Origin of the sequence: Bosea vaviloviae, assembly GCF_001741865.1 — a bacterium.
Classification (GTDB): domain Bacteria; phylum Pseudomonadota; class Alphaproteobacteria; order Rhizobiales; family Beijerinckiaceae; genus Allobosea; species Allobosea vaviloviae.
In genome coordinates this window covers 617,217-845,855 of the sequence record NZ_CP017147.1, presented here as the reverse complement: position 1 = coordinate 845,855, position 228,639 = coordinate 617,217, and the positions used below count along the sequence as shown (strand labels likewise).

The 228,639-nt window shown below is 65.7% G+C and carries 207 protein-coding genes, 2 tRNA genes, 1 pseudogene and 1 riboswitch (2 of these 211 running past the window's edge); of the genes and pseudogenes, 142 read left to right on the top strand and 68 right to left on the bottom strand.

Translation table 11 applies throughout. The annotated features are described in order from the left end of the window. The 3 genes from BHK69_RS03970 to BHK69_RS31855 all read right to left on the bottom strand — a co-directional run. Positions 1-472, bottom strand: the start of a protein-coding gene (locus BHK69_RS03970) for a DUF1236 domain-containing protein (protein ID WP_148663314.1). It extends 1,055 nt beyond the left edge of the window; 472 of the gene's 1,527 nt are visible here — the first part of the coding sequence; the start codon lies at positions 470-472; the stop codon falls past the left edge of the window. A 121-nt stretch (positions 473-593) separates the two neighbouring features. Continuing rightward, positions 594-1,019, bottom strand: coding sequence for a DUF1236 domain-containing protein (locus BHK69_RS03965; RefSeq protein ID WP_069688972.1), 426 nt, complete (start codon positions 1,017-1,019; stop codon positions 594-596). A gap of 75 nt (positions 1,020-1,094) precedes the next feature. Continuing rightward, complete coding sequence (locus BHK69_RS31855) at positions 1,095-1,382, bottom strand: hypothetical protein (RefSeq protein ID WP_148663313.1); 288 nt, start codon at positions 1,380-1,382, stop codon at positions 1,095-1,097. A 133-nt stretch (positions 1,383-1,515) separates the two neighbouring features. Between BHK69_RS31855 and BHK69_RS03960 the strand changes: the two genes are divergently transcribed. Then, on the top strand, positions 1,516-3,849 hold the full coding sequence (locus BHK69_RS03960; protein WP_069688971.1) for a molybdopterin guanine dinucleotide-containing S/N-oxide reductase: 2,334 nt from the start codon (positions 1,516-1,518) through the stop codon (positions 3,847-3,849). A gap of 41 nt (positions 3,850-3,890) precedes the next feature. Here the strand turns inward: BHK69_RS03960 and BHK69_RS03955 are convergent, their stop codons facing one another. After that, positions 3,891-4,802 (bottom strand): DMT family transporter, encoded by a 912-nt coding sequence (locus BHK69_RS03955; protein ID WP_069688970.1) that lies wholly within the window; start codon positions 4,800-4,802, stop codon positions 3,891-3,893. 108 nt (positions 4,803-4,910) lie between these two features. On the opposite strand from BHK69_RS03955, the gene BHK69_RS03950 reads away from it, so the two are divergent. The 3 genes from BHK69_RS03950 (at position 4,911) to BHK69_RS03940 (ending at position 7,803) form a co-directional block, all read left to right on the top strand. After that, positions 4,911-5,777, top strand: coding sequence for a LysR family transcriptional regulator (locus tag BHK69_RS03950; RefSeq protein ID WP_069688969.1), 867 nt, complete (start codon positions 4,911-4,913; stop codon positions 5,775-5,777). 213 nt (positions 5,778-5,990) lie between these two features. After that, on the top strand, positions 5,991-7,034 hold the full coding sequence (gene obgE, locus BHK69_RS03945) for a GTPase ObgE (RefSeq protein WP_069688968.1): 1,044 nt from the start codon (positions 5,991-5,993) through the stop codon (positions 7,032-7,034). A gap of 181 nt (positions 7,035-7,215) precedes the next feature. Then, a complete protein-coding gene (locus BHK69_RS03940; RefSeq protein ID WP_069688967.1) occupies positions 7,216-7,803 on the top strand; it encodes an invasion associated locus B family protein in 588 nt (195 codons plus the stop codon). 202 nt (positions 7,804-8,005) lie between these two features. Here BHK69_RS03940 and BHK69_RS03935 read toward each other — a convergent pair whose 3' ends face one another. Then, positions 8,006-9,826, bottom strand: coding sequence for an ABC transporter ATP-binding protein (locus tag BHK69_RS03935; protein ID WP_083269109.1), 1,821 nt, complete (start codon positions 9,824-9,826; stop codon positions 8,006-8,008). A 150-nt stretch (positions 9,827-9,976) separates the two neighbouring features. On the opposite strand from BHK69_RS03935, the gene BHK69_RS03930 reads away from it, so the two are divergent. Both BHK69_RS03930 and BHK69_RS03925 read left to right on the top strand, forming a co-directional pair. Beyond that, on the top strand, positions 9,977-11,113 hold the full coding sequence (locus BHK69_RS03930) for a DSD1 family PLP-dependent enzyme (RefSeq protein ID WP_069688966.1): 1,137 nt from the start codon (positions 9,977-9,979) through the stop codon (positions 11,111-11,113). A 19-nt stretch (positions 11,114-11,132) separates the two neighbouring features. Then, positions 11,133-11,918: a hypothetical protein gene (locus tag BHK69_RS03925; RefSeq protein ID WP_069688965.1), complete on the top strand. Its 786-nt coding sequence runs from the start codon at positions 11,133-11,135 to the stop codon at positions 11,916-11,918. A 282-nt stretch (positions 11,919-12,200) separates the two neighbouring features. On the opposite strand, the gene BHK69_RS03920 is transcribed toward BHK69_RS03925, so the two are convergent. Beyond that, positions 12,201-13,091, bottom strand: a complete 891-nt coding sequence (locus tag BHK69_RS03920; RefSeq protein ID WP_069688964.1) for a substrate-binding domain-containing protein — start codon at positions 13,089-13,091, stop codon at positions 12,201-12,203. A gap of 159 nt (positions 13,092-13,250) precedes the next feature. Here BHK69_RS03920 and BHK69_RS03915 point away from each other — a divergent pair, with 159 nt between their 5' ends. The 9 genes from BHK69_RS03915 (at position 13,251) to BHK69_RS03875 (ending at position 20,561) form a co-directional block, all read left to right on the top strand. Further along, positions 13,251-13,952 carry an ABC transporter permease gene (locus BHK69_RS03915; protein WP_425285546.1) on the top strand — a complete coding sequence of 234 codons (702 nt, stop codon included), beginning with the start codon at positions 13,251-13,253 and terminating at the stop codon, positions 13,950-13,952. Between the two features lie 5 nt (positions 13,953-13,957). Then, positions 13,958-14,680: an ATP-binding cassette domain-containing protein gene (locus BHK69_RS03910; protein ID WP_069693356.1), complete on the top strand. Its 723-nt coding sequence runs from the start codon at positions 13,958-13,960 to the stop codon at positions 14,678-14,680. 69 nt (positions 14,681-14,749) lie between these two features. After that, positions 14,750-15,628 (top strand): ABC transporter substrate-binding protein, encoded by an 879-nt coding sequence (locus BHK69_RS03905; RefSeq protein WP_069688963.1) that lies wholly within the window; start codon positions 14,750-14,752, stop codon positions 15,626-15,628. A gap of 4 nt (positions 15,629-15,632) precedes the next feature. Continuing rightward, on the top strand, positions 15,633-16,442 hold the full coding sequence (locus BHK69_RS03900) for a molybdate ABC transporter substrate-binding protein (protein WP_069688962.1): 810 nt from the start codon (positions 15,633-15,635) through the stop codon (positions 16,440-16,442). A gap of 6 nt (positions 16,443-16,448) precedes the next feature. After that, positions 16,449-17,213 carry a molybdate ABC transporter substrate-binding protein gene (locus tag BHK69_RS03895; RefSeq protein WP_069688961.1) on the top strand — a complete coding sequence of 255 codons (765 nt, stop codon included), beginning with the start codon at positions 16,449-16,451 and terminating at the stop codon, positions 17,211-17,213. A gap of 15 nt (positions 17,214-17,228) precedes the next feature. After that, positions 17,229-17,708 carry a tRNA (N6-threonylcarbamoyladenosine(37)-N6)-methyltransferase TrmO gene (gene tsaA, locus BHK69_RS03890; protein ID WP_069688960.1) on the top strand — a complete coding sequence of 160 codons (480 nt, stop codon included), beginning with the start codon at positions 17,229-17,231 and terminating at the stop codon, positions 17,706-17,708. After that, entirely contained in the window at positions 17,695-18,744 is a 1,050-nt protein-coding gene (locus tag BHK69_RS03885; RefSeq protein ID WP_069688959.1) for an iron ABC transporter substrate-binding protein, read from the top strand. The genes tsaA and BHK69_RS03885 overlap by 14 nt, the downstream gene beginning before the upstream one ends. Before the next feature lie 24 nt (positions 18,745-18,768). Next, positions 18,769-19,797: a FecCD family ABC transporter permease gene (locus BHK69_RS03880; RefSeq protein ID WP_069688958.1), complete on the top strand. Its 1,029-nt coding sequence runs from the start codon at positions 18,769-18,771 to the stop codon at positions 19,795-19,797. Next, complete coding sequence (locus BHK69_RS03875) at positions 19,794-20,561, top strand: ABC transporter ATP-binding protein (RefSeq protein ID WP_069688957.1); 768 nt, start codon at positions 19,794-19,796, stop codon at positions 20,559-20,561. Before BHK69_RS03880 ends, BHK69_RS03875 begins: the two co-directional genes overlap by 4 nt. 55 nt (positions 20,562-20,616) lie before the next feature. Here the strand turns inward: BHK69_RS03875 and BHK69_RS03870 are convergent, their stop codons facing one another. The 3 genes from BHK69_RS03870 to BHK69_RS03860 form a co-directional block, all read right to left on the bottom strand. Continuing rightward, positions 20,617-21,690, bottom strand: coding sequence for a patatin-like phospholipase family protein (locus BHK69_RS03870; RefSeq protein WP_083269108.1), 1,074 nt, complete (start codon positions 21,688-21,690; stop codon positions 20,617-20,619). A 91-nt stretch (positions 21,691-21,781) separates the two neighbouring features. Beyond that, positions 21,782-22,528, bottom strand: a complete 747-nt coding sequence (locus BHK69_RS03865) for an acetoacetate decarboxylase (RefSeq protein ID WP_069688955.1) — start codon at positions 22,526-22,528, stop codon at positions 21,782-21,784. Between the two features lie 133 nt (positions 22,529-22,661). Continuing rightward, on the bottom strand, positions 22,662-23,444 hold the full coding sequence (locus BHK69_RS03860) for a 3-hydroxybutyrate dehydrogenase (protein ID WP_069688954.1): 783 nt from the start codon (positions 23,442-23,444) through the stop codon (positions 22,662-22,664). Between the two features lie 366 nt (positions 23,445-23,810). Here BHK69_RS03860 and BHK69_RS03855 point away from each other — a divergent pair, with 366 nt between their 5' ends. Beyond that, positions 23,811-24,977, top strand: coding sequence for a patatin-like phospholipase family protein (locus tag BHK69_RS03855; RefSeq protein WP_069688953.1), 1,167 nt, complete (start codon positions 23,811-23,813; stop codon positions 24,975-24,977). A 280-nt stretch (positions 24,978-25,257) separates the two neighbouring features. Here the strand turns inward: BHK69_RS03855 and BHK69_RS03850 are convergent, their stop codons facing one another. Both BHK69_RS03850 and BHK69_RS03845 read right to left on the bottom strand, forming a co-directional pair. Further along, positions 25,258-26,565 (bottom strand): MFS transporter, encoded by a 1,308-nt coding sequence (locus BHK69_RS03850; protein WP_069688952.1) that lies wholly within the window; start codon positions 26,563-26,565, stop codon positions 25,258-25,260. A gap of 180 nt (positions 26,566-26,745) precedes the next feature. After that, positions 26,746-27,231, bottom strand: a complete 486-nt coding sequence (locus tag BHK69_RS03845) for an Lrp/AsnC family transcriptional regulator (RefSeq protein WP_069688951.1) — start codon at positions 27,229-27,231, stop codon at positions 26,746-26,748. Between the two features lie 342 nt (positions 27,232-27,573). On the opposite strand from BHK69_RS03845, the gene BHK69_RS03840 reads away from it, so the two are divergent. Beyond that, on the top strand, positions 27,574-29,985 hold the full coding sequence (locus BHK69_RS03840; RefSeq protein WP_069688950.1) for a thiamine pyrophosphate-binding protein: 2,412 nt from the start codon (positions 27,574-27,576) through the stop codon (positions 29,983-29,985). Between the two features lie 109 nt (positions 29,986-30,094). On the opposite strand, the gene BHK69_RS03835 is transcribed toward BHK69_RS03840, so the two are convergent. The 3 genes from BHK69_RS03835 to BHK69_RS03825 form a co-directional block, all read right to left on the bottom strand. Continuing rightward, on the bottom strand, positions 30,095-30,400 hold the full coding sequence (locus tag BHK69_RS03835) for a hypothetical protein (protein WP_069688949.1): 306 nt from the start codon (positions 30,398-30,400) through the stop codon (positions 30,095-30,097). Between the two features lie 208 nt (positions 30,401-30,608). Next, positions 30,609-31,406, bottom strand: coding sequence for a hypothetical protein (locus tag BHK69_RS03830; RefSeq protein ID WP_069688948.1), 798 nt, complete (start codon positions 31,404-31,406; stop codon positions 30,609-30,611). A gap of 17 nt (positions 31,407-31,423) precedes the next feature. Beyond that, positions 31,424-32,599 (bottom strand): hypothetical protein, encoded by a 1,176-nt coding sequence (locus BHK69_RS03825; protein ID WP_069688947.1) that lies wholly within the window; start codon positions 32,597-32,599, stop codon positions 31,424-31,426. 448 nt (positions 32,600-33,047) lie between these two features. On the opposite strand from BHK69_RS03825, the gene BHK69_RS03820 reads away from it, so the two are divergent. Together BHK69_RS03820 and BHK69_RS03815 are read left to right on the top strand one after the other, a co-directional pair. Next, a complete protein-coding gene (locus BHK69_RS03820; RefSeq protein ID WP_069688946.1) occupies positions 33,048-34,082 on the top strand; it encodes an aspartate-semialdehyde dehydrogenase in 1,035 nt (344 codons plus the stop codon). 215 nt (positions 34,083-34,297) lie between these two features. Next, entirely contained in the window at positions 34,298-35,191 is an 894-nt protein-coding gene (locus BHK69_RS03815) for a DMT family transporter (RefSeq protein WP_148663636.1), read from the top strand. A 169-nt stretch (positions 35,192-35,360) separates the two neighbouring features. Here BHK69_RS03815 and BHK69_RS03810 read toward each other — a convergent pair whose 3' ends face one another. Together BHK69_RS03810 and BHK69_RS03805 are read right to left on the bottom strand one after the other, a co-directional pair. Further along, positions 35,361-36,242 (bottom strand): amidohydrolase family protein, encoded by an 882-nt coding sequence (locus tag BHK69_RS03810; RefSeq protein WP_083269107.1) that lies wholly within the window; start codon positions 36,240-36,242, stop codon positions 35,361-35,363. Beyond that, entirely contained in the window at positions 36,239-37,951 is a 1,713-nt protein-coding gene (locus BHK69_RS03805; RefSeq protein WP_069688944.1) for an IlvD/Edd family dehydratase, read from the bottom strand. The genes BHK69_RS03810 and BHK69_RS03805 overlap by 4 nt, the downstream gene beginning before the upstream one ends. A gap of 197 nt (positions 37,952-38,148) precedes the next feature. On the opposite strand from BHK69_RS03805, the gene BHK69_RS03800 reads away from it, so the two are divergent. The 6 genes from BHK69_RS03800 to BHK69_RS03775 are packed head-to-tail and all read left to right on the top strand — an operon-like array spanning position 38,149 to position 44,148. Next, entirely contained in the window at positions 38,149-39,429 is a 1,281-nt protein-coding gene (locus BHK69_RS03800; RefSeq protein WP_069688943.1) for an ABC transporter substrate-binding protein, read from the top strand. Positions 39,430-39,436: 7 nt separating this feature from the next. Then, on the top strand, positions 39,437-40,393 hold the full coding sequence (locus BHK69_RS03795; RefSeq protein ID WP_083269106.1) for a carbohydrate ABC transporter permease: 957 nt from the start codon (positions 39,437-39,439) through the stop codon (positions 40,391-40,393). Position 40,394: 1 nt separating this feature from the next. Beyond that, on the top strand, positions 40,395-41,255 hold the full coding sequence (locus tag BHK69_RS03790) for a carbohydrate ABC transporter permease (RefSeq protein WP_244548391.1): 861 nt from the start codon (positions 40,395-40,397) through the stop codon (positions 41,253-41,255). Between the two features lie 9 nt (positions 41,256-41,264). Continuing rightward, the gene (locus tag BHK69_RS03785; RefSeq protein ID WP_069688942.1) at positions 41,265-42,422 is read left to right on the top strand and encodes an ABC transporter ATP-binding protein; all 1,158 of its coding nucleotides are present in this window, start codon (positions 41,265-41,267) and stop codon (positions 42,420-42,422) included. Beyond that, positions 42,422-43,456 (top strand): Gfo/Idh/MocA family protein, encoded by a 1,035-nt coding sequence (locus BHK69_RS03780; RefSeq protein WP_069688941.1) that lies wholly within the window; start codon positions 42,422-42,424, stop codon positions 43,454-43,456. The genes BHK69_RS03785 and BHK69_RS03780 overlap by 1 nt, the downstream gene beginning before the upstream one ends. Further along, the gene (locus tag BHK69_RS03775) at positions 43,453-44,148 is read left to right on the top strand and encodes a GntR family transcriptional regulator (RefSeq protein ID WP_069688940.1); all 696 of its coding nucleotides are present in this window, start codon (positions 43,453-43,455) and stop codon (positions 44,146-44,148) included. Before BHK69_RS03780 ends, BHK69_RS03775 begins: the two co-directional genes overlap by 4 nt. Before the next feature lie 39 nt (positions 44,149-44,187). Here the strand turns inward: BHK69_RS03775 and BHK69_RS03770 are convergent, their stop codons facing one another. Continuing rightward, positions 44,188-45,474: an aminotransferase-like domain-containing protein gene (locus BHK69_RS03770; RefSeq protein ID WP_069688939.1), complete on the bottom strand. Its 1,287-nt coding sequence runs from the start codon at positions 45,472-45,474 to the stop codon at positions 44,188-44,190. A gap of 129 nt (positions 45,475-45,603) precedes the next feature. Between BHK69_RS03770 and BHK69_RS03765 the strand changes: the two genes are divergently transcribed. Continuing rightward, the gene (locus BHK69_RS03765; protein WP_069688938.1) at positions 45,604-46,089 is read left to right on the top strand and encodes an Lrp/AsnC family transcriptional regulator; all 486 of its coding nucleotides are present in this window, start codon (positions 45,604-45,606) and stop codon (positions 46,087-46,089) included. Between the two features lie 21 nt (positions 46,090-46,110). On the opposite strand, the gene arsH is transcribed toward BHK69_RS03765, so the two are convergent. The 4 genes from arsH to BHK69_RS03745 are packed head-to-tail and all read right to left on the bottom strand — an operon-like array spanning position 46,111 to position 48,702. Further along, entirely contained in the window at positions 46,111-46,860 is a 750-nt protein-coding gene (arsH, locus tag BHK69_RS03760; protein WP_069688937.1) for an arsenical resistance protein ArsH, read from the bottom strand. Further along, positions 46,857-47,930, bottom strand: a complete 1,074-nt coding sequence (gene arsB, locus BHK69_RS03755) for an ACR3 family arsenite efflux transporter (RefSeq protein ID WP_069688936.1) — start codon at positions 47,928-47,930, stop codon at positions 46,857-46,859. Before arsB ends, arsH begins: the two co-directional genes overlap by 4 nt. Continuing rightward, entirely contained in the window at positions 47,927-48,358 is a 432-nt protein-coding gene (gene arsC, locus BHK69_RS03750) for an arsenate reductase (glutaredoxin) (protein WP_069688935.1), read from the bottom strand. Before arsC ends, arsB begins: the two co-directional genes overlap by 4 nt. 11 nt (positions 48,359-48,369) lie before the next feature. After that, positions 48,370-48,702, bottom strand: coding sequence for an ArsR/SmtB family transcription factor (locus BHK69_RS03745; protein ID WP_069688934.1), 333 nt, complete (start codon positions 48,700-48,702; stop codon positions 48,370-48,372). A 149-nt stretch (positions 48,703-48,851) separates the two neighbouring features. On the opposite strand from BHK69_RS03745, the gene BHK69_RS03740 reads away from it, so the two are divergent. After that, complete coding sequence (locus BHK69_RS03740) at positions 48,852-49,301, top strand: YybH family protein (protein ID WP_069688933.1); 450 nt, start codon at positions 48,852-48,854, stop codon at positions 49,299-49,301. A gap of 165 nt (positions 49,302-49,466) precedes the next feature. Here the strand turns inward: BHK69_RS03740 and BHK69_RS03735 are convergent, their stop codons facing one another. Then, positions 49,467-50,420, bottom strand: a complete 954-nt coding sequence (locus BHK69_RS03735) for a phosphoribosylaminoimidazolesuccinocarboxamide synthase (protein ID WP_069688932.1) — start codon at positions 50,418-50,420, stop codon at positions 49,467-49,469. Between the two features lie 193 nt (positions 50,421-50,613). Next, on the bottom strand, positions 50,614-51,291 hold the full coding sequence (locus BHK69_RS03730; RefSeq protein ID WP_069688931.1) for a TetR/AcrR family transcriptional regulator: 678 nt from the start codon (positions 51,289-51,291) through the stop codon (positions 50,614-50,616). Between the two features lie 158 nt (positions 51,292-51,449). On the opposite strand from BHK69_RS03730, the gene BHK69_RS03725 reads away from it, so the two are divergent. The 6 genes from BHK69_RS03725 to BHK69_RS03700 all read left to right on the top strand — a co-directional run bounded on the left by BHK69_RS03725 (position 51,450) and on the right by BHK69_RS03700 (position 57,024). Further along, complete coding sequence (locus BHK69_RS03725) at positions 51,450-52,643, top strand: HlyD family secretion protein (RefSeq protein ID WP_244548390.1); 1,194 nt, start codon at positions 51,450-51,452, stop codon at positions 52,641-52,643. Between the two features lie 177 nt (positions 52,644-52,820). Then, entirely contained in the window at positions 52,821-54,410 is a 1,590-nt protein-coding gene (locus BHK69_RS03720) for a DHA2 family efflux MFS transporter permease subunit (protein WP_069688930.1), read from the top strand. A 360-nt stretch (positions 54,411-54,770) separates the two neighbouring features. After that, positions 54,771-55,262 carry an iron response transcriptional regulator IrrA gene (irrA, locus tag BHK69_RS03715; protein WP_069688929.1) on the top strand — a complete coding sequence of 164 codons (492 nt, stop codon included), beginning with the start codon at positions 54,771-54,773 and terminating at the stop codon, positions 55,260-55,262. Next, on the top strand, positions 55,259-55,546 hold the full coding sequence (locus tag BHK69_RS03710) for a (2Fe-2S)-binding protein (protein WP_069688928.1): 288 nt from the start codon (positions 55,259-55,261) through the stop codon (positions 55,544-55,546). The genes irrA and BHK69_RS03710 overlap by 4 nt, the downstream gene beginning before the upstream one ends. Before the next feature lie 106 nt (positions 55,547-55,652). After that, positions 55,653-56,138, top strand: coding sequence for a bacterioferritin (gene bfr, locus BHK69_RS03705; protein WP_069688927.1), 486 nt, complete (start codon positions 55,653-55,655; stop codon positions 56,136-56,138). A 328-nt stretch (positions 56,139-56,466) separates the two neighbouring features. Continuing rightward, entirely contained in the window at positions 56,467-57,024 is a 558-nt protein-coding gene (locus BHK69_RS03700) for an MOSC domain-containing protein (protein WP_244548389.1), read from the top strand. Between the two features lie 383 nt (positions 57,025-57,407). Here BHK69_RS03700 and BHK69_RS33380 read toward each other — a convergent pair whose 3' ends face one another. The 4 genes from BHK69_RS33380 to BHK69_RS03680 form a co-directional block, all read right to left on the bottom strand. After that, positions 57,408-58,088, bottom strand: a complete 681-nt coding sequence (locus tag BHK69_RS33380; RefSeq protein ID WP_069688926.1) for a cold-shock protein — start codon at positions 58,086-58,088, stop codon at positions 57,408-57,410. A 135-nt stretch (positions 58,089-58,223) separates the two neighbouring features. Next, positions 58,224-58,925 (bottom strand): carbonic anhydrase, encoded by a 702-nt coding sequence (locus tag BHK69_RS03690; protein ID WP_069688925.1) that lies wholly within the window; start codon positions 58,923-58,925, stop codon positions 58,224-58,226. A 70-nt stretch (positions 58,926-58,995) separates the two neighbouring features. After that, on the bottom strand, positions 58,996-59,310 hold the full coding sequence (locus tag BHK69_RS03685; RefSeq protein WP_069688924.1) for a DUF167 family protein: 315 nt from the start codon (positions 59,308-59,310) through the stop codon (positions 58,996-58,998). A gap of 12 nt (positions 59,311-59,322) precedes the next feature. Beyond that, positions 59,323-59,613 (bottom strand): YggT family protein, encoded by a 291-nt coding sequence (locus BHK69_RS03680; protein ID WP_069688923.1) that lies wholly within the window; start codon positions 59,611-59,613, stop codon positions 59,323-59,325. A 133-nt stretch (positions 59,614-59,746) separates the two neighbouring features. Between BHK69_RS03680 and BHK69_RS03675 the strand changes: the two genes are divergently transcribed. Both BHK69_RS03675 and BHK69_RS03670 read left to right on the top strand, forming a co-directional pair. After that, positions 59,747-59,822, top strand: a tRNA-Ala gene (locus tag BHK69_RS03675). A 399-nt stretch (positions 59,823-60,221) separates the two neighbouring features. Further along, complete coding sequence (locus BHK69_RS03670; RefSeq protein ID WP_069688922.1) at positions 60,222-60,671, top strand: Ros/MucR family transcriptional regulator; 450 nt, start codon at positions 60,222-60,224, stop codon at positions 60,669-60,671. A gap of 131 nt (positions 60,672-60,802) precedes the next feature. Here BHK69_RS03670 and BHK69_RS03665 read toward each other — a convergent pair whose 3' ends face one another. Further along, the gene (locus tag BHK69_RS03665; protein WP_069688921.1) at positions 60,803-61,399 is read right to left on the bottom strand and encodes a hypothetical protein; all 597 of its coding nucleotides are present in this window, start codon (positions 61,397-61,399) and stop codon (positions 60,803-60,805) included. 190 nt (positions 61,400-61,589) lie between these two features. Between BHK69_RS03665 and BHK69_RS03660 the strand changes: the two genes are divergently transcribed. From BHK69_RS03660 to BHK69_RS03585, 16 genes are all read left to right on the top strand, one after another. Then, positions 61,590-62,558: a LysR family transcriptional regulator gene (locus tag BHK69_RS03660; RefSeq protein WP_342029744.1), complete on the top strand. Its 969-nt coding sequence runs from the start codon at positions 61,590-61,592 to the stop codon at positions 62,556-62,558. Between the two features lie 231 nt (positions 62,559-62,789). After that, positions 62,790-63,287: an NAD(P)H-dependent oxidoreductase subunit E gene (locus BHK69_RS03655; RefSeq protein ID WP_069688920.1), complete on the top strand. Its 498-nt coding sequence runs from the start codon at positions 62,790-62,792 to the stop codon at positions 63,285-63,287. Continuing rightward, positions 63,284-64,867, top strand: coding sequence for a formate dehydrogenase beta subunit (locus tag BHK69_RS03650; RefSeq protein WP_069688919.1), 1,584 nt, complete (start codon positions 63,284-63,286; stop codon positions 64,865-64,867). The genes BHK69_RS03655 and BHK69_RS03650 overlap by 4 nt, the downstream gene beginning before the upstream one ends. Positions 64,868-64,877: 10 nt before the next feature. Further along, a complete protein-coding gene (gene fdhF, locus BHK69_RS03645) occupies positions 64,878-67,760 on the top strand; it encodes a formate dehydrogenase subunit alpha (RefSeq protein WP_069688918.1) in 2,883 nt (960 codons plus the stop codon). After that, entirely contained in the window at positions 67,747-68,589 is an 843-nt protein-coding gene (gene fdhD / locus BHK69_RS03640; RefSeq protein ID WP_069688917.1) for a formate dehydrogenase accessory sulfurtransferase FdhD, read from the top strand. Before fdhF ends, fdhD begins: the two co-directional genes overlap by 14 nt. Then, a complete protein-coding gene (locus BHK69_RS03635) occupies positions 68,586-68,855 on the top strand; it encodes a formate dehydrogenase subunit delta (protein WP_083269103.1) in 270 nt (89 codons plus the stop codon). Before fdhD ends, BHK69_RS03635 begins: the two co-directional genes overlap by 4 nt. A gap of 99 nt (positions 68,856-68,954) precedes the next feature. Further along, positions 68,955-70,613: an OFA family MFS transporter gene (locus BHK69_RS03630; RefSeq protein WP_069688916.1), complete on the top strand. Its 1,659-nt coding sequence runs from the start codon at positions 68,955-68,957 to the stop codon at positions 70,611-70,613. Between the two features lie 358 nt (positions 70,614-70,971). After that, a complete protein-coding gene (locus BHK69_RS03625; protein ID WP_069688915.1) occupies positions 70,972-72,201 on the top strand; it encodes a GTP-binding protein in 1,230 nt (409 codons plus the stop codon). Between the two features lie 55 nt (positions 72,202-72,256). Further along, on the top strand, positions 72,257-74,461 hold the full coding sequence (locus BHK69_RS03620) for a TonB-dependent receptor (protein WP_069688914.1): 2,205 nt from the start codon (positions 72,257-72,259) through the stop codon (positions 74,459-74,461). Between the two features lie 46 nt (positions 74,462-74,507). Further along, positions 74,508-74,704: riboswitch (cobalamin riboswitch) on the top strand. Positions 74,705-74,831: 127 nt separating this feature from the next. Next, positions 74,832-75,644, top strand: coding sequence for a class I SAM-dependent methyltransferase (locus BHK69_RS03615; protein WP_069688913.1), 813 nt, complete (start codon positions 74,832-74,834; stop codon positions 75,642-75,644). A 29-nt stretch (positions 75,645-75,673) separates the two neighbouring features. Next, positions 75,674-77,260 carry an ABC transporter substrate-binding protein gene (locus tag BHK69_RS03610; RefSeq protein ID WP_083269102.1) on the top strand — a complete coding sequence of 529 codons (1,587 nt, stop codon included), beginning with the start codon at positions 75,674-75,676 and terminating at the stop codon, positions 77,258-77,260. Then, positions 77,257-78,186: a DMT family transporter gene (locus BHK69_RS03605; RefSeq protein ID WP_069688912.1), complete on the top strand. Its 930-nt coding sequence runs from the start codon at positions 77,257-77,259 to the stop codon at positions 78,184-78,186. The genes BHK69_RS03610 and BHK69_RS03605 overlap by 4 nt, the downstream gene beginning before the upstream one ends. Beyond that, a complete protein-coding gene (locus BHK69_RS03600) occupies positions 78,183-79,136 on the top strand; it encodes an ABC transporter permease (protein WP_069688911.1) in 954 nt (317 codons plus the stop codon). The genes BHK69_RS03605 and BHK69_RS03600 overlap by 4 nt, the downstream gene beginning before the upstream one ends. Then, entirely contained in the window at positions 79,133-80,092 is a 960-nt protein-coding gene (locus BHK69_RS03595) for an ABC transporter permease (protein WP_083269101.1), read from the top strand. The genes BHK69_RS03600 and BHK69_RS03595 overlap by 4 nt, the downstream gene beginning before the upstream one ends. Continuing rightward, entirely contained in the window at positions 80,089-81,507 is a 1,419-nt protein-coding gene (locus BHK69_RS03590) for an ABC transporter ATP-binding protein (protein ID WP_069688910.1), read from the top strand. The genes BHK69_RS03595 and BHK69_RS03590 overlap by 4 nt, the downstream gene beginning before the upstream one ends. A 118-nt stretch (positions 81,508-81,625) precedes the next feature. Next, a complete protein-coding gene (locus tag BHK69_RS03585; protein ID WP_158516153.1) occupies positions 81,626-82,240 on the top strand; it encodes a GNAT family N-acetyltransferase in 615 nt (204 codons plus the stop codon). Between the two features lie 140 nt (positions 82,241-82,380). Here BHK69_RS03585 and BHK69_RS03580 read toward each other — a convergent pair whose 3' ends face one another. Continuing rightward, on the bottom strand, positions 82,381-83,094 hold the full coding sequence (locus BHK69_RS03580) for an AprI/Inh family metalloprotease inhibitor (RefSeq protein WP_244548388.1): 714 nt from the start codon (positions 83,092-83,094) through the stop codon (positions 82,381-82,383). Between the two features lie 169 nt (positions 83,095-83,263). On the opposite strand from BHK69_RS03580, the gene BHK69_RS03575 reads away from it, so the two are divergent. Then, complete coding sequence (locus BHK69_RS03575; RefSeq protein WP_069688909.1) at positions 83,264-83,653, top strand: RidA family protein; 390 nt, start codon at positions 83,264-83,266, stop codon at positions 83,651-83,653. Between the two features lie 389 nt (positions 83,654-84,042). Here BHK69_RS03575 and BHK69_RS03570 read toward each other — a convergent pair whose 3' ends face one another. Beyond that, the gene (locus BHK69_RS03570) at positions 84,043-85,239 is read right to left on the bottom strand and encodes an IS256 family transposase (protein WP_069688908.1); all 1,197 of its coding nucleotides are present in this window, start codon (positions 85,237-85,239) and stop codon (positions 84,043-84,045) included. Positions 85,240-85,717: 478 nt separating this feature from the next. Further along, on the bottom strand, positions 85,718-87,304 hold the full coding sequence (locus tag BHK69_RS03565) for an OpgD/OpgG family glucan biosynthesis protein (RefSeq protein ID WP_069688907.1): 1,587 nt from the start codon (positions 87,302-87,304) through the stop codon (positions 85,718-85,720). Positions 87,305-87,599: 295 nt separating this feature from the next. Here BHK69_RS03565 and BHK69_RS03560 point away from each other — a divergent pair, with 295 nt between their 5' ends. The 29 genes from BHK69_RS03560 to BHK69_RS03420 all read left to right on the top strand — a co-directional run bounded on the left by BHK69_RS03560 (position 87,600) and on the right by BHK69_RS03420 (position 121,729). Further along, positions 87,600-88,163 carry a glyoxalase superfamily protein gene (locus BHK69_RS03560; RefSeq protein WP_069688906.1) on the top strand — a complete coding sequence of 188 codons (564 nt, stop codon included), beginning with the start codon at positions 87,600-87,602 and terminating at the stop codon, positions 88,161-88,163. Between the two features lie 565 nt (positions 88,164-88,728). After that, positions 88,729-89,874, top strand: coding sequence for a type III PLP-dependent enzyme (locus tag BHK69_RS03555; RefSeq protein WP_069688905.1), 1,146 nt, complete (start codon positions 88,729-88,731; stop codon positions 89,872-89,874). 300 nt (positions 89,875-90,174) lie between these two features. After that, positions 90,175-90,741, top strand: a complete 567-nt coding sequence (locus BHK69_RS03550) for a GNAT family N-acetyltransferase (protein ID WP_069688904.1) — start codon at positions 90,175-90,177, stop codon at positions 90,739-90,741. 560 nt (positions 90,742-91,301) lie between these two features. Beyond that, the gene (locus tag BHK69_RS03545; protein WP_069688903.1) at positions 91,302-92,552 is read left to right on the top strand and encodes an ABC transporter substrate-binding protein; all 1,251 of its coding nucleotides are present in this window, start codon (positions 91,302-91,304) and stop codon (positions 92,550-92,552) included. 159 nt (positions 92,553-92,711) lie between these two features. Continuing rightward, positions 92,712-93,599: a helix-turn-helix transcriptional regulator gene (locus BHK69_RS03540; protein WP_069693344.1), complete on the top strand. Its 888-nt coding sequence runs from the start codon at positions 92,712-92,714 to the stop codon at positions 93,597-93,599. Further along, on the top strand, positions 93,592-94,602 hold the full coding sequence (locus BHK69_RS03535; RefSeq protein ID WP_069688902.1) for a branched-chain amino acid ABC transporter permease: 1,011 nt from the start codon (positions 93,592-93,594) through the stop codon (positions 94,600-94,602). The genes BHK69_RS03540 and BHK69_RS03535 overlap by 8 nt, the downstream gene beginning before the upstream one ends. Before the next feature lie 2 nt (positions 94,603-94,604). After that, the gene (locus tag BHK69_RS03530; RefSeq protein WP_069688901.1) at positions 94,605-95,690 is read left to right on the top strand and encodes a branched-chain amino acid ABC transporter permease; all 1,086 of its coding nucleotides are present in this window, start codon (positions 94,605-94,607) and stop codon (positions 95,688-95,690) included. Beyond that, complete coding sequence (locus BHK69_RS03525) at positions 95,687-96,475, top strand: ABC transporter ATP-binding protein (protein ID WP_069688900.1); 789 nt, start codon at positions 95,687-95,689, stop codon at positions 96,473-96,475. The genes BHK69_RS03530 and BHK69_RS03525 overlap by 4 nt, the downstream gene beginning before the upstream one ends. Next, positions 96,468-98,726: an ABC transporter permease gene (locus tag BHK69_RS03520; RefSeq protein ID WP_069688899.1), complete on the top strand. Its 2,259-nt coding sequence runs from the start codon at positions 96,468-96,470 to the stop codon at positions 98,724-98,726. The genes BHK69_RS03525 and BHK69_RS03520 overlap by 8 nt, the downstream gene beginning before the upstream one ends. Positions 98,727-98,767: 41 nt before the next feature. Next, on the top strand, positions 98,768-99,616 hold the full coding sequence (locus tag BHK69_RS03515; RefSeq protein ID WP_069693343.1) for a phosphoenolpyruvate hydrolase family protein: 849 nt from the start codon (positions 98,768-98,770) through the stop codon (positions 99,614-99,616). Positions 99,617-99,644: 28 nt separating this feature from the next. Continuing rightward, entirely contained in the window at positions 99,645-102,404 is a 2,760-nt protein-coding gene (locus tag BHK69_RS03510) for a flotillin family protein (protein ID WP_069688898.1), read from the top strand. Between the two features lie 10 nt (positions 102,405-102,414). Beyond that, a complete protein-coding gene (locus tag BHK69_RS03505; protein WP_069688897.1) occupies positions 102,415-102,852 on the top strand; it encodes an SRPBCC family protein in 438 nt (145 codons plus the stop codon). A 4-nt stretch (positions 102,853-102,856) separates the two neighbouring features. Then, positions 102,857-103,309 (top strand): SRPBCC family protein, encoded by a 453-nt coding sequence (locus BHK69_RS03500; protein ID WP_069688896.1) that lies wholly within the window; start codon positions 102,857-102,859, stop codon positions 103,307-103,309. Position 103,310: 1 nt separating this feature from the next. Next, positions 103,311-104,150 carry an FAD binding domain-containing protein gene (locus BHK69_RS03495; protein ID WP_069688895.1) on the top strand — a complete coding sequence of 280 codons (840 nt, stop codon included), beginning with the start codon at positions 103,311-103,313 and terminating at the stop codon, positions 104,148-104,150. 11 nt (positions 104,151-104,161) lie between these two features. Then, on the top strand, positions 104,162-104,644 hold the full coding sequence (locus tag BHK69_RS03490; protein WP_069688894.1) for a (2Fe-2S)-binding protein: 483 nt from the start codon (positions 104,162-104,164) through the stop codon (positions 104,642-104,644). Between the two features lie 11 nt (positions 104,645-104,655). Then, positions 104,656-106,407, top strand: coding sequence for a xanthine dehydrogenase family protein molybdopterin-binding subunit (locus BHK69_RS03485; RefSeq protein ID WP_069688893.1), 1,752 nt, complete (start codon positions 104,656-104,658; stop codon positions 106,405-106,407). Between the two features lies 1 nt (position 106,408). After that, a complete protein-coding gene (locus BHK69_RS03480) occupies positions 106,409-107,452 on the top strand; it encodes a xanthine dehydrogenase family protein molybdopterin-binding subunit (RefSeq protein ID WP_069688892.1) in 1,044 nt (347 codons plus the stop codon). 4 nt (positions 107,453-107,456) lie between these two features. Then, the gene (locus BHK69_RS03475) at positions 107,457-108,341 is read left to right on the top strand and encodes an AAA family ATPase (protein WP_069693342.1); all 885 of its coding nucleotides are present in this window, start codon (positions 107,457-107,459) and stop codon (positions 108,339-108,341) included. Beyond that, a complete protein-coding gene (locus tag BHK69_RS03470) occupies positions 108,338-109,450 on the top strand; it encodes a vWA domain-containing protein (protein WP_069688891.1) in 1,113 nt (370 codons plus the stop codon). Before BHK69_RS03475 ends, BHK69_RS03470 begins: the two co-directional genes overlap by 4 nt. Then, the gene (locus tag BHK69_RS03465; protein WP_069688890.1) at positions 109,447-110,331 is read left to right on the top strand and encodes an amidohydrolase family protein; all 885 of its coding nucleotides are present in this window, start codon (positions 109,447-109,449) and stop codon (positions 110,329-110,331) included. The genes BHK69_RS03470 and BHK69_RS03465 overlap by 4 nt, the downstream gene beginning before the upstream one ends. A gap of 12 nt (positions 110,332-110,343) precedes the next feature. Further along, complete coding sequence (locus BHK69_RS03460; protein WP_069688889.1) at positions 110,344-111,192, top strand: MBL fold metallo-hydrolase; 849 nt, start codon at positions 110,344-110,346, stop codon at positions 111,190-111,192. A gap of 13 nt (positions 111,193-111,205) precedes the next feature. Further along, positions 111,206-112,834, top strand: a complete 1,629-nt coding sequence (locus BHK69_RS03455) for an isochorismatase family protein (RefSeq protein WP_069688888.1) — start codon at positions 111,206-111,208, stop codon at positions 112,832-112,834. A gap of 169 nt (positions 112,835-113,003) precedes the next feature. Next, on the top strand, positions 113,004-113,912 hold the full coding sequence (locus BHK69_RS03450) for a carbohydrate ABC transporter permease (RefSeq protein ID WP_069688887.1): 909 nt from the start codon (positions 113,004-113,006) through the stop codon (positions 113,910-113,912). Then, complete coding sequence (locus tag BHK69_RS03445) at positions 113,909-114,742, top strand: carbohydrate ABC transporter permease (RefSeq protein ID WP_069688886.1); 834 nt, start codon at positions 113,909-113,911, stop codon at positions 114,740-114,742. The genes BHK69_RS03450 and BHK69_RS03445 overlap by 4 nt, the downstream gene beginning before the upstream one ends. 27 nt (positions 114,743-114,769) lie before the next feature. Then, positions 114,770-116,113 carry an ABC transporter substrate-binding protein gene (locus tag BHK69_RS03440; RefSeq protein ID WP_069688885.1) on the top strand — a complete coding sequence of 448 codons (1,344 nt, stop codon included), beginning with the start codon at positions 114,770-114,772 and terminating at the stop codon, positions 116,111-116,113. Between the two features lie 142 nt (positions 116,114-116,255). Further along, on the top strand, positions 116,256-117,083 hold the full coding sequence (locus BHK69_RS03435) for a phosphodiesterase (protein ID WP_069688884.1): 828 nt from the start codon (positions 116,256-116,258) through the stop codon (positions 117,081-117,083). 115 nt (positions 117,084-117,198) lie between these two features. Beyond that, the gene (locus tag BHK69_RS03430; protein WP_069688883.1) at positions 117,199-118,635 is read left to right on the top strand and encodes a homospermidine synthase; all 1,437 of its coding nucleotides are present in this window, start codon (positions 117,199-117,201) and stop codon (positions 118,633-118,635) included. An 89-nt stretch (positions 118,636-118,724) separates the two neighbouring features. Then, positions 118,725-119,852, top strand: coding sequence for a tetratricopeptide repeat protein (locus tag BHK69_RS03425; RefSeq protein ID WP_069688882.1), 1,128 nt, complete (start codon positions 118,725-118,727; stop codon positions 119,850-119,852). Next, positions 119,837-121,729 (top strand): tetratricopeptide repeat protein, encoded by a 1,893-nt coding sequence (locus BHK69_RS03420; RefSeq protein WP_083269096.1) that lies wholly within the window; start codon positions 119,837-119,839, stop codon positions 121,727-121,729. The genes BHK69_RS03425 and BHK69_RS03420 overlap by 16 nt, the downstream gene beginning before the upstream one ends. Positions 121,730-121,967: 238 nt before the next feature. Here BHK69_RS03420 and BHK69_RS03415 read toward each other — a convergent pair whose 3' ends face one another. The 5 genes from BHK69_RS03415 to BHK69_RS03395 form a co-directional block, all read right to left on the bottom strand. Further along, a complete protein-coding gene (locus BHK69_RS03415; protein ID WP_069688880.1) occupies positions 121,968-123,371 on the bottom strand; it encodes an MFS transporter in 1,404 nt (467 codons plus the stop codon). Beyond that, on the bottom strand, positions 123,368-124,039 hold the full coding sequence (locus tag BHK69_RS03410; RefSeq protein ID WP_069688879.1) for an LON peptidase substrate-binding domain-containing protein: 672 nt from the start codon (positions 124,037-124,039) through the stop codon (positions 123,368-123,370). The genes BHK69_RS03415 and BHK69_RS03410 overlap by 4 nt, the downstream gene beginning before the upstream one ends. A 56-nt stretch (positions 124,040-124,095) precedes the next feature. After that, the gene (gene trxA / locus BHK69_RS03405) at positions 124,096-124,995 is read right to left on the bottom strand and encodes a thioredoxin (RefSeq protein WP_069688878.1); all 900 of its coding nucleotides are present in this window, start codon (positions 124,993-124,995) and stop codon (positions 124,096-124,098) included. A 494-nt stretch (positions 124,996-125,489) separates the two neighbouring features. Then, positions 125,490-126,089, bottom strand: a complete 600-nt coding sequence (locus BHK69_RS03400) for a prolyl-tRNA synthetase associated domain-containing protein (protein WP_069688877.1) — start codon at positions 126,087-126,089, stop codon at positions 125,490-125,492. Beyond that, positions 126,089-126,787, bottom strand: a complete 699-nt coding sequence (locus BHK69_RS03395; RefSeq protein ID WP_158516152.1) for a DUF2459 domain-containing protein — start codon at positions 126,785-126,787, stop codon at positions 126,089-126,091. The genes BHK69_RS03400 and BHK69_RS03395 overlap by 1 nt, the downstream gene beginning before the upstream one ends. A gap of 200 nt (positions 126,788-126,987) precedes the next feature. On the opposite strand from BHK69_RS03395, the gene BHK69_RS03390 reads away from it, so the two are divergent. Continuing rightward, positions 126,988-127,062: transfer RNA gene (locus tag BHK69_RS03390), tRNA-Gly, on the top strand. 152 nt (positions 127,063-127,214) lie between these two features. Here the strand turns inward: BHK69_RS03390 and BHK69_RS03385 are convergent. After that, entirely contained in the window at positions 127,215-128,108 is an 894-nt protein-coding gene (locus BHK69_RS03385; protein WP_069693341.1) for an HNH endonuclease, read from the bottom strand. 293 nt (positions 128,109-128,401) lie between these two features. Between BHK69_RS03385 and BHK69_RS03380 the strand changes: the two genes are divergently transcribed. Genes BHK69_RS03380 through BHK69_RS03370 form a run of 3 tightly spaced genes read left to right on the top strand, consistent with a single transcriptional unit; the run spans position 128,402 to position 132,107 of the window. Next, positions 128,402-129,670 carry an ABC-three component system protein gene (locus BHK69_RS03380; RefSeq protein WP_069688875.1) on the top strand — a complete coding sequence of 423 codons (1,269 nt, stop codon included), beginning with the start codon at positions 128,402-128,404 and terminating at the stop codon, positions 129,668-129,670. Continuing rightward, the gene (locus tag BHK69_RS03375; protein ID WP_069688874.1) at positions 129,667-130,188 is read left to right on the top strand and encodes a three component ABC system middle component; all 522 of its coding nucleotides are present in this window, start codon (positions 129,667-129,669) and stop codon (positions 130,186-130,188) included. The genes BHK69_RS03380 and BHK69_RS03375 overlap by 4 nt, the downstream gene beginning before the upstream one ends. Continuing rightward, complete coding sequence (locus tag BHK69_RS03370) at positions 130,188-132,107, top strand: DUF3732 domain-containing protein (protein WP_069688873.1); 1,920 nt, start codon at positions 130,188-130,190, stop codon at positions 132,105-132,107. Before BHK69_RS03375 ends, BHK69_RS03370 begins: the two co-directional genes overlap by 1 nt. Before the next feature lie 553 nt (positions 132,108-132,660). On the opposite strand, the gene BHK69_RS03365 is transcribed toward BHK69_RS03370, so the two are convergent. Next, on the bottom strand, positions 132,661-133,659 hold the full coding sequence (locus tag BHK69_RS03365; protein WP_069688872.1) for a hypothetical protein: 999 nt from the start codon (positions 133,657-133,659) through the stop codon (positions 132,661-132,663). Positions 133,660-133,938: 279 nt separating this feature from the next. Between BHK69_RS03365 and BHK69_RS03360 the strand changes: the two genes are divergently transcribed. Together BHK69_RS03360 and BHK69_RS03355 are read left to right on the top strand one after the other, a co-directional pair. Then, on the top strand, positions 133,939-135,702 hold the full coding sequence (locus tag BHK69_RS03360; RefSeq protein ID WP_244548386.1) for an ATP-dependent nuclease: 1,764 nt from the start codon (positions 133,939-133,941) through the stop codon (positions 135,700-135,702). After that, positions 135,699-137,405: a UvrD-helicase domain-containing protein gene (locus tag BHK69_RS03355; protein ID WP_069688870.1), complete on the top strand. Its 1,707-nt coding sequence runs from the start codon at positions 135,699-135,701 to the stop codon at positions 137,403-137,405. Before BHK69_RS03360 ends, BHK69_RS03355 begins: the two co-directional genes overlap by 4 nt. Before the next feature lie 177 nt (positions 137,406-137,582). Here the strand turns inward: BHK69_RS03355 and BHK69_RS31260 are convergent, their stop codons facing one another. Both BHK69_RS31260 and BHK69_RS03345 read right to left on the bottom strand, forming a co-directional pair. Beyond that, positions 137,583-137,873 (bottom strand): SIS domain-containing protein, encoded by a 291-nt coding sequence (locus tag BHK69_RS31260; RefSeq protein WP_244548577.1) that lies wholly within the window; start codon positions 137,871-137,873, stop codon positions 137,583-137,585. 63 nt (positions 137,874-137,936) lie between these two features. Then, positions 137,937-138,374, bottom strand: coding sequence for a MarR family winged helix-turn-helix transcriptional regulator (locus BHK69_RS03345; protein WP_158516151.1), 438 nt, complete (start codon positions 138,372-138,374; stop codon positions 137,937-137,939). A 414-nt stretch (positions 138,375-138,788) separates the two neighbouring features. On the opposite strand from BHK69_RS03345, the gene maiA reads away from it, so the two are divergent. The 4 genes and pseudogenes from maiA (at position 138,789) to BHK69_RS03330 (ending at position 142,610) form a co-directional block, all read left to right on the top strand. Beyond that, positions 138,789-139,376 (top strand): maleylacetoacetate isomerase, encoded by a 588-nt coding sequence (maiA, locus tag BHK69_RS03340; protein ID WP_069688867.1) that lies wholly within the window; start codon positions 138,789-138,791, stop codon positions 139,374-139,376. A 100-nt stretch (positions 139,377-139,476) separates the two neighbouring features. Beyond that, on the top strand, positions 139,477-140,838 hold the full coding sequence (hmgA, locus tag BHK69_RS03335) for a homogentisate 1,2-dioxygenase (RefSeq protein ID WP_069688866.1): 1,362 nt from the start codon (positions 139,477-139,479) through the stop codon (positions 140,836-140,838). A 426-nt stretch (positions 140,839-141,264) separates the two neighbouring features. After that, positions 141,265-141,507: pseudogene (locus BHK69_RS33020) on the top strand (fumarylacetoacetate hydrolase family protein); the annotation flags it as partial. After that, positions 141,507-142,610, top strand: a complete 1,104-nt coding sequence (locus tag BHK69_RS03330; RefSeq protein ID WP_199579031.1) for a Bug family tripartite tricarboxylate transporter substrate binding protein — start codon at positions 141,507-141,509, stop codon at positions 142,608-142,610. The pseudogene BHK69_RS33020 and the gene BHK69_RS03330, both read left to right, overlap by 1 nt. A 198-nt stretch (positions 142,611-142,808) precedes the next feature. On the opposite strand, the gene BHK69_RS03325 is transcribed toward BHK69_RS03330, so the two are convergent. Beyond that, on the bottom strand, positions 142,809-143,681 hold the full coding sequence (locus BHK69_RS03325; RefSeq protein WP_069688865.1) for a MurR/RpiR family transcriptional regulator: 873 nt from the start codon (positions 143,679-143,681) through the stop codon (positions 142,809-142,811). 100 nt (positions 143,682-143,781) lie between these two features. Between BHK69_RS03325 and BHK69_RS03320 the strand changes: the two genes are divergently transcribed. From BHK69_RS03320 to BHK69_RS03290, 7 genes are all read left to right on the top strand, one after another. Next, the gene (locus BHK69_RS03320) at positions 143,782-145,407 is read left to right on the top strand and encodes an ABC transporter substrate-binding protein (protein ID WP_148663310.1); all 1,626 of its coding nucleotides are present in this window, start codon (positions 143,782-143,784) and stop codon (positions 145,405-145,407) included. 29 nt (positions 145,408-145,436) lie between these two features. Then, positions 145,437-146,414 (top strand): ABC transporter permease, encoded by a 978-nt coding sequence (locus BHK69_RS03315; RefSeq protein WP_069688864.1) that lies wholly within the window; start codon positions 145,437-145,439, stop codon positions 146,412-146,414. Next, positions 146,411-147,319 carry an ABC transporter permease gene (locus tag BHK69_RS03310; protein ID WP_069688863.1) on the top strand — a complete coding sequence of 303 codons (909 nt, stop codon included), beginning with the start codon at positions 146,411-146,413 and terminating at the stop codon, positions 147,317-147,319. Before BHK69_RS03315 ends, BHK69_RS03310 begins: the two co-directional genes overlap by 4 nt. 16 nt (positions 147,320-147,335) lie before the next feature. After that, positions 147,336-148,334: an ABC transporter ATP-binding protein gene (locus BHK69_RS03305; RefSeq protein ID WP_069688862.1), complete on the top strand. Its 999-nt coding sequence runs from the start codon at positions 147,336-147,338 to the stop codon at positions 148,332-148,334. Beyond that, positions 148,331-149,338, top strand: a complete 1,008-nt coding sequence (locus tag BHK69_RS03300; RefSeq protein ID WP_069688861.1) for an ABC transporter ATP-binding protein — start codon at positions 148,331-148,333, stop codon at positions 149,336-149,338. The genes BHK69_RS03305 and BHK69_RS03300 overlap by 4 nt, the downstream gene beginning before the upstream one ends. Further along, entirely contained in the window at positions 149,335-150,207 is an 873-nt protein-coding gene (locus BHK69_RS03295; protein WP_069688860.1) for an alpha/beta hydrolase family protein, read from the top strand. Before BHK69_RS03300 ends, BHK69_RS03295 begins: the two co-directional genes overlap by 4 nt. A gap of 73 nt (positions 150,208-150,280) precedes the next feature. Continuing rightward, positions 150,281-151,111 carry an amidohydrolase family protein gene (locus BHK69_RS03290; RefSeq protein ID WP_069693338.1) on the top strand — a complete coding sequence of 277 codons (831 nt, stop codon included), beginning with the start codon at positions 150,281-150,283 and terminating at the stop codon, positions 151,109-151,111. A gap of 132 nt (positions 151,112-151,243) precedes the next feature. On the opposite strand, the gene BHK69_RS03285 is transcribed toward BHK69_RS03290, so the two are convergent. Beyond that, a complete protein-coding gene (locus tag BHK69_RS03285; protein WP_069688859.1) occupies positions 151,244-152,080 on the bottom strand; it encodes a shikimate dehydrogenase in 837 nt (278 codons plus the stop codon). Between the two features lie 302 nt (positions 152,081-152,382). Here BHK69_RS03285 and BHK69_RS03280 point away from each other — a divergent pair, with 302 nt between their 5' ends. The 7 genes from BHK69_RS03280 to BHK69_RS03250 all read left to right on the top strand — a co-directional run bounded on the left by BHK69_RS03280 (position 152,383) and on the right by BHK69_RS03250 (position 160,568). Beyond that, positions 152,383-153,468, top strand: coding sequence for a LacI family DNA-binding transcriptional regulator (locus BHK69_RS03280; RefSeq protein ID WP_069688858.1), 1,086 nt, complete (start codon positions 152,383-152,385; stop codon positions 153,466-153,468). An 83-nt stretch (positions 153,469-153,551) separates the two neighbouring features. Further along, positions 153,552-154,427 carry a carbohydrate ABC transporter permease gene (locus BHK69_RS03275; RefSeq protein WP_069688857.1) on the top strand — a complete coding sequence of 292 codons (876 nt, stop codon included), beginning with the start codon at positions 153,552-153,554 and terminating at the stop codon, positions 154,425-154,427. Further along, positions 154,417-155,295 (top strand): carbohydrate ABC transporter permease, encoded by an 879-nt coding sequence (locus BHK69_RS03270; protein ID WP_083269090.1) that lies wholly within the window; start codon positions 154,417-154,419, stop codon positions 155,293-155,295. Before BHK69_RS03275 ends, BHK69_RS03270 begins: the two co-directional genes overlap by 11 nt. A 23-nt stretch (positions 155,296-155,318) precedes the next feature. Then, positions 155,319-156,614, top strand: coding sequence for an ABC transporter substrate-binding protein (locus BHK69_RS03265; RefSeq protein WP_069688856.1), 1,296 nt, complete (start codon positions 155,319-155,321; stop codon positions 156,612-156,614). A gap of 80 nt (positions 156,615-156,694) precedes the next feature. Continuing rightward, the gene (locus tag BHK69_RS03260; RefSeq protein WP_148663309.1) at positions 156,695-158,134 is read left to right on the top strand and encodes an FAD-dependent oxidoreductase; all 1,440 of its coding nucleotides are present in this window, start codon (positions 156,695-156,697) and stop codon (positions 158,132-158,134) included. 53 nt (positions 158,135-158,187) lie between these two features. After that, complete coding sequence (locus BHK69_RS03255) at positions 158,188-159,843, top strand: FGGY-family carbohydrate kinase (protein WP_069688855.1); 1,656 nt, start codon at positions 158,188-158,190, stop codon at positions 159,841-159,843. Then, the gene (locus tag BHK69_RS03250; RefSeq protein ID WP_069688854.1) at positions 159,840-160,568 is read left to right on the top strand and encodes an SDR family oxidoreductase; all 729 of its coding nucleotides are present in this window, start codon (positions 159,840-159,842) and stop codon (positions 160,566-160,568) included. Before BHK69_RS03255 ends, BHK69_RS03250 begins: the two co-directional genes overlap by 4 nt. 246 nt (positions 160,569-160,814) lie before the next feature. On the opposite strand, the gene BHK69_RS03245 is transcribed toward BHK69_RS03250, so the two are convergent. The 5 genes from BHK69_RS03245 to BHK69_RS31845 form a co-directional block, all read right to left on the bottom strand. Continuing rightward, positions 160,815-161,441 carry a response regulator transcription factor gene (locus tag BHK69_RS03245; RefSeq protein WP_069688853.1) on the bottom strand — a complete coding sequence of 209 codons (627 nt, stop codon included), beginning with the start codon at positions 161,439-161,441 and terminating at the stop codon, positions 160,815-160,817. 2 nt (positions 161,442-161,443) lie between these two features. Further along, on the bottom strand, positions 161,444-162,448 hold the full coding sequence (locus BHK69_RS03240; RefSeq protein WP_244548385.1) for a sensor histidine kinase: 1,005 nt from the start codon (positions 162,446-162,448) through the stop codon (positions 161,444-161,446). A 278-nt stretch (positions 162,449-162,726) separates the two neighbouring features. Beyond that, on the bottom strand, positions 162,727-164,058 hold the full coding sequence (locus BHK69_RS03235; RefSeq protein ID WP_069688851.1) for an ABC transporter ATP-binding protein: 1,332 nt from the start codon (positions 164,056-164,058) through the stop codon (positions 162,727-162,729). A gap of 24 nt (positions 164,059-164,082) precedes the next feature. Next, positions 164,083-165,843 (bottom strand): ABC transporter permease, encoded by a 1,761-nt coding sequence (locus BHK69_RS03230; RefSeq protein ID WP_069688850.1) that lies wholly within the window; start codon positions 165,841-165,843, stop codon positions 164,083-164,085. Positions 165,844-165,929: 86 nt separating this feature from the next. Continuing rightward, positions 165,930-166,172, bottom strand: a complete 243-nt coding sequence (locus BHK69_RS31845; RefSeq protein ID WP_148663308.1) for a hypothetical protein — start codon at positions 166,170-166,172, stop codon at positions 165,930-165,932. Between the two features lie 527 nt (positions 166,173-166,699). Here BHK69_RS31845 and BHK69_RS03225 point away from each other — a divergent pair. Together BHK69_RS03225 and BHK69_RS03220 are read left to right on the top strand one after the other, a co-directional pair. After that, positions 166,700-167,194, top strand: coding sequence for a L,D-transpeptidase (locus BHK69_RS03225; protein ID WP_069693335.1), 495 nt, complete (start codon positions 166,700-166,702; stop codon positions 167,192-167,194). A gap of 84 nt (positions 167,195-167,278) precedes the next feature. Further along, positions 167,279-168,382 (top strand): IS5 family transposase, encoded by a 1,104-nt coding sequence (locus BHK69_RS03220; protein ID WP_069693334.1) that lies wholly within the window; start codon positions 167,279-167,281, stop codon positions 168,380-168,382. A 218-nt stretch (positions 168,383-168,600) separates the two neighbouring features. Here the strand turns inward: BHK69_RS03220 and BHK69_RS03215 are convergent, their stop codons facing one another. The 7 genes from BHK69_RS03215 to BHK69_RS03190 form a co-directional block, all read right to left on the bottom strand. Beyond that, positions 168,601-169,104 (bottom strand): hypothetical protein, encoded by a 504-nt coding sequence (locus BHK69_RS03215; protein ID WP_083269089.1) that lies wholly within the window; start codon positions 169,102-169,104, stop codon positions 168,601-168,603. Between the two features lie 329 nt (positions 169,105-169,433). Next, the gene (locus BHK69_RS31840) at positions 169,434-169,559 is read right to left on the bottom strand and encodes an ABC transporter (RefSeq protein WP_148663307.1); all 126 of its coding nucleotides are present in this window, start codon (positions 169,557-169,559) and stop codon (positions 169,434-169,436) included. Positions 169,560-169,821: 262 nt separating this feature from the next. Beyond that, a complete protein-coding gene (locus BHK69_RS03210; RefSeq protein ID WP_069688849.1) occupies positions 169,822-170,406 on the bottom strand; it encodes a protein-S-isoprenylcysteine O-methyltransferase in 585 nt (194 codons plus the stop codon). Continuing rightward, positions 170,403-171,632, bottom strand: a complete 1,230-nt coding sequence (locus BHK69_RS03205; protein ID WP_069688848.1) for a hypothetical protein — start codon at positions 171,630-171,632, stop codon at positions 170,403-170,405. Before BHK69_RS03205 ends, BHK69_RS03210 begins: the two co-directional genes overlap by 4 nt. Before the next feature lie 314 nt (positions 171,633-171,946). Then, positions 171,947-172,702 carry an IclR family transcriptional regulator gene (locus BHK69_RS03200; protein ID WP_069688847.1) on the bottom strand — a complete coding sequence of 252 codons (756 nt, stop codon included), beginning with the start codon at positions 172,700-172,702 and terminating at the stop codon, positions 171,947-171,949. 563 nt (positions 172,703-173,265) lie between these two features. Further along, entirely contained in the window at positions 173,266-174,648 is a 1,383-nt protein-coding gene (locus BHK69_RS03195; RefSeq protein ID WP_069688846.1) for an aldehyde dehydrogenase family protein, read from the bottom strand. 14 nt (positions 174,649-174,662) lie between these two features. After that, positions 174,663-176,318 (bottom strand): acetolactate synthase large subunit, encoded by a 1,656-nt coding sequence (locus BHK69_RS03190; protein ID WP_069688845.1) that lies wholly within the window; start codon positions 176,316-176,318, stop codon positions 174,663-174,665. 256 nt (positions 176,319-176,574) lie between these two features. Here BHK69_RS03190 and zapE point away from each other — a divergent pair, with 256 nt between their 5' ends. From zapE to BHK69_RS03125, 13 genes are all read left to right on the top strand, one after another. After that, positions 176,575-177,753, top strand: a complete 1,179-nt coding sequence (gene zapE / locus BHK69_RS03185) for a cell division protein ZapE (protein WP_069688844.1) — start codon at positions 176,575-176,577, stop codon at positions 177,751-177,753. Positions 177,754-177,756: 3 nt separating this feature from the next. Next, entirely contained in the window at positions 177,757-178,248 is a 492-nt protein-coding gene (locus BHK69_RS03180) for a GNAT family N-acetyltransferase (RefSeq protein ID WP_244548384.1), read from the top strand. 6 nt (positions 178,249-178,254) lie between these two features. Further along, on the top strand, positions 178,255-178,854 hold the full coding sequence (locus BHK69_RS03175; protein WP_069688843.1) for a TetR/AcrR family transcriptional regulator: 600 nt from the start codon (positions 178,255-178,257) through the stop codon (positions 178,852-178,854). 262 nt (positions 178,855-179,116) lie between these two features. Next, positions 179,117-180,079, top strand: a complete 963-nt coding sequence (gene mdh / locus BHK69_RS03170; RefSeq protein ID WP_069688842.1) for a malate dehydrogenase — start codon at positions 179,117-179,119, stop codon at positions 180,077-180,079. A 91-nt stretch (positions 180,080-180,170) separates the two neighbouring features. Next, positions 180,171-181,367 (top strand): ADP-forming succinate--CoA ligase subunit beta, encoded by a 1,197-nt coding sequence (gene sucC, locus BHK69_RS03165; RefSeq protein ID WP_069688841.1) that lies wholly within the window; start codon positions 180,171-180,173, stop codon positions 181,365-181,367. A 9-nt stretch (positions 181,368-181,376) separates the two neighbouring features. Continuing rightward, positions 181,377-182,261 carry a succinate--CoA ligase subunit alpha gene (sucD, locus tag BHK69_RS03160; RefSeq protein ID WP_069688840.1) on the top strand — a complete coding sequence of 295 codons (885 nt, stop codon included), beginning with the start codon at positions 181,377-181,379 and terminating at the stop codon, positions 182,259-182,261. A 96-nt stretch (positions 182,262-182,357) separates the two neighbouring features. Further along, the gene (locus tag BHK69_RS03155) at positions 182,358-185,315 is read left to right on the top strand and encodes a 2-oxoglutarate dehydrogenase E1 component (protein ID WP_069688839.1); all 2,958 of its coding nucleotides are present in this window, start codon (positions 182,358-182,360) and stop codon (positions 185,313-185,315) included. A 54-nt stretch (positions 185,316-185,369) separates the two neighbouring features. Beyond that, a complete protein-coding gene (gene odhB, locus BHK69_RS03150) occupies positions 185,370-186,680 on the top strand; it encodes a 2-oxoglutarate dehydrogenase complex dihydrolipoyllysine-residue succinyltransferase (protein ID WP_069688838.1) in 1,311 nt (436 codons plus the stop codon). A gap of 12 nt (positions 186,681-186,692) precedes the next feature. Next, positions 186,693-187,076, top strand: coding sequence for an MAPEG family protein (locus BHK69_RS03145; RefSeq protein WP_069688837.1), 384 nt, complete (start codon positions 186,693-186,695; stop codon positions 187,074-187,076). A gap of 18 nt (positions 187,077-187,094) precedes the next feature. Then, positions 187,095-187,517, top strand: a complete 423-nt coding sequence (locus tag BHK69_RS03140; protein WP_069688836.1) for a VOC family protein — start codon at positions 187,095-187,097, stop codon at positions 187,515-187,517. A 26-nt stretch (positions 187,518-187,543) separates the two neighbouring features. Beyond that, positions 187,544-188,941: a dihydrolipoyl dehydrogenase gene (lpdA, locus tag BHK69_RS03135; RefSeq protein ID WP_069688835.1), complete on the top strand. Its 1,398-nt coding sequence runs from the start codon at positions 187,544-187,546 to the stop codon at positions 188,939-188,941. 48 nt (positions 188,942-188,989) lie between these two features. Further along, positions 188,990-189,286, top strand: coding sequence for a nucleotidyltransferase family protein (locus BHK69_RS03130; protein WP_069693331.1), 297 nt, complete (start codon positions 188,990-188,992; stop codon positions 189,284-189,286). Continuing rightward, positions 189,286-189,630: a HepT-like ribonuclease domain-containing protein gene (locus tag BHK69_RS03125; RefSeq protein WP_069688834.1), complete on the top strand. Its 345-nt coding sequence runs from the start codon at positions 189,286-189,288 to the stop codon at positions 189,628-189,630. Before BHK69_RS03130 ends, BHK69_RS03125 begins: the two co-directional genes overlap by 1 nt. A 3-nt stretch (positions 189,631-189,633) precedes the next feature. Here BHK69_RS03125 and folD read toward each other — a convergent pair whose 3' ends face one another. After that, positions 189,634-190,494, bottom strand: coding sequence for a bifunctional methylenetetrahydrofolate dehydrogenase/methenyltetrahydrofolate cyclohydrolase FolD (gene folD / locus BHK69_RS03120; protein WP_069688833.1), 861 nt, complete (start codon positions 190,492-190,494; stop codon positions 189,634-189,636). 159 nt (positions 190,495-190,653) lie between these two features. Between folD and BHK69_RS03115 the strand changes: the two genes are divergently transcribed. From BHK69_RS03115 to BHK69_RS03095, 5 genes are all read left to right on the top strand, one after another. Continuing rightward, positions 190,654-191,982, top strand: a complete 1,329-nt coding sequence (locus tag BHK69_RS03115) for a cytosine deaminase (RefSeq protein WP_069688832.1) — start codon at positions 190,654-190,656, stop codon at positions 191,980-191,982. Between the two features lie 136 nt (positions 191,983-192,118). Beyond that, the gene (locus BHK69_RS03110) at positions 192,119-193,543 is read left to right on the top strand and encodes an FAD-binding oxidoreductase (protein WP_069688831.1); all 1,425 of its coding nucleotides are present in this window, start codon (positions 192,119-192,121) and stop codon (positions 193,541-193,543) included. Between the two features lie 2 nt (positions 193,544-193,545). Then, the gene (locus tag BHK69_RS03105) at positions 193,546-194,127 is read left to right on the top strand and encodes an NAD(P)H-dependent oxidoreductase (protein ID WP_069688830.1); all 582 of its coding nucleotides are present in this window, start codon (positions 193,546-193,548) and stop codon (positions 194,125-194,127) included. 94 nt (positions 194,128-194,221) lie between these two features. After that, positions 194,222-194,704, top strand: coding sequence for a MarR family winged helix-turn-helix transcriptional regulator (locus BHK69_RS03100; protein WP_069688829.1), 483 nt, complete (start codon positions 194,222-194,224; stop codon positions 194,702-194,704). Positions 194,705-194,785: 81 nt separating this feature from the next. Beyond that, the gene (locus BHK69_RS03095) at positions 194,786-195,715 is read left to right on the top strand and encodes a DMT family transporter (RefSeq protein WP_069688828.1); all 930 of its coding nucleotides are present in this window, start codon (positions 194,786-194,788) and stop codon (positions 195,713-195,715) included. Positions 195,716-195,852: 137 nt separating this feature from the next. On the opposite strand, the gene BHK69_RS03090 is transcribed toward BHK69_RS03095, so the two are convergent. The 3 genes from BHK69_RS03090 to BHK69_RS03080 all read right to left on the bottom strand — a co-directional run bounded on the left by BHK69_RS03090 (position 195,853) and on the right by BHK69_RS03080 (position 199,716). After that, positions 195,853-197,838, bottom strand: coding sequence for a potassium transporter Kup (locus BHK69_RS03090; protein WP_083269088.1), 1,986 nt, complete (start codon positions 197,836-197,838; stop codon positions 195,853-195,855). A gap of 88 nt (positions 197,839-197,926) precedes the next feature. Beyond that, complete coding sequence (gene ispG / locus BHK69_RS03085) at positions 197,927-199,201, bottom strand: flavodoxin-dependent (E)-4-hydroxy-3-methylbut-2-enyl-diphosphate synthase (protein WP_069688827.1); 1,275 nt, start codon at positions 199,199-199,201, stop codon at positions 197,927-197,929. Continuing rightward, positions 199,198-199,716 (bottom strand): Fur family transcriptional regulator, encoded by a 519-nt coding sequence (locus tag BHK69_RS03080; protein ID WP_069693329.1) that lies wholly within the window; start codon positions 199,714-199,716, stop codon positions 199,198-199,200. Before BHK69_RS03080 ends, ispG begins: the two co-directional genes overlap by 4 nt. A 128-nt stretch (positions 199,717-199,844) precedes the next feature. Here BHK69_RS03080 and BHK69_RS03075 point away from each other — a divergent pair, with 128 nt between their 5' ends. The 8 genes from BHK69_RS03075 to BHK69_RS03040 all read left to right on the top strand — a co-directional run bounded on the left by BHK69_RS03075 (position 199,845) and on the right by BHK69_RS03040 (position 209,624). After that, positions 199,845-200,630, top strand: a complete 786-nt coding sequence (locus tag BHK69_RS03075) for a 3-hydroxybutyrate dehydrogenase (protein ID WP_069688826.1) — start codon at positions 199,845-199,847, stop codon at positions 200,628-200,630. Further along, positions 200,627-201,697, top strand: coding sequence for a patatin-like phospholipase family protein (locus BHK69_RS03070; RefSeq protein WP_069688825.1), 1,071 nt, complete (start codon positions 200,627-200,629; stop codon positions 201,695-201,697). The genes BHK69_RS03075 and BHK69_RS03070 overlap by 4 nt, the downstream gene beginning before the upstream one ends. A 181-nt stretch (positions 201,698-201,878) precedes the next feature. Next, positions 201,879-202,292: a DUF3830 family protein gene (locus BHK69_RS03065; RefSeq protein ID WP_069688824.1), complete on the top strand. Its 414-nt coding sequence runs from the start codon at positions 201,879-201,881 to the stop codon at positions 202,290-202,292. Between the two features lie 391 nt (positions 202,293-202,683). Continuing rightward, the gene (locus BHK69_RS03060) at positions 202,684-204,309 is read left to right on the top strand and encodes an amidohydrolase (RefSeq protein WP_069688823.1); all 1,626 of its coding nucleotides are present in this window, start codon (positions 202,684-202,686) and stop codon (positions 204,307-204,309) included. A 109-nt stretch (positions 204,310-204,418) separates the two neighbouring features. After that, positions 204,419-205,363: an ABC transporter permease gene (locus BHK69_RS03055; protein WP_069688822.1), complete on the top strand. Its 945-nt coding sequence runs from the start codon at positions 204,419-204,421 to the stop codon at positions 205,361-205,363. After that, positions 205,356-206,252, top strand: coding sequence for an ABC transporter permease (locus BHK69_RS03050; RefSeq protein WP_069688821.1), 897 nt, complete (start codon positions 205,356-205,358; stop codon positions 206,250-206,252). Before BHK69_RS03055 ends, BHK69_RS03050 begins: the two co-directional genes overlap by 8 nt. 202 nt (positions 206,253-206,454) lie before the next feature. Continuing rightward, positions 206,455-208,050, top strand: coding sequence for an ABC transporter substrate-binding protein (locus tag BHK69_RS03045; protein WP_199579029.1), 1,596 nt, complete (start codon positions 206,455-206,457; stop codon positions 208,048-208,050). 134 nt (positions 208,051-208,184) lie between these two features. Next, positions 208,185-209,624 carry an amidohydrolase family protein gene (locus BHK69_RS03040; protein ID WP_069688820.1) on the top strand — a complete coding sequence of 480 codons (1,440 nt, stop codon included), beginning with the start codon at positions 208,185-208,187 and terminating at the stop codon, positions 209,622-209,624. Between the two features lie 79 nt (positions 209,625-209,703). Here the strand turns inward: BHK69_RS03040 and ybaL are convergent, their stop codons facing one another. The 3 genes from ybaL to BHK69_RS31835 all read right to left on the bottom strand — a co-directional run bounded on the left by ybaL (position 209,704) and on the right by BHK69_RS31835 (position 212,381). Continuing rightward, on the bottom strand, positions 209,704-211,434 hold the full coding sequence (gene ybaL, locus BHK69_RS03035) for a YbaL family putative K(+) efflux transporter (protein WP_244548383.1): 1,731 nt from the start codon (positions 211,432-211,434) through the stop codon (positions 209,704-209,706). Between the two features lie 170 nt (positions 211,435-211,604). Next, positions 211,605-211,925: a polyhydroxyalkanoic acid system family protein gene (locus BHK69_RS03030; RefSeq protein ID WP_069688818.1), complete on the bottom strand. Its 321-nt coding sequence runs from the start codon at positions 211,923-211,925 to the stop codon at positions 211,605-211,607. A 243-nt stretch (positions 211,926-212,168) separates the two neighbouring features. Next, the gene (locus BHK69_RS31835; RefSeq protein ID WP_148663304.1) at positions 212,169-212,381 is read right to left on the bottom strand and encodes a hypothetical protein; all 213 of its coding nucleotides are present in this window, start codon (positions 212,379-212,381) and stop codon (positions 212,169-212,171) included. Between the two features lie 267 nt (positions 212,382-212,648). On the opposite strand from BHK69_RS31835, the gene BHK69_RS03025 reads away from it, so the two are divergent. After that, complete coding sequence (locus tag BHK69_RS03025; protein WP_069688817.1) at positions 212,649-213,260, top strand: hypothetical protein; 612 nt, start codon at positions 212,649-212,651, stop codon at positions 213,258-213,260. Between the two features lie 165 nt (positions 213,261-213,425). Here the strand turns inward: BHK69_RS03025 and BHK69_RS03020 are convergent, their stop codons facing one another. Then, on the bottom strand, positions 213,426-213,728 hold the full coding sequence (locus BHK69_RS03020) for a hypothetical protein (protein WP_069688816.1): 303 nt from the start codon (positions 213,726-213,728) through the stop codon (positions 213,426-213,428). A 139-nt stretch (positions 213,729-213,867) separates the two neighbouring features. Further along, positions 213,868-214,125, bottom strand: coding sequence for a hypothetical protein (locus BHK69_RS03015; protein WP_069688815.1), 258 nt, complete (start codon positions 214,123-214,125; stop codon positions 213,868-213,870). 374 nt (positions 214,126-214,499) lie between these two features. Here BHK69_RS03015 and BHK69_RS03010 point away from each other — a divergent pair, with 374 nt between their 5' ends. From BHK69_RS03010 to BHK69_RS02975, 8 genes are all read left to right on the top strand, one after another. Further along, a complete protein-coding gene (locus BHK69_RS03010; protein WP_069693327.1) occupies positions 214,500-215,483 on the top strand; it encodes an NAD-dependent epimerase/dehydratase family protein in 984 nt (327 codons plus the stop codon). Positions 215,484-215,513: 30 nt separating this feature from the next. Further along, complete coding sequence (locus BHK69_RS03005; RefSeq protein ID WP_069688814.1) at positions 215,514-216,275, top strand: SDR family oxidoreductase; 762 nt, start codon at positions 215,514-215,516, stop codon at positions 216,273-216,275. A gap of 36 nt (positions 216,276-216,311) precedes the next feature. Further along, a complete protein-coding gene (locus tag BHK69_RS03000; protein ID WP_069688813.1) occupies positions 216,312-217,718 on the top strand; it encodes an FAD-dependent oxidoreductase in 1,407 nt (468 codons plus the stop codon). A gap of 263 nt (positions 217,719-217,981) precedes the next feature. Then, the gene (locus BHK69_RS02995; protein WP_069693326.1) at positions 217,982-219,598 is read left to right on the top strand and encodes an ABC transporter substrate-binding protein; all 1,617 of its coding nucleotides are present in this window, start codon (positions 217,982-217,984) and stop codon (positions 219,596-219,598) included. A gap of 206 nt (positions 219,599-219,804) precedes the next feature. Beyond that, entirely contained in the window at positions 219,805-220,836 is a 1,032-nt protein-coding gene (locus BHK69_RS02990) for an ABC transporter permease (protein WP_069688812.1), read from the top strand. A gap of 280 nt (positions 220,837-221,116) precedes the next feature. Beyond that, positions 221,117-221,965, top strand: coding sequence for an ABC transporter permease (locus BHK69_RS02985; RefSeq protein WP_069688811.1), 849 nt, complete (start codon positions 221,117-221,119; stop codon positions 221,963-221,965). Positions 221,966-221,982: 17 nt separating this feature from the next. Next, positions 221,983-223,713, top strand: a complete 1,731-nt coding sequence (gene nikE, locus BHK69_RS02980) for a nickel ABC transporter ATP-binding protein NikE (RefSeq protein ID WP_069693325.1) — start codon at positions 221,983-221,985, stop codon at positions 223,711-223,713. Between the two features lie 184 nt (positions 223,714-223,897). Further along, on the top strand, positions 223,898-224,206 hold the full coding sequence (locus BHK69_RS02975) for a hypothetical protein (protein ID WP_069688810.1): 309 nt from the start codon (positions 223,898-223,900) through the stop codon (positions 224,204-224,206). A 50-nt stretch (positions 224,207-224,256) separates the two neighbouring features. Here the strand turns inward: BHK69_RS02975 and BHK69_RS02970 are convergent, their stop codons facing one another. The 5 genes in view from BHK69_RS02970 to BHK69_RS02950 are tightly spaced (at most 25 nt apart) and all read right to left on the bottom strand, a layout consistent with a single transcriptional unit that may run on beyond the window. Then, entirely contained in the window at positions 224,257-224,604 is a 348-nt protein-coding gene (locus BHK69_RS02970; RefSeq protein ID WP_069688809.1) for a RidA family protein, read from the bottom strand. A gap of 25 nt (positions 224,605-224,629) precedes the next feature. Continuing rightward, positions 224,630-225,763: an NAD(P)/FAD-dependent oxidoreductase gene (locus tag BHK69_RS02965; RefSeq protein ID WP_069688808.1), complete on the bottom strand. Its 1,134-nt coding sequence runs from the start codon at positions 225,761-225,763 to the stop codon at positions 224,630-224,632. Further along, a complete protein-coding gene (locus tag BHK69_RS02960; protein ID WP_069688807.1) occupies positions 225,760-227,217 on the bottom strand; it encodes an FAD-dependent oxidoreductase in 1,458 nt (485 codons plus the stop codon). The genes BHK69_RS02965 and BHK69_RS02960 overlap by 4 nt, the downstream gene beginning before the upstream one ends. Continuing rightward, positions 227,214-227,546, bottom strand: coding sequence for a (2Fe-2S)-binding protein (locus tag BHK69_RS02955; RefSeq protein ID WP_244548382.1), 333 nt, complete (start codon positions 227,544-227,546; stop codon positions 227,214-227,216). The genes BHK69_RS02960 and BHK69_RS02955 overlap by 4 nt, the downstream gene beginning before the upstream one ends. Before the next feature lie 4 nt (positions 227,547-227,550). Beyond that, on the bottom strand, positions 227,551-228,639 hold the 3' portion of the coding sequence (locus tag BHK69_RS02950; RefSeq protein ID WP_069688805.1) for an NAD(P)/FAD-dependent oxidoreductase. The gene runs 24 nt beyond the window's last position; 1,089 of the gene's 1,113 nt are visible here — the last part of the coding sequence; its start codon lies off the right edge, out of view; the stop codon is at positions 227,551-227,553.

The window sequence follows — 228,639 nt, the reverse complement described above, 5'->3', positions numbered from 1 at the left end:
CGGCGTTAGGCTCATTGTGCGGCCGCGGTGGCTGCGCCGTCTGCGGCGAGGTCGGACGTGTGCCCGGCCGCTGCTCATCCGGTGAGCGCCGCGCGCCGGGATCGTCCGGCCGCTCGCGCTGGGCCTGCTCGCGCTGGGGCCGCTCCACCGGCTGCAGCCCCTGCCGCTCGCCACGGGGATCCTGGCCTTGCACGCGCTGCTGTTGCTGTTGCATCGGCTCCCGCGAGCCCTCGCGCGCCCTGTCACCAGACGGGGCGCTCTGGGCCCCGCGCGGCTGCGCTCTCGGACCGTCCGACCTCGGCTCCTGCTCGCCCCGTTGCGGCGCGCCGGAGCGCCCCGGGCCGGCATCCGATGGGCCCCGTTCTACCCGGCTGCGCGGCATGTCGTCCGAGGGAACGACGACCGTCTGCGCCGTCGCCAGTCCCGATTGGGCGGCGAGCGCGAGTGCTGCAACTCCTATGAACCGTTTCATGGCTCTCTCCCGATTGACTGTGAATCGGCCAAGGCGACATCGCCCGGATAGACGTTCGGGGCGGATGGCCCTTGCCCGTATCAAAAGGGGGGCCTGTCGCTGCGACAGGCCCCCTGCCGGATCATTCGATGATCTGCACCACCCTGCGGGTTCTCGGCTCGACCAGAACGGTCCTGTCGTTCACGACCGTGTAGCGGTACTGGGTCTTGCCGTAGCGAGCCGGCACCTCGCGATAGGTCACGGTTTGCGGAAGCGTCGTGCCGACGGCGACCTCCCCGCGGTACCGCACCGACGGAACCCGCTGTTCGGTCACATAGGTCCGAAACTCGGTGCGCTGGTCTGCCGTGATACCGCCGGCAATGGCGCCGGCGGCCGCTCCCCCGACCGCGCCGGCAGCTGCGCCGACCGGTCCGCCGATGACGGCTCCGCCAACGGCACCGGCTGCGGCTCCGCCCGCCGCTCCGCCCGCGGATCCGGAATTCGATTGTGCGATGGCAACGGCCGGCATCACGGCCAGGCTCGCTACCAGAACAAGCTTCTTGATCATGGTTTATCTCCCTTCAGAGACATAACCCCCGTCGCCAGAACAACCCGCCAGCATCTTCGTTCCATGAACGTTTGTTCAGGGACTTCTCCGCGGCAGGAAAGCTTGACGCTCGTGCTGCGCAACGATGCCCGCATGGGTTGTCCGCTTGGTCAATTGCAATAAATACTTGATATCACCGCGCTTTTTGGCGCGAATCCGGCAGATCAAAGCTGGTAGGTTCATACAGGCCGAGCATCGGCTTTTGCGCTGTTCGGCGCGGCGGGCGCGAGACAGCGGCGTTGTAAAAACCGTCGCAAACCAAACTGAACAGCGCCGGTCCCGAGGCTCGCAGCCTGGTCCGGACAGCATGTTGAGCGACTGCATGAACTCGTCCCGCGCCCTCTAGTCGTGCGCCAGACCACCGCCGGACGCATTCCCCCCTTTCGCCACGGCTCTCGTTCTCCCAGCCAAGATGTCCTAGGCTTCCGCTTCCTGTCCGGCAGCTGGAAGCACTGAGATGACGACGTTGACCGCCCCGCTCTCCGAGGCTCCGCTGGATGAGGGCTTCCGGCCGCACACCTCGCATTGGGGCGTGTTCTCGGCGCGGATGAAGGATGGCGAGCTGGAAGTCAGGCCCCATGCCGGCGATCCCGATCCCAACGAGATCATCCAGAACTTTCCGGGAGCGCTGCGTCACCGCGCTCGCATCGCGCAGCCCATGGTGCGCCGGGGCTGGCTGGAGAACGGGCCGGGACCTGATGAGCGCCGCGGCCGCGACGAGTATCTGCCGATGTCGTGGAGCGCCGTGCTCGACAAGCTCGCGGGCGAACTCAGGCGGGTGCGCGACGATTTCGGCCCGGGCGCGATCTTCGGCGGGTCCTATGGCTGGTCCAGCGCCGGGCGCTTCCACCATGCGCAAAGCCAGGTCCATCGTTTCCTCAACACCTCGACCGGCGGCTATGTGAAGTCGGTCAACAGCTACTCCTCGGGCGCCTCCTCCGTCCTCGTGCCGCATATCATCGGCGACTACGAGGATCTGGTGAAGCGCAACGTCTCCTGGGAGCAGATCGCCGAGCACAGCGAGATCGTGCTCGCGTTTGGCGGCATGGCGCTGAAGAACAGCATGGTCACCGGCGGCGGCAGCAGCAAGCATGTCGAGCGCGGCGCGATGCAACGCGCCCATCAGCGCGGCTGCGACTTCGTGCTGGTCGGCCCCCTGCGCGGCGATCTGCCCGAGGAGGCCGGCGCCGAATGGCTCTCCAGCATCCCCGGCACCGATACGGCGCTGATGATGGCGCTGGTCCATAGCCTCGTCGTCGCGGGCCTGCACGATCGCGATTTCCTGGAACGCTATACCGTCGGCTGGCCGGTCTTCGAGCGCTATCTGCTGGGGGAGACCGACGGGCAGCCAAAGGATGCCGCCTGGGCCGCCGCCATCACCGGCGTGCCGGCGCAGGCGATCACGGCGCTGGCCAGGCGGCTGCACGGCAAGCGCGCGCTGATCGTCGTGGCGCATGCGCTGCAGCGGGCCGAGCATGGCGAGCAGCCGGTCTGGATGGGCATGGTGCTGGCGGCCGCGCTCGGCCAGATCGGCCTGCCGGGCGGCGGCTATGGCTATGCGCTGGGTGCGATCGGCTATTACGGCCGGCGCTACAACGCCGTGCCGATGCCGACGCTGCCGCAGGGGCGCAACGCCGTCACCGACTTCATTCCGGTGGCGCGCATCTCGGACATGCTGCTGAACCCCGGCACGAGCTACCGCTATAACGGCCAGACCCGGACCTATCCCGAGATCAAGCTGGTCTACTGGGCCGGCGGCAATCCGTTCCATCATCACCAGGACCTGAACCGGCTGAAGCAGGCTTTCGCCAGGCTCGACACGCTCGTCGTCCACGAGCTGGCCTGGACGGCGACGGCCCGTCACGCCGACATCGTCCTGCCCTGCACGATGACGCTGGAGCGCGAGGACATCGGCGGCAATGCCAACGACCCGCTGCTCGTGCCGATGCGGCCCGCGATCGCGCCTTATGGCGAGGCGCGCGACGACTACGCGATCTTCGCCGATCTCGCCGAACGGCTGGGCACGGCCCAGGCCTTCACCGAGGGCCGTACGGTCCGGCAATGGCTCGAGCATCTCTATGAGCCGACGCGGGCCGCACTGGCCGAGGCCGGCCTGCCGGCGCCGAGCTTTGCCGAGTTCCAGGCGAGCGAGGGCTACGACATGCCCCAGCAGGACGATGATGGCGGGCGCCTGCGGGCCTTTCGCACCGACCCGACCGCGCATCCGCTGCCGACGCCGAGCGGCAAGCTGGAGATCTTCTCGCAGAGGATCGCGAGCTTCGGCGAGGCGGACTGCCCTGGCCATCCGGCCTGGCTGGGGGCCACCAATGTGCCCGATGCGGCCTCGCCCTTCGTCCTCGTCGCCAATCAGCCGCGCACGCGGCTGCACAGCCAGTTCGACTTCGGCGGCCACAGCAGCGGGGCCAAGCATCGCGGCCGCGAGGTCGCGCGCATGCATCCCGAGGATGCTGAAGCGCGCGGCATCACGGAGGGCGACATCATCCGCATCTCGAACGAGCGCGGCGCCTGCCTGGCGGCGGTGAATGTCACTGACAGCATCCGCCAGGGCGTGGTCCAGCTGCCGACCGGCGCCTGGTACGATCCCGTCGATCCCGAGGAGGATAAGCCGCTCTGCGTCCACGGCAATCCCAACGTCCTGACCCGGGATGTCGGCACCTCGGCGCTGGCGCAGGGCTGCACGGGACAATTGACCACCGTCCAGGTCGAGCGCTTCGACGGCAACCTGCCGCCGATCCAGGCTTATGATCCGCCGGTTCGGCGGCCTTCGTGAGACGGGCCTCGTGAGCGGTTGATCGGCGCAGCTGGCGCGGCTCAGCCGCGCCGCACCAGCAGCACCGCCGCCAGAATCGCGACGCCGCCAAAGGCCTGCGCCGGCGAGGGCTGCTCGCCGAAGATCGCCCAGGCGGCGAGCACGCTGACCAGCGCCGGCCAGACCATGACGAGGGAGGCGGCGCTGGCGCCGTAGCTGCCGAGCGAGAGCGTGATCAGGCCCTGGCCGAGCGCATGCGAGACCAGGCCGAGCGCGATCACCGCGAGCCAGCCCTGCAGGCTTGCCGGGATGATGGTTTCGCCGAGCGCGAGCGCCGCCGCGAGGCAGAAGACGGCGCAGAGCGCGCTGGAGATCAAGCCGATCCGGCCGGCATCGGCCCGCTCGCGGGCGCGGCGCACGGCGAGGATGTAGGCGGCATAGGAGAAGGCTGCGCCGGTCGCCAGCATGTCGCCGAAGATCCCGCTGGGCGAGGCGGCAGCGGGGGCGCCGATGAATTTCGGCAGCACCAGCATCAGCGCGCCGCCAAGCGCGAGCGCCAGCGCGCCGAGGATGCGCTGCGTCGGCTTCTCCCCGAGCAGGAGCCAGCCGCCGAGCACGACCGCGACGGGCGAGAGATTGCCGAGCAGCGAGGCGTTGGCGATCGTGGTGTGGCCAAGCGCTGCGTTGTAGAGCACCACGTCGATCGCGAAGGTGAGACCGGCGATTGCAATCGGGATGAGCGCGCCGGGACGAACCGCGCCCGAGACCGCCTTGCGCTGCTCCAGCGCCGTCCAGAGCGCGAGCACGGGAAGTGCGAACAGCATGCGCCAGAAGCCGCCGGCGGCCGGGCCGACATCGGCCAGACGCATGAACACGCCGGAAAAGCCGATGCAGGTCGCGCCGGTGAGCAGTGCGACGAACATTGCCAGCGCTGGGGCGGCGGGGCGGGGCATGACGAGGGCCGGCGTGGACATCTGGCGACTTCCTGAGCAATCGCCCGCGATATAGTCAACTTCCATCAATCGGAAAAACGGATTATTCTGATTCAACCATTCCTAAAATCGATCGATGGAGTTTGCCTCATGACGGCGCATTTCGATCTCGCCGCGCTCGACATGCTGGTCGCGGTCGCCGAGACCGGCGGTTTCACCGCTGCAAGCGCCAGGCTCGGCCGCACGCAATCGGCGATCTCGGTGCGGATCCAGGATCTCGAGAGCCAGATCGGCCATCGCCTGCTCGAGCGCTCGCGCCGGGGCGTTACGCCGACCGATGCGGGCGAACGATTGATCGCGCATGCGCGCCGGCTTCTGGCGATCGAGCGCGAGGCGCTGGCCGATCTCGGCGGCGCGTCGGCCTCGGGGCGGCTGCGCATCGGCATTCCCGACGATTACATGGACGCCTATCTGCGCCCGCTGATCGCGCGGTTCGCGGCCGAGCACCCCAAGGTCGAGCTCGAATTGCGCTGCGATCTCTCGAAGCGGATCGAGCCGGCGCTGGCGGCCGGCGAATTCGACCTCGCCGTGGTGACGCAGGATCCCAACCGGCCGATCGGCGAGGTTTTGCGGCGCGAGGCGATGATCTGGGTCGCGGGGCGCGGCCATCGCCCGGAACTGCAGGAGGTGCTGCCGCTGGCGCTGTTCTCGGAGGGCTGCCGGGCGCGCCCGCGTATCCTCCAGGCACTGGGCGCGGCGGGCAAGGCGCACCGGCTGGTGTTCTCCTGCTCGCACACTTCGGGCATGCTTTCGGCCGTCGAGGCTGGGTTTTGCGTCACGGCCCTGACCGAGAGCGCGATTCCGCCGAGCCTGCGGCGCCTGGGCCCGGCAGACGACCTGCCTGCATTGTTCGATCTCTCGGTCGGCCTGATCATAGGGCCGCAGCCGGGGCTCGCGGCAAGGCGCTTTGCCGACGCGCTGCGCGACGAAATGGCCGCGCCGCGGCTGGCGGCGTAGGCGTGGCGGGATTGCCCCGCAGGGCGCATCAGCCTAAAGCCAAGGCCACACACGCTTTCCACCGTCATCCTGGGGCGTAGCGAAGCGAAGACCCGGGATCCATCATAGGGCTCCGGAGCTTTACGATGGATCCCTGATCTGCGCGGCTTCGCCGCTTGTCCAGGATGACGCGGCGCCTTTCTTTTCCCAGTTTGCAGAACGATTTCGAATCCCATGAAATTCCTCGACCAAGCAAAAATCTATGTGAAGGCGGGCGATGGCGGCGCGGGCTGCGTCTCCTTCCGGCGCGAAAAATTCATCGAGTTCGGCGGGCCCAATGGCGGCGATGGCGGGCGCGGCGGCGATGTCGTGATCGAATGCGTGCAAGGCCTCAACACGCTGATCGACTTCCGCTTCCAGCAGCACTTCAAGGCCAAGATCGGCGGGCACGGCATGGGCGCCGACCGGCATGGCGCCAATGGCGAAGTGAAGGTGCTGAAGGTGCCGCCGGGGACGCAGATCTTCGACGAGGACGGCGAGACGCTGATCGCCGACCTGACGCAGGCCGGGCAGCGCTTCGTCCTGTGCAAGGGCGGCAATGGCGGCTTCGGCAATGCCTATTTCAAGACGGCGACCAACCAGGCCCCGCGCCATGCCAATCCGGGCCTGATCGGCGAGGAGCGCTGGGTCTGGCTGCGGCTGAAGCTGATCGCCGATGCCGGGCTGATCGGCCTGCCGAACGCCGGCAAATCGACCTTCCTTGCCACGGTGACTGCGGCCAAGCCCAAGATCGCCGATTATCCCTTCACCACCCTGCATCCGGGCCTGGGCGTCGTGCGGGTCGATGCGCGGGAGATGGTGCTGGCCGATATTCCCGGCCTGATCGAGGGGGCGCATGAGGGCCATGGCCTGGGCGACCGCTTCCTCGGCCATGTCGAGCGTTGCCGCGTGTTGCTGCACCTTGTCGAGGGCACCAGCGAACACGCCGGCAAGGCCTACAAGACCGTGCGGCAGGAGCTCAGTCTCTATGGTGAAGGCCTGGACGAGAAGCCCGAGATCGTGGCGCTCTCCAAGGTCGATGCGCTCAGCCCCGAACTGCTCAAGGAGCAGGTGGCGCGGTTGAAGCGGGCCTGCAAGCGCATGCCGATCATCCTGTCCTCGGCCTCGGGCGAGGGCGTCGAGGCGGCGCTGCGGGCGCTGTTTGCGATCGTCGACGAGGCGCGCAAGGACGAGGCGCGCGAGAACGCTCCTGCCGAGGAGACCGGCTGGCGGCCGTAATGGCTCTCATCAAAGGGTAAGAGCAGGATTGACGCGAAAAACCGGTTCCCACTTTTTCGCATCCTGCTCTGGCCGGTGACAGAATTGCGAACCGCCGTTCCCAAGATGGCGGCGGCTCTTGCCTAAGGGCACGGCGTCGCGTCAATAGTGTTTCCAACGAAATCTCTGGAAACGCCGCGACATGAAGCACCTCACTTCCCCGACCGTGTTGCTGGCTCTGATCTGCGCCGGCTCGGCCTTCGCCCAGGCGCAACGCAGCCCGGCTGCAGCCCAAGGGCAACAGCGCCCGGCGGCAGCGGCTCCCGCCCCCGGCGGCGTTTCGCAGCCCGACAACACCACCGCGACCTATGGCGACTGGACGCATCGCTGCCAGCAGGGCGTCGGCACCCGCATCTGCGAGGTCGTGCAGACCTTGCAGGTCCAGGGGCAGCAGGGGCCGGTGGCGCTCGTCGCGGTCGGCCGGCCGGTCAAGACCGAGCCCTACAAGCTCGTCGTGCAGGTCGCGCCGAATGTGACGCTGGGTCCCAATGCCGGCGTACGCGTCGCGCTGGGCGAGAAGGACGAGGGCACCCTGGCGGCGTTCTCGCGCTGCATTCCGGGCGGCTGCTTCGCCGAGGTATCGATGAGCGAGGACCTGCTGAAGCGCTGGCGCGGCTATTCGGACGGCGGGCAACTGCGCTTCCAGGACGCGGCGAACCGGCCTGTGACGCTGCCCTTCTCCTTCCGCGGCTTCCAGGCGGCGGCCGAGGCGCTGGCAAGAGAGCCTTGAAGGGCGTCATTCTCGGGCTTGCCCCGAGAATCTCATGACCAGAGCGCTCCGATTTTCGAGATGGCCGGGTCAAGCCCGACCATGACGCGCTTCGGAGCCCGGCGCTGCGCGGAGTTTATCCTTGGGCCGATCGAAGATCGGACCGGAGGGCTTCGGCCAGGATGACGGCGCGGTTCAACGATAACCTGGCTTGTCGAGCGCCTCAGCTCTCGACGAATTGTAGCCGGTGCAGCCGGGCATAGCTGCCGTCGCGCGCCAGCAGGGCGTCGTGGCTGCCTGTCTCGACGATCTTGCCCTCGTCCAGCACGACGATGAGGTCAGCCTCGCGCACGGTCGAGAGGCGGTGGGCGATCACCAGCGTGGTGCGGTTCTGCATCAGGCGAGCCAGCGCCTGCTGGACGAGCCGCTCGGATTCGGTGTCGAGCGCGCTGGTCGCCTCGTCGAGCAGCAGGATCGGCGCGTCCTTCAGGATGGCGCGGGCGATGGCGATGCGCTGGCGCTCGCCACCCGAAAGCTTCGAGCCGCGCTCGCCGACCTGGCTGTCATAGCCCTCCGGCATCGCCATGATGAAGTCATGAGCGGCCGCGCCCTTAGCGGCGGCGACGACCTCGTCCTCAGTCGCGTCGGGCCGGCCGAAGCTGATATTGGCGCGCACCGTATCGTCGAACAGCACGACATCCTGGCTGACCACGCCGATCTGGCTGCGCAGGCTGGCGAGCGAGAGGTCGCGCAGATCCTGCCCATCGATCTCGACGCGGCCCTCGCTGGGGTCGTAGAGCCGCGGCACCAAAGCAAGCAAGGTCGATTTGCCGGAGCCGGAGCGGCCGACCAGCGCCGTCATCTTGCCGCCCTGGACGGTGAGATCGACGCCCTCCAGCGCGCGGGCATCGTCGCGATAGCGGAAACGCAGGCCCTTGAAGGCGATCTCGCCGACCCCGACCGCAAGCGGCCTGGCGTCGGGGCGCTGCGTGATCACCGGCTTTTCGTCGATCAGGGCGTAATAGCGCTTCAGCGAGGCGCCGGCCTCCTGGACGATGGCGTTGAGGTTGCCGAGCGAGCGCATCGGCTGCGCCGCCAGCAGCAGCGCCGAGACATAGCCGGTGAAATCGCCGACCGTCGAGCCGCCGGAGGTGATGCGCACGCCGATCGCGGCGAGCACGCCCGCGACCGCAATGCCGCCCGCGACCTCGAGCAGCGGATCGAGCCGGCCGCGCGCATTGGCCGACTTCATCTTGACGGCGCGGATCGATTCGAAGGCAGCCGCCGCGCGCGCCTTGAGATAGGGCTCGAGCGAATCGGTCTTGGCGGCGCGCGCACCCTGCAGGCTCTCGGTGACGAGGCTCGCCATCACGCCGGTCTGTTCCTGCTGCGACACCGCCATGCGGCGCAGCTTCTTGCCGATGCGGCCGATCGGCCGCGCCACGATCGGCGCGATCAGCAGCACGACCAAGGTCATCTGCCAGTCGATCCAGAGCAGGGCGCCGACGAGCGCGATCGCGGTCAGCACGTCGCGCACGGCGATGTTGACCAGCCGCGTCAGCGCCTCCTTGACGAAGGTGAAGTCGGTGGTGAAGCGCTGCGTGAGGGAGGCGGGGTTCTCTTTTTGCAGCTGGGCGAGGTCGGCGTCGATCAGATGCGCGTAGAGCTGCGTCTGCATGTCGGCCTCGATGCGGCTGACGACGCTGTTGGTCATCACGGTCTGCGTCAGCAGGGAGAAACCCTTGATCGCGGTGACGATGACGACGACGATCGCGACGGCGTTGACGACGCCGATCTCGATGTCGATCGATTTCGAGACGAGCCGCTCCATCCGGCGCACGAAGCCGGTTGCCTCGGCGCTGAGCGGGTCGGCGAAAGCGTCGAACGCCGCCTTGATCAGCAGTGGATAGAAGCTCGTCGTCGCGGCGATCACGACCACGAGGCCCATGATCATCGCCATTTGCGGCAGGTAGGTCTTGCCCTGCTCGCGCCAGACGCGAGCGAAAAGCGCGAAAGTGTCGTCGGTAACGCGGCCGATCTTCATGGCGCGGGGCCTACCATGGCGAATGGCGAGTGGCGAGTGGCGAATCCGCGAAGATTTCACTCGCCATTCGCCATTCGCCACTCGGGTCTTGCTCCAGACACGAAGCTGGCGTCCGATAGCCACAACCGATTCAGGAGATTGCGACAGCCCATGCCCTTGCATCCGCCGGCCCAAGCCGGCCAGAGATTCAGCGAGATCGACACGCCTGCCCTGGTGCTCGACCTCGATGCCTTCGAACGCAACCTCGTCGCCATGGCGGCCTATACGCAGGCCCATGGCATCCGCTTGAGGCCGCACGCCAAGACGCATAAGAGCCCCGAGATCGCCCTGCGCCAGATCGCCCATGGCGCCGTCGGGCAATGCTGCCAGAAGGTCTCGGAGGCCGAGATCCTGGTCGCGGGCGGCGTGCAGGACGTGCTGGTTTCCAACGAGGTCGCGGGTGCCGCCAAGCTCGACCGGCTGGCGCAGCTCGCCCGCAGCGCCAAGATCAGCCTCTGTGTCGACCATCTCGACGGCGTGCGCGAGGCGGCGGAAGCCGCCGCGCGCCATGATGTCGTGTTCGATGTCCTGGTCGAGATCGATGTCGGCGGGCGGCGTTGCGGCGTTGCGCCCGGCGAGGCGGCGGTCAGGATCGCCGAGGCGGTCTCGCGCAGCAATACTTTGCGCTTCGGCGGCCTGCAGGCCTATCACGGCACGGCCCAGCATATGCGCTCGATCGACGAGCGGCGCGAGGCGATCGAGCGCGCCGGCCTCTCGGCCCGCAACACGGTCGAACGCCTGGCCCAGGCCGGCCTGAGCTGCGGCGTCGTCAGCGGGGCCGGCACCGGCACCTATGAGATCGAGACCGCCTCGGGCATCTGGAACGAGATCCAGGCCGGCTCCTACATCTTCATGGACGCCGATTACGCCCGCAACCGGCAGGCGGACGGCACGCCGTTCCGCGCCTTCGAGCATGCGCTCTTCATCCTGACCGGGGTGATGAGCAAGCCGGTGCCCGACCGCGCCGTCGTCGATGCCGGGCACAAGGCGGCGGCGATCGATTCCGGCATGCCGATGCCGTTCCGGCGCGAGGGCGCCGTCTACACGAAACCCTCCGACGAGCATGGCGTGCTGACCGGCGACCCGATCGCGCTGCCGCATCGTGGCGAGCATGTCCTGCTCGTGCCGGGTCATTGCGACCCGACGGTGAACCTGCACGACTGGTATGTCTGCGTGCGCGGGATGCACGGGCCGGACGCCCATGTCGAGGCGCTCTGGCCGGTGGCGGCGCGCGGCGCGCTGACCTGAACCCATCGCGGAGCATGTGATGCTCGCCGAACTCGCGCTCAGGCTGATCACACCGGCCGGGCGGATGACGCGGCGGCTGGGGCTGGTGTCGGAGAGCACGGCGCTGTGGGCGCGCGGCTTTCGCCACCGCAAGGCCTGGGCCGCGCATCACGGGCGCTGCCGCGCCGTGGTGGCGGATGTGGTCGCGGCGCTGCCATCCCGGCGCTGCGTCGTCGTGCTCGGCTCGGGGCTGGTGCGGGATGTGCCGCTCGACCTGCTTTGCGAAGGCTTCCAGCGCGTGCTGCTGGTCGACGCCGTGCATCTGCCGTCGGTCAGGCTGCGCATGGCCTTTCGCCGCAAGGTCACGCTCCTGACGCGCGATCTCAGCGGTGTGATGGGCTGGCTCGCCGGGCAGAGCGAGGGACGGATCGACCCGCTCGCCGATCTGCTTGCGGATGTGGGCATCGATCTCGTGATCTCGGCCAATCTTCTCTCGCAGCTCGCCTGGCCGGTGGAGGACTGGCTGGAGGAGAATCCGGAGCGGACTGCCGCCTTTCCGGTCGATTTGCCGGCGCGCTGCATCGCCTGGCATCTCGACGATCTCGCGCGCTTTCAGGGGCGCGTCGTCCTGCTCAGCGATGTCGAGATGGTCGAGCGGGACAGGGCCGGGACGGTAATCGAGCGGCTCGATCTGATGCGCGGCGTCGCACTCCCCAAGCCGGATGAGAGCTGGGACTGGCCGGTCTCGCCATTCGGGGAGATCGGGCGCGACCGGGAGGCGGTGCACCGGGTCGGCGCCTGGCGGAATTTTGGTGGTCCTGCGTGAAAACGGGCCAGCTCCCTTCTCCCACCCATCTCGGGCTTGCCCAAGATGGGCAACCCAAAGTGTCAAAGTGGGCAACAGCCGACTTTGATGCGGGAGAAGGTGCCCCGGAGGGGCGGATGAGGGGGCGCCGTGCCTTTTCCGGTTGGCGTCGTGTTGCGCTGAGGCGGAAAGCTCACAGCGCCCCCTCATCCGTCTCGGCTTCGCCGATCCACCTTCCCCCGCGAGGGGGGAAGGGAAGTGGCGCATGCACCGAAAGTCCCGCTGGCTGCCGCACGCCCTTGCTCAGCGATTCAGCCTGACCTCGCCGCTCTGCGCCAGATCATAGCCGCCGAGTTCGCGCGCCCTTGCCGCCATGTCGGGCCTGCGCATCCAGGCGAGCAGGGTTTGCGTCGCCGGTTCGAAATAGGTCCGGCGGCGCATCACCAGATCGACATGCTCCCAGACCAGCGGCAGGAAATCGAGGCCGAAGGCGGCAGCGATGGCGCGCGAGGCGATGCCGCAATCGGCGCGGCCGGTGCGGATCGCCAGGGCCAGATCCTGGCCCGTGGCGCAGATGCCCTCGGCCATGACCATGCGGCCGTCAGTGATGCCGTCGCGCGCCATCAGGCTCGTCAGCAGCAATTGCGCGCCGGCGCCCTGCTGGCGACGGGCGAAGCGGGCACGCCTTTCGACAGCCGAGGCGATGCCGGCAAGGGCGAGCGGATTGCCGGGCGCCATCAGCAAGCCCTGCTCGCGCCGGGCGAAACCGATCACCACCGCGTCGAACAGGCCGGGCTCCGCCCGGATCGCGGCCGGGTTGGCCGCGTCATTATCGGGCGTCGCATGGAGATGGATCGCGGCGATGGCGACCTCGCCGCGCGTCAGCCGGTCGAGCCCGGCCTGCGAGCCTTCCGCCAACAGCGCCAGACCGCAGCCGGAATCACGCACGGCGACCTCTAGCAGCGAATCCTGGCTGCCGCCGATGATCGGCGGCGGGTTTGTGGGCTGCATGCCCTCGGGCCGCGCCAGCCCGGCCTCGAGCCAGCGGTCGAGCGCTGCACGCGGGAACAGCCATTTGCCGCTGACTTTGGTGCAGGGCACGGCACTATGCGCGACGAGCTCGTAGAGCTTGCGCTCCTTGAGCCGCAGATAGGCGGCGGCCTCCTCGGTGGTCAGATAAATCCGGTCCTGCATCTGGTTGCGCCAGGCTGTTCTTGTTCCAAGATTGGCAATTGGTCGCATTGAACTCTAGAAATCACAAGTGTCTGCAGGCTTTGGCTGTTCGCAGGCTTGAGCTTTCGGGCAGGTCTGGGCTTTCGGACAGGTCTGGCTTTCGGGGGAGCGCGACGGACGGTGGACTTCGCGGCGATCTTCAAGGCGGCCTTCGCGCTGGTGGTCGGGCTCGATCCCGGTTTCCTGGCGATTGTGGGCCTGTCGCTCAGGGTGACGCTGACCGCCGTGCTGATCGCGGGGCTGATCGGCCTGCCGCTCGGAGCGGCCCTGGCGCTGGCGCGCTTTCCCGGCCGCTCGGTCGTCATCGTCTGCCTCAACGCACTGATGGGCCTGCCGCCGGTCGTGGCCGGGCTTTTCGTCTTCCTGATGCTCTCGCGCTCGGGCCCGCTCGGCCCGCTCGGGCTGCTGTTCACGCCGACCGCGATGATCGCGGCGCAGGTGATCCTGGTCCTGCCGATCGTGATCGCGCTGACACGCCAGACGGTCGAGGATCTCTGGAGCGAGTATCGCGACCATCTGCGCTCGGTCGGGCTCGAGGGGATGCGCGCGATCCCGACCCTGCTCTTCGATGGGCGCTTTGCGTTGGCTACCGCGCTGCTCGCCGGCTTCGGCCGGGCGAGTGCCGAGGTCGGCGCGGTGCTGATCGTTGGCGGCAACATCGCCGGCTACACCCGCACCATGACGACGACGATCACGTTGGAGACCTCCAAGGGCGACTTAGCCCTGGCGCTCGGGCTCGGGCTCGTGCTGATCGCGCTGACGCTGGCGATCAACGCGGTCGCCTTCGGGGCGAGCCGCATCGGCGCCCGCTATGCCGGATGAACATGATGCGTGACGTGACCTCGATCCTGCCGCTCAGCCTCGAGACCGTCTCCTTCCTCGGGGAGGGGCGCAAATTGGTCGATGCAGTCAGCCTCGTCGTGCCTGCGGGCGGAGTCACCGTGCTGCTCGGGCCCAATGGCGCCGGCAAATCGCTGATGCTCAGGCTCTGCCACGGCCTGCTGACGCCGAGCGAGGGCCGCGTGCACTGGGCAGCCGGCGCGACCGGGCGCGCGAAACGCCACGCCATGGTGTTCCAGAAGCCGATCATGCTGCGCCGCTCGGTCGAGGCCAATATCGATCATGCGCTGGCGTCGGCGGGCGTCGCGCGCCTGGAGCGGCGCGAACGCGCCTGGGCCGCGCTGCAGCGCTTCGGCCTGCTCGAGCGCGCGACGCAGCCGGCGCGGCTGCTCTCGGGCGGCGAGCAGCAGCGCCTGGCCATCGCTCGCGCCTGGAGCTTGAGGCCCGAACTGCTCTTCCTGGACGAGCCTACCTCGCAGCTCGACCCTGCCGCGACGCGGCAGATCGAGGAGTTGCTGACCGGTCTCGTGGCGGAGGGCATCACGGTCTTGATGTCGACGCATGATCTCGGCCAGGCGAAGCGACTGGCCGATCGCGTGCTGTTCCTGCACCGGGGCCGGCTGATCGAGGATTCCCTCGCCGAGTACTTCTTCGTGGAGCCGCAGACGATCGCGGCCCGCGCTTTCCTCGCCGGGGATTTGATCTGGTGAGACGCTCGGAGAAACCGATTGCTCCCAAAACCAGAAACTCCAGGAGACGACCATGATGAGGAGACGACCATGATCAGGACCAGACGCCTCTTGCTCGCTGCCGGTTTCTCGGCCGCCTTTGCCGGCCTCGCGCTCGCCCAGACGACCACAGTCGCGCCGCCGGCGGCATCGGCCCCTGCAGCAGCGGGCGCGCGCTTCATCATCGTCTCCTCGACGACCTCGACGCAGGATTCCGGGTTGTTCGGGCATATCCTGCCCTTGTTCCAGGCCAGGACCGGCATTGAGGTGCGGGTGGTGTCGCAAGGCACCGGCCAGGCGCTGGACACCGGGCGGCGCGGCGATGCCGATGTCGTCTTCGTCCACGCCAAGGCGCAGGAGGAGAAGTTCCTGGCTGAGGGCTTCGCGCTCGAGCGCAAGCCGGTGATGTATAACGACTTCGTCCTGATCGGCCCCAAAAGCGACCCGGCCGGCGTCGCCGGCACGAAGGACATCGTCGCAGCGCTGAAGGCGATCCAGGAGAAAAGCGTGCCCTTCGTCTCGCGCGGCGACAAATCCGGCACCCACTCCGCCGAACTGGCGCTCTGGAAGGTCGCGGGCATCGATCTCGATCAGAAGAAGGGCTCCTGGTATCGCGACGTCGGTCAGGGCATGGGGGCTGCGCTCAACACGGCCGGCGGGATGGGCGCCTATGTGCTCGCGGATCGCGGCACCTGGATCTCGTTCAAGAACCGCGGCGATCTCACCATTGCGGTCGAGGGCGACCGGCGCCTGTTCAACCAATACGGCGTCATGGCGGTGAACCCGGCCAAGCACCCGCATGTGAAGGTCAATGACGGCCAGGCCTTCGTGAACTGGCTGATCAGCCCGGAAGGCCAGAAGGCGATCGCCGAGTACAAGATCGACGGGCAGCAATTATTCTTCCCGAATGCGACGCAGGCGGGCGCCTGAATCGATGCGGCGCCTGATCCTTGCCGCCGTGTTCGGGCTCTCCTGCTCCGTCGCGCAGGCCGAGCAACTCGTGCTGCTCCACGCTGCCGGCAGCCTGCGCAATGCGCTGACCGAGGTCGCCCAGGCTTTTGAGGCGACAGCCAAGCTGCCGGTCAAGACCCGCTTCGGACCCTCCGGCCTGTTGCGCGAAAACCTGTCCAAGGGCGAGGCGGCCGAGGTCTTCGCTTCCGCCAATATGAGCCACCCGCTCGCCCTGACTCAGGAGGGCAAGGCCGGGCCCGTCGTGCTCTTCGCCCGCAACGAGATCTGTGCCTTTGCCCGCGCCGGGCTGGAGGTGACGACGCAGACGCTGCTGGCGCGCATGCTCGACCCTGCGGTCAAGCTCGGCACCTCGACGCCGAAGGCCGATCCGTCCGGTGATTATGCCTGGCAGATCTTCGCCAAGGCCGAGGCGCTGCAGCCCGGCGCCAAGGCGGCCCTGGAGACCAAGGCGCTCCAGCTCGTCGGCGGCGCCAACAGCGCGCCGACCCCAGCCGACAGGAACGGCACGGGCCATTTGCTGGCGACGGGGGCGGCCGATCTCTTCCTGGGCTATTGCACCAATGCCTTGCCGATCGCGCGCGAACAGCCGGGCCAGCGCATGGTCAGGCTGCCGCCGGCGCTTGCCGTGGGCGCCGATTACGGGATGACCGTGATGACCGGCGCCTCGACCAATGCCTACCGGCTGGCGCTGTTCATCCTGTCGCCCGAGGGGCAGCGCATCCTTGCCAAGCACGGCTTCACCGCTCCGATCGCGCCGCACGAGGGGGGCTGACCGGCCATGGCTGCGGCCCTTCCGCCGATCCGGCTCCTGGCAGCGGGCAGCCTGCGCGCGGCGTTGGGCGAGGTCGCGGCGGCGTATGAAGCCAAGACCGGACAGGCGATCGAACTCGTCTGCGGCGCGTCGGGCCTGCTGAAGGAGCGGATCGCCCAGGGCGAGGCGGCCGATCTCTTCGCCTCGGCCGATCTCGGCAATCCCGAAGCTCTGGCGAAAGCGGGGCTGGCGGGGCCGGTCGTCTTGTTCGCGCGCAACGAGCTTTGCGCGTTCGCGCGGCCGGAGGTTCAGGTTTCTCCTGAGACTCTGCTTGAACGCATGCTCGATCCCGCGATCAAGCTCGGCACTTCGACACCGAAGGCCGATCCGTCCGGCGACTACGCCTTCCAGGTTTTTGCTCGGGCCGAGGTGCTGCAGGCCGGAGCGAAGGCGGCGCTGGAGGCCAAGGCGCTGCAACTGACCGGCGGGCCGGCGAGCCTCGCGGCGCCCTTCGGCGTCAATGTCTACGGTCACAAGCTCGCGACCGGCGCAGCCGATCTGTTCCTGGCCTATCGCACCAATACCGCGGCGATCGCGCGGGAACAGCCCGGCCTCCAGCCGGTGCGCTTGCCGGCCGCGTTGTCGGTGGGAGCCGATTACGGCCTGACCGTGATGGCCGAGGCCTCGCCAAATGCCGGGCGGCTCGCCATGTTCATCCTCTCGCGCGCCGGGCAGGAGATCCTGGCGAAGCATGGCTTCGCCGCGCCGACCCTGCCGCGCGACACGAACTGAACGGAGCAAGCGCGGATGGACTGGCAGGCGACGCGACCGGGCGAGACATCCGCGCCCCTGCCCGAGAGGCAGGATGCGCATTTTGTCTTCATCGGCCGGATCCGCACGCCTTTCGCGACGCGCGACCAATGTCCGCGCCAGGGCGACAGCGAGAACGGTCCGGAATGCCGCGTCGAGATCGACGCGCCCTGGCATGCGGCCTTGATGGGGATCGCAGCCTTCGCTTATCTCGACCTGCTCTACTGGATGCATGAGGCGCGGCGTGATCTCGTGACCCAGACGCCGCGCGGGGCCGAGCCACTCGGCACCTTCGCCCTGCGCTCGCCGGTGCGGCCCAATCCGATCGCGCTGTCGCGGGTGCGGCTGCTGCGCGTCGAGGAGGGCGCGTTGATCGTGCGCGGGCTCGACTGTCTCGACGGCACGCCCCTGCTCGATGTGAAGCCGAATCGCTGCGCCCAGTCGCCAGCGCAGGAGCACCGCCATGCCGCATCCTGACCGCCGCCTGGTTCTGGCCGGGCTTGCCACGCTCGCGGTTCCGCGTGGGGCCTGGGCGGCGACCATTCGCGATGGAGCCGGCCGCGACATCGCGGTACCGGCCAAGGTCGAGCGCGTCTTCCCCGCCGGGCCGCCGGCCGCGATCCAGCTCTACACGCTGGCGCCGGACCTGCTGCTGGGCTGGCCGCGCGCCAATGGGCCGGAGGAGTTGCCCTTCCTGCTGCCGAATATCGGCAACAAGCCGCAGATCGGCCGCATCACCGGGCGCGGCAACAGCGCCAATCTGGAGGCGGTGCTGACGCTGAAGCCCGACCTCATCGTCGATGCCGGCTCGACCGGGCGCAGCTATGTCGAACTCGCCGAGCGCGTGCAGAGCCAGACCGGCATTCCCTATGCGCTGCTCGACGGGCGCTTCGAGGCGATCCCTGCGAGCTATCGCATCCTCGGCCAGCTCACCGGGCGCGTGGAGCGGGCCGAGACGCTGGCGCGCTGGTGCGAGACCGCCATGACGGTGATCAAGGGCCGCATCGCGACGCTTCCCCCCGAACGGCGCCCCTCGGTCTATTACGCGCGCGGGCCGCGCGGGCTTGAGACCGGCCTGGGCGGTTCGATCAATGTGGAGACGCTGAGCTTTCTGGGCGCGCGCAATGTCGCGGCCGAGCAGCCGGGTAACGGCTTGGCGCAAGGTTCGGGCCTGGCGCAGGTCTCGCTCGAACAGGTCATGGCTTGGGATCCGGAGGTGATCGTCACCGTCGATACCGGCTTTGCCGTGAGCGTGCACACGGATCCGGGCTGGGCGAGCATCCGGGCGGTGAAGGCGGGGCGGGTGCATCTCTCGCCGAAATTGCCCTTCGGCTGGGTCGATTTCCCGCCCTCGGTCAACCGCATGGTCGGCCTGTGGTGGCTGGCGAAGCTGCTCTACCCGGCCCAGTTCCCCGAGAACATCCGCGCCATCGCGCGCGACTTCCACACGCTGTTCTATCAGGTCACGCCGAACGAGGCGCAACTCGACCTGATCCTGTCGGGACACAGGTGATGGGCGTGCTTCCTCGCCGACTGGATGGGCGCTGATCCCGTGCCGCCATCGTCCCTTCGCGGAAACGCCTTTGCGCTTGGCCTGCTCGGCGTCGCGGTGCTGCTCGCTTTCGGGCTCGGGCGCTTTCCCGTCGGGCCCGCCGATCTGGCGCGGCTTGTCTGGGCGGGGCTGATTGGTCAGCCCTCGGGCCTGTCGCCGCAGATCGAGGCCGTGATCTGGAATATTCGCGGGCCGCGCGTGGTCGCCGCCGTGCTTTGCGGAGCGGCGCTGGCGGTCGCGGGCACGGCCTTCCAGGGGCTGTTCCGCAACCCGCTGGTCTCGCCCGATATTCTGGGCGCGTCCTCGGGCGCGGCGCTGGGGGCGGTCGTCGGAATCTATTTCTCGCTCGGGCTGTTCGCGATCCAGCTCGCGGCCTTCATTGGCGGGCTGGTGGCGGTCGGCGCGGTCTATGCGATCGGCTCGACGATCCGGCGCGGCGATCCGGTGCTGGTTCTGGTGCTGACCGGGGTCGTCGTCGGCTCGCTCCTGGGGGCGGGCATCGGGCTGGTGAAATACTGGGCCGATCCTTACAACCAACTGCCCGCCATGACCTTCTGGCTGCTCGGCAGCCTCGCCGGCACGGCCAAGCCGGACCTCATCCCGCTGCTCGGCCCGGTGCTGCTGGGCACGGCCGTGCTCGTCGCCTTGCGCTGGCGGATGAATGTGATGTCGCTGCCGGAGGAGGAGGCGCGCGCGCTCGGGCTCAATACCGGCCCCTTGCGCATCGCGATCGTGGCGGCGGCGACGCTGGTGACGGCGGCGAGCGTGGCGGCAGCCGGCATCATCGGCTGGGTCGGACTCGTCGTGCCGCATCTGGCGCGCTTCCTGGTCGGCCCCGATTTCGGCAAGCTCCTGCCGACGGCGGCACTCCTCGGCGGCGGCTATCTCCTGATCATCGACACGTTGGCGCGCACCGCTGCCCCGGTCGAGACGCCGCTCGGCATCCTCACCGCCGTCATCGGCACGCCCTTCTTCATCTGGCTGCTGGCCTCGGCGCGCGGAGGCTGGTCGTGAGCCTGAGCGCGGCCGACCTCGCCTATGGCTATCGCGAGCGCCGGATCGGCCGCGATATCGGACTCGATCTGGAGGCCGGCGAGGTCCTGGCGCTGCTCGGCCCCAATGGCGGCGGCAAGACGACGCTGCTCAAGACCCTGCTCGGCCTGCTGCCACCGCAAGGCGGAACGCTGATGCTCGACGGCCTGCCGCTGGCTGCGCTTTCGGTCAACCAGCGGGCGCGGGCGCTGGGTTATGTGCCCCAGGCCCATGCCGGCACCTTCGCCTTCACGGTGTTTTCGGTGGTGCTGATGGGGCGCACCGCGCATGGCGGGGTGTTCGCCGCGCCGTCCGGACATGACCGCGAGGTCGCGCAGGCCATGCTGGAGCGGCTCGGCATCGCGAAGCTGGCGCAGCGCCCCTATACGCAGATCTCGGGCGGCGAACGCCAGCTCGTGCTGATCGCCCGCGCGCTGGCGCAGGAGCCGGCCTATGTCATCCTGGACGAGCCGACGGCGAGCCTCGATTTCGGCAATCAGGGCAAGGTGATGAGCCAGATCAGGCAGCTCGCGAGGGAGGGACTCGGCGTGCTCTTCACCACCCATGATCCCAACCAGGCGCTTGCCCATGCCGACCGGGTCATGCTGCTGCGCGAGGGGCAGGCGATCGCGACGGGCAAAGCCGCCGCGATGCTGACGCCGGAGCGGCTGGCAGAACTCTACGGCGTCGCGATCGAGACCGTGCGGGGCGCGGACGGGCGGGTCGCGTTCCTGCCGGGCGGGTGAAGGTTGCACGTCATTCTCGGGCTTGTCCCGAATCTCATGACCAGAGCACTCTGGTTTACGAGATCTGCGAGCCGAGCTCGCGCCCCTTGTCATACAGGCCCCGCATTTCGTCGGGATTGAAGACGAAGGGGTCGGCGGCTTCGGGGGTGCTGTCCGGCAGGGCGATCAGCCGGAAATGCGCGCCGGCCCGCAATGTCCTGGTTTCGGCTTCACGGACGGAGCTGTAGAGCAATTGGCGCAGGAGTTGCGACACGCCTCGGCGCGCCAGCGCCAGCGTCGTGCGCGCTTCGCTGTTGGAGGCGGCATCGCGGCTGACATGGCCGTTGGCGACGACCCAGACATTCGTCCGCACGGCCTTACGCGGGTCGAGCATGAAGGGCTCGAGCGGAACCGGCGCCTTGACGCCGCCATCGCCATGCAGCGAGCGCGTGCCGCGCTGCCGGTCGACCACGCGCACCGGTTCGACGAGGCCGGGAACGGCAGCGGAGGCGATCAGAACGTCGATATAGCTGTTCTTGCGGCCATCGCCCGAGGCCGCGATCGCGCCCATGTCCCAGAGCACCGATTTTCCCGCCGTCATATCGGTTGTCGCGACATAGAGCCTGCGGCCCTGCCTGTGGGCGGCGGCTACGGCGTCGAGCATCTCTTCGGTGACGAGTTCGGTCAGCAGCCGGTGCAGCGGTGCCGGATCATAATAGCCGCTGCCGACCAGCGTCTTCAGGCCGTTCGAACGAAACACGTCGCGCGTCCGCGTCGTGGTGTAGACGCGTTCCAGCAAACCATCCCAATCCGAACCGAGAAAGGCCGGCGTCGCCTGCAGCGCTCCTGTCGAGACGCCGGCGACGATGTCGAAGACCGGTCGCTTGGCGCTGGTCGACCAGGCGGTGAGGACGCCGGCTCCGAAAGCGCCATCCGCGCCGCCGCTGGTAAGGATGAGGATGTTCTGCTCGGCGGCCCTGATGCGGGGCCGCTCCTTGACGGCCGGAGCCATGGCCGAGGCATAGATTCCGGCAGCGACGGCGGGCTCGCTGGCATTCATGACGATGTCGCCATGCTTGCAGGCAGACAAGGCGGCAGCGAGCGCGAGCAGTTTCAGGCCCGAACACAAACCAGTCCCGGATATCATCATCCCCAGCCTCGCCCGTGTTTCCGACCGTGTCGGATGTCGCTCATGCCGGGGAATGCGGGCTTTGATGTGTCCGCCTCAACCCTTCATGTCGTCATGCCTTCATGTAGTCATGGATCTTCCGGCCGAAGGGCAAGGTGAGGTCGGCGATGAAGTGGTGCGCGCCGATCACCTTTCGCACCGGCAGGTCGGCGACCGGCGCGTTGACATGCGGGATCAGATGGAGACGGCCGGGGCCGATCCAGGAGCCCTTCACCGTGATGTCGGTGAGGTTCAGCGCCACGAGCTGGCAGATTTCGGGCTCGCCGTCGACGCCGGGGATGATCTTGAGGTTGACCTGCGTCTTGGTCAGCATCGCCGTGGTCCTGACGCCATTGCCGGCCAGGCTCTCATGCTTGTAGCCCATCGTGCCCATGGCGACCTGCTGGCCGGCATATTCGAGCGTGCCGGTGAGCGTGTCCTTGACCACCTCCAGCTTGGGATGGGCGTATTTCTTGGGAAAGCCCCAGATCTCGCGGCCGGCCGCGATCGGCGGTTCGTCGTCGAGATACATCTGCGAGACGAAGGAGACCTCCTCCTCGCCGAACTTGCAGGGAATGACGATGCCGCTCTCGGTGTAGCTGCCGAAACCGGAGGAATCGGGCATCTTGATCCATTCATAGCTGACGATCGGCGTCGCCAGCGGCATCAAGGGCTCGGGCAATTGATGGCGGATCGCCTCGGGGTCGGTCTCGTAGCTGATGACCATGTATTCGCGATCGACGAAGCGATAGGGCCCGGCCGGATAGCTCGGCCCGGCCAGGGGCATCGAGGGCAGATCGAGGATGTCCTTGCGATTCATGGCGCGTAGATCCCTTAGATCAGGTCGCATTCGGACGCTTCCGTCCGAATGCGAAAAACGTGATCGATTCCTAGAGTTGAGAGCATTGCTCACGCGAAAAACCGGTATCCGTTTTTTCGCGCAATGCTCTGGCCTATTCAGCGGTCCAGCCGCCATCGATCGGGAGGATGACGCCGGTGATCGATTTCGCGGCGTCCGAGGCGAGGAAGACGGCAAGCGCCGCAACCTCCTCGCTGGTGACGAATTGCTTGGTCGGCTGGGCGTGCAGCAGGACGTCGTTGATGACCTGCTCCTTGGTGAGACCGCGCGCCGCCATGGTCTCCGGTATCTGCTTCTCGACCAGCGGCGTCCAGACATAGCCCGGGCAGATCGCGTTCGCCGTGACGCCGAAGGTCGCGGCCTCGAGCGCGACCGTCTTGGTCAGGCCGGCGATGCCGTGCTTGGCGGCGACATAGGCTGATTTGAACGGCGAGGCGACGAGCGCATGGGCCGAGGCCGTGTTGATGATGCGGCCCCATTTGCGCGCCTTCATGCCCGGAAGCGCGGCGCGGATGGCGTGGAAGGCGGCCGAGAGGTTGATCGCGATGATCGCGTCCCATTTCTCGACGGGAAACTCCTCGATCGGCGAGACGAACTGGATACCGGCATTGTTGACCAGGATGTCGACCGAGCCGAATTCGCTTTCGGCATCAGTGATCATCGCGGCGATGGCGCCGCCATGAGCCATGTCGGCGGGGGAATAGCGCGCGGTGACGCCGAAATCGGCCTCGATGCCGGCGCGCTCTTTCTCGATGGCGTCTGGCGCGCCGAAACCGTTGATGACGATGTTGGCGCCCTCAGCCGCATAGGCGCGGGCGATGGCGAGGCCGATTCCGGAGGTCGAGCCGGTGACGACGGCGGTCTTGCCCTTCAGCATGCTGCTCTCCCTCCAAAGCCCGGACCGGTCTGCCGGCGCATGCTGCGCCGCAAAATCCGTGCCTGAGGCGTGACGGGGGAAGCTGACGCGGCGATGAAGCTTGCCTGACGGGACGATGACAGCGCCTTGCGGGATGCTGACAGCGTCTTGGCGTCATATCGCTGTCACTTGATATCGCTGTCTCCTAGAGCCGGATGATTTTAGATGGGCTCACGAAGTGATCCCATCTAAAATCTGAATCCGTCTCTCATCTAAAAGTTAGAGCAGGATCAATGCGAAAAACCGGTTCCCACTTCTTCGCATCCTGCTCTGGCGACATCGGCACTATCATTGTTGCAGTGCGATCAGCCTGAGGACATCCGCGCCATGAACGCTCCTCCCTCCGTCTCCCTCTCGGAAAGCCGCTATCTCGGCTGGCGGCCCGAGCGCTGCGACCGCATCGCGCTCGTGCTCCAGGGCGGCGGGGCGCTCGGCGCCTATCAGGCGGGAGTCTATCAGGCGCTGCACGAGGCCGATATCGAGCCGGACTGGGTCTCGGGCGTGTCGATCGGCGCGATCAATTCGGCCTTGATAGCCGGCAATCCCCGCGAGCGCCGGCTGGAGCGGCTCAGGGCCTTCTGGGACCGCATCACCGACCGCAAGGTCTGGTGGTTCACGCCCGAGGGCGACATCTACCGCCAGGCGCGCAACGCGACCTCGTCCTTCTTCACCACCATGCTGGGCCAGCCCGGCTTTTTCGAACCGCGCCGGACGAGCCCGCTCTTCGCGACCGCCAGCGCGAGCGACGCGACCAGCTATTACGACACCTCGCCTTTGCGCGAGACCCTGCTGGAGCTGGTCGACTTCGACCTGATCAACCGTAAGGCGGTCCGGTTCTCGGTCGGGGCAGTCAATGCGGCCTCGGGCAATTTCGTCTATTTCGACAACGCGCAGGAGACGATCGGGCCCGAGCATGTGATGGCGTCGGGCGCGCTGCCGCCGGCCTTCCCGACCGTGCAGATCGGCACCGAGCATTACTGGGATGGCGGCATCGTCTCCAACACGCCGCTGCAGCATCTGCTCGCCCAGGACGACACGCTGAACTCGCTGATCTTCCAGGTCGATCTGTTCTCGGCGCGCGGCGCACTGCCGCGCACGCTGCAGGACGTGATGGGCCGGCAGAAGGACATCACCTATTCCTCGCGCACGCGTCTGACGACGGACCTGTTCGCGCTGATCCAGAACTGGAAGAAGAAGACGCATCAGGCGCTTACGAAAGTGCCCGATGGCAGCCTGAGCGAGGAAGATCGCAAGCTGCGCGACGAGCTCGCATTGATGCCAGAGCACACCATCCTGCAAATGATCTACCAGCAGAAATCCTATGAGGGCCAAGCCAAGGATTACGAGTTCTCGCGCACCTCGATGCAGGAACACTGGAAGTCAGGCTATGAGGACACCAAGCAGACGCTGACCCGCAAGGACTGGCTGACGATCCCGCCCGACGGCGCCGGAATCGTGGCGCATGACGTGCACAGGGATTTCGAGCGGCGGTAAAGTCTGTCGTCCTGGCGCGGAAATACTGCGTCATCTCGGGCGAAGCGGAGACTTGAGTCGGGCTCTGAAGCGCGTCATGGTCGGGCTTGACCCGACCATCTCGGAAACCAGCCATCTGGTCATGAGATTCTCGGGTCAAGCCCGAGAATGACGCCCTACGATGGATCGCTGTGTGCCTTCACGGAGTTTATCCTTGGGCCGATCGAAGATCGGACCCGAGGGCTATGCCCAGGATGACGCTGTGGTTCCAAGCATAATGACGGGCGCTCGCGGACTACCCTCAGGCGAGCTCGCCAGCAACCGGCAGGCGGGCGCGCACCACGGCGCCGATCGCCGCCAGTGCGGCGGCGGTGAGCAATGCGCCGAGCGTCAGATACCAGCCGACGGCCGATAGCCCGTAATGGCTGGCGAGCCAGGTCGCGATGTAGGGCGCCAGCGACGCGCCGACGATGCCGCCGAGATTGAAGGTCAGCGAGGCGCCGGTATAGCGCACGGCGGTGGGGAAGAGCTCGGCCAGCGCGGTGCCGAGCGGGCCATAGGTGAAGCCCATCAAGCCGAAGCCGAGCACGAAGAACAGCGTGATCGCGGTGAGGTTGCCGGGAACGAACAGCGGCGTGAACAGGAAGCCGTAAGCCGCGATCGCCAGCGTTGTCCAGAACAGCACCCGGCGATTGCCGAAGCGGTCGGCGAGCAGGGCCGAGAGCGGGATCGCCAGCCCGAAGAAGACGACGCCGACCATCTGCACCGGCAGGAACTGCCCGCGCGCATAGCCCAGCGCCGTGGTGCCCCAGCTCAACGAGAACACCGTCATCAGGTAGAACAGCACGAAGGTCGCCAGCGCCGCGATGGTGCCGAGCAGGAGATGGGCCTTGTGCTGCGACACCACCGCAACGATCGGCATGCGGACGCGCTCATGCTTGTCGATCGCCTTCTGGAATTCGGGCGTCTCGGTCAGGCGCAGCCGGACATAGAGCCCGACGAAGACCAGGAGCGCGCTGGCGAGGAAAGGAATGCGCCAGCCGAAGGAATAGAACTGCGCATCGCTGAGCAGGTCGGTCAGCAAAAGGAAGCTGCCGGTGGCGCAGATGAAGCCGATCGGCGCGCCGAGCTGGGGGAACATGCCGTACCAGGCCTGCTTGCCGGGAGGCGCGTTCTCGGTGGCGAGCAGCACGGCTCCGCCCCATTCGCCGCCGAGGCCGAGGCCCTGGCCGAGACGGCACAGCGCCAGCAGCAGCGGAGCGAGGATGCCGACGCTGGCATAGGTCGGCAGCAAGCCGATCACGACCGTCGAGAGGCCCATCGTCATCAGCGCGGCGACGAGCGTGGCCTTGCGCCCGATCCTGTCGCCGAAATGCCCGAAGATCGCCGCGCCGATCGGCCGCGCGAAGAAGGCGATCGCGAAGGTCGCCAGCGATTGCAGCATCGCCGAGGTCGCGTCCCCGCCGGGGAAGAACAGTTTTGGAAACACCAGCACGGCAGCGGTGGCGTAGATATAGAAGTCGAAGAACTCGATCGTCGTGCCGATGAGGCTGGCGAAGAGAATGCGGGCCGGCGAATTGGCGGCGGGAGCGGCAACGGGGGACGACACAGGGGCTGCTTTCGATGATCGAGCTTGCGAAGCTGGCGGCCATAGCGGAAAGGCGATTCGCAATCAATGCGCCAGACGCATGTCTGTCGTCATATAATTGCGCCGATATGCCGTCTCTGCATCACTTCATTGCCGATGGCCGCTCTGTCGTCAGGCGTCCCTGCCTCGGGCGGCCCTGCCTCAGACGCCCTTGCCCAATTCCACCGGGACCGAGAAGGAACGCTTCACCTGTCCGAGCGCGAAGCTCGACTCGATCGAGGCGACATTGTCGAGCCGGGTCAGCTTGTCCTTGAGGAAGCGCTCATAGGCGGCAAGGTCGCTGACGATGATGCGCAGCAGGTAATCGCGCGGCCCGGTCATCAGATAGCAATCGGCGACCTCCGGCCAACGGGCGACGATGGCGGCGAAGCGGTCGAGCTCCTCCTCGCGCTGGCGCTCGAGCTTGATCGAGGCGAAGACCGAGACCGGCAGGCCGAGCTTGTCCTGGTCGACGACCGCGACATAGCCCTTGATCACGCCGGCCTCCTCCAGCAGCCGGACGCGGCGCGCGCAAGGGCTTGGCGAGAGCCCGACCTTGCCCGCGAGATCCTGAATGCTCATGCGCCCATCGGCCTGGAGAGCCTGGACGATGCGGCGGTCGATGTCGTCGAGTTTATGATCTGGCATGGTCTCTTGCTTTCAGGCCCAGGATTAGCGGAAACCACCAATTGGGGAAGTCGCGGCTCCTGTCTTTAGCTGCCAACGCTGCGGAAACCATGCATGATCGCAGTCCAGCTTTTTGTCACACGCGACACGTTCGATGAAGGGCGCGGGGAACCCTCTCCCGTAGGGAGAGGGCAGGGTGAGGGGTAGGCCGTTCGACCAGCGGCGCGAAACGTCGCCGCCGTCGGCGTTCAGGCTCGATGATTTCGGGCCTACACCTCACCCCTGCCCCTCTCCTTACAGGAGAGGGGTTCCCCGCGCTTTGATCCCGAAGGGTTGCGCCCTCCATCCTCGCGAGAGCCTGCTATGTCCGACCCCCGCCTGCCCAAAGATTCCCGGTTGCCGATCTTGGCTGAGCTGGAAAAGAAGATCCTCTGGCTCGCCTCCTGGACGATCCACAACGCCAACCATCTGCGCGCCAGCGAGGACGGCATGAAGGTCGGCGGGCATCAGGCCTCCTCGGCCTCGCTCTGCACGATCATGACGGCGCTCTACATGGCGGCGCTGAGGCCGCAGGACCGGGTCGCGGTGAAGCCGCATGCCTCGCCGATCTTCCACGCCATCAACTATCTGATGGGGCTGCAGACGCGCGAGAAGCTGGAGAATTTCCGCGGCTACAAGGGCGCGCAGAGCTATCCCTCGCGCACCAAGGACATCGACGACGTCGATTTCTCCACCGGTTCGGTTGGTCTTGGCGTCGCGCAGACGCTGTTTTCCTCGCTGGTGCAGGATTACGTCAAGGCGCATGGCTGGGGCGAGAAGCGCCAGGACGGCCGCATGGTCGCGCTGATCGGCGATGCCGAGCTCGACGAAGGCAACATCTTCGAGGCCCTGATGGAGGGCTGGAAGCACGGCCTGCGCAACACTTGGTGGGTGATCGACTATAACCGCCAGTCGCTCGACGCCGTCATCCGCGAAGGGCTCTATGACCGTTTCGAGCAGATGTTCAGGAATTTCGGCTGGGACGTCGTCACGCTGAAATACGGCTCGCTGCAGCAGGCGGCCTTCAAGGAGAAGGGCGGCGAGCGGCTGAAGGCCTGGATCGATTCCTGCCCGAACCAGCTTTATTCCGCCCTGACCTTCCAGGGCGGGGCGGCCTGGCGCAAGCGGCTGATGGACGATCTCGGCGATCAGGGGCCGGTCACCAAGCTGATCGAGAGCCGCTCGGACACTGAGCTATCCAGGCTGATGTGCAATCTCGGCGGCCATGACCTGCCCTCGATCCTCGAAGCCTTCGAGGCGATCGACCATGATCGGCCGGTCTGTTTCCTGGCCTATACCGTCAAAGGGTTCGGGCTGCCGCTCGCCGGGCACAAGGACAACCATGCCGGGCTGATGACCAAGGACCAGATGGAGGGCTTCAAGACCGCCAATACGGTCCGGCCCGGCCATGAATGGGATCTGTTCGAGGGGCTGAACCTGCCCGAGAACGAGATCCGCGCCTTCCTCGACACCGTGCCGTTCTTCGCCGAGGGCCGGCGCCGCAAGAGCGCGCCGAAATTGCCGGTGCCCGAGACGCTGGAGGCCGGCATCCAGCCGGTGATGTCGACCCAGATGGGCTTCGGCAAGATCCTGGACGATCTCGCCAAGCGCGGCGGGCCCTTGGCCGACCGCATCGTCACGACCGCGCCCGACGTCACCGTTTCGACCAATCTCGGGCCCTGGGTCAACCGGCGCGGCCTGTTCGCCAGGGCGGAGATGGCCGACACCTTCAAGGACGAGCGCATCCCCTCGATGCAGAAATGGGAGTTCTCGCCCAAGGGCCAGCATATCGAGCTCGGAATCGCCGAGATGAACCTGTTCATCAATCTCTCGGCGCTGGGCCTGTCGCATTCGATCTTCGGCGAGCGCCTGATCCCGATCGGCACGCTCTACGACCCGTTCATCTCGCGCGGCTTGGATGCGCTGAACTATGCCTGCTACCAGGATGCGCGCTTCATGGTGGTGGCGACGCCCTCGGGCGTCACGCTCGCGCCCGAGGGCGGCGCGCATCAGTCGATCGCCACGCCCCTGATCGGGATGAGCCAGGATGGGCTTTGCGCCTTCGAGCCGGCCTTCGTCGACGAGCTTTCGGTGATGATGCGCTGGTCCTTCGACTATCTGCAGAGGGATGGCGAGGGCGATCCCAATGAGCGGACCTGGCTGCGCGACGAGACCGGCGGCTCGGTCTATCTGAGGCTCTCGACGCTGCAGCTCGAGCAGCCCAAACGGGCGATGACGCCGGAGCTCGAGCACGCGATCATCGACGGCGCCTATTGGCTGCGCAAGCCCGGCCCTAACGCCTCGGTGGTGGTCGCCTATACCGGCGCTGTCGCGGCGGAGGCGATCGAGGCCGTCGGGCTGCTCGGTGAGGACCGGCGCGATGTCGGCCTGCTCGCAATCACCTCGGCCGACCGGCTCAATGCGGGCTGGCAGGCGGCCGAGCGGGCGCGCCAGCGCGGCAACCAGCAGGCGACGAGCCATATCGAGCGCCTGCTCGGGGAGCTGTCACGCGATTGCGGCATTGTCTCGGTGCTGGACGGGCATCCGGCGACGCTGGCCTGGCTCGGCAGCGTGCATGGCCACAAGCAGAAGGCGCTCGGCGTCGAGCATTTCGGCCAGACCGGCACGGTCGCCGACCTCTACCGCCATTTCGGCATCGACGCGAATGCGATCGTGCATGCCGCGCAGGCGGCGGCTCCGGGCCGGCCAGTGCGCTATCTGAAGGCGCTGCCGTAAGCATCGGACGTCATTCTCGGGCGGCGCAGAGCGCCGACCCGAGAATCTCATGACGACAAGTTGCTGGTTTACGAGATGGTCGGGTCAAGCCCGACCATGACGATCGCGCTCAGAAGCGCGGGGTCGAGAAGCTGTTGGCGAAGGGGTTGACGCCGGAGCCGATGCGGCTCGGCAATGTGCCCTCGCCGTAGAATTCGCCGGTGCTGGCATAGACCGGCGTGGCGGCGAAATGCTGGCTGGCGTAATTGTTCATCGAGCCGACCGGCACGACATTGCCGAGGTCGAAATAGCTGCGCTTCTGCACGGTGATGCGCAGCGGGCCGCGGCGATTCTGTGCCTCGGCGATGGTGGTCGCGACGGTCAGCGCCACGAGCGAAAGGCCGAAGCCGGCGGCGAAACGCTGGAAGGAACGCATGACGAAAGGTCTCCTGAGGCAACGGGCAGCGGGGCATCGGCGCACGATGCGGGATGACGCGACGATACACCTTCGTAGTTAACGGTTTTGTTCGCCTTCGCCAGAGGCAACGCACGCGAAAGTGAGATTTTGCGGCTCCAGCGATTTCAAGAGCCATTTTGGGAAACACAGCCCCCGTTCCGAGAGGCCGCACAATCGCCAGCGCTCGTCAGCGGACCCAGAGCTGGAAGCCATCGCCGCTGCTGCCGCTGCTCATGCCGACAACGCCGCCATTGCGGTCGCGGATGACCCGCCGTGTGCCCGGCTGGTAGAAGGTCGAGTTGGAACATTGCGGAGCGTTGCCCGCGCGTGCGGCGAGATAGGCGATCGCCGGCGATTTGGACTCGCCCTGCTGGATTTTGAGCCGGTCGATCATGCAGGCGAGGGGGCTGGCATCGGCACTTTGCATCCCAGCCGCGCAATAGAACCCGCCGAGCGCGAATTCCGAGGTCTCGAAGGCGTTGCGGAAGATGATGCAGGTCCGGATCCGGCCGTCACTCTCGCGATAGTAGATGTCGCGGCCGTTGAAGCGTCCAAAACGCGTGGTCAAGGTGTAGTGCGGGCCGGCGACGCGTGGGGAGAGGACGCGCAAGGGGGCGAACTGCCAGAATATCGGCGTCGTCAGCGTGAAGGGCACGGCGCTGTCGCTGCGCTCGGCCAGGATCATCGCCGCGAAAGGTTGGTCCGTTCCGGGGCCTCCGAACTGCCAGCCCTGTTCGCGCCCGCGGAAGGGATGCGTCGCGGTCACGGGCGTCGCCTTGGTCATGGCGAGCTGTTCCGGTGTCCAGGCGAAGGACGGCGTTGCATGGCTGATCGTCGGCACGAAGCTCGAGACCCACCAGATCACCAGAAGGACGACGAGAAAGACGCCGGCGCCCAGCGCCAGGAACAGGAAGCGCGCGGTTCCCATCGCGACCCGGCCGGTGGTGCCGAGGGCGGCGATGGCTTGTGAACGCGTGGAGGACATGGTCGTCAAACCCGCCGTCAGCGCTTCGAGGACGGTTTGCCCGGCTCGGCGGCTGCGCTCCGGGTGCGCAGCGCGGGAGCGGTCGCGTCGGCGTCGAGCCAGGAGGCTTTGCGGCCGGTGGCGGAGAGACGCGGCGGCGCGCAGGTCGGCTGGCGGGCGAGCTCGGTGCGTGAGAAGGCTGAGCGCAGGGCCTTGTCCTCGCCGGCGGCGAGCAGGTCGATCCGGTCGATCAGGCAGACCAATTGCTGGCGGTCGGCCGGGCGACCGGGCGCGCCGCACCACCAGCCGCTGAGGCCGAGCGGCAAGTCGCCGGCGCTTTTGCGGAACGCGATGCAGGGGCGGCTGGCATCGCCGTCGCTCAGCGTCGTATCGGCGGTCTCGACCGTGCCGAAGCGGGTCTCGATCGAAGTCGGAACGCCGCTGCGCTGGATCGACATGCCGCGCTCGGAGGCCTCGCGCACCAATGCGATGACGAAGGGCTGGGGCCGCGCCTCGTTGTTATGGGTGACCAGCAGGCGCAACCGCAGATGCGGCTTGTCGGCATCAAAAGCGCCGAAGCTCAGCGTGTCCTGGCGGCGGGCGCCGTCCTGACTGCGCATCGCCTCGTAGGTCGGCTGCTGACGGTCGAGTTCGGGCGATTCCAGGCCGAACGTCGCGATCGGCCGGGTGATCTTGAGCCAGTTGTCGCCAATGAGCGCCTGCTGACGCGGCTCCAGGAGTACGTCGCGGACCGGGCGGCTCTCGCTGGCGGCGGGAATCGTCAGGCTGGCGAGGCGCGGCTCGCTGTCGCCGGCAGCAGACAAGGCGGTGATGAGGCTCGCCGTCAGGCCGATGCCGGTCAGGGCGGCAAGCCCGCGCCAGACCAGTCCGCCGGTCAGCCCCAACCCGAGACTCAGACCCGAGCCGCGACGGCCGAAAGCGGCGAAGGCGCCGCGCAGCAGCATGGCGAAGCCGGTTTCGATCGCATCGGCGCAGCGGATCAGTGCGGTGACGCCGTCGAAGCGCGCAAGACCGACGCGCACAAGACCGACGCGCACAAGACCGAAGCGCGCAAGACTGAAGCGCGCAAGACGAGGCCTGCTGCGATCGACCGCGGCGGAGGCCGTCCGGCCGGCGGCCTTGGCAAGGGCTGCGACCGCGGGCCAATGCGAACGGACCGTGCCGAGCAGGATCGATGAGACATCACGCGACACGACCGGGACTCACCTTAATGGCCGCGTCGTGTGCGCGGCTCGTCTTCACCGGCGCGGAGACTGGCCGGGTGTGAGTCAGCGCCGGGTTACCGCCGACGGGCGATCCGGAAACAGCGTAAATCCAAGGTCAAGGAGCAGGGTTAACGGCGGGGGACGTTGACTTTTGGCTGCCTTGGGTGTTTTGACTTGCGGCAAGGCGCGCGGGGAAACTCGCCTTGCGCCGACGCGAAGCCTTCAGCCCTTCGGGATTGGCCCTGTGAACGTCCGTCAGACGACGAAACGCACGACCAAAACGACGACCGGTAAAACGGTTACGTCGCGCTGACCTTCGCCTCGATTCCGGGTTCTCTCCCCCCGGCGGGGATAATCGCCGAACCTGCTTCACATCATCGAGCGGGCCGGCATCCCGGGGGAGACCAAACCGGTTTCATCCAAAAGGATCATCACAATGAGCTTCAAGGTCGCGATTGTCGGCGCCACGGGTAATGTGGGCCATGAGATGCTCGATATCCTGGCCGAGCGCGCTTTCCCGGTCAGCGAGGTCGTAGCGCTCGCCTCTTCCCGGTCTATCGGCACCGAGGTCTCCTTCGGCGACAAGGTCCTGAAGGTGAAGGCGCTGGAGCATTACGACTTCTCCGACACCGATATCTGCCTGATGTCGGCCGGCGGCGAGGTCTCCAAGGAATGGTCGCCCAAGATCGGCGCGCAGGGCTGCGTCGTGATCGACAACTCCTCGGCCTGGCGCATGCATCCCGACGTGCCGCTGATCGTGCCGGAGGTGAACGCGGCTGCCGCCGCAGGCTTCACCAAGATGAACATCATCGCCAATCCGAACTGCTCGACCGCCCAGCTCGTCGTCGCCCTGAAGCCGCTGCACGACAAGTATGTGATCAAGCGCGTCGTCGTCTCGACCTATCAATCGGTCTCCGGCGCCGGCAAGGAGGCGATGGACGAGCTCTTCAACCAGACGCGCTCGATCTTCGCCGCCGGCGAGATGACCACGAAGAAGTTCCCCAAGCGTATCGCCTTCAACCTCATCCCGCAGATCGACGTCTTCATGGAGGACGGCTTCACCAAGGAAGAGTGGAAGATGATGGCGGAGACCAAGAAGATCCTCGATCCGAAGATCAAGCTGACCGCGACCTGCGTGCGCGTGCCGGTCTTCATCAGCCATTCCGAGAGCGTCAACATCGAGTGCGAGAAGCCGGTCACGGCCGATGAGGCGCGCGAGGTGCTGCGCACCGCTCCCGGCATCCTCGTCATCGATAAGCACGAGCCTGGGGGCTACATCACCCCGCATGAGGCGGCCGGAGAGGATGCGACCTATATCTCGCGCATCCGCGAGGACAACACGGTCGAGAACGGCCTCGCCTTCTGGTGCGTCTCAGACAATCTGCGCAAGGGCGCGGCGCTGAACGCAGTGCAGATCGCCGAGGTGCTGATCAACCGCAAGCTGATCCAGCCGCGCAAGCAGGCGGCGTGAAGCGAGGCGCAGTCATCGGCTGATCGAGGCGGGCCGAGAGCCCGCCTTTGTCTTGACGGGTCTGTTGCCCCCGATGCTCGGACGCGGCCATGCATGGTCGCCGTTCGATCTTTGCGCAACGCGAGGCCGATCAAATCGATTAGCGTCGCGTTTCAATCCCGCGCGTCGATGATTTGCCAAACGCTCCCCACCCAGAACCGACACCCTTGCCGCCTGTGACGGCAGCATTGCCGCCGCGTCGCGACAACGCCTTTCGCGGCATCGGGCTGATCCTGCTGTCGACCTTCTTCCTGACCGCGTCGGACGTAGTCTCGAAACTGCTCACCGCCACGGTGCCGCCGCTGCAGATCACCTGGCTGCGCTATGGCGTCTTCACCGTGATCATGCTCGCCATCGTGGCGCGCAGCGGCGGCCTGGAGCGGTTGCGGACGCGCAAGCCGATGCTGCAATTCCTGCGCGGCCTCGGAGTCACCGGCTCCTCGATCGTGTTCGTGATCGGGCTCAAATATCTGCCGATCGCCGACGCCACGGCGACGAGCTTCATCGCGCCCTTGTTCGTCACGGCCTTGTCGATCCCGATCCTGGGCGAAACCATCGGCTGGCGGCGCTGGACCGCGACGCTGGTCGGTCTGCTCGGCGTGCTGATCGTGGTGCGGCCGGGCGGGGCCGGCTTCCAGCTCGCCTCGCTGCTGCCGGTCGTCTCGGCCTCGACCTGGGCCTTCGCGCTGATCGTGACCCGCATGATGAGCCGGACCGAGAGCCCGCTGACGACCTTGGCCTATTCGGCGATGATCGGCTTTGCGATCGTCAGCGTGGTGATGCCCTTCGCCTGGCAGCCACTCACGGCGGAAATGCTCTGGCTCGGTGTCTTCGTCGGCACCACCTCGACGGTCGGCCACTGGCTGGTGGTGCAGGCTTTCCGCCATGCCGACGCTTCGCTGCTGGCGCCGTTCTCCTATATGCAATTGCTCTGGGCTGCGATCTTCGGCTTTTTCCTGTTTGCCGTTCTGCCCGACATCTGGACGCTGGTCGGCGCGGTGATCATCGCGGGGTCGGGCCTCTACACCGCGCATCGCGAGCGCATCAAGGCGCGGCTGCCGAGCGCCTGAGACAGGAGCGCGTCGGGCATCCTGCTCGCCCCGGGGCGCGCGTTTCCGCAGTGAGGCGCAGGTTAGGCGGATGCCGTACAGTCCTGTGATATGCAGGGCTGATGCCCTATCTCTTTGTTTTATCGCATTTTCTTCACGCGAACCGGTGTCCACTTCGCTCGAGAATGCTCTAGGCCCAGTAGAGCCTGTTGGGATTGTCGACGAACACGGCTTTGCGAATGCCAGGCGGAGCCTGCCAAAGCGGCGACGTGACCAGGAGGTCTCCATCATGCGGCATCCCGGACCACAATTCGGTATGCGGCCAGTCGGTTGCCCATAGCAGGCGATCGGGACGAGCGGATAAGAGTGTCTCGACGATCGGCACCATGTCGGCATAGGGCGCCCCGGTCCTGCTCATTCGGTACGGCGCCGACAGCTTGATCCAGAGCAGGCCGTCTTCCAGCAGATGCAAGAGTTGCCGGAATGCCGGCGATGCGACGCCGGCCTGCGGATCGGCGAAGCCGAGATGATCGATCACGATCGGCACCGGGGAGCCACGCACGAGGCCATCGAGATCGCACGACGTCGCCAATTCGATCTGGAGCTGGATATGCCAGCCCAGCCGTCCGATCCGCCGCCCGAGTGTTGCGATGTCGCTGAGGCTAAGGCCGCCGGGATTGCGGCGGTTGATGCGGATGCCACGCACGCCGAGCCGATGCATGGCCTTGAGTTCGCCATCGGGGATATCGGGCGGCACCACGACGACCCCGCGCAGTTGATCGGGAGCGATCGCCAGCGCGTCGAGCAGGGCGCGGTTGTCCATGCCATAGACGCTCGGCTGGACCAGCACGGCGCGCGCGATCCCCAACGCCGCCATCACAGCGCGGTAATCGTCGATCGTCAAGAGATGGGGTGTGTAGCTGCGCAGCGGCGCCAGCGGATAGCGGTCGCGGGGTCCGAAGACGTGCATGTGGCTGTCGCAGGTCCCGTCCGGCAGCCGCCAGGACGGCGCGGCGCCGGGCGGATGCGGTGGCAGGCATGGCGGCGCCTCGACGATGCCGTCGATGGTCACGGCGTCTCATCGGGCGGGCGGACCATGAAGTCGAAATCGCAGCCTTCATCGGCCTGCAGCACGGTTTGCTGGAACAGCCGCGCATAGCCGCGCTTGGGCATCGCCGGCGCAGGCGAGGTTTTCAGCAGGGATCTGCGGCGCTCGAATTCGCCATCGTCGATCAGCAGATCGATGCGGCGGCCGGCCAGGTCGAGACGGATCATGTCGCCGCTCGCAACCAGCGCAAGCGGCCCGCCGACGGCCGATTCCGGCGTGATATGCAGCACGATCGTACCGAAGGCCGTGCCGCTCATGCGCGCATCGGAAATCCGCACCATATCCTTGACGCCCTGGCGGCCGAGCTTCTTGGGGATCGGCAGATAGCCGGCCTCGGGCATGCCGGGCGCGCCCTTCGGGCCTGTATTGCGCAACACGAGGACGTCGTCCGCGCTGACGTCAAGCTCGGGATCGTCGATGCGGGCCGCCATGTCCTCGACCGAGTCGAACACCACCGCCCGGCCGGTATGCTGGAGCAGGCGCGCGGATGCCGCCGCCTGCTTGATGATCGCCCCGCCCGGGGCGAGATTGCCATAGAGCACCGCCATCGAGCCTTCCGGCTTGATCGGGGCCGAGCGCGGCCGGATCACGTCCTGACCCGGTACGTCCTCGGCCTTGGCGACGATATCGCGCAATGTCCCGCCCGCGACCGTGCCGGCATCGAGGTCGATCAATTCGCCGAGCTGCGCGAGCAGCTTGGGCACGCCGCCGGCATGGTGGAAATGCTCCATGTAGTGGGCGCCCGAGGGCTTGAGATCGACCAGGACCGGCACCGTGCGGCCGATCTCGTCGAGCATGTCGAGGTCGTAGCGATGCGGCGTGCGATTGGCGATCGCGGTCAGATGGATGATGCCGTTGGTCGAGCCGCCGATCGCCTGCATCACGACCGTCGCATTGCGGAAAGCGCGCGGCGTCAGCAATTCGCTGGGGCGCGGTCCGCCGTCGACCGCCATGCGGGCGGCCACCGCGCCGCTGGCTTCCGCCAGCCGGATGCGCTCGGCATGGGGCGCGGGAATCGTCGCGCTCATCGGCAATGACAGGCCCAGCGTCTCGGTGATGCAGGCCATGGTCGAAGCCGTGCCCATCACCATGCAGGTGCCGACGGAAGGCGCCAGACGGCTGTTCACGGTCTCGATCTCGGCCTCGTCGATCTCGCCGGCGCGATGCGCGCTCCACAAGCGCCGGCAGTCGGTGCAGGCGCCCAGCACCTCGCCCTTGTGGTGCCCGACCACCATCGGCCCGACCGGGACCACGACGGTGGGCAGGTCGACGCTCGCAGCCGCCATGATCTGCGCCGGCAATGTCTTGTCGCAGCCGCCGATCACGACGATCGCATCCATCGGCTGGGCGCGGATCATCTCCTCGGTGTCCATCGCCATCAGATTGCGCAGGAACATCGAGGTCGGATGGGCGAAGCTTTCATGGATCGAGATGGTCGGGAACACCATCGGCATCGCCCCTGACAGCATGACGCCGCGCTTCACGGCCTCGATCAGGGCCGGCGCGTTGCCATGGCAGGGGTTGTAGTCGCTGTAGGTGTTGGTGATGCCGACGATCGGACGATCCAGCGCATCGTCGGAATAGCCCATCGCCTTGATGAAGGCCTTGCGCAGGAACAGCGCAAACCCCTCGTCGCCATAGCTCGTCAGTCCCTTGCGCAGGCCTTTGGCCATCGTCGTTCCTCCCAGGGCCGAGACCGGCCAAGCCATGATGTAGCATCCGCATGCGGCGCTTTATTGTCAATAATGAAGCGGGCTTATCGCGGATATGGCGCGATTGAAGCGATATTTCCATATTATTATTGACAATCGAACTGCTCCGCGTAGCCTGCCCGCAAAATAAGAACGACCAACCTCGGAGGAGACGCATCATGGGACTTCGCGCTATCGGTCTGGCCGTCCTGACGGCCGCTTCTCTCAGCAGTGCGGGCTTCGCGCTCGCCCAGGAGAAGCAGATCACCATGTGGAGCAATTGGCCCGACGAGCCGGCCAAGAAGGACTGGGTCTCGGCCCGGGTGAAGGAGTTCGAAGCCAACAACAAGCAGTGCTCGGTGAAGCTGAGCTTCATCCCCAAGGCCGACATCTACACCCAGGCGAAATCGGCGGTGCGGACAGGGCAGGCGCCCGACATCTTCTATATGGAGCCGGACCAGCCGGAGTTCCTCGCCGGCGGCTTCCTGGAACCGCTCGATTCCTATGTCGACCTGGCGAATCTGGAAGATTGGGCCAAGCCCGCATGGAGCTCGAAGGGCAAGGTCTATGGCGTGCCGGTCGAGGCTTATACGGTGGAGCTCTATTACAACAAGGATCTGGTCAAGAAGGTCGGCGTGGATGTGCCCGCCTCCTTCCAGCTGACGCAGGCGCAGTTCCTCGACCTGGTGAAGAAGGGCGCGGCGGCCGGCATCACCCCGGTTTCGCAAGGCGTCGGCGACCGACCCTTCCCGGGCGGCCAGCTTCTGTTCGAGTCGCTGCTGCGCAAGCTCGGCTCCGATGATTACGCCAAGCTGCTCAATGGCGAGCTGTCGTTCAAGGATCCGCGCGTCGTCGAGGTGATGAACTGGGTCAAGCAACTGGTCGACGCCGGCGCCTATCCCAAGAGCTTCGCGACGCTGAAGCTCGGCGAGTCGCATTTCTACTTCTACAACACGCCGGGCGCGCTGACCTTCCCCGATCCGAGCTGGTTCACCGGGCGCGCTTTCGCAGAGCCCGAAAAAGGCGGCATGCCGGCGAATTTTCCGCTCGGCATCATGAAATTCCCCGCCATGGACAAGGGTGATTGTCCGCAATGCAAGACGCTGGCGATCGGCGGCAGCTTCGTGATGTTCTCCAAGAGCAAGAACAAGGATTGCGCCGGCGCCATGCTGAAATCCATGGCGACGCCTGAGAACGGCACCAAATGGATCGGCGAGGTCTCACTCCAGAGCGGGCTCAAATCCGATCAGGACAAGATCGTCAGCCCGCGCAAGGACTATTTCGCCGAGCTGAACGCACGCAACAAGGACGCGAAATACTTCTTCGGCACGCCGCTGCTCTACTATCGGGCCAAATGCGCCGACACCTATGTGCAGGTCATGAACAACGCCTTCCCGGCCGGTCTGTTGAGCGTTCAGGAGGCAGCCGAGAAGATGGACGGCGCCTGCCTGAAGAAGTGAGCCGATCATGCCGGAGGCGATGGCCTTGAACGTCAAGACGAGCGACCGGGAGGCTTCCACCTCCGCCCGGTCGCTCGCCGACCCCCGCCGCGCGAGCCGCGTCGTGCTTGCGATCTTTCTGGCGCCGGCGCTTCTGGTCTATTGCGGGCTGACCGCCTATCCGGCCTTTCGGACCATCTTCGACAGCTTCTTCACGATCGAAGGGGTGGAGGCGAGCTTCGTCGGCCTCGCCAATTATCGCGAGCTGGTCGCCGACGAGACGTTCTGGATCGCGGTGCGCAACACCCTGATCTGGTCCTTCGTCGCACCGGTGCTCGACGTCGCGACCGGCCTGCTGCTGGCGCTGGCGCTCTATGCCGGCGTGCCCTTCGCCCGCTTCCTGCGGGTTGCCTGGTTCACGCCGGTACTGCTCTCCTATGTCGTGGTCGCGATCCTGTGGATGTGGATCTTCAACTACGATTGGGGCGTGCTGAATGTGATGCTGCGCGCGGTCGGGCTCGACAGCCTCGCAGCGTCCTGGCTCGGCGATCCCAATCTGGCGCTGGCCTCGGTGATCGTCACCCATGCCTGGAAATGGGCCGGATTCAACATGGTGGTCTGCCTCGCCGCGATCCATTCGCTGCCGCGCGAGGTGCTGGAGGCGTCGGAACTCGACAATTGCGGCTGGGGCGAGAAGCTCCGCTACATCATCGTGCCGATGCTGCGGCCGACGCTGCTCTCGCTCTATATCCTCGCCTTCATCGGCAAGATGAAGATCTTCGACCTCGTCTGGATCATGACGCAGGGCGGGCCGCTCTGGGCGACCGAGACGGTCTCGACCTATGTCTACAAGCGCGCCTTCAACTGGAACACCTTCGACCTCGGCTACCCCTCCGCGATCGCGACGGTGTGGTTCCTGGTGGTGTGCGCCTCCGTCGTGATCCTCAACCGCCTTCTCGGCACAAAAGAGCGGCTGGAGTACTGAGATGGCCGTAGTCACTGATCAGGCCGCTCGCCACGCGGTCATGCCGCGCCTGTTCAGCCGGGGCGCGCTTGCCCTGGTGCTGGGCATCTACACGCTCTACACGCTCGGCCCCTTCCTGTGGCTGGCGACGATGTCGGTGCGCACCACCGCCGAGATCAGCGCCGACCATTATGCCTGGCCGCGGCCGTTTCATTGGGAGCAGTTCAGGAGCGCCTGGGTCGATTCCGATTTCGCGACCTATTTCTGGAACTCGACGCTGGTCGTGGTTGGCGCCGTCGCCATCGTCACGCTGATCGGGGCGGCCGCGGCGCATGCGCTGGCGCGCTACCGCTTCCGCGGCAACCGGCTGATCTATGGCATCCTGTTCTCGTCGATCATCTTCCCGCCGCAGATCACGCTGATCTCGCTCTACCAGATCCTGGTCGACTACAATCTCTACAACAGCCTGCTGGGCCTGAGCCTCGTCTATGTCTCCCTGCAATTGCCGCTGACGGTCTACCTGCTCGAGGGGTTCTTCGCCCGCATCCCGCAGGACCTGTTCGATGCCGCCAAGATGGACGGCTATGGCGACCTCGAGATCTTCTGGCGCATCGTCCTGCCGGTCGGCATGCCGGCGATCGCGACCACGCTGATCCTGAACTTCATCCAGCTCTGGAACGAGTTCCTGTTCGCGGTGGTGCTGATCACCGACCCCGAGAAGCGCACGCTGCCGATCGGCATCCGCGCCTTCATGGGCGATCATTTCCAGGACATCGGCATGATCGCGACCGGCGTGATGATCTCGGTCATCCCCGTCATCATCGCCTATGTCTTCTTCTCCGAGAAACTCATCCGCGGCATGACTGCCGGCGCGATCAAGTAGGAGGCCGTCATGGCCGTCGTCGGACTCGACAAGATCAGCAAGCGCTATGGCAGCAGCGGCCCGGTCGTGGTCGAGGACGTCGATCTCACCATCGGCGATGGCGAGTTCATGGTGCTGCTCGGCCCCTCGGGCTGCGGCAAATCGACGACGCTGCGGATGATCGCCGGCCTGGAGACGATCAGCAGCGGCACGCTCTCGATCAACGGACGGGCCGTCAACAATGTGCCGGCCAAGGACCGCGACATCGCGATGGTGTTCCAGTCCTATGCGCTCTACCCGCATATGAGCGTGGCGGAAAACCTCGCCTTCGGCCTGCGCCGACGCAAGATCGCCGAGACGGAAGTCGATCGGCGCGTCAATGAGGCCGCCGGCCTGCTGGGCCTGACGCCGCTGCTGGCGCGTCGCCCGAGCGCCCTGTCGGGCGGGCAGCGGCAGCGCGTCGCGCTGGGGCGGGCCATGGTGCGCGAGCCGCAGGTCTTCCTGTTCGACGAGCCGCTCTCGAACCTCGATGCGGCGCTGCGGGTCAACACGCGCAGCGAGATCATCAAGCAGCATCACCGGCTCGGCTCGACCATGATCTATGTCACGCATGATCAGGTCGAGGCGATGACCATGGGCACGCGCATCTGCGTGATGAATGCCGGCCGGGTGGCGCAGATCGGTGCGCCGCTGGAGGTCTACTGGCAGCCGGCCGACACCTTCGTGGCGCGCTTCCTCGGCTCGCCGCCGATGAACCTGCTGAAGGCCGCGATCTCGCTCGACGGCCTGCATGCGCGCAGCACCGCGGTCGAGGCGCCGTTGACGCGCTGGGCGGCTGCCACGCTTGCCGGCGTCGCCGGGCGCGACATGACCTTCGGCGTGCGCGCCGAGGATCTGCTGATCGATGCGGCCGCGTTGAACGGCCAACCCCATGGTACGATCAGGGGACGCACCATCGCCGTCGAGCCGCTCGGCGCCGAGACTCTGCTGCTGGTCGAGACGGAAGGCGGAGCCGAATGCATCGCGCGTCTGCCGCGCCATGTCGTGGCCGCGCCGGGCGAGCTCGTCGAACTCTTCTTCTCCACTGAGGCCGGCTATCTCTTCGACGGCGAAACCGGCCGGGCGGTTCCCGCTTTGGAGACCGCGCCTGCCGCGCAGAAAGCCGCCGCGCAGCGGAGACCGCATTGATGGCGCAGCCGCTTCGGATCGGCCTGATCGGCGCCGGCTGGGTCACGCTCTACCATTTGCGCGGCTGGCGGGCGCTTGCCGACGATGCCGTCGTCGTGGCGATCGCCGATCCCTCGCATGACGCGTGCGAGCGCCGCGCTGAAGAGTTCGGCATCGGCGCTCGTTACCGGAGCGCAAGCGAGATGTTGGCGGCGGGCGGTTTCGATGCCGTCGATATCGCCGCGCCACGCGCGGTTCATGCCGAGCTTGTTCGTTTGGCGGCCGATCACGGCTTGCCGATCCTGTGCCAGAAGCCGCTGGCTCCGACCCTGGGCGAGGCGCAGCGGCTGGTCGCGGACGTTTCCGGCCGGGTCCGATTGATGGTGCATGAGAACTGGCGCTTCCGCGCTTATTACCGTCAGGCGGCGCAGTGGCTCGCGCAGGGCCGGATCGGCGCGGTCAAGGCCGCCTCGCTGTCGCTGGTCACCTCCGGCACGGTGCCGAATGCGGAGGGGCGGCTGACCGCGTTGGAGCGACAGCCGATGCTACGCGGCGAGCAGCGGATGCTGGTGGCCGAGGTGCTGATCCACCATCTCGACACGCTGCGCATGCTGCTGGGACCGATGAGCGTGCGCGCGGCCGTGCTGAGCCGGACCTGTCCGGAGCTTGCCGGAGAGGACGGCGCGGTGGTGCATCTCGAAACGGCTGCCGGCGCCGGCGTTTCGGTGTTTGCGAGCTTCGCGGCGCATGGCGCCCAGCCCGAGCAGGTCGATCGCCTGACGATCCTCGGCGACCGCGGGGCGATCCGCCTCGACGGCGCGACACTGCGCCTGAGCGGGCGCGATGACGAGCAGGTCGAATTCGACCAGGCCGAGGTCTATCAGGGCGCTTATACCGCGACGCTCGCTCATTTCGCCCGCTGCCTGCGGGAGGGCGCAGCCTTCGAGAGCTCGCCTGAAGACAATCTCGAAACCTTGCGTCTCGTCGAGGACTGCTATCGGCTCTCTGGTTGGGAATCGGCAGGCGCAAGCAAGGCGGAAGGACAGGTTGCATGAGCGAAGCACCGGCATCAGCCTCGCGTGTCGAGGAGCAGGCGGAGATTCTCCGTCGGCTCGAGGAGGACATCATTTTCGGGCGTCTCGCGCCGGGCTCGCGGCTTGTCGAGGACAGCCTGATGGCTCGCTACGGCGCGACGCGACACTTCATCCGGCAGGCTCTGGTCCAGCTCGAACGCACCGGCGTGGTCCGTCGCGAGAAGAATATCGGCGCGACCGTCTCCTCCTATTCGGCCCAGGAGGTCCGGCAGATCTACGAGGTTCGCGAGATGCTGACCCGGCAGGCGGTGCTGATGATCGCGCTGCCTGCCCCAGCTGAACTGATCACGCGGCTGAAGGCGATCCAGGCCGACTATGCCCAGCATGCAGAGGCGGGCGATCTGCGCGGGATCCACGAGACCAATGACGCCTTCCACATCACCTTGTTTGGCGCCTGCGGCAATCCGTATCTGGTGCGCAGCCTGCAGGATTACATGGGCCTGACCCTGCCGATGCGGGCGAAGAACCTCGCCGATCGTGACGGCCTGCGGCTCTCATTGCGCCAGCATGACATCATGATCGAGCTGCTTCAGGGCACCGATTCCTGGGCGCTGGCCCAGATCAACATCGACCATATGCAATCCAGCAAGGCCGATTATCTCGCACGGACGGCCGCGATCGCGGGCCGGGCGCCGCTGGGGCTCGTCGGTTGAGCGCCGTGCAAGGCGTCATCAGTGCCGGAAAAGGTCGCCTCAGGCCTCGATGCGCTCATCACGCATCGAGGCTTCCGGCCCACCCCGGCGCTGAAGCTGGGCGCGTGACGAGACGTAAGTGGCGATGGCGCGCTCCAGGCGCCGCACGCCCTCGGTGATGACCTCCGGCGAACTCCGGGTGAAATTGACCCGCATCGCGAAGCGGTCCTGGCCGGTGAAATCGAAGACGCTGCTGGGCACGAAGGCGACCTTCTCCTCGACCGCGAAGCGGTAGAGCTCGTCAGTGTCGATCGCCTGGTTCCTCGCCCGCATCCAGACGAACATGCCGCCGACCGGCACCTCCCACTCGAACCATTCGCTCAGGCGCAAGGCCGCCTCATTGCACAGGGCGTCGCGCCGCTCCCGGTAAAGCGGAACGATCGCCTTGGCATGCTCGCTGTCGAAATCCTGTTCGAGCAGTTCGAGCGTGATCGCCTGGGTCAGCATGCTGCTGCTGAGATCGGTCGCCTGTTTCGCGAGCGTCAGCGCCTGGATCATGCCGTGCTCGGCGATGATCCAACCGACGCGCAGGCCCGGAACCAGGCTTTTGGAGACGGTGCCGAGATAGATCACCGGGCCGTCATAGGCGCCGGAATGCCGCGCGACATAATGGCCAAGGATGCTCCGGCCGGGCGGCCCGTCCAATTGGATCGTCCTGTAAGGATCGTCCTCGACGAGCCATGTGCCTGCGGCCAGCACCTTGTCGAGCAAGGCGGCGCGGCGCTCCTGCGAAACCAGCACCCCGGTCGGGTTGGAATAGTTCGGCACGGTATAGACGAATTTGGCCCGGGCGAGGGCATCGTCGAAGCCGGGTTCCTGCAGATCCCAGTCGAGCTTGCGGTAGAGCGGCGCGCGCGGGCGCCAGGCGTCGAGCGCGCCGAGATAGGTCGGCGATTGCGCGACGACGAAGTCGCCGGGGTCGAGCAGCACCTTGCCGATCAGGTCGAGCCCCTGCATCGAGCCGCTGGTCAGCAGCACGTTCTCAGGCGTGAAATGCCCGCCGGTCTCGGCCGAGATGCGCGCCGCGATCAGCCGGCGCAAGGCGGGAAAGCCCTCGATCGCACCATATTCCAGGACCGCCGGCCCGTGCCGTTCGAGCGCGCGCTGCGTCGCGGACTGGATCGCCGCGAGTGGATAGAGCTCCGCCGCTGGCAGGCCGCCGGCGAGGCTCACCACATCGGGGCGGCCGCCAAAGGCAAGAAATTGCTGGGAGATGTTGTTGCTCGTCTTGAGCCATTGCGCACAGCCCGGGCGCATCCCGGCCGCCGAGCCTTTCGAGATCGTCATGTCCTGTCCCTCCAGCTTGGCAGACAATAGCGGTCGCGATCGGAGAGAGTCCGTGCAATGTTTCGCGTAAGAGCTGGATGATGGAGCGTTAATCGCTCGTATTTTGGTATTTGGGAGCGAAAAAGCCTCATGGCCGAGTTGGATCAGATCGATCGCCGAATCCTGGCCGCGCTCCAGGCCAATGGGCGAATCTCGAATCTGGAGCTTGCCGAGCAGGTCGGCCTGTCGCCGACGCCGTGCAGCCGGCGCATCAAGCGGCTTGAGGAAACCGGCGTGATCGAGGGCTATGCGGCGCGGATCAGCCCGGCGGCGCTCGGCTTCGGCATTTGCGTGATGGTGAGCGTGCGCCTCGCCAAGCAAAGCCCGGATGCGGCGAGCCAGTTCCTGACCGCGATACAGGGACGGCCCGAGATCACCGAATGCCTGCTCGTGACCGGCAATGTCGATTATCTGCTGCGGGTCTGGGTCAAGGATATCGAGGCGCTCAGGAGTTTCATCACCGCCGCGCTGCAATCGATCCCCTGCGTCGCGGAAACCTCGACGATGGTTATTCTGGAAGCGACGACGTCGAACCGGCTTCTGTCGGTGCCCGGCAAGGCCAGGTCCAGGACATAGCCTCGCCCGCCATTGCCGACGTCACGGACTTGTCCGCCCTGCAATCGCCGAGAGGTCTGTCGTCGGATCGAGGGGCAGGCCAGCGGCCTTTCGCTCGGAGTAGCGGTCGATCAACTGGTCCGCATGCGGCCGCAGCAGCACCGTGAAGCGGACCAGTTCCTCCATCACGTCGACGATGCGGTCGTAATAGCTCGATGGCTTCATGCGTCCGGTCTCGTCGAATTCCTGGAAGGCTTTTGCGACGCTTGACTGGTTGGGGATCGTCACCATCCGTATCCAGCGACCGAGCAGGCGCAGCGTGTTGACGCTGTTGAAGGATTGCGAACCGGCCGAGACCTGCATGACCGCGAGCGTGCGCCCTTGCGTCGGCCGAATCCCGCCCATGTTCAGCGGCAGATGGTCGATCTGTGCCTTCATAACGCCGGTGATCTGGCCGTGTCGCTCGGGGCTGCACCAGACCTGACCCTCCGACCAGATCGCGTGTTCGCGCAGCTCATGGACGGCGGGATGATCGTCGCCCTTGTTCTGGTCGGGCAAGGGCAGGTCGGAGGGATCGAAGATACGCGTCTGCGCGCCGAAGAACTGGAGCAGCCGCGCAGCCTCCTCTACGCACAGCCGCGAATAGGAGCGTTCGCGCAACGAGCCATAGAGCAACAGGATGCGCGGCGTTGGGTCGTTTTGGCCCAATCCAAGCGCCGGCCGCTCCCGCGCATAGCGCCGCTCAAGCGCCGGAAGATGCGTCGGGTCGGACAGGGTGCGCAGGCGTTTCATGCCCGCGCGTTCGCCAGCTCCGCTCCGGAAAACCAGCGGCGGCCGAGCCAGAGCGCGACATGGACGAGCAGGACGAGGACCGGCACCTCGACCAGGGGGCCGATCACGGCAGCGAACGCAACCGGCGAGGCGAGGCCGAAGCTGGAGATCGCGACGGCGATCGCCAGCTCGAAATTATTGCCCGAGGCGGTGAAGGCGACGGCTGTGGTGCGGGGATAGTCGGCCTCGATCCATTTACCCATGGCGAAGCTGATCAGGAACTGCAGCACGAAATACAGCGCCAGCGGGATGGCGATCCGCACCGCGTCGAAAGGCAGGCGCACCAGATCGCTACCTTTAAGCCCGAACATCGCGACGATGGTGAAGAGCAGCGCGGCCAGCGTGACCGGCCCGATGCGCGGCAGGAAGGTGTCCTCGTACCATTCCTGGCCTCGGCGCGCGGTCAGGATGCGCCGCGTCAGATAACCGGCCAGGAAGGGGATGCCGAGATAGATCGCGACCGCTTGCGCGATCGTCCAGAAGCTTACCGCGACGACGCTGCCCTCCAGCCCGAACAGCGGCGGCAGAACGCTGAGGAAGAACCAGGCATAGACGCTGAAGAACAGGATCTGGAAGAGCGAGTTGAAGGCGACGAGGCCGGCGACATATTGGTTGTCGCCCTTGGCGAGCTGGTTCCAGACCAGCACCATGGCGATGCAGCGCGCGAGCCCGATCAGGATCAGCCCGGTCATGTAATGCGGCTGATCGCGCAGGAAGATCACCGCCAGCGCGAACATCAGCACGGGGCCGATCAGCCAGTTCTGGACCAGCGACAGCGCCAATACGCGCTTATCGGCGAAGACGGCCGGCAACTCCTCATAGCGGACGCGCGCCAGCGGCGGGTACATCATCAGGATCAGGCCGATCGCGATTGGGACGTTGGTCGTGCCGATCGAGAGGCTCTCGAGTGCGGCGGGCAGGCCGGTGAAGAGCGTGCCGAGGGCGATGCCGAGCGCCATCGCCGCAAAAATCCAGAGTGTGAGGTAGCGATCGAGGAAGGAGAGCCTTTCGGGCGCAGGCGCGGTTGTCATGCCGAAATCCTCGTTCCGGTCTCGTCGATGACGCGCTCGCCATCCTCCTTGGCGAAAGCGCCCTTCTGCGGCGCGGGCAGCAGGTCCAGCACGGCTTCCGAGGGTCGGCAAAGCCTGACGCCGAGGGTTGAGACGACCAGCGGCCGGTTGATCAGGATGGGATGCGCCATCATCGCGTCGATCAGCGCCTCGTCGGGCAAGGACATCTCGCCAAGGCCGAGCTCGGCATAGGGCGTGCCCTTCTCGCGCAGCAGGTCGCGGGGCGCCAGGCGCGCGCGAGCGATCAGCTGGACCAGCAACGCCCTTGCTGGGGGCGTCTTCAGATAGTCGACGACATGCGGCTCGATGCCGGCATTGCGGATCATCGCCAGCGTGTTGCGCGAGGTGCCGCAAGCCGGGTTGTGGTAGATGACGATGTCGGTGCTCATGCGGGTCCCACTCAGCAGCACGGGGTCAGTTCGGCGATCAACGGCGCGCAGAGCTCGGGCTTTCCGGCGCAGCAATCCTTGACGAGGAAGAGGGTCAGCGCGCGCAACCCGCCCAGATCGGCGCGGTAGACGATCGAGCGGCTGCGCCTTTCCGACCTGACGAGCCCTGCGCGCGACAGCACCGCCAGATGCGCCGACATGGTGTTCTGCGGCACCTCGAGAAGGCGGGCGATCTCGCCTGCGGCGAGGCCCGTGGGCTCATGGCGAACCAGCAGACGGAAGCTGTCGAGGCGGGTCGCCTGCGCCAATGCGCCGAGCGCGGTGATGGCTGTTTCCATTTCCATATATCCAGATTAATAGATATTTTTGATCATGCAAGGCCGCCATTCTCTGAACCACTGCTGTCTCGGGTTGCCGACGCGGGTTTGCGGCGGCGGCCCTTGCCTGACGCCCTACCGGTCATGCTAGCCTGACGGGCTTGCAGGAGGTCGGAATGGACAGCGCATCACAATCGGCGAAAGCAGCTTTCGAGGCTGCCCTCGGCGTGCTGAAAACGGCGCTCGCCCATGTCGCCAATGGCGATGTCGGGCCGATCAAGGCGTTCTATTCGCATCGCGACGATGCCACCAGCTTCTATGGCTGGGGCGGATATGAAAAGGGCTGGGACGAGGTCTCGCAGCGCTGGGACTGGGCGGCGGACCGCTTCAAGGGCGGCACGGTCAGCCACAGGAACATCACCACCGTGGTGGGGGCCGATCTCGCCTATACGACCGATATCGAGACCTTCAGCGTGACAATGTCGGGCATGGAGCAGCCGACGCAATGGTCGAACCGGGTCACCCATGTGTTCCGGTTCGAGGATGGCGGCTGGCGCCTGCTGCACCGGCACGCGAACCGGCTCGAGGATCAATACGAGCCGTCGAAGCGGTTGAGTGCGGGTTAGTAGCCCGAATCGTCATTGCGAGGAGCGTCAGCGACGAAGCAATCCAGGAAGGCTCGCTCTACGTCCCCTGGATTGCTTCGTTGCACTCGCAATGACGGTGTGGCTCCGCGCCAGGACACCATGCGGTAGCGGGCGGATTTCGGTGCCCGCCAAGCGCCCCGCCGGTCAGGTGAAATAGGGCGCAAGATTCGCCCGGATGCGGTCCAGGACCGTCGCGCCCGAGAGATCGGGCGCAAAGCTCTTGCCCGTGATCATCTCATAGGCCTGGATGTAGACGCGCGAGGTCTGTTCGACGAGTTCGGCGGGAATCGCCGGGATCGGGTCCCTATAGGGGTCGCAGCGCGCCGCGACCCAGGCGCGGACGAAGTCCTTGTCGAAGCTGACCGGTCGCGTTCCCTCAGCCAGGCTCTTCTCATAGCTCTCTGTGACCCAGTAGCGGCTGCTGTCGGGCGTGTGGATCTCGTCGGCGAGGATGATGGCGCCGGTCTTGTCGGTGCCGAATTCGTATTTTGTGTCGACGAGAATCAGGCCGCGTTCGGCGGCGCGGGCCTGGCCGCGCGCGAACAGCGCCAGCGCATAGCGCGAAACGGTATCCCACTGCTCCTGGCTCAACAGTCCCTGCGACAGGATCTCGGCGCCCGACAAGGGCTCGTCATGACCACCGTCGAAGGCTTTGCTGGTTGGAGTGATGATCGCTTCAGGCAGCTTTTCGTTGTCGCGCAGACCGTCGGGCAGGCGCATGCCGTACATCTCGCGCTCGCCGTTCCTGTACTTCGTCAGGATGGAGGTGCTGGTCGTGCCGGCGAGATAGCCGCGCACCACGATCTCAACCGGGAGGATGTCGAGCCTGGTGCCGATCACGACATTGGGGTCGGGATAGGCGAGCACATGGTTGGGGCAGATATCGGCGGTTTCCTCGAACCAGTAGCGCGCCGTCTGGGTCAGCACCTGCCCCTTGAAGGGGATGGCGGTCAGGATCAGGTCGAAGGCGCTCAGGCGGTCGGTCGCGATGATGATGCGGCGGCCATCGGGCAGATCGTAATTCTCGCGGACCTTGCCGTTGTAGCGGTTCGGCAGTTCCGGAATGAACGCATCTGACAGAACGCGGGAATCGCTCATCGGGGGTCTTTCGCTGGAATGCTTTGTCTCAATGCGTTTTCTTCACGCGAACCGGTGTCCACTTCGCTCGAAAACGCTCTCGGCTTGCAACCGCTTAAAATCGCGCGCGCGTGCGCGGTCAAGCGGGATCTGGCGGCGAGGTCTCGCGGCAAATCGGCTCAAGGACAATTGGAAGGATGAGGGCCGAGGGAGCTCAAGCCTTCGATTTTCCAGCGTCTCGCGCATAGCGGGCGAGGAACATCGTGACGGCCGAGGCAACGACGCGCTTGATCTCGGCCTCGGGGGCGGGGCTGCGCTTGGCGTTGAACAGGCGGGGGCGCACCAGCGTCGACTGGCAGAGATCGACGAACTGCACGGCTGCGAGCTCGGTGTCGTCGATGTCGAGCACGCCCTTTTCGACCTGGCGGGCAAGGTAACCCGCGAGGCATTGGGTGCCGTAGCCAGGGCCGCGCTCGTAGAACTCCTTGCCGAGATCGGGCATGCGCTCGGCGACGCCGAGCACGATGCGGTGGGCGCTGACGGCGAAATCGCTGACCAGCATGCGCGCCAGCCCCTCGCCGAAGCCCGCCAGCGCTTGGGCGAGATCGAGATCGCTGTTCAAGATCTCGTAAAGGCCGCGCTTCTGCGCCTCGCGCTCGCGCTCGATCAGCGCGACGAAGAGATGCTCCTTATCCTCGAAATAGACATAGAGCGTGCTCTTGGAGACATTCGCGGCGGCGGCGATGTCGCTCACGCTCGCCGCATCGAAGCCGCGTGCCGTGAAGACCTCATGCGCGCCATCGAGAATCTGGCGGCGCTTGTCGGGGTCTGCTCCCGCGATGCGCCGATTCCGCGATGTCGACTTAATGGCTCGCTCAAGTATTTCGCTCATACGATCCGCTTGGTGCTGCCGCCCGGCGACTCTCGGCCGCCCTCTGAAAAAAGAATCGAACCAGCCGGTTCGATTTCTCTTGATATGCGTCATCGATGGCGCTATTTCAACTGAAATCGAACCTATTGGTTCGAATTGATTATCGCCAGGATGTTTCCATGTCCGCCGAGACCATCACCGACCAGCGTCGCGACCGGCTCAAGCTGGTCGACCCCGCAATGGATACCACACAACCCGCCCATGCCCGCCAGCCCGGCGAGGCCGCGCCCCAGGACACGGCTGAGACGACCGTGGCGCCGAAGGCGAAGCGCGGCGGCGTGCGCCGCGCCGGCCTGATGCTGCTGGCGACGGCGGCTGTCGGCATAGGCGCCTGGTATGGCGTCGACTGGTGGAAGAATGGCCGCTTCGTCGTCTCGACCGACGACGCCTATGTCGGCGCCGAGATGGCGACGATCTCGGCCAAGCTCGCGGCCAATATCGCGACGGTCTCCGTGATGCAGAACCAGGAGGTCAAGGCCGGCCAACCATTGGTGGCGCTCGACGATGGCGACTGGCGCCTTGCGCTCGACAGCGCCAAGGCCAAGAGCGCGACCGCCACCGCGACGCTGCTGCGCATCGACAGCCAGATCGAAGCCGGCCGCGCCGCGCTGGTGCAGGCGCGGGCTCAGCAGACTTCAGCCGAGGCGGCCGTCACCCGCACCGCCGCCGATTTCGATCGTGCCAACAGCCTTGCCGCCAAATCCTACGGTTCGCAGGCCACGCTCGACGCCGCCAGGGCGGGGCGCGACCAGGCTGTCGCCTCTCTGGCGAGCGCCAAGGCCGGCGTCGTGCAGGCTGACGCCAATGTCGAGGTGCTGAAGGCGCAGAGGGTCGAGGCGGCTCGCCAGGCCGATGAACTCAAGGTGGCCGAGCAGAAGGCCGCGCGCGACCTCACCTTCACCAGGATCGCCGCGCCGATCGACGGTCTCATCGCCAACACCAATGTCCAGCTCGGCGATCTCGTCAGCGCCGGCAAGCGCCTGATGTCGATCGTCCCGCTCGACCAGGTCTATGTCGATGCGAATTTCAAGGAGACCCAGGTCGGCCCGCTGAAGATCGGCGACAAGGCCTCGATCACGGTCGATGCGCTGCCCGGCCAGGTCTTCGAGGGCAAGGTCAGCGGCATCGCCGGCGGCACGGGCTCGGTCTTCACGCTGCTGCCGCCCGACAATGCGACGGGCAACTTCACCAAGATCGTCCAGCGCGTGCCGGTGCGCATCGCGCTTGCGCCGGAATCGGCCGGCAAGCATGTGCTGCGCCCGGGCATGTCGGTCGTGGTGAGCATCGATCCGCGGCCTGCTTCGCAGCGCTGAGGCATCGGTTCGAGATAATCTCGAGCCCTCATCCTGAGGAGCCATTTCATGAGAAATGGTGTCTCGAGGGATGGTCCAGCGCCCCCTGGACCATCATTCGGGACGCGCCTTCGGCGCTCCTCAGGATGAGGGCTCGAGTTCCCAATACACGCCGAGTGAATTGAAAGGCGGGCCGCCATGGCCACCGCGACGCTGACCAGTCCAGCCGGCGCCCCTCCGAAAGAGGACGCCATCCCAAGGCGACGGATCTTCGCCTTCATCGCCATGGTCTTCGGCATGTTCATGGCGATCCTGGACATCCAGATCGTCTCGGCCTCGCTCGCCGAGATCCAGGCCGGCCTGTCCGCCTCCTCGGATGAGATCGCCTGGGTCCAGACCGCCTATCTGATCGCCGAAGTGATCATGATCCCGCTCTCGGGCTATCTCAGCCGGGCCTTCTCGACGCGGGTGTTCTTCTCGGTCGCGGCCGCCGGCTTCACCATATCCAGCGTGCTCTGCGCGATGTCGTCCTCGATCAACGAGATGATCCTGTGGCGCGCCGTCCAGGGCTTCATCGGCGGCGGCATGATCCCCGGCGTGTTCGCCGCAGCCTTCACCATCTTCCCGGCCTCGAAGCGGCCGATCGTCTCGCCGATCATCGGACTCGTGGCGACGCTGGCGCCGACCATTGGACCGACCGTCGGCGGCTATCTCAGCCATGCCTTCTCCTGGCACTGGCTCTTCCTGGTCAATGTCGTGCCGGGCATCTGCGTCTCGATCGCGGCCTGGACATTGATCGATTTCGACAAGCCGCAGGCCGGGCTGCTGAAGCGCTTCGACTGGCTCGGCCTGCTCGGCATGGCCTCCTTCCTCGGCAGCCTCGAATATGTGCTGGAGGAAGGCACGCGGCTCGACTGGTTCGAGAGCCATGAGATCGTGTTCTTCTCCTTTGTGATGGTGGCCGGCGCGATCCTGTTCTTCTGGCGGGCGCTGACGCGGGACGACCCGCTGGTCGACCTCTACGCCTTCACAAACCGCAACTTCGCCTTCGGCTCGCTGTTCTCCTTCTGCATGGGCATCGGCCTCTACGGGCTGACCTATCTCTACCCGGTCTATCTCGGGCGGATCCGCGGCTATGACGCGCTGATGATCGGCGAGACGATGTTCGTTACCGGCCTGTGCATGTTCCTGACCGCGCCGATCGCCGGGCGGCTCTCGACCAAGCTCGACCCGCGCGTGATGATGATGATCGGCTTCGGCGGTTTTGCGCTGGGAACCTATATCGCCTCCGCGATCACGGCGGATTGGGATTTCTACGAGCTGCTGGTCCCACAGATCCTGCGCGGCTGCTCGCTGATGCTGTGCATGGTGCCGATCAACAATCTCGCGCTCGGCACCTTGCCGCCGCATCAGCTCAAGAATGCGTCGGGCCTCTACAATCTGACTCGCAATCTCGGTGGCGCTGTCGGCCTGGCCCTGATCAACACGGTGCTGAACACGCGCACCGACCTGCACATCACGCGGCTGCATGAGATGGTCGCTGCAGGTCGCCAGATCGCCGAGGAGAACATCGCGGCGCTGACGCAGCGCTTTTCCGATTTCGGCGACGCCGCCCAGTCGATGGCATTGGCCCTGATCAACCAGCGCGCCCATAAGCAGGCGCTAATCATGGCCTTCGGCGACGTCTTCCTCGGGCTGACCCTGATCTTCGGCGCGCTCGTGCTGATGTCGCTGTTCATGAGCAAACCGCCCAAGGTCGCCCCGGCCGGTGGCGGCGGGGGGCATTGAGGGTGGCGTCGCGGTGATTTGCGGCGCATCCCCGTCATTGCGAGCACCCGGGTCTTGCCTCCGGCAAGCCTGGGTACAGACTCTGCGAAGCAATCCAGGAGGGCTCGTTCTGCGGCCCTCAGAGTCCCTAACAGCCTCTGGATTGCTTCGTCGCTACGCTCCTCGCAATGACGCAAGCTGAGACACGATGGCGTCATGTCGCACCTGCTCAGATTGACATTTCGCTGTCGCTCCGACAAATATAACAACAATATCAGTAGTTTAGATGTTTTCTAAACTGCGGAGCCGGTCAGCCGGCCTTGTTGGAAGGCGTTATCAATGAGTGTTTTGCCTGCGAAGGACCTGGGCCAGCCCCGCATTATGGCGGACCATATCCCGTGGCCGCAGAAAAGCCCGACCTCCTGCCCGATCAGCGCGGTGAAAGCGCGCTTGCGCACCGCAGGCCTGCGCCCGACGCGCCAGCGCATGGCCTTGGGTTGGCTGCTTTTCGCCAAGGGCGACCGGCATGTCAGCGCCGAGATGCTCTATGAGGAGGCGATCCGGGCTCGCGAGCCGCTCTCGCTTGCCACCGTCTACAACACGCTGCGCCAGTTCTCGGAAGCCGGGCTGCTGCGCCAGGTCTCGGTCTCGGGGCCGAAGACCTTCTTCGACACCAATGTCTCCGAGCACCACCATTTCTACAATGAGGACGACGAGACGGTCGTCGACATCCCGGGTTCGATGATCCAGGTCGCCGGCCTGCCGCAGGCGCCGGAAGGCATGGAGATCTCCTCGGTCGAGGTCATCGTGCGGCTGCGCCGCGCCGATGGCGAGGAGATCGAGACGCGCATGGCTGGGGGCCGCCACGCGTGATCGTCTGCTCCTGTAACGTTTTGTCGTGCCGGCAGATCAAGGGCACGATCGCTCCTGATGGCAGTGGCCCGGCGACGGCGAACCAGGCTTATGACTGCCTCGGCTGCAGCGCGAGCTGCGGTGGCTGCGCCCGGCAGGTCCGCGCGATCCTGGCCGAGGCGCGCGCCGCCTGCATGAGCCAGTGCGGCTCCTGCGCCAGCCGCGACATCGAATGCGCCGTGCATATCTCCGTCGGCCATATGATGGACGGGCTGGAGATCGCGAGCGACCGCGTCGCGGCCTGAATCGCCCCGCGCAGAAAAGCGCTTTCCCGGCGACTTACGGTCTTTCCTTCTGCAAAAGCCCCAGTTACATTAGTATCATTCTAATGTAACGCCGAGGAACTCCGCCATGAAGGGTGACAAGAAGGTCATCGAATATCTCAATAAGGGGCTTCGCTCGGAGCTCACCGCGATCAACCAGTATTGGCTGCATTACCGGATCCTCGATAACTGGGGTCTGAAGGAGATGGCCAAGACCTGGAAGAAGGAGTCGATCGAGGAGATGGTCCATGCCGACCGCTTCGTCGACCGCATCCTCTTCCTCGAAGGCTTCCCGAACATGCAGACGCTGGATGCGCTGCGCATCGGCGAGACCGTCCCCGAACTGATCGAATGCGATCTCAAGGCCGAGATCGAGGCGCGCGCGCTCTATCAGGAAGCGGCGAAATATTGCCGCGAGGTCGGCGACTACCCGTCGGAAGAATTGTTCAAGGCGCTGATGAAGGATGAGGAAGGCCATATCGACTTCTTGGAGACGCAGCTCGAACTGATCGCGCGCATCGGTCTCGAACTCTACACCCAGAAGCATGTCGGCGGGCTCGACGAAGGGCACTGAGCCTTCGTCCTTTCCAGCCTCTCGATCCCGCGCCGGATCCGCCATGCGGGTCCGGCGTTTTCGTGTCTGGAGCAGGGGTTCCTGCTCCGGCCTTCTTGGGAAGGGAGTGGGCCCAGGTCCTGGCTTTCAACATTCCCGCGTCGTCATTCCTGACAAGCCGCGTTGGTTGGAGAGGGGGGGCGAGGTCATGCTGATCCGGTGAGGCCTACCGTCAGCGCATCACGGCGCGCGACCGGTTGATCCTGACCAAATAACCGAGCGGCGGGCTCGCCAATGCCCGAGAGCCGTGGCAGAAGGCGGCCATCGCGGGGCGAGCGGAGATTGGGGCATGATGGCACAGGTCTTGGCGGCACAGGTCATCGCGGTCAGCGCGGCTTTGGGCCATGCCTTCAGTAAGCCGAACCTGGCTTCGATCCGTCTGCTCGCCGGCCTCGGCGTCGAAGGTGACGCCCATTGCGGCGAGACGGTGAAGCATCGCTCGCGCGTCGCGGTCGATCCGACGCAACCCAATCTGCGCCAGGTCCATCTGCTCCAGGCCGAACTGCTCGACGAATTGAACGCGACGGGTTTCGACGTCGCGCCCGGGCAGATGGGCGAGAACGTGCTGACGCGCGGGCTCGATTTGCTCGGCCTGCCGGTCGGGGCGCGATTGCAGCTGGGACCTGACGCGCTCGTCGAGATCACCGGTTTGCGCAATCCTTGCGCGCAGATCGAGGCGTTCCGGCCAAAGCTTCTCGCCGCCGTGCTCGGCCGCGACGAAAATGGCAAGCTCGTCCGCAAGGCCGGCATCATGGGGATCGTGCTGGCAGCCGGCGAGATCCGCCCCGGCGATTGCGTGGGCGTCACATTGCCGGCGCAGCCGCATCGGGCGCTGGAGCGGGTCTGAGCGCCGCCGCAACTCCTAGAGTATTTCCGCGTTTCTCCAAATCGCGGAAATGCTCTACCTCCTTGTTTTATCGCATTTTCTTCACGCGAACCGGTATCCACTTCGCTCGAAAATGCTCTAGGATCGCCAGACATGCTCTGAAACACGCCGTCATCCTGGGCGACCGCAGGTCGTCCCGGGATCCATCATAGGGCATGGACGGCGCCCTCCGATGGATCCCGGATCTGCGCGGCGGAGCCTGTCCTTGGGCCGGCCGAAGGCCGGACCCGAGGGCCGCTTGTCCAGGATGACGACGTGGTTCTGAACCAGATCAAGTCTGTGACCAAAAAAACGAAGCCCGCCGGCGTGACCCGGCGGGCTTGGATATCTATCGCGTCGTCGTCTCAGATGAAGCTGACATTGGCCGCTTCGGGGCCTTTCTTGCCGGCGCGGATCGAGAAGCGTACGCGCTGCCCGTCCATCGGCGGCTGCAGGCCACTGCGGCCGAGCGATGAGACGTGCAGGAACACGTCCGGCCCGCCCTTATCGGGGGCGATGAAGCCAAAGCCGCGATCGGAGTTGAAGAACTTCACGGCGCCGTCGAACGGGCCTTCCATCGGGCCGCTGTCGCGGCTGGCAAAGCCGCCGCGATCACCGCCGCGGTCGTTGTAGCCGCCGCCACCGCCATAGCCGCCACGATCGCCACCGCGATCATTGTAGCCACCGCCGCCATATCCACCGCCGCCGCCGAAATCGTCACGCGCCGGGCGCGGCGAGAAGGGACGGGGCGCGCGGTCGGAGCGGGGCGCTGCCGGCTGCGCGGTCGAGGCGTCGATCTCGTGAACGGCGACGACCTGCAGGCCGCGCCGGCCCTCGCCGAGATCGGCGATGATCGTCGCGCCGGGCTGAAGGTCCTGCTGGTCGAGCGGACCGAGGGCCGAAACATGCAGAAAAACGTCGCCGGAGCCGTCGGCCGGCGACGCGAAACCGAACCCCTTTTCAGGGTCGAACCATTTGACCTTGGCTTCGATATTCTCGTGGGTGACGAAAGGCTGGGCAGCGGGAGGCTTGCGACGATCGAACATGGAGCTTCAAGAATGCGGTGATCGGAAGGCCGTAATCTAGCGCAAGCCGATCCGGTCGTCATCGGGGGCACGAGAGGAAATTATCGCGCCCCAAGTTGCATCCTTCACCCGCACGAGGCTGCCCGCGCGAGGCTCTCAGCCCGGCTCGTCGCAGCGGATCATCTGCACCTTCTTCGGCATCTCGCCGACTGCCGGGACGAACTGCCCGGTTGCCGGATCGAGCAGCATCAGCACGCCGGTCGCCACCGCGAAATAGGCGCCGTGCAATTGCAGGCGGCCCTTGCCTTCCAGGATCTGCACGCAAGGGAAGGTGCGCAGATTGGCAAGCGATTGCTGGATCGAAGCGAGCGAGAGCCGCTCGACATAATCCTCGAAACTCTCATTGCGGCCGCGCCCGCCGGTGCGCTGCGCCGCGGGGCCGATCAGCGTGATCCATCTGCCGATGAAGTCGCCGGGCGAGAGCGGGCCTTGCGTATCGTCGGCGAAGGCGCGGATGCCGCCGCAGCGGCCATGGCCGAGCACGACGATATGCTCGACCCGCAGCGCCTGCACGGCATATTCGAGCGCAGCCGAGGTGCCGTGGAGCTGGTCGTCGGGTGAGAAGGGCGGCACCAGATTGGCGACGTTGCGGGCGACGAACATCTCGCCCGGTCGCGCGTCGAAGATGATCTCGGGCGAGACGCGCGAATCGCAGCAGCCGATCAGCATGATCTTCGGCGTCTGCCCGCTATCGGCAAGCTCCTCGTAGCGGCTCTTCTCGCGGTCGAAACGGTCGTCGAGGAAGGCGCGATAACCTTCGGTCAGGCGCTCGGGGAATAGGGGCGCTGGCTTGTCCATGCCCTTCTCGAACAGGATGCGAGGGCTTTCGTCAAGCGCATGTTGCGTCGCAGCGTTGGGCGAAAACCGGTCACCCGGCTGCGAGAAATGCCGCCAGCCGCGCCAGAAGCGTCGCCGAATCGCCCTCCAGCAGCACGGTTTTCGAGCGGGCCGAGGCGCCAGCGACCAGCGTCACCCGCGAGCGCGGCAGGCCCAGGAGCTTGGCCAGCAACGCGACCAGCGCCGCATTGGCCTCGCCATCGCTCGGCGAGGCGCGGACCCTGACCTTCAGGACCTCGCGCCCATCGGCCAGGGTTTCGACGCCGTCGAGCCCATCGCGCCCGCCACGCGGCGTCAGCCTGACGGAGAGGAGGAGGCCGTCCGGCGATTCGCGCCAGGCCGGCACGCGGTCCCCAGTCTAGAAGACGGCGGGGTAGATGTAGCGGACAATGATGCTCTGGATGAAGAAGATCAGCAGCAGGAGGATGATCGGCGAGATGTCGATGCCGCCGAGATTGGGCAGGCGTTCGCGGATCGGCCGCAGCGCCGGCTCGGTGATCTTGTAGAGTGAATCCCAGACCGTCGCGACGAACTGGTTGCGCGTGTTGACGACATTGAAGGCGATCAGCCAGCTCAGCACGGCCGATGCGATCAGGAGCCATGTGTAGATGTTCAAGGCGAGCATCACCACATCGAGAACGGCACGCATCGGCATTCCTCTTGAGAATCAGTGTTGACCGGCAGCGTGATGCTTCCGCCGACTCCGCGACGACGTCATGCGCGAAGTCGTGGTGCGGGTGATTGACATCCACGCGACGCACGGCCTAGAAGGCCAGCGCCTTGGGGCTGTAGCTCAGATGGGAGAGCGCTGCAATCGCACTGCAGAGGTCAGGGGTTCGATTCCCCTCAGCTCCACCAGGCTTTTCTCGTAGATCGTTGAAAGGCCTGGTGGATGTCCAGGCTGCGGGGCAGGCGGTAGGCTGCTGCTTGGGGCAGGCCGCCTCTTTGGGTAGGCCGCCTCTTTGGGTAGGCCGCCTCTTTGGGTAGGCCACCTCTTGGGCAAGCCCCTCGCCCAATGCTTTGGCTCAGCCCCGTTTCATTGTCGGCGCGCGCGAGTGGCGCTGTATTTCCTGATCGTTGATGGCGCCGCGGCGGGTAACGGCGTTCTGTGCTGGCAGGTTGCTCCCGCACTGGGCGATCTGCATTTGCGGCTAGAGTTTTCGGACAGCTAAAGATGCCGACTTCTCTATAAGGCCTTGCTTCTGCCTTGATGTAGAGCAATATTGTCACTTATTGTCTCAAGTCTAGGGTCGAAGAATGTCCGACGATAGCGAAGCGCTTATTGGCCTCTCAGCGATGGTTGTCGCGGCCTATGTCGCGCATAACAATGTTCCGCGCGCCGATCTGCCCGGCTTGATCGCCAGCACTCATGCCGCCCTGGCCGGTCTCGGCGAGGAGCCGGCTGCCGCTCCCGCAGGGCCGCTCGTGCCGGCCGTGCCGATCAAGAAGTCCGTGACGCCCGATGCCATCATCTGCCTGGAGGATGGCAAGGCGTTCAAGTCGATGAAGCGGCATCTCGGCGTCTCCTACGGCATGACGCCGGCTGAGTACCGCACGAAATGGGGCCTGCCGGCGGATTATCCGATGGTCGCGCCGAACTATGCCGAGGCGCGCTCCGCTCTGGCCAAGACGATGGGCCTCGGCCGCAAGGCCGCCGCCGCGCGTTCCACCCAGCCGGCCCGTCGCAGCAAGAAGGTCCCAGCCTGATCGGTTGCTTTCGCGGGAACCCGCGAAAGCCTGTTGTCGCATATGGACGCCGCGCTCTTCGCGCGGCGTTTCGTTTTGATGGGCGGACGTGCTCGGCGACTCTGCTGATTTGGCGGCTCTGCTGATACGCGTCACCGGTCAGGTGGAATGGCACCCTCGAAGCCGATCGTCATCACGGCCTTCATCTCGCCGGTGTTGTGCGGCCCGACAGGCTGGAGCCTGAGGTCGCGGAGCTTGAAGTACAGAAACCCGTTGATCTCTGACACGGTGACGATGCCGGCATTGTCCGCGCTGGCCCAGCCTCTGATCTTCTTGTCCGTCAGGTCGTCGAAGGTCACTTTGACCGCCTTCGCGGACGAGGCGACCTTGCTCCCGGCCTTGTAGTCGCCCACAGCCGGGCGTTCGATGCCAAAATCCATGGTCATGATCGTGAGCTTGCCGGCCTCGACGCCGACGAATGTCTGGCTGGTCGAGACGAAACTCGCCTTGTAGTCGTAGCGGGTCCTGGATGGATTGGCGATCTCGGCCACCACCCGGCCCGTGCCGAACCAACCATTTGGGCCGCTGTAAAGCTTGCTCTTGGGGTTCGTGTAGCGGTCGTCCGGCGCGGGAAGATTGTCGTTCCAGCTCTCGGTTGCCAGGTCTCGCTTGATTGTGGGGGCGGGCGTCTGGGCATGCGCGCTGGTGCAGCCGAGCGTCAGCAGGACGAGAAGGATCAATCGCTTCATCGGTGGGTCTCCACTGGATTGCCGTCCCGTCAGCCTATACCGAAAACCGCGATAGGATCGGGCTGCCGTCCAATCGCTGTCTGTGCGTTTCGGGAGGGCGAGCTTGCACGCCAGCGTGCGGGCACAGTAGCTCTTGATGCGTCAGAAGCTCTTGGTACGTCAGAAGCTCTTGGTACATCAGATCTTGGGCGTGCGCCTGTTTCCGCTCGCCGTGCCGCCAACCCATTCGGGCTCTTCCGCCGCCATGATCATCCGTCAGTTGATCTATCTCGATGCGCTGGCCCGCGAGAAGCATTTCCGCCGGGCGGCCGAGGCATGCCATGTCTCGCAGCCGACCTTGTCGGCAGCCATCGTCCAGCTCGAGGAGGAGCTCGGCGTGCTGATCGTCGAGCGCGGGCGGCGCTTCCAGGGGCTGACCAAGGAGGGCGAGGTCGTGCTCGCCCATGCAAGGCGCATCCTCGCCGAAGCCGACCTGATGAAGGAATCGATCGCGGAATTGAAGGAGGGTGTCAGCGGCCGCATCAGATTGGGCGCGATTCCGACCGCCCTGCCGATGATCGCCCATATCACCGCGCCGTTCTCCTCGCGCTATCCGGCGGTCTCCCTGACCGTGCTGTCGCTGACCTCGAACGAGATCCAGGATCGTATCGACAATTTCGAGCTCGATGTCGGCCTGACCTATCTCGACAATGAGCCGCTCGACCGGGTGATCTCGAAGCCGATCTACCAGGAATCCTATGTGCTGCTGACGCGCGAGGACGGCCCGCTCGGCGGCTATGAGACCATCTCCTGGGCGGAAGCGGGCGAGCTCAAACTCTGCCTGCTGACCTCCGACATGCAGAATCGGCGCATCATCGACGGCATCTTCCGCTCGGTCGGGCTTGCTCCGAGGGCGGCGATCGAGACCAATTCGATCTTCAATCTGTGCTCGCATGCCGGCATCCAGGGTGTCTCCAGCATCGTTTCGCTGCAGTTGCTGGAGTTCTTCGGCGTGCCCTTGGGCACCAAGGCCTTGCCGCTGGTCGAGCCTGAGGCGCAGCGCACGATCGGCCTGATCGTCGCCGATCGCCAGCCCTTCGCGCCGCTGGCCCGGAACCTCTTGATGATGTCGCGGCCGGTGCCCGAAGCGGCGCTGCCGCGGCGACCGATTGTGCGATAGTCGAGGCCTATCGTCCTCCGCCGGCGAAACGATGCTGCGCCGCAGAATGAGGTGATAAGCCAAGATTATCGCAAGCCGATTGAAAATTACGCCCGTCTCAAAGCGCTGACCGACGATTTATGATAGCCACAGACTATCATTCAGTTGGAACAAACGATTTGAAATCATTCCAGTATGGACCACCATTCATCAAAAGCGATCGTCGGGTGAACCGCGTCGGATGGAGGAATGATGGCCGGATACTCCGCCTGGGACCAGGATAGCGCGCGCTCGATCATTGCGGGCCTCGCGCATCTCGAAGGCGCGACGCTGCCGATCCTGCATGCGCTGCAGGACGAGTTCGGCCATGTCGATCCGCAGGCGGTGCCCTTGATCGCCGAGGCTCTGAACCTGTCGCGGGCCGAAATCCATGGCGCGATCTCATTCTATCACGATTTCCGGACCGCCCCGCCGCCGCGGCGCGTGATCAAGCTCTGCCGCGCCGAGGCCTGCCAGGCGCTGGGCTGCGAGGCACTGGTCGCGCATCTGGCGCATGATCACGGCATCGCGGTCGATGATCGTGAGACTGGAGCGGATGTCGCGGTCGAGACGGTCTATTGCCTCGGCAATTGCGCGCTGGGACCCGCCGCGCTGGTCGATGGCGAATTGATCGGGCGCGTCGATGCCGGCCGGCTCGCCGAGCTCTGCGGCTCCTTGGCGGGCGGTTCTCACGCCGGAGCCCGCGCATGAACCAGTCTCCTGTCAAAATCTTCGCTCCCATCAAGATCTTCGTGCCGATCGATGCCGCTGCGCTGTCGGTCGGGGCCGAGGGCGTCGCGCAGGCAATCCTTCGCGAGGCGCAGGCGCGTGGCGTCGCGATCGAGCTCGTCCGCAACGGCTCGCGCGGCATGCTCTGGCTGGAACCTTTGGTCGAGGTCGAGACCGCGGAGGGGCGTATCGCCTACGGCCCGGTGGCGGCGAGGGATGTCGCTGCTCTGTTCGAGGCGGGGTTCCAGTCCGGCGGCGCCCATGCGCTGCGATTGGGCGTCACCGAAGAGCTCGACTGGACGAAGCGCCAGCAGCGCCTGACTTTTGCGCGCATCGGCGTCACCGACCCGCTCTCGCTTGCGGATTATCGCGCCCATGGCGGCCTTGCCGGGCTGGAGACGGCGCTGACGCTGGCGTCGAGCGAGATCGTCGAGACGGTGAAGGCCTCCGGTTTGCGCGGGCGCGGCGGCGCGGGCTTCCCGACCGGCATCAAGTGGAAGACGGTGCACGACGCGCAAGCGGAGCAGAAATACATCGTCTGCAATGCCGATGAGGGCGACAGCGGCACCTTCGCCGACCGGATGCTGATGGAGGGCGACCCCTTCCTGCTGATCGAGGGCATGGCGATCGCTGCCGTCGCTGTCGGCGCGACCAAGGGCTTCATCTATCTGCGCTCGGAATATCCGCATGCGCATCGCACCCTGCAGCGCGCCATCCTGAAGGCGGAGAATGGCGGCATCCTGGGCGATAGCGTGCTGGGCTCGGGCCATGCCTTCCATCTGGAAGTGCGATTGGGAGCCGGCGCCTATATCTGCGGCGAGGAGACCTCGCTGCTCGAAAGCCTGGAGGGCAAGCGCGCGCTGGTGCGGGCCAAGCCGCCGCTGCCGGCCCTGCAAGGGCTCTTCGGCAAGCCGACGGTCGTCAATAATGTGCTCTCCTTCGCGGCCGTGCCCTGGATTCTCCAGCATGGCGCAAAGGCTTATGCCGATTACGGCATGGGCCGCTCGCGCGGTACCTTGCCGGTACAGCTCGGCGGCAATGTCAGACGCGGCGGTTTGATCGAACTCGCCTTCGGTATCTCGCTGCGCGAGATCATCGAGGATATGGGCGGCGGCACGCTGTCGGGCCGGCCGATCCGCGCCGTGCAGGTCGGCGGGCCGCTGGGCGCTTACCTCACGGCGGGTCAGCTCGACGTCGCCATGGATTACGAGGCGCTGGCGAGCATGAAAGCCATGCTCGGCCATGGCGGCATCGTCGTTTTCGACGATACGGTCGACATGGCCAGGCAAGCCCGCTTCGCCTTCGCATTCTGCGCCAAGGAATCCTGCGGCAAATGCACGCCCTGCCGCATCGGCGCGGTGCGCGGCGTCGAGGTGATGGACCGCATCATCGCCGGCACCGAGCGCCCGAAGAACATGGCGGTCCTGCGCGATCTCAACCGCTTGATGACCGACGCTTCGCTCTGCGCCATGGGCGGCTTGACCCCGATGCCGGTGATGAGCGCGCTGAACCATTTTTCCGAGGATTTCGACCGGCCGCTCCCTGCTTTGGCCGCCGAATGAGGAGCCTGTCATGAGCCTGATCAAGGAGATCGATTTCGGCACGCCGATCCGCGTTTCCGAAAAGCAGGTCACGCTGACGATCGACGGGCAGAGCGTCACGGTCCCGGCCGGCACCTCGGTGATGGCGGCTGCGATGAGCGCGGGAACCAAGATTCCGAAGCTCTGTGCCACCGACATGCTCGAGCCCTTCGGCTCGTGCCGGCTCTGCCTCGTCGAGATCGAGGGCCGGCGCGGCACGCCGTCCTCCTGCACCACGCCGGCGGAGGAGGGCATGGTCGTTCGCACGCAGACCGAACAGCTTTCGACGCTGCGCAAGGGCGTGATGGAGCTCTACATCTCCGACCACCCGCTCGACTGCCTGACCTGCTCGGCCAATGGCGATTGCGAATTGCAGGACATGGCGGGCGCAGTCGGCCTGCGCGAGGTGCGCTATGGCTATGAGGGCGAGAACCATGTCTTCGCCAGGACGGCGGATGGCCTCGCCAATGAGAACTGGTTGGCCAAGGACACCTCCAACCCCTATTTCACCTATGATCCGACGAAATGCATCGTCTGCAATCGCTGCGTGCGCGCCTGCGAGGAGGTGCAAGGCACCTTCGCATTGACGATCACGGGCCGCGGCTTCGATTCGCGCGTCGCTCCGGGTCCGACCGATTTCCTGGGTTCCGAATGCGTCTCCTGCGGCGCCTGCGTGCAAGCTTGCCCGACGGCGACGCTGATGGAGAACAGCGTCATCCAGATGGGCCAGCCCGAGCATTCCAAGGTCACGACCTGCGCCTATTGCGGCGTCGGCTGCTCGTTCAAGGCCGAGATGCAGGGCGACAAGGTCGCCCGCATGGTGCCCTACAAGGACGGCAAGGCCAATGAGGGCCATTCCTGCGTCAAGGGCCGCTTCGCCTGGGGCTATGCGACCCATAAGGACCGCATCACCAAGCCGATGATCCGGGAGAAGATCACCGACCCCTGGCGCGAGGTGTCGTGGCAGGAGGCGATCAATCATGCGGCCTCCGAGTTCAAGCGCATCCAGTCGCGCTATGGCCGGGAATCGCTCGGCGCCATCACCTCGTCGCGCTGCACCAATGAGGAGGTCTTCCTCGTCCAGAAGCTGGTGCGCGCCGGCTTCCGCAACAACAATGTCGATACCTGCGCCCGCGTCTGCCATTCGCCGACCGGCTACGGCCTGAAGACGACGCTGGGCACTTCGGCCGGCACGCAGGATTTCAAATCGGTCGCCAAGGCCGATGTCATCCTGGTGATCGGCGCCAACCCGACCGACGGCCATCCCGTCTTCGCCTCACGGATGAAGAAGCGCCTGCGCCAGGGCGCCAAGCTGATCGTCGCCGATCCGCGCCGGATCGACATGGTGAAGTCGCCCCATATCAAGGCGGAACACCATCTCCAGCTCCTGCCCGGCACCAATGTCGCGCTGATCAACGCGATCGCTCATGTCGTCGTCACCGAAGGGCTGGTCGCCGAGGATTATGTCCGCGAGCGCTGCGACCTGGCCGATTTCGAGATCTGGGCCCGCTTCATCGCGCGGGCGCATAATTCGCCCGAGGCGAGCGAGGAGTTCACCGGCGTGCCGGCGGCCGATGTCCGCGCCGCGGCGCGGCTCTACGCCACCGCCGGCAATGGCGCGATCTTCTATGGGCTTGGCGTCACCGAGCACAGCCAGGGCTCGACCATGGTGATGGGCATGGCCAATCTCGCCATGGCGACGGGCAATATCGGGCGCGACGGCGTCGGCATCAATCCGCTGCGCGGCCAGAACAATGTCCAGGGCGCCTGCGACATGGGCTCCTTTCCCCATGAGTTCACCGGCTACCGCCATGTCTCCGACGATGCGACGCGCCAGATCTTCGAGATGATGTGGGGCGTGCCGCTCGACGTGGAGCCGGGCCTGCGCATCCCCAACATGCTGGACGAGGCGGTCGGCGGCACCTTCAAGGCGCTCTATGTCCAGGGCGAGGACATCGCCCAGTCCGACCCCAATACGCAGCACGTCACCGCCGGCCTGTCTGCGATGGAATGTGTCGTGGTGCAGGATCTCTTTCTGAACGAGACGGCGAAATACGCCCATGTCTTCCTGCCGGGCTCCTCCTTCCTGGAGAAGGACGGCACCTTCACCAATGCAGAGCGCCGCATCAACCGCGTCCGGCAAGTGATGGCGCCGCTCTCGGGCAAGGCCGAATGGCAGGTCACGATCGATTTCGCCCGGGCGCTTGGCTACGAGATGGCCTATGCGCATCCCAGCGAGATCATGGACGAGATCGCGCGGCTGACGCCGAGCTTTGCCGGGGTGAGCTATGACAAGCTCGACAAGCTCGGCTCGGTGCAATGGCCCTGCAATGAGAAGGCCCCGACCGGCACGCCCCTGATGCATGTCGACCGCTTCGTGCGCGGCAAGGGCAAGTTCATGATCACCGAATTCGTGCCCACCGAGGAGCGCACCGGGGCGCGCTTCCCGCTGATCCTGACGACGGGGCGCATCCTCTCGCAATATAATGTCGGGGCGCAGACGCGGCGCACCGCCAACTCCGCCTGGCATGACGAGGACGTGCTGGAGATCCACCCCTTCGACGCGGAGAATCGCGGCATCAAATCAGGCGATCTCGTCGCACTCGCCAGCCGCTCGGGTGATATTTCCTTGCGCGCCGAGGTCTCGGAGCGGATGCAGCCCGGCGTGGTCTACACGACCTTCCACCATGCCGAGACCGGCGCCAATGTGATCACCACGGATTTCTCGGATTGGGCGACCAATTGCCCGGAATACAAGGTCACGGCGGTCGAGGTCAGGCGGACGAATTATTATTCGCAATGGCAGGAGCGCAACCGCGAGGAAGACATCTCGCTGCGCCAGATCGCGGGGCGCTTGCCCGATGCCGCGGAATAGCCCGCCCGCCCAGCCGCCGGCCTCCTGCGCCGTGCCGGCCGAGCCGGTCCGCTTCGATGGCGGCGGGGGCCTGGCAGTGAGCGCTGAGGTCGCCGTCGAGGCGCCGGTCAGCATCGTCTATGGCAACCTGCCCTATGCGGTGATGATGGCGACGCCGTCGGATCTCGAGGATTTCGTCGCAGGCTTCAGCCTGACCGAGGGCATCGTCACCGGCATCGACGAGATCAGGGGCATCACGATCCAGCCGCAGCCGGACGGCATCCTCGTCACCGTCGATCTCGCGCCCGGCCGTTTCCGCGAGCATCTGGCGCGGCGGCGCAATCTCTCGGGCCGGACCTCATGCGGGCTCTGCGGCGTCGAGACGCTCGCCGAACTGCCGATGGCGCGGGCGGGAGCGCGGGAGGGGAAACCGATCGCGCGGAGCACCATCCATGCGGCGCTGGCGAGCCTGGAGCGTCACCAGCCCTTGAACCGGCTCACCCATGCCGTCCATGCCGCCGTCTGGTGCGACGCTTCAGGCGTGATTCTGGCGGCGCGCGAGGATGTCGGCCGGCATAACGCGCTCGACAAATTGATCGGCGCGCGCCTGCGCGCCGGCCATGAGGCCAGCAGTGGTTTCGTGCTCGTCACCAGCCGCGCCTCCTTCGAAATGGTCGAGAAGGCGGCGATCTTCGGGGCCGGCACGCTGGTCTCGATCTCGGCCCCGACCTCGCTCGCGATCGAGCGGGCGAAGCGGCTCGGCTTGAATCTCGTCTGCGTTGCCCGTGACGATGGCTGCATCGTCTTCGCTGGGGCGCTGGCACCGGAACTGGAGACGCAGGCACGATGAGCGAAGCTGCGTCGTCGACGGAGGCGCGGGACGCCCACAAGGCCGAGCAGTGCGAGAAGCTCGCGCGCATGGCCGGGCAGATCGCCGATTTCTTCAAATCCTATCCCGACGCGCAGGCGGTGCCCGCCATCGCCGACCACATCAACCAGTTCTGGAGCCGGCGCATGCGCGAGGATTTCCTCGCCGCGTTCACCAGCGATTCCCAGGAACTCCAACCCCTTGTGCGGCGCGCCTTGGCGCTGATCAGGCCGGCGCGGGGCGGATAGCGGAGCAGAGCGCGCCCGAAAAAGGCGTGCACAAGGCGATTTCAACGAGCCGGGAGCAACCCGGCCCGATTAGAGAATCTTGGGGAAAAGGGAATTGACATGAGCATCGCACAGGATATCGGGCAGGTCGCGCCTGCCGCGGGTCTGCTGGACCGGGAGAGGATCATCGCGAAGGCCGGCTTCAACCGTTGGCTGGTGCCGCCGGCGGCGCTTTGCATCCATCTTTGCATCGGCATGGCCTATGGCTTCAGCGTGTTTTGGCTGCCGCTCAGCCAGGCCATCGGCGTCACCAAGCCGGTCACTTGTGCGGCCGATGTCGGGCTGATCGGCTCGCTCTTCACCACGGCCTGCGACTGGAAGGTCGCCGATCTTGGCTGGATGTATACGCTGTTCTTCGTGCTGCTCGGCTCATCGGCCGCGATCTGGGGCGGTTGGCTCGAACGCTCGGGTCCGCGCAAGGCCGCCTTCGTCTCGGCGCTGTGCTGGTGCGGCGGCCTCCTGATCTCGGCGCTCGGCGTCTACACCCACCAGCTCTGGCTGATGTGGCTGGGTTCGGGGGTCATCGGCGGCATCGGGCTGGGCCTGGGCTATATCTCGCCGGTCTCGACCCTGGTGAAATGGTTCCCCGACCGGCGCGGCATGGCGACCGGCATGGCGATCATGGGCTTCGGCGGCGGCGCGATGATCGGCTCGCCCTTGGCCGACATCCTGATGAACGCTTTCAAGACCCCGACCTCGGTCGGCGTCTGGCAGACCTTCGTGGTGATGGCGGCGATCTATTTCGTCTTCATGATGGCTGGCGCCTTCGGCTACCGCATCCCGCCCTCAGGCTGGCGCCCGGACGGCTGGACCCCGCCAGCGACCCAGAACGCGATGATCACCTCGGGCCATGTCCATCTCAAGGACGCGCATAAGACGCCGCAGTTCTGGCTGATCTGGGCCGTGCTCTGCCTCAATGTCTCGGCCGGCATCGGCGTGCTCGGCATGGCCTCACCGATGCTGCAGGAGATCTTCGCCGGCTCGCTGATCGGCAAGCCCGAGATCGGGTTTGCGGCGCTCGATGCCGAGCAGAAGAAGCAGATCGCCACGATCGCTGCGGCCTTCGTCGGCCTGCTCTCGCTGTTCAACATCGCCGGGCGTTTCTTCTGGGCCTCGCTCTCGGACAAGCTCGGCCGCAAGTTGACCTATGCGACCTTCTTCGGCCTGGGCATCGTGCTTTACGGGCTCTCGCCCTGGGCCGCCCATGCCGGGTCGCTGGCGCTGTTCGTCGCCTTCTTCTGCATCATCCTGTCGATGTATGGCGGGGGCTTTGCCACTGTGCCGGCCTATCTCGCCGACATGTTCGGCACCCAGTTCGTCGGCGCGATCCATGGCCGGCTGCTGACGGCGTGGTCGACGGCGGGCATCATCGGGCCGGTCGTGGTCAACTATATCCGCGAGGCGCAGATCAATGCCGGCGTGCCGCGCGCTCAGGTCTATGACCGGACGATGTATATCCTCGCCGGCATGCTGGTGGCGGGTTTCATCGCCAATCTGCTGGTCCGGCCCGTGGTGCAGAAATGGTTCATGAGGGATGCGGAAGTCGCGGCCCTCCAGGCCAGGACCGCCAGCGTCGCGGCGAGCGGCCCGCATGGCTCCTTCGGCATCGGCAAGGGTGGCTTCGACGGCACGGCGCTGCTCGCCTGGGCCGTGGTCGGCATTCCGCTGGCCTGGGGCGTCTGGATCACCCTGTCCAAATCGCTGGCGCTGTTCCGCTAGAGCATGCGCCGATCAGGTTACGATGCAACCTGATCGGATTCGGCTCTAGCTAGAGCGTTTTCCCTATGGCTCGAATCGTCATTGCGAGGAGCGATAGCGACGAAGCAATCCAGAAGGTCTCGCTCGACGGCCCCTGGATTGCTTCGCTGCGCTCGCAATGACGAGTCAAGGCGAAGCCCAAATATTGATCCGGATCTAAGGTGCCCCATCCGCTGACGATACCGAGGCCCGCATCATCCGATGCGGGCCTTTTTCTTGGGCGCTTTCCCGGCTGCCTGGGCGGAGCCGTGATTCGCGGGTTGACAGGAGAGTAATGTTATAATGTAACAGAACTCTTCTGCAGCCACCCGGGCCCATCATGCTTCCAGCCTCGCTCCTGACCGACCGCCGCCTGCCGGTGACCGTGCTCTCCGGCTTCCTCGGGGCCGGCAAGACCAGCTTGCTCAACCACATCCTCAACAATCGCGAGGGCAAGCGCGTCGCGGTCATCGTCAACGACATGAGCGAGGTCAATATCGACGCCGATCTCGTGCGCGAGGGCGGGGCGGACCTGTCCAAGACCGACGAAAAACTGGTCGAGATGAGCAATGGCTGCATCTGCTGCACCTTGCGCGACGATCTCCTGAGCGAGGTGCGCCGGCTCGCGGTCGAGAACCGCTTCGACTACCTGCTGATCGAAGGCACTGGCATCGCCGAGCCGTTGCCGATCGCCGCGACCTTCTCCTTCCGCGACGAGGAGGACCGCTCGCTCGACGATGTCGCGCGGCTCGACACGATGGTGACTGTGGTCGACGCCATCAACCTGCTTGCCGATTACGACAGCCGCGATTTCCTCGGCGATCGCGGCGAGACCGCCGGCGAGGGCGATGCGCGCACGCTGGTCGATCTCCTGGTCGAGCAGATCGAGTTCGCCGATGTCGTGGTGATCAACAAGGCCGGCGAGGTCTCGGCCGGGGAGCGCGACAAGGTGCGCCGCGTCGTGCGCGGGCTCAATGCCGATGCCCGGATCGTCGAAGCTGATTTCGGCCGGGTGGCGCTCGACCAGGTCCTGAACACGCGGCTGTTCAACGAGGAGAAGGCGGAAACGCATCCGCTCTGGCACAAGGAGCTGTTCGGCTTCCGCGACCATGTACCGGAGACCGAGGAATACGGCATCCGCTCCTTCGTCTACCGGGCGCGGCGGCCGTTCCATCCGCGCCAGCTGCACGCGCTGATGAATAATCGCTTTCCCGGGGTGATCCGCGCCAAGGGGCATTTCTGGCTGGCGACGCGGCCGCATTGGGTCGGCGAATACTCGCTCGCCGGGCGGATCACGCGGACCGAGGGGCTGGGCAGCTGGTGGGCGGCGGTGCCGAAGGAGCTCTGGCCGCGTTCGGAGGAGTTTGCCTCGCTGATGCGCCGCCACTGGTCGCAGATCTGGGGCGACCGCCGGCAGGAGCTGGTCTTCATCGGCGGGCCGGAGATGGACGAGGCCGTGATCCGCGCCGCGCTCGACGCCTGCCTGACCGGAAGCTCCACGACAGGCCTCTCGAAAGCCCTGCTCGCGCTCGAAGACCCGTTCCCCGCCTGGGACCGGCAGGCGGCCTGAGCTTTCTCTCGCCGCTCACGAGCGGTCGCATAGCCCTTTCGCATCGGATCTTGTCATGACCATCGACCTTGCAGTGGCGCGGCGCGCCGGCATCCTCAGTGCCGGCGTCGCGCTTGGCGCCATCATTGCGGCCGGCGCATTGGCGCAAACCGCCATCGAACTGCCCGAGATCACCGTGACGGCGCCAAGCCCGATCCAATCGCGCAGCCTGCCCGATGCTGCGGCTGCGCCAAGCGGCGACGCGGTAGCGGTCAACCGCAGCTTCTCCTCGGTCACCTTCCTGACCGCCGGCGAACTCCTGCGCAATGGCGGCAGCACGCTCGGCGACCAGCTCGCCAATCAGCCGGGCATCACCAATTCCGGCTTCGCGCCGGGCGCGGCCGACCGCCCGATCATTCGCGGCCTCGATAATTTCCGCGTCCGCATCCAGGAAAACGGCATCGGCTCGCAGGACGTCTCCGATCTCGGCGAGGATCACGGCGTGCCGATCGATCCGCTGGCGGCGCAGCGCGTCGAGGTCATTCGCGGGCCGGGCACGCTGCGCTATGGCTCGCAGGCGATCGGCGGCGTCGTCAGCGTCGACAACAACCGCATCCCGTCATTCCTGATCGCGCCGGGCTTCCATGCCGAGACGCGCTCCTCGGTGTCATCGGTCGATCGCGGTATCGAGAATTCGGCGCTGATCGATGCGCGCTCGGGCCAGTTCGTCGTCCATGGCGACATCTATCATCGCAATGCCGAGGATTATCACATCCCCGGCGGCACCCAGTTCAACAGCTATGTTCGCTCCGACGGCCAGGCGATCGGCGGTTCCTATTTCCTGCCCGATAATCGCGGCTTCATCGGCGTCTCGCTGTCGCATTTCACCAGCCTCTACGGCATCCCCGGCGCCGATGCGCGGGCGACGCGCACCCGCATCGACCTCGAACAGACCAAGCTCGCGAGCAAGGGCGAGTTCCAGATCGATGGCGGCTTCATCGACACCTTGCGCTTCTGGGTCGGCGGTTCCGTCTACAGGCATCAGGAGCAGGGGCTGAACGATGGCGGCGGTTTCGAGACTGCTGCCGTGTTCAAGAATCGCGAGATCGAGGGGCGCGTCGAGGCGCAGCTCAAGCCGCTCGAAACCGGCATCGGCGGGCTGACCTCGGCCTTCGGCCTGCAACTCGGCCGCCAGGAGATCGGCACCTCCGGAGAAGCCGGCGAGCTGTTGCCGCCGGCCGACACCAACAGTGCCGGCTTCTACAATTTCAACGAATTGCAGCTCAGGCCCGGCACCAAGCTGCAGGCCGCCGGCCGCATCGACTATGTCGACGTCAAGGGCACCGCGACGAACTTTCCGGCCGGTTATCTGCCCGGTTTCACGAGCGCTGGGGGCGTCGACCCCGAGACCGGCGCGGCGACGCAAATTGCGACGCCCGACGAGCTGAGCTCGGCCGCCAAGCGCCGCCGCTTCATGCCGATGAGTGCGAGCCTCGGCCTGTTGCAGGATCTGCCCTTCGGCATCACCAGCAGCCTGACCGGCTCCTATACCGAGCGCGCGCCCAAGGCGTCCGAACTGTTCTCGCGCGGCGCGCATGATGCGCCCGGTACCTTCGAGATTGGCGATCCCAATCTGAAGAAGGAGACCGCCAAGACGGTCGAGCTGGGCCTGCGCCGCACAGCAGGTCCCTGGCGCTTCGACGCCTCGCTCTATGCGACGCGCTATGAGGGCTTCATCTATCGTCGGGTCACCGGCGTGCGCTGCGACGATGATTTCGCCAGCTGCGGCACAGGCAACGAATTGACCCAGGTGGTCTACACCCAGCGCAACGCCACCTTCCTCGGCGGCGAATTCAAGACGCAATACGACCTCTTCGAGATCGGTCCCAACGTCTTCGGGGTCGAGGGGCAATACGACATCGTCCGGGCGAAGTTCTCCGGCGACGAGAATGTGCCGCGCATCCCGCCTCAACGCCTCGGCGGCGGATTGTTCTGGCGCGGTGGCGATGCCTGGTTCGCCAAGGTCAATTTGATCCACGCCTTCTCGCAGAAGCGGATCGCGCCCGAGGAGACGCCGACCAGCGGCTACAACCTGCTCAACGCCGAGCTCAGCTACAAGGTCAAGCTCAAGGACGGGCCGCTCGGGCCGATCGAGCTCACTGCGGGCGTCAACGGCACCAATCTGCTCAACGAGACGATCCGCAACGCGGTGTCCTTTCGCAAGGATGATGTCGTGGCGCCAGGGCGCGGCGTGCGCGCCTTCCTGAGCGCGAAGTTCTGAAGGGATGGCGACCGGTCGATCGCGCCTTGTGCGGCGCAGGGCGGTGTGCTTCCTTGGCGAAGTCGGTTCTCGAAAGAGATCAAAAGGGAATCCGGTGGGCGCGCGCAGGCGCGCGATTCCGGAGCTGCCCCCGCAACTGTCAGCGGCGAGCGACGTTCGATCATGCCACTGGGCTTGCCCCGGGAAGGCCGAACGAAGCTTGGACCCGCGAGCCAGGAGACCTGCCGACGTCGTGAAGCCATGCAACCGGGCGGGGTGCCCCGGAAGGAGCTCTGATGACGGTCGCTCACTTGCGCGCTCTGGTCGCGCAACCGGGTTCGAACGGCGCCGAAGCACCGGCCGCGTCCCATCCATGGGAAGCCGGTGACGGATGTCGAATGCTGCCCCCCTAGATGCCGAGGCGGTCGTCTCCAGAGGAGCGAATTTCGGCCTGAAGGACGAAATCCGGGCCTATTGGTCAAAACGCGCCGAGACCTTCGATCTCTCCTATGGCCACAGGATCCGCTCCGATGCCGAGCTGGAGGCCTGGGCGCGATTAATCGCGAGCCATGTCGCGGTCGCAATCGGGGCCAGGGCGCTGGAGCTTGCTTCAGGCACTGGCGAGATCACGCGTGTGCTGCTTTCGCTCGGCTGCAGCGTCGATGCGATCGATCTCTGCGAGCCGATGATCGCCCGGGCGCAGGCGAAGCATGCGAATGCGGCCGTTCGCTTCCACCTCGGCGATGCCGAAAACACGATGATGGCGGACGAGGCCTATGACCTCGTCATCTGCCGGCATCTGGTCTGGACGCTGATCGATCCTGCCCGCGCCTTGGCCGACTGGTTGCGCGTGCTCAAGCCCGGTGGGACGCTCGTCGTCATCGATGGCGACTGGGTCACGCTTTCGCGCAGATCCGTGCTGCTGAAGCGGTTCTCGGGATTGATCGACAGGCTTACCGGGGTCGCCTCGACCTGGGATCAGGCGACGCATCAACGCATCCTGAACGGTGTGCATTTCCGCGACGGCCTGCGCGCGCCGGCGCTCGAGGCGATGTTGCGCGAGGTGGGCTTCGAGGCCCCGCGCATCGGGCCGCTCAGCGGCATCGCGCGCCGGCAATTCGCGACGGCCTCCTGGAGCGAGCGGCTGCGCCTGCTCGCGGCCCAGGGCCAGTCCTTCATCCTGTCCGCCTGCAAGCCAGGCTGAGCTTTTTCACCGTATTGGAGATTGCCCTGATGAATTTGCCGACGATATCGCGCCGCGCCCTGGTCGGATTGGCCCTGGCCCTGCCCGCTATGACCGCGCCGGCCATGATCGCGCCAGCCATGATCGCGCCAGCCATGGCCCAACAGGGCGAACCTGTCCTGCGCGTCGTCGCGCCCTGGGAGTACGCCTCGAACGACCCGGCCGATATCGGCTATATCCTGACCCGCCTCGGGGTCGCGGAGACGCTGGTGCAGGTCGAGCCGGAGGGCCAGCTCGTCGGCGGTATCGCCGAAAGCTGGTCGGTTTCCGAGGACAAGCTGAGCTGGCGCTTCAAGCTGCGCGCGGGGCTGAGCTTTCATGACGGCAACCCGGTGACGGCGCAGGCCGTGGCCGCCAGCCTGAAGCAGTCCTTCATCGGCGAGAGCCTTTCGGCCGTGCCGCTCGACAGCGTGTCGCTCGATGGCGCCGACGTGGTGATCCGCACCAGGACGCCCTTCAGCGTGCTGCCGGCTTTCCTGTGCGATTACGCGTCGATCGTGCTCGCGCCCTCCGCTTACGGCACCGATGGCAAGGTCATCAAGATCGTCGCGACCGGCCCCTACAAGCTCGCATCGATCGACGGCAAGACCTGGATCGACAACAAGACGACGCTGGAGCTCGACCGTTTCGAAGGCTATGCGCGGACCAGGCCCGCCATCGCCAGGCTGCGCTACACGGCGGTGGTCAATGGCGACACCCGCGCCAATATCGCGATCGCGGGGGACGCCGACCTCGTCTATACGCTCAGCCCCACCGCGACGCCGCGGATCAATGCCGCCGGCCAGATGAAGGTGGAGAGCCTGACGATTCCGCGGGTCCGCGCGCTGTTCTTCGACAGCGGATTGCCGCAATTCTCCGATCTTCGCGTCCGCCGCGCCATCGCCATGGCCGTCGACCGCGACGGCATCGCCAAGGCGATCCTGCGCCATCCGGGTTCGAGCGCCTCGCAGCTGCTGCCGCCGATCATGACGGGGTGGCATCGCCAGGGTCTGCCCGCCATCGCCCATGATCCCGCGGCGGCGCGCAAGCTGCTCGACGACGCCGGCTGGATCGCGGCAGGCGACGGCATCCGCGTCAAGGATGGTGTCCGGCTTGCGGCCAAGCTCCTGACGCTGGTCAATCGACCGGAGCTGCCGGTCATGGCTTCAGCCATTCAGGCACAATTGCGTGGGATCGGCATGGAGGTCGCCATCGAGGTCGGTCCCGGCAACAGCGTTCCCGCCGCGATCAAGGACGGGACCATGCAGTTCACGCTGGTCTCGCGCACCTATGTCAATGTGCCGGAGCCGATCGCGACGATCATCCCCGACTTCACGCGCGAGCGCTCGGTCTGGGGGACGGCGCGCTGGGATGGCCGGGATCGGGTCAAGGCCCTGACGGACGCCTATCTCGCGAGCTTCGACGACGCCCGCAAGGACGAGCTGCGGGGGCAGATCATCGCCCTGCTGCACGACCAGATGCCCGTCGTCCCGGTCTCCTGGACCGAACACAGCGTCGCGGTTTCCGGGCGGATCAAGAACGTCGCGATCGACCCCTATGAGATGCGCTATCTGGTCGAACGGATGGCCTGGAAATGAGCATGGCCTCCGGCATCGGCCTCAGATTGGCGGCAACAGTATTGTTCTCGCTGATGATGCTCTGCGTCAGGCTGGCCTCCATCGAGGCGCCGGTCGGCCAGGTCGTGTTCTATCGCAGCTTCGTCGCGTTGCTGCCGATCATGCTCTACCTGGCCTGGCGCGGTGCGTTGCCATCGGGCTTGAAGACGAAACGGCCCTTCGGCCATCTCAAGCGCAGCCTGCTCGGCTGTGTCGCGATGGTACTGTCCTTCATCTCGCTCGCGCATCTGCCATTGGCGAACGCCACAGCGCTCGGCTTCCTCGCCCCGCTGCTGGTGCTGCCGCTGGCCGTGCTCGTGCTCGGCGAGCGGCCGGGCTGGCTTGTGGGCGCTGCCGCCCTGCTCGGCTTCGCCGGCGTCGGATTGATGCTGGCGCCGGCCTTCCAGGGGCCGGCGCTGGATCGCGGCACGCTGATCGGTATCGGCGCCGGCCTGGGCATGGCGCTGACCACGGCGGCGTCCAAGGTGCAGGTCAAGACGCTGACCGAGACGGAGCCGGCGGGTACGATCGCCTTCTATTTCGCGCTGGTCTGCGCGCTTGCCGGGCTCGCGAGCCTGCCCTTCGGCTGGGTCGATGCGCGTGGCCTGGGCCTGCTCGCGCTCATCGGGTCGGGCGTTTTCGGCGGCCTGGCGCATATCGCCATGACGGAGGCGGTGGCGCGCGCGCCGGTCTCGGTGCTCGCGCCGTTCGAATACACGGCGATGCTGTGGGCATTGCTCTTCGATCTCGCGATCTTTTCGGTGACGCCCCAGCCGCTCGGCCTCTTCGGCGCCGCCATGATCGTGGCCGCGGCGGTGGTCGTCGCCTTCGCCGACAAGATCGCGCTGCGCTTTTCGCAGTGCGCCAAGGGCTCCTCCGAGAGCCCGGCCGCGAAGGCGCTGTCATGAGGCCGGCGCTGACGCTGCTCGGGACGCGCGCCACGCAGGCCGCGCTGACGGCCTGGCTGCTGGCGACGCTGTGCTTTGCCTTCATCCATGCCTTGCCCGGCGACATGGCGCTTCGCGTTGCCGCGGCCCGTGTCGGCGACGAGCGGGTGACGATCGAGACGACCGAACGCATCCGCCGCGAGGAAGGGCTCGACCGGCCATTGGCCGTGCAATACGCCGCCTGGCTCGGCCGCGTCGCGACCGGCGATCTCGGCCAGTCGCTGGTTTCGCGCCAGCCGGTGCGGCAGGAGATCGCCTATCACGGTCGTTTCACGCTCGGCCTGGGCGCGCTCGGCTGGCTGGTCTCCTATCTCATCGCCCTGCCGCTCGGCATCGCCTGCGGTTTTGCGCCGGGCGGATGGCTCGACCGCGTGACGACGGGCATCGCCGTGGCGCTTGCCTCGCTGCCGAGCTTCCTCGTCGGCATCGGCCTGATCTCGATCTTCGCGCTCAGCCTGCGCTGGCTGCCGCCGGCGGGCTACCGGACGGGCGCGCATATGGTCCTGCCGGCCTTGACGCTGGCGCTGGGCCTGGCGGCCTTCTCGGTCAGGATCATCCGCAATGCGGTGGTCGAAGTGCGCGGCGCCTTCTACATGACCTTCGCGCGGATCAGGGGGCGCTCGGCCGCATCGGCCTTCCGCCATCACGGCGTGCGCAATGCGGCGATCCCGGTCGCGACCTTTGCGGCCCTGCAATTCGCCTACATGGTCGATGGCTTCGTCGTGGTCGAGATGCTGTTCAACTATCCCGGCTTGGGCGAGTTGCTGGTCAAGGCGCTGCTCGCCCGCGACGTGCCGGTGGTGATGGGCGCGGGGCTGGTGATCGGGCTGGTCTATGCGGGCGTCAACCTGCTGGCCGATCTCGCCTGCCTCGCGCTGGATCCGCGCCAGGCCGCGAGGGCCGCGGCATGAGCAGCCAGGCGCTTTCCGAACTCACCAAGCCTCATTCCGAGGAGCCGCACAGCTCCGTCTCGCAGGATGATCCCGAGCGCGCTGGCGCATCCCTGGAGACGCATTCGTTCCGAACGCTCGCCAGGATGAGGGCTGAGAGGGGAGATGGGTTGAAGGCCGGTCTCGCTTTCCCGCTTGTCCTGCTGGCTGTCGTGGCTGGGCTGGCTATGTTTGGACCATTGCTGTCGCCGCATGATCCCACAGTGCAGGATCTGCTGCATGCGCTCGAAGGGCCCAGCCTCGCGCATCCGCTTGGCACAGACCATGTCGGGCGCGACGTGTTCGCCCGCCTGGCGCATGGGGCGGGCCGCTCGCTGGGGATCGCGCTCGCCTGCGTCAGCGCTGCCACGGGGGTCGGCCTCGGGCTTGGCCTGATCGCCGCCTATGCTGGGCGCTGGAGCGACATGGCGATCATGCGCCTCGCCGATCTGATGCTGGCTTTTCCCGGCATCCTGCTGGCGCTGCTGATCTCCGGCTTTCTCGGCGGCGGCGTGCTGCCGATGCTGATCGGCATCAAATTGACGCTGTGGCCACAATTCGCCCGGATGGCGCGCGCCATCGCGCAAAGCGAGCTCAAGGAGCCCCATGTCGAGGCGGCGCGATTGGCGGGCTTTCCGGCTCGTACTCTGCTGATCCGCCACGTTCTGCCCGCAGTGCTGCGCCAGACCACGACGCTGGCGACGCTGGGGCTGGGGGCCGCAATCATGTCGATCTCGGCGCTCGGTTTCCTGGGGCTGGGCCTGCAACCGCCGACGCCGGAATGGGGCGCGATGATCAGCGAACTCCTGCCTTACATCTCCGAGGCGCCGGTGCAGATGGCGGCGCCTTGCCTGGCGATCTTCATCTCCGTGCTCGGCGCGACCCTGCTTGGGCAGGCTTTGTCGGAGCCCGATTCCGGCAAGGAGATCGAACGATGAGCCCGCCCGCCCTCGTCATCCGCGGTCTCGCCATTCGCGACGGCCATGGCGCGACGGTGGTTGCCGAGGTCGATCTCGAGGTCGAGGCCGGTGGGACGCTGGTCCTGATCGGCGAGACCGGCAGCGGCAAGAGCCTGATCGCGCAGGCGGTGATGGGCCTCTTGCCGCAAGGCTTCACGGCGAGCGGGACGATCGCGATCAACGGCCATGCGGCGGTCGATGCCGGGCAAGCCGGGCTCCTGCGGCTGTTCTGGTCGCGCGAGACCATGCTGCTGCCGCAGGAGCCACGCGCGGCGCTCGATCCGACGATGCGCATTGGCCGTCAGCTCTTCGAGAGGACGGGGCGGGGCGATGCGGTGGCGGCGCTGCAGGCCGTCGGGCTCGCGCCCGCGGTTGCGCAGGCCTATCCCCTGATGCTGTCGGGCGGCATGGCGCAGCGCGTGCTCGTCGCTTCCGTGCTGGTCGGGCACGCGCCGCTGCTGATCGCCGATGAGCCGACCAAGGGGCTCGATCCCGAAAGGCTCGACCAGACGCGCGACCTGCTGCTGTCGCTTGAGCAGGCCGGGCGCGCGCTCCTGGTGATCACGCATGACATCGGGCTGGCGCGCGCGCTCGGCGGACGGCTTGCGGTGCTGCGCGAGGGCCGTATCGTCGAGCAGGGCGAGAGCGAGGCCATCTTCGCAGCGCCGCGCCAACCCTATACCCGCGCCTGGATCGAGGCCGATCCCTCGCGCTGGCGGCCGAGCCTGCGCTGCTGCGCGGTCGATGCTCCGGTGCTTGCCGGCCATGGCCTGCGCTTCGGCTTCCGCGGCCGGCCGGCGCTGTTCGACGGGCTCGACATCCATGTCCCGCGTGGTGGCGTGCTCGCCCTCACCGGTCCCAGCGGCTGCGGCAAGACCACGCTCGGCAATATCCTGCTCGGGCTGCAGGCGCCCGATGCCGGCCAGGTGAGCTGGGCCGGCGCCGACCCCTATCGCGATCGTGCGGCACTGAAGCGCCTGCGTCGCCGCTACCAGAAGCTGCATCAGGATCCCGCCAGCGTCTTCCTGCCCGGCCGCAGCATCGGCCTGCAGCTTGCCGACCTCGCGGAGGTCGCGCCCGAGCTTGATCTCGCCCGTGATCTGCCGCCCTTGCTCGAGCGGCTGCGGCTTGATCCGCGATTGCTGCGGCGCCGGCCAGGAGACGTCTCGGGCGGGGAGGCGCAAAGGCTGGCGCTGGCGCGCATCCTGCTGATGAAGCCGGCGCTGATCGTGGCCGACGAGCCAACCTCGCGGCTCGATCCGCTGGTCCAGCGCGAGACGATCGCGCTGCTACGGGAGCTCGTTGCGGGCGAGGGGGTCGGACTCGTGCTGATCGGGCATGACCGGGCCCTGCTGGCGGCGACGGCCGACGACGTGATCACGATCGGGCGGTGAAATTCCGCAGTGCACCCCTTGTATTGTGCGTTGCAACATACGATCTGATGTCCGAGTTAGGGAAGACACGCCTCCTGGTCGGTAGCGCAGCGATTTCGCGCTGTTACAGGAGATGACATTGGCAAGTTCCAAACAAGCCGGCGCTGTGACCGGCCATGGTGAAATCCGCCGGCTCTGGCCCACGGAACGCGACCTCTTCACCGCCCATCTGCTCCGGCTCGACGCGGTGACGCGGCGCGAGCGTTTCGGCACGGCCGTGAACGATGATTTCCTCGTCAACTATGCCGCCACGACCTTCGGCGTCGGCGGGCTCGTCTATGCTTATGTCGAAGAGGGCGAGGTTCGCGGCGCGGCTGAATTGCGCGGGCTGGATGACATCGCCACCCAGACCGGCGAGGCTGCCTTCAGCGTCGAGAAGGCCTGGCGCCGGCGCGGGCTCGGCGAGCAATTGTTCAGCCGCCTGATCACGGCCGGGCGCAATCGCGGCATCCGCACGCTCTACATGACCTGCCTGCCGGAGAATGCGGCGATGCGCCGTCTCGCGCGCAAGTTCGAGGCCGATCTCGTCGGCGGCTACAACGATGTCGAGGGCTCGATCGCGACCGGAGCGCCGACGCCCTTCACCATCCTCGACGAGGCCTTCGACAACGCCAAGGGCTTTGCCACGCTGGCGCTGTCGCTGCAGCGCAAATTCTGGCGGCCGGCGTTTTTCGGGCGCTCCTCGCGCGCCTGACCGGCTCGCGCCGCCAGAGCATTTCCCTATCGTCATTGCGAGCGCAGCGAAGCAATCCAGGGGCCGCCGAGCGAGACCTTCTGGATTGCTTCGCTGCGCTCGCAATGACGGCTAGGGCGAAGCCCGAATATCGATCAGACCTAGCGGTTGAGCGAGAGCGCGGCGCCCGATTTCGTCACGGCGCCGTTCATCGCGCCGCCATCGCTGGCGCGCAGGCGCGCAACCACCGAGCCGCCCTGCTGATAGAGATAGACCTCGCCGTCGCGATAGTCCCAGGCGGTGACCTTCTGCAGGTCGCGATTGGCGCAGCCGGCTGCGTTGGCGCGGTAGAGGTCGAGCGCGGGCGCGCTCGAGAGCTGGACCTTGCAGGAGCCGCCGGTGGCTTCGCGCGCCGTCCAGTTGCCGACGACGCCATCGCGCGACGAAACCGCGCCGCGCGCCGGGCCGGCGCCACCGCCCAGGGTGGCGACCTGGCCACCGCCGCCACGCAAGGTCGGCACCTCGCCGGGCTGGGCGGATGGCGGCGCGGCCGTGACTGGCGCGCCGGCATTGGGATTGTAGTAGGGGTCCTGCGGCGGCGGCAAGGCGCCGCCGGGCGAGGCCGGCGCGGAGGCTGTCGGATAGCCGCCCGGCGGGGGCAGCGGCTCCGAGGTCACGGGCCCCGAGCTGATCGGCGGCGCCGATTGCAGCGGCGGCGGATCGTAGGTCGGCATGCCTGATCGGCCAGGTCCGTCCAAGCTGAAACGCTGCGAGCCCGCACAAGCGGTCAAGGCGAGCAGGGGCACGAGGCCGGCGGCCTTGAGGAACATGGCCGCGCCTGCGCTGCGAGGCCTGCCTGCGGTCTTGGTCGTCATGCGGCGTTCCATCCGATCATCATTCTGCACGTCTTGTCTCCGATCATGGCCACGCCGGCTGAACATGGCATGAGCAGGAGATTGTCGCGCGCCTTTTACAGCATCAGACCGAATATCGTATTCGGTCTGATGCTGTAAAACTCTCGCCGCCTGCCTGGAGACCTTTGCCATGAAGCCGCTTGCGCCGTCCACGATCGCCAAACCCTTCGCCCGCTACAGCCATGGCGTCGAAGTGCCGGCCGGCCAGCGGCTCGTCTTCTGCTCGGGCCAGCTCGGCATCGCCCCGGACGGGACGGTTCCAGACGATGTCCGCGCCCAGGCCGATCTCTGCTTTTCCAATATCGCGGCAATCCTTGGCGAGGCCGGCATGACGCTGGCCGATATCGTCCGCATCAACGCTTATGTCACCGACCGCGCCCATATGAAGGGCTATATGGAAGCCCGCGACGCTCATGTCGGTTCGCCGCCGCCGGCCTCGACGCTGATGATCGTCTCGGGCTTCACGTTGCCGGCGTTCAAGGTCGAGATCGAGGTCGTCGCAGCAGCTTCGGACGGCTGAGAGCGGCAGCGCGAAATCCCCGCTTCGCGTTTCCGCTGCGGTTGGCGAGGGGCTGGCGGAGCGCCGCGAGGCGCGTTGGTATAAATCCGCATCCATTGAGCCAGGATGCGGTGCGGAGGAATTGAGTCACCCTCCGTGCGTCTCGTGGCGCTCCGCCTCCAGCGATTTCAGTCTCCGGGCCGCGCTTCTTCAGCTCTCCGGTTCCAGTCCCGCTTGCCTCGATGCCAGTTCGGCTGATCGCTTTGCCGCGTCTCAGCTCACGAAATCTGTCCCGTCTAACCTCCCAGCGAGTTCCTCGCGCAGGGGCCGTAGTATCCCGAAGGCGGTGCCCCGAGGCCTCCCGGGTTGTGTGCGTCAAGTTCTGCAAAATGGGTTGGCTGTGACGGCGGTCATGCGGCTTGTCTGAGGGCGGTTTTCTTGTGCTCTCTGAGGTCGTCCATGTTGAGGTATCGGTTTGCCTCCATCCAGTTTTCGTGGGTTTCGACGGCGAGCGCGCGCACGAGGCGCAGGCAGCTTTCTGTGTTGGGGAAGATGCGCACGACATAGGTCCTTCGGCGGATTTCCTCGTTGAGGCGTTCGAGCATGTTGGTGCTCTTGAGGTGCTTGTGGTGCTGCCTCGGCAGCCTGAAGAAGGTCAGGGTCTGCTCGATGGCATCCTCGGCCCAGCCGGTCAGGCGCGGATAGCGCGACGACCATTTGGCCAGCCATGCGGCGAGATCGGCCTTGGCCTCGGCGAGATCGCGGCGATCATAGATCCAGCGCAGCTCCTGGAGGCAGTCGTCGGCGTGCTTGCGCGGCAGATGGTCAAGCGCATTGCGCAGGAAGTGGACATAGCAGCGCTGCCAGGCCGCCTCGGGCAGGACCTCGCCGATCGCCTTGACCAGGCCGGGGTGATCATCGGAGACGACGAACTCGACGCCCTTGAGGCCGCGCGCCTTGAGGCCGACGAGGAAGTCGCGCCAAGCTGAACGGCTCTCGCGGTTGGCCATCTCGACGGCGAGGATCTGGCGCCGCCCGTCCCAGTCGATGCCGACCGCAATCAGCACGGCCTGGCTCATGACGACGCCGGCCTCGCGCACCTTCTCGTAGCGTGCGTCGAGGATCAGATAGGGGAAGGGTTCGGCCAGCAGGCGCTCGGCAAAGGCCTTCAGGCTCTCGTCGAGGCGTTTGTTGATCGCGCTGATCGCCGAGGCCGAGAAGGCGTGGCCGCACAGCTCCTCGGTGATCGCCTTGACCTTCCGCGTCGAGACGCCCTGCACATACATCTCCGCCAAGGTCGCCACCAAGGCCCGCTCCGAGCGCTGGTAGCGCTCGAACAGCTCGGTCGAGAAACGCCCGTCCCGATCCTGCGGCACACGCAGCTCGAGCTTGCCGACACGTGTCACCAGCGTGCGGCCATAGGAGCCCGAACGATAGCCGAGGCGGCCCTCGCTACGCTCGCCCTTCGCCGCTCCCACGGCCTCGGTCATCTCTGATTCAAGAACCTCCTGCAGCACGGCTCTGACGACATCGCGCAAACCATCAGGGTGCTGCGAGAAAAGCTCTTTCACGGCGGCAATCGCGGGCTTAGCCTCGCTTCTGGTCATGGTGGGGCTCCGGCTGGAGTGAGGTGACGTCGAACATCACCAACCTGCCATGGCCAACCTCAGATTTTGCAGAACTCCCTGCACACTACCGCCTCCCGGGAGGGGGGCGTGCCGCCCCCTTCCCGCAGGCGCCGCCCCCATCCCCGCCAACGGCATACCTCGCGATGGCTGCCCCTCGGGGACGAGGTGCGAGCATCATACGCCCGCCCGAGAGACCGGGGATAAGTTTTCGTGGGAACCGCGACGGAGAACCCTTCTCCCGGATGGGAGAAGGGCAGGGATGAGGGTGTGCCGTTGATTATTGAGGTGCGACTTCGCCGCAGCGCCGGTTTCATCCCGACAGCACAGGGAGGAAGCGGAACCGCTTGCGCAGGCTGGTTATCTGGCCTGCCCTCATCCCTGCCCTTCTCCCACACGGGAGAAGGGTTCCCCGCGCTCTTCCGCTTCCCTTCTTGTTCCGACCATGACGTTCCCTTGCTCAGCTTTCCGCCCGCCAGGGATAGCTCCAGGTCTCCGTCAGGGTCTTCTCGCCGCTCTTCAGGAAGGCGCGCATCTCCGCGACCTGGCCGGGCTCGACGACGATGTCGATGAAGGCGCGGAAGCCTTGCGTCTTGGGGTTGGGCACGATGAAGGCACGGTCGATGCGGCCATAGGCGATCGAGGGCACGATCTCGACCTTGTCGGGCTGGCGCAGATGGTATTCGAGGTCACCACCGGCGAAATCGACGATGAAGCGGCGGGCGCCCTCGGTGACCGGTTCGCCAGAGCCGAGCGCCTTGGGCTTGGCCTGATAGGTGTTGATGATGCGCCCGCCGGGATGCAGATCGGCTGAATCGAGCATCGCGGTCAGCTTGTAGCCGAAGGAGAATTCGCGGCCGGGTTCGAGCGGCGCCTTCGGAGCCCAGAGCGCGACGACATTGTCGTTGGTCTCGTCGGTCGTCGGCAGTTCGACCAGTTCGACGACGCCCTCGCCCCAATCGCCCAGCGGCTCGATCCAGTAGGACGGTCGCAATTCGTAGCTCAGGTCGAGATCCTGATAGTGCTCGAAGGCGCGGTCGCGCTGCATCAGGCCGAAGCCGCGCACATTGCGCTCGACGAAGGAGGAGACCGCCTGCTGGCGCGGGTTGCGCAGCGGGCGCCAGATCCATTCGCCGGTGCCGGAATGGATCATCAGCCCGTCGGAATCATGCAGCTCGGTGCGGAAATCGTCATGGAAGCGGCGGTCGTTCTCGCCAGTGAAGAACATCGAGGTCAAAGGCGCGAGGCCGAGCTTTTCGATGGGCTTGCGCGGGAACAGGGTGACGGCGATGTCGACCACGCTGTCGACGTCGGGGTAGATGTGGAAGCGATAGGCGCCGGTGACGGAGGCGGAATCGAGCAGGGCGTAGACCGTGACGCGGTCGGCATTGGCGGCGGGCGCCTCGACCCAGAACTCCCGGAACATCGGGAACTCCTCGCCGCCGGGCACGCCCGCGCCGATGGTCAGTCCGCGCGCGGAGAGGCCATAGCGCTGCTCGCGGCCAAGGACGCGGAAATAGCTCGCGCCGATGAAGGAGATCAATTCGTCCAGCACGCGCGGATCGTTCAGCGGGTAGTGCAGCCGGAAGCCGGCGAAGCCGAGATTGACCGGCAGCGGCTTCTCGAACTTGACCTTGCCGTAGTCGAACAGGCTGGCGGAGTAGGGCACCGGCGTCGGCACGCCGTCGCGCACCACATTGACCACCACCGGCCGAGTGAACAGGAAACCGGGGTGGAACATCTGCATCCGAAACGGCGAGCCGTTCTGCGCCAGCAGTGCCCGGTCGGGCCGGAAGCGGATATCGCGCCACGAATCGAAGTCGAGCCTCGAGAGCGGCTCCGGCAGCGTCGGGCCGGGTTCATAGGGAACGCCGGAGATCTCGCGGGCACGGCGCACCACCTCATCGAAGCCGAAGCGCGGCTGCGGCGGCGCAGGCGCCGGCTGCTGCGGCTCGGGCTGCTGCGCCAGCAAGGCGGAAGGCGCCGCTGAGAGGCTCAAAAGGGCGGCGAGGCCTGCCAGGATCTGGCGGCGGTCGGTCTGGATCATGTTAGGCGGAAACCCTATCGCGATTGCCTGTGAAGGCGTGTCGAGACAGTGACTTAGGCGATGAATTGGGGCCGGTCTAGGGCATAGGCGCGGCAGCTTGCGGCGCCGCGCGCCGTTGACAATCTCGCAGGCGGATTTCTACTCTTTCGTCCTGGCCGGATGCAGCCAGCCGCTCGCGCCCGCAAGGGTATGGTGAATGCATCCAGATCCCGTTCCTGATCCCGCTCGATCCGGTGGACGTCATCAGCAAGGCGAGCCCTGATCGCTGCGTCCGCCGACGAGAAGGATCACTAGGATGCGCAGCTTTCGCGATGCGAAGCTTATGGCCAAGTCTCTTCGCGAGACCCTGGCCGCTCGACAAATCCCGCTTTCCCACTCCGAGACGCTCGAGATCGTCGCCCGCCAGTTCGGCTATGACGACTGGAACGTGCTCGCCGCCAAGATAGGCGAAGCTGGTGTAGTGCCGGCTGGCGAGGGCGCCGCTGCCGACGGCGTCAGCCTGCAGATGGGCATTCCGATCCTGCGGATCTTCGATATCGAGAAGGCCAGGGAGTTCTATCTAGGCTTCCTCGGCTTCAGCCTGGATTGGGACCATCGCTATGGCGAGAATTTCCCGATCTACATGCAGCTCTCGCGCTCCGGTCTGAAGCTGCATCTCTCCGAGCATCACGGCGATGCCAGCCCGGGCTCGACCGTGTTCGTCTGGATGCAGGGCGTCGATGCTTATCGCGCCGAGCTGATCGGCAAGGGCTACGCCTATTCCAAGCCCGGAATCCAGGAGGAGGGGCCGGGCGGGCGCATGCTCGAAGTGCCGGACCCGTTCGGAAACCGCATCCGCTTTTGCGAGAAGCGGGCCTGAGTTCTTCGCGGGAAAGACGAACGCGGCCTGCTGACCGCGTTCGTCAAAAATCCGAGGCGCAAAAATCCGAGGCGAGGGTCAAAAAAAACTTGTAGTCGCGGTCCGCAATCCGTATATCGCGTTCACCCAATTCGCACGTGCCTGTGGCCGCGTGTCAGTCGGTGGGCATCCGGACAAGAGGCCGGACAGCCGCCAGGTGTTGGAGACGGATGGAGGGGGATGGATATCCCCTCAAATCACGCTCCCGGTTCCTCCCAAGGGAACTGTCACCGAACAGCGACTGGCAGCCGGAGGCGAAACCGGCGAACCCCGAATCTCCACGGGGGACGCAGCTTAAAGCAACGACGGAACGGGCTTTTTTTGGTCTCGCTGGTCCTCCAAAGACCAGCACCGAAGAGGCTTGTCCTTCATTGCCGGGCGTGCGGGGTCTCCCCAAGCGACGGTTATCAGAGTCCGGACTTAGTTGTTCGGCTGTTCTCGGCGTCTCCATCGCGCCTTGAATCGCTGACGGCTTAGCCGGCTTCACGTCGCATCGGCGCCGCTTGCGCCGGAGGAGTAGCGTCTCATGACCGAGCGCATCCGTGAATTCCTTCGCACCCGCCGTGAGGATGGGCCCTGCGTCGTCATCGACCTCGATGTCGTGCGCGAGAACTATCATGCCTTCTCGCGGGCTCTCCCCGACACGCGCGTGTTCTACGCCGTGAAGGCGAATCCCGCGCCGGAAGTGCTTGGGCTGCTGGCCAAGCTCGGCTCCTGCTTCGACTGCGCCTCGGTCGTCGAGATCGAGCTCGCGCTCGCGGCCGGCGCGACCGCCGACCGGATCTCCTTCGGCAACACGATCAAGAAGGAGCGCGACGTCGTGCGCGCCATGGAGCTCGGCGTGCGCCTCTTCGCCGTCGACTGCACGGCCGAGGTCGACAAGGTCTCCCGTTCGGCCGAGAAGGTCGGCGTGGCGGATGCGCGCATCTTCTGCCGCATCCTCTGCGACGGCGCCGGCGCCGACTGGCCGCTCTCGCGCAAGTTCGGCTGCGTGCCCGAAATGGCCGCGGACGTGCTCGAGCACGGCCATCGCCTGGGCCTGACCGCCTATGGCATCTCGTTCCATGTCGGCTCGCAGCAGGCGAATGTGAACGCCTGGGATTCCGCCCTGGCCTCGGCCTCGGCGGTCTTCAAGGAATGCGCCACCCGCGGTCTCTCGCTGTCGATGGTCAATCTCGGCGGCGGCTTCCCGGCGCGCTACCTGAAGCCGATTCCGGGCGTGCCGTCCTATGGCGATGCGATCTTCCGGGCGCTGTCGAAGCATTTCGGCAACCAGCTGCCCGAGACGATCATCGAGCCGGGCCGCGGCATGGTCGGCGAGGCAGGGTTGATCGAGGCGGAGGTCGTGCTGATCTCGAAGAAGGCCGAGAGCGACGATGTGCGCTGGGTCTATCTCGATATCGGCAAGTTCAATGGTCTCGCCGAGACCATGGACGAGGCGATCCGCTACCCGATCCGAACCGCCCGCGACGGCGATGCGACGGTGCCTTGCGTGCTGGCCGGCCCGACCTGCGATTCGGTCGACGTCATGTACGAGAAGACCCCGTACATGCTGCCGTTCAGCCTGGAGATCGGCGATCGCGTGCTGATCGAGGGTACGGGCGCCTATACGACGACCTATTCGGCCGTCGCCTTCAACGGCTTCCCGCCATTGAGGCAATACGTCATCTGACGCGGAGCATGATGCCGAAAAGTGGGAACCGGTTTTCGGACCACATCATGCACCTGAACTAGGCGCGCGGCTTAGACCCGCGCCCCTCACCAATCGGGTCCGGCGAAGCGCCCTGCCATGAGCGGCAGGCCGCCCGCAATTCGGGCGGAGCGTCCGCGCCTCCAGAAGGGAGCGCCGCGGCCGTGGCTCCCGCCGGACCCTCTTCCACACATCCCTTTTAGTCTTGTGGCCGCGTTCGCGCGGCGCCGGGAAGGTCTGCGCAGCCTTGGCTGTCTCGGGCGCTCCGGCCGGAGGTGCGTCATGATCACGATCCGCGAGGAAATCCCGTCCGATGCCGTGGCCCGCGAGGCCCTGCTCGATCTGTGCCTCGGCGAGCGCCGGGCCGCGAAGTCGAGCGAGCGCCTGCGCGAGGGCCGGCTGCCGGCCCAAGATCTCGCCCTGATCGCCGAGTGCGACGGCGAAGTCGTCGCGACCGTGCGGCTCTGGCATGTCGAGGCCGGCGGCGTCCCGGCGCTGCTGCTCGGGCCGCTGGCCGTCGCGCCCACGCTGCAGGGCGAAGGCGTCGGCAAGGCGATGATGCGGGACGCGATCTGGCGTGCGGCCTGCCGTGGTCATGGCGCGATCCTGCTCGTCGGCGATGCGCCCTATTACGAGCGCTTCGGCTTCTCGGACGCGTTGACGCGTGATCTCGCCATGCCAGGCCCGGTGGAGCGCGAGCGCTTCCTCGGGCTCGAATTGCGCGAAGGCGCACTCGCCGGCGCCAGGGGCATGCTGACCGCGAAAGGCTGTTTGGACGCCGCGCCGGTCTTGGCCGCGCCGGTCTTGGTCGTGCCGGTCTTGGCGGAGCCGATCCGGCGCGCCGCCTGATCAGGTTCTGGAGCATTTTCGAGCGAAGTGGACACCGGTTCGCGTGAAGAAAATGCGATAAAACAAGGAAGGCAGTGCATTTCCACGACGGAAATGCTCTTAGGGGCTCCTGTTCGGTCCGGCTCTGGAAGCCGGATCTCTCGCTCTGTATTGCTCTGAGCGAAACTCGCAAGATCGCCAAAATAAAGACAGGATATCTGGTTGAGAAAGTGCGATTAAATCATAATTGCGTCGGCATCAAATATTTGTGATTTTGGAAAAATTTTGATTTCAGGTCTATTTTTTGTAATACTACTCTACAGATGTAGGCGACCGTTCGGCTTCGATGAAATTTTGTATTATTGATCTGGCATTAGGATGGGTTTTCACAAGCGTCTGGGTTATCGCCGCATCCGGCTCGGGCGAGAAAGTCCGGCATCAAAAAGCAGACCCTGAGCAATGTCCGCGACCTTGGCAGTAGGGTGCCATGTGCTACTTTCCCCCTAGAGCGGATCGAAAAGCCGCCATCGGCCTCGCCGTTGAAACCTTCGGCGTGGTTAGACACGCAGGGAGGAAATACGATGCGAAAGGCGCTTTTGACCGCCGTGGCGGTCTGTAGTCTCGTCGCTGCCTCGTCGGTTGCCGGCGCCCAAGAGAAACTCAAGATCGGCATGATGGCGACGCTGTCGGGCGCATTGACGTCGGGCGGTGAGGATGGAGTGCGTGGCGTCCAGGTTGCGTTGAAGCAACTGGGCAACAAGATCGCGGGTCGCGAGGTCGAACTGATCATCGCGACGACCGATGCCAGTCCGGATTCCGCGTTGAGGGCTGCGCGAAAACTCGTCGAGCAGGATAAGGTCCAGGTCATCGTCGGCCCACTCTCGGGTTCCGAAGGCATTGCCATCCGCGACTATTCCAAGACCGTCCCGAACGTGACCGTCGTCGACGGCTCCTCGGGCGCGCTCGAAACCACCTATGTCAACCCGTCGCCGAACTACTTCCGCTTCAACAGCAACGGCGCGATGTGGATGGCGGGGCTCGGCGAGTACGTCTTCAAGGACAAGGGCTTCAAGAAGATCGCTGTGATCGCGGAGGATTATTCCTTCCCCTACACGCAGGTCTTCGGATTTGCGCTCGGCTATTGCAGCGCCGGCGGGCAGATCACCCAGCGGCAATGGGTGCCGCTCGGAACCAAGGATTTCGGTTCGGTCATCGCCAATATCCCCGATGACGTCGATGCGGTGTTCCTGGGTCTCGGTGGTGGCGACGCCGTCAACTTCCTGAACCAGTACAGCCAGACCGGCGGCAACGCGAAATTCGTCGGCGGATCGATCATGGTCGACCAGACCGTGCTTTCGTCGAAGGGCGCGGCCAAGAAGCTCTTGGTCGGCACACCGTCCTCGGGCGGTGTCGCGGATGCCTGGGACGATCCGCGCTGGAAGGCCTGGGTCAAGTCCTATCAAGACGCGTTCCCGCCCGACAAGCGCTTCGCCAGCCCGTCTCTCTTTGCGACCAATTACTACAACGCCTTCACCGCGCTTGCGACGGGGCTGGCGAAGGTCAATGCGGATCTCTCGGACGGTGGCGCAAAGCTGCGCACGGAACTGGCAAAGGTCGAGCTGGACGCGCCCAACGGCAAGATCAAGCTCGACGACGACCGGCAGGCGATAGCGACGACCTTCATCACCGAAGTTGCGGAACTGCCGAATGGCGAACTGACCAACAAGTTCGTTCGCATCGTCCCGAACGTCTCGAAGACGATGGGATTGTCTCCGGAGGCCTTCAAAGCGGTGGGGCTGCCATCACGCACCAATCCGGAATGCAAGAAATAGGCGCGTGAAGACTGCCTGAGGGGATCAACGCGATATGCGCGCCCCTTCGCCCCGTGACGTCCCGGTGCCGGCGCCCCCGATGAAATGCGGGGGCGCATGGAGGGCGGCTTGCCTGATGAGTCCCAAGTCGCACTGCCGGATTTGCTTTCGAGAGGCATCATGAGTCGCGCAGTCGCGGTCTGCCACGGTCCCTTCGGCCGGGTTTCGATCTACGATCTCGACCGGCCGCTGGTGTTGCATGCCCATCGCGAGGCCCATCTGATCTTCTTCCTGGAGGGATCGCGTGGGCTCGTGACCGTGGGTGGCCGTTGCACGCGCGTCGACCCCTTCATGGGCGTTGCCATCAACCCGTGGGAGCCGCATAATTTCCAGCCGGCGAGCGCCGGCCGCTTCGGCCTCTTCCTTGTCGTCTACCTCAGGCCGGAATGGCTTGCAGCCCAAAGTATGACTCCGGCCGGAGGGCTGGTCTTTCCGTCGTCGGAGCTGGTTGTCACCCGCGAGCTTGCCGCCTGGCGCGACAAGGTCGTGGAGATGCTGCTGTCCCCGCGCCGCGATCTCAATCTCGGTCCGGTGCTGATGGCGTTAGCGCAGGCCTCGAGCGAGCCGATCGAGCCGGAGCTTGCCTCCTCCTTCGCCCATCTCGCCCCGGAAGGCGCGCTCGACCGCCGCGTGCTGCGCGCCTGCCGCTTGCTCGAGGACCATCCGAGCTATGACGGCGCGCTCGAAGGTGTCGCCCGCGAGGCCGGGCTGTCGCGCGCCCATTTCTTCAAGCTCTTCCGCCAGCAGGTCGGCGTCACCCCGACGGTCTTCGCCAATACGGTCCGCCTGGATGCTGCGCTCGATCGGCTGGTCTTCTCGCAGGATCCAGTGACACGGATCGGAAATGGCCTCGGCTTCTCGTGCCAGAGCGTCTTCACCCGCTTCTTCACCGCCCATATGGGCATGGCGCCGCGGGACTATCGCCGCGTGCTGCGCACGGTCGGGCCCGCACCCATGCAGGCGGTCCACATGCAGGCGGTCCATCCCATGCGGGCAGCCCATGTCTGATTTCATCGCACGCCGCCCGGTCTGGTCGCTCGTGATTATTTTCGCGGTGGGCATACTGGTCTGGCTGGTGTTCTCGGTCTGGACGCCGGGGTTGGAGGCGGTGCTGGGCCGCAAGCGCGTCTTCCTGAGCGCGCTGTTCAACGGCATCACGCTCGGCGCGCTCTATTTCCTGGTCGCCAGCGGCTTCACCCTGATCTTCGGGCTGATGCGTAACGTAAACCTCGCTCATGGCTCGCTTTATCTGTTCGGCGGTTATCTCGGTTACAGCGTCGGCAATCTCACAGGCTCCTGGCTTCTGGCGCTTCTGGCGGCCTTCATCGTTGTCGGCGTCGTTGGCGTGCTGATGCAGGTGCTCCTGTTCCGCTGGATGGAAGGCCAGGACCTGCGCCAGACGCTTGTCACGATCGGCCTCTCGATCATTTTCGCCGACCTGCTGCTATGGAACTATGGCGGCGACACCTTCCAGGTCACGGCGCCGGACTGGCTCTCCGGTCCCGTTCAGCTGCCCTTCGTCGTCGCGCTGCGCGGCAATGGCGAGGCGGTCATGATGATTTACCCGTTCGTCCGCATCGCCATCCTGATCGGAGCGATCATCGTCGGTGTTCTGATGTGGCTCGCGCTGAACCGGACGCGGGTCGGCATGTTGGTCCGCGCCGGCGTCGATGATCGCGACATGCTCTCGGCCACAGGCGTGCGCGTTCAGCTCGTCTTCGTCATGATCTTCGCTTTCGGCGCCGGGCTTGCGGGACTGGCGGGCGTCATCGGCGGCACCTTCCAGTCGCTGCAGCCGGGCGAGGACACAAAAATCCTGCTGTCCTCGCTCGTCGTCGTCATCGTCGGCGGCATGGGCTCGATCCCCGGAGCCGCGATCGGCGCGCTGATCGTCGGCCTCGCGGAGCAGTTCGGCTCGGTCTACATGCCGACCTATGCCGTGATGCTGACCTTCATCATCATGGTCGCGGTGCTGGCGGTACGGCCGCAAGGCCTGGCGGCGAGGCGCTGACGATGGCCATCGCCGATCTCAACCTCGAGCAGCGCGCTCGCCCCCGGGAGAGCTTCCCGACCTGGCTGGCGCGTCGCGGCACGGCCTTCTGGGTCGTAGGTGTTCTGCTTCTGGCGATGCCGGCGCTCGCGAGTTCGTTCTGGCTCGTCCAGATCATCGCCTATTCAATGATCCTCGGCCTCGTGGCGCTGAGCCTGATGTTCCTCGCCGGCTATGGCGGCATCGTTAGTCTGGTGCAGATGACGGTGGCGGCCTTCGCCGGCTACCTCGTCGCGATCCTCGGCGACAGCGCGATTTCGCAGATCAGCCTGCACTGGCCCTGGTGGATGGCCGCGCCCGTCGCGATCCTGGTCGCGACCCTGTTCGGCACGCTGTGCGGCGCGCTCTCGGTCCGTACCGAAGGCATCTACACGATCATGATCACGCTCGCGATCGCGTCGGCCTTCTACTACCTGACGCTGCAGAACTATACGGTCTTCAACGGCTTCAGCGGCTTCAACGGCGTCAAGCCGCCGGTCTTCCTCAGCATCGACTGGGGCCAGAACCTGCCCTTCTACTATCTGACGCTGGCCTGTTCGATCCTGGCCTATGGCACGGTAGTCTACGTCGCGCGAGCGCCTTTCGGCCTCGCCTTGCAGGGCACGCGCGACAATCCGCGCCGGATGGCGGCACTGGGCTTCGATGTCGTCGCGCATCGCATCGCGGCCTACAGCTTCGCCTCCTTCATTGCGGCTTGCGCCGGCGTGCTGCTGGTCTGGTATCAGCGCCAGATCTCGCCCGGCACGGCCGGCGTCGGCCCAGTCGTCGACATGCTCATCATCGCCGTCGTCGGCGGATTAAGCCGCCCGATCGGACCCTTCATCGGCGCCTTGATCTATGTGCTGCTGCGCACCTTCTCGCTCGATATGCTGGAAGGGGTAGGGCTCGACGGCAAGCGCTATCAGCTCGTGATCGGCCTCGGTTTTCTCGTCATCGTGCTGTTCTCGCCCGACGGCCTGATCGGCATCTGGCAGCGCCTGCGCGAGCGCTATCGTCGGGGCAGCGATGCCCGCGACGCCGGGATGCGTGTCGGCGGAGGCGCGCCATGAGCGCCATCGCGGCACGTGAGGGGCTGGCCTCCGCCGGCTCGGCCAATGCGCTGGAGTTGCGCGGCGTCTCGCGGTTGTTCGGTGCGCTTGCGGCACTGTCGGACATCACCCTCTCGGTCAAGCCTGGCGAGCGCCGCGCGGTGCTGGGCTCGAACGGCGCGGGCAAGACGACGCTGTTCAACTGCATCACCGGGGATTTTTCGCCGAGTACCGGCATCATCCGCTTCTTCGGCGAGGATGTGACGGCCTTCCCGCCGCAGGAGCGCATCCGCCGCGGCCTGCGCCGCACCTACCAGATCTCCTCGCTGTTCGCGGGCCTCTCGGTGCTCGACAATGTCTACCTGGCGTGCCGGGGCGTGTCGCGGAACCGCTTCTCGCTTCTCCGTCCGCGTCGGGACGATGCGCTGATCCACGCAGCCGAAGGTCTGGTCGATGCAGTGCATCTGTCGGCGGTCAAGGATCGTCTGGTCGGCGAACTCGCCTATGGCCAGCAGCGCCAGCTCGAGATCGCGCTCGCACTCTCCGGTGCGCCGCGCTTCATCCTGTTCGACGAGCCGGCGGCGGGCCTGTCGCCGACGGAGCGGCGCGACCTCGTTCATATCCTGACCTCGCTGCCAGGGCATATCGGCTACATCATCATCGAGCACGACATGGATGTGGCGCTGCGCGTCGTCGAAAGCGTGACGATGATGCACAACGGCCGCATCTTCAAAGAGGGGCGTCCGGAGGAGATCGAGTCCGATCCCGAGGTTCAGGAACTCTACCTCGGAGGCGCTCATGGCTGAGCGACTGAAAGCCCCCCCGGCCACCGGCATGCCGATCCTGCAGATTGCCGGCCTCAACGTGTTCTACGGGCGCTCCCATGCGCTGCAGGGCGTCGACCTCACGCTGCACAGCGGCGTCCTCTCCGTCGTCGGCCGCAACGGCATGGGCAAGACGACAATGTGCAAGGCGATCATGGGACTCGTGCCGATCAGCGCCGGCTCCATCCGCTTCTTCGGCCAGGAGATTGCCGGCCGCTCGCCGTCCGAGATTGCCCGCCTCGGCATCGGCTATGTCCCGCAAGGCCGCAGGCTCTGGCGTTCGCTGACCGTCGATGAGCACCTGCGGTTGATGCAGCGCGGCAAGCGCGGGGCCTGGACGCCGGAACGCGTTTACGAGGTTTTCCCGCGCCTCGCCGAACGGCGCAACAATGGCGGCGCGCAGCTCTCCGGCGGCGAGCAGCAGATGCTCGCGATCGGCCGTGCTCTGCTGCTCAATCCGCGCCTCCTCGTCATGGACGAACCGACCGAAGGTCTGGCGCCGGTGATCGTTGCCCATGTCGAGGAGATGCTGGTTCGGCTAGCCGAGCAGGGCGATGTCGCGATCCTCGTGATCGAGCAGAACATCGGCGTCGCCACACAGATGTCCGATCCCGTCGCGATCATGGTCAATGGTCGGGTGAACCGCATCATCGCCTCGGCGACGCTCGCGGGCGATCGCGAGTTGCAGCAGCGCCTTCTTGGGGTCGGCCGCCACGGCCATGACGAGACCGACGGCGCACTGGAGCCCTCAGCCGGCGAGGCCGGGGCCGCCCGTGCCGCGCAGGTTGCATCCGCAGGCCCGACGCGGGTCTACAATGCCAACCCGGTCATCCCGACGCGCTGGTCGCAGCCGGTGCCTGCGGCGCGGATCGAGGCGCAGGCCCGCACCATTTCGCGCCCGACGCTGGCGACGCGCAATGGAGAACCAGTGGGCGCGATCCGGCCGCTCGCGGCCGCCGCGGCCGGGGAACCCTATGTCGTCATTGCCGGCACACTCGACACCAAGGGCGAGGAACTGCGCTACATCCGCGACCTGATCCGGGCCGAAGGGCTGCGAACGAGGCTGGTCGATCTCTCGACGTCCGGCCGCAGCGCTGGCGGCGACGTCACCCCGCAGCAGGTCGCGCTCGCCTCGGCCAGGGGCTCGACCGGCATCTCCGCGAGCGATCGCGGCACGGCGGTCGCAGCCATGACGGAGGCCTTCGCGGCCTGGCTGCCGCGGCAGGAGGGCGTGCTCGGCATCATCTCCGCCGGCGGCTCTGGCGCAACCGCGATGGTGACGCCGGCGATGCAGGCCATGCCCATCGGTCTGCCCAAGCTGATGATCTCGACCATGGCCTCGGGCGACGTGCGCGCCTATGTCGGCGCGAGTGACATCGCGATGATGCATGCGGTCACCGATGTGCAGGGTCTGAACCGCGTCTCGCGTCTTGTGCTCGGCAATGGCGCGCGGGCGGTGGCGGCGATGGCCAAGGCGCGGCTGGCGGACCTCAAGCGCGAGGGCGTGGCGCGCCGGCCTGAGCCAGAGAAGCCGCTGGTCGGCCTGACCATGTTCGGCGTCACGACCCCCTGCGTGCAGCAGGTTGCGAAGCTGCTCGAGCCCGAGTGGGAGCCGCTCGTCTTCCACGCCACCGGAACCGGCGGGCAGTCGATGGAAAAGCTGGTCGATTCCGGTCTCGTCGGGGCGGTCATCGACGTCTCCACCACCGAGATCTGCGACATGCTGATGGGCGGCTTCCTGCCGGCGACCGAAGACCGCTTCGGCGCGATCATCCGCACGCGGATTCCCTATGTCGGCTCGGTCGGCGCGCTCGACATGGTCAATTTCTTCGCGCCCGAGACGGTGCCGGAGCACTATCGCCGCCGCAAGCTCCATCCGCACAACCCGCAAATCACGCTGATGCGGACCACGCCGGAGGAGAATGCGCGCATGGGCCGCTGGATCGGCGAGCGGCTGAACCAGATGGAGGGGCCGGTCCGGTTCCTGATCCCCGAGCGTGGGGTCTCGGCGCTCGATGCGCAGGGCCAGGCCTTCCACGATCCGGCGGCGGATGCCGCGCTTTTTCAAGCGCTGGAGCAGACGGTGCGGACGAGCCCCGGCCGGCAGCTCATTCGCCTGCCGCTCCACATCAATGATCCCGCCTTCGCGGCGGCGCTGGTGCAGCAGTTCCGCTCGCTGCATGCCGGCCGCCGGCGCGAGCGGGCCGGCGGAAGCGTGAGGGCGACGCTGTGACGAGCTTTGACAAGAAGAGCCTGCTCAAGCGCTTCAGGGCCATGATCGCGGCGGGTGAGCCCATTATCGGCGGCGGAGCCGGCACCGGGCTCTCGGCCAAATGCGAGGAGGCAGGGGGCATCGACCTCATCGTGATCTACAATTCCGGGCGCTACCGCATGGCCGGGCGCGGCTCGCTTTCCGGGTTGATGCCCTATGGCGACGCCAATGCCATCGTCATGGAGATGGCGGCCGAGGTGCTGCCGGTGGTGAAGAAAACGCCGGTGATCGCCGGCGTCTGCGGCACCGATCCGTTCCGGCGTATGGACGTCTTCCTCGACGAGGTGAAGCGGATCGGCTTCGCCGGCATCCAGAACTTCCCGACCGTCGGGCTGATCGACGGCGTCTTTCGCAGGAATCTCGAAGAGACCGGCATGGGATACGGGCTCGAGGTCGAGATGGTGGCGCTCGCCAACGCCAAGGGCCTGCTGACGACGCCTTACGTCTTTTGCGAGGCGGACGCGCGCGCCATGGCCAAGGCCGGCGCCGATATCATCGTCTGCCATCTCGGCCTGACGACCGGCGGCGCGATCGGCGCCGGGACGGCGCTTGAGCTGGAAGACTGCCCGGCATTGGTCGATGCCTGGGCGGCAGCCGCGCTTTCCGTGAAGAAGGACGCGATCGTGCTGGTCCATGGCGGGCCGGTCGCCGAGCCGGCCGATGCCGATTTCATCATGAAGAACACGAAGCACTGCCACGGCTTCTATGGCGCCTCCTCGATGGAGCGCCTGCCTGTCGAGATCGCGATCCGCAACCAGACCAGAGCCTTCAAGCAGATCGCGCGCAAGCAAGAGACGACCCGCAAGCCGATGACGAAGAGACCGGCGCGCAAAACCGGCAAGTCGAAATGACCCGATTGACGGGTGGGAGGATGAGGACATGACGGGGCAGCTGATCGGATCGCTGATCCTCTGGCTGATCGTGGCGGTGATTGTCATCGCCATCGTCGTCTATCTGGTGAACTGGCTCTATCGCCGCTCGTCGAAGGAGGTGTCCTTCGTCCGCACCGGTCTCTTCGGCGAAAAGGTTGTGATCAATGGCGGCGCCTTCGTGCTGCCGATCATCCACGACGTCACAGCGGTCAACATGAACGTGCTGCAGCTCGCCGTGACGCGCGCCAATAACGACGCGCTGATCACCCGCGACCGCATGCGCGTCGATATCGATGCCGAGTTTTATGTCCGGGTGCGGCCGCAGCGCGAGGCTGTCGCGATCGCCGCCGCTACGCTCGGTCGGCGCACATTGCAGCCCGACCAACTCAATGCGTTGCTCTCGGGAAAATTCATCTCGGCTCTGCGCACGGTCGCCTCCGAAATGACGATGGAGGAGATGCACGAACAGCGCGGCATCTATGTCCAGCGCGTCAAGGACGCCGCCGCCGAGGCGCTCGACCAGAACGGTCTCGTGCTGGAATCGGTCGCGCTCACCGACCTCGACCAGACCGACCTGCAATACTTCAACCCCTCCAATCGTTTCGACGCCGCCGGCCTGACGCGGATCATCGAGGAGATCGAGGACAAGCGGAAGCTGCGCAACGACATCGAGCAGGACTCGATGATCCGCATCCGCACCCGCAACCTGGAGGCAGAGCGCCAGGCGCTGGACATCGAGCGCGAGAGCGAGGGGGCCAGGCTCGAACAGCAGCGCGAGATCGAGATCAAGCGCGCCGTGCAGCGCGCCGAGATCGCCCGCGAGCGCGCCGCGCGCGACACCGAGGCCGAGCAGGCACAGATCCTGTCGCGTGAGGAGATCGAGAAGTCGCGCATCGCCAATGAGCGCGCCATCAGCGAGGCCCGCATCGCCTCCGAACGCGACATCCGCCAGCAGGAGATCGCTCGCACGCAAGCCGTCGAGGAAGCCGAGATCGCTGCCCGCGAGACGGTCGAGAAGTCCCGCATCGCCAATGATCATTCGATCAATGTCGCGCGCATCGCCTCGGAGCGCGACATCCGGCAGAAGGAGATCGAGCGCACAACGGTTCTGGAAGGAGCCGAGATCGCCGCCCGCGAGTCCACCGAGAAAGCGCGCATTCTGCAGGAGAGCGCGATCAGCTCTGCGCGCATCGCCGGTGAGCAGGATGTCCGCAACCGCGAGATCGAGCGCACCCGGGTGCTGGAGCAGGAGGACATTGCGGCGCGCGAGGCGGTCGATACCGCCCGCATCGCACAGGAGGAGCGCGTGCGCGCGCTCGGCATCGCGCGCAACCGCGCCCTCGACGAGGCCGAGATCTCGGCTCGCGAGGCCGTTGAGAAGGCCCGCATCGCACAGGACGACGTCATCACGGCCGATCGCATTGCACTGGAGCAGCGCAAGAGCCTTCTGGAGATCAAACGCACCGAAGTCGTCGAAGCCGCCGGGATCTCGTCCCGCGAGAAGGTCGAGACGGCGCGCATCAGCCAGGAGCGCATCGTCGCCGGCGAGCGCATCGCGGCCGAACTCTCGACGCGGGAACTGGAAATCGACCGCGAAACCGATCTCGACTCAGCCGAGCTGAAGCGGCGCGACACGGTCGAGCGCCGGCGCATCGCTATCGAACTCGGGCTGGATGAGGAGCGAATCAACTCGGTGAAATCGCGCGAGATGCTGCAGATCGCCCAGAAGAAGGCCGTCGAGGTGGCGGAAGAGGACCGCGCCATCGTTCTCGCCGCCAAGAAGGTCGAGCGCACCGACGCCGACGCCGTCCTGCGGCAAGCCGAGATCACTGCCCGGCAGCAGGTCGAGACCGTCGATATCGCACGCGAACAGGCGCTCGAAACCACCCGCATCGAGCGGCGGCGCGCACTGGAGCAGCTTGAGATCGCGCGCACCCAGGCGCTGCAGGAGGCGCAGATCGCTTCGAACGAGGAGGTCGAGCGGGCCCGCATCTCGTCGGATCGCGGGCTCGACGAGGCCCGCGTCGGGCGTCAGCGCGAGCTGCGCAAGCTCGAAATCAACCGAGAGCGCGAGGTCGAGAGCGCCGCGATGGACAAGGCGATTGCGCTATACACCAAGTCGCTGGAGGAATCCGCCGCCCAGGCCAGCGCCGAGGTCGCCCGCGCCAAGGCGGTCGAGGCCGAGGAGCAGGTCAAGACGGTGCGCGAGAGCGAAGGCGCCAGGCGGCGCAAGACCGTCGAAGTCCTGCTCGCGCAGAAGGCTGCCGAGGAATCCAACATCGCCGCGGAAGCCGACAAGGTCCGTCGCGCCGTCGACGCCGAAGCGCAGAAGCTGCTCTACGAGGCCGAGAACGTGCTCAGCGACGGCGCCCGGTACGGGCTCTTCCGCCGCCGCCTCCTCGACAAGATCGAGGGCATCGTGCGCGAGAGCGTCAAGCCGATGGAGAAGATCGACAGCATCCGCATCCTTCATGTCGATGGGCTCGCCGGCGTCGGCGGGAGCGGAGGCGCCGGGGGCGCGGCGCGCTCGCCCACCGACGAGGTCATCGAATCCGCCCTGCGCTACCGCGTGCAGGCTCCGATGATCGACCAGGTGCTGAAGGAGATCGGCATCGAGGGCGGCAATCTCGCCAAGATGGGCGGGCTGATGCGCGAGGCGTCCGACATGCAGCGCGTCGCCAAGGAAGCGCAGCCAGCCAAGCCCAAGGGAGCCGACACCAGCGGCGGAACCGGTGGCGGCGACGGCACGCCCGAGACGAAGGCTTGAGGACGACATCATGCCCCGCGTCTACGTTTCCAGCGTCATCGCCGCCCCCGTTGCCAAGGTCTGGGCTCGCTTGCGCGATTTCAACGGCCTGCCGAACTGGCACCCGCGCATCGCCGAGAGCCGCATCGAGAACGGCGAGCCCGCCGACAAGGTCGGCTGCATCCGCGCCTTCACGCTGCGTAGCGGCGACCGCCTGCGAGAGCAGCTTCTGGGCCTGTCGGACTACGACATGTTCTGCACCTACGCGATCCTGGATTCGCCGATGCCGCTGACGAATTATGTCGCGACGCTCAGGCTGACGCCGATCACCGACCAGGAGCGAACCTTCATCGAGTGGTCCGCCGATTTCGACTGCGCGCCCGAGCGCGAGGCCGAGCTGATCGAAGGTATCGGGACGAATGTCTTCCAGGGTGGATTCGACGCGCTGAAGCGCGCATTCGGGGGATGAGGCCATGCCTCACGTCGTCCGCAGCACTATCATCGACGCGTCGGTGGACCGGCTCTGGTCGATCCTGCGCGATTTCAATGGCCATGACCGCTGGCACCCGATCGTGGCGCGAAGCGAGATCGAGCGCGGGCATCCTTCCGACAGGATCGGCTGCGTGCGCCGCTTCTCCTTGCAGGACGGTAGCGAATTGCGCGAGCAGCTCCTCACGCTCTCGGACCTCGAAATGACCTTCAGCTACTGCCTGCTCGACACGCCGATCCCGCTCTTCAACTACGTCGCCCATGTCCGGCTGCTGCCGGTCACGGACGGCAACCGGGCCTTCTGGCACTGGGAAAGCCGCTTCACCACGCCGCCCGGCCGCGAGGCGGAACTCGCCCGGATCGTCGGCGACGAGGTCTACACCAACGGCATCGAGGCGGTGCGCCGCCTGCCCGAACTGGCCAGGGAGGGCGTCTGACATGCTCGGCGTGAGAAGCTGCGCGACGATGGCCGAGGCCGCCGGCATCCTTTCCGGGGACCGCCATGCCGTGCTCATCGGCGGCGGCACGCTGGTGATGCGCGACGTCAATGAGGGGCGCTTGACCGAGGGCACATTGGTGCGCATCACCGATCCGGCCTTCCAGCAGGTCAATGCCGGCGGCTCGCGCATCGAACTCGGCGCCGGCGTCACCATGGCGCAACTGCTGGCGAGCCGCGAGCTCGCCTTCCTGCACGGTCCCGCACGTGCCATCGGCGGCCCGGCCATCCGCAACATGGCGACGGTCGGCGGCAATCTCTTCGCGGCCTGTCCCTATGGCGACTTCACCGTGGCGCTGCTGGCGCTCGACGCGCAGGTCGTGCTGCAGGCGGGCTACGGCACGGGACGCGGCGTGCCGCTGGACGAGTTCCTCGCCGGTCGCGACCGCGGTACGACATCGGGCCTCGTCACCGGCGTTCAGTTCGCGCGTCCTGCCAATCCTGGCGAGTTCCATTTCCGCAAGATCAGCCGGGTCAAGCCGAAGGGCATCTCGGTGCTCTCCATCGCCGCCTATCTGCCGTCGCAGGCTGGCCGCGTCACGCAGGCGCGCGTCGCCTACGGCGCCATGGCGCCGACGCCGATCCGGGCGCGCGGCGTCGAGCGGGTGCTGGAGGGCAAGGCGCTCAATGGAATGGCGCTTGATGCCGCCGCCATCCAGGCCGCGAAGCAGGCAGCGCTCGAAGGCTGCCAGCCTGCCACCGACGCGATCGCGAGCGAATGGTACCGCCGCGAGGTGCTGCCCATCCATCTCGGCCGGCTGCTCGCCGGCGAACCCCGCTGAGGAGGCGCGCCATGGCCAAGATACCGGTCCAGTTCAGGCTCAACGGCTCCGACCGCGCCGCCTTCGTCGATGCGCCGGAGACGCTGCTGAACACACTCAGGCGCGGCCTGGGCGATTTCTCGCCGAAATATGGTTGCGGCCAGGGGACTTGCGGTGTCTGCACGGTCCTCGTCGACAGCGAGCCGCAACTCTCCTGCCTGACGCTCGCCGTTGCTTGCGAGGGGCGCCATGTCGAGACTGCCGCGGGCTTGGCCGACGGTCCCGATCTCCACCCGCTGCAGGCCGCCTTCATGGACCATTTCGCCGCCCAGTGCGGCTTCTGCACGCCGGGAATGCTGACGGCCGCACGCGCCTTGCTGGCGAAGAATCCGAGCCCGAGCCGCGACGAGGTGATCGAGGCGATCGCGGGCAATATTTGCCGTTGCACCGGCTACGAGCCGATCGTCGCTGCGATCCTGGCCGCTGCGAGCGCGCCAGGCCAGCGGCGAGCCTGAGGGGAACGGCCATGATGGAAATGCGCAAGGACATCTTCGCCGACGAGCGCGACGACGATCTCAACATCATCGGCAAGGGCCTGCAGCGGCAGGACATGCCGGGCCATGTCACCGGGCGGACGCGGTTCTTCGACGATCACGCCTTCGACGGGCTGTTGCATCTCAAGGTCGTGCGCAGCCCGCACGCCCATGCCCGGATTCGCGGCATCGACATCTCGGCTGCCGAACGCGCGCCCGGCGTGAAGCGCGTGCTGCGCGGTGCCGACGTGCCGGTGAACAAGAACACACTGCTGAGCCTGATCAATTTCGGCAAGGACGACGAACCGTCGCTCGCCGTCGACAAGGTTCGTTACAAGGGCGAGCCGGTGGTGGCGATCCTCGCCGACAGCGAGGCGGAGGCACTGGCAGCCAGGAAGCTCGTGAGGATCGACTATGAGTTGCTGCAGGCCGTGTTCGACGTCGAGGAGGCGCTGAAGCCCGGCGCGCCTGTCGTCAACGACACCTATCCCGGCAACTATTTCGAATATCACGAGCGCTTTGACCACCAGAAGCTGCGCTTCGGCGATGTCGAGCGCGCTTTCGCCTCCGCCGACATCGTGATGGAACACCGCTACCAGATGTCGCCGATCGAGCATGCGCCGACCGAGACGAACGGCACCATCGCTGCGCCGGACCAGAACGGGCGCTACGTCGTGCATTCCTGTGCGCAGGGCCTGTTCTTCGCGCTCGACACCACCGCCAAGATCGTCGCCCTGCCGTCGAACCAGCTCCACTTCATCGGCGGCACGGTCGGCGGCGGTTTCGGCGGCAAGGTCGATGCGCTGACCGAGCCGCTGGCCGTGCTCGGCGCGATGCAGACCGGAAGGCCCGTGCGCTTCGTCCTCGATCGCGAGGAGGAGATGCTCTACGGCTCGCCGCGTGGGGCCGAGCGCATCTACATCAAGGATGGGCTGATGCGGGATGGGCGCATCGTCGCCCGCACCATCCGCAGCTATTTCGACGCCGGCGCCTACACCCGGCTGTCGAGCTACGCCGCGATCAAGTGCACGGCGCATCTGCCCGGACCGTACTGGATCCCCAACGTCGCTTCGGACGTCTATGTCGCCTACACCAATCGCTGCCCCTCGACGGCCATGCGCGGTTTTGGCGTCACTGCGGTCGATTTCGCGCTGGAGGTCCAGATGGACCGCCTCGCCGAGGCGGCCAACATGGACCCGATGGAGTTCCGCATCCTCCACGCCTATCGCGACGGGGACATGAAGGCGCATCGACGGGTTGCCAAGAACACGGCGCTGATCGAATGCGTGCAGGTCGTGGGCGAGACGGCGAACTGGCCGCTTTCCGAGCAGGCGAAACGGCAATCCTCGCTCACCGGCGGGGCCGGCGAACGTGGCCAGATCCCGGCGACCGTGATCGACACCAAGGGCCAGATCGGCCGGCCGGATACACGAACGAGCACGGCCACACAGACGCTTCCAGCGGGAACGGCGCGCATCCCGCTCAGCAAGCGGCCGGTCATGGAAGGTGCGCGCGACGGAGGTGTCGTGCCGACGCAGGTGCCGCGCTACGAACCGGTTGCGCCGGCCGCGTTACAACCTCCGCCGCCGCCTGCCTACGCGCCTTCGCCATATCAGCCGGTCGGCAATCCGGCTGCGCAGCCTTCCTCGCCCCCGCCTTCGCCGAGCGCGCCACCGGCGGCTCCCGCGCAGACGCAGCATGGCGCGGTCCGGTTTTCTTCGGTCTTCGGCACGAGGAGGCGCTGAGATGGCCCGTCACGAAGGCAGGGGCATGGCCTCGGTCAACTACCCGATCGGCATGAATCTCGGCGGCGATCCGAGCCAGGCGCTGATCCATTCCAATCCGGACGGAAAATTCACCGTCGCGCTCTCGGCCATCGATCTCGGCCAGGGCATGAAGCAGGTCTCGCGGCAGATCGCGGCCGAGACGCTGGGCGTGCCGATCGAGGACGTCTTCGTCGACACCGCCGACAGCGACACCGGCCCGCACGACATGGGTTCCTTCGCCTCGCGCGGCACACACCGCATGGGCAACGCCATCATCGTCGCGGCGCGCGAGGCGCGCGGCGTCCTGCTCGAGGCTGCAGCCGAAGAACTCGAGGTCAATGCCAGCGATCTCGTCACCGACGGTCGCGGCAACATCCATGTCCGGGGCGCGCCCTCGAAGACGATCACCGTCAAGGCGACGGCGCAAGCCGCCCAGTTCAAGCAGGGCAAGACCATCGCCGGGCGCGGCATCTTCCTGATCCCGCTCTCGGCCGTCGACGCCGAGACCGGCGAGATGAATCCGAACACCGATTTCGCGCATGCCTGCCTCGTCGCCGATGTATCGGTCGATGACGAGACCGGCGAGGTCGAGGTGCTCAGGATGACCAGCGCCTATGAGCTTGGCCGTGTCATCAATCCGCGCATGGTCGAGCAACAGCTCGTCGGCGGCGCCTGGATGGGGATCAGCCATGCGCTCTACGAGACGCCGGAGCCCTATTACCCAAACCCCGAACACGGCCCGCGCGACTTCAACGAATATCTGATGCCGGGGCCGGGCGAGATCGCGCCCTATCACGTCACGGTGCTGGAACGACCGGCGCCGGACGGGCCGTTCGGCGGCAAGGGGCCGGGCGAGATGTGCGCCAACCCGGTGCTGCCCGCGGTCGCCAACGCGGTCTACAATGCGATTGGCGTCAGGGTCGACGAATTGCCGATCACGCCGGAAAAGATCCTGCGGGCGATCCAGGCCAATGGCGGCGTCAAGCCCGGCCCGCGTCGCGGCGGCCCGGTCAACTGGCGCTGACGCCATGGTCCTGCGCACGACGGTAGCCGGCATCTCCAGCCCCGAGGATCTTGCCCAGGCCCTGACGGGGGCGATGTATCTCGCCGATGACGGCATCGCGACGGCAGGCTACCTCTCGCTCGCGCTCGGCAAGCCGCTGCTGCTCGAAGGCGCGCCCGGCGTCGGCAAGACCGAGGCAGCCAAGGCCATCGCCGGCATCCTCGGCCGCCAGCTCATCCGGCTGCAATGCTTCGAGGGCATCGACGCTTCGGCCGCGCTCTACGAATGGAACTATCCGCGCCAGATGCTCGCGATCCGGCAGGCGCGCGAAGGCGAGACGCTGGACATCTACCGCGACGATTTCCTGATCGAGCGGCCGATGCTGACGGCGTTGCGGCGGCCGGAATCGACCGTGCTTCTGATCGACGAAATCGATCGATCCGACCATGAATTCGAGGCCTTCCTGCTCGAATTCCTTTCCGATTTCTCGATCTCGATTCCCGAGCGCGGCACGCTGCGTGCGGCCGAGCGGCCGGTCGTGGTGCTGACCTCGAACCGCACCCGCGAGCTTCACGAGGCGTTGCGACGGCGCTGCGTCTACCATTACATCGCCTATCCCGAGCCGGAGCGGGAGGCGCAGATCATCATGCTGCGCTCCTCGGCGGTTGCGGAAGGTACGGCGCGCGCCGTCGTCCACGCGGTCGGGCTGCTGCGGCAGGAGCCGCTGGCCAAACCGCCCGGCGTGGCCGAGGCCGTCGACTGGGCGGAAGCTGCGACCGCGCTCGCGCAGACCGGTGCATCCTGGCCGGAGGCCTTCCGCCGCTCGCTCGGCACGGCGATCAAGGACGAGGAGGATCTCGCGCATCTGCGCCCGCGCCTGCCGCTGTTTATTCCGGGGCTGGCGGCATGATAGCACCGCTCCCACCCGCCGCCCGGCTGTTCGTATCCTTCCCCGCATTGCTACGGCAGCATGGTCTCGCCGTCGCGCCGGAGCAGACTGTCTCCTTCCTGAGCGCCATAGAGCTGCTGGGGCCGCGCAGCCTCGATCATGTCCGCAAGGCGGCGGTCGCGACCCTCGCACCCCATCCTGAGCAGCGCGAGCGCTTCGACGCGCTGTTCGACGCGCATTTCCTCGGCGCCATCGCCGAACCTGGCGACGAGGATTTCGCGTCCGATGACGAAATGTCGGTGCAGGAGGACTCCGGCTCCCGCGAAATCCTGCAGGGCGAGGAGATCAACGAGACCGGCCAGGCGGCGACCGGCGCGGAGGCGCTGTCGATGCGCCTGCTGAAACCACTCGATGAGAACGAGACCCTGCGCCGCTTCGGCAGGGCCTTACCGGAGGCGCTGCCGCGCCGGCGCGGCTATCGCCAGCGCGGCGCACGGCGCGGTGCGACGGTCGATCTTGCGCGCAGTCTCAGGGCCGCCATCCGCCATGATGGCGAGGTGATGAGCTTGAAAAAGCTGCGTCGCGTCGCGCGGCCAAGGCCGATCCTGCTGCTGATCGACGTTTCCGGCTCGATGAAGCAGCGCAGTGACGCCAATCTCGTACTCGCCCATACTATCGTGCAGTCAGCACCTTTCGCCGAGGTCTTTACCTTCGGGACCAGGCTCACGCGCGTCACGAAGGCGCTGCGGCGCAAGCGTCGGGAACAGGCGCTGGCGGAGGCCGCCGGGCTCGTGGCCGACTGGGATGGCGGCACGCGCATCGGCGATGCGCTGCAAGCCTTCCTCGCCGTGCCGCGCTTCGCGTCTTACGCGCGCGGCGCGGTCGTCATCGTGCTCTCCGACGGGCTGGAGCGCGGCGATCCCGCGGCGCTCGTCACAGCCGTCGCGCGGCTCAGCCAGCGCGCCCATCGCATCGACTGGCTGACGCCGCTCGCAGCCGACCCTGCCTATCGGCCAGAGACCGAGGCGCTGCGCCTGATTGCGCCACGCCTCGCCAGCCTCGGCAACGGCGCCAGCACGGCGCGCATCTGCCGGCACATTCTTTCGCTCGGAGGCTCGCAAGCGGCATGACTGGATATGTCGATTCCCATTTCCACATCTGGCGGCAGGCGGATCTGCCCTGGCTCGTCGGTCCGATGCAGCCGCGGATCTTCGGCCCCTACGAGCCGATCCGCCGCGACTATCCCGTCACGGAATATCTCGAGGACTGCCGGCCCGCCGGCGTCACCGAAGCGGTCTATGTCCAGGCGAACTGGGCCCCAGTGCGCTATCTCGACGAGGTCGATTACGTCTCGCGCGCCTCCGACGAGGCCGGCTTCCCGATCGCGATCGTCGCCTATGCCGACATGCTGGCCGATGACGCCAGGTCGCAGCTCGATGCGCTCGCCCGCAATCCGCGTGTCCGCGGTGTCCGGATGCAGCTTCACTGGCACGAGAACACACTCTACCGTTTCTCCAGCGGGCCCGATCTCGCCCGCGATCCGCGCCTCGTCGCCAATGTCGCCCGCCTTGCCGATTACGGTTTCAGCTTCGACCTGCAGGTTTTTGCCGGGCAGATGGCGGGCGCCGCTGATCTCGCCGCTTCCTGTCCAGGCGTGATCTTCGTCCTCCAGCATGCCGGCATGCTGGAGGATCTCAGCCCCGGCGGCCTCGCCGCCTGGCGCGACGGCATGACGCTGCTCGCCGCCCAGCCCAACATTGTCAGCAAGCTCTCCGGACTCGGCACCTTCCTGCGCCGCAACGACGTCTCGCATATCCGCCTGATAGCCGTTCAGACGCTGGCGCTCTTCGGCCCCGAACGCTGCCTGTTCGGGTCCAATTTTCCGATCGAAAAACTCTGGACGACCTATCCGGAACTAATCTCGGCGCATCTCGCGGCTGTACCGGAAGAGGCTCATCAGGCCGTGTTCAGAGAGACCGCGCGGCGGGTCTACCGCCTGCGACAAGATTGAGGGGAGGGACCCATGGCGCTCGAAATCAAGATCCTCGACTATGGCGACATCGAGCTGGAGGCGAGCTTCCTCGTGCTCGGGCGCGATTGCGGCCGCACAAGGCGGGTGCCGACCTATGGCTTCCTGGTCCTCGGTGGTCCCTGGCCGGTGGTGGTCGATACCGGCTACCGCCACAACCAGATCATGGAGAGCCTCGGCATGCGCGGCCTTCAGTTCCACGAGAACATGATCGAGAACCAGCTCGCGAGACACGGCGTGCGGATGGGCGACGTGCGCTATGTCATGCACACCCATCTCCATATCGACCATGCCGGGAAGGACGAACTCTTCCCGATGAATACGACCGTGCTCGTCAACCGCCGCGAGCTCGAATATTCGGTCTCGGGCCTGATGCACCCGCAATACCCGGCGCCCGACATCAAGCACCTGATCGACCGGCTGCACACCCGCGACGCGCTGCGCTTCGAGGACCTGGAGCTGTCGGGGATGATCGAGCTCTTCCCCGGCTGCTATCTGGAGGCGGCCGGCGCCCATACCGAGGGCTCGATGAACGTGCATGTCGACACGACCGAAGGCCGCGCCATCATCTGCGGCGACGTGATCTACGATTTCAACGACCAGATCGTGACGCCCTTCCACGAACTCCACGCCAACGAGCCGCGTACGACAGGCAATCATGGCGTCTCGAAGCGCGAGGAGAAGGCCGCGATCAAGAAGCTGCTGGCGACGGGCCGGTTCCTGCTGCCGGTGCACGACAAGCCGGCCAAGATCGAGCATGGCGCGGTCGTCGGGCGCATGGACATGGCGGTGCCGGGGCCGGTGGTGCAGTCGCTGCCGGCGCGCAATTGGTTCGCGGCATGAGCGGACCCCGGCAATGACCACGCATGTCGCCGTTCAGCCGCAATTCGCCGATCTCGTCGATCTTTGGGGCCCGGTTCGCCAGCTCGGCACGGGTTTCGAATTCTGCGAAGGCCCGGTCTGGCACCCGCAGGAGCAGCACCTGCTGTTCTCCGACATGCCGGGCGATGTGCGCCGGCGCTGGGACCGGAGCGGCGTGCGCGAGGTCATGCGCCCGGCGAACAAATGCAACGGCATGACCTATGATGCCGAGTTGAACCTGATCGTCTGCGAGCACGCCACCTCGAGCCTGATCCGCGAGCGGTCGGACGGGCGGCGCGAGGTGCTGGCGTCGCATTTCGAGAGCGTAGAGCTCAACAGCCCCAACGACGTCGTGGTGAAATCGGACGGGTCGATCTATTTTTCCGACCCTTGGTATGGCCGCATGCCGGTCTTCGGCGTCGAGCGGCCACGCCAACTCGGCTTTCAGGGGGTCTATCGCATTCCGCCGGGGGGCGGCGAGCCGCAACTCCTTGTCGACCGCTATCTCTTCGACCAGCCCAACGGCCTGTGCTTCTGCCCGACGGAGGACAGGCTCTTCGTCAACGACACGGTGCAGCACAACATCCGCGTCTTCCCCATCCTGGCGGACGGGCGCCTCGGTCCCGACCGCATCTTCGCCTCCGGCATCGTCTCGTCCAGCGAGCCCGGTGTGCCCGACGGCATGAAATGCGATGCGCAGGGCAATCTCTGGGTCACCGGGCCCGGCGGAGTTTGGGTCTACACGATCAAGGGCGAGCTGATCGGCAAGCTGCGCGTGCCGGAACTGGTCGGCAACCTCGCCTGGGGTGGGCAGGACTGGCGCACGCTGTTCCTGACATCGACGCATTCGCTCTATGCCGTCGAGACCAAGGTCGGCCCGCGCATCGAGCCGTTCATGAAGGCCGGCGGCAGCCCAGGCGGTCGCGGCGGTGGGGGCGGGCGCGCGCAGGAACCGATGTCAGGCGTCATCCCTGCGGCGACCGTCGCGACAAGCGGGGTCAAGAAGGCCGCTGCCGGGTACGGCCTCGATCCTTCGCGCTGCGCGCTGATCGTCCAGGATATGCAAAACGACGTCGTCATGGAGGGCGGGGCCTTCGCGGTTTCGGGCTCGCCGGAGCACTGCCGGCAGCAGAACGCGATCGCCAACGCGGCGCGGCTGGCACAGGCGGCGCGCGCGCGCGGCATACCGGTGATCCATGTCTGGTTCATCGTCGAGCCCGGCGCACCGGGCGTTACCATGAACGCACCGCTCTTCGAGGGGCTGGCCGACGCCAATGCGCTGGTGCGCGGAACCTGGGGTGCAGCGCCCGTGCCGGGGCTGGAGCCTCAAGCCGGCGACCATGTCGTCGAGAAGCAGCGCATGAGCGCCTGGGAGGGCACGCGGCTGGAAACCGTGCTCAAGGCCCTCGGCCGCGACATCGTAATCGTCGCTGGCGCCTGGACCAATATGTCGATCGAGCATACGGCGCGGACGGGCGCCGACAAGGGCTACTTCATGATCGTTCCCGAAGACGCGTGCTCGACGATGAACGCCGAATGGCACACGGCTTCGGTCAACTACGCACTGCAGAATGTAGCAGTGGTGACCGACGTCGAAGCGGTGATCGACGCCACCCGCGGGTGATGTCCATCACGATGTCGCACTAACCCGCTTGACGTGCCGAGAGAGGCGTCTTCGGGACCATGCGCATATGTCACGCCACTGTCATGGCGTCGTCACCTGTCCGTCGCCCATCGCCGCCATGACCCCCGCCAAAGGTGGGATGATGGCGGACGCGGTACTGGTGACGGGAATGGCGAGGGAGTGGCGGGTCGCGAAATGGCGGCCGCGGCGCACGACCATGCTCGCCTTCGCGATGCTGGCGCCCTCGCTCCTGTTCCTGGCGCTGTTCACCTATTGGCCGGTGCTCGAGGTCGCCTGGCAGGCGCTGCACAACCAGCGAAAGATCGGTGGACCGCAGGTCTATGTCGGGCTCGACAACTTCCTCAAGCTGTTTGCCGATTCGGCCTTCCGCAAGGCGCTCGCCAACAATCTGGTCTACGCCTTCGGCACGGTGGTCCCCAGTCTCGTCCTGGCGCTCGGCTTCGCCATGGCGCTGGCCAAGTCGAACCGGGTCAATACGCTTGTCCGAGCGCTGTTCTTCCTGCCGGTCCTGATCCCGCTGGTCGCTGCGGCCTCGATCTTCCTGTTCCTGTTCCTGCCCAATGTCGGGCTGCTCGATTATCACCTCGCCAAGCTTGCTCTGAGCGGGCCGAACTGGCTCGGCGATCCCGATGTCGCGCTCTACTCGATCATGGGCCTGACGATCTGGAAGAACGCCGGCTACTACATGCTGTTCTTCCTGGCGGGCCTGCAGGCCGTGCCGGCGGACGCCTATGAGGCGGCGATCCTCGACGGCGCCGGCCCCTGGCAGCGCCTGCGCTACATCACGCTGCCCTATCTCAAGCCGACGATCGGCTTCGTGCTGGTCATCGGCCTGCTCAATGTGGTGACGCAGGTCGACCACGTCTTCGTGCTGACCAAGGGCGGGCCGTCGGATTCGACCAATCTCCTGCTGTTCTATGTCTATCAGCAGGCGGTCGAGAGCTATGATGCGGGTCGCGCCGCGGCGGGCACGCTGGTGATGCTGGCGCTGCTGCTTGCCATCACCGCCTCCTCGCTGCGCACGCTCGAACGCTCCTTCGGGGAGCGCGAGGCATGAGCGTCGCCAATCGCGAGATCTCGCCCAGGCTCGGCTATGGCGCCACGCTCGCCATCGCGGCGCTCTGGATGGTGCCTTTCATCTGGATGCTGGTCGCGGCCTTCAACCCCGAGAGCGTCGGCGCCGGCATGGCCTCGCTGGTGCCGCGCTACATTCCGACGCTGGCCAATTTCGCCGAGGCCTGGGGCTCGGCCGATTTCCCGCGCTACACGCTGAACACCATGATCATCAGCTTCGGCATCCTCGCCGTTCAGCTCGTCACGGTGACATTAGCCGGCTATGTCTTCGCGCGGATCGAGTTTCCCGGCCGCACGATCTGCTTTTATCTCTTCCTGCTCCAGCTCATGCTCGCGCCGGTCGTGCTGATGGTGCCCAATCTGGTAATGGTCGCCAAGCTCGGGCTCTATGACAGCCTGCTCGGCGTGATGGCGCCCTATTTCGCCTCGGCCTTCGGCACCTTCCTGATGCGCCAGGCGTTCAAGGTGATCCCGCGCGAGCTCGAGGATGCGGCGCTGATCGACGGCGCCAATGTCTGGCAGCGCATCGGCTTCATCTACCTGCCCCTGGCGAAGCCTTCGCTGATCGCCTTCTCGATCGTCTCCGTCACCGCGCATTGGAACGAGTTCCTCTGGCCGTTGATGGTGATCAATTCGCCCGATCTGCGCCCGCTCACCGTCGGGCTCGCGAGCTTCACGCGCGGCGCCGAGGGCGCGCAGGCCTGGGGCGTCATCGCGGCCGGCACGCTCCTGGTCAGCGCGCCGCTCCTGATCGCGTTTGCGCTGTTCCAGCGCGCCTTCGTCAATTCCTTCGTCTCATCCGGCATCAAGTAAGAGGTAGCCACCATGACGACCACTCGCATGACGACCACGCGTCGTTCCGTCCTCGCAGGCGCGGCCTTCGCCGCGAGCTTCGCGCTTTCTCCGGCCTTTGCGCCGGCCTTGGCGCAGGCTCCCACCGAGATCGAACTGTTCTTCCCGGTCCCGGTCGACGGGCAGCTCGCCCGCGACATGGCTGCGATGATCAAGGAGTTCAACGAGACGCATCCCGCGATCAAGGCGACGCCGGTCTATACCGGCAGCTATGACGAGACGCTGATCAAGACCCGCGCCGCGATGAAGGCCGGCAAGCCGCCGGCGGCGGCGATCATGTCGGCGAACTTCCTGCTCGACCTCAAGATCGAGGGCGAGATCCAGCCGCTCGACGGGTTGATCAAGGCCGCCGGCAAGACCAACGACCAGTTCATGGGCCAGTTCTTCCCGGCGCTCTACGGCAACGCCGTGCTCGATCGCTCGGTCTATGGCGTGCCCTTCCACAATTCGACGCCGCTGCTCTACATCAATGCCGACCACTTCAAGGAAGCCGGCCTCGACCCCGACAAGCTGCCGACCAACTGGGAAGAGCTCGCCGCCGCCGCCAAGAAGCTGACCAAGCGCGAGGGCGACCGCGTCACCCGCTGGGGCATCACGATGCCTTCCAACTATGATTATGGCGGCTGGATCCTGCAGGCGCTGACCCAGTCGAATGGCGGGCAGTGGTTCAATGTCGATTACGGCGGCGAGGTCTATTACGATACCCCGTCCATGCTCGGCGCTCTGACCTTCTGGTCCGACCTCGTCGCCAAGGCCAAGGTCCACCCCACCGGCGTGCAGGCGGGCGGCGCCGTCTCCAGCGCCTTCCTCTCGGGCCAGTCCTCGATGGTGCTGCTCTCGACCGGTTCGCTGACCCATATCCGCGGCAATGCGAAATTCCCCTACAAGGTCGCCTTCGTGCCCAAGAACGTGAAGAACGAGGTTCCGATCGGCGGTGCCTCGCTCGTCATCCCGACGGGCGTCGAGGGGGCGCGCCGCGAGGCCGCCTGGACGCTGATCAACTGGATGACGGCGCCCGAGAAGTCCGGCTGGTGGAGCCGCGCCACCGGTTACTTCGCGCCGAACATGGCCGCCTACGACCTGCCCGAGATGAAGGAGTTCCTGGCCAAGAACCCGGACGCCGGCATCGCGGTGAAGCAGCTCGCCTTCGCCAAGCCGTGGTTCGCGACCTACAAGACCGTCCCCGTCCGCAAGGCGATCGAGGACGAATTGCAGGCCGTGCTCTCCGGCAAGAAGTCGCCGAAGGAGGCGCTGGTCGCGGCGCAGAAGACCGCCGACGAGGTCATGCGGCCCTATGTCGAACAGACCGCGCTGAAGCTGCCGACGAACTGACGTCGGCCTTCCCGCGCACAACCGTCATGCTCGCCCTTGTGGCGAGCATCCACGTCTTGAACACCAGCCTCGGCAGACGAAGACGTGGATGGTCGGGACAAGCCCGACCATGACGGCGCAGCTGCCATCTCAGAGACCAGCCATGCTCATCGCCCATATCACCGACCTGCATATCCGCCCGCGCGGCAAGCCGGCCTATCGCGTCTCGGAGACCAATGCGTTGACCGAGCGCGCGCTCGATGCGGTCGCAAGCCTGCGGCCGCGGCCCGACGTCCTCGTCATCACCGGGGACCTGACGGATTGCGGGCTGGCCGAGGAGTATGAGTTGCTGCAGAGCTTGCTGAGCCGGCTCGATATGCCGGTTCTGCTATTGCCGGGCAATCACGACCGCCGCGAGACGCTGCTCGCCGGGCTGAAGCTCGATCCGCATACCCTGCGTGATGGCGGCTTCATCCAGTTCGTTGCCGATCTTGGGCCGATGCGCCTGATCGGCTTGGACACGCTGGTGCCGGGGCAGAGCTTTGGCGGGCTCTGCTCGGCGCGGCTTGCCGTGCTCGAACAGGCCCTGGCCGAGGCGCAGGGCAAGCCGGTGGCGATCTTCATGCACCACCCGCCCTTCGATTGCGGCATCGCGCATATGGATGCGATCCGCCTCCTGGAAGGCGCGGCGGATTTCGCCGCCATCGTTGCGCGCCATCCCAATGTCGAGCGCATCGTCTGCGGCCATCACCACCGGCCGATCGTGACGCGCTTCGCCGGCACCATCGCGCAGATCGCGCCCAGCGTGACGCATCAGGTCACGCTCGATCTGAGCGATGACGGTGCGGCGACCTTCCATATGGAGCCGGCGGCCTATCTGCTGCATAGCTGGCGCGAGGGCGCGGGTTTCGTCAGTCACACCGCTTATGTCGAGCGTTTCGCGGGGCCGTATCCCTTCGTGCTCGATGCCGATTATCCCGGAGCCCATTAGCAAAACCGGCCGGTCAGGATTTGACTCAGGGAGCGCTTCCCCCCTACGAGCCGGCGATGGCCATGCAAGGCCATTTCCACCAACGACGCGCAATCGCGAAGGAGACAACCCGAGAATGAGCAACTGGCCTGTACACGGAAAGATCACCGGCCCGATCGTGATGATCGGCTTCGGCTCCATCGGCCGCGGCACGCTGCCGCTGATCGAACGGCATTTCGAGTACGACCGGTCGCGCTTCGTGGTGATCGCGCCCGACGATGCCGATCGTGACCTGCTCGACGAGCGTGGCATCCGCTTCATTCAGGAGGCGGTGACGCAGGAGAACTACAAGACGCTGCTGGAGCCGCTGCTCACGACCGGCGGCGGCCAGGGCTTCTGCGTCAACCTGTCGGTCGATACCGGCTCGCTCGACATCATGCAGTTCTGCTCCGATCTCGGCGCCCTCTATATCGACACCGTCAACGAGCCCTGGCTCGGCTTCTATTTCGACCACAGCAAGGGCGCGGCCGAGCGCTCCAACTATGCGCTGCGCGAGGCGACGATCGGCGCCAAGCATGCCCGCCCGGCCGGCACGACCACGGCGGTCTCCTGCTGCGGGGCCAATCCCGGCATGGTGTCCTGGTTCGTCAAGCAGGGCCTGCTCAACATCGCCGCCGATCTCGGCTTGCAGGTGGCTGAGCCGACGACGCGCGAGGAGTGGGGCAAGCTCGCCCAGCAGGTCGGCGTCAAGGGCATCCATATCGCCGAGCGCGACACGCAGCGCGCCAAGCACCCCAAGCCCCGTGGCGTCTTCGTCAACACCTGGTCGGTCGAGGGCTTCGTCTCCGAGGGCATGCAGCCGGCCGAGCTCGGCTGGGGTACGCATGAGACCTGGATGCCGGAGAACGGCCGCGAGCACGAGGCCGGCTGCAAGGCCGCGATCTATCTGCTCCAGCCCGGCGCCAACACCCGCGTCCGGTCGTGGTGCCCGACGCCGGGGCCGCAATACGGCTTCCTGGTGACCCATAACGAGTCGATCTCGATCGCCGACTATTTCACCGTGCGCGACGAGAAGGGCCAAGCCGTCTACCGGCCGACCTGCCATTACGCCTATCACCCGGCCAATGACGCCGTGCTCTCGCTGCACGAGATGTTCGGCAATGCCGGCCAGGTGCAGGAGGAGCAGCACATCCTCGAGGAGGACGAGATCGTCGACGGCATCGACGAGCTCGGCGTGCTGCTCTACGGCCATGCGAAGGGCGCCTATTGGTATGGCTCGCAGCTTTCCGTCGAGGAGACGCGCCGGATCGCGCCCTACCAGAACGCCACCGGCATGCAGGTGACCTCGGCCGTGCTCGCCGGCATGGTCTGGGCGCTGGAGAATCCGAAGGCCGGCATCGTCGAGGCCGACGAGATGGATTTCCGCCGCTGCCTCGAAGTGCAGTTGCCCTATCTCGGTCCGGTCACCGGCGCCTATACCGACTGGACGCCGCTCGACGGCCGCCCGGGCTTCTTCCCCGAGGACATCGACGAGAGCGATCCCTGGCAGTTCCGGAACATCCTGGTGCGGTGAGACGCGCTATCATGGGTCGGCCGCGCTCGCTGGAGACGCGGCCGACCCTCTCCCCAAAATCGCCGTCTTTCGCCGCTTGCTTGGGAATCATGCTGCGCCTGGCCTGGCTATGCCTTGCGGTTTCGCTCGCGCTCGCTGCGCCGGCGAGCGCCGCTCCCGATCTCGCAGAGTTGCAGCGCCGCGCTGATGGCGGCGATGCGGCGGCCTTGTTCGCGCTCGGAAAAGCCTATCAGCACGGCCTGGATGTGCGCCACGACCAGCAGAAGGCGCTGGCCTATTACCGCCGCGCCGCGGCGCTCGATCACTGGCCTTCGGTCAATAATCTCGCCGCCGCCTATGAACGCGGCGACGGCGTTCGCACTGACGCCAGCCAGGCGCTCGCGCTTTACGAGCGGGCCGCGGCGGCGGGCTATGCCGTCGCACAATACAATCTGGCGGCTGCCCTGCTGAAGGCGCGTCCCGGTGATGTTGAGACCGAGCGTCGTGCCGCCGGGCTGCTGCGCCAGGCGGCCGAGCAAGGCCATGTCAACGCCGAGCGCGGGCTCGCCGAACTGCTCCAGAACGGTCGCGGCGTCGCGCGCGATCCGGCTCAGGCCGTCGACTGGCTGCGCAAGGCGGCGGCTGCCGGCTGCGCCCCGGCCAAGACCTCGCTGGCGCTCGCCTATCAGCGCGGGCTCGGCCTGCCCATCGATCTTTCCGTCGCGGTCGCGCTCTATCGCGAGGCGGCCGAGGCCGGAGACCCGGCAGCGCAGTATAATCTCGGCCTGCGCTATGCGCGCGGCGAAGGCGTTGCCCGCGACGATGCCGCCGCGCTCGGCTGGTTCCGCAAGGCGGCCGACCAGGATTTCGCCTATTCGCTCAATGCGCTCGGCGTCATGCATATGCGCGGAACCGTGGTGGCGCAGAATCTCGGCGAGGCGCTGCGGCTGTTCCGTCTCTCCGCCGAGCGCGGCAATGTCGACGGCCAGACCAATCTCGGCGCCTTCTACCGGGACGGCACCCGCGTCGCGGCCGATCCGGTGCAGGCATTGATGTGGCTGACATTGGCTGCCGCGCAGAACGGTGCGGATGCGCGCAGCGCCCTCGACGGGCTGAAGCCGAAGCTGACGCCGGCGCAGATCCGCAAGGGCGAGGAGATGGCACGCCGCTGGCGCCCGCGCCCGGCGGCTCCCGGTAGCGGCGCCACAACCCAGGAGAGGGCATGCGAGAACGAGTGAAGCGTGTGCGCCTGATTGGCCCGGCCATACTGCTCGCATCGACAGCCCTGCTGCTCGGGCTGGGCGCGGCGCAGACCGCATCTGCCCAGAGCAGCCGCGAGGCGCGCGCCTGTTTCTCGGCGCGCGACGAGGCCGGGCTGTGGAAGCATTGCCGCGCCACTGTCGGCATCGCGCGGGAGGCGCCGGCGATCCGAGCGCGGGCGCATGGCCGTCTTGCCGATCTGTTTCGCCAGCGCGGCGACCAGGAGCGGGCGATCCAGGAGCTGAACGCGGCGATCGCGCTCGACCCCGACACTCTGCGCTATGTCTCCAACCGGGCCGTGGCCTATTCCTACAAGGGCGAGCGCGACCGGGCGATCGCCGATTACGGCCTGATCATCGCGCGCGATCCGCGCAACTCGCTGCATTACTTCAACCGTGGCGTCGAATATGCCGATGGCCGCGAATTCGATCTCGCCATCGCGGATTTCAGCGAGGCCGTCCGGCTCAAGCCCGATTTCCACGAGGCCTATGACAATCGCGGCGCTGCCCTCTTCCTCAAGCGGGATTTCACGGCTGCCGAGGCGGATTTCGACAAGGCCCTGACGCTGGACCCGAAATTCGCCAATGCCCGCTATAATCGCGGCGTGCTGCGCCTTGAGCAGGGCCGGCTCGACGACGCCCTGAAGGATCTCGACGAGGCGGTCAGGCTCGTGCCGCAGGATGCCTCGGTGCATGTCAAGCGCGGCAAGGTGCTGGCCCTGAAGGGCGACGACCAGCGCGCGGTCGCCGAATTCTCGCAAACCCTGCGCCTGGCGCCGGGCTCGACCGAGGCCCTGCAATTGCGGGCCGAGGCGGCCTTGCGCTTGAAGGAGCCGGCGCGCGCCGTGGCCGACTACACCAATCTGCTGCGCTTGCGCCCGACTGACGCCGCCGTGCTCACCGGGCGCGGCGAGGCCTATCGGAGGAGCGGCGATCTCGACCGCGCCATCCTCGATTTCAACGATGCGGTGCGGCTGGCGCCGCAGGCCTCGCCAGGCCTTGTCGGCCGGTCCCAGGCCAAGGCGCAGCGCGGCGATCTCGATGGCGCCCTTGCCGATGCGCAGGCGGCGCTCGCGCTCGATCCGGCATCGCCCGGCGCTCTCACGGCGCGCGCGAGCGTCCTGGTGCAGCGGGATCGCGCCGAGGAAGCACTCGTCGATCTCGACAAGGCCCTGCTGCGCGCGCCCGACACGGTCGAGGCGCTGCGCCTGCGCGCCGAGATCCTGACCCGCCAGCAGAAGGTCGATCAGGCGCTGGCCGATTACGACTACCTGATCGCCCGCGAGCCGGCGAATTCGCGGCTCTACTGGTCGCGCGCCTTCCTGCGCGCCAGGCTCGATGATTTCGACCGCGCCATCGCCGATCTCGGCCGCGTGCTGGAGCTGGATCCGGGCAACCCCGGCGCCGTGCTGTTCGAGCGGGCGCGGCTGCGCGCCCGCAAGGGTGACACCGAGGCGGCGATCGCCGATTTCAACGCCGTGATCGATATCGGCCAGGCCAGGCTCGCCGCGGCCTTTTACGAGCGCGGAAGATTGATGGCGGATAAGGACGATTTTGCGGCGGCGCTGGCCGATGTCGACAGGGCGCTGGCGCGCGGGGTGGACGAGGCAACGGCGCATAATCTCAGGGCCTGGTCATTGTTCAAGCTCGGCCGCGCCACCGAGGCCCTGTCATCCGCCGACAGCGCTGTGGCGAAGGCGCCGAGCGCGGCCTATGCCTATGACACGCGCGGCCATGTCCGCGAGGCGCTCGGCCGCCGGGACGAGGCGATCGCCGATTACCAGCGCGCGCTCGAACTCGATCCGCAGCTCCAGGAGGCGCGCGAGGCGCTCGGGCGGCTGGGCTTGTCGCCTTGAGAGTCGACCGCTCCGCAGCGGTGATGGGCGCGGGGAACCCTTCTCCTGTAAGGAGAAGGGCAGGGATGAGGTGTCGGCCCCTTGACCAGTAACGCGCCGAGCCAACCGCGCGCGACGGTGAGGGCTCGGCCTCTCCGGGTAACGGCCGACACCTCACCCTGCCCTCTCCTTACAGGAGAGGGTTCTGCCGCGAGGTTCCCGCGTCATTCGACTTCGATGCAAGGGTTCCCCGCGCCCTTCAGCCGCCGCGTCGTGTCGGCGCCTGAACGCCGGCCAGCAGCGCCCCGCCTGCCAGGAAGAAGGCGATCAGCACGGCCAGGCCGGCGCGCTGGCTGTCGAAGATCGTTGTCGCCAGCGCCACCAGCGTCGGCCCCATGAAGGATGTCACCTTCCCCGAAAGCGCGAACAGCCCGAAGAACTCGCCGACGCGGCCCTCGGGCGCGATCCGCGCCATCAGGCTGCGCGAGGAGGCCTGCAAGGGGCCGGCGACGAGGCCGATCAGGAGCCCCAGGCCGAGATAGACCCGCTCCGGCAGCGAGGCGAAGAGGCCGTCGCCGGGCGTGGCGGGAGCCGCAGTGACCACGAAGAGGATATGGTCACGCCCGAGCGAGAGGATGCCGAGGCAGGCCAGCAGCAGGCAGGCGATCGCTCCCAGCACCACGGGCTTGCCGCCGATCGCGTCGTCGAGCTTGCCGCCCAGCCAGGCGCCGAGCGTGCCGGTGACGGTGAGCAGGATGCCGAAGATGCCGAGCTCGATGGTCTGCCAGCCGAAGACGCCGGCAGCATAGATGCCGCCAAAGGCGAAGAGCGCGACCAGCGCATCCTGATAGATCATATTGGCGAGCAGGAAGCGGCCGAGCGAGGGCAGGCGCGGCAATTCGGTAAGCGTCGCTTTCAGCCGGCCGACGCCACCCTTGGCCGCTTCGCCGAGCCGCATGCCGGTCTTGGCCGAATCCGGCGTCAACCAGAACATCGGCGTGACGAAGACGATGAACCAGAGCGCCGTGAGCGGTCCGGAGAAGCGGTCGCCCTCGCGAGAGGCAACGTCGAGACCCAGGATCGGCGTCAGCCCTGCCAGGGTCTTGCCCGTCTGCGGGTCGGCTGCAAGCAAGGCCAGCGTGATCGCCAGGGAGAGCAGGCCGCCGAGATAGCCGATCGCCCAGCCGGTGCCCGAGAGCCAGCCCAATCGCTCCGGCGGGACGAGCCGCGTCATCATCGCATTGTTGAAGGTGGTGGCGAATTCGGCGCCGATCGTGGCGATGACGAAGCCGGCCAGCGCGATCGGCACCGCTGAGGCTGCGCCCGGCACCGCGAACCAAAGCATGCCGGAGCCGAGCACCAGCAGCGCCCCGAAGGTCGCGATCCAGGGTTTGCGCGGGCCGGTGCGGTCGGCGATGCCGCCGAGCAGCGGCGAGAGCAGGGCGATGCACAACCCGGCGAAGCCGGTCGCATAGCCCCAGAGCGCCTGGCCCGCGATCGGGTCCGAGGCCAAAGCAGCCGCAAAGAAGGGCGCGAAGACGAAGGTGGTGATCAGGGTGAAGAAGGGTTGGGCCGCCCAATCGAAGAACAGCCAGGCCGTGACGGCGCGGCGGGGCGGATAGCTGATGGTTTGCGCATCCGCGCTCGCGACGGCCAGGTTCACTGCAGCGTGGTCTCCGGGGCGCCGCCGCCGCGCGCGATCTCGATCTCGGTGATCGCGACCAGCACCTCGGCGCGGTTCTTCAGGCTGGGCGCCTCCAGCAGCGCCTGTTTTTCGCGCGGGCCGAAGGGGCACATCATCGAGAGCGCGTTGACCAGCGCCTCGTTGGGCGCCTCATTGACGCCCTTCCAGTCGATCTTGAGCTCATTGGCCTTGGCGAAGGCGCGCAGCGCCTTGAGCAGGCCGTTGCGATCGACCTCGTCCTCGCCGGCCCGGGCGGTGAAGTCGATCAGGAAATCGTCATAGGAGATCCGGGCCTGGCGATAGGCCGTGGTGACCGAGAGCTCCTCGACGATCCGGAAGCGGCTGATCCCGGTCAGCGTCAGCACATAGCGATCGTCGCCGGTCTCGGCGAATTGCGTGATCCGCCCGAGGCAGCCGACCTGGAGCAGGCCGGGCTCGCCGGTCTGGCGGCCGTTCTCGGGCTCGGGCTGGATCATGCCGATGACGCGATGCGTGCGGATCGCGTCATCGACCATGGCGAGGTAGCGCGGCTCGAAGATGTTGAGCGGCATCTGCCCGCGCGGCAGGAGCAGGGCGCCGGCCAGCGGGAAGACAGGGATCACCAGCGGGCAATCCTCGGCTCCGTTGTAGACGGCATTCATGCCCATCTGCGGTGGCTCCTTGATACTCAGAGATCTTGGATGCTTGCGAGATCCCGGACGGCTTACGAGAACAGCAGGGTCGAGAGCTTGCGGCGGCCGGCCTGGCTGTTCTCGTCCATCGGGCCCCAGGCCTCGAAGAACTGCAGCAACTGCTTGCGCGCGCCGTCGTCGTTCCAGGCTCTATCGGCCTTGATGATGGCGATCAGATGATCGACCGCCTCCTCGCGCCGGTCGCGGGCATTCAGCGCCACGGCGAGGTCGAAACGGGCCTGGTGGTCTTTCGGGTCGGCCGCGACCTTGGCTTCCAATTCGGCGGTGTCGCCGAGCGAGGCTGCCTGTTCGGCGAGCTCGATCGCGGCGCGGACCGTGGCGATCGCCGGGTCGGCCGCCTTGGCTTCTGGCGTCATGGCCAGGATGCCCTTGGCGCCTTCGAGATCGCCCATGTCGAGATGCAGGCGGGCGAGGCCAGCGATGGCGGCGAGATTCTCGGGCTCGAGTTCGAGGACCCCGGCATAGAGTTCGCTCGCACCAGCGGCGTCTCCGGTCTCGACGGCGGCCTGGGCGGCCGCGATCAACTCCTCGGCCTCGCCGGGCCCCACCGGCCCGACCAGCTTCTCGATGAAGGCCTTGACCTGGCTTTCGGGCTGCGCGCCCATGAAACCGTCGATCGGCTGGCCCTGCTTGAAGGCGATCACGGCGGGAATCGACTGGATGCCGAGCTGGCCGGGGATCTGCGGGTGCTCGTCGATGTTCATCTTGACGAGCTTGACCTTGCCCTTGGCGTCCTTGACCGCCTTCTCGATGATCGGGGTCAATTGCTTGCAGGGGCCGCACCAGGGCGCCCAGAAGTCGACGAGCACGGGCTGTGTCATCGATTCGGTCACGACATCCTGGCGGAACGCTTGCGTCGTGGTGTCCTTGATCAGGCCGGGTTGTTCGGCCGCATCGCCATTGACCAGCATGGGTCGTCCTTCGTCGCTATCAGGTCGTCGGAATTAGGTGGACCGGGCCATTGCCGCAATCCCGCCCATAGATGGGGAGGATGAGCGCTTCTGTCCATCGGGAGGCAAGAGCAGGATGCGAAAAAGGTGGGGGTCGGTTTTTCGCATCGATCCTGCTCTCATTCTTGGATCCCATCTGAAATCATCCAGCTCCAGCGTCTGAGGGTTTCAGCGGGCGGGGACGCAATGAGACAGGCGCGGGGAACCCTTCTCCCGGATGGGAGAAGGGCAGGGATGAGGGCCTGCCGCTGATTATTGGGGCGAGACTGAGCCGCAGTGCCGGCTTCATCCTGAAAGCCCAGGAGACGAAGCGGAGCCGCTTGTGCGATCTGGTTGTCTGGCCTGCCCTCATCCCTGCCCTTCTCACTGAACTCGGGCCTGCCCGAGTTCAGCATCCAGAGTGTCGAAGTCGGGTAGACCCGACTTCGATGCGGGAGAAGGGTTCCCCGCGCCCTTCATTCGGCACTTCGCTTCATCTCGCCCGCGAGGGGAGAGCCGTGCATCAGGCCCGCGGCCTGCCCCGGAATGACGGCGTGGTTCAAGCTGACATCATCCGGCACCGGCAAATCGACGATCAGGGGCTCATGGCCGGTGCCGCGCAGGAAGGCGAGCATATCGTCGCGGCCGATGCGCAGCGTCGCGGTGTTGATCAGCGGGTGGAAATTCATCTCGCCGCCGGTCATCAGATTGGCGTCGAGCACCATGGTGACCTCGCGGCCGCGGTCGTTGATCACGGCGAAGGCGGTGACCGAGCCCGGCGTGACGCCGAGCTTCTCCAGCAGCAATTCGGCCGAGCCGAAGGACAGCCGCCCGCTCGCGCCGATCACCTCATGCAGGCGCTTCAGGTCGATGCGGGCGTTCTCGCGTGCCGAGACCAGGAAGAGCCGGCCCTTCTTGTCCTTGAGGAACAGATTCTTGGAGTGCAGGCCGGGAACCTTGCCGCGCAGCGACGCCGATTCCTCGACCGTGAACACGGCCTGATGGTCGAGCCGGTGGAAGGAAAGGCCCTGGGCGGAGAGATGGGCGCAGAGTTCGTCTGGGGTTAGAGGAGTCATCACGGCCTCGCTACGACTGGAGCTTTCCAGCTCAGCGACCACATGAGCGATTGCGCCAGCGGCGTCCACAGTCCGACAGGCAATCCAGCCTTGCGCAGGCCTTCGCCGACCCAGACATTGCAACTGCGCAACAGCCAGAAGCGATCGCGCCCCCGCAGGAACGCATCGCCCAGGCCGTGCGTGAGCCCCTCCAGCACGATCGGCGACCCGCCGGGTCCGTATTGCAGGCTCTGCTCGATATGATCGACGAGGGCCCGGTAGCCCGCCTGCGTGACGTTGAGGCTGAGAAGGTTCGGACCCGCCCGGACGGCTGCAACCGGCTGCACATGCACGACCGAGGCGTCGAAGGCGGCAGCCTTCAGAAGCAGGCGCGGCGACAGGTCGGTGATCGCGCCGAGTTCGGTATAGGCGCTCTGCGAACCCCAGCCGAAGGCGATCATTGGCGCGTCCGAAGCTGCGCGGGTGATCGGTGACGCCTCAAGCAGCGGCCGCCAGTCCCTGATCGCGGTGACTGATGGCACCAGGATATCGGTATGGAAGCCGTTGGTCGCGACATGGATCGTCACGACATCGTCCCGGGACGGCTGCGCGGCGGAGCCATAGGGCAGTGCACCGAGAAGCAGGGCGAATCCCGATGCCAGCGCAAGAGCGAGCGTGCCGAACAATGCGTTTCGCACAGCGCGAAGGGGTGCATTCAAACCACCGTCAATTCGGCCTTTCGTCGCCATAATTCTCATTATTTCAGGATGTTATCTTGCTTTTGCGCGTGGTCGACAGGCGGCGGCCCAGCGCTTATTCAAGGCGGTGCGCGAAGATTTGCAACAAGAGGCTTGCACTGGCTCCGGCTTTGAGGCAATAAGCCGGCCTCGCGCCGGCAACGACGCGACCATGTCCGGACGCGGGAGTAGCTCAGGGGTAGAGCACAACCTTGCCAAGGTTGGGGTCGAGGGTTCGAATCCCTTCTCCCGCTCCAGGACATTCTAACATCGAAGACTGCCAAAGGCGCCGGGTTTCCTGGCGCTTTTTGCTTTTTGGGGCCGCGAGCGAGCCGGAGACCGGCGCGGCTTTTCGAAAGTCCGCGGTTGCCGCGTGGCTACAAGATCAGGCGACGTCCTCGGCGCGATCTCACTGCTTGAAGCAGTTCTCGCGGTGCCACTGCAGGAAAGGTGGGTGCGGTCGCTCGCGCAGCTGCATCGGCGCGAAGGCGCGTCCCGTTCTGTTGATGAAGCTACGAATCCCATCCGGGTCGTTGGCTTGGCGCGATACCAGGATGTCGAGATCGTCGGACAGGCTGATGAGGCCACGGTCGAACATCCAATGAGCTGTGCCCGAGAGGGCGATGCCGTTGCTGACGATGTCGGGACCATGTGCCGCAACGGGGCGGATATGGGCGGCTGCGACCTCGGCGCGTCCGCCGCCATTGATGAGCTTCAGCCCAGTCACCGCGCAGCGCTCGTCATAGGCGCGCAGGACGACACGCCGGAACACCCGATCACGAACCAGCCGCGACGTGATCAGCGTCAGCCGTTCGCGCTCCTGGTCGAACGCGAAGGGCGTCTGCTCCTCGGCGAAGCCGGAAAGGGGCTGATCGACGCGCGGGAGCAGGGTCTCGTGCTCGTCGAGGCCGAGAGCCAGGATACGATCGAAGTCGATCGGCGAGATTGCGCGCACGGCCGCCTGGGCTCGGCCCGATATCTGCCCCTGTTCGTTCAGGATGCCGCGTTCGACGACGCCATTAACATCGGTGAATGGGACAGGACGGGCGAAGTCGAGATAGCTGTCTGGCTCGATGATCGCGATGAACATGTTAGGCGCGGCAGGATCCGGGATCACCTGCTGAACCCTGGCAACGGCGAAATATCCGCGCGTCTCGGCGACCTTGCGCGGCTCGTAATAGATGATCCAGCCGCCAATACAGGCCTGCACGCGGCCGAGATACTGGCGCGGGAACTGATAGCGCTCGGCGGGGCTGTCGTCGTAGATCGAATCGTGACGGAGGATGAAGACGCCGAAAGCCATGAGCACCTTATAGCGCGACATGCAGGGCTGGCGAGACAGATCCGATAACCTGCTTCGGCAGTGCGCCACATGAGCCGACTTTGGACCGATGTCTGAAAGCGGACCTTTTGGGACCGCCTCCGGCCAATACCTGAAATCCGAAGCACGCTAAAAGATGTAGCTGTAAACTTCGCGGCTAATTTGGTTAGGGAGGTGCCGTCAGCGTTTGCGGTTGACCGGTGAACCCATGATCGGCGAAGCTTCACTGACGCTGGAGTTGTGTTAGTGCGATTCCGATCGGACGGGCTAACCCAATGAGCGACCTTAGTTACTCTAAGTTTTCAGCCGGCGACTCGATGCTTGGCTACATCTATCAATGCGAATATGCGCTCTATCACCTGCTCGATCGCGACAGGCTGACCGTCCAGATCTCGATTGAAACGGTCGATGACGTTGTCGTCCAAGGCGCACAGGGCTCCCCCGAGGAACTCCTCCAGCTCAAACTCCATCGACAGACGCCGGGCCGCGCGGTTCGCAGCATCACAGATCGACATGAGGACCTTTGGAAGACGCTGCGGGTGTGGTCTAGCCATATCAAGGGCGGTTTAGATCCGTCCGAGACGAGCTTCATTCTGATGACGACCTCGCCCAGAGGGGGCGATGTGGAATCTGTTGCCCATTCCCTGGCGCCCAAGGGCGGAGACCTGAAGCGAGACCCAACCAAGGCGCTCAACCGACTCGAAACGCTGGCGGCCGAGATTTCCAATGACGCGGATTTGTCAGATGCCGGAGCGCTGAAGAAGGGTGCCGAGGCTTTTCTCCTCTTGCCGGCCGAAAAGCGGATACGCCTAGTCAACAACATGACGATTATGAGCTCGTCGCCTGCAATCATCGATCTTAGAAAGAAGATCGATCAACGCTTGCGCGCCTCGGGCGGAACCGACGAGGTTCATCCCCAGTTTGTCGAAGGCATCGTGGGTTGGTGGTATGGCGCGTGCATCCAGCACCTGGAGGGCAAAGGCGGCCGTCCCATCCCCTTCGAGGCCCTGGAGCGAAAGATCGCCGAGTTGTCCCAAGCCCTCAACTTGTCGGGGCTGCCCCGTTATGACACCGATGAGGTCTTGGACGAAACTCAGGTCGCGACACTCCGTGAGCGGACGTTTGTCCAACAAATTCTCGCCGTTGGCCATCACGTGGACGGCGAGATGATGGCGTCGGCGATGCTCGACTTCTACAAGGCCGACGCCCATCGCAAACGCTGGATCGAAGACTTCCGTGTCGATCTGGCTGACCTCAATCGGTTCGAAAGCGATCTTCGCGGCGCCTGGAGCGTGCATTTTGGTACGGCCGAAACCGAATGCGACGATTGTGCCCGCAACTCTGAACCGGAAAAGGCCTATCAAAAACTCGGCCAGAGGGTACTCAAGGACACACTGGGCACAGCGCCGGTTGGCTTGAAGGGGTTTAACGCCTCGTTCCTAACGCGCGGCTCCTACCATATCCTCGCCAGCGGCGATCGGCCGGCGATCGGGTGGCATCCTCACTGGAAAGGGCGCTTTGGAGTTGGGAAACCACTGTCATGAGGCCGCCTTTCCCCAAGTGGGCGCAGCGCTCGGCCGACTACGGCAATCTCTTCAACCCGGCCTTCCTCATGTTCGTGCTCGGCGCGGCCTGCCGCGGGTTCGAGGCTGAGCAAAAGGACGTGAGCGAGGCGCGCGAGCTTGGCATGCCTTTCTCCCTGCTCTTTCTGGTCGCGCCGTTGGCCTTGAGTCCAGAGTTCAACGAAGCGCGCCCAAGCCGCCTGGCCGGCAGCTTGGTAAGTTGGTCGAAAAAGCACCCGGCGATTGCCGCCAATATGTCAGTGGCGGCCTATTCGCTCGTTCCGGCGGTTCGTGAAGCGATTGTGTATGGGCTGCGCGCTGAACACATCCGAGCCGGGGATGGGGGACGCTTTCGTAAGGGCGCCGCGCACGGAGCGCTTGAGCTGGATGTCCGTACCGCCCTTGCAGGTCATCTGAACAACGCTGGCTTCGCGGGCCGCTGGTTGGCCAAGAGCGGAGCAACGGCCTCCATTCTCGAAGCCTTTGGCCTAAGGCCCTAATGATGCAAATTCGTCGAATTATCCTATATAGCCACCGTGGTTTGATCCGGGACCTGCCCTTCAACCTGGGCAAGGTGAACATCGTCACCGGCCCTAGCGAGCGGGGCAAGTCGGCCATTCTAGCGATCATCGACTACTGCCTGGGCGCCCGCCAGCTAGGCGTGCCAGCCGGCGTGATCCAGGATTCCGTGGCTTGGTACGGCCTGGAGCTGGACTTCAACGGTGAGCGACTGTTCGTTGCCCGCCCCGGCGTTGACTCCTCCAAGCGCGCCAGCCCGCTGTGGCACATCGCGCCGGGCGGGTTCAGCCAGGTTCCGCCGATTGAAGATCTACAGCCCAGCTATAAGCGGGACGATCTGCTCGACCGAATCAGCGCCAAGCTTGGGATTGGCGCGACTCTGATCCCTCGCGCCGACGGAGAGGTCTCGCGCAAGAAGCTGACCTTCAGGTCGGGGATCATCTATTCCCTGCAAAAGCAGAACGAGATCGCCAACCCCGATCTGTTTTTCCACCGCCAAAGCGATCCCAGCATCGCCCAACTCGTCCGCGACACCCTCCCCTACTACCTTGGGGCGATCAACGAAGATGTCATAGCCAAACAGGCGGACCTTAAGGCAAAGCGCAAGCGGCAGCGAGACCTCCAAAAACAGTTGGACAAGGCGGCGACGGCCGAAGCGCGCCGCGATGACGAAGCCGCCTACTTGATAGCCGAGGCCCAGCAATGCGGCTTACTGGCCGGCGATCTCGCGCGGTCAGCCACACCCGATAACCTCCACCAATTGCTCGAACAGGCCGAACAGTTCAGTCGATCCCAGACCGAAATGGCGGGTAGCGACCAGTTGGCCGTGCTGGCGCGGCAAATCGCCGAGCTGGATCGTCGCCGCGACAGTCTCAAGCGGCAGATTGGATCCCTGGAGGAGTTCGAGTCCGACCAAGATCAGGTCTATGGTTCGGCAAACGAGCAGCGGCGCCGGCTAAGGAGCCTTGAGCTAATCAGAGACCATGACGTGGATGGACAGTTCTGCCCGCTCTGCCAGGCCGATATGGTCGTCCCGCCTCCGAAGGCTTTGGAACTTCGACGTTCGTTGCAGGTACTCGATCACGAGCTTGGTTTCGTCGTGCTCGATCGCACCCAAGTTCAGGAAGCGTTGGTCGAGCGCCGCACCCAACTGACGGACGTCAACGATCAGATGGCCGCGGCGCGCGCCCAAATTCTAAGGCTGCGCGACGAGGATGTTCGGGTGCGCGGGACTCTGGAGCACCGCAACACGACCTCCAGGGTGGGCGGCATGATCCAGATGTTCCTGCGCGTGGCCTCCACAAGTGGCGACGAGGACCGAGCCAGCTTGAGCATGGAGATAGCCGCCCTTCAGTCGGCGATCGAGGAGTTGGAAGAAGAAACAGATTTCACTAGCCTTAAGACCAAGACCGCGACCTTCTTGGGCAGCATCGGAGGCGTCATCACCCGCTGGGCCCAGGCGCTTGGCTTGGGCTATTCGAAGGGCCTGCTGACTTTCGACATCCGCGGCCCCTATCTGGTGAACGAAACAGAACAGGGCACGGTCAATTTTTCCCGCTTCGGAAGCGGCAAGAACTGGGTCTGGTATCACCTATTGGGCCACATGGCGCTCCACAGCTGGTTCATCCAAAGGGGCCGTCCGACACTGCGATTTCTGGCGATCGACCAGCCTTCTCAAGTCTATTTCCCAGGTGGACAAGCGACCGACGCGGAAACCGACTTTGAAGAGGTACGCCGGATTTACCATTGGCTGATCGAGACCACGCGATCGCTCGACGGTGCCTTCCAGGTGATCCTGACCGACCACGCCCGCTTTCCCGACGATCCCGCGTTCGTCTCTCACGTCGCGCATGATTGGTGGGAGGCGGATGGCGCACTTATCCCGGCGGACTGGGTTTAGGGCGAGGATAAGTTTTGCTTGCGGACGCAGCCGCGCGACGTAAGCACGCGCCATAGGACTAAGCCGTTCTTGGACTCTGGGTGAGCGCCCGGAAGCGGACCTTTGCGATGCTCCCGACCCAATGCAGACCTACCGAGCGGCCTCACGCATCTGGCGGTGCCCCGAAAGCAAGTTGGCTAGTTCCGGGAACAGCACCTCGAATTGATCTTAGGCCTCGGATAACATTCCAAAATATGCAGCAATAGCTACATATTTCTGAATATATCCTAACAATAATTCATGATATCTTCTGAGATATACAGAATAATATGATCACCTGTCCAAATTCTAAATATCAAAGTATCATAAAATGCGGCGTTGTCTAAGACAATTTGTGCTTACGAAACTACTATCCTACAATATCTCAGTAAAATAGTGACACACGCTGGGTGCTCTTGTTATTTTTAAATCAGCTTACGTCGGATAATGATATCGATAGCGTCCCGCGGCACGAGAAGGGAATGGCGTCATCAGCCCGGATCTGGAAAGCCCGGTTCGGGTGCATGAGAATGCCTCACTTGATCGCCCAAACCAGCCGATTGAGATCCTCAGCAAGGGCGCACGCCTCGCGCATAAATGTGCCGGGTTTAGGCTCATCTCGGGTAGGAAGAGTGGCCACCATCATCGTATTCACTTGGGCGAACGCACTGAATGAGTCGGGGGTTTGCATAAACACCGTCGAGTGAGCGACAAGTGCGACCATTGGGGCAACTTTACCGCGCTGCGCGAAGCAGTGTTCCAATTCGACGACTTCGTTGGCGTAGAACGGCTCCAAGATTTGAGATATCTGCGCATTGATGGCGCATTGAGCTGCTTGTTCGTTTGCGAACGTCCCTGCAGACCGCAGTGCATCGTGATCGAGGACGTTCTTTAGATTTACGACGACAATCCCCTTGTCACACTCAGCTCGCTCGATCTGTTCACATGCCTTCTTGATGTTACACATAAGGTTCTTCGCCGCCGTTGCAGGATGAGGAACTCGTGCAAGCGTCTTGAGAGCGAAGGCCCAGCGTGTTCCATCGGCTGCGGTGGCGATCACGTCTGGATTTCGCCCTCCGGACGACGCTTCGGGATCGTCGATTTCAACCGACATATCAGCGAGGATGCAGAGACAGGCCCAATAGAGCTCTATGACCTTGTCAGCTGAACCTTGCTCGCGGGCAATGCCGTCCTTGCGGTCCCAGCGCGGGTTTGATGCATTCTGCCCAGTGTAGTGAGCCTCAGCTAGCAACTTGATATGCGGCGCCAGAAACGATCGAGCTTCTAGTTTGTGATCCCAAACCGCAACAACTTTCGCAGCTAAATCGTGGAGCCCTGCGCCTGAAACGTATTTTTCGGCGATCGCTGGATTATGAGGATCGCCCGGCGAAGCCAGGTTTTCGAGCACATCCCATAAAGAAATGACTCCGGCTTCAACGCCCTCTAACGGCGCGGAATCGAATCCAAGTTCTCTGAAAATGCCGAGCAAGCGCGTTGCGAACTCTGCGGCGCGCTCAACGGGAACGTAAGTCATCTGGCTATCCCGAGCTTCTCAAATTGGCGGATGATTCACGCGAGTGATCAGATGACCATAGGGTCGCCGTGAGCGTTGCGTCGGTAGAGAAGATACGACGACCGCTGTGGAAGCGGAAATTGAATACTCAGCCGCAGCACCGGGGGTAGCGCGCTATCGCCCGCTTTGGTTCAGGATCGCGCATGGCAAATTGAGAGCACCTAATCGAAGCTCTACATCCAGGGGCACGATCATGGGTTGCACTGCTACCGGGTGACCGCTCTTTGGGATAGGAAGCGTGTGGAGAAGAACGCTTTTGGGGGTGGGAACGTGTTTCTGGCGCAGCTAACGATCAAGAACTTCCGGCGCGTTGGGGAGGCTACGTTACTGTTTCGGCCAGGCCTCAACGTGATCGTTGGGCCGAACAATATCGGCAAGACGGCGGTCGTGGACGCATTGCGGGCGCTGCTTGCGGGGGCCGACGATCCCTATCCCCGCTTCAGCTGCGACGATATCCACCTGCCGGAGGGCGGCGTGGCTTCCGGCGAGATCCGGTTCGAATTTGTCTTCCGGGACCTGAGCCTCGACGACGAGGCCGAGTTCATGCACGCGATCCGGGAGGGGGCCGACGGCAAGACAGAGGCGATCATGGGCGTGACCTATGGCGATGCCGATAAGTCGGGGCGTCTGAAGCCACGCCGTTGGTGCGGGGATTTCGACGAAGTTTCGATGACGTCGTCGATGCTCGAGAACTTGCGCAGCGTCTATCTCCAGCCGCTGCGTGACGCCGAGCAGGGCCTGCGGCCAAGCCGGAACAGCCAGCTTTCACGCCTTCTCCACCTGCTCTCCGACGAGCCTGGACGGGATGCGATCGGGGCGGCACTCATAGAGCTGGACGACAAGCTCAAGGCTCAGAAGCCGATCCAGGACACCCATGGCGCGATTTCCGGCCGGCACCTGACGATGCTAGGTCCCAAGCTGGCTCAGGTGGTTGATGTCGGGCTTGCGGGCACTGATTTTGGCAAACTCGCAGCACGCGTTTCGCTCGTCGTCGACGCTTTCGACATCGAGCGGAATGGCCTCGGCTACAACAATCTGATCTTCATGGCGGTGGTGTTGAGCGAACTCGCCAAGAATGCCGATGCGGCATTTCGCAGCCTGATCGTCGAGGAACCCGAGGCACACCTACATCCGCAGCTTCAGGCGGTTTTGCTGCGCTACTTGTCGAGCATCGACAAGGGCGAGCCGGGCGAGAAGCCGGTGCAGGTATTCGTGACCAGCCACTCGCCCAATTTCGCCAGCATCGCCGACCTCGACTCCATCGTCTGTCTGGTCGATGCGGGCGCAAGGAAGGCGTCGGCATTCCACCCGCGATCGGTGAAGTTTGAAAAGGGCAAGCGTGAGAAGCTCGCACGGTACCTCGATGTCACCCGGGCCGAGCTGTTCTTCGCCAGGCGTGCGCTTTTCGTCGAGGGCGCCGCCGAACTGCTGCTGGTCAACGTTCTCGCCCAGCGCCACGGGTATGACCTGCGCGATCATGGCGTCAGCCTGATCAGCGTTGAGGGTCTGAACTTCGACTGCTTCATGCCGCTGTTCGGCGAAAAAGCGATCCCGATCCCGGTGTCGGTGATCACCGACGCCGATCCGAGTACCAAGATCGAGGGCAAGACGGTCGCCCTCTATCCGGCGGCGGACGATGCTGTCGATCCATCGGATACGACCAAGTCGATGCTCAAGGCGCAGGGCGGGTTGGTGAAGGTATTCCATGGCCAGAAAACCTTCGAATATGATCTCGCGCTGATCGCCAAGAACCGGCCGACCATGCTGGCGGCGCTCGCGGATATCCATCCGCAGATCGGTGCGGATCTCAATATCTCGGTCGAGGCCGCTGAAGGTAATCAAGCAAAAGCCGAAACGCTGTTTCGCGGCATGTTCGAGCGCAGCAGTGGCAATGTGTCCAAGGGGAAGTTCGCGCAGGCGCTGGCCGCTCAGATACAGGACGAGAAGTTCGAGATCGAGTCGCCCCGCTATATCCTCAATGCGATCGAGCATGCCTGCCAATGATCGATGACCTTTCGCCCGAGCAGCGCGACATCGTCGACCTGCCGCTCGGCCCGATCGCGGTTATGGCTTGCGCGGGCAGCGGCAAAACGAAAACGGCCGTCCATCGGCTCGCCGCCATGCGACAGCGGCATGAGGGCTCGGGCCTGATCGCACTCCTGTCCTTCTCGAATGTAGCAGTTGACACGTTCCGCAAGGAATATGCGGCACTGCTGCGCGGCCTGCCGGTGATCGGCCGATCCTCCGCGGTTGAGATCGACACAATGGACGGCTTCATCACGAGCAACGTCTTGCGGCCGCACGGCCACCGGGTGATGAAGTGCGATCGGGCGCCCTATCTCGTCGAAGGCCGCGAAGGCTTCTTGGCTGGTTTCAAAGTCTATGATGGCAAAATCTCGCGACCGACAACGGGTATCGAGGTCGCCTGCGGTGGTGCGGGATTCCGCTACTCGATCGGGCGAGGCGCTGCGGCGCTCCCGGCGAAATGGGCCGAACCCGCCTTGGCCAAACTTGCGGCGGTTGGCGCGTATAGTCACTCGGCAGGCCGTTACTGGGTGCTGCGCGTGTTGCGCGAAAAGCCGTTTGTTCTTCGCGCGCTGGCGCGGCGCTATCCTCACATCCTCGTCGACGAGGCTCAGGACATCGGTCCCGAGCATCAGGCGATCCTCCAGCTTCTGATAGACGCCGGTTCACATGTATCCCTGATCGGCGACCCCCATCAGGGCATCTACGAGTTTGCGCGCGCCGACGGTGCTTTCCTGCAGGATTATGGCACTCGGCCCGGCGTGTCCGGGTACAATCTGTCGGTTAACTACCGATCGCTGCCCGATATCGTGGGCGTTGCCAACAAGCTGACCCAGCGCGCCGACACGGCCAAGCGCGCCGCGGCCATGGGCCGAACGATCGCCTATTATATGCCATTCAAGGCGGCCGAACGGGATCATGCGCTGACATCCTTCAGAAGCTTGTTGGGCGCGGCGGGCATCGATCCGGCACATGGAGTCGTTCTATGCCGGTCGAAGCCCATGACCGCGGAATGGGCCGGCGAACTCGACGGCCAGGGCATTGGGGTCGTGCGATGTCTTGCCGACGCCGCGATCAGCCGCGACCAGAAAAAGAACTTCCATCGGGCCTTCATTCAGACTTGCCTGGGCCTGAGCGGTCTGCTCGCCGCAAAACATGGTTCTCTGTCGGCGCAGCTCGCGCGTCCGGAGGATGACGACATGCGTCGCTTGCGCCAGCTGATCTGGTCGTTCGTGCGCGATCCCGCGACAGGCCTTCCATCGGCCACGCTCGTCGCCGACAGCGGATGGCATCCCTTGCTCGTCGCCCGAGCGCAGGCCCTGATCGCAACCATGGTCGGGAACTTCGGGTTCGAGGCAGCGGACAATCTCGGCCGCAGGCTCGCCAAGACGAAGCTCGAGGCGCGCCCTCTAATCGCGGTGGCCGGCCTTGCGATCGATGTCGGCGCGACCTTTCGCACCTCGACCGTGCATAAAGTCAAGGGTGAGAGCCTGGAAGCGGTCCTCTATGTGGCGCAGAAGGGGCATGTTCGGGCGTTACTGAATGGAACAGGCACCGAGGAAGGCCGGATCGGTTATGTGGCTTTGACCCGGGCACGGGATCTGTTCGTCCTCGCTGTACCCGATAACTGCCTCGCGGAATTTGAAGCCGAGCTTCAGGCAGTCGGCCTGAAGCGAGTCTGACTCATCGAGGCGCCCGTTCAGCCAGGTGCCTGACCGCGACAGCCGGGTCAACGCGGCCGCGGGAGAAAAGGCCTTGCAGAGTTCGGCGCGGCCGAAGCCAAAGCCGGCGCCCAATGCGAGTGGGCCGGGCCCCAAGAAATCCGAATCTCGAGCACCCCCAGAAACCGGCCATTCCGCCTAATAGTGAAAGGTCCAGAGCAGGCTTTCGCTCAGCCCCTTCAGCGCCTCGACAGCATCCGGGCGCTCGCGTGCCAGCGTGGTGATCAGCGCGTCGGCGACGGCGACGGCGACGGCGAAGGCGGCGGTCGGCGAGTTCGGCAGGACGCTGTTGCGAGCCGGGGCGAAGAAGGTCATGTCGGCCAGCGGCACCAGCGGCGATGACGGTCCGTCGGTCAGGGCGATCAGGACGGCGCCGCGCTTCCTGGCGAACTTGGCGAGCTCGAGCGTGTTGCGCGAATAGCGCGGCAGCGAGATCGCGATGACGACGTCCTCCGGCCCGGCCGTGGCGCGGGCACCGACACGACCCGGTCCTCAAGACGTTTCCTGGAGGCGCCCTGCGCTGACATGCAGCTTGGTCAGGATGACATCCAAGGCGCGCCGCTCCTCGGCATCCAGCACGCTGGTGAATTCAGCCTCGAGCGCGCGCGCCATCGGCAGGATCCTGCCGTAAACATCGCCCCCCTTGCGGGTCAGGTTCAGCATCTGCGCGCGTTTGTCCTCGGGGTGAGGCTTTTGCTGGACGAGGCCGAGATCCACCAGCCGGCCGGCTGCGCGGCTGACCTTTACGGGGTCCATCTCGGTGCGGGCGATGATCTCTTTCGTCGAGCATCTGTTCAACTCGCCGAGCACAGCCATCACCCGCCATTCGGGGATGCCGAGGCCGAAGGCGGCGCCGTAGCGCGCTCCGAAGGCGCGGCTGATGCGCTCGGCCAGGATGGAGAATCGGTAGGGCAGAAAGCGCGCCAGCACCAGCGGCTCGTCCGAAACGGCAGGCATGTCCGGATCCTTCCCATCGCCCCTCTGGGAAAATTTCCGGTCAGGTGGCTTGTTTGATTTCATATGAAATGATATTAAACGGTCGGGATATTGATATCGTATCCAACGTTTCTCGTTGCACCTAGAGCAGGATGCGAAAAGTGGGAACCGGTTTTTCGCATTGATCCTGCTCTAACTCTTTGATGAGAGACGGATTCAGATTTCAGTCGGGATCACCTCGTGATCCCGACTGAAATCATCCGGCTCTAGGGGGAAGTCGTGGCGCGCGACGGCACAGCGCAAGATCCGGATCGCTCAGGCCTCCCAGCAAAGACCGCGCCTTCGGGCCGGCCGGGAGCGGGGGCGCTCACCCTCCACGGGTATTTTCGCTCGAGTGCGGCGTGGCGCGTGCGCATCGCGCTCAACCTCAAGGGCCTCACGGCAACGCATGTCTCGCACCATCTGCGCCATGGCGAGCAGCGTGCGCCGGATTTCCTTCAGCTGAATCCGCAGGGATTTGTTCCTGTTCTGGAGCTGGCCGGAGGCGTTCTGACGCAGTCGTTGGCGATATGCGAATGGCTGGAGGAAACCCATCCGGTGCCGCCTGTTCTACCCGAGCATGCGCTGCCTCGCGCGCGCGTCCGGGCCTTTGCACTGGCTATCGCGGCGGACATCCATCCCGTGCAGAATCTGAGGGTTCTGGCGCGGCTCCGGGCACTCGGTTTACCCGAGGCCGCGGTCACGAGCTGGGCTCGCGATGTCATCGAGGACGGGCTGAAGGCCTGCGAAGCTCTTCTCGTCGGCGCGCCGGGGCCGTTCTGCTTTGGCGCCTCGCCTACTCTGGCGGACATCTGTCTCGTTCCGCAGCTTTCCAACGCCCGCCGCTTCAGCTGCGATCTGTCGAGCGTGCCACGCCTGCTGGCGGCAGAAGTGAGCTGCATGGCGCTCGCGGCTTTTACTGATGCCGCCCCTGACAAGCAGGCGGATGCCGAGTGAGGCACCGCGCTGCCATCTGCTTCAAGATCTGACGCCGCCAACCCAAACAGCGCCAACCCAAACACCGGCAACCCAAACACTGCGAACCAAAGAGGCGACCATGACCGCTCAAGCACCATCGCCCCTCGGCCAGATCGCGTCGGGCTCGGGAATCACGGCGGGCTACATGTCGGGTTTCGGCAACGGTTTTGAGACCGAGGCGCTGCCCGGAGCCCTGCCCGTCGGCCGCAACTCGCCCCAGAAATGCCCTTACGGCCTCTATGCCGAGCAGATCTCGGGCTCGCCGTTTACGGCACCGCGCACCACCAATGAGAGATCCTGGCTGTATCGGATCCGCCCGACCGTGGCGCATTGGGGACGCTTCACCAGGATGGCTCCCGGTTTGTGGTGTTCGGCGCCGCATCCGGCAGCGGATCTGCCGATCGGGCCGCTGCGCTGGGACCCCCAGGAGATCCCGAGCGAGCCGACGTCCTTCATCGAGGGCATTCGCACGATCACGACCTGCGGCGACGTCAGCGCGCAAAGCGGCATGGCGGCCCATGTCTACGTCGCCACACGCTCGATGCAGGACCAGTATTTCTACAATGCCGATGCGGAGATGCTGATCGTGCCCGAGCAGGGCCGGCTGAGGTTTCGAACCGAATTTGGCGTGATCGCGATCGAGCCCGGCGAAATCGTCGTCATTCCTCGCGGCATCAAGTTCACTGTCGAACTCGTCGAGGGATCCGCACGCGGCTACATCTGCGAGAATTATGGTGGCGCCTTGACGCTGCCGGAGCGTGGGCCCATCGGCGCGAATTGTCTTGCCAATCCGCGCGACTTCCTCACGCCCGTTGCCGCCTATGAGGACCGCGATGCGGCGGGCACAATGATGGTCAAATGGGGCGGACACCTTTGGGCCTGCGATCTCGCCCATTCACCCCTGGATGTCGTGGCCTGGCACGGGAACTATGCCCCGTACAAATACGATCTGCGTCGATACGCGCCGGTCGGCCCGATCCTGTTCGATCACGCCGATCCCTCGATCTTCACCGTGCTGACCTCGCCGTCGGAGACGCCCGGCACTGCCAATATCGACTTCGTCCTGTTCTCCGACCGATGGCTTGTGGCGGAGAACACCTTCCGGCCGCCCTGGTACCACATCAATGTGATGAGCGAGTTCATGGGGCTGGTCTACGGCGTCTACGACGCCAAGACCGAAGGCGGTTTCGTGCCGGGCGGCATCAGCCTCCACAACAGCATGCTGCCGCATGGTCCCGATGTCGACGCTTTTGAGAAGGCCTCGAACAGCGAGTTGAAGCCCCACAAACTCGAGAACACCCTCGCTTTCATGTTCGAGAGCCGTTTCCCGCAGGCCGTGACCCCCTACGCCGCTGAGAACGGCACCTTGCAGCGCGACTATGGACACTACGGAGCCAAGCTCGCCAAGCATTTCGATCCGGGACGTCGCGAGCCGCGATAAGCGCCCTGCGGCGTAGCGCTGCAGGGAATAAGCCAAGAGCAAACGGCTGTGACGAAAGGCGCGGGGAACCCCTCTCCTGTAAGGAGAGGGGCAGGGGTGAGGTGTCGGCCCCTGGACCAGTTGCGTGGAAACTTCACAGCGAGGCTGCGGTTAGCTCGCGATCAATACGTCAGACGGCCGACCCCTCACCCTGCCCTCTCCCTACGGGCGAGGGTTCCCCGCGCTGGCTGGTCTTCGGGCTGCGCGCCACCTTGCTCCCGCGAGGGGAGAAGGGAAAGAGCGCTCCGGCATGGATCCCGGATCTGCGCGGCTTCGCCGCTTGTCCGGGATGACGGCGCGTTTGTCCTTGATGCTCAAGCTTTTGAAAACAGAGGCATCGTTATCGGCCAATCTCTCAGGGCCGACCGCGGCGGAAGCCCACGTCGGTGCAACCTCAGGCCCGGCGATCTCATCGGAACCGGAACGATATCGGGCCCTGCGCCCACTGAGGCCGGCTCGCTCCTGGAAGCGACCTTGGGCGGGCGGAACCCGATCCTGTTGCCAGGTGGCGAGGAACGGCGCTTCCTCGAGGATGGCGACGAGGTTACCTTACGCGCCCGCTGCCGCCGGCCCGGCTTCGCCGCGATCGGCTTTGGCGAGTGCCGCGCACAGATCCAGGCGGCGCCGTGATGCAGGCCCATGAAGTCAGCCGTCCCCGGCATCGAGGCCGGCGATCACAGTCAATCCTGGGGCCACGCAACCGAGTTTTACAAGACAACATCACAAAGGGGGAGATGATGACCGATACCAACACACTGACACGCAGAAGCTTCCTGGCGGCAACTGGTACCGGCGCTAGTGCCCTGGCCTTGGCTTCGCCAGCCTACGCTGCCTATCCGGACCGGCCGATCAAATGGATCGTGCCATATGCCGCGGGCGGCGGAGCCGACATCATCGCGCGCCTCGTGGGCAGCGCGATGAGCGCGAAGCTGGGTCAAGCGATCGTCATCGAGAACCGGCCGGGTGCATCGACCAATATCGGGGCGGACGCGGTGGCAAAGGCGCCCCCTGACGGCTACACCCTCTTGACCGCGGACAATGGCACGCTGGTCAACAACACCGCCCTTTTCGCAAAACTCCCGTTTGATCCGGATCGCGACCTGCGGCCGGTCGGGCTGCTCGCACGCTTCCATCTCGTCCTGAGCGCAGCACGCTCATCGCCGATCGCGAGCGCGAAAGATTTTGCAGAGCGCGCCAAGTCGACGGCAGATGGCCTCAATTTCGGCTCGCCTGGCGTAGGATCGCCGCATCACCTGACCATGGCGAGGCTGACACGGGATCTGGGATTGCGCCTGACCCATGTGCCCTATCGCGGGATGGCGCCGATGATCGCCGACCTGCTGTCAGGCAGCGTCGAAACCGGGATGGTCGACTATGCCGCAGGCGGCGAATTGATGCGCTCAGGCCAGGTTCGCCCGCTCGCCGTGTGCTCGCCCAAGCGATTGGCGGCCTTGCCGGACGTCCCGACGATCGACGAGGCCTATGGCCGATCAGGGTTCGAAGCCTATGCATGGCAGGGTTTGATGACGACCGGGAAGGCCTCCGACGAGGTGGCCGGAATTCTTGGCAAGGCTCACGCCGCCGCCCTGGCAGACGCTGCCTTGCGCGCGCGGATGAACGAGTTGGGCGTGGAGCCCCTGGCGGGCGGGCCTGCGGAATTCGCGCAGCTGATCCAGTCTGAAAGACAATTATGGGTGCCGCTCATCCGTGAGCTCGGGCTCAATCTCAACTAGAGTATCTTGCCGTCATTGCGAGGAGCGTCAGCGACGAAGCAATCCAGGAGGGCTCGCTCTACGTCCCCTGGATTGCTTCGCTGCGCTCGCAATGACGGCAAGGTTGTCGCTGAGGGCCAGGCCTTTGAAAATAAAGGCGTCATTTCAGGTCAGACTCCCAGGAGCGGGATTTCGCGGTCAATCGCGGTAGGCGGAGGGCTAATAGTGGAAGGTCCAGAGCAGGCTCTCGCTCAGCCCCTTCAGCGCCTCGACCGCATCTGGGCGCTCGCGTGCCAGGGTGGTGATCAGCGCGCCAGCGACGGCAAAGGCGGCGGTCGGCGAGTTCGGCAGGAAGCTGTTGCGAGCCGGCGCGAAGAAGGTCATGTCGGCCAGCGGCACCAGCGGCGATGACGGTCCGTCGGTCAGGGCGATCAGGACGGCGCCGCGCTTCCTGGCGAACTTGGCGAGCTCAAGCGTGTTGCGCGAATAGCGTGGCAGCGAGATCGCGATGACGACGTCGTCGGGCCCGGCCGAGAGCATATGGCGGACGGCGCGTTCCGGCCCGCCACGCGAGGAGGCGAAGACGACGTCGGCGTCGAGATAGAGCGCGAGCCCGTCCTCCAGGAAGGCGCCGACATAGTAGCTCGCGCCGGAGCCGACGATGAAGATGCGGCGCGCTTTCAGGAACAGGGCGATGGCGCGGTTGACCGTCTCCTCCTCCAGCGTCGCGATCGCCTCGTCGAGATTGTTGGCCTCGCGCTGCAGGGTCGTCGCCATGGTCGCGAAGACCGAGCCGGCCGTGGCGCGGGCATCGGCAAGACCTTCCACCGGCCCCATCGCGACCTTGAGCGCCGTCGACAAGGCCGCGCGGAAATCGCCATAATTGCGGTAGCCCAAGGCCCGGACGAAGCGGGTCACGGTCGCGGTCGAGGTGCCGCTCTTTTCGGCCAGCCCCTCGATCGTCACGGTCGCGGAATCGAGCGGGCTCTGCAGGACGAAGTCGGCCGCCTTGCGATGGCCCTCGCTGAGCGAGGGGTAGATTTGGGCGATGCGATTGGCGAGGTCCGTCGTCGGTTTCAGGGCGCGTGACATGGCTCTTCCGCTGATTGACGTCGGATAATTTTCATGTTTTCTAGCTTGTGAAAATAAAGCTGTCAAAAAACGATCAGCTACGGGAACGGAGACGAAACCGATGCGTCAGCGCATGCTCATCACCATCCTGCTCGGCGCCAGCATGCTGGGCGCCAATATGCTCAGCGCTCCTGCCATGGCGCAGACGCTGCGCATCGCGCTCGCCTCCGAGCCGACCGCCGTCGACCCGCATTATCACGACCTCACCCCGAACAACGCGCTCGCGATGCATATCTTCGACGGGCTCGTGCTTCAGGATGAGAAGCAGGCGCTGCGGCCCGGCCTTGCCGCGTCCTGGGAGAATGACGGCAAGAATCGCTGGACCTTCAAGCTGCGCCAGGGCGTGACGTTCACGAACGGCAAGCCCTTCACCGCCGAGGACGTGGTCTTCACCTTCTGCCGCACGCTGAAGAACGAGACCAAGGTCTCCGGTTCCTTCGCCGACATCACCGGCAATTTCGCCTCGGTCGAGACACCGGATGCGCACACGCTCGTCATCAACACGACCGAGCCCGAGCCGCTGCTGCCGACCCTGTTGTCGGGCCTGCCGATCCTCACGGCCTCCATCGTCGAGCATGGCCCGATCAGCTACGATGTCGCCAAGAATTGCGGCGTCACCGGGCCCTGGCCTGCGGTCAATAATTTCAACGACGGCACGGCCGCGATCGGCACCGGGCCTTACAAGCTGAAGTCCTATGTGCGTGGCTCGGCGATCGAGCTCGAGCGCAACCCGACCTATTGGGGGCCTGCCGAGCCCTGGGCGAGCGTGCGCTTCGTGCCGGTGACCAATGCCGGCCCGCGCCTCGCCGGCCTGCTCGCCGGCGATTACGACGTGATCGAGAACCCCGCCGCGCGCGACCTTGCCCGGATCAAGGGCGACAAGCGCTTCGGCCATGTCATCACGCCCTCGACCCGGGTGATCTACTTCCAGCTCGACGTCGGCCGCGACCAGAGCCCCTTCGTCAAGGCCGAGGACGGCAAGAACCCGCTCAAGGACGCCCGCGTGCGCAAGGCGATGTCGCTCGCCATCGACCGCGACGCCATCGTCAAGCGGATCATGGATGGCGCCGCCGAGCCGGCCTACCAGTACCTGCCGACAGGCATGTCCGGCACGCTGGCGAACCCGCCCAAGCTTGCCTATGACCCGGCTGCGGCCAAGAAGCTGCTGGCCGAGGCCGGCTACCCCAACGGCTTCCAGCTCACCTTGTCCTCGACCAATGACCGCTACATCAACGACAGCCAGATCACCCAGGCCGTGGCGCAATACCTGACCCAGATCGGCATCAAGACCGAGGTCGATGCGATGACGCGGGCGATCTATTTCCCGCGCCGCGCCAAGAAGGAATTCAGCGTCGCGCTCGGCGGCTGGGGCTCGGGGACCGGCGAGGCCGCCTCCTTCCTGCGGCAGTGGCCGCCGACCCCCAACGAGGCCAAGACGCTCGGCGGCTCGAACTATGGCGGCTACAAGAACGACGAATTCGACAAGGTGATCCGCGCCGCGGTCACGACGCTCGACGACACAAAGCGCGCTGAATTGCTGCAGCAGGCGATGACGCTCGTCCTTGCCGACGGCGCCTTCATCCCGCTCCACTTCGAGAGCGGCATCTGGGCCTTCAAGTCCGAGTTGGCGGTCGCCGGCCGTGCCGACCAGTTCATGCTCGCCATGTCGGTGAAGCCGGCGAAGTAAGCCGGCGATCGCCTTTTCGAGATCCGGCCATGACCGCCTATGTCCTGCAGCGGCTGATCCAGAGCGTGCTCGTGCTGCTCGCCGTCTCGGTCGTGGTCTTCTTCGCCGTCTACGGCATCGGCGACCCGATCGAGCTCCTGGTCTCGCCGCAGGCCAGCGCGGCGGACCGGCAGGCGCTGATCGCGCGGCTCGGGCTCGATCTGCCGGTCTGGCAGCAATACCTGGCCTTCATGGGCAACGCGCTGAAGGGCGATCTCGGCCGCTCCTTCGTCCATGGCGTATCGGCGCTGCAATTGATCCTGGCGCGATTGCCGGCGACCTTCGAGCTGGTGCTGCTGGCCATGACGCTGGCGCTCACCGTGGGCATCCCGCTCGGGCTGATGATCGGCCTCAACCCCGACAGCCGGCGCGCCCGCATCGTCATGGCCGGAACCGTGCTCGGCTTCTCCTTGCCGAGCTTCTGGAAGGGCATGATGCTGATCCTGCTCTTTGCCGTGCTGCTCGGCTGGCTGCCGACGGCAGGGCGCGGCGAGACGGTCTCGCTGCTCGGCCTCCAGACCAGCCTGCTGACGTTGGACGGGCTCAGGCACATCGCCTTGCCCGCCCTCAACCTGGCGATCCCGAACCTCGCGCTGATCGTGCGCCTCGTCGCCGCCGGCACCACCGAGACGATGACGCAGGACTATGTGAAATACGCCCGCGCCAAGGGTGTGCGGCCCCGGCGTATCGTCAATCGGCATGTGCTGCGCAACATCCTGATCCCGATCGTCACCGTGGTCGGCGTCGAATTCGGCAGCCTCGTCGCGTTCTCGACCATCACCGAGACCGTCTTCGCCTGGCCGGGCATGGGCAAGCTCCTGATCGACTCGGTCTACCAGCTCGACCGGCCCGTGGTCGTCGCCTACGTCCTCCTGGCAACGCTGCTCTTCGTCACCGTCAACTTCCTGGTCGATGTGCTCTATGCCGCGCTCGACCCGCGGGTGAAACTCGCCGGAGAGCAGGCATGAGCCGGGAGATTCCTCGCCTCGCCGGGCCGGTGCAGGCCGATACGCCCTTGCGCGAAAAGGTCCTGCGCCGCCTGCGCAACCGGCCGACGACGCGCGGCGCCGTGATCCTGCTCGGCATCATGGTGGTGCTCGCCCTGCTGGCGCCGGTGATCGCGCCGCAGAACCCGCATGATCTCGGCGCGCTCAGCGTGATGGACAACCGGCTGGCGCCCGGCGAGCAGGGCATGGCCGGCTTCACCTACTGGCTCGGCAGCGATGCCCAGGGCCGCGACATGTTCAGCGCCATCCTCTACGGCCTGCGCACCAGCCTGCTCGTCGGCCTCGCCTCCACCATTGGCGCGCTTTCGATCGGCATCCTCGCCGGGCTCGCCGCGGCGCAGTTCGGCGGCGCGGTCGACGCCGTGCTGATGCGCATCGTCGACTTCATGCTCGGCTTTCCCTCGATCCTGGTCGCGCTCGTGCTGCTGGCCTCGATCGGACGCGGCGTCGACAAGGTCATCCTCGCCATCGTGCTGGTGCAATGGGCGCAGTATACCCGTTTGATGCGGGCGGCAGCGCTGGTCGAGCGGCGCAAGGAGTATATCGAGGCCGCGGTGAATTTTGGCCTGCCGACCCGCCACATCATGCTGGCGCATCTGCTGCCGAACTCGGTCGGCGCCGTGCTCGTCGTCGCCAGCATCAGCATCGCGTCGGCGATCACGCTGGAGGCGACCCTGTCCTTCCTCGGCGTCGGCGTGCCGGTGACACAGCCCTCGCTCGGCCTCCTCATCGCCAACGGCTTCGAGTTCCTGCTCTCCGGCGAGTACTGGATCGCCGTCTTCCCCGGCATCGCGCTGGTGCTGCTGATCATGTCGCTCAATCTCGTCGGCGACCGCCTGCGCCGCAGCTTCAACGTGCGCGCATGAACTTCAACGTGTGCACATGAGTGAAGCTCCCCTCCTTTCCGTGCGCGGCCTCAAGACCGTGTTCCATGCGCAGGATGGCGCCTGGCCGGCGGTGGACGGCGTCGATTTCACTGTCGCCAAGGGTGAGGTGCTCGGCCTTGTCGGCGAATCCGGCTCGGGCAAGTCGGTGACCGGCTTCTCGCTGGTGCAACTGATCGACCCGCCGGGCGAGGTCGTTGCCGGCGAGGTGCTGTTCGATGGCACCGATCTGCGTGCCGCCTCGCAGGAGCGCCTGCGCCAATTGCGCGGCGACCGGATCGCGATGATCTTCCAGGATCCGCTGATGACGCTGAACCCGGTGCTCAGCATCGGCGAGCAGATGAGCGAGGCGATCCTCGAGCATCGCGACTGCAGCCGCATTGAGGCGCTCGCCAAGGCGGCAAAAGCGCTGGCGCGGGTCGGCATCTCCTCGCCGGAAACCCGGTTGAAGCAGTTCCCGCATGAATTCTCCGGCGGCATGCGCCAGCGCGTGGCGATCGCGACCGCGCTCCTGAACGACCCCGACCTGATCATCGCCGACGAGCCGACCACCGCGCTCGACGTCACCATCCAGGCGCAGATCCTCTACGAGGTGCAGAAGCTCTCGCGCGAGACCGGCGCCGCGGTGATCTGGATCACCCATGACCTTGCCGTGGTCGCCGAGCTCGCCGACCGGGTGGCGGTGATGTACGCCGGGCGCATCGTCGAGATCGGCGATGTCGAGACAGTGCTCGACCGGCCGTGCCACCCCTATACGCTCGGCCTGCTCAACTCCTCGGCCAGCATGGTCGCGCCGGGCGCGCGCCTGCACCAGATCGACGGCGTCGCGCCGCGCATCGACTCGCGCCCCTCCGGCTGCCCGTTCCGGCCACGTTGCGAGCGGGTTCTGCCCATCTGCGCCGACAGCGATCCACCGCCGCAGGCCTATGACGGCCGCACCCTGCGCTGCCACAACCCCGTGCCGGCAGCCCCCGAGCCGAAGCTGGTGGCAGCATGAGCGAGCCCCTGTTCGAACTGCGCGGCGTCCGCAAATATTTCCGCGGCAAGGCCAATATGGCCGAGCGCATCCTGACCGCGATCGGCCGGCACGCGCCGCCGGCGACGCTCAAGGCGGTCGACGGCGTCGATCTCAGCATCAGGAGGGGCGAAGTGCTCGGCCTGGTCGGCGAATCCGGCTGCGGCAAGTCGACCTTGGCGCGCATCGCCACCGGCATCCTGCCGCCGACCGCGGGCGAGGTCTTCTACAAGGGCCGCTCGGCCGCGACGCTGAAGGGCAAGGAACGGCTCGATTACCTGCTCAAGGTGCAGATGATCTTCCAGGACCCTTATGCCTCGCTCGATCCGCGCATGCGGGTGAGCCGCATCGTCGGCGAAGCGCTTGCGGTCCACAAGCTCGTGCCGAAGGCGGAGCTCAATGGTGCGGTCGACCGGGCGCTGAGCGAAGTCGGGCTCGATCTCGCCTATCGCGAGCGCTACCCGCACCAGTTCTCCGGCGGCCAGCGCCAACGCATCGGCATTGCCCGCGCGCTCGCGGTGAAGCCCGATTTCCTGGTCTGCGACGAGCCGGTCTCGGCGCTGGACGTCTCGATCCAGGCGCAGGTGATCAACCTGTTCATGGATGTGCGCGCGCGGCACGGGCTGACCTATCTTTTCGTCAGCCACGATCTCGGCCTGGTCCGCCATATCAGCGACCGCGTCGCGATCATGTATCTCGGCCGCATCGTCGAGATCGGCAGCGCGACCGCGATCTTCGCCGAGCCGGCGCACCCCTATAGCGCCGCGCTGATCAAGGCGATTCCCTCGGCAGCGCGGCGCAAGAGCAGCTTCCAGCCGCTGAAGGGCGAATTGCCGTCGCCGCTGGCTCCGCCCCCGGGCTGCCCCTTCCACCCACGCTGCGAGCACGCCATGGCGGTCTGCCGCGAGGTCCGTCCGGACCTCGTCGAGATCGCGCCTGGCCGCAGCGCGGCCTGCCACCTGCACACGATAGCGAAAGCCGCATGACCACGCTCGTTCTCGATCCGCCGCAGGGGCGCAGCACCCTGCCTTTCATCGACGCCCGTCACCCGCAGCGGCCCTTGCAGGTCAATGTCTACCGGCCGGCACGCCATCGCCCGGAGGACGAGGTCGTTTTCGTCCAGCATGGCATGCTGCGCAATGGCGACGACTACCGCGACTTCTGGATCGACGCCGCCGAAAAGCACAATTTGCTGATCGTCGCCCCGACCTTCGGCAACGACCACTTCCCCAAGGCGGAAGGCTACAACAACGGTCTCGTCGTCGGCGCAGACGGCGCCATCGCCGCAGAAGACGACTGGCTCTATGCCGTGCCCGCCCGGGTGCTGGCGGCGCTGCGCCAGGCCGGCGTGACCAAGCGCGACAAGGTCAGGCTGTTTGGCCATTCCGCCGGCGGCCAGTTCGTCCACCGCCTGCTGGCGACGCAAGAGCAGACGCCGTTCGAGACGGCCTTCGCCGCCAATTCGGGCTGGTACACCCTGCCGACGCTGGAGCGGCGCTTCCCGGAGGGCCTCGACGGGCTCGGCCTCGGCGAGGCGGAGCTGGCGCGCTGGCTGGCCTGGCCGATGGTGATCTTCGCCGGCAACCAGGACATCGTCACCAGCGATCCCAACCTGCCGGCGCAAGTCGAGGCCTTGGCGCAGGGGCCGATGCGCTATGCGCGGGCGCATTTCGTCCTCGACTTCGCCAAAGCGGAGGCGGCGCGGCGCGGCCTGGCCTGCAACTGGTCGCTGATCACCGTGCCCGGCATCGGCCATGATGGGGCGGCGATGTCGCGCGCCGCCGCAGCCTGCTGGTTCGAGGGCCGCATTCCTACGGCCGAGGAGTTGAAGCCGGAGGCAGCGCCGGTGGCTTGAGACAAGCCCGCAATATGGCTGGTTAAGGGATGGCTCTTGCCGATAGATATCGCCCAAAATGGGTGTGGTCGGCATGAGCGCATTTGACGAACGCAAGATCGACTGCCACGTCCACATCCTGGACCCTGCGCGGTTCCCTTACGCGCCGGATGTGACATACCAGCCATCGGGTCAGGAGATCGGTACCGCAGAGCAGTTGGCGGCTGTCCGCAATTTCTACGGCGTCGAACATTGCCTCATCGTCGGCCCCAATTCCGGCTACGGAAACGACAATCGCTGCCTGCTGGACGCAATCAGACGCGGCAATGGCAGCTATAAGGGCATCGCGGTCGTGCCAAACGCGTGCGATCGCGAAACGCTCATGGCCCTGCAGGCGATGGGGATTGTCGGGGTCGCCATCAACGCGACCTATCACAGCGTCGCGTACTATGCCGACATCGCTGCGCTGATCGGCCATCTCGAAGCGCTCGGCATGTATCTGCAGATTCAGACGCAAGGCGATCAGTTTCTCGGCCTGCTGCCGCATATCGAGGATCGCACTGTCAAAATCCTGATCGACCATTGCGGGAGGCCGATCATTACTGACGGGCTGAAACAGCCGGGCTTTGCCGCGCTATGCCGCCTTGGCGCCAGCGGACGCTGCTTCGTCAAACTCTCGGGCTTCGCCAAGTTCTCGCAGGAGCGCTTTCCGCACCGCGATGTCTGGCCGTTCATCGAGGCGCTGGTCGAGTGGTATGGCCTCGATGGCTGCATGTGGGCCTCCGACTGGCCACATCTGCGCGCGCCGGAGCGGATGGATTACGGGCCGCTGCTTGGGATGGTCGATCTGCTGTTTCCACGCGCCGCAGATCGAGCCAAGCTCCTGTGGGATACGCCGATGCGCCTGTTCCAGTTCGGCGCGTGACAAGAGCCGGATGATGTCAGATGGGGTCGCAAAGTGATCCCATCTCAAATCTGAATCCGTCTCTCATCCCGGGAGTGAGAGCAGGATCAATGCGAAAAACCGGTTCCCACTTTTTCGCATCCTGCTCTTGCCTCAGAGCGTCGCCTCGATGGCGGCGCGCAGGCCGGGCGTGATCTCGGGCATGACGCCGAACCAATTCTTGAAGGCCGGCCGTGCCTGATTGAGCAACATCCCAAGGCCGTTCACAGTGCGATTACCCCGCGCGCGCGCCGCTGCGAGCAGCGGCGTTTCCCGGGGCACGTAGATCAGGTCGGAGACGACGGTCGATGAAGGCAGCTTGGCGAGGTCAAGATCGAGCGCCTGCTCCTTGCCCATGCCCTGATTGGTGGTGTTGACGAGCAAGGCTGCATCCCCGATGGCGTCGTGCCGCTGATCCCAGGCGAGAGCCTTCACACTGAATTCCGCCGCAAGCTGCTCGGCCCGCGCTGCGGAGCGATTGCAGATGCGAATATCCGTGGCGCCGCGATCAGCAAGGCCGGCGATGACAGCCCGGGCGCCGCCGCCTGCGCCGATGACGATCACCGGCCCCGCATCCGCCGTCCATCCCGGCACGTCCTGGGCAAGCGACTCAGCGTATCCGAACGCTTCAAAATTGTGCCCTTCGAGACTTCCGTCCGGGGCGACGATGACGCAATTCATGGCGCCGATCTGGCGCGCGATGGGGGAGACGCGATCGACGATGGACAGCGCCAGCTCCTTGAGGGGCATCGTCAGGTTGCAGCCGGAAAAGCCGAGGGCGGGTAGCGCTCGCAACGCCGCCGCCAACCCCTCGGGTTTCACCGCAAGCGGGACATAAACGCCATTCAGGCCGTGCTCCCGCAGCCAATAATTATGCAGCACGGGCGAGCGCGAATGCATGATGGGATAGCCCATCACGCCGGCCATCAGATAGCGATCAGGCTGCTGCATGGTCGTCTCCCGAAACAGTGGCGCGCTCACGCCTTCACTTCCGCGTCGATGCTGGGGATACCCGACGGCTTCACCGGCAATGATCAACGACACGAAAGCGTCCACATCCTTGTCGGTGCAGCTGCAGAACCGCAAGATTGGATTTGCCCAGCGCATCGAAACCAGGGCTGCAAGGTCCGGATCTCGCTTGCACGGGGCCATCGTGCGGTGCCAGGGATCGAACCCATGAACAAGATATTTGCAAAGCCGCGAACAGCCTGTTAAACGTTTTACTGTAAAACGTTTAACAGGCTGTGGACCGCATGTCGGAGAGGCGCGTCACGATCAAGGATGTTGCGGCGCGCGCGGGCGTTTCGATCGCCACGGTGTCGAATGTCTTCAGTGGCAACAAGCCGGTGAATGCCGATCTGCACGAGCGCGTGCAGAGGGCGGCGCGCGAGCTGTCCTATCAGGTCGACCGCGCGGCCTCGCAACTGCGTTCGGGCCAGGCCAAGGTCGTCGGCGTGCTCGTGCCGGATCTCGACGACGTGTTCTTCACCTCGCTTGTCTCGCAGCTCGAGGTCATGGCGCAGAAGGACGGCTACGATATCGTCGTCGCCAGCTCGCGCGACGATACCGGGCTGGAACAGTCGCGATTGCGGACGCTGCTGGCCTGGCGTCCCTCGGGTCTGATCGTCGTACCGTGTTCGGACGCTATCCCCGCCGGGCTGGACAGCGAGTTCGCGCGCCTGCCGATGGTCTTTGCCGACCGCGTGCCGCCGGAAGGGTCGATCGTCGATACGGTCGCGATCGACAATCGCGAGGCCGGCGAGATCGCCGCCCGCCATCTGCTGGAGCTGGGCCATCGCGACATCGTCGTCGCGGCCTCAAACCTGGCGATTTCCCCGATCCGGGAGCGTGTCCGCGGCGCTTCCGAGCTGATCCGTGCGAGGGGGGGCGACGCCATCGTGATCGAGCTCGGATCGAATGCGGAGCGTGGCACGGAGGCTTTCGTGCACTGGCTCGAACGGCATAAGCGGCCGAGCGCGGTCATCGCCCTGACCAATGTCATCACGCTCAGCGCATTGTCGGCTCTTGCGCGGCTGCGCATCGATATCCCCGATCCGGTCTCCGTCGTCGGCTTCGACGACTATCCCTGGATGAGCGCGCGCAAGACCGGCCTCACCGCGATCCGTCAGCCGATCGCCGATATCGCCGCCACGGCCTGGGAGCGCCTGCGCCTGCGCATGTCCGGCGATGCCTCGCCGCGATTGGGCAGCGTTCTGCAGACCAGCCTGCAGGTGCGCGATTCCGTTCGTGATCTTTCGCCTGCCGCCAAGGACGACAACGAAAGCCTCAATCTGTCGCAGGACCAGGAGACGAAGACGGCGCTGAACGCCGTTCATTGAAAGACAAGGACGCCACTGAAAGACAATGACGACGTGATCACCGGGCCGAGAGAGCCCGGATCAAGAGAGTTCCGGAGGAAATAGTGCAGCTTCGAACAACAGCACGGCTTCTGCCGCTGCTTGCGCCGGTGCATCTGCTCATCCTGAGCGTGATCGTGCTGCCGTCGCTTTATGTGGTGTGGCTCAGCCTGAACATGTCGAGCTTCGGCCAGGCGCCGAGCTTCGTCGGGCTGCAGAATTACGTTCGCGTTCTTGCCGATCCGGCCTTTCACCACGCCTTGCTGAACACGGTCGTGCTCGTCGTCGTCGCGGTCCATCTTGAACTCGCCATCGGGCTCGGCATGGCGCTGCTGTTCGCCAGCGGCCTGCCGTTCCGCCGTTTCCTGCTCGTCGCGGTGCTCGCGCCTTACGCGGTGAGCGAGGTCACCGCCGTGGTGATGTGGCGCTTCCTGTTCGATCCCGATGCCGGGCCGATCACGCTGGCGCTGCGCGCGCTCAACCTGCCGACGCTGGATTGGTCGTTCGAGCCATCGCATGCGATGACCCTGATCGGGCTCCTGACGATCTGGCTGCACCTGCCCTTCACCTTCGTCATCGTCTACGCCGCGCGCCTTGCCATCCCCGCCGAACTCTACGAGGCGGCCAGGATCGACGGCGCCACGCGCTGGCAGGCCTTTCGGCGGGTGACGCTGCCGTTGCTTGCGCCCGCGATGCTGATCGCGCTGCTGTTCCGCTACATCTTCGCCTTTCGCCTGTTCTCGGAGGCGTGGCTACTGACGAAAGGCGGGCCGGCGCGGTCGACCGAGGTCGTGGCGATCTATCTCTACCAGGAGGCCTTCAGCTTCAACGCCTTCGGCCCGGCCGCCGCGACCGCCTGGATCATGGTCGTGATCTCGCTGGTGCTGGCGGGGGCCTATGTCGTCCTGCTCAGGCGGGGAGGGCTCACCCATGCGCACTGATTCCTTGCGCACCGTTTCCTGGCGCACTGATTCCTGGCGCACTGAGCGCTGGCTCATCGGGCTGGGCAAGGCGGCCGCGGTCGCAGCGATCCTGCTCTGGTCGCTGTTCCCGATCCTGTTCATCGCCGTCTCCTCGCTGAAGCCGGGGCAGGACATCTTCGCGGTGCCGCCGAAATGGATCTTCACCCCGACGCTGAAGCATTATGCCGAGCTCTGGCGGTCCTGGGGCGTCTTCTTCGACGCCTTGCTGAACAGCCTGCTGATCACGGTCGGCGCGACGCTGCTCGCGATCGTCGCCAGCACCTGCGCGGGCTATGTCTATTCCCGCCATTCCGGGCGATGGTTCGGCGCCAGCATCGCCGGGCTGATCATCGTGCGCCTCATCCCGCCGATCGTGGTGACGCTGCCGCTGTTCCCGATCGTCAACACGCTCGGCCTCAACGACACGCATCTTGTGCTGATCCTGCTCTATGCGACCTTCTTCGTGTCGCTCGGCACGGTGCTGATGCGCACCTTCATGGACCAGATCCCGCGCGAGCTCGACGAGGCGGCCTCAATCGACGGCGCCAGCCGCCTGACGATCCTGCGCAAGGTGATCGTGCCGCTGGCGATGCCGGGCGTGCTGGCGGTCGCGGTCTTCGTGATCGTGTTTTCCTGGAACGAGTTCCTCTTCGCCTTCGTCTTCACGGCCACGCGCGCCAAGACGGCGCCGCTCGTCATCTCCGAGATGATCGGCTCCATCGATGGCGTCGATTGGGGAATCCTCTTTGCTGCCTCGACCGTGCAGCTCGTGCCCGTCCTGCTCTTCGTCGTCTTCATGAACCGCTACCTCGTGGCCGGCCTCACTGCCGGTTCGACGAAGGGGTAGCCAACCATAAAAGGGAGGAAACCATGTCGAAGAAGCCCGAAACGAAACTGACCCGCCGCACATTCGTCGCCGGTTCCATTGGCGTAGCGGCCGCGTTCGCCGCCCGGCCCAGCTTTGCCGCAGGCAAGACGCTGAACGTGCTCAGTCACAAGGTCCACCAGACCGTGCTGGGTTCCGGCGACGGCGATCTGCTGAAGGACTGGCTCAAGGCCAAGGATGCAGACATCGCCTTCACGACCTTCGATTCCAACCCGCTGCAGGATCGGCTCTTCCGCGAGGCCAGCCTGAAGGAGACCGAATACGGCGTCGGCTATCTCATCGACAACCGCCCGACATCGCAGATCGCGGCGCTGTTCGAGCCGCTCGAGCCCTATCAGAAGCAGGATCCGATCGAGGACTTCGCAGACATCGCGCCCGGCCTCGTGCAGGGCATGACGATCGATGGCAAGCTGATCGGCATTCCCGTCCGCCATGCCACGCAGGGCCTGTTCTACAATGAGGCGTTGCTGGAAGAGGCCGGCATCTCGGCACCGCCGACGACGCTCGAAGAGCTGATCGAGCAGTGCAAGAAGACGACCTTCACCTCGAAAGCCGGCACGCCTGTCACCGGCATGGTGCTGGCGAGCGACCTCGCCGTCTTCCCGGTGATGTTCGCACGCGCCTTCGGCGGCGATTTCATCAGCGCGGATCTCAAGCTCGTCCCCGATCGCGCGGCGATGGAAGCCGCGCTTTCGGCTCTGCGCGGCATGTTCGAGGCCGGTGCGCTGCCGCGTAGCTACGCCACCACCAAGAATGACGACCACGTCACCTGGATGCAGCAAGGCAGGGCGGCCTTTTCGCCGTTGCCCTTCGCCCGCGCCGCCCAGCTCAACAACCCCGACCAGAGCAAGTTCCCCGGCAAGATCAAGGCGATCGAATTCCCCGGCTCCGCGACGATCAAGGGCAAGGTGCCGATGGCTTCCGTCGTCGAGGCCTGGGCGATGGCGATCCCCCGGAACGCCAAGGACAAGGCGCTCGCCTGGAGTTTCATCAAGGAGGTCTCGAGCAAGCGCGTGACGCTGGGCATGGCGATCAACGGCAATGGGCCGGTGCGTGTCTCCACCTATGCCGATGCGGGGCTGAAGGCGAAGAACGCGCTCGCAGCCGTCGAGGCCAAGGTCCTGGCGACGGCGCGCGGCGCCTTCCCACCATTTCCCGAGGCTGCGCGCGCCCAGGCGACCTTCCTCGAGGAAGTCCAGCTCGCCGTTCTCGGGCGCAAGCCGGTCAAGGACGCCGTCTCCGCCATCATCGAGCGCATCAAGCCGATGATGCCGGCCTGATCCCAATGATAACGGCCGGCGCCTCGGCGCCGGCCTCTGCATAGCCAATCGACATAACGCCAGTGGAAGGAAATCGCCTCATGTCCATGACCGGGGTTCGCTTCATCGAGGAGCCGGCGCGCTCCATCCCCGTCTCGGCCGAATACGACGTGCTCGTCGTCGGCGGCGGGCCATCGGGCCTCACCGCCGCGCTCGCCGCCGCCGAGGACGGCCTGCGCGTCGGGCTGATCGAGAGTCGCAGCTTCGTCGGCGGCAACATGACGATCGGGCTGCCGGTGCTCGGCTTCCTCGGGCAGAAGGGCAACCAGATCATCGACGGGCTGCCGCAGAAATTCATCGAACGCCTGCGCCGGGAGCGTGACGGTGCAAGCGAGCACCGGCCCTGCCCGCTGCATATGGGCATCACGCTGGTCGAGCCCGAAGCGGTCAAGACCGTGGCGCTGGAGATGCTGATCGAAGCCGGCGTCGATGTGCTGTTCTACACCTTCTTTGCCGGCGCGCTGGTCGAGAACGACATTATCCGCGGCGTCATCACCGAGAGCAAAACCGGCCGCACCGCCATCCTCGCCAAGGTCGTGATCGACTGCAGCGGCGACGCCGATGTCGCCTACAGCGCCGGCGTGCCGACCGAGAAGGGCAATGCCGATGGCGGCATGCAGCCGCCGACGCTGATGTTCTGCCTCGCCGGCGTCGACACCGACGCGCTGCGGATGAGCATCGCAAATGCGCCCCCGGAAGCGCGCACCTACCTCACCGACTTCATTCCGGCCGAGTATTTCGGCCAGAACCGCCAGTTCATCGTCGTCGGCATGCGCGAACTCATCGCCAAGGCCAAGGCTGAACGCGGCCTGGCGATTCCCAATGAGCGCACGATCATCATCACCGGCCTGAAGAAGGGCGAGGTCTGGATCAACATGACCCGGGTCAAGGGCACCGACGGCACCAACGCCCGCAGCCTGACCAAGGGCGAGATCGAGGGGCGTGCCCAGATCGACGATATCGTCACCTATCTCATCAACTATGTGCCGGGCTTCGAGAAGGCCTATTTCACCAAGACGGCGCCCTTCCTCGGCATCCGCGAGACGCGCCGCATCCTCGGGCAATATGTGATGACGCAGGAGGACGTGCTGGCCTGCACGCATTTCGACGATGCGATCGCCGTGGCGAGCTATCCGATCGATATCCACCGGCCCTCGGATGATGGCTGCACCCTGATCTGGTGCGGCGATTGCTACGATATCCCGTACCGGTCGCTCGTTCCCCAGAAGATCGGCAATCTCTTGGTCGCCGGCCGCAGCATCTCGGCCACGCATGAGGCCATGGGCGCGATCCGCGTCATGGCGACCTGCATGGCGATGGGCGAGGCCGCCGGGCGGGCCGCCAAGATTTCGGTGCGCGGCAACCGCCCACCGGCCGATATCGACATCGAGGAGCTGCGCCGCCAGCAGCTCGACCATGGCGTCTATCTGCGCAACCCCGACGGCAGCCGCGCCGGATCACCGAACCGGGCCGCAGCCTGACCGCTCTTGCACGGGGCGGCCATCGCCGCCCCCGCCGACAGGATAGCGAGGATATGACCGAGCATTTCATTGGCATCGACGTCGGCACCGGCAGCGCCCGTGCCGGCATCTTCGACCGGAACGGGCGCATGCTCGCGACGGGCAAGCGCGACATCGCGCTCCATCAGGACGGGCCGGATATCGCGGAACAGTCGAGCGAGGATATCTGGCGCGCCGTCTGCGCCAGCGTGCGCGCGGCGATGGCGCAAGCGAAGCTCGCAGCAGAGGCCATCGCCGGTATCGGCTTCGATGCGACATGCTCGCTCGTCGTGCTTGGACAGAACGGGGCATCGCTGCCTGTCGGCGCCCATGGCGATGCGAGCCGCGACATCATCGTCTGGATGGATCACCGCGCGCTGGCGCAGGCTGAGCGCATCAACCGCATCAAACATCCGGTGCTCGCCTATGTCGGCGGCACGATCTCGCCCGAGATGGAAACGCCGAAGCTGCTCTGGCTCAAGGAGCATCTGCCGGAGAGCTATGATGCGGCCTGGCAGTTCTTCGACCTCGCCGATTTCCTGACCTGGCGGGCGAGCGGCTCGCTGGCGCGCTCATCCTGCACGGTCACCTGCAAATGGACCTATCTGGCGCATGAGGCGCGCTGGGACGCCGGCTACTTCCACCAGATCGGGCTCGGCGATCTGGCCGAGCAAGGTTTTGAGCGCATCGGCATCGAGATCGTTCCCGGTGGCACGGCCCTGGGCCAGGGCCTCACGGTGCAGGCCGCGGCCGATCTCGGTTTGAAGCCGGGCACGGCCGTTGCGGCCGGGCTGATCGACGCACATGCCGGCGGTCTCGGCTCAGTCGGCGTCCGTTCGCCCCACGGCACGGCTCTGACCCGCATGGCCTATGTCTTCGGCACCTCGGCCTGCACCATGGCGAGCAGCCGGGAACCGATCTTCATCCCGGGCGTCTGGGGCCCCTATTTCTCGGCGATGGTGCCGGGACTCTGGCTCAGCGAAGGCGGCCAGTCCGCCGCTGGCGCGGCGATCGAGCAGTTGATCGGCTTCCATCCGGCCACGCCGGAGGCGCAGCGCCTGGCCGCGAAAGATGGTCTTTCGCTGCCCGCCTGGCTGGCAGACCGCGCGGCTGGACGGAGCGACGAGCTCTCCGATGCCGTGCGGTTGGCGAGGAGCCTCGTCGTCGTGCCTGATGTCCTCGGCAATCGCTCGCCCCATGCCGATCCGCAGGCGCGCGCCTTGATCGCCGGTCTCGGCATGGAGCGCGATCTCGACCACCTCGTCGCGCTCTATGTCGCGGGGCTTACGGGTATCGGCTACGGGCTGCGGCAGATTCTGAAGGCCAGCCGCGCCCAGGGCGCCATGATCGAGGCGATCGTGCTCAGCGGCGGCGCGGGCCGCCATCCCCTGATCCGGCAAGTGCTGGCCGACTGCGCCGGTTTGCCCGTGCTCGTACCCGACGATGTCGACCCCGTCCTGCTCGGCGCGGCGATGCTCGGTGCGACTGCCGCCGGCGCCTTCCAGGATCTCGCCCAGGCCATGACCGAGATGGCCCCGGCAGCGAGCGCCTTCACACCAGCCGGCGGCACTATTGCCGCGCTGCACGACAGGCGTTTTGCCGCCTTCGACCATCTGCAGGACGCCGCGCGCGTGGCGCGCGACCTGATGCGCGCAACCGAAGATCACGCAGTATCGGAGTGGACCACGTGACGCAGCAACTGGCCGGAAAAACCGCCGCGATCACCGGCGCCGCCTCGGGTATCGGGCTCGCTTGCGCAAAGCGCCTGCTCGCAGCCGGAGCCTGCGTCATTCTGGTCGATCGCGACGAAGCAGCGCTGGCTCGCATATGCGGCCCGCTCGGCGCGGAGGCGATACCGCTCGTCGTCGATCTGACCGATGCCGCTTCGGTCGCCGGCATGATGCCGCAGATTCTCGCAAGGACCGGCCAGCTGGACATCTTCCATGCCAATGCCGGCTCCTATGTCGGCGGGCCGGTCAGTGATGGCGATCCTGACGCCTGGGACCGGATGCTGAATCTCAACGTCAACGCCACCTTCCGCAGCATCCACGCCGTGTTGCCGCATATGATCGCGCGCAAGACCGGCGACATCATCGTCACGAGTTCGGTTGCCGGCGTCGTCCCGGTGGTGTGGGAGCCGATCTACACCGCCTCCAAGCACGCGGTGCAGGCCTTCGTTCATACCGTCCGTCGTCAGGTCATTCCGCACGGCCTGCGTGTCGGGGCCGTCCTGCCCGGCCCGGTCGCGACGGCGCTGATTGCGGACTGGCCTCGGGAAAAGCTCGAAGCCGAGCGCGCGGCCGGCGGCCTGATCGAAGCCGAGGAGGTGGCGGAAGCCGTCTTCTTCATGCTCAGCCGGCCCCGCAACGTCACGATCCGCGATCTCGTGATCCTGCCGCAAAGCACGGATCTTTAGCCGTGAGCGTTTTTCCTATGCCTTGAATCGTCATTGCGAGGAGCTGAGCGACGAAGCAATCCAGGAGGTCTCGCTCGGCAGCTCCTGGATTGCTTCGCGGAGCCTGTACTCGGGCTTGCCGAAGGCAAGACCCGGGTGCTCGCAATGACGGGTCAAGGCGAAGCCCAAATATCGATCAGAGCGAGAGCAGTGCGCGATGCAGAGGCGACCGAAGATCTGCGGGCGGCAAGGGCCGGCTGCTCCCTTTCAGCTTCGTCCACCCGGGGATGTCAGCCTGTCTGCCATGCGGATCAAATCCGCAAGCGTTGCGGCCTTCATCTTGCGCATGGCCTGGCCACGGTGGACCTTCACGGTGATCTCGCTGAGGTTGAGGTCGGCTGCAATCTGCTTGTTGAGGCGGCCCTGGACGACGAACGCCATCACATCCCTCTCGCGCATCGACAGCGTCTCGAAGCACGCCTTGATCTCGGCCAGCGCCGCCTCTCCCGCGCGCCTCTCGCGATCGATGTCGATGGCGGCGCGGATCGCGTCGAGCAGGTCCTGCTCGCGAAAGGGTTTCAGCAGGAATTCGACGGCGCCGGCCTTCATGGCGCGCACGGCCATCGGCACATCGCCATGGCCGGTCAGAAAGATGACCGGGAGGGGATCGCGCAATTTTGCCAGCTCCGCCTGGAAATCCATGCCGCTGGGCCCGGGCATCCTGACGTCGAGAACCAGGCAAGACGGCTGGTCGGGGCGGCGAACCAGCGCAAACTCCCGGACCGATGCGAAGCATGCAACCGCATAGCCCACGGACCGGAACAGGCTGTCGAGCCCGTCCCGCACGGAGGGATCGTCGTCGATGACGAAGACGGTTGGGGTCTCCTGGCTCATTCCTAGACCGTCCTCGTCGTGTTCAGCGGGAGCGTGAAGCCGAACACCATGCCGCGCGGATGGTTGAGCGCGGCATAGATCGTGCCGCCATGAGCCTCGACGATCGAGCGGCTGATCGCCAGCCCCATACCCATGCCGCCGGGCTTGGTCGTGTAGAAGGCTTCGAACACCTGCGCGATTGCCACTGGCGCGAGACTGGCGCCGGTGTCGCGAACGCTCACCGTGATCTTGCTGGCGTCAGAGGCCGCGCTGACGAGCAGGTCACGCGGGCCTGTCTCCAGGCCACCCATCGTCTCCGCGGCGTTGACCACGAGATTGAGGACGACCTGTTGCAGCTGGACACGGTCGACCAACGGGGGCGGAAGGTCGACGCCGTAATCGGTGCGCAGCACGACGCGGTTCCGGCGGATTTCGGCGCGCGCCAGAACCAGGGCCTCATCGATCAGTTCGACGAGGTCGACCCTGTCGCGCGAGGGCGGAGATTTGGTGACGAGGCGGCGGACGCGGCCGATGACCTCGCCGGCGCGATCGGCATCCGTCACGACGCGGCCGAGCGCGCGCCTGGCTTCATCGGGCGAAGGGGGCGATGCGTCGAGCCAGCGCAAGGCGGCGTGCCCATTGGCGACGATGCCGGCAAGCGGCTGGCTGACCTCATGGGCGATCGAGGCCGTGAGTTCCCCCATGGTGGTGACGCGCGCCATATGGGCCAGATCCGCCAGGGCCTGTCGGGCGCGCGCCTCGGTGGTCTCGTTCCTGATCGCGAGAAAGGTCGTCGTTGCGATGGCGAGCAGGCTCAAGGCGCCGTTCACCAAGCCTGACTGACGGTCGCCTTGCGTGGTGAGGATATAGCTCACGACCGTCAGGACGGCGCATCCGATACCGATGGTCGCGACGAAGCGCGTCCGGCCGGACTGTGCCGCGATCAGGATGACAGCAACATAGAGGACAGCGAAGGCGATTTCCCGGTCCGTGACGGTGTCGGCAGCGAAGATGGCCGCGACGAACACTGAAAGCCCCAGCCAAAGCAGGGGCCTTTCGATCGGAAATGTCAGCCTTTTGCGTCTCATGCACCGACCTTTGCACCGACCCCAGCGAACCTGCCTTTGATCTATATCTTAGAGCAATCTCCGATCCGATTGGATCGTTCAATTGCTCTAGATCTTTGTTTTAACGCGTTTTCTCCCGCGCAAACGCTTCGCGTTTGCGCGGGAGAACCGGCGTCCACTTCGCTCGAAAACGCTCCAACCGATCCGCGGTGGGGTGCGACCATCGCGACCCGCCGGGTTCAGTTGGGATCGTCGAGCGTGAACAGGTCGGCTTGCTCGTCATAGGCGAAGTACTCAGCGTAGCGCGCCCAGTTCGTGACCGCCTTCAGGGTCGTGGCGGCGTAGTCTTCCGACATGTGATCCTCAAGCTCGTCGCGAAAGCGCCGCGCCGGGGCACGATGGCTCGGCCGCTCGTCGAGCACGCGGCGAATATGGGCCGCAAGCGGAACGTAGATCGCCAGATGCTGCGAGAAGAGACGCTTGCGCTCGTCGACGTCGCTGTCGGCGAAACGCAGGCCAGGCGCCGTCAGCTTGATGTCGCCGCCCTCCAGATCGGCGAAGCGCAGGAGTTGGAGCGTTTCCGCCACCGGGAAGAGATCATCGATCTCAAGATGCAGCTCGGCCGCAAGCGGCGGCAGGTCGGCCTCGCCCTTGTACGGATCGGCCGCGATCGCCTCGATCATGCCGGCCATCAGATTGGTCGAGACGCGCGGCAGCGACATGGAGATGCCGGTGCCGGGGAAAAGGCCCTCGCGCACCGGTGCACCCGATCTGGCGGTCATGCGGGCATAGATATCCTCGACCAGCATGCGGAAGGTCGGGTCGAGCCGGTTGCGGGGCTGGGGCATATCGACCTTGATCTCGGCGATTACCCGGCCGGGATTCGAGCCGAAGATCAGAATGCGGTCGCACATCAGCACCGCCTCCTCGATGTTGTGGGTCACCATCAGGATGGCCTCGATCGGCATCCGCCCTTCGCACCAGAGGTCGAGCAGGTCGGTGCGCAGGGTCTCCGCCGTGAGCACGTCGAGCGCCGAGAACGGCTCGTCCATCAGCAGCACCTTGGGATGGACGACGAGCGCACGCGCTAGGCCGACGCGTTGGCGCATGCCGCCTGAAAGCTCCTTCGGATAGGCGCTCTCGAAGCCGTCGAGGCCGATCAGGTCGATTGCCGCGAGCGCACGCTTGCGCCGCTCGGCCGGGACCACGCCCTGCGCCTCCAGCCCGAGCTCGACATTCTCCAGCACGGTCAGCCAGGGGAACAGCGCAAAGCTCTGGAAGACCACGGCGACACCCGAGGTCGGTCCGGTCACCGGCTTGCCCTGAAAGGTGACGATGCCGCTGCTTGGCCGGATCAGGCCGGCGATGGCGCGAAGAAGGGTCGACTTGCCCGACCCGGAGCGGCCGAGCAGGCCGACGATCTCGGCGGGCCTGAGCTCGACATCGACCTTGTCGAGCACGATGAGCGAGCCCGATGCGCCCTTGTCGTAGGTCTGGCAGATTTGGGCAGCGCTGACGAGCGGCACGATCCCGCCAGTCTGGGGCGTCCGGGTGATGACGGTGGCGTCCATGGTGCGATCCTCCAGCGGAAGGGGTCAGTCGAGGCGCAGGCGGCGTTCCGCGAAGACGTAGAGCGGGCGCCAGAGCGTGCGGTTGAACAGGGTGACGAAGAGCGACATCACGGCGATGCCAAGGATGACGCGGGGGAAATCGCCCGTCTCGGTCGCCTTGGCGATATACGAGCCGAGCCCATAGGCTTCGAGCTTGGTATCGCCCCAGCTCACCACCTCGGCGACGATGCTGGCGTTCCACGAGCCGCCCGATGCCGTCAGCGCCCCGGTGACGTAATAGGGGAAGATCCCCGGCAGCATGACGCGCCGCCACCAGGTCCAGGAGCGCAGCTGGTAGACCGAGGAGACCTCGCGCAGATCGGTCGGAAAGGCGCTCGCGCCTGCGATCACGTTGAACAGGATGTACCATTGCGTGCCGAGCACCATCAGAGGCGAGAGCCAGATGTCGGCGTTCGCGCCGGTCGCGACGATGGCGACGACCGCGAAGGGAAACAGCACATTGGCGGGAAAGGCCGCCAGGAACTGCGCGATCGGCTGGACGCGCTCGGCCACGGCCGGCCGCAGGCCGATCCAGACGCCCAGCGGCACCCAGATCAGGCTGGCTACCGCGATGAGCACGATGACCCTGAGCAGAGTGACGAGGCCGCGGCCCAAGGGGTCCCAGACGTCGGACAGGGACAAGCTCTGGCCGACATAGGACACGGCCGTCCAGGCACCCCAAGTGCCGATGGCGATGATCAGGCCGAGCCAGGCATAGTCGACTGCCCGCGTGGTCGCCTGTGCGTCTCGCCTGCGCGCCGGCGCGGCGCGGCGCGTATGCGACAGCCGCACCAGCAGGAGCCGATTCCAGAGCCAGGCGAATGGGGCCGAGAGATATTTGAGCAGACGCGTGCGCCGGATCAGCCCATAGACCCAGGAGTGCGGCTTCTGCTGGCCGGCCGTCTGCTCGAAGCGGAACTTGTCGGCCCAGGCGACGATGGGGCGGAACAGGAGCTGGTCATACAGGCCGATCACGATCGCCATGGCCAGCACCGCCCAGGCGACGGCGGCGAAGTCCTGCTCCTTGATGGCGAGTGCGAGCCAGGAGCCAAGCCCCGGTAATTGGACGGTCGTGTCGCCCACCGTGATCGCCTCGGAGGCGACCACGAAGAACCAGCCGCCCGACATCGACATCATCGTGTTCCAGACCAGGCCCGGCGTCGCAAAGGGAGCCTCCAGCCGCCAGAAACGCTGCCAGGACGAGAGGCCAAAGCCGCGGCTGACTTCGTCGAGATCGCGCGGCACGGTCCTGAGCGACTGGTAGAAGGAAAAGGCCATGTTCCAGGCCTGGCTGGTGAAGATCGCAAAGATCGCGGCGCATTCGGCCCCGAGCTGGCTGCCCGGGAACAGGCCCATGAAGAAGGTGACGGTGAAGGTCAGGAAGCCGAGAACCGGCACCGACTGCAGGATGTCGAGCGCCGGAATGATGATCATCTCGGCGCGCCGGCTCTTGGCGGCGAGTGTCGCGACGACAAAGGTGAAGATCAGCGAGGCGATGATCGCCGCGAACATCCTGAGCGTTGTGCGGAGCGCGTATTCCGGCAACAGGATCGGATCGAGCGCGACCGGTGTGGTGGCAAGGCCCTCCAGCGGCGAGCGCATCCCGGCGGCGCCATGGAACGCCAGCACGGCGACCGCTGCGAGCAGCGAGAAGGCGGCCAGATCGTAGATGTTGGGCAGGATGCGGTTGCGAGTGAGCGCAGCCAGCGCGCTGTGAGCGCCTCGGTCATTTGAGAGAAACACCATGGGTCACCTCGGGCTTCTGTTGCCGGTCGGGCGATCGTGTCGCCGCGATCTCGCATGCAAGGGGGCGGTCGGCTCGACCAAGCGGCTCAAGCCGCCCGGTCGTTCCAGCCGTCACAAGGTCGGGCCTCGTCGAGGGAACCGCTCTCCTGGCTGGCCCAGCGGCATTCCAGGCGACCGGCTGCGTTGAGACGCCATACCGCGACCGGTGTTGGACGCCGTGCGGGATGCAGGCGAACGATCGCGCAGGCGTTCTTGCTGAAACCGATGCCGTCGCCCCGGCCTCGGCTGGAAAGGGCCGCCCGGCTGCGGAAGAGAATGATGTTGCTCATGATCCACCTCCTCGGATCGCTCGAAGCTCCGCCCGCAGGCCTGTACCGAACGTGATCCATGCTGACGGCATGACCTCTCGCCCACGGCCGGGAGCCATGGTCGATCGATCGCTAGGGTCTTCATCCCGGGAAGGGCTGGACCGGTTGTTGCTAAGTCTCTTCGGACCGCGAGCGCGGTGAAGACATGCCCTCTGTGCTCGCGGGGGCATATCCGGTCAATCGGACCATGGGGTCGCGAAATATACGATGGTATAGGAGGGGCTGGGACGCCCTTACAGTCAGGCCGAGCCTGCGCCTTCGCGAGGGACCGGAGCTGGGCAGCCGGCGCTCCAGCCCCCGGGTCTCGAATATTCCAATCCCGGATGGTCGAGCGTTCTGCGGTCCCGGATTGGCGATTCAGGGGAGGGTGCTTGGGCGCTGCCAGCTTCTTGTGCCAGCCCCATCGGCTGGCAATTTCCGGTTGGAAATCCACGGGTTACTGAGTTATGGTGGTCTTGCTGCTCTGCACTGGCTGGGGCTCACAAGAGATGTTGCGGACAAGTCTCGTATTGCTTGCGTTGGCGGTTGCCATGCCGGCCAAAGCCCGCGAAGTCGTTGCCTATAAGGGTGAGGCGGCGGCGGGCGCGATCGTCATCAAGACCAAGGAGCGGCGTCTGTACTGGGTGCGGGGCGATGGCACCGCCATCCGGTACCAGGTCGCCGTCGGAAAGGCCTCCAAGCAATGGCTTGGCGAGGTGCTGGTCGAGGGCAAGCATGTCGAACCTGCCTGGTCGCCGCCCGACGAGATCAAGCGCGACAACCCGAAACTGCCGGACGTCATTCCAGGCGGCTCGCCACGCAACCCGATGGGCGCGCGGGCGCTGACGCTGTCCGGCGGCGGCCAATATGCGATCCATGGCACCAATCGGCCTGAATCCATCGGCACCTTCGCATCCTATGGCTGCTTTCGGATGTTCAACGACGATATCGTCGATCTGTTCGAACGCGTCTCGGTCGGAACCCCGGTCCTGGTCCTGCGCTGATCGCTAGCAGGCTGCTGCAGAAGTCTCTGGCGGGATCGTCTTGGAGATGATTCATTCTGTCTGAGGCAGATGCGGGGTCTTGCGATGCGGGGACGTGAGGATCGGTCGGATAGCCTGTTCAGCTACATCCGGCTGGAAGAGCGGGTTCCTGCGGATCATCCGCTGCGAGCGATCCGGGCTTTGGCGGACGAGGTTCTGGCGGGTCTGAACGGTCGCTTCGAGACGCTGTATTCGCAGATGGGTCGGCCCTCGATCCCACCGGAGATGCTGCTGCGCGCGACGCTGCTGCAGGCGTTCTTCTCGGTTCGCTCCGAGCGGATGCTGATGGAGCAGATCGACTACAATCTGCTGTTCCGGTGGTTCGTCGGGCTTGAGATGGATGCCGCGGTCTGGCACCCGACGGTGTTCACGCACAACCGCGACCGGCTTCTGGAAGCGGATGTGGCCCACACCTTCCTGTCGGGGCTGCTGGCTTTGCGCCAGGTGAAGCAGCTCCTGTCGAGCGACCACTTCTCCGTCGATGGCACGCTGATCGATGCCTGGGCCTCGATGAAGAGCTTCCGGCGCAAGGACGGCTCGGACGAGCCGCCTGGGCCTGGCCGCAACGGCGAGCGCAACTTCCGCAAGGAAAAGCGCTCGAATGTAACCCATGCCTCGACCACCGATCCCGATGCCCGGCTCTATCGCAAGAGCGACGGGCACGAGAGCCGGCTGTGCTTCATAGGCCATGCGCTGATGGAGAACCGCCATGGCCTCGTGGTGGACGCGACGCTGACCCACGCCACCGGCACGGCCGAGCGCGAGGCAACGCTTGCGATGCTCGACCGGCGCGAAAGCCGGCATCGGATCACGTTGGGAGCCGACAAGGCCTACGATGTCGAGGCCTTCGTGGGCGACCTGCGGGCGCGCCAGGTGACGCCGCACATCGCCATCAACGGCGCGGTGTCCAAGACCGGCAAGGTGCGCAAGACCGCCATCGACGGCCGCATCACCCGCCATCCCGGCTACGCGATCAGCCAGCGTTGCCGCAAGCGCATCGAGGAGGTCTTCGGCTGGATCAAGACCCAGGCCGGGCTGGCCAAGGTCAAGGTCCGGTCCCGGACCAAGGCCGAGGCGGTCTTCACCTTCGCAGTTGCCGCCTACAACCTCGTCCGCATCCCCAAGCTTCTAGCCCAGGCGACCGCATGAAGGGCAGCGCCAAGCGGACCAAGCCACGCTCCGGCAGCAGCATCCACCAGAAGACAAGCCGCCGACGCTTCCCAGCTGCGCCAGTCGCTGCCAAAACAGCAAAGACCATCTAAACCAAGAGCCAGAACAGACTTCTTCAGCAGCCTGCTAGAGCGTTTTCGAGCGAACTTGCGCGCCGCCATGACATGGCAGCGCGCGAGGACCGGAAGCGTTCTCGCTTATTGAACGCGATGAGCCGAAAAGGCCGAGTCCGTAACCCTGCTGCGGTTGAGAGACCGCAGGCTGGCGATGTAATCGGCCGGATAGAGCAGGGTGTTGTTGGGCGCCTGCAACCCCATGAACGTCGCGACCTCGCCGACCCATCTGTTGCAGTTATAGAGCACCGCATGCCAGGTCGGAGAGGTCTTCTGCTTGTTCCTGATATAGGCTGCGACGCGGCGATATTGAGCCTCGTTCAAGGGAACCCGGAAGCGCGCCGAGATGTATTCATCTTCGAGATCGCCATCGCTGGGGCCGGTTTCGGCCGGAACAGGCAAAACATGCCCGACGGACCAAAGCTGCGGGCCTTCGCCTGCGGGATGTAGCCCGGCGACCTGATCGGCCGTGACCTGGCCGACCTCGCCCCTGGCGTTCAGCCGGCCATGGACGAGAAAGGTATGGCCATAGCTGAGGGCGTAGCGCGACCGAAATTCCACGAAATACTGGTCGGCCCTCTGGCTCATCTCCCGTCGCGGTACGCGATGCCGGGTTCCGCGGACGGGCGGAGCGTCCTGCGTGGCGGTTATCCGATTCTCGTCAGGGGATGAGAAGCGATCTTGCGCTTGGGTTGGGAGCGGGCCGAAGCCGCAGAACAGGCCTGCAGTGCAGGCTATATAGGCCCAAGAGCGCGCTCGTTGGTTCAGGTCAAACCACACCGCATAACTCCTGCTTTCGCGAGGAACGCATATCGGCACAGCGATCGCTGTCGCCGTATCATCGAATGACCGGAGTCATCGCATATCCAGAATAAGAAAACGGCCGGTTGGACCGGCCGTTTTCTATTGGGCTGGAACTAGCCCTTCGTCACAATCGGTGCAGCAGATGGCGGCGGGGCTTTGCCTTTGCCCTTGCCAAGCGATGCACATCCTCCGACGCCCATCAGCGCAACAGACACGGTCAACACCAGAAGCTTTTTCATTGATTCGCCCTCGTTGAGAACAGTCTAACTATGGATGATAGTCATTCGACTACTAGTGCGGATGCGCAACACCATACCCATTTTCCGTGCCGGACAACGGTCGTGAGGCACGCTGCAGAGTATGCCAGATCGCCTGCGTTTTCAATCACCTAAGCCTAAGAGGTTAAAGTGTTCTGATTTATGGTTTCCGATGAGGCTTAACAGCTACCCTGCAGCGATGAGCTGCATACGCTCCAAAACGCGGCGAAAGCTTTTATGTTCCCTAGCTGATTCTCGGCACGACGCGGCCCGTGCGCGCCATGTAGTCAGCATATTCCGCTCCGAAGGCGTCGAGCATCAAGCGTTCCTCTTGTGCAACGCGAAAGGAATACAGAATGCCGAAACCGACCAGGCCCGACAGGCCGGCGATAAGGTTCGGCAGCAGCAAGGCCTGCGCGACCGCCCAGAGCCAGAAGGCCGAATACATGGGATGCCGGACATAGCGGTAGACGCCTTCGGTGACGAGGCGATGGCTCTCGCGCAGATCCAGCGACACCGACCAGTTGCGGCCGAGCGCGCGATGCGTGAGATGGAACAGGACTAGGGATGCTATCGCGACGACGGCGCCGATCCAGGCCAGCAGCGGCTGGAACTGATAATTCGCAAAGCGCGGAAACCCGGTTGCGACATAGATGAAGGGCAGGAGCCCGAGCCCGGTGAACGAGATCGTCAGCAACACGATCTCCCGCATTCCACGGGCGCTGCGGGAGATCGGCGTGCGCCGCGAGCGCCGCTCATGCGGAATCCGGATGACATACCAGCCGACGGCAAGCAGGACGTAGATCGCCTTCGCGATGGTCAGGGTCATTGCTGGGAGGCCTCTATCGGATTTGCGCTAGCTTGCGTCGACGAGGCCGGGTCGAGAACTCTGCCCTCAGTATCGAATGCGTGCATGGCGCCTTCCTTCAATCGTGCTTGCCGTTCCGCATCGAGCGGCCCGCAGGTGAACATGAAATAGTCGTATGGTGCGCGCCGATCGTTGCCCCTGACGAATTGGCAATGCATCCGGTACCAGTTCCTGCGAATGCGGGGATAGCGCGCCGGGTCGAGCATGCGCCTGATGCTGACGCTGCGGATGAGCGGCGAGTCCGTCTTGGCGAGGCCCATCAACGGCAGCGGATCGCTGCGATAGAAGTTCATCACGTCCGAGCGCGCCTGGTAATCGGCCCAGAACAGTGCGGGGACGGTGCTCAAGCGCGCAACGGCGGCGCGAAGCCGGCTCGCGCCGCGATGGAGCCCGATCTTGAGCACCGAGGAGCCGGCGGAGAGAAACGCGATGCGAGGGCCGCCATTCTGCCGCGCCAACCCGGCCTTGATCGCGCGATCGATCAGATCGATGGCAAGCACGGCTCCGAGACTGTGCCCGATGATCAGGATTTCATCGACGGCGTCGCCCTGCGCCGCCTGCACGATGTCGGTCGCCACGCGCTGCAACCGATCGTCGAGAACGGCATCGCCATGGCGGATGTAGCGGCGCGAGAAAATCCAATCGTCGAGGAGCAGCCCGAGATAGAGCCAGCGCTGCGCTGCATGAAACAGAAGCAGGAAAATGCCGATGCCGGCCCCGATTCCGATCAGGCTGGAGCTGGTCGAGCGCGCCAGAGCCAGCCCACCAGCCAGCGCGAGCAAGCTCAAGACCGCCAGGATCAGGAAGGGATAGAGAAAGAACATCGCATAGCGCCAGCTGGCGCGCAGATATCCCCAGAACGCTCCAGCCAGGATGAAGTCGAAAAACGACAACAGCCCACCGGGAAGGCGCCGCCACATCGGAGCGGCACCCGTCGTCGCGATCACGTCGTCCCAGCGGACCAGGCAGAATTCCGTCTCGCTTTGCCAATTGGCGCCGCGCGTCTGCACCTGCCAGGTCGCCAGATCCTCGCCGATGGTGGGTTCGGAGGCCGTGGCGGACGCCGCCCAGACGCGCTCAAAGCGCCGCAGCTCCCTGACGAACCGACCATGCACAATCTCCGGGCGCGCATGGTCATAGCCACCAATGTGATAGATGCGGCGGCGGAAGACCCTCGCCTCTGTCATCCCCGGCTGTCCCGTCGCCAATGCGTTTCCCGTCCCAATTTTTTGGTAGAGCATTGCGCGAAAAAGCGAGTACCGGTTTTTCGCGCGAGCAATGCTCTCAAACTTTAGAATCGATCACGTTTTTCCGCATTCGAACGATTTCGTTCGAATGCGGCGTGATCTAACAGATAGCCTGTGCTTGCATCAGCAAGCCTCCGTCAAGCGGGTAAGCGCATGTGGACGGCCCAGGCGCGGTGATCTGGGAACGAAGTTCCGGTCGCGAGAGGGCGTGAAAAACAGGGCGCTGACGGGCGGGCTCCAGAGACGGAAAGCGGCTAACCCTGGCCTCCCCGATAGCCGAGCCCCCGCGATATGCCGTCCGCAGCCTCGACGACCTGCTCGGCGACCAAAGCGATCATTTCCGGGGTCAGGCGGGTCGACGGCCCCGAGATTCCGACGGCCGCCTCGACCACGCCATCGGCGCGCCGGATCGGCGCCGCCAGCCCATAGACGGCACCACGCCATTCCCCGAGATTGACGGCATAGCCTTGCAAACGGATCGTCGACAGCTCGTGCTGGAGAGCCTCGAGGCTGTTGACGGTCTTCGGCGTGAAGACGGCGAGATTGCGCCCGATCCCTTCGATGATATGCGCGGGCTGAAACGCAAGAATCGCCTTCCCGATCGCCACTGCATGAGCAGGGGCCTTGCCGCCGATCTGTGAACTGGCATGGAGAAGCTCGGGGCTGTCGATCTTGTCGACATAGATCACATCCGCGCCGGTCAGGACGGAGAGATGCACGGTTTCGCGGGTCCGCAAGGCGAGCTCCGAGAGATGGCGCTGCGCCGCCCGCTTGAGGTCGAGCCGGGACAACAGGCCCACCCCCAATCCCCATAATTTCAAGGACAGCTCATAGCGCCCCGTGGCCGGCTCGCGCGCGAGATATCCTGCAAATTCGAAGGCTTCGAGCGCGCTTTGAACGTTGCTTTCGTTCAATTCCGTCTGCAACGCCAAATCTTCGACGCTCCTCGGCTCAGCGGTCTTGGCCAAGGCTTCAAGAATCATCAGGCCTTTTTGAAGTGTCGTGTCCATCGGTCGGGTTACGAACTCTTAAAATGCCACGGCATTCCAGATATAGGGACGCAATCTCCGCATACGGGCTTGAGTGAATTCTCGCTTGGAACTTACGGCAGCAACACTCCGAAACCTGCCCGAAGCGAGAGTGAAGAGCAAGTGCGCAGGGCCCAGAGCATTGCGCGAAAAGCGGGCGCCGGATTTTCGTGGGAGCAATGCTCTGAACCCCAAGAATCGATCACGTTTTTTCGCATTCGGACGGAACCGTCCGCATGCGACGTGATCGAGAGCATTGCGCGAAAAAGGTACCGGTTTTTCGCATCCGGCTCTCCGTTTCCGACCGAGCGCGGGAGCCCTCTCCTGTAAGGAGAGGGTTGGGTGAGGTGTAGGCCGTTTGACGTTTGGCCGTGACCCCACTGCTGCTCGCAATCGACGGCAACGTTTCCACGTAACTGGTCTAGGGGCCTACACCTCACCCCTGCCCCTCTCCTTACAGGAGAGGGGTTCCCCGCGCTTTTCGGTGCATCAAAGAGTGAGAGCCAAATCAGCATGAAAACCGCTAGCATTTTTGGCACAATGCGCTAGCTCCGGCGCATCAGGATCATCTTCTCCTGCGTCATGTCGCGCATGGTGAAGGGGATGCCGCCGGTGGCGTAGCCGGATTCGCGGCGGCCGGCGAAGGGCATCCAGTCGGTGCGGAAGGTCGTCGGATCATTGATCATGACGGCTGAGGCATCGAGCCGGTTGGCGGCGCGCAAGGCGATGTCGATGTCCTGCGCGAAGATGCTGGCCTGGAAGGCGACCGGCAGGGAATTGGCCCGGGCGATCGCATCGTCGAGATCGCGATAGCGGTAGATCGCGACGGCCGGGCCGAAGATCTCCTCCCGCGAGATGCGTGCCTCCTCGGAAGGATCGACCAGCACGGTCGGCTCCAGCGTCGTCTCGGAGAGCCGCTTGCCGCCGGTCAGCAGCTTGGCGCCGCCCTTCACCGCCTCGTCGATCCAGGAGGCGACGCGGTCGGCTTCCTTCGGCGTGATCAGCGGGCCGACTTCAGTGTCCTTCAGCACGGGATCCCCGGTGCGCAGCTTCTTCACCCGCGCCACGAGCCGCTCGGTGAAGTCGTTGACGATGGAATCATGCACATAGATACGCTGCGTCGACACGCAGACCTGGCCGGCATGGTAGTAGCCGCCCTTCACCATCGGCTCGATGATCGCTTCGAGATTGGCGCTCTTGTCGACGATCGCAGGCGCGACGCCGCCATGCTCCAGCGCCGAGCGCGCGCCATGGGCAAGCTTGCTATGGAGATACCAGCCGACCTTGGCCGAGCCGATGAAGCTGAGGAAGCCGATACGCGGATCGGTCGCGAGTTTTTCGGCAAGCTCGGTCGTTTCGGGGACGAAGCTCTGGCACCAGGCCTCCGGCAGCCCAGCCTCATGCACGAGCGCGACGAAGTCGAGACAGGAGAGCGGCGTCGTGCCCGCCGGCTTGATGATGACCGGGCAGCCGGTGGCGATCGCAGGGGCGACCTGATGCACGATCAGGTTCAGCGGATGGTTGAAGGCCGAGATCGCGGCGACGATGCCGATCGGCTCCTTGGTGGTGAAGGCCCAGCGATCGACAGCGGCCGGCGACAGGCCCATCGGGATCTCGCGGCCACTGAGGTTGCGCAACTCGTCGGCGGCGTTGTGCACGCCGTCGATGGCGCGGGTGACCTCTACGATCGCGTCCGGCAGGGGCTTGCCGCCTTCGCGTGCGATCTGCAAAGCGAGATGGTCGCGCTTGCCCGCGATCAGCCCGGCCAACCGGCGCAGGATCGCCATCCGTTCATGCGGCTTGAGCCAGCCGTCGCGGTTGCGGAAGACGCGCTCGGCCGCCTGGAGCTTGGCTTCCAGGGCGGCCGCGTCGTCGGTCGCGATCTCGGTGATCGGCGCGCGATCGAAGGCCTGTACGACCTGCAGCATGGGTTTTCTCCCGGTCAGGCGAGCTGGATGTCGGGGCTGCGGTTGCGCAGTTCCTCGACAAGCACGCGGGTGTTCTCGGAATAGTCGATCGGGATCTCGACGAGATGGACGCCGCCCCCAGTGAAGGCGGCCTCCAGCGTCGGCACGAGATCTTCGACGGAGGCAACCCGCGAGCCTTTGGCGCCATAGGCTTGCGCATACCGCACGAAATCGGGATTGCCGAAGGTCATTCCGAAATCGGGGAAATTATCGACCGACTGCTTCCAGCGGATCATGCCATAGGCGTTGTCGTTGAGGATGACGACGACGAGGTTGAGGCCGAGCCGGACGGCGGTCTCCATCTCCTGCGAATTCATCATGAAGCCGCCATCGCCGCACACCGCCATGACGCGTCGTTCGGGATAGAGCATCGCCGCCATCATCGCCGAGGGCAGGCCGGCTCCCATCGTCGCCAGCGCATTGTCGAGCAGCAGCGTGTTGGCGACATGGGTGCGGTAGTTCCGGGCGAACCAGATCTTGTACATGCCGTTGTCGAGGCAGACGATGCCGTCCTCCGGCATGACCTGGCGGATGTCGTGGACGATGCGCTGCGGCGTGACCGGAAAGCGATCCTCCTCGGCGCGATCATTGATCCGGGCAAGGATCGTCTGGCGCAGCGCCAGCATCGACGGGTCGGCTTCGAGCTTGCCTTCGAGCCTGTCCGCCAGCCCCGTCACCGTCGCGCCGATATCGCCGATCACCTCGGCGTCGGGATGGTAGACCTGTTCGACATTGGCCGATTGGTAGCCGATATGGATGACCTTCGAGCCGCCGGCGCTTTTCATCAGGAAGGGCGGCTTCTCGATGGTATCGTGACCGATCGCGATGATCAGGTCCGCCTTGTCGACGGCCTGATGGACGTAGTCGCGCTCTGAGAGCGCGGCGGTGCCCATATAGAGGTTCGAGCCACCGGTGACGGCGCCCTTGCCCATCTGCGTGTTGAAGAAGGGCAGGCGCGTGCGCCGCACGAAGGAGGACAGCTCTTCCACGAGGCGTGGCCGGTTTCCGGCTGCGCCGATCATGACGAGCGGGTGCTTGGCGGCCAGGATCATTGCGGCGGCGCGGTCGAGCGCGGTGGCTTGAGCGACCGGGCGCTCCAGCGGGTGGACCGGAATGACCGAGGCATCCGCGATCTCCTCGGCTGCGACATCCTCGGGCAATTCGAGATGGACCGGACCCGGCCGCTCCTCCATCGCGACGCGGAAGGCGTCGCGCACCACGGATGGGATGCTGGCGACGCTGACGATCTGCCGCGTCATCTTGGTCAATGGCTTCATCGAGGCGACGACATCGACGATCTGGAAGCGCGCCTGCTTGGCGGTCATGATCGCCTTCTGGCCGGTGATCAGGATCATCGGCATGGCGCCGAGATGGGCATAGGCCGCCCCGGTCGAGAAATTGAGCGCGCCAGGTCCAAGCGTCGCGATGCAGACGCCGGGTTTGCCGGTCAAGCGGCCATGGGTCGCGGCCATGAAGGCCGCCGCCTGCTCGTGCCGCGTCAGGATCAGCTTGATGCCGGAGGTGCGAAGCGACTCGACGACATCGAGATTCTCCTCGCCCGGCACACCGAAAATGCGGTCGACGCCCTCGTTCTCGAGCGCTTCAACCAGGAGGTCGGAGCCCTTCTTCATCACTGGCCGCCTTTCGCTAAGAGCAATGTCCCATTGGCTGGCTAGGCTAGGCCGTTGTGGTGCGGACGGAAAGCATGGCCGGGAAGGGCTGCCATGCAGCGCGCCGGGTTGCGGGAGCCGCGGGGCTAACGGGTAAGAATTTGCCCGTACTAGCTTGTTCCGGCATGGCTTCGAGCCCCTGCCATGCCGTCACCGGCCTTGCGGCGGGGCCTTGCCTGCCGTAACCGGAAATTCCCTTCCGCCGACGATCCTCGCCATGGCCGCTTCGATTTCAGACCGTTACTTCGCCTTGGTCGAGGCGGGCGCCATCGAGCGCGATCCGGCGCAGGTCGCCGTGGTCAGGCGCCTCGCGGCGCTGGCCGAGGCCCTGGGCGCGCGCCGCCTGGGCAGGAAGAGCAGCGCGCTCGGCTGGCTGCTCGGCGGCAAGCAGGCTTCGACGGAGGCCCCCAAGGGGCTCTACATCTGGGGCTCGGTCGGGCGCGGCAAGACCATGCTGATGGACATGTTCTATGACGCAGCGCCGGTGCCGAAGCGCCGGCGCGTGCATTTCCACGAATTCCTGGCCGACGTGCATTCGCGCATCTTTGCCTACCGGCAGAAGCTCAAGGCCGGCGAGGTCAAGGAGCCCGATCCGATCGCCCCCATCGCGGCCGATCTCGCCGAGGAGGCGAGCCTGCTCTGCTTCGACGAGTTCACGGTCACCGATATCGCCGATGCGATGATCCTCGGCCGGCTGTTCACGGCCCTGTTCGCTGCTGGCGTCGTCGTGGTCGCGACCTCGAATGTCGAGCCGTCGCGGCTCTATGAGGGCGGGCTCAACCGGGCGCTGTTCCTGCCTTTCGTCGCGCTGCTGACCGAGAAGGTCGAGGTGCTCAGGTTGGATGCGCGCACCGATTTCCGCCTGGAGAAGCTCGGGGGCGCGCCGACCTATCACGTCCCGGCCGACGCGGCGGCGCAGGCTGCGCTCGATGAGGCGTTCAGGCGCGTCTCCGGCGTAGCGCATGGCGCGCCGGTGACGCTGTCGGTCAAAGGGCACGACATGCGGATTCCGCAGGCGGCCGGCGGCGTGGCGCGGGCGAGCTTTTCCGACCTCTGCAGCCAGGCCTATGGCGCGTCGGACTATATCGCGCTGGCGCAGCGCTTCCACACGCTGGTGCTCGACGACATCCCGGTGCTGGTGCGGGATCGGCGCAACGAGGCCAAGCGTTTCATCATCCTGATCGACACGCTCTATGAGCACCACGTCAAGCTCGTCGCTTCGGCGGCGGCCGAGCCGCACGAACTCTACAAGGACGGCAATGGCCGCGAGGCCTTCGAGTTCGATCGCACGGTCTCGCGATTGATCGAGATGCGCTCCGACGACTATCTCGCCTTGCCGCATGGCCGCGCCGATTCCGCCGCGAGCGGCGACAGCGGCGGATTGGTGGAAACCTGAGCCATGCCGACGCGCGAGCCTCATGATGCAGTGATGATCAGGCAGGCTACGATAGACGATGCACCGGCCATCAGCGCGATCGTCATAAGAACTCTGCGTGAGACGAACGCGAAATTTTACGCCGCCGAGATGATTGAAACAGTGGTCGCCAACTTCTCAGTTGATCGGGTCGAGGCGCGTATGGCGGAGCGTGTCGTTCTCGTCGCGACGATCGCAGGCATCGTTGTCGGTACGGCGAGCCTGCATCAGACGACGGTCCGCACTGTGTTCGTCAGTCCAGATCGACAGGGACAGCGCATCGGCGCCACTTTGATGGCCCGTATCCTGGACATCGCCCGCGAACAGGGGCTGGACAGTCTGACGGTGCCGTCCGCGATCAATGCGGAGCCCTTTTATCGAAAATTGGGGTTCCGTTCCATTCAGGATAAGATCGAGGACGCTGGGCGCATCATCATCATGAGCAAAACGCTCGTTCCCGCCGACGAGCGGAACTGAGGCCCCATGCCGACGCGCGAGCCGAGCGAGACCCGCATCCTCTCGGTCGCCAGCGAGCATCTGCGCCAGTTCGGGCTGAAGCGCTTCACCGTCGTGGCGGTAGCGGCGGAGGCGGGCATGACGCATGCCAATGTCTATCGCTACTTCCCGTCGCGCGGGGCGCTGGTCGATGCGGTCGTCGATGTCTGGCTGAAGACGACCGAGCGGCGGCTTGCCGATATCGCCGATGGGCCCGACCCCGCCGCCGACAAGCTTGAACGGTTGATCCTGGCGCTGGCCAAGGGCAATCGCGATCTGCTGAGCGAGGATCCGCACCTCTTCGCCGCGCTCTCGCAGGCGGTCGCCAAGCGCCATGCGATCAGCCGGCGCAACCGCACCCGCGTGCGCGCGCTGTTCGAGCGCGTCATCGACGAGGGCATTGCGTCGGGCGCTTTCGAGCCCCGCGACCGCGACCGCGCCATCGCCTTCGTCATCGACGCCACGCACCGCTTCATCCATCCGGCCGCGCTGGCGCTCGAGGCGGATGTGCCGCAGGCCTCCGTCGATACGCGCCTGGCCACCCTGATCCGCGTCGCGCTGCGCGTGCTGGAGACCGGGATTATCTGAAAAATCTTGTGACAAATTACAAATTATGTAAATTGTCATTGCCGGTTTTCTCGGCGTTGGACAGGGCGGCCGCATTTTCGCCCGGTGCAAGTGCTTGAAATCAGGCCGATTGGTCGGTTGAGCCCCAAACCGGCGCGCATCGAGGCCGGTCTTCATCCCCGCAAACGACAGGGTTGCGGCAAAAGCCCCGTTTGGGCCAAAGAAACCCACGGTTTCGGCCGGCCACCGGCCTCCCGCAGCACCTAAGGACAAGGACTAGGATATGGCCCGCAAGAAGATTGCCCTCATCGGCGCCGGCCAGATCGGCGGAACGCTCGCGCACCTGGCCGGTCTGAAGGAACTGGGCGACGTCGTCATGTTCGACATCGCCGAGGGCATCCCGCAAGGCAAGGGCCTCGACATCGCCGAATCCGCGCCGGTCGACGGTTTCGACGCGAGCTATACCGGCACGCAGTCCTATGAGGACATCAAGGGCGCCGACGTGATCATCGTCACCGCCGGCGTGCCGCGCAAGCCCGGCATGAGCCGCGACGATCTGATCGGCATCAACCTCAAGGTGATGAAGTCGGTCGGCGAGGGCATCAAGACCTACGCCCCCAAGGCCTTCGTCATCTGCATCACCAACCCGCTCGACGCCATGGTCTGGGCGCTGCAGAAGTTCTCCGGCCTCAAGCCCAACATGATCTGCGGCATGGCCGGCGTGCTCGACAGCGCGCGCTTCCGCCATTTCCTCGCCGATGAGTTCAAGGTCTCGGTCAAGGACGTCTCGGCCTTCGTGCTCGGCGGCCATGGCGACGACATGGTGCCGCTCGTGCGCTACTCCGGCGTTGCCGGCATCCCGCTGCCCGACCTCGTCAAGATGAAGTGGACCACCCAGGAACGCCTCGACGCCATCGTCGAGCGTACCCGCAAGGGCGGCGGCGAGATCGTCAACCTGCTCAAGACCGGCTCGGCCTTCTATGCGCCCGCGGCGTCCGCGATCGCGATGGCCGAAAGCTATCTCAAGGACCAGAAGCGCGTCCTGCCGGCGGCGGCGGCGCTCAAGGGCCAGTACGGCGTCAAGGACATGTTCGTCGGCGTGCCGGTCGTGATCGGCGCCAAGGGCGTCGAGAAGGTCGTCAAGATCCGCCTCAACAGCGCCGAGAAGGCGATGCTGGAGAAGTCGGTGGCTTCGGTCCAGACCCTCATCGACGCCTGCAAGGCTGTCGATCCGTCATTGGCGTGAAACAGAGCGAATGGCGAATGGCGAATAGAGCCCCTGCCATCATCCATTCGCTACTCGCCATTCGCCATTCGCTTTCAAGGAATTCCCGCACATGAACATCCACGAATATCAGGGCAAGGCGGTACTCAAGGAGTTCGGCGCGCCGGTCTCCGCCGGTTTTCCGGCGCTGACGGTCGCCGAGGCCGTCGAGGCCGCCAAGAAGCTGCCCGGACCGCTTTATGTGGTGAAGAGCCAGATCCACGCCGGCGGCCGCGGCAAGGGCAAGTTCAAGGAACTCGGCCCTGACGCCAAGGGCGGCGTGCGGCTGGCCAAGTCGGTCGCCGAGGTCGAGAGCCACGCCAAGGAGATGCTCGGCAACACGCTGGTGACCGCGCAGACCGGCGATGCCGGCAAGCAGGTCAACCGCCTCTATATCGAGGACGGCTCGGACATCGAGAAGGAGTTCTACCTCTCGGCCCTGGTCGACCGCGAGACCTCGCGCGTCGCCTTCGTGATCTCGACCGAAGGCGGCATGGACATCGAGGCCGTCGCCCATGACACGCCGGAGAAGATCGAGACCTTCTCGGTCGATCCCGCCACCGGCATCATGCCCCATCACGGCCGCGCCATGGCGCGGATCCTCGGCCTCTCCGGCGATCTCGCCAAGCAGGCCGGCACGGTGCTGGGCCAGATCTACACGGCGTTCGTGTCCAAGGACATGGACATGCTGGAGATCAACCCGCTGATCGTGACGACGCAGGGCCAGATCAAGTGCTTGGACGCCAAGATCTCGTTCGACTCCAACTCACTCTATCGCCACCCCGAGATCGTGGCGCTGCGCGACACGACCGAGGAGGACGACAAGGAGATCGAGGCCTCGAAATATGACCTCGCCTATATCGCGCTCGACGGCACGATCGGCTGCATGGTCAACGGCGCGGGCCTCGCCATGGCGACGCTCGACATCATCAAGCTCTATGGCGAGGAGCCGGCGAACTTCCTCGATGTCGGCGGCGGCGCCACGGAAGAGAAGGTCACTGCGGCTTTCAAGATCATCACCGCCGATCCGCAGGTGAAGGGCATCCTGGTCAACATCTTCGGCGGCATCATGAAGTGCGACGTCATCGCGCGCGGCGTCATTGCCGCGGTGAAGGCTGTCGGCCTTCAGGTTCCGCTGGTGGTGCGCCTCGAGGGCACCAATGTGCAGGAAGGCAAGGACATCATCTCGTCCTCCGGCCTGAACGTCATTTCCGCTGATGATCTCGACGATGCCGCCCAGAAGATCGTGGCTGCGATCAAGAAGGCCTGAGGAGAAACCATGTCCATCCTGATCGACAAGAACACCAAGGTCATCTGCCAGGGCTTCACCGGCAAGAACGGCACCTTCCATTCCGAGCAGGCCATCGCTTATGGCACGCAGATGGTCGGCGGCACCTCGCCGGGCAAAGGCGGCGCGCTGCATCTGGGCCTGCCGGTCTTCGATACCGTCGCCGAAGCCCGTGACAAGACCGGCGCCACGGCGTCCGTCGTCTACGTGCCGCCTCCGGGCGCAGCGGACGCGATCTGCGAGGCGATCGACGCCGAGATCCCGCTGATCATCTGCATCACCGAGGGCATCCCGGTGCTCGACATGGTGCGCGTCAAGCGTTCGCTGTCGGGCTCCAAGTCGCGCCTGATCGGGCCGAACTGCCCCGGCGTCGTCACGGCCGGCGAAAGCAAGATCGGCATCATGCCGGCCAACATCTTCAAGCCGGGTTCGGTCGGCATCGTCTCGCGCTCGGGCACGCTGACCTATGAGGCGGTGTTCCAGACCACCCGCGAGGGCCTGGGCCAGACCACGGCCGTCGGCATCGGCGGCGACCCGGTCAAGGGCACCGAGTTCATCGACATGCTGGAGATGTTCCTGGCCGACGAGCACACCAAGTCGATCGTGATGATCGGCGAGATCGGCGGCTCGGCGGAAGAGGACGCGGCGCAGTTCATCAAGGACGAAGCCAAGCGTGGCCGCAAGAAGCCGATGGTCGGCTTCATCGCCGGTCGCACGGCGCCTCCCGGACGTCGCATGGGCCATGCCGGCGCGATCATCTCGGGCGGCAAGGGCGGCGCGGAAGACAAGATCGCGGCCATGGAAGCGGCCGGCATCCGGGTCTCGCCCTCGCCGGCGCGCCTTGGAAAGACCTTGGTCGACGTGTTGAAGGGCTGAACGGCGAATAGCGAGTAGCGAATGGCGAATAGAGCGCCCGCCGCCACCTACTCGCCACTCGCTATTCGCTAAGCATCAAGAGAGGCAGGACAGATCATGGCTCGCCAGGACATCAACGAGGCTCTCGCCCAGACGGGTTTCCTCTATGGCGGCAACGCAGCCTATATCGAAGATCTCTACGCCCGCTATCAGGCCGATCCGAAATCGGTCGACGAGCAGTGGCAGGGTTTCTTCGCCGGGCTGAAGGATGAGGGCTCGGCCATCATCCAGAACGCCAAGGGCGCGTCCTGGACCAAGCCGAACTGGCCGGTCCATGCCAATGGCGAGCTGGTCTCGGCGCTCGACGGCAACTGGGCTGTCGTCGAGAAGGTTGTCTCCGACAAGCTCGGCGCCAAGGCCAAGGCCGCCGGCACCGCCCTGAGTGCGTCTGACGTGCAGCAGGCGACGCGCGATTCCGTGCGCGCCATCATGCTGATCCGCGCCTACCGCATGCGCGGCCATCTCCACGCCAAGCTCGATCCGCTGGGGATCGAGCAGGCCCGGGATCCCGAGGAGTTCTCGCCGGCCGCTTTCGGTTTCACCGAGGCCGATCTCGACCGCAAGATCTTCATCGACAACGTGCTCGGCATGGAGTTCGCCACGATCCGCGAGATGACCGCGATCCTGCAGCGCACTTATTGCAGCACGGTCGGCATCGAGTTCATGCACATCTCCGATCCGGAGCAGAAGGCGTGGCTGCAGGAGCGGATCGAGGGCCCCGACAAGGAGATCGCCTTCACCCGCGAGGGCAAGAAGGCGATCCTGAACAAGCTCGTCGAGGCCGAGGGCTTCGAGAAGTTCATCGACCTGAAATACACCGGCACCAAGCGCTTCGGCCTCGATGGGGCTGAATCCCTGATCCCGGCGCTGGAGCAGATCATCAAGCGCGGCGGCGCGCTGGGCGTGCGCGACATCGTCTTCGGCATGGCCCATCGCGGCCGCCTCAACGTCTTGACCCAAGTTCTGGGCAAGCCGCACCGCGCGCTGTTCCACGAGTTCAAGGGCGGCTCCTTCGCTCCCGACGACGTCGAGGGTTCGGGCGACGTCAAGTACCATCTCGGCGCCTCCAGCGACCGTGAGTTCGACGGCAACAATGTCCACGTCTCGCTGACCGCCAACCCGTCGCATCTCGAGATCGTCGACCCCGTCGTGCTCGGCAAGGTCCGCGCCAAGCAGGACCAGTTCGGCGATATCGTCGAGCGCTCCAAGGTGCTGCCGCTCCTGCTGCATGGCGACGCCGCCTTCGCCGGCCAGGGCGTGGTGGCGGAATGCCTGGGCCTGTCCGGTCTGAAAGGCCATCGCACCGGCGGCTCCGTGCATTTCATCATCAACAACCAGATCGGTTTCACGACCTATCCGCGTTATTCGCGCTCCTCGCCCTATCCGTCCGATGTGGCCAAGATGGTCGAGGCTCCGGTCTTCCATGTGAATGGCGACGATCCGGAAGCCGTCGTCTTCGCTGCCAAGATCGCGATCGAGTTCCGGCAGAAGTTCCACAAGCCGGTCGTGGTCGATATGTTCTGCTATCGCCGCTTCGGCCATAACGAGGGCGACGAGCCGGGCTTCACCCAGCCGCTGATGTACCGCAAGATCCGCGGCCACCAGACGACGCTGGAGCTCTATTCCGCCAAGCTCGAGGCCGAGGGCGTGATCCAGCCCGGCGAGATCGATGAGGCGCGCGCGGCCTGGAAGGCCAAGCTCGAGATCGAATTCGATGCGGGCCAGGCCTTCAAGCCGAACAAGGCCGACTGGCTCGACGGCCGCTGGGCCGGCATGAAGGCGATCCGCGCCGATGAGGACGATCCGCGTCGCGGCGCAACCGGCGTTCCCGCCGAGGTTCTCAAGGAGATCACCGAGAAGATCACAGCGACCCCGCCCGGCTTCAACGTCCACAAGACGATCCAGCGCTTCCTCGACAACCGCCGCAAGGCGGTCGAGACCGGGCAAGGCATCGACTGGGCGACGGCGGAGTCGCTGGCCTTCGGCTCGCTCCTGCTCGACGGCAACCCGGTCCGGCTCTCGGGCCAGGATTGCGAGCGCGGCACCTTCAGCCAACGCCATTCCGTGCTGATCGACCAGGAGACCGAGGCGCGCCACACCTCGCTGAACCATATCCGCGAGAGCCAGTCGCGCTACGAGGTCATCAACTCGATGCTCTCGGAAGAGGCGGTGCTCGGCTTCGAGTATGGCTACACGCTGTCAGAGCCGAACGCCCTGACCTGCTGGGAAGCGCAGTTCGGCGACTTCGCCAATGGCGCGCAGGTGCTGTTCGACCAGTTCATCTCGTCGGGCGAGCGCAAATGGCTGCGCATGTCGGGCCTCGTCTGCCTGCTGCCGCATGGCTATGAGGGCCAGGGGCCGGAGCATTCCTCGGCCCGGCTGGAGCGCTTCCTGCAGATGTGTGCGGAAGACAACATGCAGGTGGCGAACTGCTCGACGCCGGCGAGCTATTTCCACATCCTGCGCCGGCAGCTGAAGCGCGACTTCCGCAAGCCGCTGATCCTGATGACGCCGAAGTCGCTGCTGCGCCACAAGCGCTGCGTCTCCGACCTCGCCGAGCTCGCCGAGGGCTCGACCTTCCATCGTGTGCTGCATGACGATGCCGAGCGCGGCCGCTCGACCACCAAGCTGGTCAAGGACGCCAAGATCCGCCGCGTCGTGCTGTGCTCGGGCAAGGTCTATTTCGACCTGCTGGAGGAGCGCGAGAAGCGTGGGCTGGACGACGTCTATCTGATGCGCGTCGAGCAGCTCTATCCGTTCCCGCTGAAGTCGCTGGCGCATGAGCTGGCGCGCTTCAAGGGCGCAGACGTGGTCTGGTGCCAGGAGGAGCCGAAGAACATGGGCTCCTGGACCTTCGTCGAACCTTATCTCGAATGGGTTCTGGGCCATGCCGGAGTCAAGTCGAAGCGGCCGCGCTATGTCGGACGCCCGGCATCGGCCGCGACGGCGACCGGCCTGATGTCCAAGCACCTCGCACAGCTCAACGCGTTCCTGGACGAAGCCTTCGCGGCCTGACACCAGTAGCGCTCATCACGACACGCCAGACAAAGACACCAACAGAGGCCTGACATGGCGACCGAAATCCGCGTACCCACCCTCGGCGAATCCGTTTCCGAGGCCACGATCGGCAAGTGGTTCAAGAAGCCGGGCGACGCGGTGAAGGCCGACGAGCCTTTGGTCGAGCTGGAGACCGACAAGGTCACGCTCGAGGTCAACGCGCCGGCAGCGGGCGTGCTTGGCGAGATCGTCGCCAAGGAAGGCGACACGGTCGGCGTCAGCGCGCTGCTCGGCATGATCACGGCTGGCGACGGCAAGGCCGCTGCTCCTGCCAAGGCCGAAGTTCCTGCCAAGGCCGAAGAGAAGAAGGCCGACGCTGCTGTGGCGCAGGCCGCCGGCAAAGCCGGCGAGGCGACCACCGCCGCCGCCGAGAAGAAGACCGGCGAGGTCGCCGGCGACACGACGATCAAGCCCGCGACGAAGGCCGCCGATTCAGGCCCCGCCGTCAGCCGTCTCGCGGCCGAGAGCGGCGTCGACCCGGCGAGCGTCAGCGCTTCGGGCAAGGATGGCCGCGTCACCAAGGGCGACATGCTGGCGGCGATCGCGGCCGGTTCGGCTGCTCCGGCGCCCGCCGCCCCGGCTGCGCCGATCCAGGTTCGCGCCCCGTCCGCTCCCGATGACGCCTCGCGCGAAGAGCGCGTCAAGATGACCAAGCTGCGCCAGACCATCGCGCGCCGCCTCAAGGAAGCGCAGGCGACGGCGGCGATGCTGACCACCTTCAACGAGGTGGACATGTCGGCGGTGATGGCGCTGCGCAACCAGTACAAGGACGTGTTCGAGAAGAAGCACGGCGTGAAGCTCGGCTTCATGGGCTTCTTCGTGAAGGCCTGCGTGCAGGCGCTGAAGGAGATCCCCTCCGTCAACGCCGAGATCGACGGCACCGACATCGTCTACAAGAACTACTACCATGTCGCCGTCGCGGTCGGCACCGATAAGGGCCTGGTCGTGCCGGTGGTGCGCGACGCCGACCAGCTCTCGATTGCGGGTGTCGAGAAGGCGATCGGCGTGCTCGGCAAGAAGGCGCGCGACGGCGCCCTCAAGATCGAGGACATGCAGGGCGGCACCTTCACCATCTCGAATGGCGGCGTCTACGGCTCGCTGATGTCGACGCCGATCCTGAACGCGCCGCAATCGGCGATCCTGGGCATGCATAAGATCCAGGAGCGCCCGATGGTCGTCGGCGGCCAGATCGTGATCCGGCCGATGATGTATCTGGCGGTCAGCTACGACCACCGCATCATCGACGGCAAGGAAGCCGTGACCTTCCTCGTCCGCATCAAGGAAGCGCTGGAGGATCCGGCGCGTCTCGTGCTCGACCTCTGAGACAGCGAGCCCATGCTCTTCCTGATCGTCGCGAGCGTCGCGCTCCTCTTCGTCCATATCGGGGCGCAGGCGATCGCGGCGACAAGCGAGCTTGGCTCGGATTGGAATGCCGGGCCGCGCGATGAAGGGTTGAGGCCGCAAGGCGTCATTGCGGGGCGAGCCGAGCGGGCGCTGCGCAACTATATGGAGACCTATGCGGCTTTCGCGATCCTGGCGGTGACCCTGGTCGCGAGCGGGCGTGGGGACGGAATAGGCCTGCTCGGAAGCGCGGTTTGGCTTGCGGCCCGCCTCGTCTATTTGCCGCTCTATCTGGTCGGCATCCGCTATTGGCGCAGCCTGGTCTGGCTCGTCGCCACGGTGGGGCTGGCGCTGATGGCGGCGCGCCTGCTGATCTGAGCCGCAGGGAGATCAAACATGGCCTTCGGACCCAATCCCCCTCCGATCCAGCCGCATCTCTGCGTCAAGGGCGGCATCGAGGCGATCGCCTTCTATGAGAAGGCCTTCGGCGCGCAGTGCACATTCAAGGCCATGGCCGATGACGGCCTGCGGGTGATGCACGCCAATCTCGCGCTTTTCGGCAGCGAGGTCATGCTGCATGACGAGTTCCCCGAGTTCGGCGGGCATGTCATGGCGCCGGCCGGTCATGCCGCTGCGAGCATCACGATCAGCATCAACTTGCCGGCGCCGGCCGATGTCGACGCCGCCGTGGCGAAGGCCGAGGCTGCTGGGGCCGAGGTGTTCATGCCGGCGAGCGACGTGTTCTGGGGCGCCCGCTACGGCCGCCTGCGCGACCCCTTCGGCCATGTCTGGGCCTTCAACGCGCCGCTGGCGCAGTAATCATAAGACTGACTGAAAGAGAGACCATGTCCTACGATCTCGTCGTCATCGGAACCGGCCCCGGCGGCTATGTCTGCGCCATCCGCGCTGCTCAGCTCGGCCTCAAGGTCGCGGTGGTGGAGAAGCGCAAGACCCATGGCGGCACCTGCCTGAATGTCGGCTGCATCCCGTCCAAGGCGCTGCTACATGCCTCCGAGATGTTCGAGGAGGCGAGCCACACCTTCCCGAGCCTCGGCATCACGGTCGGCACGCCCAAGCTCGATCTCAAGCAGATGCTGGTCCACAAGCAGGAGACGGTCGATGCCAACGTCAACGGCGTCGCCTTCCTGCTGAAGAAGAACAAGATCGAGCCCTTCCACGGCACCGCCTCGATCCCGGCGGCCGGCAAGGTCGTGGTCACCGCCGAGGACGGCAAGACGCAGGAGCTCGAGACCAAGGCCATCGTCATCGCGACGGGCTCGGAATCTACCAACCTGCCTGGCGTGACCGTCGATGAGAAGGTCGTCGTGACCTCGACCGGCGCGCTCGAGCTGACCGCCGTTCCCAAGGAACTGGTCGTGGTCGGCGCCGGCGTGATCGGGCTCGAGATCGGTTCGGTCTGGAGCCGTCTCGGCGCCAAGGTCACCGTGGTCGAATATCTCGACCGCATCCTGCCCGGCATGGATGGCGAGATCGCCAAGCAGTTCCAGCGCATCCTGGAGAAGCAGGGCTTCACCTTCCAGCTCGGCGCCAAGGTCACCAAGGTCGAGACGGCCAAGAAGGGCGCGACCGTCACCGTCGAGCCCGCCGCTGGGGGCGAGGCCAAGACGCTTTCGGCCGATATCGTGCTGGTCGCGATCGGCCGTCGCCCGAACACCGACGGGCTCGGCCTGGAAGCGGCCGGCGTCGCGACCGAGCGCGGCCGCGTCATCATCGACGATCATTTCAAGACCAATGTAGCCGGCATCTACGCCATCGGCGACGTGGTGCGCGGCCCGATGCTTGCTCATAAGGCCGAGGATGAGGGCATGGCGGTCGCCGAGATCATCGCCGGCAAGGCCGGCCATGTGAATTACGACGCCATCCCCGGCATCGTCTACACGGCTCCCGAGGTCGCCGCGATCGGCAAGACCGAGGAAGAGCTCAAGGCCGCAGGCGTCGCCTACAAGGTCGGCAAGTTCCCCTTCACGGCCAATGGCCGGGCGCGCGCCATGCGCCATACCGATGGCTTCGTGAAGTTCCTGGCGGATGCCGCGAGCGACCGCGTGCTCGGCTGCCACATCATCGGCCCCCATGCCGGCGATCTGATCGCCGAGGTCACGGTGCTGATGGAGTTCGGCGGCTCGGCCGAGGACCTCGCCCGCACCTGCCATGCGCATCCGACGCTGGCCGAAGCGGTGAAGGAAGCCGCGCTCGCCGTGGACAAGCGTCAGATCCATATGTGAGGGGCGGTCGTCATTCGCTTCCGGCCCTGTTTAATGTAAAATATGGGCATGAACCGTGATCAAGCCACTGCCGAATTGGTCTGCCGTGCCAAAATCTTGCGCGATCGTGGCGCACAGGCTGCGTTCGTCTATGGCTCGACTGCTCGCAACGAGGCGAGAGACGACAGCGACATCGATATTTTCATCGACATCGAGCCCGGCCGGAAGTTCTCTCTGCTCGATCTCGTAGGAATGCAGCGCTATCTTACGGAGGAGCTCGGCGTTGCCGTCGATCTGACGACGCGATCGAGCCTGCATCCCAAGCTCCGGGTGCAAATCGAACGGGAAGCGATCCGGGTCTTCTGATGGTGCGTCGAAGCGACGTCGTCATCGAGGAGATTCTCGACCCAATCATGCTCATTGAGCAGGAGCTTGTCGGCCACACCCAAGCCTCCTTTGCGACAGCGCTCTTTCTGCAGCGGGGAACGGAGCGGTCGCTCGAGATCATTTCCGAAGCCGTGCGCCATCTTCCGGACGCACTGCTTGAAATGCGACCGGAGATTGCTTGGAGTGACGTCCGCTCGATCGGCAACAGGATCAGGCATGAATATTGGCGCGTCGACCCGGCGCTGATCTGGTCAATTGTTATGGACGACTTGCCGGCTCTACGCGCCGCGGTCGAGGATCTGCTCCGGCGCTCGCGCGCCTGAGATTTATCCCCGCCTTGCCCTGAACGCCGTCAGCGTGTTGCGCAACAGGCAGGCGATTGTCATCGGGCCGACGCCGCCCGGCACTGGCGTGATCGCGCCGGCGACACTGACCGCTTCGGCGAAATCGACATCGCCGACCAGCTTGCCGTCGGGCGTGCGGTTGATGCCGACATCGATCACGGTCGCGCCGGGCTTGATCCAGTCGCGCTTGACGAAATGCGGCCGGCCGACCGCGGCCACGACGATATCGGCGCGGCGCACCACCGCGGCGAGGTCGCGCGTGCGGGAATGGGCGATGGTCACCGTGCAATCGGCCTGCAGCAGCAATTGCGCCACGGGGCGGCCGACAAGCTCGGAGCGGCCGATCACGACCGCCTCCAGCCCCGACAGCGTCGGCAACGCCTGCCGCAGCAGCAGCATGCAGCCGAGCGGCGTGCAGGGCACGAGGCCGTTCTTGCCGCCGGCGAGCTTGCCGGCATTGATCGGATGCAGGCCGTCGACATCCTTGGCGGGGTCGATCGCATCGATGATCGCGCCGGTGTCGATATGCTTGGGCAGCGGCAATTGCACCAGGATGCCGTCGACCGCATCGTCGGCGTTGAGGCTGGCGATCTTGGCCAGGAGCTCGGCCTCGCTGGTCTCCGCGGGCAGGCGATGCGCGACCGAGTTCATGCCGATCTCGGCGGCGAGCTTTTCCTTCGAGGCGACATAGACACGGCTCGCCGGATCCTCGCCGACGAGCACGACATGCAGGCCGGGCGCGAGGCCACGTTCCGCCTTGATCGCCGCGACCTCGCGGCCGATCTCGCCCCGTAGCGCGGCGGCTGCCGCCTTGCCATCGATGATGCGCGCCTGATCCGGCATGGTCTGACAATCCTCGTCTCGTCCGCGAGCCGTCCTCATGCGCGATCGGCCCGGCGGCGACAAGCCCGGATGCGACGCCGTCTTGGTTGCACGCGTCATTGCGGGCCGGTATCGATCGCTGCTTATAGGGATACAGGGCCGAGCGGGAGAGACGACGACGTGACCAGCGGTTTTGCTTCCCTGCCCGGCACAGCTTCCTTTCGCCTGAGCAATGCCCGCGCGCCGCTCTGCCTGCTCGACGGCGCTTCGCTCGCTGCCGATCGCGACGGGTTGGCGAAGGTCGATATCGGCGTCGAGCATGGCCGTATCGTCTCGATCCTGCCGGCGGGAACCGAACCGCTGGAGGCAAGCGCCAGCTTTGATCTCGACGGCGGCATCGTGCTGCCGCGCCTCGTCGACTGCCATGTCCATCTCGACAAGGGTCATATCTGGCCGCGCCGGCGTAATCCCGACGGCAGCTTCATGGGCGCGCTGAGCAATGTCCTGATCGACCGCGAGGCGAACTGGTCCGCAGATGACGTGCGGGCGCGAATGGAATTCGGCCTGCGCGGCGCATTCGCTCATGGCACGGCGGCGATGCGGACACATCTCGATTCGCTCGGCAAGCAGATCGGCATCTCCTGGCCGGTCTTCGCCGAGCTCAAGGCGGAATGGGCCGGTCGCATCGCATTGCAGGCATCGCCGCTGTTCGGCATCCAGTTCGCGCTCGAGCCCGGGCATATGCGGGCGGTGACGGCAGCCGTGAAGGCGCATGGCGACGGCATCTTCGGCTGCGTCAGCCATATGATCCCGGAGCTCGATGCGGCGCTCGACCTCGTCTTCCGCACCGCGATCGAGAACGGCTTCGACCTCGATTTCCATGTCGACGAGACCAACGACCCTGAGGCGCGTTCGCTGGAGAACATTGCGGATGCCGCGATCCGCCATGGCTTCGCCGGCAAGATTCTGTGCGGGCATTGCTGTTCGCTTGCCGTGCAGCAGCCTGATGACGAGGCGCGCATCATCTCCAAGGTCAGGGAGGCGGGGATCAGCGTGGTCTCGCTGCCGATGTGCAACATGTATCTGCAGGACCGCGCGCCCGGCCGGACGCCGCGTTGGCGCGGGGTCACGGCGCTGCATGAATTGAAGGCGGCGGGCGTGCCGGTGATGATCGCCTCCGACAACACCCGCGACCCGTTCTATGCCTATGGCGACCTCGACCTGATCGAGGTGCTGCGCGAGGGCACGCGCATCCTCCAGTTCGATCATTCCGGGACCGATTGGGCGAATGCGGTGGCGCGGACGCCGGCCGCGATCATGGGCACTACCGGCGCCGGCGTGCTCTCGCCGGGAGGAGCCGCCGACGTGATCCTGACCCGCGCCCGCGACTGGACCGAGTTCTTTGCCCGCCCGCAGACCGACAGGACCGTGCTGGTGAACGGCCGCGCGATCGACACGACGCTGCCGGATCATCGCGAGCTCGATCATCTGATGGGGCGTTCGGCATGATGGCCGGTTCGTCCATCGCCCTCTGTCGTCATGGTCGGGCTTGTCCCGACCATCCACGTCTTCACATGTCGAGGACGGTGTTCGAGACGTGGATGCTCGCCACAAGGGCGAGCATGACGGTAGAGGCTCGTCTCCCATGACCGCACGCTACGACATCGCCGCGTTGAAGGCCCGCCTCGGTGGTATCCGCAGCGAGGACAACCCGGCGCTGGTGAAGCAGAAGAGCCGCGACTTCTTCTGGTATTCGCCGGTGCTGAAACGCAAGCTCGACCATGTCACGGCCGACATCATCGTGTTGCCGACGAGCGAGGCCGAGGTGCTGGAGGTGCTCACTGCGGCGCATGCGCTGGGCATTCCGGTGACGCCGCGCGGCACCGGCACGGGCAATTACGGCCAGGCCATGCCGCTCTCAGGCGGCGTGCTGCTCGATCTCTCCGGCTTCAACAAGGTCAAGGCGATCGCGCCCGGCCGCTATGTCGCCGAGCCCGGTGCGATCATGGCGCGGATCGATGACGAGACGCGCCGGCATTCGCGCCAGGAGCTCAGGCTCCACCCCTCGACCTATCAGACCGCCTCGATTGGCGGCTTCATCGCCGGTGGCTCGGGCGGCGTCGGCTCGATCAAATGGGGCGGATTGCGCGACTGGGGCAACATCATCGCGCTCAAGGTCGCGACGATGGAAGCCTCGCCGCGCATTCTGGAGCTGAGCGGCGAGGATCTGCACAAGGTCGCTCATGCCTATGGCACCAACGGCATCATCACCGAGGTCGAGATGCCATTGGCGCCGGCTTACGACTGGGTCGATGTCATCCTCGGCTTCGGCAGTTTGCGGGCCGCGACGGAGTTCGCCAATGAGCTGGGCGAGCAGGACGGGCTGGCGCTGAAGAACCTTGCCGTCGTCGCTGCGCCGGCTCCGCATGATTATTTCCTGCGGCACAGGAAATTCCTGCCGCGCGACAGCCATCTCGTCATCGTCATGGCGGCCGATTTCGCGGTCGACTCGCTGCTCGCCTATGCCAAGCGTTTCAGGGGCGCCGCGTTGCTGATGCGTTCGGACACGCTCTTCCCGGAGGAGGCGAAAGGCCTGCCGCCCGCCTATGAGCTCGGCTGGAACCACACCACGCTCAGGGCGCTGCGCGTCGACCCCGCCATCACCTATCTCCAGGTGCTCTACCCGTTCCCGAACCAGGTCGAGCTGGTCGAGGCGATCCATGCGCGCTTCGGTGATGAAGTGCTCTGCCATCTTGAATTCGTCCGCTTCGACGGCAAGATCACCTGCTTCGGGCTGCCGCTGGTGCGCTTCACCACGGAAGAGCGGCTGGAGGAGATCATGGCGATCCATGAGGCGATGGGCGCGCCGATCTTCAACCCGCATCGCTACACGCTGGAGGAGGGCGGCATGAAGCAGACCGACGAAGCCCAGCTCGCCTTCAAGCGGCAGGCCGATCCGCAAGGGCTGCTCAACCCCGGCAAGATGATCGCCTGGGAGGACCCGGCTTACGATTACGCTTCAGGCAAGACCTTCCTGTTCCGCAGCCTGTCCGAAGCCGGGGTGGGCTGAGGATGCGGGTGCTCGTGCTCTATGCCCATCCCGACCCGGAGAGCTATGGCGCGGCGCTGCACGAGGCCGTGGTGACGAGCCTGAAGCAGGCGGGACACGAGGTCGACGATTGCGATCTCTATGCCGAGGGTTTTGACGCCGTGCTGAGCCGGGCGGAGCGCGTGGGCTATCATGACCTCGCCAGCAACACGCGTCCCGTTGCCGGCTATGTCGAGCGGCTGCAACGAGCCGAGGCGCTGGTGCTGTGCTTCCCGGTTTGGAATTTCGGCTATCCGGCGATCCTGAAGGGGTTCTTCGACAGGGTCTTCCTGCCCGGCATCTCGTTCAAGCTGGTCGATGGCAAGGTCAGGCCCAATCTCTGGAACATCCGCAAGCTTGCGGCAGTGACGACCTATGGCGGGTCGCGCTGGCGCGCGTTGTTGATGGGCGATCCGCCGCGCAAGGTGGTCAGGCGGGTGCTGCGCGCGGTCTGCCACCCGAGCGCACGGCCGCTCTATCTGGCGCATTACGACATGAACCGCGCGACGCCGGAGACCCGCCAAGCGTTTTTCGAGCGGGTTCGTGCTATTATCGGCCGGCTGTGAAGCATCTGTCTCACCCACGTCATCAGCGTGTCATGATCGCGGGCGATCTGAGAGCCGGCGAACGATCGCCTAAACCATTAGCAAGGACCGGCTCATGACCAAGTCGCTGGAGAAGAGCGTCGGCCGTGCCCTGCTCGTGACCGCGCGGCTGCATCGCGCGCGAATGGGCGAGCGGCTCAACGCGCTTGGCCTGTTCCCGGGCCAGGAGCAGGCGCTGAAGGCGCTGGTGCCCGCGCCGATGACGATGGGCGAGCTTGCGACCCTGCTCCGGGTCAAGCCGCCGACGGTCTCCAAGACGATCGGCCGGCTTTCGTTGCAGGGGCTCGTCACGCGCGAGGGCGGCAGCCGCGACGGACGCCTCGTCCAGGTCGCGCTGACCGAACTCGGCCAGAAGACCGCGGCGACGCTGGATGCGGTCTGGAACCAGGTCGAGGACGAGTTGCTCGAGCGTCTCGACGCGAAGGAGCGCAAGCAGCTGCGCAAGCTTCTCCGCAAAGCCGCCAAAGGATTGTCGAAAGCCGGCGTCGAGATCGAGGATGGCGACGTCGATGGCGACGAGGCCGATAGCGACGGCTGATACGCGCATGGATTGCATGCAGCGAACGACTGGCTTGAGGCCGTAAAACGGTTAAATCTGCCTTTGGCATTCTGCCAACGCATGACGGAACCTGTCTTGGCCGCCCATCCCCACACTCCGGAAACCAGTCGCACGCGACTGGCCGCGATCGCGCTGATGTGTGGGGCCGTGCTGTGCTTCGCCATGCTCGATGCCAGCGCGAAATGGCTGTCGGCCTCGATGGATCCGGTGCAGGTGGTGTTTGCCCGCTATGCCGGCAGCATGGCGCTGGTCTGCCTGCTGCTCAATCCGTGGAGCCATCCTGGTATCCTGCGGACGCAACGACCCTGGCTCCAGGCGGTCCGCTCGCTGCTGCTGCTGGGCTCGACGTTGCTGAACTTCATCGCGGTCAAATATCTCCAGCTCGCCGAGACCGTCTCGATCATGTTCGCGGGGCCACTCCTGGTGGCGCTGGTCTCCGGCCCGCTTCTGGGGGAGTGGCCGGGCCCGCGCCGGCTTATCGCCATCGGCGTCGGCTTTGTCGGCGTGCTGGTGATCACGCGGCCGGGCTTCGGCGGGATGCATCCTGCCGCCCTGCTCAGCGTGCTCGGCTGCGTCTGCTACTCGTTCTATTCGCTTGCGACGCGCAAGCTTGCCGCCTTCGATCCGCCGGAGACGACGATGGTCTATTCGGGCGTCGCCGGCACGCTTGCCATGCTGCCCTTGATCCCGTTCTTCTGGACGATGCCGCAAAGCCCGCTGGTCTGGTTGCTGATGCTCGCGACCGGGGTGCTCGGTGGCTTCGGCCATTGGCTGCTGATTCTGGCGCATCGGCTTGCGCCGGCGACGGTGCTTGCGCCCTTCATCTATTCGCAGATCGTCTGGATGATCGCGCTCGGCTGGTTCGCCTTCGGCCAGTGGCCGGACCGCTGGACCTTCGTCGGCGCGACCATCGTCATCGCCTCGGGACTATACCTGCTTTACCGGGAGCGGGTCAGGCATGTGCCCGAGGGCTCGGCGCGGCTGGATTGAAGCCCGCAAAAGGCGCGTCATGCTCGGGCTCGACCCGAGCATCTCTTTCCAGAGATTCTCGGGTCTGCGCGGAGTTTATCCTTGGGCCGATCGAAGATCGGACCCGAGGGCTTCGCCCGAGAATGACGGTGGGACTTTCAGACCGAGACCTGCGTGCCGACCTCGACGACGCGGCCGGTCGGGATCTGGAAGAAGCTCGTGGCGTCAGTCGCGCTCTTGGTCAGGCTGATGAAGAGCTTGTCCTGCCAGATCGGCATGCCCGATTGCGGCGAGGCCTTGATCGAGCGGCGCGACAGGAAGAACGAGGTCGACATGATGTCGAACTTGAAGCCCTGCTTGCGCAGCACGGCGAGCCCCTTGGGGATGTTGGGGCTCTCCATATAGCCGTAGACCATCTCGACCCGCCAGAAATCGTCGGTGATCCGCGAGAGCCTGACGCGCTCCTCCTCGGCGACGCGCGGTGTGTCGGCTGAGCGCACGGTCAGGATCACATTGCGCTCATGCAGCACCTTGTTGTGCTTGAGGTTGTGCAGCAGTGAGGCCGGCGCCGTCTCGGGATCGCTGGTCAGGAACACCGCCATGCCCTTGACGCGCACGGGCGGGCTCTTCGACAGCATGCCGACGAGTTCGAGCAGCGGCACATCGGTCTTGCGCGTCTTGTCGAACAGGATCTTGGTGCCGCGCACCCAGGTCCACATCATGACGACGAGCACGATCGCCAGCAGCACCGGCATATAGCCGCCGCTGAACAGCTTGAGCAGGTTGGCCGCGAAGAAGGCGATGTCGATCACCAGGAAGGGCACGATCAGCGCCAGCGTCGCGATCAGGCTCCAGCCCCAGTTGCGGCGGATGACGATGAAGGCGAGCAGCGAACTCACCACCATGGTGCCGAACACGGCGATGCCATAGGCATGCGAGAGGTTGGACGAGGTCTTGAAGGCCCAGACCAGGATCAGCACGACGACCAGCAGCATCCAGTTGATGCGCGGGATGTAGATCTGCCCCGATGTGTGCTCTGAGGTGTGCCGGATCTCCAGCCGCGGCAGCAGCCCGAGCTGGATCGCCTGGCGCGTCAGCGAGAAGGCTCCGGTGATCACGGCCTGGCTCGCGATGATGGTCGCGATCGTCGCCAGGATGACGAGCGGCAGGATCAAGAAGTCCGGCGCGAGCTTGTAGAACGGATTGTCGATCGCGGACGGGTCCGACAGGATGAGCGCGCCCTGGCCGAGATAGTTCAGCCAGAGCGAGGGAAACACCAGCCAGATCCAGGCGCTCTGGATCGGCCCACGGCCGAAATGACCCATATCGGCATAGAGCGCCTCGGCGCCCGTGACGGCCAGGCAGACCGAGCCGAGCACGGCCAGCGAGACGGTGGGATGGTCGACGAAGAAGCGCAGGCCGTAATAGGGGTTCACCGAGGCGAGCACGGTCAGTTCGTCGGCGATGTGATAGATGCCCAGGCCCGCCAGCGCCGCGAACCAGACCAGCATGACAGGGCCGAAGAAATTCGCGACCTTTTCGGTGCCGCCGCTCTGCACCATGAACAGGGCGATCAGGATGATCGAGGCGATCCAGATCAAATAGTCGTCGAGTACTGGCGTTACCAGCTTGAGGCCCTCGACAGCCGAGAGCACCGAGATCGCCGGCGTGATGACCGCGTCGCCATAGAACAGCGCAGCGCCCGCCATTCCCAGAAACAACACGAAGCCGCCGCGCATGCGGCCCAGGCCACGCTGGGCCAGGGCGACCAGCGTCAGGATGCCGCCTTCGCCATTGTTGTCGGCCCGCATCAGCAGCAGCACGTATTTCAGCGTGACGACGATGACAAGCGACCACAGGATCAGCGACAGCACGCCGATGACGATATCGCGCGGCACCGGCGCGTTGGCTGCGGCATTGGTCAGCGCGCCATGGGCCGCGGTCGCGGCCAGAACCGTCTCGCGCAGCGCGTAGAGCGGGCTCGTACCGATATCGCCATAGACGACGCCGAGGGCTCCCAGCGCCAGGACCGCGAAGCTGTTGGTCGAATGGCCGTGCTTGCTCGCGCCACCATGACCATCATCGAGGCCGAAACGGGAATCCTCCGGCCGCGTGGTCGGTGGATTCGGCTGATCATGCCCCATCAGGGATCTCCGCGCGCGCTGCGGTGCAGCGAAAGGCCGGGGCGTCTAACACAAGCAGGCCGGCGCGCAAAGGCGCGCCGGTTCGATCTCACTGCGCCGCATCGCTCAGCCCACCATAACGCTGCGCGATGTAGCCATCGACCATCGTCTTGAATTCGGCGGCGATGGCGGGGCCGCGCAGGGTCGTGACCTTGCGGCCGTCGACGAAAACCGGGGCAACCGGAGCCTCGCCCGTGCCGGGCAGCGAGATGCCGATATCGGCGTGTTTGGACTCGCCGGGTCCGTTGACGATGCAGCCCATCACAGCGACGTTCAGTGTCTCGACACCGGGATAGCGTGTCTTCCATTCCGGCATGGAGCTTGAGATCCAGTTCTGGATGTCCCGCGCCAGCTCCTGGAACACCGTCGAGGTGGTGCGGCCGCAGCCGGGGCAGGCCGCCACCAGCGGCACGAAAGCGCGGAAGCCCATGGTCTGGAGCAGTTCCTGCGCAGCCTTGACCTCGAGCGTGCGGTCGCCGCCGGGCTCAGGCGTCAGCGAGAAGCGGATCGTGTCGCCGATGCCCTCCTGCAGCAGGATGCCGAGCGCAGCCGAGGAGGCGACGATGCCCTTCGAGCCCATGCCGGCTTCGGTGAGGCCGAGATGGATGGCGTAGTCGGCCCGGTTGGCCAGCATGCGGTAGACCGCGATCAGGTCCTGCACGCCCGAGACCTTGGCCGAAAGGATGATGCGGTCCCGGCCCAATCCGATCTCCTCGGCGCGCTGCGCAGAGAGGAGAGCTGACTGTACCATCGCTTCGCGCATCACGGCGCGGGCGTCGAGCGGGGTGGCCGAGACGGCGTTCTCGTCCATCAGGACGGTCAGCAATTCCTGGTCGAGCGAGCCCCAGTTCGCGCCGATGCGCACGGCCTTGCCATGTTTGATCGCGAGCTCGACGATCTGGCCGAACTGCCGGTCCTTCTTGTCCTTGAAGCCGACATTGCCGGGGTTGATGCGGTATTTCGCCAGCGCCTCGGCGCAGGCGGGATGGTCGGTCAGCAGCTTGTGGCCGATATAGTGGAAATCGCCGACCAGCGGCACGTCGATGCCGATGCGGTCGAGCCGCTCACGAATATGCGGGACCGCGGCGGCGGCCTCGTCGCGGTCGACCGTGATGCGGACGAGTTCCGAACCCTGCCGGGCGAGCGCCGCGACCTGCGCGATCGTGCCCGCGATATCGGCGGTGTCGGTGTTGGTCATCGATTGCACGACGATCGGCGCGCCGCCGCCGACGGTGACGGAGCCGACCTGGACCGGCACGGTCAGCCGGCGCGGCTGCGGCCCGGCCTGATCGGGAAGGCAGGGAGGCGACACGCGCTCGTTCATCCTTGAACGCTCCGGCAATGCTCGCAGCGGCCGACGATCTCGACCACCTGATGCGAGGGGGAAAACTGTCGCGTCTGCGCGATCGCCGCCACGGCCTTCTTCATGGCGGGCGAGGAATCCTCATCGACGCCGCCGCAGGCCTCGCAGATCAGGAAGGCGACGACCTCGTCGGCGCCATGGCCGTGCAGGCAGGCGATATAGGCGTTGCGCGAGGAGAGCCGGTGGACGAAGCCCTGCTCGACCAGAAAATCGAGCGCGCGATAGATCGAGATCGGCGCGAGACGGCGCCCGCCGGCCGGCGAGATGCGGTCGGCCAGATCATAGGCCCCGACGGGGCGGTGGTCGGCATGCAGCGCCTCCAGCGCCTTGCGGCGGATCGGCGTCAGCCTGAGACCGCGCTCGCGGCAGAGATGCTCGGCCCGGGCCAGGGCCTGGGCTGCATGATTGCGATGGTCATGCGCATGCCGGCAGATTGCATCGTCAGCGCCGTCATGATCGTGTGCGTGTGGCTGCATTTTGGTCATGTTGCGTTGCAATAGGTCATCAGGCGCCGCGCCGCGACCCTTTTCCGGTCACTGACATATCGCCCGCTCGGCACCGAACCTAAGCATTTCTATCCCTAATGTCAGGAGCCTTGACGTTCATGTTCCTCAAAGACCGCTGCGCCGTGATCACCGGCTCGACCTCAGGCATCGGCCTCGCCTATGCCCATGCGCTCGCCAAGGAAGGCGCGAATCTCGTCATCAACGGCATCCTGCCTGCTGACGACGCGGAAAAGCTCCGTTCCGGGCTCGAAAGCGAGTTCGGCGTCAAGGCGCTGTTCTCGCCCGCCGACATGACCAAGCCCGACCAGATCGCCGGCATGATCGCCCAGGCCGAGGCCGCCTTCGGGGCCGTCGACATCCTCGTCAACAATGCCGGCATCCAGCATGTCGCCCCGATCGAGGAGTTCCCGATCGCGACCTGGGACATGATCATCGCGATCAACCTGACCTCGGCCTTCCATACCACGCGCGCGGCGCTGCCGAAGATGAAGGCGAAGGGCTGGGGCCGGATCATCAACACGGCCTCGGCGCATGCCTTCGTCGCCTCGCCCTTCAAATCGGCTTATGTCTCGGCCAAGCACGGCATCGCCGGCCTGACCAAGACGGTGGCGCTGGAAGTCGCGACCAACGGCATCACCGTGAACGCGATCGCGCCCGGCTATGTCTGGACGCCGCTGGTCGAGAAGCAGATCCCCGACACGATGAAGGCGCGCAACATGACCAAGGAGCAGGTCATCAACGACGTGCTGCTGACGGCGCAGCCGACCAAGGAGTTCGTCACGGTCGAGCAGGTCGCGGCGCTCGCGGTCTTCCTGTGCACGGATGCGGCGAAGTCGATCACCGGCACGATCTTGCCGATGGATGGCGGCTGGACCGCGGCGTGACCGGTCGGCGCAGGCGCAGCTCGGCGCGGGTCAAGGGGCTCGCCGGCCCCAAGGCCGAGAAGACCGTCTCGCTGGCGCTCCAGGGCGGAGGCGCGCATGGCGCCTTCACCTGGGGCGTGCTCGACGCGATCCTGGAGGATGGGCGGCTGGCGATCGAGGCGCTGTCGGGCACCAGCGCCGGTGCGATGAATGCCGTCGTGCTGAGCGAAGGCTGGCTCGAAGGCGGCGCGGACGGCGCGCGCGCCAAGCTCGAAAGCTTCTGGCGGGCGATCAGTGTCGACGGCAAATATGGCGGCTCGGAGCGCTCGCTGATCGACACCATGCTCGGTGCCTGGGGCAGTAACGGCACGCCGCCGGGCCTGATCTGGTTCGAGATGTTCTCGAAGGTCGCGAGCCCCTATGACGTCAATCCGCTCAACATCAACCCGCTGCGCGGCGTCATCGCCGACCTGATCGATTTCGAGAAGGTGCGCGCGAGCCAGGACGTCAAGCTCTTCATCGCCGCGACCAATGTCCGCACCGGCAAGATCAAGGTCTTCAACGGCGACGAATTGAGCCCTGACCATCTGATGGCCTCGGCCTGCCTGCCGATGCTGTTCCAGGCTGTCGAGATCGCGGGCGAGGCCTATTGGGACGGCGGCTATATGGGCAATCCGGCGCTGTTCCCGCTGTTCTACGAGGCCCATTGCGACGACATCATGCTGGTGCAGATCAACCCGCTGCAGCGCAAGGAACTGCCCACCAATGCCCGCGCGATCCAGGACCGGCTGAACGAGATCACCTTCAACGCCTCGCTCCTGCGCGAATTGCGCGCGATCGAGTTCGTCAACAAGCTCGTCGACAGCGGCAAACTGCCGACCGAAGAGTACAAGCGCGTGCTGATGCACCGGATCGATGGCGGGCCGCCCCTGGCGCAGCTGACCTCGTCCTCGCGGATGAATGCGGATTGGGACTTCCTGCTGCGCCTGCGCGACATGGGGCGGGCGGCGGCGAAGCGCTGGCTCAAGCGCAATTACGAGGCGATCGGCAAGGCCGGCACGCTCGACCTCAAGGAGGCGATCTCGTAATCCTGTCGGCCGTCATTGCGAGCAAAGCGAAGCAATCCAGAGGCGGCAGCACTCTACGTCCCCTGGATTTCTTCGCTGCGCTCGCAATGACGGAGAGTTTCCCGCGCACCCACCGCCCTTGCGAAAGCCCGGCCGAACGGGCAATCACCCTCCGAAGCCGTTTCGAGAGACAGAGATTTCCATGACCAAGCTGATCGTCACCGCTGGCCCCTTCGCCTTCGAGGCCAAGCTCGAACTGGAAAACGCGCCCAAGACCTGCGCCGCCTTCCTCCGGCACATGCCGTTCGAGAGCAAGATCGTGCATGTGCGCTGGAGCGGCGAGGGCGTCTGGATGCCGCTCGGCGAGCTCGATTTCGGCGTCGGCTACGAGAACCACACCAGCTACCCGGCGCCCGGCCAGATCATCCTCTATCCCGGCGGCATCAGCGAGACCGAGATCCTGCTCGCCTATGGCGGCGTGCATTTCGCCAGCAAGATGGGCCAGCTCGCCGGCAACCACTTCATCACCCTGACCTCGGGGCTGGAAAACCTCTACACGCTCGGCCGCAAGACGCTGTGGGAAGGCGCGCAGGAGATCAAGTTCGAATTGGCGTGAATTCTACTGGGGCGGTCGTCTGACGCGGCCGCCTGCGCTTCCGGTGCTCACGGACACAGGTCCGCTGCGCTCCGGTTCTCGACAGCCACGCCAGTCAACTCGCCGTAGAGCAGGATGCGAAAAAGTGGGAACCGGTTTTTCGCATTGATCCTGCTCTCACTTTTTGATGAGAGACGGATTCAGACTTCAGCTGGGATCACTCTGTGAGCCCAGCTGAAGTCATCCGGCTCTAGCGAATTCCCGCGCGTTCCTCAATTCCCGCGCGTTCCTCCAAGGCACCGGATCGACAGGCGGCAGAATCTTGCGCAGGCGCGCCGAAAATTCGCGCGCCGCGCGGATTGCCCGGCTGTCGTAACACGGCCATGATTTCGTACCGGGAGGAACGAAATCGATGGTCGCGTTTCCGAAAGCCGACATGGTCCTGCAGAATGGGCCGGTCTATATCGGTTTGAGAGAAGGATATGCTACGGCGGTGGCGCTCTGGGCCGGCAAGGTGCTGGCCACCGGCACACCCGCCGAGATGGCGCCATTGATCGGTCCCGCCACCAAAGTGATCGAGCTTGCCGACCGGACCGCGACGCCGGGGCTCTATGAGGCGCATCTGCATCTGCTGCCGCTCGGGCTGACCATGCTGGAGCTCGATATCCGGCCGCGCTTCGTGCGTACGCTCGATGGCCTGCTGGAGATGATCGCGAAGCGCGCCGCCGAGGTGAAGCCGGGCGAATGGATCCTGGCGCGCGGCTACGACCAGTTCGAGCTCGACGTGAAGCGCCATCCGCATCGCACCGAGCTCGACAAGGCCGCGCCGAACAACCCCGTCTATATCGTGCGCGCCTGCGGTCATCTCTCGGTCGCCAATTCGATGGCCCTGAAGATCGCGGGCATCACCGAGGCGACGCCGGTGCCGCCGGGCGGCGCGATCGAGCAGGTCAACGGCTCGCTCACCGGCCTGATGGCCGAGAACGGCCGCGATCCGATCAAGGCCGTGATCCCGGACCCGACCGATGAGGAGCTGGTCGCGGCGATCGAGCGCGCCGGGCGCTATTGCAACTCCTTCGGCATCACCAGCGTGATGGATGCAGCCGTCGGCATCCGTTCCTATTACCGCGAGGTCGCGGCCTATCGCACGGCGCAGCGCACGGGCCGGCTGCCGGTGCGCACCAATATGTGCCTGCTCGGCGGGCATAACGGCATCGTCGAGCAATGCTTTGCCGACGGTCTCGTCACCGGCGCGGGCGACGACTGGCTCAGCGTCGGCCCGGTCAAGATCTTCACCGACGGTTCGGCCGGGGGGCGCACCGCGGCGATGAGCGAGCCTTATCTGGGCGAGCCCGAGACCAGCGGCATCTTCTGCCTGACCGACCCCGAGATGGACGCGCTGACGCGCGATTATCACGCCAAGGGCTATCAGCTCGCGGTCCACGCCATCGGCGACGCTGCGATCGAGCAGACGCTGAATGCGATGGAGGCGGGGCTCAACGACCATCCCGATCCCGACCGCCGCCATCGCATCGAGCATTGCGGCTTCAACTCGCCCGAGCAGATCGCGCGCATGGCCCGGCTCGGCATCGAGCCGGTGCCGCAGCCGGTCTTCATCTATGATTTCGGCGATCTCTATCTCTCGGTGCTCGACGAGAAGCGCGCCAGCGAGAGCTATCCGATGCGCGACTGGATCGCGGCCGGGCTGAAGCCCGCGGCCTCCTCCGACGCGCCGGTCTGTGACGCGAATATCTGGCCCAACATCTACACCATGCTGACCCGCAAGAGCTCGCGCGGGACGGTGATCGGCGGCGACCAAGCCCTGACGATTGACGAGGTGATCGCCGCCTACACCGATTTCGGGGCTTATGTGAATCGCTCTGAGACCCATCGCGGCCGGCTGTTGCCGGGCATGGCGGCGGATGTCGCCGTATTCTCGCGCGACCTCTCCAAGGCGACGCCGGAACAGCTCTTGCACGAGACCCGCTGCGACCTGACGATCATCGAGGGCAAGGTGGTGTACGAGGCGGAGGCGTGATGGTTTCGTCATTGCGAGGAGGCGCAGCCGACAAAGCAATCCAGAGGGGCTCGCTCGACGTCCCCCTGGATCGCTTCGCTGCGCTCGCAATGACGGGTGTGGACCACTCATGCTGAACCACATCGCTCAGCGCCTAGCCCTTTCGGTGCCGGTGCTGTTCGGCGTGCTGCTTTTTGGTTTCCTGCTGCTGCAGCTCGTTCCCGCGGACCCTGCCGCGATCATCGCCGGGCCGATGGCGAGCCCCGAGCTGGTCGCGCAGATCAGGCAAGACATGGGGCTCGATCGGCCGATCATCATTCAGTTCGCGATCTATATGGGGCGCGTGCTGCAGGGCGATCTCGGCGTCTCGCTGATCTCGAACACCCGCGTCACCACGGAGCTGGCCGAGGCGATCGGCCCGACCGCCGAGCTGATGTTCGCCTGCCTGGTCTGGGCGGTGCCGCTGGGCATCGCGCTCGGGACGATAGCTGCGGTCTATCGCGGGCGCCTGCTCGACCGGCTGGTGATCGCGGTTTCAGTCGCCGGGGTCTCGACGCCGGTGTTCTTCATCGGGCTGATCCTGATGCAGTATATCGGCTACCATTGGGAGCTTTTACCTTTCATCGGGCGCGGCGGGCCGCTCTGGAGCCTGGAAGGGCTCGCCTCGATCGTACTGCCGGCGCTGACGCTCGGACTGGTCTTCATCGGCCCGATCGCGCGGATGACGCGGACCGCCGCGCTCGAAGTGTTGAACGCCGACCATGTCCGCACAGCCCGCGCCAAGGGATTGGCCGAGCGCACCGTCATCCTCCAGCATGTGCTGCGCAACGCCTTGATCCCGGTGGTGACGCTGATCGGCCTCCAGGCCGGCTATCTGCTCGGCGGCGCGGTCGTCACTGAGACGATCTATTCCTGGCCGGGTGTCGGGCGGCTCGCGGTCGGAGCGATCCTGGCGAGCGACTTTCCTCTGGCGCAGGGCGCGATCCTGGTGCTGGCGCTGGCCTTCCTGGTGATCAATCTGATCGTCGACATGCTCTATGCGGTGCTCGATCCGAGGGTCGAGAGCCATGGCTGACCTGACGACCCAGGCCGCACCGGTGACGGCGCAACGGAGCTGGCTCTCGCCGATCTGGCGGCGGATTCTTGGCGACAAGCTCGCCTTGGCGGCGGCGATCATCCTTCTGACGATCGTGCTCGCGGCTTTGTTTGCGCCCTGGCTTGCGCCCTTCGACCCCTATGAGACGACGCGTCGCCCCTTCATTCCGCCGCGCTGGAGCGAGGGCTCGCTGCCGCAATACTGGCTCGGCACCGATGGGCAGGGGCGCGACATGCTCTCGCGCCTGCTCTACGGGACGCGATTGACGCTGGTGATGGGGTTGGCCTCGATCATCCTCGGCGGCGGGCTCGGCGCGATGCTGGGTTTGCTCGGCGCCTTCTACCGGCGGCTCGATCCTTATGTGATGCGCTCGGCCGACATCCTTTTGTCCTTCCCCGCCATCCTGCTGGGACTGGCGCTCGCCGCCGTCGTCGGCCCCGGACTCACGGCCATCGTGATCGCGCTCTCGATCGCCACCGTGCCGGATGTCGCGCGCATCACGCGCAGCGCCGCGATCGTGGTGATGGGGCAGGATTACATGGAGGCCGGCCGTGCGCTCGGCCTGCCGGACAGGACGCTGATCTGGCGCTATCTGGCGTTGAACTGCATCTCGCCGGTCTTCGTCTTCATGACGCTGCGCTTCGGCCAGATCATCCTGATCGGGGCGGCGCTGTCGTTCCTGGGGCTGGGCGTGCGCCCGCCCGAGGCGGAGCTCGGCATGATGGCCTCGCTCGGGCGCGACGCCTTGTTCTTTGCGCCGCATATCTCGCTGCTGCCGAGCCTCACGATCATCGCGATCGTGCTTTGCGTGAACCTGCTTGGCGATGCGCTGCGCGATCTGCTCGATCCGCGCATGAGGAACATGTGATGGCGAGGCCTCGCTCATTCCTCGCCACTCCCACACCGTCATCCTGGGCGCCCGCAGGGCGTCCCGGGATCCATCGGAGGGCTTAAGCGCTCTACGATGGATCCCGGAGCTGCGCCGCTTCACGGCTTGTCCAGGATGACGCGGAGGAAAACGACGCCGATTTCGAGACTTCGCACGACCGACAAAAAAGGGGAGAACGAGCGTGAAACATCTGTCATCGATCGCCGCCGGAGTCCTGCTGGGGCTCGCGGCGCTAGCGAGCCCGGCGCTCGCGCAAGGCTCCAATGCCAGCCTCACCATCGTGCGCGAGGTCGACAGCGACCGCTATGATCCGCATCGCTCGACGGCGCGCTCGGCCTCCGAAGTCCTCTTCATGATGGCCGACACGCTGGTCTCGCTCGACCACGACATGGCGACGATCAAGCCCGGCCTCGCCACCTCCTGGACGATGGCGCCCGACGGCAAGACCTACACCTTCAAGCTGCGCAACGACGTCTCCTTCTGCGACGGCAAGAAGCTGACGGCGCAGGATGTGGTCTATTCGATCAAGCGCTGGATCGATCCCGCGACGCGCTCGCCCGTGGCCTGGCGCGCCGGCAAGATCGAGGACATCGTCGCGACCGACGATTACACGGTCGAATACAAGCTCAAGGCACCGTTCTCGGAATTGCTCTACCAGCTCACCCAGAGCTTCGCCGTCGTCGTCGACAAGGCCAATGTCGAGGCGCTCGGCGCCGATTTCGGGGTCAAGGGCTTCAACGGCACCGGCCCCTATTGCTGGGGTGACTGGAAGCCGCGCAACGAGTTCAGGCTCAAGCGCCACGCCGCCTATAAATGGGGCCCGCCGATCTATCAGAACACCGGGCCGGCGCAGATCGAGGAGATCGTCTGGCGCATCGTGCCGGAGGACAACACCCGTCTGGCCGCGGTGATGACCGGGCAGACCCAGGTGACGCAATATGTGCCCTATTCCGGCATGGCCCAGATGCGCGCCAACAAGAACCTCAGGATCGTCGAGTCGAAGGAGGCGTTCTGGACCTATTTCGTCGGGTTCAAGATCGACAAGGAGGGCGTCAGCGATCCGGCCGTGCGCAAGGCGATGGTGATGGCCGTCGATCAGAAGGCGATCGCCGAGAACCTCTATTTCGGCGAGGTCGAGCCGGCCTATAGCTATATCTCGACCGAGGCGCTGGACTGGAACAAGGCGCTGACGCCGAACCTGATCAAGACCAATGTCGCCGAGGCCAACAGGATCCTCGACGCGGCCGGCTGGGTGAAGGGGCCTGACGGCTTCCGCATGAAGGACGGCAAGAAGCTCTCGCCGGTCGTCTATGGCTTCACCGGCTCGACCTGGCAGAAGCTGATGGAGGCGATTCAGGGCGATCTGCGCAAGATCGGCGTCGATCTCAAGGTCCAGCTCTTCGATGCCACCATTGCCTGGGGCAAGATGGCGACGCAGGAGTTCGACATGTTCGGGATGAGCTTCCCCTACATCTCGGCCGGCGATGCGCTGAACCTGTATTTCCCCTCGGCCAATGCGCCGACACCCAACCGGATGAACTGGAAGGACCCGGCGACGGACGAATTGCTCACCAAGGGCATCACCGCGCTGAACGAAGCAGACCGCGCGGCCGCCTATGGCGAGGTTCTGACGAAGGTGCATGAAGCGGCGGTCTGGCTGCCGCTCTATCACGAACCGATGAAGATCGCGGCCTCGGCAAGGCTTGGCCCCTTCAAGGCCCACAACATCTATGGTTGCGGGCTGTATAAGGGGCTGGATCTGAAGTTCGTTCGCTGATCCTGCGTCATTCTCGGGCGAAGCGGAGCGCAGACCCGAGAATCTCCTGCTGGAGATGGTCGGCTCAAGGCCGACCATGACGTCCTGCCGTCCTCATTTGCTCATCGCCTCGCCTTCACGCTGGAGCCCAGCCCATGACGATCACCCTCATCCGCAACGCCAGCTGGATCGTCGCTTACGACGCCAAGGCCAAGGGCCATGTCTATCTGCGCGATGGCGATGTCGCCTATGAGGGCGACCGCATCCTGCAGGTCGGCGGAAGCTATAAGGGCAAGGCCGATGCGACGATCGACGGGCGCGGCAAGATGGTCATGCCCGGTCTCGTCAACATCCACTCGCACCCCTCCTCGGAGGCGATGTGCAAGGGCTGGAACGACGAGCTCGGTAGCGCGAAAATGTACGGCACGGCGCTCTACGAATTCATGCCGCTGTTCCGCTGCGACGCCGCAGGCGTCAAGCCCTGCGCGCAGGTGACTTATTCCGAACTGCTGATGTCGGGCGTCACCACGCTGGTCGACATGTCCGCCGCCTGGGACGGCTGGTTCGAGACCTTCAAGGCCTCGGGCCTTCGCGCCGTGTTCGCGCCGATGTACCGCTCGGCGCGCTGGTACACCGATAACGGCCATCTGGCGCAATATGAGTGGGACGCCAAGGCCGGTGAGAAGGCGATGGCGCAGGCCATGAAGCTGCTGGACCAGGTTGCGGCCGACGCAACGGGCAGGCTTTCCGGCATGGTCTCACCCTCGCAGATCGACACCTGCACGCCCGAACTGATCCAGGCGAGCTATGAGGAGGCGGAGACGCGAAAAATTCCCTTCCAGATCCATGCCGCCCAGAGCGTGGTCGAATTTCATGAGATCACGCGCCGGCATGGCATGACTCCGGTGGAGTGGCTGGAAGAGCTCGACGTGCTCGGGCCGTTCTCAATCATCGGCCACGGCATATTCCTCGACCATCACTCCTCGGTGAAATGGCCTGCGACCGACGATATGGGCGCGCTGGTCGAAACCGGCACCAATGTCGCGCATTGCCCGATCGTGTTCCAGCGCCGCGGCATCGCGATGCAGAGTTTCGGGCAGTATGTCGCTGCCGGCATCAATGTCGGTATCGGCACCGACACCTATCCCCACCACATGCTGGAGGAATTGCGCGCCGTCTGCATCGGTTCGCGCATGATGGCCGAGGACGTCTATGACGTGCGGACCTCGGACGCTTTCAATGCGGCGACGCTGGGCAGCGCCAAGGCGCTCGGCCGCGACGATATCGGCCGGCTCGCCAAGGGCGCGAAAGCCGACATCGTGCTGGTCGACGTCACCCATCCGATGATGCGCCCGCTGCGCGATCCGCTCCGCAGCCTGATCTATGCGGCGGGCGAGCGGGCGGTGACGACCGTGATCGTCGACGGCGTCACGGTGGTCGAGAATGGCAAGGTGCTGACCATGGACTATGCCAGCGCCGCCGCCGAACTGGAGGAGGCGCAGCGCCGGGCCGAGCCCAACGTCAAGGGTCTCGACTGGGCCAAGCGAGACCATCTCGAGATCTCGCCGCTGACCTTTCCGGCTGGCCGGGGCTGAATGCAGGCGATTGCCCGGCGCGCTCCGTCATCCTGGGCGACCTATGGTCGCCCAGGATGACGACGTGGTCCGGGCGGTTTTAAACCAGTTGCTTGTCCGCAGAGGCGTCGCCATTCACGGCGGGCTTCTCGCATAGCGCCAGCATGGCGCGGGCGATTTCCGCCTCGCCCATGATCGTCAGGCTCGCGCCGCATTTGGTCAGATGCTCGACGGCCGCGTCGGAATGGGCGCGGGCGATGATCGGCAATTCGGGATTGTCGCGTCGCGCCTGTTCGCAGACCTGGCCGGCCTCGAAGCTCTCGGGAATGGCGACGAAGAGCCGCCGCGCCCGCGCCAGGCCGGCGGCTGCCAGCACGCCTGGATCGGCGGCGTTGCCGACGAGCACCGCGGCGCCCTGGTCCCTGGCTATGGCGATGGCTTCGGGCTGTTCCTCGATGACGAGGAGGATCTCGCCCTGCGCCACTAGGCCCGCTCCCAGGAGCGCGCCGACCCGGCCATAGCCGACGACGACCATGTGATCGCTCAAGCTGGTGGCGACGATGTCGCGCTCGGGTTCCGGCTCGGGCTCCGGCTTGGCGGCGCTCGGCTTGGGCTTCGCCGAGCTCGCCTCCGTCGTGAAGCGCTCGATGATCGCAAACAGCACCGGGTTGAGCAGGATCGAGAGGATCGCGCCCGCCAGGATCAGGTCGCGGCCCTGTTCGGGCAGGATCGCCAGCGAGACGCCCAGGCCCGCCAGAATGAAGGAGAACTCGCCGATCTGCGCCAGCGACGCCGAAATGGTCAGGGCGACGGCATTCGAGCGGCCAAAGGCACGCACGATCAGCCAGGCGGCGAGCGATTTGCCAAACAGGATGATGGCGAGTGTCGCCAGCAAGGGCAGCGGCGCGCGCAGCAGGATGCCGGGGTCGAACAGCATGCCGACGGAGACGAAGAACAGCACCGCGAAGGCGTCGCGCAGCGGCAGCGATTCCTCGGCGGCGCGCTGGCTCAATGGCGATTCGTTCAAGATCATGCCGGCGAAGAAGGCGCCGAGCGCAAACGAGACGCCGAACAGGCTCGCCGCCATGAAGGCGACGCCGAGCGCCAGCGCCAGCACTGCGAGCCTGAACAGCTCGCGCGAGCCGGTATGGGCGACCCAATGCAGCACCCAGGGGATGACGCGCCGCCCGACGATGAGCATGAAGGCGATGAAGGCCACGACCTTGGCGAGCGTCAGCCCCAGCACGCCCCAGAGGCCGAGGTCGAACTGCCCGGAGAGCGGAACGGGCGTACCCGGCCTGGCGCCGTTCAGGGCGTCGGCGATGGTCGGGATCAGGACGAGCGCCAGCACCATGGCGAGGTCCTCGACGATCAGCCAGCCGACCGCGATCTTGCCTTTCTCGGTCTGGACCAGTCGGCGCTCCTGGAGCGCGCGCAGCAGCACGACGGTGCTGGCGACCGAGAGCGCGAGCCCGAAGACGAGACCTGCGACCCAACCCCAGCCGAGCGAAAGCGCCAGGCCCAGGCCGAGCAAGGTCGCCACCGCGATCTGGACGAGAGCGCCGGGGACCGCGATGGTTTTGACCGAGAGCAGATCCTTCAGCGAGAAATGCAGGCCGACGCCGAACATCAGCAGGATGACGCCGATCTCGGCCAGTTCGTTGGCGAGGCCCTGATCGGCGACGAAACCGGGCGTGAAGGGCCCGACTGCGACGCCGGCGAGGAGATAGCCGACCAGGGGAGAGAAGCGCAGCTTCTGAGCAAGCGCTCCGAAGATGAAGGCGAGGCACAGGCCCGCGACGAGAATGGCGATCAGCGGGCCAGGATGCATCAGGTCTCCAGAAGGCGGCAGGATTGCGGAAGGCGGCAGGATTACGGAAGGCAGATGGTGGCTCGAGAGAGCACTCGAAGCATGGCGTCTGGGTCGCGCAATTTCAACCTTGAGGCGGTCTTTTCAGAGCGCTTTCGACGGGGGCGAGGTGGCGTTTCCGCCAGGCGGCCTCAGGCCTTTGGCTTGTCCAGCAGGACGCGACCCTGCTTCTCGACGCCAAGCTTCAGCGCCTCGGCGAATGTCGCCAGCACCCAGGGCAGCATCATCTCGACGCGCACCAGCCTCTCCTCGACGGTGAGGCTGCCCCGCACCGTATAGCCCAGCGCGGCCACGCCGAAATCCAGCGTGTCGTCGCGCCACTCCTCCTCGACGAGCTGCATCTTCACCATGCCGAGCTTGTCGCGGATGCGGTCGACGCCGCCACGGATGCGTGCGAGCGCGGCCTCGCGGCCGAGTTCATGGGAAATCGTGATGCTGACAGGCTTGGCCATGGGATTCGCAGTCGAAGGGGCGGCGGCAGACGCGCCCACACTAGGGTCGCCAGAGTTCCAGCGGCACGTGCAGTCGCGTCGGGATGAAGGATAGGCTGCGAAGGCTGGGCGGGCCAGAGGAGAGTGGGCTCAGATCGCGTCGCCTTCGGACGGAAACGCCCGAATGCGACGAACGTGATCGATTCTAAAAGCTTAGAGCATTGCTCACGCGAAAAGCCGGTGCCCAGTTTTTCGCGCAATGCTCTAAAGGTTGCGCTCGTTCAGCGCCTTCTGGCCATGTTCGGTGACGAGCCAGCGCCCGCCGAGCGGCTCGACGAGGCCGCGATCCTTTAGCACGACCAGCATGTCATCGTCGAAGATGAAATGGGTGGTCTGCTCGTCGATGCTCTCGAGGGCGATCCATTCCGGGTCCGACATTACGCCAGGGCGGGTGATCTGGAGGTGCTGTGTTTGCATGAGCGTCTCCTTCTCGATTGGGATGGATGATTGCTCGATTGGGATGGACGATGCTGAATCCCATTCAATCTTGGCGCTGTCATGACCGGGTGCCGTCCGAAACAAGCCTTTGCCGGCAAGGCTTTGCGCGCGGGCCCGCGCCACGTGTAAGGGGCTCGCGAAGGGCGGAAACGGGCGTCGATGCGACGCGTGCTTTCCGCCGGGCGGAACTCTCGCATCGCTGCTTCGTTCATTGAACTTGGATCTGTGTATGGAAGGAGGTTCGCAATGGCGACCATGAACAAGTTTCCGCCCGACACGCCGAAAGGCTGGGACGAAGCCGGTGACGAGATCGACAATGCGACCAACGGCCTGCGTGCCAAGGCCGCCGATGTCGCCGACAAGGCGACGGAGACGGTCAAGGGGGGCTACTACCGTGCCAAGGACGCCTTGACGGATATCGATCCGGTCGAGACCGCCCGCGAGGGCGGCCAGGCGGTGATACGCGTGGTCGAGCGCAATCCCGTCGTCGCGTTCGGGCTGGGCGCGCTGGGCATCGGATTGATCGCCTGGGCGAGCCTGCGCTCACCTCCCGCGTCGCGCTGGGAGCGCTACCAGCCCGATTTCGATAGGCTGCGTGGCCTGCTCGGTGATTACGGCAAGGACGCAGCCAAGTCAGGCGAGGGCGCGCTGAAGAGCAGCCAGCAATGGCTGAACGCCCATAGTGGCGATGCGCGCGACTATGCCGGCTATGGCGGCCGGATGATCGCGCAGCGGGCTCAGAAGGAGCCGATCGCAGCGATGTTAGGGATCGGGTTAGCGGTCTATGCGCTCGGATCATTGCTGGGCTCGTCGAGCGAGGCGGCTCCCGCGCGCAAACGGCCCGCACCGAAGCGCTGACGGACCCAGCCCTTTAGTTTTGTCGCGTTTCCTTCACGCGACCCGGCGTCCACTTCGCTCGAAAACGCTCGAGCCACGAAAAACCCCGCAGCCTTTCGGCCGCGGGGTTTTGTTTTTGACATCGACAAGCCTGTCAGATCAGACGGGCTCGTCGGTGTTCAGCTATCAATACCAGCCGTAACCACGGCGGCCGTAGTAACCGCGGCCGTAATAGGAGCGGTTGTCAGCGGCGATGAGCGCACCGCCGATGACGCCGGCGGCGACGCCGGCCGCAACAGCGCTGCCGGCTTCGTTCGAAGCGCGACGGTTCTCGGTGAAGTTGGCCGAGCGGCACTGCTGATAGGCGCGGGTGCCGGGGCGGAAGCCCTGCGACTCGCAGGTGATTTCGGCATCAGCCAGTGATTCCTGCCGCGTCTGGCAGCCAGCAAGTACGGCGGCCAGCGCGCCAACGATGAGAAGGGTACGCATCAATTTTTCCTTTTCAGCCTCCCAATGGAGCAAGGACTTAAAATACACACGCCGTTGCAGGTCAAGAACAACCGCGCCTGTTGGTTTAAGCAGTCTCGATCGTCATGGGAATACTCGGTCGCCTTGGGCGCGCCATTGTTTAGCCGACCTTGCGCCCAGGTTTCTCCACGACCTTGCCCGAACGGGCAAGCGTAGCGATTTCCAGCGCCGGCATGCCGGATTTCTCGGCGATGGCGCGGTCCTGCTCCATGATGGCGTCGCGCGCCGGCTCGTCGCCGTCGAGGCCGCCGAGGAGTGCGGTCGGCACCCGTCGGTTGGAGCGGCGCGAGCCGTCGGTATAGACGACGTCGAACATCACGAATTCGGCATCGAGCGGCTTCGATTTCTTGCGGGCCATGATGGGGGTCCTTTCGGAAAATGGACGGGCCGCGCGATGCGGCGGCTAAAGTGCCAATGTCTGAAACCGTCTCTCACCGAAGGTGAAAGCTGATCTATGCGAAAAACCGGTTCCCACTTTTCGCATCCTGCTCCAGGCGTGGCGGCGGGTGGCGCGCTGCCTCTGCAGGTGTCGCGCGACGCCTAGACCATGGTTCGCGCCGATGCAATGCGACATGCCGGCCCGGTTCTGCGGCGGGCGCGGCCGGGATGGGCGAAATTTTCGCCGCCGCGCCGAAGATGCGGGCATGATCGGGACCGGTCACGCTTGTGGGCGGCACGGTTGAAGGCTTAGGTCGGCCGCCGTCGCGTGCAAGCTGTGTGAAGGGGCGTTTCTTGAGAATCCTGGTCTTTGGCGGTGTCGGTTTCGTCGGGCTCAACATCGCGGAGGCGATGTTGATGAAAGGCGACGACGTTGTTGTGTTCGACCGCATGGCGTTGCCTGCTGCCACCCGGAAGGCTTTTTCCCGGCTGCCGGGGCGCTTGACCGCTATCCAGGGGGACGTCACCGACAAGATGGCGATTGCCGAGGTGGTGCAGCCCGGCGTGGACGTCGTCATCATGGGCGCTGCGATCACCGCCGGCGCGGCGCGCGATGCACGCGACCCGGAGACGATCCTGCAGGTCAATCTGCTTGCTCAGGTGCCGATCCTGGAGGCGGCGCGGGCTGCGGGTGTCCGGCGCATCGTCAATCTGAGTTCGGCCGCTGCTTATGGGGTGGCCGGAGAGCGCTATCAGGAGCTCGACGAGGAGACGCCGGGCGATCCGGTCAGCCTCTATGCGATCAGCAAATGGGCGAGCGAGCGCGTCGGCGGGCGGCTGGCCGATCTCTGGGGGCTCGATCTGGTCTCCTTGCGGCTCAGCGGCGTCTTCGGCCCCTGGGAGCGTGCGACGGGCGTGCGCGACACACTGAGCCCGCAAAGCCAGATCCTCGCTGCTGCTGGGAAGGACGAGCCCGCGATCCTGCCCCGACCAGGCCTGCGCGACTGGATCTACGCGCCCGATCTCGCCGAGGCGGTGCGGATCCTGGCGGGCGCGCCAGCCTTGCGTCATCGGCTCTACAACATTTCGACGGCGCGGCGCTTCGCGGCCCTGGAGTGGGGGCAGGCGCTGGCAGCCAATTTTCCCGGTTTCATCTGCCGCCTGGCTGAGCCCGGCGAGGCGGCAACGATCGACCTGCACGGGCCGGGCGACCGCGCGCCGCTGTCCACTTTGCGGATGAGCGAGGAATTCGGCTGGGAGGCCGCAACCGGTGTAGCGGAGTCAGCGAATGCACTGGCCGCCTGGTGGTGGATGCATGGCCGGGGGCTTGGGCGGTGAAGGGATTTGGACGATGAAGGAGCTCGGGCGATGAAGCTTGGGGGAAAGGTCGCTCTGCTGACCGGCGCCGGCTCGGGCATCGGGCAGGCGAGCGCGCTGCTCTTTGCTCGCGAAGGCGCTTGCGTCGCAGTCGTCGATCGCGATGCCGAGGCTGCGCAGGCGGCGGTGGCGCTGATCATCGAGGCCGGTGGGCAGGCTTGCGCTCATATCGGCGATGTCGGCTTGCCGGGCTTCGCCGATGGCGTCGCGGAACAGGTCCTCGCGCGCTTCGGCCGTATCGACGTTCTGGTGACGGCCGCCGGCTTTTCCTGCGGCGGCACGGTGACGACGACCACGCCCGAGGATTGGGACGCCGTCTTCCGCGCCAATGTCGGCGGCACCTTCCTCTTCGCCAAGGCTGTGATCCCGGCGATGCAGCGGCGGGGTGGCGGTGCGATCGTGACCTTCGCCTCGCAGCTGGCTCTGGCCGGCGGGCGCGGCAACAGCGCCTATATCGCGGCCAAGGGGGCGATCCTCAGCCTGACCCGGACGATGGCGCTGGACTATGCCGGAGACGGCATCCGCGTGAACGCGATCGCTCCAGGCGCGATCGACACGCCGATGCTGCGGCGCAGTTTTGCCCGCCATGCCGAACCCGAGCCGCTGCGCGAGGCCTCGCGCAACCGCCATGCGATGAAGCGCTTCGGCCGCGCCGAGGAGGTGGCGCAAGCCGCGCTCTATCTCGCCAGCGAGGCCTCCTCGTTCAGCACCGGGACGACGCTGGTGGTCGATGGCGGCTGGCTTGCCGCGTGACCGGTTTCCGGCATGATCACTGCATGGGATGTTGCCATGAAGCATGACGGATTATCGGTTCTCGAGAGCCGCATCGCCGCCGATCTCGCCCGCACCGCCCATCCCAGCGCGCCCTGGCTCGAGCCGGTTCCGGGGCCGGACGGCAAGCCGGCCTATGACGTGATCGTGGTCGGGGGCGGCCAGTCGGGGCTGGCGACAGCCTTCGGCCTGCAGCGCTCGCAAGTCACCAACATCCTGGTGCTCGACAAGGCGGCTGCGGGGCAGGAAGGGCCATGGCGCTCCTATGCGCGCATGCATACGTTGCGCAGCCCGAAGGATTTCACCGGCCCCGATCTCGATGTGCCGAGCCTGACCTACCAATCCTGGCACGAAGCCAAATTCGGTCTCGAAAGCTGGGATGAGCTGGCGTTGATCTCGAAAGGACACTGGGCGGATTATCTTGGTTGGTTTCGCCATGTCGTCGGCATCCCCGTCCGCAACGAGGCGGAGGTGGTCGATATCGCCCCCGCCGGCGGGCTGCTGGCCGTGACGCTAAGCAGCGGCGGCAAGGCCGAGACGCTGCATGCCCGCAAGATCGTGCTCGCAACCGGGCAGGAGAGCCTGGGCGACTGGACCATGCCGGCGCCGCTGATGGCGCTGCCGGCCTCACGCAGCGCGCATTGCGCCGAGCCGATCGATTTCGCCGCGCTTGCGGGCAAGCGCGTCGCGGTGATCGGGGCCGGCGCGTCGGCTTTCGACAATGCCGCGACAGCGCTGGAGGCCGGGGCGGCGCAGGTGCATCTGCTCTGCCGCCGGCCCGAGGCGCAAGTGATCCAGCCCTATCGCTGGCTGACCTTTCGCGGTTTCCTTCGCCATCTCAGCGACCTCGACGATGCCTGGCGCTGGCGTTTCATGAGCGCCGTCCTGGCGCTGCGGGAGGGGTTTCCGCAAGCGACCTATGACCGCTGCGCCCGCCACGACGCCTTTTCCCTGCATCTCGGCGCGCCTGCTCTGAGCGCGATCGACGGGCCTGGCGGTGTCGAGATCGCGACGCCGCAAGGCTCGCTCACGGTCGATTTCGTCATCGCTGCGGCCGGTATCGAGATCGACCTCTCCGTGCGGCCGGAGCTTGCGGGCTTTGCCGGCAACATCGCCTCCTGGGCGGACCGCTATGCGCCGCCGACGGCCGAGCGTGACGAGCGGCTCGGCCGCTTCCCCTATCTCGGCGATGATTACGCGCTGACCGAGCGCGTACCGGGCGCGACGCCCTGGATCGGCGACATCCATCTCTTCACCATTGCCTCGACGATGAGCTTCGGAGCGTCCGGTTCCTCGATCAACGCGATGACCACGGCGGTGCCCAAGCTCGTCTCGGGCATCACGCGCGGGCTGTTTCGCGCCGATGTCGAGCTGCACTGGGCCTCGTTCCAGGCCTATGACGTGCCGCAAGCCGTGCTGCGGTGATCCTTTCTCGGATGGAAGGGAAAGGATGCTTCCCGCCTCGGGCGGGAGGAGAGATGATGCACTGTATGGCACCACGCTTGCATCCGGTTCCGCGAGAGCAGGATGCGAAAAAGTGGGCACCGGTTTTTCGCATAGAATCCTGCTCTCACTCCTGGATGAGAGACGGATTGAGATTTCAGATGGGATCATTCTGTGATCCCATCTGAAATCATCCGGCTCTAGGAACCAACCTGATGACTGCGCCGATGAAGAGGGAAACGACCATGACGATCGTGCGGACGGGCTGGCTTGCAGCCGCGCTCTTGACCTCGACAGCTCTCCTGGCCTCGCCGGCGCTGGCCCAGACACGTGCCGAGACGCTGCGCCATGTCACCGGCGCGGCCATCAACACGCTCGATCCCAACATTCCAGGCTCGACCCGTGAGGCCTTCGGCCTGAGCCTCCTGACTTATGACCGGCTGCTCTCCTTCGGCAGGAAGCAGATCAACGGCAAATGGGTGTTCGATCTCGACAGCATCCGCGGCGAATTGGCCGAGAGCTACACGGTCAGCCCCGACGGGCTGAAGATCAGCTTCAATCTGCGCAAGGACGCCAAGTTCCACGACGGAACGCCGGTGACGGCCGAGGATGTGAAATGGTCGCTCGACCGTGAGGTCAGCGCCAATGTCCTGGGCAAGGGCCAGTTGCTGACCGGCTCGCTGACCAGCCCGGATCAGTTCAAGATCATCGACGCCCACACCTTCGAGGTCACGCTGCCCAAGCCCGACAAGCTGGCCTTGGCGAACCTTGCCGTGGTCTATCCCGTGATCATCAATTCGAAGCTGGCGAAGTCGCATGCGACGGCTGAGGACCCCTGGGCGCTGAACTGGCTCAAGGACAACACTGCCGGCTCCGGCGCCTACATCATCGAAAGCTACAAGCCGGGCGAGACCACGATCCTGCGCCGCAATCCGGACTGGAATCGCGGCTCGGCCGACAAACCGGCGAGCTTCAAGCGCATCATCACCCAGACCGTGCCGGAAGCCGCCACGCGCGCCAATCTGGTCGAGAAGGGCGATGCCGACATCGTCATCGACCTGCAGGCGACCGACGCCGCCGACTTGGAGAAGAAGGGCAAGCTCAAGGTCGTCTCGACGCCTCAGTACAATTCGATCACCTTCGTTTCGTTCAACAACCAGATGCCGCCCTTCGACAAGATCGAGGTCCGGCGCGCCATCGCTGCGGCGCTGCCCTATGACGACATGTTCAAGGCGGCCCTGTTCGGACGCGGGGCGCCGCTCTATGGCGCGAGCTGGCCGGATGGCAAGGCCCCGACCGGCGAGGTCTTCCCGATCCCGCAGCCGCTGAAGACGGACCTCGCCGAGGCCAAGAAGCAGCTTGCGGCGGCCGGCCTGCCCGATGGCTTCTCGACCACCTTCTCCTTCAATGTCGGCCAGGCCGGCACGGCCGAGCCGATGGCGGCGCTGCTCAAGGAATCGCTGGGGAAGGTCGGCATCAAGGTCGATATCCAGAAGCTGCCGGACGCGCAGATGTCGACGCTGATCAATGAGAAGAAGCTGCCGTTCTTCACCGAGGGCATCGTCGCCTGGCTGCCCTCGATGGATTACTTCTACCGCAACTTCTATATCGGCCCGATCCGCTGGAACTACGCCTCGCTCGACGACGCCAAGATCACGGAATGGGCGCAGGCCGCCCGCTTCGAGGCCGACAAGGCGAAATACGCGGCCCTGGGCAAGGATCTGAACACGCGCCATTTCGAACTGATGCCGCAGATACCGCTCTGGCAGCCGGCACAGGACGCGGTGATGGCAAGTTCGATCGACGGCTATGTCTACCAGTTCCACCGGCAGATCGATTTCCGCGATCTGAGCCGGAAGTGAGGCCGTGGAGCGGACAGCTTCCAGCCGTCATGGTCGGGCTTGTCCCGACCATCCACGTCTTTGCTTGTCGAGCGCTATGATGACGACGTGGATGCTCGCCACAGGGGCGAGCATGACGGGTGGGAGGTCGTGTTTCCACGGGTTCCGGGCTCGACCCTTTGGGCCGCCCCGGAATAACGGCGCGGTTCTGCAGGGCGTTTCCTGACATGTCGCAACTCTCCATCACGGCCAAGCGCGCGGGCTGGCGGTTCGCCTCGTCCCTGCCGGCGCTGTTTGGCGTGCTCGTCTTCACCTTCCTGCTGATGCGGGTTCTGCCGGGCGATCCGGCGGTGTTCTTTGCCTCGGGCCCGACGGCGGGCAAGGAGGAGATCGAGACGATCCGCAAGCAGATGGGGCTCGACAAGCCGGTGCCCGAGCAGCTCCTGCGCTATCTCGGCGATATCGGCACGGGCAATCTCGGGCGCTCGCTGACCACGGGCCAGCCGGTGCTGAGCGATCTGAAGTCGCGGCTGCCGGCCTCGCTCGAGCTCACCTTCTCAGCGCTGTTGATCGCGCTGGTCACGGCGGTGCCGCTCGGCGTCGCGGCCGCGCTGAGGCAAGGTTCGGGCATCGATCATATCGTGCGCTTCATCTGCGCGCTCGGCGTCTGCGTGCCGACCTTCGTTTCCGGGCTCTTGCTGATCTATGTTTTCTACTACCTGCTCGGCTTCGCGCCCGATCCGACCGGGCGGGTCGACATCTTCACTTCGCCGCCACCCTTGGTGACGGGCTTCCTGCTGATCGATTTCGCGCTAGCCGGCGATTGGGAGGGCTGGCGCGCGGCCGCGAGCCAGCTCGTGCTGCCCGCCTTCACCATGGCGCTTTTCGTGGTCGCGCCGCTGGCGCGGATCACGCGCGCGGCGATGCTGGCCTCGCTCGGCAGCGATTTCGTCCGCACGGCGCGCTCGCTTGGCCTGTCGCGGCGCAAGGTCATCGTCACCTACGCCCTGCGCAACGCGCTTCTGCCGGTGCTGACCATTGCCGGCATCGTGTTCTCGACCATGCTGGGCGCGAATGTGCTGGTCGAGAAGGTGTTCTCCTGGCCGGGCGTCGCGTCCTATGCGCTCGACGCGCTGCTCTCCTCGGACTATGCGCCGGTACAGGGTTTCGTGCTGCTGATGGCGTCGATCTTCGTCCTGGTGAACCTGACGGTGGACGTGCTCTACGGCATCGCCGATCCCAGAGTGTCGGTGGAATGATGGCTTGCGCCCATACCTGTCTTTCCGGGGCATCGCCCTCGGGTCCGACCTTCGGTCGGCCCAAGGATAAACTCCGCGATGAACCCGGAACCCATGACCGGGCGCGACCATTCCGTCATTGCGAGCGGAGCGAAGCAATCCAGGCGGGCGTAGAGCGCTGTCACCCCTGGATTGCTTCGTCGCTGACGCTCCTCGCAATGACGGCGAGCTGCGACACACCCAGTCGTGGGTTCCGGGTTCGCGCCTTCGGCGCGCCCCGAAATGACGGAGGAGCGAACCCATGACCTCCGCCACGCTGCGCCACACCGTCTGGATCCTGCGCGGCAACCCGGTCACGGCGTTCGCCGCGGCGGGCGCCTTCGCGCTCTGCGTGCTCGCCGTCATCGGGCCGTGGATCGTGCCTTTTGACCCGATCGCGTCCGACGTGCCCAACGCGCTGCTGCCGCCGAGCGCGAAATACTGGGCCGGCACCGACCAGCTCGGCCGTGACGTCTTCAGCCGCTTGATCGTGGCGGCGGGGCTGGATCTCGCGATCGCAGCTTCGGCGGTGACGCTCTCCTTCGTCATCGGGGCGGTGATCGGGGCGCTGTGCGGTTATAGCGGGGGCCGGCTCGACCGCTATGTCGGGCGCTTCGTCGATGTGCTGATGGCGTTTCCGCTGTTCGTGCTCGCCATGGCGATGGTGGCGGCGCTCGGCAACCGGGTCGAGAACATCGTCATCGCGACCGCGATCATCAACCTGCCTTTCTATATCCGCTTCGCCCGCGCCGAGGTGAATGTCCGGCGCAACGCTGGCTGGGTCGAGGCGGCGCGCGCCTGCGGCGACAGCCATGTCTCGGTCGTGCTGCGCTTCCTCTTGCCCAATGTGCTGCCGGCAATGGCGGTGCAGGTCTCGCTCAATCTCGGCTGGGCGATCCTGAACGCCGCAGGGCTTTCCTTCATCGGGCTCGGGGTCAAGCCGCCGACGCCGGAATGGGGCATCATGGTCGCCGAGGGCGCACGCTTCATCTCGACCGGGAAATGGTGGCTCGTCGCGTTTCCGGGATTGGCGCTGATGCTGACCGTGCTCTGCTTCAACCTGCTGGGCGACGGGCTGCGCGACATCCTCGACCCACGCATGCGGACTTAAAGGCGATGGACGCCATGATCAGCGAGCCCTTGCTCGCCATCGACGATCTGCATGTGCGTTTCTCGACCCGTAGCGGAATCGTCGAGGCGGTGCGCGGCGTCAGCCTCTCCGTTGCCGCCGGCGAGACGCTGGGCATCGTCGGCGAGAGCGGCTCGGGCAAATCTGTGACGGCGTTCGCGATCACGCGATTGCTCGACGCGGCGGGGCGCATCTCGCAAGGCAGCATCCGCTTCAAGGGGCAGGACATCAGCAAGGCCTCGTCGAAGCAATTGCGCTCCCTGCATGGCGCGGCGATCTCGATGATCTTCCAGAACCCGCGCGGCGCACTGAACCCGATCCGCAGCGTCGGCCGGCAGATCGCGGATGCGATCATGGCGCATGAGCCCATCTCGGCGAGCGAGGGGCGGGCGCGGGCGCTCGACCTGCTCAAGGCGGTGCTGATCCGCGATCCGGAAAAGCGGCTCGACGCCTACCCGCACGAACTCTCGGGCGGCATGTGCCAACGCGTGATGATCGCGATGGCGATCGCCTGCGAGCCGGCCCTGCTGATCGCCGATGAGCCGACGACGGGGCTCGACGTCACCACGCAGAAGACGGTGATGGACCTCGTCGCCCGCATCACGGCGCAGCGTGGCATGGCGATGATCCTGATCACGCATGATCTCGGCCTCGCCTCGCGCTATTGCCAGCGTGCTGTGGTGATGGAACGGGGCCAGGTCGTCGAACAGGCCGCGCCTGCGATGCTCTTCAGCGCGCCGCAGCACCCCTATACCAAGCGCCTCGTCGCCGCTTCGCCGACCGCGACCTCGACCATCGCCGATTTGGCGCCTTCGTCATTGCGAGGAGGCGCAGCCGACGAAGCAATCCAGGAGAGCGGCGCGAGCCCCCCTGGATTGCTTCGCTCCGCTCGCAATGACGGGACCGTCGCGGCTAGCAAGCCGCCGCCCGGCACGCCGCTGCTGCTTGAAGTCCAGAAGCTGGTGAAGCGCTATGATGGCGGCGTCACGGCGGTCGACGACGTCTCCTTCAATATCGCGGCTGGCGAGAGTCTGGGCCTGGTCGGGGAATCGGGCTCGGGCAAGAGCACGATCTCGCGCATGATCTGCCGATTGATCGACCCGAGCCAAGGCGAGATTTTGTTCGATGGCCGCGCGATCGGTTCGCTGCCGGCGCGCGATTTCCATCGCAGCGAATTCCGCAGGGATATCCAGATCGTCTTTCAGGATCCGACAGACAGCCTCAATCCGCGCTTCAATGCGTTCGATTGCATCGCCCATCCATTGCGCCGCCTGCTCGGCATGAAGAATGGGTCGGCGCTGGCGGGGCGGGTCAGCGAATGCGCCGAGCGCGCCGGTTTGCCGAGCGAATTGCTGGAGCGCTTTCCGCACCAGCTCTCGGGCGGCCAGAAGGCGCGCGTCGGCATCGCGCGCGCCATCGCCTGCCGGCCGCGCCTGCTCGTGCTCGACGAGCCGACGGCGGCTCTCGATGTCTCGGTCCAGGCAGTGATCCTGCAACTGCTCGACCGTTTGCGTCGCGAGGACGGGCTGGCGCTGCTCTTCGTCAGCCATGACCTCAACGTGGTCAGGATGATGTGCGAGCGCACCGTAGTGCTGCAAAACGGGCGTGTGGTCGAGCAGGGCGAAAGCCGCATGGTGTTCAGCGCGCCCGCGACGGCTTATGCGCGCGAACTGCTCGATGCCGTGCTGCATCTCGGTGGCCCGACCGCGCGCATGCCGGAGCCCGCGTGAGGCAGACGGCCAATTTTCCGAAGTCGGGCCTTGAAAATACGGCAATAGCGGGGATCATGGCGGCGGGCGCATCGTAGCGCTGCTGCTTTTTTATTTTAACGCGTTTTCTCCAGGCAAACGCTTCGCGTTTGTCGCGGGGGAATCGGTGTCCACTTCGCTTGAAAACGCTCTAAGGATCGGCCCGATGCTGCGTTCCCTCCTGCTTTTGCCCCTGCTCGCGCTCTCGGCCTGCGTGCTTCCGAACTCGCGCTCGAATACCGTGGTCGTCACGGACGCCAAAAGCGTCGTCGCGAACTGCAAGAAGCTCGGCGAGCTTGAAGGCGCATCGCCATTGGGCAAGGTGCTGCTCAGGGACCAGGCGCGCGATGCGGCATTGGCGCGGTTGAAGGCCGGCGGCGCCGAGCTCGGCGCGACCCATGTCGAGTCGTCCGTCGCCGACATCAAGTGGAAAGGCCCGAGTACGGCGGGCACTGCGTATAAGTGCGGAACATGAGACAAAGCGCCTCCGCCTGAAGGCGGAGGCGCGTGGTTTGAAATGCTCGATCAGCCCTTGGCGGCGGTGACCACGACCTCGATTAGCGTGGTGCCGCCGAGATCGGCGACGCCGACCGTGGCGCGGGTCGGCAAACCTTCGCCGAAGAAGGCGGTCCAGACCGGGTCCATCTCCTTCTTCATCGACAGGTCCGTGACGAAGATCGTCGCGGCGACGATCGCTGTCCGGTCGAGGCCGATCTCGCCGAGATAGCCCTCGATCTTGGTCAGGATGTTGTGGGTCTGCGGGCCCATCGACTGGGTCGTGTCATCGGCGGTGGTGCCGCCGACGAAGACCAGCCCCCCGGTCTGGACGACGCGGTTCTGGATTGGCGTGCGGATGGAACGGGTGATCGTCATGGTTTTTCTCCTGGTTGAAAAGAGGTTAGTGCACGGCTGAGGCTGTGAATCGGGCGATGTCGAGCCCGTCGATGGGCACGTTGCTGTGGCCGGTCGCGATGATCTCGGCCATCACGGCGCCGGCGCCCGGCCCGAGCTGGAAGCCATGAGCGGAGAAGCCGAACTGGTGATAGACGCCCTCATGCCTGGCGCTTGGGCCGAAGCAGGGCAGATCGTCGGGCATACGCGCCTCGATTCCAGCCCAGGCGCGCAGGATCGGCGCCCCGCGCATGATCGGGAACAGATCCCAGACCGTCTTCGCGTTGGTCGCGAGCTTGCCCCAGTCGAGGATCGTCCTGTTCTCGTCGCGGATGGCGCGGCCGAGATAGCCGCCGCCGATCAGGACGGTGCCGTTGCCGAATTGCTTGAAGGAGAGCTTTCGGCCGCGCAGGATGACGACCGGCTTGATGAAGGCCGGCATCGGCGCGGTGATCATCAGCATCGGTGCGATCACCTCCAGCGGCACGGGCTCACCGAGATCAGCGGCGATGCGGTCGGCCCAGGCGCCGGCGGCGTTGACGATGCGGGGGCTGAGGAAATCACCGGCATCGGTGACGACGCGCCAGTTTGCGCCGTCGCGCTCGACCTTCGTGACCTTCACTCCCTCGCGGATCGTCGCCCCCATTTCGGCGGCCTTGCGCTTGAAGGCCTGCGTCGCGCGCAGCGGAATGGCGGCGCCGTCGCGGCGCGAGATCACGCCGCCGGGGCAGGTCTCGGAGACGGCTGGGACGATCTCGCGCAGCTCCCTGGCGTCGATCATTTCCTCATGATGGAAACCGCGCAGGTTGAGATCCTCGACGCGGGCGCGGCAACCGGCGAGATCGGCGTCGTTTTCCGCGACCAGCACCTGGCCGTCCGAGGTGAAGCCGCAATCATCGTCGATGAGCGCGGCGATGCCATGCCAGATCGCCATCGAGGTGTTGGAGAGCGGTATTTCCGCGACATGGCGCGCGAGCTGGCGCACGCCGCCGGCATTGACGCCAGAAGCATGGCGGCCGGCATGGTCCTTCTCGATCAGGATGACCGAGAAGCCGCGCAAGGCACAGTGCAGCGCGGTCGAGCAGCCATGGATGCCGCCGCCGATGACGATGACATCGGCGCTGCGGCGCTCTGCGCTCACCGAACCACCGCTTTGACGGCGGCCTCGCTCTGCGGCAGCGAGGCGAGCTCGGCCAGCGTCACCGGCTTCACCGGCGGGCGCAGGCGGTAATAACCGACCTCGGCGGGAGTCGTGCCGCGCGCCTCTGCGATCAGCTCGACGACGGTCGGCCCGCACAGCCGCCCCTGGCAGGGACCCATGCCGCAACGCAGAAAAGCCTTCATCTGGTTGGGGCCGGTGACGCCAAGCCGTTTAGCGGCATCGCGCACCTGCCCGGCCGTGACCTCCTCGCAACGGCAGATGATGGTGTCGTCCACGATGGGTGCGAGGAATTGTGCGGCCGGCTTGTAGAGCAAATCGAGAAAGCGGCGGCCGCGCAGCGTGCGCCCGAGCGCCGCTCGGATAGGCGCCGCCTGATCGTCGCGCTCCGGGATGGTGATCCGGCCAAGCCGCCTGGCCGTGTCGAGCGCGGCGACCTCGCCGCGCAGCGCCGCGCTCTCGGCCCCGCCGATGCCGGCACCGTCGCCCGCGATCGCGATGCCTGGGACGGAAGAGGCGAACCAGTCGTCGAGCTGCGGCACCCAGCAATGCTGGACCGGATCGAAATCATGCGCGCAGCCGGCGGCATTGGAGAGATTGACGCTCGGGATGACGCCCTGATGCAGCAGGAGCGTGTCGCAGGCGAGGCTCTCGGAGGCGCCGCCGCGCTCGAAGCGGATGGCGGAGAGCCGATCCGAGCCTTCGACTGCGAGGCTGGTGACGCCACCAAGGAAGCGCAGGCTGCGGCGAGCCTTGGCCATCAGCTTGAGCCCCTTGGCGAGATAGGGCGAACGCAGGAAGTCGGGCAGCGCCGCGAGCGCGGCGCGCCAGTTGCGCCGGGGCGTGGTGTCGAGGACGGCGACGATCTCGGCGCCGGCAGCGGCGAGCTGACCCGCCAGGAGATAGAGCAGCGGCCCGCAGCCGGCGATCACGGTGCGGCCCTTGGGGACGATCGCCGAGCTCTTCAGCGCGATCTGCGCCGCGCCCGCGGTCATCACGCCGGGCAAGGTCCAGCCCGGGATCGGGAAGGGCCGCTCTTGCGCGCCGGTCGCCAGAATGACCTGCCCGGCGCTGATCAGCCGGGCGCGGCCATCGAGCGAAAGGCCGATTTCGAAGGGCGATGCATCCGACTCCACGTCGGGGGCGATCGACCAGACGGTGCAGCGCGCGGCATAGGCGGCTGCCGAACGTTTGAGGCGGGCGACGATGTCCCGGCCGCGCCAGTAATCCGCGCCGAGCACGGCGCGGTCGGAGACCGGCGTCGTCGTGATCGAACGGTAGATCTGGCCGCCCGGCGCCGGGTTCTCGTCGACGAGCAGCACGGCAAGGCCGAGCTCGCTCGCGCGTGCCGCGGCCGAGAGGCCGGCCGGACCTGCGCCGACGATGGCGAGGTCGTAATGCTCGGCGAGCTGGTCGATGTCTGTGAGGGGCTTCATCCTTGCGTCTCCTCGGGCTGACGCCGGCCATGCTGGGTTTCGATCGTCATGCCGTCGCGCAGCGGCACCATGCAGCCCTGGCGATTGCCGACGCCGTCGATGACCACGAGGCATTCGAAGCAGACGCCCATCAGGCAATAGGGCGCGCGCGGCGCGCCGGAGACAGGGGTCTCGCGGCAGACTGTGACACCGTTCGCCAGCAGGGAGGCCGCGACCGTGTCGCCGTCGCGGCCAATCAGCCGGCGGCCGTCGAAGCTGAAGCTGAGCGTGGCGGCGCTATGGGCACCGCGGCCAGTCTTGGCGTCACGATCCGTCCTTGTTTCAGACATGGGCCTAAACATGGAACCTCCGTGCGGAAAAGCTGGCGACCGCATCCGGCAGCACGCCGGAGAGAATGGCGGGGGCAAGCGTCAGGACATGGTTGGCGGCCAGCGTCACGCCGGAATGGCAGGTGACGACGAAGGCGCCCGGGCAGCTCAGCGACTGGTCGTAGATCGGGAAGCCGTCAGGGCTCATCACGCGCAGCGCCGACCAGGTCCTGACCACGTTGAGTCCGGCGAGGCGCGGGAACATCCTGACTGCGCGCTCGGCCATGACCGAGAGAATCGGCTGGCCGACGACGGTGTCGAAGCCGCGATCCTCCTGGCTGTCGCCGATCATGACGCCGCCCTCATCGGTCTGGCGGACCGTCACCATCGGGTTGTGCAGGAAGGGCGCGGTCTTCTCGGTGACGATGATCTGGCCCTTGCTCGGCTTCACCGGCGCGTCGAGGCCGACCATGGGCGCGAGCCGGGCATTGCCGAGCCCGGCTGCGAGCACGACCTTGGCCGTGGCGATCTCGCCCCAGGGCCCATTGATGCGGAAGCCGCCATCGCGCGGCGTGATGCTCTCGACCGGGCAGTTGGGCCGGTAATCGACGCCGCGACGCGTCGTCGCCTCGCGCAACGCCCTGAACAGCTTGAGCGAGTTCACATGGCCGTCGAGCGGGGAGTAGATCGCGCCGACCACATCCTTGCCGATATCGGGCAGACGCCGTTTCGTCTCGGCGTGGTCGAGGACTTCATAGGGGAAGTCGGTCAGCGTCGTCTGATTGTGCAGGCGATGCATCGCATCGACGCGCTTCCCGAGCTCGTCCTGTGACAGGCAGAGCATGAAGCCGCCGGGTTGGCTGTGGGCGACGTCGATACCGGTCTCTTCACCGAGGATCGTCGCAAGCCCGTGCCAGTCATCGGCCGAACGGCGCGACCACATCGCGTATTCCGGCATGCCGAAGCCTTTCGACTGCACCCAGACCAGCGCGAAATTGCCGCGCGAGGCCCGAAACGCCGCGTCGCCTTCGTCGAGCATGGTGACGCGCGCGCCGCTGCGGGCGAGCCCCAGCGCGATCGCGCCGCCGACCACGCCGCCGCCGATGACGACGAC

Bases quoted from the DNA above. Each gene is read 5' to 3' on its own strand.
- BHK69_RS03385 (WP_069693341.1), bottom strand. From the start codon at position 128,108: ATGGCTTTCGGCGTCTTCATCCTCCGTCACGATTCGATCTACGACGAC.
- BHK69_RS03060 (WP_069688823.1), top strand. From the start codon at position 202,684: ATGGTCGCGTTTCCGAAAGCCGACATGGTCCTGCAGAATGGGCCGGTC.
- BHK69_RS03700 (WP_244548389.1), top strand. From the start codon at position 56,467: ATGATGGCACAGGTCTTGGCGGCACAGGTCATCGCGGTCAGCGCGGCT.
- BHK69_RS03535 (WP_069688902.1), top strand. From the start codon at position 93,592: ATGTCTGATTTCATCGCACGCCGCCCGGTCTGGTCGCTCGTGATTATT.
- BHK69_RS03860 (WP_069688954.1), bottom strand. From the start codon at position 23,444: ATGCTGAAGGGCAAGACCGCCGTCGTCACCGGCTCGACCTCCGGAATC.
- BHK69_RS03725 (WP_244548390.1), top strand. From the start codon at position 51,450: ATGTCCGCCGAGACCATCACCGACCAGCGTCGCGACCGGCTCAAGCTG.
- BHK69_RS03215 (WP_083269089.1), bottom strand. From the start codon at position 169,104: ATGAGCCAGAGGGCCGACCAGTATTTCGTGGAATTTCGGTCGCGCTAC.
- BHK69_RS03190 (WP_069688845.1), bottom strand. From the start codon at position 176,318: ATGAAGAAGGGCTCCGACCTCCTGGTTGAAGCGCTCGAGAACGAGGGC.
- BHK69_RS03245 (WP_069688853.1), bottom strand. From the start codon at position 161,441: ATGAGCCAGGAGACCCCAACCGTCTTCGTCATCGACGACGATCCCTCC.
- BHK69_RS03105 (WP_069688830.1), top strand. From the start codon at position 193,546: ATGCGGGTGCTCGTGCTCTATGCCCATCCCGACCCGGAGAGCTATGGC.
- BHK69_RS03030 (WP_069688818.1), bottom strand. From the start codon at position 211,925: ATGGCCAAGCCTGTCAGCATCACGATTTCCCATGAACTCGGCCGCGAG.
- BHK69_RS03370 (WP_069688873.1), top strand. From the start codon at position 130,188: ATGATGCAAATTCGTCGAATTATCCTATATAGCCACCGTGGTTTGATC.
- BHK69_RS03655 (WP_069688920.1), top strand. From the start codon at position 62,790: ATGGCCGGATACTCCGCCTGGGACCAGGATAGCGCGCGCTCGATCATT.
- BHK69_RS03500 (WP_069688896.1), top strand. From the start codon at position 102,857: ATGCCTCACGTCGTCCGCAGCACTATCATCGACGCGTCGGTGGACCGG.
- ybaL (WP_244548383.1), bottom strand. From the start codon at position 211,434: ATGCATCCTGGCCCGCTGATCGCCATTCTCGTCGCGGGCCTGTGCCTC.
- BHK69_RS03895 (WP_069688961.1), top strand. From the start codon at position 16,449: ATGGCTGCGGCCCTTCCGCCGATCCGGCTCCTGGCAGCGGGCAGCCTG.
- BHK69_RS03730 (WP_069688931.1), bottom strand. From the start codon at position 51,291: ATGAGCGAAATACTTGAGCGAGCCATTAAGTCGACATCGCGGAATCGG.
- BHK69_RS03195 (WP_069688846.1), bottom strand. From the start codon at position 174,648: ATGCTGCAGGTCGTACAGGCCTTCGATCGCGCGCCGATCACCGAGATC.
- BHK69_RS03090 (WP_083269088.1), bottom strand. From the start codon at position 197,838: ATGGGGCATGATCAGCCGAATCCACCGACCACGCGGCCGGAGGATTCC.
- BHK69_RS03020 (WP_069688816.1), bottom strand. From the start codon at position 213,728: ATGCGTACCCTTCTCATCGTTGGCGCGCTGGCCGCCGTACTTGCTGGC.
- BHK69_RS03260 (WP_148663309.1), top strand. From the start codon at position 156,695: ATGTCCATGACCGGGGTTCGCTTCATCGAGGAGCCGGCGCGCTCCATC.
- BHK69_RS03235 (WP_069688851.1), bottom strand. From the start codon at position 164,058: ATGGACGCCACCGTCATCACCCGGACGCCCCAGACTGGCGGGATCGTG.
- BHK69_RS03510 (WP_069688898.1), top strand. From the start codon at position 99,645: ATGACGGGGCAGCTGATCGGATCGCTGATCCTCTGGCTGATCGTGGCG.
- BHK69_RS03845 (WP_069688951.1), bottom strand. From the start codon at position 27,231: ATGCCAGATCATAAACTCGACGACATCGACCGCCGCATCGTCCAGGCT.
- BHK69_RS03200 (WP_069688847.1), bottom strand. From the start codon at position 172,702: ATGGACACGACACTTCAAAAAGGCCTGATGATTCTTGAAGCCTTGGCC.
- BHK69_RS03225 (WP_069693335.1), top strand. From the start codon at position 166,700: ATGTTGCGGACAAGTCTCGTATTGCTTGCGTTGGCGGTTGCCATGCCG.
- mdh (WP_069688842.1), top strand. From the start codon at position 179,117: ATGGCCCGCAAGAAGATTGCCCTCATCGGCGCCGGCCAGATCGGCGGA.
- BHK69_RS03560 (WP_069688906.1), top strand. From the start codon at position 87,600: ATGCGCAGCTTTCGCGATGCGAAGCTTATGGCCAAGTCTCTTCGCGAG.
- BHK69_RS03555 (WP_069688905.1), top strand. From the start codon at position 88,729: ATGACCGAGCGCATCCGTGAATTCCTTCGCACCCGCCGTGAGGATGGG.
- BHK69_RS03785 (WP_069688942.1), top strand. From the start codon at position 41,265: ATGGCCGTCGTCGGACTCGACAAGATCAGCAAGCGCTATGGCAGCAGC.
- BHK69_RS03690 (WP_069688925.1), bottom strand. From the start codon at position 58,925: ATGGACAAGCCAGCGCCCCTATTCCCCGAGCGCCTGACCGAAGGTTAT.
- BHK69_RS03885 (WP_069688959.1), top strand. From the start codon at position 17,695: ATGCCGCATCCTGACCGCCGCCTGGTTCTGGCCGGGCTTGCCACGCTC.
- BHK69_RS03410 (WP_069688879.1), bottom strand. From the start codon at position 124,039: ATGGGCATGAATGCCGTCTACAACGGAGCCGAGGATTGCCCGCTGGTG.
- BHK69_RS03230 (WP_069688850.1), bottom strand. From the start codon at position 165,843: ATGGTGTTTCTCTCAAATGACCGAGGCGCTCACAGCGCGCTGGCTGCG.
- BHK69_RS03665 (WP_069688921.1), bottom strand. From the start codon at position 61,399: ATGAAGCGATTGATCCTTCTCGTCCTGCTGACGCTCGGCTGCACCAGC.
- BHK69_RS03490 (WP_069688894.1), top strand. From the start codon at position 104,162: ATGGCCAAGATACCGGTCCAGTTCAGGCTCAACGGCTCCGACCGCGCC.
- BHK69_RS02970 (WP_069688809.1), bottom strand. From the start codon at position 224,604: ATGACGATCACCCGTTCCATCCGCACGCCAATCCAGAACCGCGTCGTC.
- BHK69_RS02985 (WP_069688811.1), top strand. From the start codon at position 221,117: ATGACCTCCGCCACGCTGCGCCACACCGTCTGGATCCTGCGCGGCAAC.
- BHK69_RS31835 (WP_148663304.1), bottom strand. From the start codon at position 212,381: ATGCAAACACAGCACCTCCAGATCACCCGCCCTGGCGTAATGTCGGAC.
- BHK69_RS03455 (WP_069688888.1), top strand. From the start codon at position 111,206: ATGACCACGCATGTCGCCGTTCAGCCGCAATTCGCCGATCTCGTCGAT.
- BHK69_RS03805 (WP_069688944.1), bottom strand. From the start codon at position 37,951: ATGGCCAAAGGCCTGCGCAAGGGACTGACGAGCTATGGCGACGAGGGG.
- BHK69_RS03800 (WP_069688943.1), top strand. From the start codon at position 38,149: ATGGGACTTCGCGCTATCGGTCTGGCCGTCCTGACGGCCGCTTCTCTC.
- BHK69_RS03670 (WP_069688922.1), top strand. From the start codon at position 60,222: ATGTCCGACGATAGCGAAGCGCTTATTGGCCTCTCAGCGATGGTTGTC.
- BHK69_RS03940 (WP_069688967.1), top strand. From the start codon at position 7,216: ATGAAGCACCTCACTTCCCCGACCGTGTTGCTGGCTCTGATCTGCGCC.
- BHK69_RS03375 (WP_069688874.1), top strand. From the start codon at position 129,667: ATGAGGCCGCCTTTCCCCAAGTGGGCGCAGCGCTCGGCCGACTACGGC.
- BHK69_RS03145 (WP_069688837.1), top strand. From the start codon at position 186,693: ATGCTCTTCCTGATCGTCGCGAGCGTCGCGCTCCTCTTCGTCCATATC.
- BHK69_RS03545 (WP_069688903.1), top strand. From the start codon at position 91,302: ATGCGAAAGGCGCTTTTGACCGCCGTGGCGGTCTGTAGTCTCGTCGCT.
- BHK69_RS03400 (WP_069688877.1), bottom strand. From the start codon at position 126,089: ATGACTCCTCTAACCCCAGACGAACTCTGCGCCCATCTCTCCGCCCAG.
- BHK69_RS03590 (WP_069688910.1), top strand. From the start codon at position 80,089: ATGAGCCCGCCCGCCCTCGTCATCCGCGGTCTCGCCATTCGCGACGGC.
- BHK69_RS03015 (WP_069688815.1), bottom strand. From the start codon at position 214,125: ATGGCCCGCAAGAAATCGAAGCCGCTCGATGCCGAATTCGTGATGTTC.
- odhB (WP_069688838.1), top strand. From the start codon at position 185,370: ATGGCGACCGAAATCCGCGTACCCACCCTCGGCGAATCCGTTTCCGAG.
- BHK69_RS03380 (WP_069688875.1), top strand. From the start codon at position 128,402: ATGAGCGACCTTAGTTACTCTAAGTTTTCAGCCGGCGACTCGATGCTT.
- BHK69_RS03525 (WP_069688900.1), top strand. From the start codon at position 95,687: ATGAGCGCCATCGCGGCACGTGAGGGGCTGGCCTCCGCCGGCTCGGCC.
- BHK69_RS03920 (WP_069688964.1), bottom strand. From the start codon at position 13,091: ATGCAGGACCGGATTTATCTGACCACCGAGGAGGCCGCCGCCTATCTG.
- BHK69_RS03110 (WP_069688831.1), top strand. From the start codon at position 192,119: ATGACCGCACGCTACGACATCGCCGCGTTGAAGGCCCGCCTCGGTGGT.
- BHK69_RS03735 (WP_069688932.1), bottom strand. From the start codon at position 50,420: ATGAGCGATTCCCGCGTTCTGTCAGATGCGTTCATTCCGGAACTGCCG.
- BHK69_RS03220 (WP_069693334.1), top strand. From the start codon at position 167,279: ATGCGGGGACGTGAGGATCGGTCGGATAGCCTGTTCAGCTACATCCGG.
- BHK69_RS02990 (WP_069688812.1), top strand. From the start codon at position 219,805: ATGTCGCAACTCTCCATCACGGCCAAGCGCGCGGGCTGGCGGTTCGCC.
- BHK69_RS03515 (WP_069693343.1), top strand. From the start codon at position 98,768: ATGATCGCGGCGGGTGAGCCCATTATCGGCGGCGGAGCCGGCACCGGG.
- sucD (WP_069688840.1), top strand. From the start codon at position 181,377: ATGTCCATCCTGATCGACAAGAACACCAAGGTCATCTGCCAGGGCTTC.
- BHK69_RS03835 (WP_069688949.1), bottom strand. From the start codon at position 30,400: ATGCGTTCCTTCCAGCGTTTCGCCGCCGGCTTCGGCCTTTCGCTCGTG.
- arsB (WP_069688936.1), bottom strand. From the start codon at position 47,930: ATGACAACCGCGCCTGCGCCCGAAAGGCTCTCCTTCCTCGATCGCTAC.
- BHK69_RS03255 (WP_069688855.1), top strand. From the start codon at position 158,188: ATGACCGAGCATTTCATTGGCATCGACGTCGGCACCGGCAGCGCCCGT.
- BHK69_RS03935 (WP_083269109.1), bottom strand. From the start codon at position 9,826: ATGAAGATCGGCCGCGTTACCGACGACACTTTCGCGCTTTTCGCTCGC.
- BHK69_RS02975 (WP_069688810.1), top strand. From the start codon at position 223,898: ATGCTGCGTTCCCTCCTGCTTTTGCCCCTGCTCGCGCTCTCGGCCTGC.
- BHK69_RS03480 (WP_069688892.1), top strand. From the start codon at position 106,409: ATGGCCCGTCACGAAGGCAGGGGCATGGCCTCGGTCAACTACCCGATC.
- trxA (WP_069688878.1), bottom strand. From the start codon at position 124,995: ATGCTGGTCAATGGCGATGCGGCCGAACAACCCGGCCTGATCAAGGAC.
- BHK69_RS03520 (WP_069688899.1), top strand. From the start codon at position 96,468: ATGGCTGAGCGACTGAAAGCCCCCCCGGCCACCGGCATGCCGATCCTG.
- BHK69_RS03950 (WP_069688969.1), top strand. From the start codon at position 4,911: ATGACGGCGCATTTCGATCTCGCCGCGCTCGACATGCTGGTCGCGGTC.
- irrA (WP_069688929.1), top strand. From the start codon at position 54,771: ATGGCGGACCATATCCCGTGGCCGCAGAAAAGCCCGACCTCCTGCCCG.
- BHK69_RS03625 (WP_069688915.1), top strand. From the start codon at position 70,972: ATGCTTCCAGCCTCGCTCCTGACCGACCGCCGCCTGCCGGTGACCGTG.
- BHK69_RS03140 (WP_069688836.1), top strand. From the start codon at position 187,095: ATGGCCTTCGGACCCAATCCCCCTCCGATCCAGCCGCATCTCTGCGTC.
- BHK69_RS03050 (WP_069688821.1), top strand. From the start codon at position 205,356: ATGGCTGACCTGACGACCCAGGCCGCACCGGTGACGGCGCAACGGAGC.
- BHK69_RS03485 (WP_069688893.1), top strand. From the start codon at position 104,656: ATGATGGAAATGCGCAAGGACATCTTCGCCGACGAGCGCGACGACGAT.
- BHK69_RS03460 (WP_069688889.1), top strand. From the start codon at position 110,344: ATGGCGCTCGAAATCAAGATCCTCGACTATGGCGACATCGAGCTGGAG.
- BHK69_RS03310 (WP_069688863.1), top strand. From the start codon at position 146,411: ATGAGCCGGGAGATTCCTCGCCTCGCCGGGCCGGTGCAGGCCGATACG.
- BHK69_RS03305 (WP_069688862.1), top strand. From the start codon at position 147,336: ATGAGTGAAGCTCCCCTCCTTTCCGTGCGCGGCCTCAAGACCGTGTTC.
- BHK69_RS03125 (WP_069688834.1), top strand. From the start codon at position 189,286: ATGGTGCGTCGAAGCGACGTCGTCATCGAGGAGATTCTCGACCCAATC.
- BHK69_RS03005 (WP_069688814.1), top strand. From the start codon at position 215,514: ATGAAGCTTGGGGGAAAGGTCGCTCTGCTGACCGGCGCCGGCTCGGGC.
- BHK69_RS03315 (WP_069688864.1), top strand. From the start codon at position 145,437: ATGACCGCCTATGTCCTGCAGCGGCTGATCCAGAGCGTGCTCGTGCTG.
- BHK69_RS03615 (WP_069688913.1), top strand. From the start codon at position 74,832: ATGTCGAATGCTGCCCCCCTAGATGCCGAGGCGGTCGTCTCCAGAGGA.
- BHK69_RS03565 (WP_069688907.1), bottom strand. From the start codon at position 87,304: ATGATCCAGACCGACCGCCGCCAGATCCTGGCAGGCCTCGCCGCCCTT.
- BHK69_RS03930 (WP_069688966.1), top strand. From the start codon at position 9,977: ATGCCCTTGCATCCGCCGGCCCAAGCCGGCCAGAGATTCAGCGAGATC.
- BHK69_RS03925 (WP_069688965.1), top strand. From the start codon at position 11,133: ATGCTCGCCGAACTCGCGCTCAGGCTGATCACACCGGCCGGGCGGATG.
- BHK69_RS03365 (WP_069688872.1), bottom strand. From the start codon at position 133,659: ATGACTTACGTTCCCGTTGAGCGCGCCGCAGAGTTCGCAACGCGCTTG.
- BHK69_RS03095 (WP_069688828.1), top strand. From the start codon at position 194,786: ATGACGGAACCTGTCTTGGCCGCCCATCCCCACACTCCGGAAACCAGT.
- BHK69_RS03780 (WP_069688941.1), top strand. From the start codon at position 42,422: ATGGCGCAGCCGCTTCGGATCGGCCTGATCGGCGCCGGCTGGGTCACG.
- BHK69_RS03550 (WP_069688904.1), top strand. From the start codon at position 90,175: ATGATCACGATCCGCGAGGAAATCCCGTCCGATGCCGTGGCCCGCGAG.
- BHK69_RS03055 (WP_069688822.1), top strand. From the start codon at position 204,419: ATGCTGAACCACATCGCTCAGCGCCTAGCCCTTTCGGTGCCGGTGCTG.
- BHK69_RS03650 (WP_069688919.1), top strand. From the start codon at position 63,284: ATGAACCAGTCTCCTGTCAAAATCTTCGCTCCCATCAAGATCTTCGTG.
- BHK69_RS03495 (WP_069688895.1), top strand. From the start codon at position 103,311: ATGCTCGGCGTGAGAAGCTGCGCGACGATGGCCGAGGCCGCCGGCATC.
- BHK69_RS03280 (WP_069688858.1), top strand. From the start codon at position 152,383: ATGTCGGAGAGGCGCGTCACGATCAAGGATGTTGCGGCGCGCGCGGGC.
- BHK69_RS03065 (WP_069688824.1), top strand. From the start codon at position 201,879: ATGACCAAGCTGATCGTCACCGCTGGCCCCTTCGCCTTCGAGGCCAAG.
- BHK69_RS03680 (WP_069688923.1), bottom strand. From the start codon at position 59,613: ATGCGTGCCGTTCTCGATGTGGTGATGCTCGCCTTGAACATCTACACA.
- arsC (WP_069688935.1), bottom strand. From the start codon at position 48,358: ATGAGCACCGACATCGTCATCTACCACAACCCGGCTTGCGGCACCTCG.
- obgE (WP_069688968.1), top strand. From the start codon at position 5,991: ATGAAATTCCTCGACCAAGCAAAAATCTATGTGAAGGCGGGCGATGGC.
- BHK69_RS03210 (WP_069688849.1), bottom strand. From the start codon at position 170,406: ATGACCCTGACCATCGCGAAGGCGATCTACGTCCTGCTTGCCGTCGGC.
- BHK69_RS03075 (WP_069688826.1), top strand. From the start codon at position 199,845: ATGTTCCTCAAAGACCGCTGCGCCGTGATCACCGGCTCGACCTCAGGC.
- BHK69_RS03795 (WP_083269106.1), top strand. From the start codon at position 39,437: ATGCCGGAGGCGATGGCCTTGAACGTCAAGACGAGCGACCGGGAGGCT.
- BHK69_RS33380 (WP_069688926.1), bottom strand. From the start codon at position 58,088: ATGTTCGATCGTCGCAAGCCTCCCGCTGCCCAGCCTTTCGTCACCCAC.
- BHK69_RS03100 (WP_069688829.1), top strand. From the start codon at position 194,222: ATGACCAAGTCGCTGGAGAAGAGCGTCGGCCGTGCCCTGCTCGTGACC.
- BHK69_RS02955 (WP_244548382.1), bottom strand. From the start codon at position 227,546: ATGTCTGAAACAAGGACGGATCGTGACGCCAAGACTGGCCGCGGTGCC.
- BHK69_RS03960 (WP_069688971.1), top strand. From the start codon at position 1,516: ATGACGACGTTGACCGCCCCGCTCTCCGAGGCTCCGCTGGATGAGGGC.
- BHK69_RS03430 (WP_069688883.1), top strand. From the start codon at position 117,199: ATGAGCAACTGGCCTGTACACGGAAAGATCACCGGCCCGATCGTGATG.
- BHK69_RS03540 (WP_069693344.1), top strand. From the start codon at position 92,712: ATGAGTCGCGCAGTCGCGGTCTGCCACGGTCCCTTCGGCCGGGTTTCG.
- BHK69_RS03855 (WP_069688953.1), top strand. From the start codon at position 23,811: ATGAACGCTCCTCCCTCCGTCTCCCTCTCGGAAAGCCGCTATCTCGGC.
- BHK69_RS03605 (WP_069688912.1), top strand. From the start codon at position 77,257: ATGAGCATGGCCTCCGGCATCGGCCTCAGATTGGCGGCAACAGTATTG.
- bfr (WP_069688927.1), top strand. From the start codon at position 55,653: ATGAAGGGTGACAAGAAGGTCATCGAATATCTCAATAAGGGGCTTCGC.
- BHK69_RS03575 (WP_069688909.1), top strand. From the start codon at position 83,264: ATGAAGCCGCTTGCGCCGTCCACGATCGCCAAACCCTTCGCCCGCTAC.
- BHK69_RS03440 (WP_069688885.1), top strand. From the start codon at position 114,770: ATGACGACCACGCGTCGTTCCGTCCTCGCAGGCGCGGCCTTCGCCGCG.
- BHK69_RS03040 (WP_069688820.1), top strand. From the start codon at position 208,185: ATGACGATCACCCTCATCCGCAACGCCAGCTGGATCGTCGCTTACGAC.
- BHK69_RS03155 (WP_069688839.1), top strand. From the start codon at position 182,358: ATGGCTCGCCAGGACATCAACGAGGCTCTCGCCCAGACGGGTTTCCTC.
- BHK69_RS03270 (WP_083269090.1), top strand. From the start codon at position 154,417: ATGCGCACTGATTCCTTGCGCACCGTTTCCTGGCGCACTGATTCCTGG.
- BHK69_RS03880 (WP_069688958.1), top strand. From the start codon at position 18,769: ATGGGCGCTGATCCCGTGCCGCCATCGTCCCTTCGCGGAAACGCCTTT.
- lpdA (WP_069688835.1), top strand. From the start codon at position 187,544: ATGTCCTACGATCTCGTCGTCATCGGAACCGGCCCCGGCGGCTATGTC.
- BHK69_RS31855 (WP_148663313.1), bottom strand. From the start codon at position 1,382: ATGCAGTCGCTCAACATGCTGTCCGGACCAGGCTGCGAGCCTCGGGAC.
- BHK69_RS03830 (WP_069688948.1), bottom strand. From the start codon at position 31,406: ATGTCCTCCACGCGTTCACAAGCCATCGCCGCCCTCGGCACCACCGGC.
- BHK69_RS02960 (WP_069688807.1), bottom strand. From the start codon at position 227,217: ATGAAGCCCCTCACAGACATCGACCAGCTCGCCGAGCATTACGACCTC.
- BHK69_RS31840 (WP_148663307.1), bottom strand. From the start codon at position 169,559: ATGAAAAAGCTTCTGGTGTTGACCGTGTCTGTTGCGCTGATGGGCGTC.
- BHK69_RS03790 (WP_244548391.1), top strand. From the start codon at position 40,395: ATGGCCGTAGTCACTGATCAGGCCGCTCGCCACGCGGTCATGCCGCGC.
- hmgA (WP_069688866.1), top strand. From the start codon at position 139,477: ATGACCGCTCAAGCACCATCGCCCCTCGGCCAGATCGCGTCGGGCTCG.
- BHK69_RS03355 (WP_069688870.1), top strand. From the start codon at position 135,699: ATGATCGATGACCTTTCGCCCGAGCAGCGCGACATCGTCGACCTGCCG.
- BHK69_RS03175 (WP_069688843.1), top strand. From the start codon at position 178,255: ATGCCGACGCGCGAGCCGAGCGAGACCCGCATCCTCTCGGTCGCCAGC.
- BHK69_RS03620 (WP_069688914.1), top strand. From the start codon at position 72,257: ATGACCATCGACCTTGCAGTGGCGCGGCGCGCCGGCATCCTCAGTGCC.
- BHK69_RS03130 (WP_069693331.1), top strand. From the start codon at position 188,990: ATGAACCGTGATCAAGCCACTGCCGAATTGGTCTGCCGTGCCAAAATC.
- BHK69_RS03610 (WP_083269102.1), top strand. From the start codon at position 75,674: ATGAATTTGCCGACGATATCGCGCCGCGCCCTGGTCGGATTGGCCCTG.
- BHK69_RS03720 (WP_069688930.1), top strand. From the start codon at position 52,821: ATGGCCACCGCGACGCTGACCAGTCCAGCCGGCGCCCCTCCGAAAGAG.
- BHK69_RS03530 (WP_069688901.1), top strand. From the start codon at position 94,605: ATGGCCATCGCCGATCTCAACCTCGAGCAGCGCGCTCGCCCCCGGGAG.
- BHK69_RS03205 (WP_069688848.1), bottom strand. From the start codon at position 171,632: ATGACAGAGGCGAGGGTCTTCCGCCGCCGCATCTATCACATTGGTGGC.
- BHK69_RS03745 (WP_069688934.1), bottom strand. From the start codon at position 48,702: ATGGAAATGGAAACAGCCATCACCGCGCTCGGCGCATTGGCGCAGGCG.
- BHK69_RS03435 (WP_069688884.1), top strand. From the start codon at position 116,256: ATGCTCATCGCCCATATCACCGACCTGCATATCCGCCCGCGCGGCAAG.
- BHK69_RS03910 (WP_069693356.1), top strand. From the start codon at position 13,958: ATGCGTGACGTGACCTCGATCCTGCCGCTCAGCCTCGAGACCGTCTCC.
- BHK69_RS03600 (WP_069688911.1), top strand. From the start codon at position 78,183: ATGAGGCCGGCGCTGACGCTGCTCGGGACGCGCGCCACGCAGGCCGCG.
- BHK69_RS03000 (WP_069688813.1), top strand. From the start codon at position 216,312: ATGAAGCATGACGGATTATCGGTTCTCGAGAGCCGCATCGCCGCCGAT.
- BHK69_RS03870 (WP_083269108.1), bottom strand. From the start codon at position 21,690: ATGATGATATCCGGGACTGGTTTGTGTTCGGGCCTGAAACTGCTCGCG.
- BHK69_RS03475 (WP_069693342.1), top strand. From the start codon at position 107,457: ATGGTCCTGCGCACGACGGTAGCCGGCATCTCCAGCCCCGAGGATCTT.
- BHK69_RS03080 (WP_069693329.1), bottom strand. From the start codon at position 199,716: ATGCAGCCACACGCACACGATCATGACGGCGCTGACGATGCAATCTGC.
- BHK69_RS03955 (WP_069688970.1), bottom strand. From the start codon at position 4,802: ATGTCCACGCCGGCCCTCGTCATGCCCCGCCCCGCCGCCCCAGCGCTG.
- ispG (WP_069688827.1), bottom strand. From the start codon at position 199,201: ATGAACGAGCGCGTGTCGCCTCCCTGCCTTCCCGATCAGGCCGGGCCG.
- BHK69_RS03840 (WP_069688950.1), top strand. From the start codon at position 27,574: ATGTCCGACCCCCGCCTGCCCAAAGATTCCCGGTTGCCGATCTTGGCT.
- fdhD (WP_069688917.1), top strand. From the start codon at position 67,747: ATGCCGCGGAATAGCCCGCCCGCCCAGCCGCCGGCCTCCTGCGCCGTG.
- BHK69_RS03450 (WP_069688887.1), top strand. From the start codon at position 113,004: ATGGCGAGGGAGTGGCGGGTCGCGAAATGGCGGCCGCGGCGCACGACC.
- BHK69_RS03420 (WP_083269096.1), top strand. From the start codon at position 119,837: ATGCGAGAACGAGTGAAGCGTGTGCGCCTGATTGGCCCGGCCATACTG.
- BHK69_RS03905 (WP_069688963.1), top strand. From the start codon at position 14,750: ATGATCAGGACCAGACGCCTCTTGCTCGCTGCCGGTTTCTCGGCCGCC.
- BHK69_RS03580 (WP_244548388.1), bottom strand. From the start codon at position 83,094: ATGACGACCAAGACCGCAGGCAGGCCTCGCAGCGCAGGCGCGGCCATG.
- BHK69_RS03900 (WP_069688962.1), top strand. From the start codon at position 15,633: ATGCGGCGCCTGATCCTTGCCGCCGTGTTCGGGCTCTCCTGCTCCGTC.
- BHK69_RS03470 (WP_069688891.1), top strand. From the start codon at position 108,338: ATGATAGCACCGCTCCCACCCGCCGCCCGGCTGTTCGTATCCTTCCCC.
- BHK69_RS03595 (WP_083269101.1), top strand. From the start codon at position 79,133: ATGAGCAGCCAGGCGCTTTCCGAACTCACCAAGCCTCATTCCGAGGAG.
- BHK69_RS03965 (WP_069688972.1), bottom strand. From the start codon at position 1,019: ATGATCAAGAAGCTTGTTCTGGTAGCGAGCCTGGCCGTGATGCCGGCC.
- BHK69_RS03300 (WP_069688861.1), top strand. From the start codon at position 148,331: ATGAGCGAGCCCCTGTTCGAACTGCGCGGCGTCCGCAAATATTTCCGC.
- BHK69_RS02995 (WP_069693326.1), top strand. From the start codon at position 217,982: ATGACGATCGTGCGGACGGGCTGGCTTGCAGCCGCGCTCTTGACCTCG.
- BHK69_RS03325 (WP_069688865.1), bottom strand. From the start codon at position 143,681: ATGTCACGCGCCCTGAAACCGACGACGGACCTCGCCAATCGCATCGCC.
- BHK69_RS03765 (WP_069688938.1), top strand. From the start codon at position 45,604: ATGGCCGAGTTGGATCAGATCGATCGCCGAATCCTGGCCGCGCTCCAG.
- BHK69_RS03635 (WP_083269103.1), top strand. From the start codon at position 68,586: ATGAGCGAAGCTGCGTCGTCGACGGAGGCGCGGGACGCCCACAAGGCC.
- BHK69_RS03425 (WP_069688882.1), top strand. From the start codon at position 118,725: ATGCTGCGCCTGGCCTGGCTATGCCTTGCGGTTTCGCTCGCGCTCGCT.
- BHK69_RS03770 (WP_069688939.1), bottom strand. From the start codon at position 45,474: ATGACGATCTCGAAAGGCTCGGCGGCCGGGATGCGCCCGGGCTGTGCG.
- BHK69_RS03285 (WP_069688859.1), bottom strand. From the start codon at position 152,080: ATGCAGCAGCCTGATCGCTATCTGATGGCCGGCGTGATGGGCTATCCC.
- zapE (WP_069688844.1), top strand. From the start codon at position 176,575: ATGGCCGCTTCGATTTCAGACCGTTACTTCGCCTTGGTCGAGGCGGGC.
- sucC (WP_069688841.1), top strand. From the start codon at position 180,171: ATGAACATCCACGAATATCAGGGCAAGGCGGTACTCAAGGAGTTCGGC.
- BHK69_RS03290 (WP_069693338.1), top strand. From the start codon at position 150,281: ATGAGCGCATTTGACGAACGCAAGATCGACTGCCACGTCCACATCCTG.
- BHK69_RS03865 (WP_069688955.1), bottom strand. From the start codon at position 22,528: ATGAATCGCAAGGACATCCTCGATCTGCCCTCGATGCCCCTGGCCGGG.
- BHK69_RS03465 (WP_069688890.1), top strand. From the start codon at position 109,447: ATGACTGGATATGTCGATTCCCATTTCCACATCTGGCGGCAGGCGGAT.
- BHK69_RS03265 (WP_069688856.1), top strand. From the start codon at position 155,319: ATGTCGAAGAAGCCCGAAACGAAACTGACCCGCCGCACATTCGTCGCC.
- BHK69_RS03775 (WP_069688940.1), top strand. From the start codon at position 43,453: ATGAGCGAAGCACCGGCATCAGCCTCGCGTGTCGAGGAGCAGGCGGAG.
- BHK69_RS03025 (WP_069688817.1), top strand. From the start codon at position 212,649: ATGGCGACCATGAACAAGTTTCCGCCCGACACGCCGAAAGGCTGGGAC.
- BHK69_RS03740 (WP_069688933.1), top strand. From the start codon at position 48,852: ATGGACAGCGCATCACAATCGGCGAAAGCAGCTTTCGAGGCTGCCCTC.
- BHK69_RS03180 (WP_244548384.1), top strand. From the start codon at position 177,757: ATGCCGACGCGCGAGCCTCATGATGCAGTGATGATCAGGCAGGCTACG.
- BHK69_RS03820 (WP_069688946.1), top strand. From the start codon at position 33,048: ATGAGCTTCAAGGTCGCGATTGTCGGCGCCACGGGTAATGTGGGCCAT.
- BHK69_RS03330 (WP_199579031.1), top strand. From the start codon at position 141,507: ATGCAGGCCCATGAAGTCAGCCGTCCCCGGCATCGAGGCCGGCGATCA.
- arsH (WP_069688937.1), bottom strand. From the start codon at position 46,860: ATGAAACGCCTGCGCACCCTGTCCGACCCGACGCATCTTCCGGCGCTT.
- folD (WP_069688833.1), bottom strand. From the start codon at position 190,494: ATGCCGGATCAGGCGCGCATCATCGATGGCAAGGCGGCAGCCGCCGCG.
- fdhF (WP_069688918.1), top strand. From the start codon at position 64,878: ATGAGCCTGATCAAGGAGATCGATTTCGGCACGCCGATCCGCGTTTCC.
- BHK69_RS03505 (WP_069688897.1), top strand. From the start codon at position 102,415: ATGCCCCGCGTCTACGTTTCCAGCGTCATCGCCGCCCCCGTTGCCAAG.
- BHK69_RS03295 (WP_069688860.1), top strand. From the start codon at position 149,335: ATGACCACGCTCGTTCTCGATCCGCCGCAGGGGCGCAGCACCCTGCCT.
- BHK69_RS31845 (WP_148663308.1), bottom strand. From the start codon at position 166,172: ATGAGCAACATCATTCTCTTCCGCAGCCGGGCGGCCCTTTCCAGCCGA.
- BHK69_RS03320 (WP_148663310.1), top strand. From the start codon at position 143,782: ATGCGTCAGCGCATGCTCATCACCATCCTGCTCGGCGCCAGCATGCTG.
- BHK69_RS03445 (WP_069688886.1), top strand. From the start codon at position 113,909: ATGAGCGTCGCCAATCGCGAGATCTCGCCCAGGCTCGGCTATGGCGCC.
- BHK69_RS03570 (WP_069688908.1), bottom strand. From the start codon at position 85,239: ATGACCAGAAGCGAGGCTAAGCCCGCGATTGCCGCCGTGAAAGAGCTT.
- BHK69_RS03630 (WP_069688916.1), top strand. From the start codon at position 68,955: ATGAGCATCGCACAGGATATCGGGCAGGTCGCGCCTGCCGCGGGTCTG.
- tsaA (WP_069688960.1), top strand. From the start codon at position 17,229: ATGGACTGGCAGGCGACGCGACCGGGCGAGACATCCGCGCCCCTGCCC.